Source organism: Arthrobacter pityocampae (assembly GCF_002927275.1).
In the GTDB taxonomy this organism is placed as follows: Bacteria; Actinomycetota; Actinomycetes; order Actinomycetales; family Micrococcaceae; genus Arthrobacter_D; species Arthrobacter_D pityocampae.
The window spans coordinates 225,253-455,938 of the sequence record NZ_PRKW01000003.1; the positions used below are offsets into that span (position 1 = coordinate 225,253).

The 230,686-nt window shown below is 70.9% G+C and carries 188 protein-coding genes, 2 tRNA genes and 1 pseudogene (2 of these 191 running past the window's edge); 81 read left to right on the forward strand and 110 right to left on the reverse strand.

Features of this window, described 5'->3' with window-relative positions:
- The 7 genes from C4K88_RS17905 to C4K88_RS07545 form a co-directional block, all read right to left on the reverse strand.
- On the reverse strand, nucleotides 1-40 hold the start of the coding sequence (locus tag C4K88_RS17905) for a DNA/RNA non-specific endonuclease (protein WP_104121021.1). Its footprint begins 302 nt before the window's first position; 40 of the gene's 342 nt are visible here — the first part of the coding sequence; its start codon is at nucleotides 38-40; the stop codon falls past the left edge of the window.
- A 152-nt stretch (nucleotides 41-192) separates the two neighbouring features.
- Nucleotides 193-1,086, reverse strand: a complete 894-nt coding sequence (locus C4K88_RS07525; protein WP_104121016.1) for a hypothetical protein — start codon at nucleotides 1,084-1,086, stop codon at nucleotides 193-195.
- 127 nt (nucleotides 1,087-1,213) lie between these two features.
- On the reverse strand, nucleotides 1,214-1,648 hold the full coding sequence (locus C4K88_RS17115) for a hypothetical protein (protein WP_146065646.1): 435 nt from the start codon (nucleotides 1,646-1,648) through the stop codon (nucleotides 1,214-1,216).
- A gap of 50 nt (nucleotides 1,649-1,698) precedes the next feature.
- Nucleotides 1,699-4,608 (reverse strand): hypothetical protein, encoded by a 2,910-nt coding sequence (locus C4K88_RS07530; RefSeq protein WP_104121022.1) that lies wholly within the window; start codon nucleotides 4,606-4,608, stop codon nucleotides 1,699-1,701.
- Between the two features lie 84 nt (nucleotides 4,609-4,692).
- On the reverse strand, nucleotides 4,693-5,073 hold the full coding sequence (locus C4K88_RS07535; RefSeq protein WP_104121023.1) for a DUF6507 family protein: 381 nt from the start codon (nucleotides 5,071-5,073) through the stop codon (nucleotides 4,693-4,695).
- 56 nt (nucleotides 5,074-5,129) lie between these two features.
- Entirely contained in the window at nucleotides 5,130-5,435 is a 306-nt protein-coding gene (locus tag C4K88_RS07540) for a pore-forming ESAT-6 family protein (RefSeq protein ID WP_104121024.1), read from the reverse strand.
- 101 nt (nucleotides 5,436-5,536) lie between these two features.
- Nucleotides 5,537-5,857 (reverse strand): hypothetical protein, encoded by a 321-nt coding sequence (locus C4K88_RS07545; protein ID WP_206604357.1) that lies wholly within the window; start codon nucleotides 5,855-5,857, stop codon nucleotides 5,537-5,539.
- Between the two features lie 265 nt (nucleotides 5,858-6,122).
- Here C4K88_RS07545 and C4K88_RS17340 point away from each other — a divergent pair, with 265 nt between their 5' ends.
- The 6 genes from C4K88_RS17340 to C4K88_RS07575 are packed head-to-tail and all read left to right on the forward strand — an operon-like array spanning nucleotide 6,123 to nucleotide 14,250.
- Complete coding sequence (locus C4K88_RS17340) at nucleotides 6,123-6,455, forward strand: hypothetical protein (RefSeq protein ID WP_167398990.1); 333 nt, start codon at nucleotides 6,123-6,125, stop codon at nucleotides 6,453-6,455.
- 4 nt (nucleotides 6,456-6,459) lie between these two features.
- Complete coding sequence (gene eccD, locus C4K88_RS07550; protein WP_167398991.1) at nucleotides 6,460-7,788, forward strand: type VII secretion integral membrane protein EccD; 1,329 nt, start codon at nucleotides 6,460-6,462, stop codon at nucleotides 7,786-7,788.
- 5 nt (nucleotides 7,789-7,793) lie between these two features.
- A complete protein-coding gene (locus C4K88_RS07555) occupies nucleotides 7,794-8,747 on the forward strand; it encodes a CpaE/TadZ family protein (protein WP_146065647.1) in 954 nt (317 codons plus the stop codon).
- On the forward strand, nucleotides 8,744-12,775 hold the full coding sequence (gene eccCa, locus C4K88_RS07560) for a type VII secretion protein EccCa (RefSeq protein ID WP_104121028.1): 4,032 nt from the start codon (nucleotides 8,744-8,746) through the stop codon (nucleotides 12,773-12,775). Before C4K88_RS07555 ends, eccCa begins: the two co-directional genes overlap by 4 nt.
- 3 nt (nucleotides 12,776-12,778) lie before the next feature.
- Nucleotides 12,779-13,225 (forward strand): hypothetical protein, encoded by a 447-nt coding sequence (locus tag C4K88_RS07565; protein ID WP_104121029.1) that lies wholly within the window; start codon nucleotides 12,779-12,781, stop codon nucleotides 13,223-13,225.
- Nucleotides 13,222-14,250, forward strand: a complete 1,029-nt coding sequence (locus tag C4K88_RS07575; RefSeq protein ID WP_167398992.1) for a DUF6177 family protein — start codon at nucleotides 13,222-13,224, stop codon at nucleotides 14,248-14,250. Before C4K88_RS07565 ends, C4K88_RS07575 begins: the two co-directional genes overlap by 4 nt.
- 11 nt (nucleotides 14,251-14,261) lie before the next feature.
- Here C4K88_RS07575 and C4K88_RS07580 read toward each other — a convergent pair whose 3' ends face one another.
- The 6 genes from C4K88_RS07580 to C4K88_RS07605 all read right to left on the reverse strand — a co-directional run bounded on the left by C4K88_RS07580 (nucleotide 14,262) and on the right by C4K88_RS07605 (nucleotide 20,053).
- Nucleotides 14,262-15,299, reverse strand: a complete 1,038-nt coding sequence (locus C4K88_RS07580) for an RDD family protein (protein WP_104121032.1) — start codon at nucleotides 15,297-15,299, stop codon at nucleotides 14,262-14,264.
- Nucleotides 15,300-15,449: 150 nt separating this feature from the next.
- A complete protein-coding gene (locus C4K88_RS07585) occupies nucleotides 15,450-16,370 on the reverse strand; it encodes a PP2C family protein-serine/threonine phosphatase (RefSeq protein ID WP_104121033.1) in 921 nt (306 codons plus the stop codon).
- 69 nt (nucleotides 16,371-16,439) lie between these two features.
- Nucleotides 16,440-17,672, reverse strand: a complete 1,233-nt coding sequence (locus C4K88_RS07590) for an adenylate/guanylate cyclase domain-containing protein (RefSeq protein ID WP_438502334.1) — start codon at nucleotides 17,670-17,672, stop codon at nucleotides 16,440-16,442.
- Nucleotides 17,669-18,265, reverse strand: a complete 597-nt coding sequence (locus tag C4K88_RS07595) for a PH domain-containing protein (protein ID WP_104121034.1) — start codon at nucleotides 18,263-18,265, stop codon at nucleotides 17,669-17,671. Before C4K88_RS07595 ends, C4K88_RS07590 begins: the two co-directional genes overlap by 4 nt.
- A gap of 3 nt (nucleotides 18,266-18,268) precedes the next feature.
- Entirely contained in the window at nucleotides 18,269-19,150 is an 882-nt protein-coding gene (locus C4K88_RS07600) for a biotin--[acetyl-CoA-carboxylase] ligase (protein WP_104121035.1), read from the reverse strand.
- Between the two features lie 42 nt (nucleotides 19,151-19,192).
- Nucleotides 19,193-20,053 carry an SDR family oxidoreductase gene (locus C4K88_RS07605; RefSeq protein WP_104121036.1) on the reverse strand — a complete coding sequence of 287 codons (861 nt, stop codon included), beginning with the start codon at nucleotides 20,051-20,053 and terminating at the stop codon, nucleotides 19,193-19,195.
- Between the two features lie 253 nt (nucleotides 20,054-20,306).
- Between C4K88_RS07605 and C4K88_RS07610 the strand changes: the two genes are divergently transcribed.
- Together C4K88_RS07610 and C4K88_RS07615 are read left to right on the forward strand one after the other, a co-directional pair.
- A complete protein-coding gene (locus C4K88_RS07610; protein WP_104121288.1) occupies nucleotides 20,307-21,890 on the forward strand; it encodes an acyl-CoA carboxylase subunit beta in 1,584 nt (527 codons plus the stop codon).
- The gene (locus C4K88_RS07615) at nucleotides 21,887-22,138 is read left to right on the forward strand and encodes an acyl-CoA carboxylase subunit epsilon (RefSeq protein WP_241521768.1); all 252 of its coding nucleotides are present in this window, start codon (nucleotides 21,887-21,889) and stop codon (nucleotides 22,136-22,138) included. Before C4K88_RS07610 ends, C4K88_RS07615 begins: the two co-directional genes overlap by 4 nt.
- A 32-nt stretch (nucleotides 22,139-22,170) precedes the next feature.
- Here the strand turns inward: C4K88_RS07615 and C4K88_RS07620 are convergent, their stop codons facing one another.
- Complete coding sequence (locus tag C4K88_RS07620) at nucleotides 22,171-23,340, reverse strand: serpin family protein (RefSeq protein ID WP_104121037.1); 1,170 nt, start codon at nucleotides 23,338-23,340, stop codon at nucleotides 22,171-22,173.
- Nucleotides 23,341-23,531: 191 nt separating this feature from the next.
- Between C4K88_RS07620 and C4K88_RS07625 the strand changes: the two genes are divergently transcribed.
- The 11 genes from C4K88_RS07625 to C4K88_RS07680 all read left to right on the forward strand — a co-directional run bounded on the left by C4K88_RS07625 (nucleotide 23,532) and on the right by C4K88_RS07680 (nucleotide 36,633).
- Entirely contained in the window at nucleotides 23,532-25,661 is a 2,130-nt protein-coding gene (locus C4K88_RS07625) for a copper-translocating P-type ATPase (protein ID WP_241521769.1), read from the forward strand.
- 189 nt (nucleotides 25,662-25,850) lie between these two features.
- Nucleotides 25,851-26,405, forward strand: a complete 555-nt coding sequence (locus tag C4K88_RS07630) for a hypothetical protein (RefSeq protein WP_104121039.1) — start codon at nucleotides 25,851-25,853, stop codon at nucleotides 26,403-26,405.
- 158 nt (nucleotides 26,406-26,563) lie between these two features.
- Nucleotides 26,564-27,250, forward strand: a complete 687-nt coding sequence (locus C4K88_RS07635) for a DUF305 domain-containing protein (RefSeq protein ID WP_104121040.1) — start codon at nucleotides 26,564-26,566, stop codon at nucleotides 27,248-27,250.
- Between the two features lie 507 nt (nucleotides 27,251-27,757).
- Entirely contained in the window at nucleotides 27,758-28,033 is a 276-nt protein-coding gene (locus C4K88_RS07645) for an SHOCT domain-containing protein (RefSeq protein WP_104121042.1), read from the forward strand.
- Nucleotides 28,030-29,496 carry a multicopper oxidase family protein gene (locus tag C4K88_RS07650; RefSeq protein ID WP_104121043.1) on the forward strand — a complete coding sequence of 489 codons (1,467 nt, stop codon included), beginning with the start codon at nucleotides 28,030-28,032 and terminating at the stop codon, nucleotides 29,494-29,496. Before C4K88_RS07645 ends, C4K88_RS07650 begins: the two co-directional genes overlap by 4 nt.
- A 35-nt stretch (nucleotides 29,497-29,531) precedes the next feature.
- Entirely contained in the window at nucleotides 29,532-29,903 is a 372-nt protein-coding gene (locus C4K88_RS07655) for a DUF5655 domain-containing protein (protein WP_104121044.1), read from the forward strand.
- A gap of 64 nt (nucleotides 29,904-29,967) precedes the next feature.
- Entirely contained in the window at nucleotides 29,968-31,683 is a 1,716-nt protein-coding gene (locus tag C4K88_RS07660) for a DUF885 domain-containing protein (protein ID WP_241521770.1), read from the forward strand.
- A gap of 167 nt (nucleotides 31,684-31,850) precedes the next feature.
- On the forward strand, nucleotides 31,851-33,269 hold the full coding sequence (locus tag C4K88_RS07665; protein ID WP_104121045.1) for a dicarboxylate/amino acid:cation symporter: 1,419 nt from the start codon (nucleotides 31,851-31,853) through the stop codon (nucleotides 33,267-33,269).
- Between the two features lie 186 nt (nucleotides 33,270-33,455).
- Nucleotides 33,456-34,004, forward strand: a complete 549-nt coding sequence (locus C4K88_RS07670) for an AMIN-like domain-containing (lipo)protein (RefSeq protein WP_104121046.1) — start codon at nucleotides 33,456-33,458, stop codon at nucleotides 34,002-34,004.
- A 46-nt stretch (nucleotides 34,005-34,050) separates the two neighbouring features.
- On the forward strand, nucleotides 34,051-34,683 hold the full coding sequence (locus C4K88_RS07675) for a Maf family protein (protein ID WP_104121047.1): 633 nt from the start codon (nucleotides 34,051-34,053) through the stop codon (nucleotides 34,681-34,683).
- Nucleotides 34,684-34,791: 108 nt separating this feature from the next.
- Complete coding sequence (locus C4K88_RS07680) at nucleotides 34,792-36,633, forward strand: acetyl/propionyl/methylcrotonyl-CoA carboxylase subunit alpha (RefSeq protein WP_104121048.1); 1,842 nt, start codon at nucleotides 34,792-34,794, stop codon at nucleotides 36,631-36,633.
- 41 nt (nucleotides 36,634-36,674) lie between these two features.
- Here the strand turns inward: C4K88_RS07680 and C4K88_RS07685 are convergent, their stop codons facing one another.
- The 4 genes from C4K88_RS07685 to C4K88_RS07700 form a co-directional block, all read right to left on the reverse strand.
- On the reverse strand, nucleotides 36,675-37,442 hold the full coding sequence (locus C4K88_RS07685) for a hypothetical protein (protein ID WP_104121049.1): 768 nt from the start codon (nucleotides 37,440-37,442) through the stop codon (nucleotides 36,675-36,677).
- Nucleotides 37,439-38,755, reverse strand: a complete 1,317-nt coding sequence (locus tag C4K88_RS07690; RefSeq protein ID WP_104121050.1) for a serine/threonine-protein kinase — start codon at nucleotides 38,753-38,755, stop codon at nucleotides 37,439-37,441. Before C4K88_RS07690 ends, C4K88_RS07685 begins: the two co-directional genes overlap by 4 nt.
- Before the next feature lie 270 nt (nucleotides 38,756-39,025).
- A complete protein-coding gene (locus tag C4K88_RS07695; RefSeq protein ID WP_104121051.1) occupies nucleotides 39,026-40,438 on the reverse strand; it encodes an MFS transporter in 1,413 nt (470 codons plus the stop codon).
- A 154-nt stretch (nucleotides 40,439-40,592) separates the two neighbouring features.
- The gene (locus C4K88_RS07700; RefSeq protein ID WP_104121052.1) at nucleotides 40,593-41,993 is read right to left on the reverse strand and encodes an NAD(P)H-quinone dehydrogenase; all 1,401 of its coding nucleotides are present in this window, start codon (nucleotides 41,991-41,993) and stop codon (nucleotides 40,593-40,595) included.
- Between the two features lie 56 nt (nucleotides 41,994-42,049).
- Between C4K88_RS07700 and C4K88_RS07705 the strand changes: the two genes are divergently transcribed.
- From C4K88_RS07705 to C4K88_RS07720, 4 genes are all read left to right on the forward strand, one after another.
- Nucleotides 42,050-42,850: a purine-nucleoside phosphorylase gene (locus C4K88_RS07705; protein ID WP_104121053.1), complete on the forward strand. Its 801-nt coding sequence runs from the start codon at nucleotides 42,050-42,052 to the stop codon at nucleotides 42,848-42,850.
- A 41-nt stretch (nucleotides 42,851-42,891) separates the two neighbouring features.
- A complete protein-coding gene (locus tag C4K88_RS07710) occupies nucleotides 42,892-44,613 on the forward strand; it encodes a phospho-sugar mutase (RefSeq protein WP_104121054.1) in 1,722 nt (573 codons plus the stop codon).
- Nucleotides 44,614-44,665: 52 nt separating this feature from the next.
- The gene (gene deoC / locus C4K88_RS07715) at nucleotides 44,666-45,346 is read left to right on the forward strand and encodes a deoxyribose-phosphate aldolase (protein WP_241521772.1); all 681 of its coding nucleotides are present in this window, start codon (nucleotides 44,666-44,668) and stop codon (nucleotides 45,344-45,346) included.
- An 80-nt stretch (nucleotides 45,347-45,426) separates the two neighbouring features.
- The gene (locus C4K88_RS07720) at nucleotides 45,427-45,714 is read left to right on the forward strand and encodes a hypothetical protein (protein WP_104121056.1); all 288 of its coding nucleotides are present in this window, start codon (nucleotides 45,427-45,429) and stop codon (nucleotides 45,712-45,714) included.
- An 89-nt stretch (nucleotides 45,715-45,803) separates the two neighbouring features.
- Here the strand turns inward: C4K88_RS07720 and mfd are convergent, their stop codons facing one another.
- Nucleotides 45,804-49,415 (reverse strand): transcription-repair coupling factor, encoded by a 3,612-nt coding sequence (gene mfd, locus C4K88_RS07725; RefSeq protein WP_104121057.1) that lies wholly within the window; start codon nucleotides 49,413-49,415, stop codon nucleotides 45,804-45,806.
- Between the two features lie 222 nt (nucleotides 49,416-49,637).
- On the opposite strand from mfd, the gene C4K88_RS07730 reads away from it, so the two are divergent.
- From C4K88_RS07730 to C4K88_RS07745, 4 genes are read left to right on the forward strand one after another with little or no spacing between them, the layout of a single operon-like run.
- Entirely contained in the window at nucleotides 49,638-50,135 is a 498-nt protein-coding gene (locus C4K88_RS07730) for a DUF2505 domain-containing protein (RefSeq protein WP_104121058.1), read from the forward strand.
- A gap of 53 nt (nucleotides 50,136-50,188) precedes the next feature.
- Entirely contained in the window at nucleotides 50,189-50,410 is a 222-nt protein-coding gene (locus C4K88_RS07735; protein WP_104121059.1) for an SCO4848 family membrane protein, read from the forward strand.
- Between the two features lie 39 nt (nucleotides 50,411-50,449).
- Nucleotides 50,450-51,808: a Na+/H+ antiporter NhaA gene (gene nhaA, locus C4K88_RS07740; RefSeq protein ID WP_104121060.1), complete on the forward strand. Its 1,359-nt coding sequence runs from the start codon at nucleotides 50,450-50,452 to the stop codon at nucleotides 51,806-51,808.
- Between the two features lie 9 nt (nucleotides 51,809-51,817).
- Nucleotides 51,818-53,515: a sensor histidine kinase gene (locus tag C4K88_RS07745; RefSeq protein ID WP_104121061.1), complete on the forward strand. Its 1,698-nt coding sequence runs from the start codon at nucleotides 51,818-51,820 to the stop codon at nucleotides 53,513-53,515.
- Nucleotides 53,516-53,592: 77 nt separating this feature from the next.
- Here the strand turns inward: C4K88_RS07745 and sufU are convergent, their stop codons facing one another.
- The 3 genes from sufU to C4K88_RS07760 all read right to left on the reverse strand — a co-directional run bounded on the left by sufU (nucleotide 53,593) and on the right by C4K88_RS07760 (nucleotide 56,663).
- Nucleotides 53,593-54,045 carry a Fe-S cluster assembly sulfur transfer protein SufU gene (gene sufU / locus C4K88_RS07750; protein WP_104121062.1) on the reverse strand — a complete coding sequence of 151 codons (453 nt, stop codon included), beginning with the start codon at nucleotides 54,043-54,045 and terminating at the stop codon, nucleotides 53,593-53,595.
- Nucleotides 54,042-55,361 carry an aminotransferase class V-fold PLP-dependent enzyme gene (locus C4K88_RS07755; protein WP_438502335.1) on the reverse strand — a complete coding sequence of 440 codons (1,320 nt, stop codon included), beginning with the start codon at nucleotides 55,359-55,361 and terminating at the stop codon, nucleotides 54,042-54,044. The genes sufU and C4K88_RS07755 overlap by 4 nt, the downstream gene beginning before the upstream one ends.
- Before the next feature lie 144 nt (nucleotides 55,362-55,505).
- On the reverse strand, nucleotides 55,506-56,663 hold the full coding sequence (locus C4K88_RS07760; protein WP_167398993.1) for a glycosyltransferase: 1,158 nt from the start codon (nucleotides 56,661-56,663) through the stop codon (nucleotides 55,506-55,508).
- A gap of 257 nt (nucleotides 56,664-56,920) precedes the next feature.
- Between C4K88_RS07760 and C4K88_RS07765 the strand changes: the two genes are divergently transcribed.
- Nucleotides 56,921-58,831, forward strand: coding sequence for a right-handed parallel beta-helix repeat-containing protein (locus tag C4K88_RS07765; protein WP_104121064.1), 1,911 nt, complete (start codon nucleotides 56,921-56,923; stop codon nucleotides 58,829-58,831).
- Here C4K88_RS07765 and C4K88_RS07770 read toward each other — a convergent pair.
- The 11 genes from C4K88_RS07770 to C4K88_RS07820 all read right to left on the reverse strand — a co-directional run bounded on the left by C4K88_RS07770 (nucleotide 58,768) and on the right by C4K88_RS07820 (nucleotide 78,228).
- Nucleotides 58,768-60,033, reverse strand: coding sequence for an O-antigen ligase family protein (locus tag C4K88_RS07770; protein ID WP_104121065.1), 1,266 nt, complete (start codon nucleotides 60,031-60,033; stop codon nucleotides 58,768-58,770). The two genes, C4K88_RS07765 and C4K88_RS07770, sit on opposite strands and share 64 nt — an antisense overlap.
- Nucleotides 60,026-61,372 carry a Wzz/FepE/Etk N-terminal domain-containing protein gene (locus C4K88_RS07775; RefSeq protein WP_167398994.1) on the reverse strand — a complete coding sequence of 449 codons (1,347 nt, stop codon included), beginning with the start codon at nucleotides 61,370-61,372 and terminating at the stop codon, nucleotides 60,026-60,028. Before C4K88_RS07775 ends, C4K88_RS07770 begins: the two co-directional genes overlap by 8 nt.
- A complete protein-coding gene (locus tag C4K88_RS07780; protein WP_104121067.1) occupies nucleotides 61,363-62,103 on the reverse strand; it encodes a CDP-alcohol phosphatidyltransferase family protein in 741 nt (246 codons plus the stop codon). Before C4K88_RS07780 ends, C4K88_RS07775 begins: the two co-directional genes overlap by 10 nt.
- A 102-nt stretch (nucleotides 62,104-62,205) precedes the next feature.
- On the reverse strand, nucleotides 62,206-63,474 hold the full coding sequence (locus tag C4K88_RS07785; RefSeq protein ID WP_146065650.1) for an MATE family efflux transporter: 1,269 nt from the start codon (nucleotides 63,472-63,474) through the stop codon (nucleotides 62,206-62,208).
- Nucleotides 63,475-63,759: 285 nt separating this feature from the next.
- Nucleotides 63,760-64,938 (reverse strand): DUF1972 domain-containing protein, encoded by a 1,179-nt coding sequence (locus C4K88_RS07790; protein WP_104121069.1) that lies wholly within the window; start codon nucleotides 64,936-64,938, stop codon nucleotides 63,760-63,762.
- A gap of 63 nt (nucleotides 64,939-65,001) precedes the next feature.
- Nucleotides 65,002-65,448 carry an FAD synthase family protein gene (locus C4K88_RS07795; RefSeq protein WP_104121070.1) on the reverse strand — a complete coding sequence of 149 codons (447 nt, stop codon included), beginning with the start codon at nucleotides 65,446-65,448 and terminating at the stop codon, nucleotides 65,002-65,004.
- Between the two features lie 73 nt (nucleotides 65,449-65,521).
- Nucleotides 65,522-67,006, reverse strand: a complete 1,485-nt coding sequence (locus tag C4K88_RS07800; protein WP_104121071.1) for a sugar transferase — start codon at nucleotides 67,004-67,006, stop codon at nucleotides 65,522-65,524.
- A gap of 329 nt (nucleotides 67,007-67,335) precedes the next feature.
- Nucleotides 67,336-70,029: a helix-turn-helix transcriptional regulator gene (locus tag C4K88_RS07805; protein ID WP_206604358.1), complete on the reverse strand. Its 2,694-nt coding sequence runs from the start codon at nucleotides 70,027-70,029 to the stop codon at nucleotides 67,336-67,338.
- Nucleotides 70,030-70,046: 17 nt separating this feature from the next.
- Nucleotides 70,047-72,644 carry a helix-turn-helix transcriptional regulator gene (locus C4K88_RS07810; RefSeq protein WP_104121073.1) on the reverse strand — a complete coding sequence of 866 codons (2,598 nt, stop codon included), beginning with the start codon at nucleotides 72,642-72,644 and terminating at the stop codon, nucleotides 70,047-70,049.
- 266 nt (nucleotides 72,645-72,910) lie between these two features.
- Entirely contained in the window at nucleotides 72,911-75,460 is a 2,550-nt protein-coding gene (locus tag C4K88_RS07815; RefSeq protein ID WP_104121074.1) for a LuxR C-terminal-related transcriptional regulator, read from the reverse strand.
- Nucleotides 75,457-78,228, reverse strand: a complete 2,772-nt coding sequence (locus C4K88_RS07820; RefSeq protein WP_104121075.1) for a helix-turn-helix transcriptional regulator — start codon at nucleotides 78,226-78,228, stop codon at nucleotides 75,457-75,459. Before C4K88_RS07820 ends, C4K88_RS07815 begins: the two co-directional genes overlap by 4 nt.
- 351 nt (nucleotides 78,229-78,579) lie before the next feature.
- Here C4K88_RS07820 and C4K88_RS07825 point away from each other — a divergent pair, with 351 nt between their 5' ends.
- Nucleotides 78,580-79,893, forward strand: a complete 1,314-nt coding sequence (locus C4K88_RS07825) for a UDP-glucose dehydrogenase family protein (RefSeq protein ID WP_104121076.1) — start codon at nucleotides 78,580-78,582, stop codon at nucleotides 79,891-79,893.
- 83 nt (nucleotides 79,894-79,976) lie between these two features.
- On the opposite strand, the gene rfbA is transcribed toward C4K88_RS07825, so the two are convergent.
- The 5 genes from rfbA to C4K88_RS07850 form a co-directional block, all read right to left on the reverse strand.
- Nucleotides 79,977-80,870 (reverse strand): glucose-1-phosphate thymidylyltransferase RfbA, encoded by an 894-nt coding sequence (rfbA, locus tag C4K88_RS07830; RefSeq protein WP_104121292.1) that lies wholly within the window; start codon nucleotides 80,868-80,870, stop codon nucleotides 79,977-79,979.
- 48 nt (nucleotides 80,871-80,918) lie between these two features.
- Entirely contained in the window at nucleotides 80,919-82,346 is a 1,428-nt protein-coding gene (locus C4K88_RS07835; protein ID WP_104121077.1) for a sugar nucleotide-binding protein, read from the reverse strand.
- Nucleotides 82,347-82,350: 4 nt separating this feature from the next.
- Complete coding sequence (rfbB, locus tag C4K88_RS07840; protein ID WP_104121293.1) at nucleotides 82,351-83,349, reverse strand: dTDP-glucose 4,6-dehydratase; 999 nt, start codon at nucleotides 83,347-83,349, stop codon at nucleotides 82,351-82,353.
- 128 nt (nucleotides 83,350-83,477) lie between these two features.
- Nucleotides 83,478-84,062 (reverse strand): aminoacyl-tRNA hydrolase, encoded by a 585-nt coding sequence (pth, locus tag C4K88_RS07845; RefSeq protein ID WP_104121078.1) that lies wholly within the window; start codon nucleotides 84,060-84,062, stop codon nucleotides 83,478-83,480.
- A gap of 10 nt (nucleotides 84,063-84,072) precedes the next feature.
- A complete protein-coding gene (locus C4K88_RS07850) occupies nucleotides 84,073-84,723 on the reverse strand; it encodes a 50S ribosomal protein L25/general stress protein Ctc (RefSeq protein ID WP_104121079.1) in 651 nt (216 codons plus the stop codon).
- A gap of 349 nt (nucleotides 84,724-85,072) precedes the next feature.
- Here C4K88_RS07850 and C4K88_RS07855 point away from each other — a divergent pair, with 349 nt between their 5' ends.
- Nucleotides 85,073-85,444, forward strand: a complete 372-nt coding sequence (locus C4K88_RS07855; RefSeq protein ID WP_104121080.1) for a VanZ family protein — start codon at nucleotides 85,073-85,075, stop codon at nucleotides 85,442-85,444.
- A gap of 334 nt (nucleotides 85,445-85,778) precedes the next feature.
- Here the strand turns inward: C4K88_RS07855 and C4K88_RS07860 are convergent, their stop codons facing one another.
- The 5 genes from C4K88_RS07860 to C4K88_RS07880 form a co-directional block, all read right to left on the reverse strand.
- Nucleotides 85,779-88,487 (reverse strand): helix-turn-helix transcriptional regulator, encoded by a 2,709-nt coding sequence (locus tag C4K88_RS07860; RefSeq protein WP_146065651.1) that lies wholly within the window; start codon nucleotides 88,485-88,487, stop codon nucleotides 85,779-85,781.
- Entirely contained in the window at nucleotides 88,484-91,189 is a 2,706-nt protein-coding gene (locus C4K88_RS07865) for a LuxR C-terminal-related transcriptional regulator (RefSeq protein ID WP_104121082.1), read from the reverse strand. Before C4K88_RS07865 ends, C4K88_RS07860 begins: the two co-directional genes overlap by 4 nt.
- 200 nt (nucleotides 91,190-91,389) lie before the next feature.
- Complete coding sequence (locus C4K88_RS07870) at nucleotides 91,390-92,370, reverse strand: ribose-phosphate diphosphokinase (protein ID WP_104121083.1); 981 nt, start codon at nucleotides 92,368-92,370, stop codon at nucleotides 91,390-91,392.
- Nucleotides 92,367-93,896, reverse strand: coding sequence for a bifunctional UDP-N-acetylglucosamine diphosphorylase/glucosamine-1-phosphate N-acetyltransferase GlmU (glmU, locus tag C4K88_RS07875; protein ID WP_277621640.1), 1,530 nt, complete (start codon nucleotides 93,894-93,896; stop codon nucleotides 92,367-92,369). The genes C4K88_RS07870 and glmU overlap by 4 nt, the downstream gene beginning before the upstream one ends.
- Nucleotides 93,897-93,968: 72 nt before the next feature.
- Nucleotides 93,969-94,040: transfer RNA gene (locus tag C4K88_RS07880), tRNA-Gln, on the reverse strand.
- A gap of 150 nt (nucleotides 94,041-94,190) precedes the next feature.
- Between C4K88_RS07880 and C4K88_RS07885 the strand changes: the two genes are divergently transcribed.
- Nucleotides 94,191-94,721, forward strand: a complete 531-nt coding sequence (locus C4K88_RS07885) for a hypothetical protein (RefSeq protein ID WP_146065652.1) — start codon at nucleotides 94,191-94,193, stop codon at nucleotides 94,719-94,721.
- Here C4K88_RS07885 and C4K88_RS07890 read toward each other — a convergent pair.
- From C4K88_RS07890 to C4K88_RS07920, 7 genes are all read right to left on the reverse strand, one after another.
- Complete coding sequence (locus C4K88_RS07890; RefSeq protein ID WP_104121085.1) at nucleotides 94,696-96,240, reverse strand: dynamin family protein; 1,545 nt, start codon at nucleotides 96,238-96,240, stop codon at nucleotides 94,696-94,698. The genes C4K88_RS07885 and C4K88_RS07890 overlap by 26 nt on opposite strands.
- On the reverse strand, nucleotides 96,237-98,123 hold the full coding sequence (locus tag C4K88_RS07895) for a dynamin family protein (protein ID WP_104121086.1): 1,887 nt from the start codon (nucleotides 98,121-98,123) through the stop codon (nucleotides 96,237-96,239). The genes C4K88_RS07890 and C4K88_RS07895 overlap by 4 nt, the downstream gene beginning before the upstream one ends.
- A gap of 106 nt (nucleotides 98,124-98,229) precedes the next feature.
- The gene (locus C4K88_RS07900) at nucleotides 98,230-99,846 is read right to left on the reverse strand and encodes an IniB N-terminal domain-containing protein (RefSeq protein ID WP_174705218.1); all 1,617 of its coding nucleotides are present in this window, start codon (nucleotides 99,844-99,846) and stop codon (nucleotides 98,230-98,232) included.
- A gap of 171 nt (nucleotides 99,847-100,017) precedes the next feature.
- Complete coding sequence (locus C4K88_RS17745) at nucleotides 100,018-102,135, reverse strand: LuxR C-terminal-related transcriptional regulator (protein WP_146065653.1); 2,118 nt, start codon at nucleotides 102,133-102,135, stop codon at nucleotides 100,018-100,020.
- A 2-nt stretch (nucleotides 102,136-102,137) separates the two neighbouring features.
- Nucleotides 102,138-104,195 carry an Hsp70 family protein gene (locus C4K88_RS07910; protein ID WP_104121088.1) on the reverse strand — a complete coding sequence of 686 codons (2,058 nt, stop codon included), beginning with the start codon at nucleotides 104,193-104,195 and terminating at the stop codon, nucleotides 102,138-102,140.
- A gap of 125 nt (nucleotides 104,196-104,320) precedes the next feature.
- Nucleotides 104,321-106,141, reverse strand: a complete 1,821-nt coding sequence (locus tag C4K88_RS07915; protein ID WP_104121089.1) for an ABC-F family ATP-binding cassette domain-containing protein — start codon at nucleotides 106,139-106,141, stop codon at nucleotides 104,321-104,323.
- A gap of 33 nt (nucleotides 106,142-106,174) precedes the next feature.
- Nucleotides 106,175-107,122 carry a 4-(cytidine 5'-diphospho)-2-C-methyl-D-erythritol kinase gene (locus C4K88_RS07920; RefSeq protein WP_241521774.1) on the reverse strand — a complete coding sequence of 316 codons (948 nt, stop codon included), beginning with the start codon at nucleotides 107,120-107,122 and terminating at the stop codon, nucleotides 106,175-106,177.
- Nucleotides 107,123-107,287: 165 nt separating this feature from the next.
- Between C4K88_RS07920 and C4K88_RS07925 the strand changes: the two genes are divergently transcribed.
- Nucleotides 107,288-108,151, forward strand: a complete 864-nt coding sequence (locus tag C4K88_RS07925; protein ID WP_167398996.1) for an SGNH/GDSL hydrolase family protein — start codon at nucleotides 107,288-107,290, stop codon at nucleotides 108,149-108,151.
- A 61-nt stretch (nucleotides 108,152-108,212) separates the two neighbouring features.
- Here the strand turns inward: C4K88_RS07925 and rsmA are convergent, their stop codons facing one another.
- Together rsmA and C4K88_RS07935 are read right to left on the reverse strand one after the other, a co-directional pair.
- A complete protein-coding gene (rsmA, locus tag C4K88_RS07930; protein WP_104121092.1) occupies nucleotides 108,213-109,106 on the reverse strand; it encodes a 16S rRNA (adenine(1518)-N(6)/adenine(1519)-N(6))-dimethyltransferase RsmA in 894 nt (297 codons plus the stop codon).
- 366 nt (nucleotides 109,107-109,472) lie between these two features.
- Nucleotides 109,473-110,444, reverse strand: a complete 972-nt coding sequence (locus C4K88_RS07935) for a TatD family hydrolase (RefSeq protein WP_104121093.1) — start codon at nucleotides 110,442-110,444, stop codon at nucleotides 109,473-109,475.
- 177 nt (nucleotides 110,445-110,621) lie between these two features.
- Here C4K88_RS07935 and C4K88_RS07940 point away from each other — a divergent pair, with 177 nt between their 5' ends.
- The 3 genes from C4K88_RS07940 to C4K88_RS07950 are packed head-to-tail and all read left to right on the forward strand — an operon-like array spanning nucleotide 110,622 to nucleotide 115,634.
- A complete protein-coding gene (locus tag C4K88_RS07940; RefSeq protein ID WP_104121094.1) occupies nucleotides 110,622-111,638 on the forward strand; it encodes an AAA family ATPase in 1,017 nt (338 codons plus the stop codon).
- Nucleotides 111,639-111,678: 40 nt separating this feature from the next.
- Nucleotides 111,679-113,211, forward strand: coding sequence for a DUF58 domain-containing protein (locus C4K88_RS07945; RefSeq protein WP_104121095.1), 1,533 nt, complete (start codon nucleotides 111,679-111,681; stop codon nucleotides 113,209-113,211).
- A complete protein-coding gene (locus C4K88_RS07950; protein ID WP_104121096.1) occupies nucleotides 113,208-115,634 on the forward strand; it encodes a transglutaminase TgpA family protein in 2,427 nt (808 codons plus the stop codon). The genes C4K88_RS07945 and C4K88_RS07950 overlap by 4 nt, the downstream gene beginning before the upstream one ends.
- A 107-nt stretch (nucleotides 115,635-115,741) precedes the next feature.
- Here C4K88_RS07950 and C4K88_RS07955 read toward each other — a convergent pair whose 3' ends face one another.
- On the reverse strand, nucleotides 115,742-117,223 hold the full coding sequence (locus C4K88_RS07955) for an NAD-dependent succinate-semialdehyde dehydrogenase (RefSeq protein ID WP_104121097.1): 1,482 nt from the start codon (nucleotides 117,221-117,223) through the stop codon (nucleotides 115,742-115,744).
- A 141-nt stretch (nucleotides 117,224-117,364) separates the two neighbouring features.
- A complete protein-coding gene (gene rsmI, locus C4K88_RS07960; protein ID WP_241521802.1) occupies nucleotides 117,365-118,156 on the reverse strand; it encodes a 16S rRNA (cytidine(1402)-2'-O)-methyltransferase in 792 nt (263 codons plus the stop codon).
- A 340-nt stretch (nucleotides 118,157-118,496) separates the two neighbouring features.
- On the opposite strand from rsmI, the gene C4K88_RS07965 reads away from it, so the two are divergent.
- Nucleotides 118,497-120,116, forward strand: coding sequence for a dolichyl-phosphate-mannose--protein mannosyltransferase (locus C4K88_RS07965; RefSeq protein ID WP_104121099.1), 1,620 nt, complete (start codon nucleotides 118,497-118,499; stop codon nucleotides 120,114-120,116).
- Nucleotides 120,117-120,186: 70 nt separating this feature from the next.
- Complete coding sequence (locus tag C4K88_RS07970; RefSeq protein ID WP_104121100.1) at nucleotides 120,187-122,022, forward strand: AMP-dependent synthetase/ligase; 1,836 nt, start codon at nucleotides 120,187-120,189, stop codon at nucleotides 122,020-122,022.
- Between the two features lie 132 nt (nucleotides 122,023-122,154).
- On the opposite strand, the gene C4K88_RS17535 is transcribed toward C4K88_RS07970, so the two are convergent.
- Complete coding sequence (locus C4K88_RS17535; protein WP_241521775.1) at nucleotides 122,155-123,564, reverse strand: TIGR01906 family membrane protein; 1,410 nt, start codon at nucleotides 123,562-123,564, stop codon at nucleotides 122,155-122,157.
- Nucleotides 123,565-123,725: 161 nt separating this feature from the next.
- Nucleotides 123,726-124,715 carry a stage II sporulation protein M gene (locus tag C4K88_RS07980; RefSeq protein WP_104121101.1) on the reverse strand — a complete coding sequence of 330 codons (990 nt, stop codon included), beginning with the start codon at nucleotides 124,713-124,715 and terminating at the stop codon, nucleotides 123,726-123,728.
- 127 nt (nucleotides 124,716-124,842) lie between these two features.
- Between C4K88_RS07980 and C4K88_RS07985 the strand changes: the two genes are divergently transcribed.
- The gene (locus tag C4K88_RS07985) at nucleotides 124,843-125,643 is read left to right on the forward strand and encodes an RDD family protein (RefSeq protein WP_104121102.1); all 801 of its coding nucleotides are present in this window, start codon (nucleotides 124,843-124,845) and stop codon (nucleotides 125,641-125,643) included.
- Here C4K88_RS07985 and C4K88_RS07990 read toward each other — a convergent pair.
- The 4 genes from C4K88_RS07990 to C4K88_RS08005 all read right to left on the reverse strand — a co-directional run bounded on the left by C4K88_RS07990 (nucleotide 125,640) and on the right by C4K88_RS08005 (nucleotide 129,342).
- Nucleotides 125,640-126,953 (reverse strand): L,D-transpeptidase, encoded by a 1,314-nt coding sequence (locus C4K88_RS07990; protein WP_104121103.1) that lies wholly within the window; start codon nucleotides 126,951-126,953, stop codon nucleotides 125,640-125,642. The two genes, C4K88_RS07985 and C4K88_RS07990, sit on opposite strands and share 4 nt — an antisense overlap.
- A 157-nt stretch (nucleotides 126,954-127,110) precedes the next feature.
- Nucleotides 127,111-128,610 carry an adenosylhomocysteinase gene (gene ahcY / locus C4K88_RS07995; RefSeq protein ID WP_104121104.1) on the reverse strand — a complete coding sequence of 500 codons (1,500 nt, stop codon included), beginning with the start codon at nucleotides 128,608-128,610 and terminating at the stop codon, nucleotides 127,111-127,113.
- Between the two features lie 49 nt (nucleotides 128,611-128,659).
- A complete protein-coding gene (locus tag C4K88_RS08000; RefSeq protein WP_104121105.1) occupies nucleotides 128,660-128,851 on the reverse strand; it encodes a Trm112 family protein in 192 nt (63 codons plus the stop codon).
- Between the two features lie 104 nt (nucleotides 128,852-128,955).
- A complete protein-coding gene (locus tag C4K88_RS08005) occupies nucleotides 128,956-129,342 on the reverse strand; it encodes a DUF3499 domain-containing protein (protein WP_104121106.1) in 387 nt (128 codons plus the stop codon).
- A 136-nt stretch (nucleotides 129,343-129,478) separates the two neighbouring features.
- Here C4K88_RS08005 and C4K88_RS08010 point away from each other — a divergent pair, with 136 nt between their 5' ends.
- On the forward strand, nucleotides 129,479-129,973 hold the full coding sequence (locus C4K88_RS08010) for a metallopeptidase family protein (RefSeq protein WP_104121107.1): 495 nt from the start codon (nucleotides 129,479-129,481) through the stop codon (nucleotides 129,971-129,973).
- A gap of 48 nt (nucleotides 129,974-130,021) precedes the next feature.
- Here the strand turns inward: C4K88_RS08010 and C4K88_RS08015 are convergent, their stop codons facing one another.
- Genes C4K88_RS08015 through C4K88_RS08025 form a run of 3 tightly spaced genes read right to left on the reverse strand, consistent with a single transcriptional unit; the run spans nucleotide 130,022 to nucleotide 135,782 of the window.
- Nucleotides 130,022-131,761 (reverse strand): DUF5719 family protein, encoded by a 1,740-nt coding sequence (locus C4K88_RS08015; protein WP_104121108.1) that lies wholly within the window; start codon nucleotides 131,759-131,761, stop codon nucleotides 130,022-130,024.
- A gap of 38 nt (nucleotides 131,762-131,799) precedes the next feature.
- Nucleotides 131,800-135,339, reverse strand: coding sequence for a glycosyltransferase (locus C4K88_RS08020; protein WP_438502336.1), 3,540 nt, complete (start codon nucleotides 135,337-135,339; stop codon nucleotides 131,800-131,802).
- The gene (locus C4K88_RS08025) at nucleotides 135,243-135,782 is read right to left on the reverse strand and encodes a WhiB family transcriptional regulator (protein WP_104121109.1); all 540 of its coding nucleotides are present in this window, start codon (nucleotides 135,780-135,782) and stop codon (nucleotides 135,243-135,245) included. Before C4K88_RS08025 ends, C4K88_RS08020 begins: the two co-directional genes overlap by 97 nt.
- Nucleotides 135,783-136,039: 257 nt before the next feature.
- On the opposite strand from C4K88_RS08025, the gene C4K88_RS08030 reads away from it, so the two are divergent.
- On the forward strand, nucleotides 136,040-136,804 hold the full coding sequence (locus tag C4K88_RS08030) for a TIGR03089 family protein (RefSeq protein ID WP_104121110.1): 765 nt from the start codon (nucleotides 136,040-136,042) through the stop codon (nucleotides 136,802-136,804).
- Here C4K88_RS08030 and C4K88_RS08035 read toward each other — a convergent pair.
- Nucleotides 136,779-137,333: a GtrA family protein gene (locus C4K88_RS08035; protein WP_104121111.1), complete on the reverse strand. Its 555-nt coding sequence runs from the start codon at nucleotides 137,331-137,333 to the stop codon at nucleotides 136,779-136,781. The two genes, C4K88_RS08030 and C4K88_RS08035, sit on opposite strands and share 26 nt — an antisense overlap.
- A gap of 337 nt (nucleotides 137,334-137,670) precedes the next feature.
- Between C4K88_RS08035 and C4K88_RS08040 the strand changes: the two genes are divergently transcribed.
- The 4 genes from C4K88_RS08040 to manA all read left to right on the forward strand — a co-directional run bounded on the left by C4K88_RS08040 (nucleotide 137,671) and on the right by manA (nucleotide 142,414).
- Nucleotides 137,671-138,792: a 5-(carboxyamino)imidazole ribonucleotide synthase gene (locus tag C4K88_RS08040; RefSeq protein ID WP_241521803.1), complete on the forward strand. Its 1,122-nt coding sequence runs from the start codon at nucleotides 137,671-137,673 to the stop codon at nucleotides 138,790-138,792.
- On the forward strand, nucleotides 138,792-139,340 hold the full coding sequence (purE, locus tag C4K88_RS08045; protein ID WP_104121112.1) for a 5-(carboxyamino)imidazole ribonucleotide mutase: 549 nt from the start codon (nucleotides 138,792-138,794) through the stop codon (nucleotides 139,338-139,340). Before C4K88_RS08040 ends, purE begins: the two co-directional genes overlap by 1 nt.
- Nucleotides 139,340-140,974, forward strand: a complete 1,635-nt coding sequence (locus C4K88_RS08050) for an LCP family protein (RefSeq protein WP_104121113.1) — start codon at nucleotides 139,340-139,342, stop codon at nucleotides 140,972-140,974. Before purE ends, C4K88_RS08050 begins: the two co-directional genes overlap by 1 nt.
- Before the next feature lie 93 nt (nucleotides 140,975-141,067).
- Nucleotides 141,068-142,414: a mannose-6-phosphate isomerase, class I gene (gene manA / locus C4K88_RS08055; RefSeq protein WP_104121114.1), complete on the forward strand. Its 1,347-nt coding sequence runs from the start codon at nucleotides 141,068-141,070 to the stop codon at nucleotides 142,412-142,414.
- Nucleotides 142,415-142,446: 32 nt separating this feature from the next.
- Here the strand turns inward: manA and C4K88_RS08060 are convergent, their stop codons facing one another.
- Entirely contained in the window at nucleotides 142,447-143,493 is a 1,047-nt protein-coding gene (locus C4K88_RS08060; protein ID WP_104121115.1) for a lipid II:glycine glycyltransferase FemX, read from the reverse strand.
- 64 nt (nucleotides 143,494-143,557) lie between these two features.
- Entirely contained in the window at nucleotides 143,558-144,610 is a 1,053-nt protein-coding gene (gene glpX, locus C4K88_RS08065) for a class II fructose-bisphosphatase (RefSeq protein WP_104121116.1), read from the reverse strand.
- Nucleotides 144,611-144,762: 152 nt separating this feature from the next.
- On the opposite strand from glpX, the gene C4K88_RS08070 reads away from it, so the two are divergent.
- From C4K88_RS08070 to C4K88_RS08090, 5 genes are all read left to right on the forward strand, one after another.
- Nucleotides 144,763-145,527: a DUF4245 domain-containing protein gene (locus tag C4K88_RS08070; RefSeq protein ID WP_241521776.1), complete on the forward strand. Its 765-nt coding sequence runs from the start codon at nucleotides 144,763-144,765 to the stop codon at nucleotides 145,525-145,527.
- A gap of 26 nt (nucleotides 145,528-145,553) precedes the next feature.
- Nucleotides 145,554-146,168 carry a carbonic anhydrase gene (locus C4K88_RS08075; RefSeq protein WP_104121298.1) on the forward strand — a complete coding sequence of 205 codons (615 nt, stop codon included), beginning with the start codon at nucleotides 145,554-145,556 and terminating at the stop codon, nucleotides 146,166-146,168.
- A gap of 21 nt (nucleotides 146,169-146,189) precedes the next feature.
- Complete coding sequence (locus C4K88_RS08080) at nucleotides 146,190-147,662, forward strand: class II fumarate hydratase (RefSeq protein WP_277621641.1); 1,473 nt, start codon at nucleotides 146,190-146,192, stop codon at nucleotides 147,660-147,662.
- A 105-nt stretch (nucleotides 147,663-147,767) separates the two neighbouring features.
- On the forward strand, nucleotides 147,768-148,424 hold the full coding sequence (locus tag C4K88_RS08085) for a TetR/AcrR family transcriptional regulator (RefSeq protein WP_104121118.1): 657 nt from the start codon (nucleotides 147,768-147,770) through the stop codon (nucleotides 148,422-148,424).
- Nucleotides 148,421-150,022 carry an MDR family MFS transporter gene (locus C4K88_RS08090; RefSeq protein WP_104121119.1) on the forward strand — a complete coding sequence of 534 codons (1,602 nt, stop codon included), beginning with the start codon at nucleotides 148,421-148,423 and terminating at the stop codon, nucleotides 150,020-150,022. The genes C4K88_RS08085 and C4K88_RS08090 overlap by 4 nt, the downstream gene beginning before the upstream one ends.
- 1 nt (nucleotide 150,023) lies before the next feature.
- On the opposite strand, the gene C4K88_RS08095 is transcribed toward C4K88_RS08090, so the two are convergent.
- Together C4K88_RS08095 and C4K88_RS08100 are read right to left on the reverse strand one after the other, a co-directional pair.
- Nucleotides 150,024-150,494, reverse strand: a complete 471-nt coding sequence (locus tag C4K88_RS08095; RefSeq protein WP_104121120.1) for an NUDIX hydrolase — start codon at nucleotides 150,492-150,494, stop codon at nucleotides 150,024-150,026.
- Between the two features lie 5 nt (nucleotides 150,495-150,499).
- A complete protein-coding gene (locus C4K88_RS08100; protein ID WP_104121121.1) occupies nucleotides 150,500-151,006 on the reverse strand; it encodes a prepilin peptidase in 507 nt (168 codons plus the stop codon).
- A 58-nt stretch (nucleotides 151,007-151,064) separates the two neighbouring features.
- Here C4K88_RS08100 and C4K88_RS08105 point away from each other — a divergent pair, with 58 nt between their 5' ends.
- Nucleotides 151,065-151,820: a hypothetical protein gene (locus C4K88_RS08105; RefSeq protein WP_104121122.1), complete on the forward strand. Its 756-nt coding sequence runs from the start codon at nucleotides 151,065-151,067 to the stop codon at nucleotides 151,818-151,820.
- A gap of 1 nt (nucleotide 151,821) precedes the next feature.
- Here C4K88_RS08105 and phoH2 read toward each other — a convergent pair whose 3' ends face one another.
- Together phoH2 and C4K88_RS08115 are read right to left on the reverse strand one after the other, a co-directional pair.
- Complete coding sequence (gene phoH2 / locus C4K88_RS08110) at nucleotides 151,822-153,147, reverse strand: RNA 5'-3' helicase PhoH2 (protein ID WP_241521777.1); 1,326 nt, start codon at nucleotides 153,145-153,147, stop codon at nucleotides 151,822-151,824.
- 164 nt (nucleotides 153,148-153,311) lie between these two features.
- Nucleotides 153,312-154,079, reverse strand: coding sequence for an isoprenyl transferase (locus C4K88_RS08115; RefSeq protein ID WP_104121124.1), 768 nt, complete (start codon nucleotides 154,077-154,079; stop codon nucleotides 153,312-153,314).
- A gap of 196 nt (nucleotides 154,080-154,275) precedes the next feature.
- On the opposite strand from C4K88_RS08115, the gene trhA reads away from it, so the two are divergent.
- Nucleotides 154,276-155,028 carry a PAQR family membrane homeostasis protein TrhA gene (gene trhA, locus C4K88_RS08120; protein ID WP_104121125.1) on the forward strand — a complete coding sequence of 251 codons (753 nt, stop codon included), beginning with the start codon at nucleotides 154,276-154,278 and terminating at the stop codon, nucleotides 155,026-155,028.
- A gap of 11 nt (nucleotides 155,029-155,039) precedes the next feature.
- On the opposite strand, the gene C4K88_RS08125 is transcribed toward trhA, so the two are convergent.
- Together C4K88_RS08125 and mca are read right to left on the reverse strand one after the other, a co-directional pair.
- Complete coding sequence (locus tag C4K88_RS08125; protein ID WP_104121126.1) at nucleotides 155,040-155,390, reverse strand: hypothetical protein; 351 nt, start codon at nucleotides 155,388-155,390, stop codon at nucleotides 155,040-155,042.
- A 93-nt stretch (nucleotides 155,391-155,483) separates the two neighbouring features.
- On the reverse strand, nucleotides 155,484-156,407 hold the full coding sequence (mca, locus tag C4K88_RS08130) for a mycothiol conjugate amidase Mca (protein ID WP_104121127.1): 924 nt from the start codon (nucleotides 156,405-156,407) through the stop codon (nucleotides 155,484-155,486).
- A 98-nt stretch (nucleotides 156,408-156,505) separates the two neighbouring features.
- On the opposite strand from mca, the gene C4K88_RS08135 reads away from it, so the two are divergent.
- Together C4K88_RS08135 and greA are read left to right on the forward strand one after the other, a co-directional pair.
- Entirely contained in the window at nucleotides 156,506-156,940 is a 435-nt protein-coding gene (locus tag C4K88_RS08135; RefSeq protein WP_241521778.1) for a DUF4307 domain-containing protein, read from the forward strand.
- 196 nt (nucleotides 156,941-157,136) lie between these two features.
- Nucleotides 157,137-157,628 (forward strand): transcription elongation factor GreA, encoded by a 492-nt coding sequence (gene greA / locus C4K88_RS08140; RefSeq protein ID WP_104121128.1) that lies wholly within the window; start codon nucleotides 157,137-157,139, stop codon nucleotides 157,626-157,628.
- Between the two features lie 21 nt (nucleotides 157,629-157,649).
- Here greA and C4K88_RS08145 read toward each other — a convergent pair whose 3' ends face one another.
- From C4K88_RS08145 to C4K88_RS08160, 4 genes are all read right to left on the reverse strand, one after another.
- A complete protein-coding gene (locus tag C4K88_RS08145) occupies nucleotides 157,650-158,249 on the reverse strand; it encodes a rhomboid family intramembrane serine protease (RefSeq protein ID WP_241521779.1) in 600 nt (199 codons plus the stop codon).
- Nucleotides 158,250-158,260: 11 nt separating this feature from the next.
- The gene (gene ilvA, locus C4K88_RS08150; protein ID WP_104121301.1) at nucleotides 158,261-159,490 is read right to left on the reverse strand and encodes a threonine ammonia-lyase; all 1,230 of its coding nucleotides are present in this window, start codon (nucleotides 159,488-159,490) and stop codon (nucleotides 158,261-158,263) included.
- A 77-nt stretch (nucleotides 159,491-159,567) separates the two neighbouring features.
- Nucleotides 159,568-160,884, reverse strand: a complete 1,317-nt coding sequence (locus C4K88_RS08155; protein ID WP_104121130.1) for an AI-2E family transporter — start codon at nucleotides 160,882-160,884, stop codon at nucleotides 159,568-159,570.
- Between the two features lie 34 nt (nucleotides 160,885-160,918).
- The gene (locus C4K88_RS08160) at nucleotides 160,919-161,830 is read right to left on the reverse strand and encodes an aldose 1-epimerase family protein (RefSeq protein ID WP_104121131.1); all 912 of its coding nucleotides are present in this window, start codon (nucleotides 161,828-161,830) and stop codon (nucleotides 160,919-160,921) included.
- Nucleotides 161,831-161,949: 119 nt separating this feature from the next.
- On the opposite strand from C4K88_RS08160, the gene C4K88_RS08165 reads away from it, so the two are divergent.
- Genes C4K88_RS08165 through galK form a run of 3 tightly spaced genes read left to right on the forward strand, consistent with a single transcriptional unit; the run spans nucleotide 161,950 to nucleotide 165,031 of the window.
- Entirely contained in the window at nucleotides 161,950-162,750 is an 801-nt protein-coding gene (locus tag C4K88_RS08165; protein WP_104121132.1) for a DeoR/GlpR family DNA-binding transcription regulator, read from the forward strand.
- A complete protein-coding gene (gene galT / locus C4K88_RS08170; protein WP_104121133.1) occupies nucleotides 162,747-163,877 on the forward strand; it encodes a galactose-1-phosphate uridylyltransferase in 1,131 nt (376 codons plus the stop codon). The genes C4K88_RS08165 and galT overlap by 4 nt, the downstream gene beginning before the upstream one ends.
- On the forward strand, nucleotides 163,874-165,031 hold the full coding sequence (galK, locus tag C4K88_RS08175) for a galactokinase (RefSeq protein WP_104121134.1): 1,158 nt from the start codon (nucleotides 163,874-163,876) through the stop codon (nucleotides 165,029-165,031). Before galT ends, galK begins: the two co-directional genes overlap by 4 nt.
- A 99-nt stretch (nucleotides 165,032-165,130) precedes the next feature.
- Here the strand turns inward: galK and C4K88_RS08180 are convergent, their stop codons facing one another.
- Nucleotides 165,131-165,988, reverse strand: a complete 858-nt coding sequence (locus C4K88_RS08180) for a Bax inhibitor-1/YccA family protein (RefSeq protein WP_104121135.1) — start codon at nucleotides 165,986-165,988, stop codon at nucleotides 165,131-165,133.
- 352 nt (nucleotides 165,989-166,340) lie between these two features.
- Here C4K88_RS08180 and C4K88_RS08185 point away from each other — a divergent pair, with 352 nt between their 5' ends.
- From C4K88_RS08185 to C4K88_RS08205, 5 genes are all read left to right on the forward strand, one after another.
- Nucleotides 166,341-167,621: a branched-chain amino acid ABC transporter permease gene (locus tag C4K88_RS08185; protein WP_104121302.1), complete on the forward strand. Its 1,281-nt coding sequence runs from the start codon at nucleotides 166,341-166,343 to the stop codon at nucleotides 167,619-167,621.
- An 8-nt stretch (nucleotides 167,622-167,629) separates the two neighbouring features.
- Nucleotides 167,630-168,610: a branched-chain amino acid ABC transporter permease gene (locus tag C4K88_RS08190; protein WP_104121136.1), complete on the forward strand. Its 981-nt coding sequence runs from the start codon at nucleotides 167,630-167,632 to the stop codon at nucleotides 168,608-168,610.
- Nucleotides 168,611-168,768: 158 nt separating this feature from the next.
- Nucleotides 168,769-169,755, forward strand: coding sequence for an ABC transporter ATP-binding protein (locus tag C4K88_RS08195; protein WP_104121303.1), 987 nt, complete (start codon nucleotides 168,769-168,771; stop codon nucleotides 169,753-169,755).
- Nucleotides 169,755-170,495 (forward strand): ABC transporter ATP-binding protein, encoded by a 741-nt coding sequence (locus tag C4K88_RS08200; RefSeq protein WP_104121137.1) that lies wholly within the window; start codon nucleotides 169,755-169,757, stop codon nucleotides 170,493-170,495. The genes C4K88_RS08195 and C4K88_RS08200 overlap by 1 nt, the downstream gene beginning before the upstream one ends.
- Before the next feature lie 156 nt (nucleotides 170,496-170,651).
- Complete coding sequence (locus C4K88_RS08205) at nucleotides 170,652-171,362, forward strand: hypothetical protein (RefSeq protein WP_104121138.1); 711 nt, start codon at nucleotides 170,652-170,654, stop codon at nucleotides 171,360-171,362.
- A 123-nt stretch (nucleotides 171,363-171,485) separates the two neighbouring features.
- Here the strand turns inward: C4K88_RS08205 and C4K88_RS08210 are convergent, their stop codons facing one another.
- The 18 genes and pseudogenes from C4K88_RS08210 to C4K88_RS08295 all read right to left on the reverse strand — a co-directional run bounded on the left by C4K88_RS08210 (nucleotide 171,486) and on the right by C4K88_RS08295 (nucleotide 192,398).
- On the reverse strand, nucleotides 171,486-172,883 hold the full coding sequence (locus C4K88_RS08210) for an ABC transporter substrate-binding protein (protein WP_104121139.1): 1,398 nt from the start codon (nucleotides 172,881-172,883) through the stop codon (nucleotides 171,486-171,488).
- Nucleotides 172,884-173,085: 202 nt separating this feature from the next.
- Nucleotides 173,086-173,158, reverse strand: a tRNA-Leu gene (locus C4K88_RS08215).
- A gap of 126 nt (nucleotides 173,159-173,284) precedes the next feature.
- Nucleotides 173,285-174,718 (reverse strand): NAD(P)/FAD-dependent oxidoreductase, encoded by a 1,434-nt coding sequence (locus tag C4K88_RS08220; protein ID WP_104121140.1) that lies wholly within the window; start codon nucleotides 174,716-174,718, stop codon nucleotides 173,285-173,287.
- Nucleotides 174,719-174,752: 34 nt separating this feature from the next.
- On the reverse strand, nucleotides 174,753-176,216 hold the full coding sequence (locus tag C4K88_RS08225) for a S8 family serine peptidase (protein ID WP_104121141.1): 1,464 nt from the start codon (nucleotides 176,214-176,216) through the stop codon (nucleotides 174,753-174,755).
- 4 nt (nucleotides 176,217-176,220) lie between these two features.
- The gene (locus C4K88_RS18235; RefSeq protein ID WP_438502339.1) at nucleotides 176,221-177,165 is read right to left on the reverse strand and encodes a Ppx/GppA phosphatase family protein; all 945 of its coding nucleotides are present in this window, start codon (nucleotides 177,163-177,165) and stop codon (nucleotides 176,221-176,223) included.
- A gap of 99 nt (nucleotides 177,166-177,264) precedes the next feature.
- Nucleotides 177,265-177,873: pseudogene (locus C4K88_RS18240) on the reverse strand (DUF501 domain-containing protein); the annotation flags it as partial.
- 90 nt (nucleotides 177,874-177,963) lie between these two features.
- Nucleotides 177,964-178,527, reverse strand: coding sequence for an FtsB family cell division protein (locus C4K88_RS17125; RefSeq protein ID WP_241521780.1), 564 nt, complete (start codon nucleotides 178,525-178,527; stop codon nucleotides 177,964-177,966).
- 372 nt (nucleotides 178,528-178,899) lie between these two features.
- Nucleotides 178,900-180,180 carry a phosphopyruvate hydratase gene (eno, locus tag C4K88_RS08245; RefSeq protein ID WP_104121143.1) on the reverse strand — a complete coding sequence of 427 codons (1,281 nt, stop codon included), beginning with the start codon at nucleotides 180,178-180,180 and terminating at the stop codon, nucleotides 178,900-178,902.
- 215 nt (nucleotides 180,181-180,395) lie between these two features.
- Nucleotides 180,396-181,157, reverse strand: coding sequence for a MazG nucleotide pyrophosphohydrolase domain-containing protein (locus C4K88_RS08250; RefSeq protein ID WP_241521781.1), 762 nt, complete (start codon nucleotides 181,155-181,157; stop codon nucleotides 180,396-180,398).
- An 8-nt stretch (nucleotides 181,158-181,165) separates the two neighbouring features.
- Nucleotides 181,166-182,323: an adenosine deaminase gene (locus C4K88_RS08255; RefSeq protein WP_104121144.1), complete on the reverse strand. Its 1,158-nt coding sequence runs from the start codon at nucleotides 182,321-182,323 to the stop codon at nucleotides 181,166-181,168.
- Nucleotides 182,324-182,406: 83 nt separating this feature from the next.
- Nucleotides 182,407-183,693 carry a thymidine phosphorylase gene (locus C4K88_RS08260; protein WP_104121145.1) on the reverse strand — a complete coding sequence of 429 codons (1,287 nt, stop codon included), beginning with the start codon at nucleotides 183,691-183,693 and terminating at the stop codon, nucleotides 182,407-182,409.
- Nucleotides 183,694-183,769: 76 nt separating this feature from the next.
- On the reverse strand, nucleotides 183,770-184,189 hold the full coding sequence (locus C4K88_RS08265) for a cytidine deaminase (RefSeq protein WP_104121146.1): 420 nt from the start codon (nucleotides 184,187-184,189) through the stop codon (nucleotides 183,770-183,772).
- 11 nt (nucleotides 184,190-184,200) lie between these two features.
- Nucleotides 184,201-185,487 carry an ABC transporter permease gene (locus C4K88_RS08270; RefSeq protein WP_104121147.1) on the reverse strand — a complete coding sequence of 429 codons (1,287 nt, stop codon included), beginning with the start codon at nucleotides 185,485-185,487 and terminating at the stop codon, nucleotides 184,201-184,203.
- Entirely contained in the window at nucleotides 185,484-186,785 is a 1,302-nt protein-coding gene (locus C4K88_RS08275; RefSeq protein ID WP_104121306.1) for an ABC transporter permease, read from the reverse strand. The genes C4K88_RS08270 and C4K88_RS08275 overlap by 4 nt, the downstream gene beginning before the upstream one ends.
- Before the next feature lie 92 nt (nucleotides 186,786-186,877).
- On the reverse strand, nucleotides 186,878-188,422 hold the full coding sequence (locus C4K88_RS08280; RefSeq protein ID WP_104121148.1) for an ABC transporter ATP-binding protein: 1,545 nt from the start codon (nucleotides 188,420-188,422) through the stop codon (nucleotides 186,878-186,880).
- A 176-nt stretch (nucleotides 188,423-188,598) separates the two neighbouring features.
- The gene (locus tag C4K88_RS08285) at nucleotides 188,599-189,708 is read right to left on the reverse strand and encodes a BMP family lipoprotein (protein WP_167398997.1); all 1,110 of its coding nucleotides are present in this window, start codon (nucleotides 189,706-189,708) and stop codon (nucleotides 188,599-188,601) included.
- Nucleotides 189,709-189,959: 251 nt separating this feature from the next.
- Entirely contained in the window at nucleotides 189,960-191,165 is a 1,206-nt protein-coding gene (locus C4K88_RS08290) for an amidohydrolase (protein ID WP_104121149.1), read from the reverse strand.
- 78 nt (nucleotides 191,166-191,243) lie between these two features.
- The gene (locus C4K88_RS08295) at nucleotides 191,244-192,398 is read right to left on the reverse strand and encodes a mannose-1-phosphate guanylyltransferase (RefSeq protein ID WP_104121308.1); all 1,155 of its coding nucleotides are present in this window, start codon (nucleotides 192,396-192,398) and stop codon (nucleotides 191,244-191,246) included.
- A 224-nt stretch (nucleotides 192,399-192,622) separates the two neighbouring features.
- Here C4K88_RS08295 and sdhC point away from each other — a divergent pair, with 224 nt between their 5' ends.
- From sdhC to C4K88_RS08315, 4 genes are all read left to right on the forward strand, one after another.
- Nucleotides 192,623-193,006, forward strand: coding sequence for a succinate dehydrogenase, cytochrome b556 subunit (gene sdhC / locus C4K88_RS08300; RefSeq protein WP_104121150.1), 384 nt, complete (start codon nucleotides 192,623-192,625; stop codon nucleotides 193,004-193,006).
- A 6-nt stretch (nucleotides 193,007-193,012) separates the two neighbouring features.
- Complete coding sequence (locus tag C4K88_RS08305; RefSeq protein ID WP_104121151.1) at nucleotides 193,013-193,480, forward strand: succinate dehydrogenase hydrophobic membrane anchor subunit; 468 nt, start codon at nucleotides 193,013-193,015, stop codon at nucleotides 193,478-193,480.
- Nucleotides 193,481-193,567: 87 nt separating this feature from the next.
- On the forward strand, nucleotides 193,568-195,346 hold the full coding sequence (sdhA, locus tag C4K88_RS08310; protein WP_104121152.1) for a succinate dehydrogenase flavoprotein subunit: 1,779 nt from the start codon (nucleotides 193,568-193,570) through the stop codon (nucleotides 195,344-195,346).
- Entirely contained in the window at nucleotides 195,346-196,134 is a 789-nt protein-coding gene (locus C4K88_RS08315; RefSeq protein WP_104121153.1) for a succinate dehydrogenase iron-sulfur subunit, read from the forward strand. The genes sdhA and C4K88_RS08315 overlap by 1 nt, the downstream gene beginning before the upstream one ends.
- An 82-nt stretch (nucleotides 196,135-196,216) precedes the next feature.
- Here the strand turns inward: C4K88_RS08315 and C4K88_RS08320 are convergent, their stop codons facing one another.
- The 5 genes from C4K88_RS08320 to C4K88_RS08340 are packed head-to-tail and all read right to left on the reverse strand — an operon-like array spanning nucleotide 196,217 to nucleotide 200,305.
- Entirely contained in the window at nucleotides 196,217-197,305 is a 1,089-nt protein-coding gene (locus tag C4K88_RS08320; protein WP_104121154.1) for a YihY/virulence factor BrkB family protein, read from the reverse strand.
- Nucleotides 197,265-197,864: a 2'-5' RNA ligase family protein gene (locus tag C4K88_RS08325; RefSeq protein WP_104121155.1), complete on the reverse strand. Its 600-nt coding sequence runs from the start codon at nucleotides 197,862-197,864 to the stop codon at nucleotides 197,265-197,267. The genes C4K88_RS08320 and C4K88_RS08325 overlap by 41 nt, the downstream gene beginning before the upstream one ends.
- Before the next feature lie 3 nt (nucleotides 197,865-197,867).
- Nucleotides 197,868-198,911 (reverse strand): tryptophan--tRNA ligase, encoded by a 1,044-nt coding sequence (trpS, locus tag C4K88_RS08330; protein ID WP_104121156.1) that lies wholly within the window; start codon nucleotides 198,909-198,911, stop codon nucleotides 197,868-197,870.
- 16 nt (nucleotides 198,912-198,927) lie between these two features.
- A complete protein-coding gene (locus C4K88_RS08335; protein ID WP_394249759.1) occupies nucleotides 198,928-199,761 on the reverse strand; it encodes an exodeoxyribonuclease III in 834 nt (277 codons plus the stop codon).
- Nucleotides 199,762-199,804: 43 nt separating this feature from the next.
- Nucleotides 199,805-200,305, reverse strand: a complete 501-nt coding sequence (locus tag C4K88_RS08340) for a hypothetical protein (protein WP_104121158.1) — start codon at nucleotides 200,303-200,305, stop codon at nucleotides 199,805-199,807.
- A gap of 170 nt (nucleotides 200,306-200,475) precedes the next feature.
- Here C4K88_RS08340 and C4K88_RS08345 point away from each other — a divergent pair, with 170 nt between their 5' ends.
- Nucleotides 200,476-201,255, forward strand: coding sequence for a GVDTG sorting domain-containing protein (locus C4K88_RS08345; RefSeq protein WP_104121159.1), 780 nt, complete (start codon nucleotides 200,476-200,478; stop codon nucleotides 201,253-201,255).
- A gap of 15 nt (nucleotides 201,256-201,270) precedes the next feature.
- Nucleotides 201,271-201,993: a sortase domain-containing protein gene (locus C4K88_RS08350; RefSeq protein WP_104121160.1), complete on the forward strand. Its 723-nt coding sequence runs from the start codon at nucleotides 201,271-201,273 to the stop codon at nucleotides 201,991-201,993.
- Between the two features lie 5 nt (nucleotides 201,994-201,998).
- On the opposite strand, the gene C4K88_RS08355 is transcribed toward C4K88_RS08350, so the two are convergent.
- The 6 genes from C4K88_RS08355 to glyA are packed head-to-tail and all read right to left on the reverse strand — an operon-like array spanning nucleotide 201,999 to nucleotide 207,031.
- On the reverse strand, nucleotides 201,999-202,832 hold the full coding sequence (locus C4K88_RS08355) for an ABC transporter permease (RefSeq protein ID WP_104121161.1): 834 nt from the start codon (nucleotides 202,830-202,832) through the stop codon (nucleotides 201,999-202,001).
- Nucleotides 202,829-203,701 carry an ABC transporter permease gene (locus C4K88_RS08360; protein WP_241521782.1) on the reverse strand — a complete coding sequence of 291 codons (873 nt, stop codon included), beginning with the start codon at nucleotides 203,699-203,701 and terminating at the stop codon, nucleotides 202,829-202,831. The genes C4K88_RS08355 and C4K88_RS08360 overlap by 4 nt, the downstream gene beginning before the upstream one ends.
- Entirely contained in the window at nucleotides 203,694-204,635 is a 942-nt protein-coding gene (locus tag C4K88_RS08365) for an ABC transporter ATP-binding protein (RefSeq protein ID WP_104121162.1), read from the reverse strand. The genes C4K88_RS08360 and C4K88_RS08365 overlap by 8 nt, the downstream gene beginning before the upstream one ends.
- A gap of 46 nt (nucleotides 204,636-204,681) precedes the next feature.
- Entirely contained in the window at nucleotides 204,682-205,575 is an 894-nt protein-coding gene (locus tag C4K88_RS08370) for a bifunctional methylenetetrahydrofolate dehydrogenase/methenyltetrahydrofolate cyclohydrolase (RefSeq protein WP_104121163.1), read from the reverse strand.
- Nucleotides 205,572-205,736, reverse strand: a complete 165-nt coding sequence (locus tag C4K88_RS17345) for a hypothetical protein (RefSeq protein WP_167398998.1) — start codon at nucleotides 205,734-205,736, stop codon at nucleotides 205,572-205,574. Before C4K88_RS17345 ends, C4K88_RS08370 begins: the two co-directional genes overlap by 4 nt.
- Nucleotides 205,730-207,031, reverse strand: coding sequence for a serine hydroxymethyltransferase (gene glyA, locus C4K88_RS08375; protein WP_104121164.1), 1,302 nt, complete (start codon nucleotides 207,029-207,031; stop codon nucleotides 205,730-205,732). The genes C4K88_RS17345 and glyA overlap by 7 nt, the downstream gene beginning before the upstream one ends.
- 321 nt (nucleotides 207,032-207,352) lie before the next feature.
- Between glyA and C4K88_RS08380 the strand changes: the two genes are divergently transcribed.
- From C4K88_RS08380 to C4K88_RS08415, 8 genes are all read left to right on the forward strand, one after another.
- Complete coding sequence (locus C4K88_RS08380; protein WP_104121165.1) at nucleotides 207,353-208,477, forward strand: FAD-dependent oxidoreductase; 1,125 nt, start codon at nucleotides 207,353-207,355, stop codon at nucleotides 208,475-208,477.
- Complete coding sequence (gene purU / locus C4K88_RS08385) at nucleotides 208,478-209,338, forward strand: formyltetrahydrofolate deformylase (protein ID WP_104121166.1); 861 nt, start codon at nucleotides 208,478-208,480, stop codon at nucleotides 209,336-209,338.
- 69 nt (nucleotides 209,339-209,407) lie between these two features.
- A complete protein-coding gene (locus tag C4K88_RS08390) occupies nucleotides 209,408-209,929 on the forward strand; it encodes a gamma carbonic anhydrase family protein (protein WP_104121167.1) in 522 nt (173 codons plus the stop codon).
- Between the two features lie 43 nt (nucleotides 209,930-209,972).
- Complete coding sequence (locus C4K88_RS08395; RefSeq protein ID WP_104121168.1) at nucleotides 209,973-211,184, forward strand: ROK family transcriptional regulator; 1,212 nt, start codon at nucleotides 209,973-209,975, stop codon at nucleotides 211,182-211,184.
- 125 nt (nucleotides 211,185-211,309) lie between these two features.
- Nucleotides 211,310-212,848 (forward strand): multiple monosaccharide ABC transporter ATP-binding protein, encoded by a 1,539-nt coding sequence (mmsA, locus tag C4K88_RS08400; RefSeq protein ID WP_104121169.1) that lies wholly within the window; start codon nucleotides 211,310-211,312, stop codon nucleotides 212,846-212,848.
- Between the two features lie 24 nt (nucleotides 212,849-212,872).
- Nucleotides 212,873-214,174, forward strand: a complete 1,302-nt coding sequence (mmsB, locus tag C4K88_RS08405) for a multiple monosaccharide ABC transporter permease (protein WP_104121170.1) — start codon at nucleotides 212,873-212,875, stop codon at nucleotides 214,172-214,174.
- A 61-nt stretch (nucleotides 214,175-214,235) separates the two neighbouring features.
- On the forward strand, nucleotides 214,236-215,330 hold the full coding sequence (locus C4K88_RS08410) for a substrate-binding domain-containing protein (protein WP_104121171.1): 1,095 nt from the start codon (nucleotides 214,236-214,238) through the stop codon (nucleotides 215,328-215,330).
- A gap of 106 nt (nucleotides 215,331-215,436) precedes the next feature.
- Nucleotides 215,437-216,516, forward strand: coding sequence for a Gfo/Idh/MocA family protein (locus C4K88_RS08415; protein WP_104121172.1), 1,080 nt, complete (start codon nucleotides 215,437-215,439; stop codon nucleotides 216,514-216,516).
- Nucleotides 216,517-216,603: 87 nt separating this feature from the next.
- Here C4K88_RS08415 and C4K88_RS08420 read toward each other — a convergent pair whose 3' ends face one another.
- A complete protein-coding gene (locus tag C4K88_RS08420) occupies nucleotides 216,604-218,085 on the reverse strand; it encodes a GntP family permease (protein WP_104121173.1) in 1,482 nt (493 codons plus the stop codon).
- A gap of 163 nt (nucleotides 218,086-218,248) precedes the next feature.
- Between C4K88_RS08420 and C4K88_RS08425 the strand changes: the two genes are divergently transcribed.
- From C4K88_RS08425 to C4K88_RS08440, 4 genes are read left to right on the forward strand one after another with little or no spacing between them, the layout of a single operon-like run.
- Nucleotides 218,249-219,733 (forward strand): four-carbon acid sugar kinase family protein, encoded by a 1,485-nt coding sequence (locus C4K88_RS08425; protein WP_104121174.1) that lies wholly within the window; start codon nucleotides 218,249-218,251, stop codon nucleotides 219,731-219,733.
- Nucleotides 219,717-220,685: an NAD(P)-dependent oxidoreductase gene (locus C4K88_RS08430; RefSeq protein WP_104121175.1), complete on the forward strand. Its 969-nt coding sequence runs from the start codon at nucleotides 219,717-219,719 to the stop codon at nucleotides 220,683-220,685. Before C4K88_RS08425 ends, C4K88_RS08430 begins: the two co-directional genes overlap by 17 nt.
- Complete coding sequence (locus C4K88_RS08435) at nucleotides 220,663-221,385, forward strand: FadR/GntR family transcriptional regulator (protein WP_104121176.1); 723 nt, start codon at nucleotides 220,663-220,665, stop codon at nucleotides 221,383-221,385. Before C4K88_RS08430 ends, C4K88_RS08435 begins: the two co-directional genes overlap by 23 nt.
- The gene (locus tag C4K88_RS08440) at nucleotides 221,382-222,146 is read left to right on the forward strand and encodes an SDR family NAD(P)-dependent oxidoreductase (protein ID WP_104121177.1); all 765 of its coding nucleotides are present in this window, start codon (nucleotides 221,382-221,384) and stop codon (nucleotides 222,144-222,146) included. Before C4K88_RS08435 ends, C4K88_RS08440 begins: the two co-directional genes overlap by 4 nt.
- A 61-nt stretch (nucleotides 222,147-222,207) precedes the next feature.
- Here C4K88_RS08440 and C4K88_RS08445 read toward each other — a convergent pair whose 3' ends face one another.
- Both C4K88_RS08445 and purH read right to left on the reverse strand, forming a co-directional pair.
- On the reverse strand, nucleotides 222,208-224,430 hold the full coding sequence (locus C4K88_RS08445) for an NADP-dependent isocitrate dehydrogenase (protein ID WP_104121178.1): 2,223 nt from the start codon (nucleotides 224,428-224,430) through the stop codon (nucleotides 222,208-222,210).
- Between the two features lie 140 nt (nucleotides 224,431-224,570).
- Nucleotides 224,571-226,172, reverse strand: coding sequence for a bifunctional phosphoribosylaminoimidazolecarboxamide formyltransferase/IMP cyclohydrolase (gene purH, locus C4K88_RS08450; protein WP_193900724.1), 1,602 nt, complete (start codon nucleotides 226,170-226,172; stop codon nucleotides 224,571-224,573).
- A gap of 220 nt (nucleotides 226,173-226,392) precedes the next feature.
- Between purH and C4K88_RS08455 the strand changes: the two genes are divergently transcribed.
- Nucleotides 226,393-227,745: an MFS transporter gene (locus C4K88_RS08455; protein WP_104121180.1), complete on the forward strand. Its 1,353-nt coding sequence runs from the start codon at nucleotides 226,393-226,395 to the stop codon at nucleotides 227,743-227,745.
- Nucleotides 227,746-227,781: 36 nt separating this feature from the next.
- On the opposite strand, the gene C4K88_RS08460 is transcribed toward C4K88_RS08455, so the two are convergent.
- Nucleotides 227,782-228,384, reverse strand: coding sequence for a DUF6318 family protein (locus C4K88_RS08460; protein WP_104121181.1), 603 nt, complete (start codon nucleotides 228,382-228,384; stop codon nucleotides 227,782-227,784).
- A gap of 156 nt (nucleotides 228,385-228,540) precedes the next feature.
- Here C4K88_RS08460 and C4K88_RS08465 point away from each other — a divergent pair, with 156 nt between their 5' ends.
- A protein-coding gene (locus tag C4K88_RS08465) for an alpha-amylase family glycosyl hydrolase (protein ID WP_241521783.1) crosses the window boundary here: on the forward strand, nucleotides 228,541-230,686 show its 5' portion. The gene runs 566 nt beyond the window's last position; only the first 2,146 of its 2,712 coding nucleotides appear in the window; its start codon is at nucleotides 228,541-228,543; its stop codon lies beyond the right edge, outside the window.

Consider the following 230,686-nt stretch of genomic DNA (forward strand, 5'->3'; position numbering starts at 1 on the left):
CCAGTTCAGTGCGATTGACTCCCGGGTACATCTCCTCCATACCCGAGCGACCCGCAGAGCGCTGGACGCTCTCCGACCGGAAGCTATCGCCCGGTCGGTAGTCCTCGATGTGGGTGTGGACCGTCCGGCCGGGCTGTCAGTCCTGCATGGGGCCCATTGCCCGGTAGGTCGCTCCCTAAGCCGAGACTGGGATCAGCTGGTCGTCCGTGTCGGAAGGTTCTGCGGGATGTTCTGCACGAACTCGACGTCGGTCACCGCAGTCTCCGGGACCACCGTCCAATACACGCCCGCGTCAGCCTTGTTCAGCCCCAGACCCTCGGCGACCCCGGAATCATGTCCGGTATAGGACAGGCGGAACACGCGCTGCCCGTCCTGCTCCGCCACCGCCGTGATCCGGAACGGCTGACCCTCGAACCGGCACCGCGCAAGCAACTCGAACACCTCGTCCACCTCGCCGATCGGGACGATCCGCCCCCAACACCCCCGACCGGTCTGCCGGAACCCGGTCACCCCGGCCGGCGGGGCCGTCGACGCCGCCAGCATCACCTCAGCCCCGCCAACCAGCACATCCGCGCTGAACCGGACGCCGTTCCAAACCGCGACCCACCCCATCACCACCTCGGGCACCCGGGCCGCGGGCTGGGCGAACCCGCTGGTCGGCAGGACCGTCCACCCCCGCGCCACATCCCGGTACACCGCTACCAGTTCCTCCCGGGCATCCGCATGCACCCGCCACAGCTCAGACTCCACCGGGATACGGCACTCATCGAGGAAGTACAGGGGCGCGAACCCGCCCTCCCACGCCGTGAACCCATGACCCTTGAACGGCGGATGATCCACGAACTCGGGAGCGACCGGCGTCGTCACATACACCGGCAAAGGATCCGCGAACCGCAGGACATCCACGAACTCCGCCGCAGGATCGAACGGCGACCCCGGGAACCCCAGCCCGTGCGCCTCGAACAACTGGGCCGCGGACAGCTTCGCCACCTCCCCGGCGCCCACCACATAGCCCGCGACCGTGTCCTGGTTGCCCTCCACCAGGAACCGCGTATGCGCCGGACTCAAAGCCTTCTGAAAAATCACGGGAACCCCCTCAACATCTCGACACGAACCAGCACCCGAAAACCTCTACCCCGCTACGCTGAACCCTACGTCCCGGCCTCACAGGCCCGACACCCAAAAGGTCAGGCTCCCTCCTCCTGTGCGGCGATTACGCCCGCGGAAGAGGGAGCTCCCTCATCGTCTCGCTGACGTCAGTGAGCTCACTGACCGGCACTCTGCCCGACACACTGCTTCGATCGAACATCTCCCAAGAGTGCTTCCCGGCGACCAACGCCAAAGCAATTTCGCCGGGAACATACGCGAGAAGCCAGGCGTTACCATTCGCGTCGAAACCCATCAGATTGAACTCTGTCCCGTCCCAGACAGCCTTGGCTTTCAGGCTTATACGGCGCGTGACCTCACCTGCAGAAATAATCTTCGTGTACTCGGCCAGTCCGCCGCTCTGCTCATCAGAGCCTTTCCGTCGGGCCCATTCGGAATCAGGCGGCACCACCCCGAAGTACCGAATCTCGAAGTTCGGTTCGTGACTCGTTATGGGGTACAGATGACCTCGATATTCTATCCAGTCGCCCGTCGCTCTCAAGCCGGACGCATGAAGGGGGATGATTTCGCTGTTAATTCCAGACCGCGCAATCATGATGATGCCGTTGGAGCGTTGATATCAATGCGACGCCAATTCGCGCCGTCAAATATTCCGACGAGAACCGGCACGCGATCCCCAGTCAATTCCCACATCTCAGCACCCTTTCTCATCTTCATCGGGTCACTCGCTTTGTACTCGACCATGATCGGCTTCCGATCAAAAGCGCTTGCAGTAAAACCGTGCCCGGTATTGGGGTAGGAGTCACCTTCCCTGGAGGCAGGTGGCCGCTCGGCCAGAATCTCCTGTGGTACATCTACGCCGTTCCGTTGTAGATTTTGGACCAGAGACTCGTCTGGAATAAGGGCCTCAAATGCATTCGTCGACGAAAAGCGAATGGCCCGGACAGGCAGGCTGTCATCATTCCGGAAACCAGTATTCTCATAGTCCAACCTCAGCGCCCGGAAAATCTCTGAAGGTGTCAGCAGTTCGCGGGCGTCAGCGCCATCGGTGACGAATCCTAAAACAGTTCCTCTCCAGTCCGGCACGTTGGACAGCACGAAGTCCCCACTACTGTGATTCAGGACCTTCTGCATCACTGAATCGCCGGTTAAGTCCGGTATCGAACGCCGCACATCAAACAGCGCCTGCATGTCGGCGACCGACAGGGACTCTGATGCTTCCCGCTTGACGATGTCCTTCAGCCACTCCATGTCACGCCCATGCCGCTCCAGCGCCGGGACGATGTGCTCCATGATGTCGCGGGCGCCGTTGCCCAGGTGATCATTGGAGAATGCGACCCGGTGCTCACCGTCCGAGAAGATCAGCTTGACCGGATTGCCTGCCTCGTCGAACTCAACTTTGGGTGAGGAGTTGTCCCACGTCTCGCTGAGCGTGGAATGAGACGTGGACTCATCAACGTCATCGCGTACAGGGACCGGTTCGCTCGTCGGATGATCCCCGGCAGTTCCTGCTGTGTTATTCCCGGCAGGTTCGTTGTCACTGCCTGTCTGATCCTCGTCATGCATAGAGCGCGGGTTTGTGTCAGATGGGTTTTCGCCGTCGGCCATCTTGTCGCGTCCCGCGGACGGGCCTTCCGGTGCCTCCACTGCAGCAGACTCCCGTTGTTCTCCGCCGGTCTTGGACGGAATGTCCGAATTCTCGGGCGCCCAGCCTGCATTGCCGATGTTTTTCTCGTCGGTGCCGTCGGACCGGTCGCGCGTACGCTCGGGTGCCTCGGGTCGATCCGGGATGGCTGCTCCTGCGGAACGGCCCGCCATGCCTGCCTGGTCCGGAGCATCAGCAGTACCCGGGGTAGCTGCAGACGTGCCGGTCCCGTCCGGAGCCTCAGGCTGGGTCCGCTCCGGCGCTTCCGGCGTGGAGGACCGGCTTGTCTCGGCGGCCCCCGTCCGCTCATCGGGCGCCGGATCAATATTCGTGCGCACCGGCGTCGGCTGCTCGTCGACCGTCTGCCCGAACCGGCCCTCGTTCCGCCGACGGATCTCCTCGCTGAGATTCGGGGACGACGATGACGCCGACGAACCCAATGTTGAGCCCGAGCCCGAGCCCCGGCCGGTCGGAGCCTGTCCGGCCCCGCTTCCGCCACCCTGCGAACCGGCGTGCGTCTCGACGGCGTTCAGCAGGGCACCCGGGCGCGTCGGCACCCCTCCCGCACCGGCAAGGACCGGCTGCGGCGACAGGGCATTGACGATCCTGTCCCCGGCGTCGTTCATGACGGCCACACCGTTGCGGACGGTGTTCCCCACCCCGGCGGTCCCGGCCCGGTACACGTCATCGACCTTGGCGATGACGGTGCGGCCGACGTCGGCCGTGATCGTGATGGTGCTGACCTTCACGCCCTGGATGAAGTCGGTCGCCTTCACCGTGCCGACGGCGACCTTCCCGATCCCGGTCACCTTCACGACCGTGCCCGCCTTGCCGCCGATCGTGCCGATCTTGCCCGCCACCGAGCCGACCTTCGCCGTGGCCCCCGCGCCGGCCGTCATCAGGATGGCCGCGAGGTCGAACGTCGTCGCACCGGCCGCGTACGCGGGATCCGACTGCCACTCGTCCCAGTGGATCGCCGCCTTGCCCACCGCCAGCAGCTCCTCACCGGCACGGTCGGCGACGTCCCCGTTCCCGGTAGCCCGCAACGACATCTGCAGGACAGGACTGGTGACGATCGCGACATTCACGGCGAGCTTGCCGATCCCCGCCCACGTCTGCTTGAACGCCTCGGCCCCATTGAGGCCCACCATGTTCCCCAGGCCCGTCACCGTCCCCGTGACCCCGGACCACAGACCCTTGCCGAAGGAGGCGATCGAGTCCCCAACATCCCTGTACCAGGGCTTGTCCCACTCGGTCGGCTTGCCCCACGGGATGTCCCCCGCAGCGGCCGCGGCGTCGAGCTGATCACTCGAGTACCCGTAGGCCACCTGGTTGGCGGTGACGCCCTCCTCCGTCGTCTGGACGTAGGAGGGGCCACCGTAGATCCCGCTGATCGCGTTGGCGCAGTCCCGCTGCGCGGCCTGCAGGTCCGCGAACAGCTGGTCGAGCGCCCCGATGATCGCGAGCTCCTTCTCGACGAGGCCCTCGTCGTCGTCCCACTCGTCCTGGGGCCTGCCGTCGACCTCCCGGTAGAACGAGGCCGTGTCCGCCTTCACGCCCTCGAGCCTCACCTTGAGGGCATCGACGGCCTCCGCATAGGCGGTCGTGGCGGTGTGGACCGTCGCGGCGTTCTCGACCAGGTCACCGGACGCCGTGAGGACCGGGACGAACGCACTGAAGACCTGCTCCTTGCCGGGCACGTCGTAGACACCGCCCTCGAGCCGCGTCCACGTGGACGCGGTGACGGTGGCCGTGGTGTTGATCGAACCGACGGTGTCCTTGAATGCCCCCGCGGCCGTCCGGATGACTTCTGCATCAGGCAGCACCGCTTCGAACTCAGCGATGTTGATCGTCATATGAGACCTTCCAAAATGGGTTCCGGACCCGCGGGGGGGGGGGGCGGAGCGGCCGAGAGCCGCATGGTGCCCACGGCGCGTGGGCTAGCGGGGGGTAGTTTGACCGGCCGGCACCGCGGTCCCGCCGCCGTCCGGCAGGTCGTCCACCTTCGCCTGCTCGGTGCGCACCATTGCCTGGTTCGCGGCGGTCGACATGTCGATGTCCGCCGTGGTCAGGATGGTCACTACCTCGTTCACCGCGCTGACGGCTGCCCCGGACCGTCCCGCCACGTTCTGCAGGGCGGGCTGCACCACCTCGGTGCTCAGCGACTGCAGTTCCGCCGAGACGGGCTCTGCCATGCAGGCCGTGGCGAGAGCTGAGAGATTCTCCCCGACGCTCGCGAAGAGCGCCTCGTAGGCCTGCAGTTCACCGTTCACGCTGTTCAGCACAGCGACGACCTCGCCGGTCGCTATGTCGTAGGACATCGAATTCCCCCGTCTCGTCCCGCAGAAGTGCCCGTATGCAGTGCTGCCGGGGCGTATCAGCCGATGTTCTGGACGGCCGATCGTGCCCGCGAGCCCGCGCCGGTCGCGGTCTGGTCGTTCAGGCCCAGCGTCGCCTTCACGAGGGAGATGATGTTGCGGGTCTCATTGGCGGCGTTCTTGAACCGGATCTCCACGGCCTGGTACTCCTCCGAGACGCCGTCGGCCTGGAAGTCCGACATGGCGGTGCTGACGGCCTTCTCGCGATCGGCGATGAGCGCCTCGAGGCGCCCGACGATCGACTGGATGTCCCCCTGGACGGAGGCGGAGATGTCGGTGTCGAAGCTGACGCGATCCTGTGACATGGTGTGTCCTTCCGCGCCGGTGGTCCGGCGCCGTGCTCGAGAATGAATGGAGCCCTTGCCGGGCGGGACCGCGCGGGGCGGTCCGGGGTGGTCGGGGCTGGTCAGCGCCCGCCGAAGCGGGCGGCGTCGAACGCTGCCGAGCCCTGCTGCTGCGTCGCGTTGTCGGCCGATTCCTGATCGCCGGTCTGGAAAGCGATGTCCATCTCCGACTGGCCCTGCAGGATGATGCCGAGGGAGGTATTCAGTTCGCTCGCCACGACGTCGGTGCGGTGCTTGAACTCGTCGAAGCGGACCCGGCCCTGGCCGTTGAACTTCCCCTCGAGGGGGGCGACGGCGTCCACGAGGCTGCGGACGAGCTGCCCGAGATCCTCGTTCGATGTGCCGGTCTGCTGCGTCAGTGTGGACAGTGTCTGCGAACCCATGTCGAACTTCACGATGTTCCCCCTTGGCGCCGTACGGCGCTCTTCGATGCCTCGTTATGACCCGGGACGTGAGACCGCTCCCGGTCGCGCACCCGACGACGCGACAATGTCCGCGCGGGCTTGCTGTGTACATCACAACCTGCTCAGCCGTCCCGGTCAAGCACCACGCTAAGACGACTTCTCTTCTGTCAAGGGTCAAAGGTCGGGAAACTGCCCTGAGAGGTGCGAGGATATGAACGGTTTCAGGAACATCTTGGGGGGTCTTGTGGCGAACGACTATGACAGCCAGCTCATCGAATCCGTCACCGTCCGCCGGAACCGCCTCACCAACGCGGTCCTGTTCGGTGCCAATCCGCACCAGCGGCGGTGGCTCGACTCCGTGCGGCTGTTCCTCTTCAGCGTCGCCCTCGCGGCCGTCGTCGCCGCGGTGTGCGTCGGTATCTCCTTCGTCGGGAACCTTCTCGAGGAACAGCGCGAACGCCAGCAGCAACAGCAGCAACAGCAGCAACAGCAGCAGGGAAGCGCCGCATACCAGCCTGCGTGGAACCTCCACGTCCAGGCCTCGCCGTGGCCAGCCCACCGAACCGCAGGAGATTGATCGGATGGCCCACGCCTTCACCCGGGTGACGCTCATCGGCGCCAAGCGCCACCTCGACCTCCTCCTGCCCTCCGACCGCCCGGTAGGAGGGCTCATGCCGCAGGTCCTGGACCTTCTGCAGGACGAGCCGAGCGAGGACGTCGCCGCCAAACTGCTCGTGAGCCCCGACGGCACACCGCTCGACGCCGCGGGAACGCTCGACGACGCCGGCGTCACGGACGGATCCTCCCTCCTCCTGTGCAACGCGGCCGAAGCGCCGCCCGCCGCCGTCGTCTACGACGTGACCGATCTCGTCGTCGACGGGACTCCGGAGGTGCGCGGCCGGTGGACCGCCGGGTTCACCGCGGCGACGGCCATCGTGTTCGCCGCGCTCGGACTCTGGGCCGGGGCGGAACTGCTCCTCGCGGCCTACGCCCCGACGAGCGCCTGGTGGGTCCTGTGCGTCCTCGGGGCCGTCCTCCTCGGGGCCGGCACCCTGGCAGGGACGGTCCCCCGATTCCGGGCCCTGGGGGTCGCCTTCCTCGCCGCCGGGTGGATCTGTGCCTTCGCCGGGATCGTCCACCGGGGTGAGGGCCTGCCGATGACGGCGCTCCTCACCTCGGCGCTGACCGTCCTCCTGTTCCTCGCCGTCGGGATCGTCGCAACCCGGCGCCGGGCAATGACCAGCGCGGCCCTGACCCTCGGCGCTGTCGCCCTCGTCTGGGTGGCGGCGTCGACCCTCGCGTCCGAGCCTCCGAGGGCGGCCGCACTCGCCGCGCTCGCGAGCATCCTGGTGCTGGGCATGCTGCCCAAGATCGCGCTGTCCGCATCCGGTCTCGCCACCCTCGACGACCAGCGCGCGAAGGGGGACACGATCGCCCGGACCGACGCGCTCGACGCCGTCGCGGCGGCCCACGCGACCCTGAGCTTCGGGTCGGTCATCACCGCCGCCTCCATCGGCGCCGGCCTGTGGATCCTCGGTACCGATGACACCACTCAGGTGTGGACGCTGCCGCTGCTCGCCGCGCTGACCGTGGCGACGGCCCTTCGGGCCCGCGCGTTCCCCCTGGCTGCGGAGCGGCTCGCCCTGTACACCGCATCCGCCGTCGGGCTCGCCGCACTCGCCGTCAGCGCACTCCGCTTCCTGCCCCAGCAGCCGTGGCTGAGCGCCGCCGTCGTCCTCCTGATCGGCGTGCTGAGCGCCCTCTCCCTGGCCGTCGAACCGGCCGACCACGTCGCCGCGCGGGGCCGGCAGCAGGCAAAGCGCCTCGAAACCCTCGCCATCCTCGCGTCCGTCCCCCTGATCGTGGGGATGTTCGGTGTCTTCGCCCAACTCCTCGAAAGTTTCCGGTGACCCCCATGACCACCGAGACCGACCGCCCAGTACGCACCGACCCCTTCGAGACACCGGAGGAGCGCTTCCGCCGGATCCTGAGGACCCGGCCGGCGGACAGCGCGCTGCGCGCGGCCGCGCAGCACGTCACCGATCTGTTCCGCAGCGGTACCTACGTCGAGGAACTCACCCGGGCCGCGGCCGGCGCCCAGGCGCCCGTGACGACCGGACGCCGCATCGCCGTCGTCGGGTCCCGCGGCGGGGCAGGGCGCACGACGACGTCAGCCCTGCTCGCCCGGGTGTTCTCCGCCCTGCGCACGGACACCATCGCCGCGATCGACGCCGGGACGGGTCTCGGCACCCTCGATCTCAGGCTCGGCCTGGACTCCGCACCCACGGCAGCGGAGCTCGCTGCAGCGGGTCCCGCGGCCACGGTCGCCGACCTCGCCCGGTCCATGGGGCGGGCCCAGGACAACCTGCTCGTCACCGGCAGCGGAGCGGACCGCCACGCAGCACCTCCTTTCGCCCGCGTGAGTTCCGACGAAGCGACCGCCCTGGCGCGCACCGTCTCGCGGTTCTGCCCCGTCACCGTCTACGACTGCGGCGCGGGAATGGACCTCGCCCCGACGCTCTGGGCCCTCGACCAGGCGCACGCCGCGCTCCTGGTCACCCCCGCCTCCGTCGCGGGGATCGAGGACGCCCTCGCCGTGGCGTCCCGCCGCCCGCAGCCGGGCGGGCCCGGGCACGTGCCGCTGCTCGTCGTCGTCGTGCAGGTGGACGACCGCGCCGCCCTCGACCCCGCGCGCCAGGCCGCGAGGCTGGGCGATGCCGGCATCCCGGCGGTCCACCTCGACTACGACCGGCATCTCGCGGCCGGCGTCGAACTCGACCTGGCACTGCTCGCCCGGCGGACACGGCTCCAGGCGAGCGGCCTCGCGTCCCGGGCGCTGCGGCTGGCGATCGACGGTGGTGCGCGGTGAGCGTCCGGATCGTCCACCGGCCCGCCCGCACGACGCCGCCGGCCCGCCAGCTCCCACCCTTCAGCCTGGATGCCCCGCCACCGGTGGAGTCCGGCGGTGGAGGCATGAACATGATGTCCCTCGTCCCGCTCCTCGGCGCGGGCCTCTCGATGACCGTGATGATGCTCTTCAGGGGGTCCTCCCTGGCTGCGGTCGGAGCGCTCATGATGATCGTCACCGTGCTCGCCTCGGTCGTGATGATGCTCAGCCAGCGGGGCAAGCAGGGCCGGCAGCGCAGGGAACAGCGCGAGAACTACCTCGAGTACCTGGAGCGGTCGAGGACCCAGCTGCGGTCGGAGGAACAGCTCGCCGAACGCGTCGCCAGGGTCAGCAGCCCGCCGCCGGACGCCCTCTTCGACATCATCCGCAACCCGCAGCGCCTGTGGGAACGGCGGCGTGCCAATGAGGACTTCCTGCGGGTGCGCGTCGGGACGGGTCCGCGGCGCAACCGCGAGATCCAGGTCGCCAACTCCGGTTCTGCCCTTCAGCAGACGGACACGTTCATGACCACGGAGCTGGACCTCCTCAAGCAGCGGTACGAGTCGAGCCCCGATCTGCCCATCACCCTCCCCCTGGACTGCGCCGGCAACGTCAGCGTGGTCGGGTCGCGCGCGTTCGTGCTGCAGGTGGGCCGGCTGCTCGTCGCGGAGGCCGCGTCCTTCCACTCCCCCGAGGACCTGCTCCTCGCGATCGCCTGCGACGAGGAGGACCGCGCCGACTGGGAGTGGGCCACCTGGCTCCCCCACCTGGCCGACCAGCAGAAGACCCACCGCACGGGTCCGGTGCGCCGGCTCGCGCCGTCGGTCGACCTGCTGTCCGACCTCCTCCGCGAGGACCTCCTCGAGAGGTCGAGCCTCGCCGCCGAGTCCCGCAAGAACTTCCTCCGCGGCGGGGTCGGCACAGCCCTGCCCCGCCTCCTCGTGGTGGCGGACGCCTACGGGCGGCTCCCGGTGGAGCTGCATCTCCCCGACGCCCATGCCGCTCCAGGGCAGCTCGGCATCACGACCGTCCACCTGGTCTCCGACCGGCTGCAGGAACCGGGCGAGGTGGCACTGCGCATCAGCGAGACCGCGACCGGCTTCACCGTCGAGAACTACCGGGTGGACAGCGTCGATCCCCTCGTCGAGCAGGGCATGCTCGACACGCTCCCCCTCCCCACCGCCGAGGCGCTGGCGCGCGATCTGGCGCCGCTGCGACTCTCGCCGGACTCCCTCGAACACGACGCCGCGGAGAGCTCGGTCGGCTTCCTCGAGATGCTCGGCCTGACGCCCGAGCTCAGCGCCGCGGACATCCGCCGGCTCTGGGAGCCGCGCAGCGAGGTGGACTTCCTCCGCGTGCCCCTCGGAGCCGACGACCGCGGGAGGCCCACGCTCCTCGATCTGAAGGAGGCCGCCCAGTTCGGCCAGGGACCGCACGGCCTGTGCATCGGCGCCACGGGATCGGGCAAGAGCGAGATGCTCAGGAGCCTCGTCGTCGGGCTGCTCGCCACCCACCCGCCCGAGACGCTCGCCATGGTGCTCGTCGATTACAAGGGCGGCGCCACGTTCGCCCCCTTCGAGCGGGCTCCCCAGGTCACGGGCGTGATCACCAACCTCTCCGATGACCTCAGCCTGATCGAACGCGTCTACACCAGCCTCGCCGGCGAGATCCAGCGGCGCCAGGAGGTCCTGAAGTCCGCCGGGAACCTGGCGAACATCACCGACTACCAGCTCCACCGGCAGGAGCGGAAGGCGCACGGCGAGGATCTCCCGCCGCTGCCGCATCTCGTGGTGATCATCGACGAGTTCGGGGAACTGCTGACCGCCCGCCCCGACTTCATCGACCTGTTCCTGTCCATCGGGCGGATCGGCCGATCCATCGGCGTCCACCTCCTGCTCTCCAGCCAGCGCATCGAAGCAGGCAAGCTCCGCGGCCTCGACACGTATCTCTCCTACCGGATCGGCCTCCGCACCCTCTCCGAGGCGGAGAGCAGGACGGTGCTCGAGACACCCGACGCCTTCCACCTACCGCCCGTGCCCGGCTTCGGCTATCTCAAGGTGGACACCACCACCTACACCAGGTTCAAGGCAGGGTACGTCTCGGGTCCCCTCGAGGCACTGCTCGAGGAGCAGGAGCAGGAGGACGACGGCGGAGAGCAGGACGCGGTCCTCGAGGTCCCGCGGTACGCCGCGACGCTCCTCTCCACGGACCCGGCCGGGGCGGACACCCCGGCGCCGCAGTCGACCACCGGGTCGAAGCGCACCACGGGACCCACCGTGCTGTCGACGCTGATGGAGACGCTGTCGACCTTCCCGCGTGCCGTCGACCCCATCTGGCTCCCGCCCCTGCCGGTCGGCATCGCCCTCGACGCCGCAGCCGGCGGCATCCAGACCACGAGCCAGGGTCTGCGCCTCGGCCACGCCATGGTGCAGACGGCCCCCCTCAGGATCGGCGTCGGGCTCCTCGATGATCCCGCGCGCCAGTGGCAGGGCGTGTGGGAGCTCGATCTGTCCGCGAACGGCGGGAACCTCGCCATCGTCGGAGGACCGCAGACCGGCAAGAGCACGGCGCTCCGCACCATCGTCGCCAGCCTGGCCCTGACCCACAGCCCCGCCGAGGTGGGCGTCTACGCCATCGATCTCCTCGGCAGTTCCCTGATGGCCCTCGAGGGTCTGCCGCACGTGGGCGGCGTGGCCGTGCGCAGCAACCGGGAAGTGATCCGCCGGACCGTGGACGAACTCCTCGCGATGCTCACGGAACGCGAACGCCTCTTCGAGCGGTACCAGATCGACTCCCTCCCGACGCTGCGCCGGCTGTGCGCCCAGGGCAGCATCCCGGAGGTGACGAGCGCGGATGTGGTGCTGGTGCTTGACGGCTACGGTCAGCTCACGGACGAGTTCGAGGACATCGAGAAGCAGGTGCACTCGATCATCGCGCGCGGCGGCGGCTACGGTCTCCACGTCGTGACGACGTCGTCCCGCATGAACGAGATCCGCATCTCCCAGCAGAGCTTCTTCGGCAACCGGATCGAGCTCCGCCTCGCCGACCCGGGCGAGTCGGCGCACGGGCGGAAGACCGCCGAGGCCGTGAGCCTCGGACGGCCCGGACGCGGCCTCGCCGCGGACGGACTGCAGGTCCATTTCGCCCTCCCGCGCATCGACGGCGTCTCCGACGAGGACACCGCGGTCCAGGGCATGCGCGACCTCGTCGCGGCGATCGCCTCCTCCACGGACCAGCGGGCCATGCGCGTGCGCGTCCTGCCCGAGACCGTCCCCGCCTCCACGGTTCCCGTGCCGGAACGGCAGGCCCTGGTACCCCTGGGCCTGCGCGAGGCGGACCTCGGCGTCGAGTTCCTCGACCTCGAGCTGCGCGAACGGCACCTCATGGTGCTGGGTGACGAGGGATCCGGCAAGACCAACGTGCTGCGCACCATCATCCGCAGCATGGTGGCGCAGCACACGGCCGACGACGTGGTCCTGGCGGTCTTCGACCCGCGCCGCACGCTGGCCGAGCAGGTGCCCGATTCCTATCTCGGCGGCTACGCCACCAGTGCGGCCCTGGCCGAGCAGCTCGCTGCCGCCGTCGCCGTCGAACTGGAGGAGCGCACGGGGGCCGGGCGGGTCGCGGTAGCGGGCCGTCCGCGGATCGTGCTCGTCATCGACGACTACGACATCCTGACGGCCGGCGGTTCCTCCCCCCTCGCCCGGCTGGCGCCGTACCTCCCGCTCGCCGCCGAGATCGGCCTGCACGCCGTACTGACCCGGCGTGTGCGCGGCTCGTCCCGGGGCCTGTACGAAGCCTTCTCGAGTTCGCTCCGGGACTCGGGCACCGCCGCGCTCGTACTCTCGGGTGACCGCGGCGAGGGACCCCTGGTCGGCGGCGTCCGCGCCCGGGCCCTCCCGCCCGGACGCGGCCAGCTCGTGCAGGCGGGCCGGCCCGTGCAGACCGTCCAGCTGTTGTGGAACGAGCCGGCGACGATCGCCGTCCCGGTGTCCGGTCAGGAGGGGTGAGACGTGAGTAGCGACTGGATCGTGATGTCGGTCGACGAGCCGACGGAGGGCATCGTCCTCGAGGCACTTCGGGAGGTGGTCGATGCCGTGGACGTGCGGTCCTCCCCGGACGGGCACTTCCTCGGACTGCTCGACGACCAGGGCGTGGTGCTCCTCGTCGTCGAACGGCCGAAGCTCATCCGCACGCCGGCGGAGGTGTCGAGGCTGCACCCCGGCGCGGACATCTCGGCACCCAGTGGTACCGCGGGCATCCCCGATGTGTTCACCGGCCCGGCCCACGGAGACCGGCCTGCCCCCGTCTGGTGGCAGGACCTGCACGCGTCCGCCAACGTCCCGCGCACCGATCACCTCGCCGACGCCCTCGCGCACGCCGTCGCAAGGCGCTCCCGCGGGGTCGTCGTCGTGCCCCGGACGATCTCCCGACCACCCGAGCTGCAGGAGGCTCCGTGAACGACCCGACCGGCGAGCACCCCTTCGACTACGCGACGGGCGGCCTGTGCGCGGTGCTGCAGGACAAGCCGATCGTCTCCCTCTCGTCCTGGATCGCCCGCGGCTACACGGCGGCTGCCGCCTCGGGCCGTCAGTTCGCGGTCCTCACGCCGTCCTCGGCGACGCTCACGCTCCCGCTCACGACACTTCTCAGTGGTCCCGGCTGCCGATGGATCGCCACGAGCCCCACCAATACCCTGTACGACGGGTTCACGGGGCAGGCCCTCGAATTCTCGTCCGACGGCGTCGTTCCGCGTACCGGGCCCGAGGTGGAATCCTCCTTCCTCCTCGCCGAACCGCGCCCCTCCGGCTACCTCCACGTGCGGGCGGAGACGGTCCACCAGGCCTCCCTCTCGGCGCGGGTCGGGAGCTTCACCGAAGCCGTGTTCTCGGCACTCACCGGCGCGGAGCCCGTGGCGTGGGGACTCCACGAACCCGTCAGCGAGTCCTGGGACGCGGAGGCCGTGTCCTCCTTCACCTACACGCGTTCACCCCGATCAACGCGCCTCGTGGTCCTCGGCGCGCCGGGCGCCGGCAGCAGCTCGCCGATCCCGACGATCGGGGTCCTGACGGTCGAACGGACGGCCGATGCCGTGGTCGAGTCGCTCGAGGTCCTCGCCGAGAGCGACGACCCACGCCCTGCCGCGGAGCTCCAGGCGATGGCCGAGATACTGCACGCGGCACGGGCACGCACGGCCCTGATCGGGCACGGCGTCGGCTTCACCGGTCTGACCCGCCCGGCGCGTTTCACCGGCTCCACGGTGCCCGCCGTCGCCCTCTTCGGTCCGGAGGCCCTCGCGGCGACCGGAGCCGCGCGGGCCGCGGAGCTCGCGGACGAGTCCGGCGGGGACGCACGGCTGCTCGGATCGGCACCCGTCCGGTCCCTGGCGGTGCTGTACGCGCAGGAGGAGATCCCCGGCCGGCAACACCCGCTCGAGGCCTACGCATCCCTCGTGGGGTCGCTGACCCTCGCTCCGCCGGCCTGACTCGTCCCCTGTTACCGGACGGTGAACCGACGGTCCCCGAACCGGATGCTGCACCCCGCGGGCAGCAGCATGGGCACCTCCGGATGGAGGGGCTGCTCCAGGCCGGTCTGGTCCACGATGTAGCTCCCGTTCGTCGAGCTCCGATCGGTGACCCAGACCGAGCCCTGCGCCAAGCCCACGCGGACGTGCGTCCTGTCGACGGACCGGTTGAGGTCGGCGAAGTTGATGAGGTAGTCGACCGCTTCACTCCGGCGGGGCTCCGGGTTCCGTCCGATCAGGGCCTGGCCGGCGAACTCCACCTCGGTCCCGTCGTCGAACACGAGCACGCGCTGCGCGGGCACCGCTGCCTCGTCGGCTTCGACCGGAGACGGGGCCGCGGGTCCATCGCCCGACGGCAGGCCGCCGGCCGTCGGACCGGTGATCGGTGGCGGCGTCGGGGCCGCAACGGCCGCGGGTGCCGGTGACGCGACCCGGTGACCCGCCGTGCCGACCGGGGATACCGCGGGCCCCCGGCCCCCGGCGAGGGCCAGGTCCTGCGACCGGTCCCCGGCCGGAGCCAGGGACGCAGCCTCGTCCTCCGACGTCGGCTGTGCCCCGTCGCCGTACAGGCCACCCGTGCGCAGCGGGTCGCGGCCGGCCCGGACGTCCAGCACGTAGGTGCCCACGAGCTTGTCGTGCCAGCCCCTCCGCTGCCCGTCCCGGTCCCAGAGGTTGGAGACGAGCAGCAGGAAGGGGCCGATCACCGGGACGATCGACGCCACCGAGAGTGCCAGGGCCCGGACGAGGACGGCGCCGAAGCCGGGCGGACCGCCGACCGCGCTCACGGTCACCAGGCCGACGGCCACGTTGCCCGGCGTCCGTCCGCTCACCGCTTCCCAGACGAGGACGCCGATCCAGTACAGGAGGGTCAGCCCCGCGGCGGTCAGCACGATGGCAGGACCACCACCGAGCAGGAAGACCACGATCACCGCGAGAGCGGGGACCACGGTGTCCAGCACCTTGGCCAGGACACGCTGATGGGCCTGTGCGTTGACGAGTTTGGTTGCCATGAGGCGAGCCCTGTCTTCCTGTCCGGTGCCGTGCAGGGACGTCCCCTTCACCGTGCAGCACCGACCGTCTCGATTCTAGGGGCGTGCAGCCGCCCGTCCCGTGCAACCGGGCGGACAGTCAAGCGGGTCCGCCCGGTCCGTGGAGCGCAGCTACCGGTCGCCGTCCGCGGCAAAGCGGCCACCCGCCGCGGCGCCGCACCCCGGCCCGGCCCCGGGGTGGTTCCCGGCGGGGTCCGACGCGTCGACGACGATCACGGTGACGTTGTCGCGGGCACCGGAGCGCAGGGCCGCGGCGATCAGTGCGTCGCACGCGTCCTGCGGATCGGGGACGGTCTCCAGGATCAGATGGATGTCCTCGTCGGTGACCTCGCCGCTCAGCCCGTCCGAGCAGAGCAGGATGCGGTCGCGGTCCTCCACCGGCATCAGCCAGAAGTCGGGATCGGCGTCGTCGCCGGTCCCGAGGGCGCGGGTCACCACGTGCCTCCGGTGATGGGTCCGGGCCTCCTGCTCGGTGATGCTCCCGAGGTCCACGAGTTCCTGGACCTCGGAGTGGTCCACGGTGATCTGGCCGAAGGTCCCGCTGCTCAGCCGGTACGCCCGGGAGTCCCCCACGTTGAAGAACAGCCAGGCGGGGGCGCCGGACTCCTCGACGAGCACGACGCCCGTCAGGGTGGTTCCTGCCTGTCCGCCGGCCTCGCTGCGGATGCTCTGGTGGGCCTGCCGGATGACGTCGTCGAGTTCGGCCGCCGTGACCCGGGGCAACCGGGTCCCGGCGATGCTGCTGGCCTCCAGGGTGCGGACGCAGATGCTGCTGGCCACCTCGCCGGCCTCGTGGCCGCCCATCCCGTCCGCGACGGCGAAGATGGGTTCGACGGCGAGGAAGGAGTCCTCGTTCAGTTCACGGCGCAGCCCGCGATCGGTGCCGAAGCCGTACATGAGCCGGACGTCGAGGCCGGGTGCCGTTCCCGCATCCTGTTGGCGGGGGGCGGAGGTGGTGGAGGGCGGGGGCCCGACGTCGACGGCGTGGGAGCCGTTCGCCTGCGGCCCGGGGCCGCCTTGCTGGTCAGTCATGGTCCCCATTCTGCCCTCTGCCCGGCCCCGGGCCGTGAGGCGCCCCGGAGGACCTGCGAGGTCGCGGTGTCAGTCGAGGACGATCCCGGTACCGGTGCCCCGCGCGAGGGTCACCGGCTGCACCTCGCCGAAGCCGCGCACCTGCCGCGGCTCGTGCGGGGTCAGCACGAATCTCTCGTTGGCGGCGAGCGTGGCAGCGGTACCGGAATCCACGAGGACCTCACCCGGGTCCGCGAGCGCCGTGAGGCGCGCGGCGAGGTTGACCGTGGGCCCGTAGATGTCACCGAGCCTCGAGAGCACGCGGCCCCAGACGAGGGAGCAGCGCGCGGCGGGGAGGAACTCGTCCTCGGAGAAGGCCTTCGCGAGCGCCAGCGAGATCTCGGCCCCGGCCTCCGGGGATTCGGCGATGTAGAGGACCTCGTCGCCGATGGTCTTCACGAGCCGCCCGCCGCCCACGGAGATGATCTCGGCGCTCTTGTTCTCGAACCGCTGCACCAGCTGCGCGAGGGTCCGCTCGTTCATCTGCCGTGACAGGCTCGTGTAGGAGACGAGGTCGGCGAAGCCCACGGCGCGCGCGAGCGGCAGCGGGGCGTCCTGCTCGTCGCCGTCGCGGCCCGTCTCACTCGCGGCCAGGCCCGATTCGGCACGGAGCGCCAGGCGCTGGACCGCGGCGTTCATCTGCCGGCGCCACGCGTAGACCAGGGTCTTCTCGAGCGGCTCGATGAGGTCCGGGAGTTCGGACACGAGGGTCTTGCGGGCATCGGCGTCGGAGAGCCCGCGCTGGGCCACCATCTCCTCCACGATCGCCTCGATCTGCCAGACCACCATCCTGTCCGTCATCTGGCCGACGGCCCGCGTGATGGAGATGGCGGCGTCCTCGGTGAGCTGCTCCTGGCGGACCAGGTCGATGATCGTGGTGAGCGCGCCGAGGTCCTTCTGGGTGAAGGCGATGTCGTCGTCGCCGATGTTGGGGAAGCCCATGGCGCGCCACAGTTTGCGCGCGGACAGCAGGGACACGCCCGCGCCCGCCGCGATGTCCCGGCGCTTGAGGGTGCGCTCGGCCCCGAGGAGTTCGCGTTCCAGGCGGCGGATCGTCTCGCGGTCCAGTTCGATCGGAGCCGCGTTCGACGCCCCGGACTCCGGCCCGCCGCCGGTGGCCATGTCCGGCAGGAGCTGCCAGACGGGCTTCGACGCCGTGGCGTCGGCGGCGCCGCCGGTATCCGAGGACGCCCGGATGGCCTCACCGGCGGCGTCCTCATGGTTCGCGGGTTGCCCGGCCTCGCGGCGGTCCTCGAATGTCACGGCTGCGCTTCCCTCCACTCCTGCTGGGCCCGGGGCGTCCCGCCGCGGGCGTACTGCGGATCGATTTCCATGTCTACTCCGTCGAACATGCGGGTCAGGGGAAGCTCGCCGATCGCCTGGACCACATATTCCTTGAACGTTGCAATCTGCGGAACGTGCCGGTAGGCATGCGCGCGGTCGAACCCGAGGTCCGCCACGAGCGTCCCGCTGCCCATCATCCGCTGCAGGAGCCCCTGCTCCGTCTGGAGCTGCGAGATGGCCGAGAGGTTGATCTGGTGCTCGGTGCGCCGTGCCGTCCCCGTCCGGTGGATGAGCCGCAGGCTCGTGAGCACGTACCGGTCGCCGGCCCAGCGGACCAGCGGCCGCGCGACCACCCGCAGGAGCACCAGCACGACGGCGGCGAGCGCCACCGGCAGGAGCACGGGCTGCCAGTCGGCCAGGGTGCCGGGGAGGTCCGAGCGGGCGAGGTAGCCGAGCCCGAACCCGCCGAGGGCGAGGAGGAGGAACCCGGCGGCGACCGGCCCGGCGAGCGGGAGGGGGTTGGGCCGGGTGCGGACGAGGACGCGCTCCCCGGGCTGCAGCCTGATCCGCACGGCCTACACCTGTGGGCGCACGTGCACGACGTCGCCGGCGGAGACGGTGTGCCGCTCGCCGTCGTCGTCGCGCACCACGAGTCCGCCGTGGGCGTCGAGGGACAGCGCGCGCCCGGCCAGCACGGTGCCGGCGGGCAGGTCCACGCGGACATCCTGGCCGAGCGTCACCATGCGGGCGCCGATGCGGGCCAGCAGCGAGGGCCCCGAGTCCCACGCCGCCTCGGCGTCACCGTCCACGTCGCAGAACGCGCGGTAGGAGTCGGCGAAGGTGCGCAGGAAGGACTTCAGCAGCACGTTGCGGTCCGTGGTGCCGGCGTATTCCAGGAGCAGGCTCGTGGCGGTGGGCACGGGGAGTTCGTCGTCGGTGAGGCTGACGTTGAGTCCCACCCCGACGACGACCGCGGGCGGCTCGGCGCCGTCCCCGGGCACGAACTGGGCGAGGACCCCGGCGAGTTTCCGGCCGTCCACCGTGACGTCGTTGGGCCATTTGAGCTGCGGGGCGATCCTGGTACGCTCCTCGACGCTCTCGGCGAGCGCGAGCGCGGCGAGGAGGGAGAACCAGGAGTAGGCGGTGGTGGGGACGGGCCGTCCGTGCCGGTTGAAGGGGCGCAGGAGCACGCTCACGAAGAGCGAGGACCGTTCCGGTGCCTCCCACCGGCGGTCCAGCCGGCCGCGCCCGGCGGTCTGAGTCTCCGCTCCGAGCACGCTGAGGTCCGGCCAACCGGCGGGCTCCACCCGGGCGTGCTGCACGAGGTCGGTGTTCGTGGAGCCGGTCGTAGCCACGATGTCGAGCCGCGGGAACGGGCCGGACGGCATGCACAGGGCTGTCCTCAGGGCGCCGAGGTTCAGGCCGGGGCGCTCGAGATTGGAGTAGGGGGAGGACATGTCATCGATCCTATCCGGCCCCGCCCCCACCGGCCGGGGGCGTCAGAGGAAGATGTCGGGGACCAGCTGGTCCTCCGGCGCGCCGAGGCTGTACCGGGTGAGATCGGTGACGCCCTCCTCGCGCAGGACCTGCTCGTCGGTGAAGAAGTTCCCGGTGCAGCTGCGCGAGGGACGCACGAGGACGGCGTGGGCTGCGTCCGCGACGATCTCCGGGCTGCGCGCCGCCTGCACGAGGCGGCCCCCGCCGGGCATGTTGCGGATGGCCGCGGTGTCGATCAGGGTGGCGGGCCAGAGCGAGTTCACGGCCACGCCGTCGTCCTCGAGCTCCTCGGCGAGGCCGAGGGTGGTCAGGCTCATCCCGTACTTCGCCATGGTGTAGGCCAGGTGCAGGCCCGCCCACTTCGGCGCGAGGTTCAGGGGCGGGGAGAGCGTCAGGATGTGCGGGTTCGGCGAGGACCGCAGGGCGTCGAGCGCGAACTTGCTGAGCATGAAGGTGCCGCGCACGTTGATGTCCGCCATGAGGTCGTAGCGCTTCATGTCCACGTCCGGGGTCTTCGACAGGTCGATCGCGGAGGCGTTGTTCACGACGACGTCGATGCCGCCGAACGCCTCGACGGTCGCGTCCACCGCGGCGGCGACGTCGTCGTCGTTCCGGACGTCCCCGACGATCGGCAGGGCCATCCCGCCGGCCGCCTCGATCTGCTCCGCCGCGGTGTAGACGGTGCCTTCGAGCTTGGGGTGCGGCTCCCCGGTCTTGGCCATGACGGCCACGTTCGCGCCGTCACGGGCGGCGCGGAGGGCGATGGCCAGGCCGATGCCGCGGCTTCCACCGGACATGAGGATGGTGCGCCCGGCGAGTGTGGCGGGGGCCTGGGGTTCCTGCGCTTCGTTGCGTTCGGTCATGGCTCCACCATATGCAGCCGGAGGCGCCGGACCGCCCGCGACGCACCGATATTACTCGCGGGTAACATCGGTGGCCCGGCTAAGTGATGGGAACGGAAACTGTAGATCTCCTACAACGGGCAGCCCCGGAATCCTCACTAGACTGGGACGAACGCGCCGTCCGTTGTCGGAAACCTCCAGTGACACGGGATTCCCGACCCCGAGCGGCGGCCACCTCCCCCACCCGCCGACCGGAGTATTCATGCATCAGGACCTGCAGCCCGACCTCACCACGACGGCCGGGAAGCTCGCCGACTTCCGGAGGCGCAAGGAGCTCTCGGAGCAGCCCTCCGGGCCCGAGGCGATCGAGCGCCAGCACGCCCGGGGCAAGAACACGGCCCGCGAGCGCATCGACCTCCTCGTGGACGAGGGCTCCTTCGTGGAGTTCGACGCCCTCGCCGTCCACCGCTCCACGGCCTTCGGCATGGAGAGGAAGAAGCCCCTGGGCGACGGCGTCGTGTCCGGGTACGCGACCGTGGACGGCCGGCTGATCGCCGTCTACAGCCAGGATTTCACCGTCTACGGCGGATCGCTGAGCCAGGTCAACGGCGAGAAGATCGTCAAGGTGCAGGAGTTCGCGCTGCGCAACGGCTGCCCGGTGATCGGCATCAACGACGGCGGGGGCGCCCGCATCCAGGAGGGCGTGGCATCGCTCGCGATGTTCGCGGACATCTTCCGCAACAACGTGCACGCCTCGGGTGTGGTCCCGCAGATCTCCCTCATCATGGGACCGTGCGCCGGAGGGGCGGCCTACTCCCCCGCGCTCACCGACTTCGTGGTGATGGTGGACAAGACCTCGCACATGTTCATCACGGGCCCGGACGTGATCAGGACGGTCACGGGCGAGGACGTGGACATGGAGACCCTCGGCGGGGCACGGCAGCACAACACGACCACGGGCACCTCCGCCTACCTCGCCACGGACGAGGCGGACGCCATCGGGTTCGTGCGTGAGCTGCTCGACTTCCTGCCCTCCAACAACCTCGCGGAGGCCCCCCTGACGGCGTTCGCGGAGGAACCCGAGGAGACGGACGAGGACCTCGCGCTCGACGCCCTGATCCCCGACGCCGCGAACCAGCCCTACGACATGCACGCCGTGATCGAGGCGGTCGTGGATGACGCCCACTTCCTGGAGATGCAGGCGCTCTACGCGCCGAACATCATCACCGGCTACGCCCGGGTGGAGGGCCACACCATCGGCATCGTCGCCAACCAGCCCCTGCAGTTCGCCGGGACCCTGGACATCAACGCCTCGGAGAAGGCCGCGCGCTTCGTGCGCCACTGCGACGCCTTCAACATCCCCATCCTCACCCTGGTGGACGTGCCCGGCTTCCTGCCCGGCAAGGACCAGGAGTTCCAGGGCATCATCCGCCGCGGGGCGAAGCTGCTCTACGCCTACGCCGAGGCCACCGTGCCGAAGCTGACGGTCATCACGCGCAAGGCCTACGGCGGCGCGTACATCGTCATGGGATCCAAGAAGCTCGGCGCGGACCTCAATCTCGCGTGGCCCACCGCGCAGATCGGCGTGATGGGCGCGCAGGGGGCCGTCAACATCCTGTACCGCGGGCAGTTGAAAGCCGTTGCCGAGGCCGGAGGCGACGTCGAGGCCGCGCGTGCCGACGTCGTCCAGCAGTACGAGGAGGAGCTCCTGAACCCGTACCAGGCGGCGGAACTCGGCTACGTCGACGCCGTGATCGCCCCGTCGGAGACGCGACTGCAGATCGTGCGCGGGCTCCGCGCCCTGCGCGACAAGCGCTCGGCCAACCCGGCCAAGAAGCACGGGAACATCCCGCTGTGACCGGCCGCGACCCGCTCGACGGCGACCCCGGATCCCTCCCGGTCGCACAGGAGACCGAGATCCTCTCCGTGGTGTCCGGCAACCCCACCGACGAGGAGCTCGCGGCGCTCACGGCCGTCGTCGTCGCTCTCCAGGGAACCGACGCCGGGGACGACGGGCCACGCCAGGGGCGGTCCTGGGTGCGGCGGGCGCTGCTGCGCCTGGGCCCCACACCGGGCCCCGGATCCTGGCGGCGCAGCGTCCGCTGACGCTCCTGCGCCCTCCCGGGTGATGGTCGGGGTCAGCGCGGATCGGCGACCGTGCCGAGGAAGAGCGGCAGCCCGGTGTCCTCGTGGACGATCTGGTAGCCGAAGGGTCGATCGAAGGAGATACTGACCTCGGGAGCCACCGGGGCGCCGGTCATCATGGCCACCTGCGTGACGGCGGCCGCGATGGTCCCCTTCTCGGCGACGGTGATGGTGGCGGCCTGGGCGGCCGCCGCGACCTGGAGCCCGGGATGGATGGCGTCGAAGTCCGCCCCCGGCCCGACGGCCCGTTCGAGCCCCAGCCCCGCCAGCACTGTGATCAGGTCCAGGCCCTGGCTGTGTTCCCACGTGGGGAGCGAGAGATCCACGCGGATGCTCGCCGCCGCATCCAGGGCAGCCGCGATCCCCGCCAGCTCCTGCTCGCCCCAGGCCGGCAGGACGCCCGCCGCGGGCAGGACGAGCCGCAGGCAGAATCCTCCGCCGTAGGGCAGGTCGATGCCCTGCCAGTCGCGTCCTGCGGCGTAGCGCACCCAGCGGTACCCGTGCATCATCGGGACGAAGACCCGCGTCCCGGTGGCCAGGGCGAAGGCGTCCTCGCCCGTCCCGGAGGGATCGAACGGCTCGTCCCAGGCCGCGGCGAAGTAGACGGCGTTCAGCAGGGACAGTCCGGTGTCCCGTCCGACGGCGAGCGGGGCCTTCGCGACGCGACCACCGGTCTCCCTCCACACCCACTCGTCGATCAGGGCGGGCGTGGTGGGGTCGCCGAAGTCCACCGGGTGGACCCCCACACCGTAGTACCGGGCGAGGGTGTCGAGGAACGCCGCCCCGATCACACCCCCGTCGGGGACGAAGACGGCGTTGGCGAGGTGCACGAGGGGTTGCCCGGGCGGGTCCTCCTCGTCGACGCCCACCGGGTCGCCGTCGAAGTACTGCAGCGTCGCGAGCAGCGCGTTCATCGCCGCATGGTGCTCCTCCGGGAGCCCCAGCACCGCGTCCAGCTCTGCCGCCGTCGCCGTCCCCGCACCGGCGCGCAGCATCGACAGGGCATACAGCGCGCTGACGGGGCTCGAGACCTGATTCGTGGCCGGGTGCGCGGTGAGTGCCACCCCGAGCCGGAAGGCCGCGCGGCGGAGGGCCTCCTCCGCCGCGGCATACTGTCCCGGCTCGACGACGATGCGCGCCACAGACGCCCTGGACTGCTTCATGGGATCCCCCTCGCGTGATCCCACCACGGTAGGCGCGGACCCGGGAATTGACCATGGGTACGGGCCTGTGATGGCCGCCGGGTGCGTCCTGATCGCCGGTCGCGCCCGACCGCGCACACCGGACCTCCGGAACCTTGACGCATACCCCTGGGGGGTATATGTTTGCGGGCATCGGAGAAGGAGGAACCATCATGGACAGGAATCGATTCACCGAAGCTCCGCCGATGGCGGAGCACGAGGGTCACGGCGTGGATGAGGATCACCAGGTCCACTCCCAGGGCGAGCACGCCGGCCATTCGACGGCGATGTTCAGACAGCGTTTCCGGGTCAGCCTGGCCCTCGCGGTGCCCGTCCTGGCCTTCAGCCCCATGTTCACCATGCTCCTGAGGTACATGCCGCCCGAGTTCCCCGGCTCGGCGTGGATCGCCCCGATCCTGGGCACGGTGATCTTCGTCTACGGCGGAGCCCCGTTCCTGAAGGGCGGGGTGTCCGAGCTGAAGTCACGGCAGCCGGGCATGATGCTGCTGATCGCGATGGCGATCAGCGTCGCGTTCGCCGCCTCGTGGGTGACCACCTTGGGTCTCGGCGGTTTCGACCTCGACTTCTGGTGGGAGCTGGCTCTGCTGATCGTCATCATGCTGCTCGGGCACTGGATGGAGATGCGGGCCCTCGGGTCGGCGGCCGGCGCACTGGACGCTCTGGCAGCGCTGCTGCCCGACGAGGCGGACAAGGTCACGGACGCCGGAGTCGAGACCGTGCCGGTCGACTCGCTGGTCACCGGGGACGTCGTGCTCGTACGCTCCGGTGCGCGCGTGCCGGCGGACGGGCAGATCATCGACGGGGCGGCGGAGTTCGACGAGTCGATGATCACCGGGGAGTCCCGTACGGTCTCCCGCAGCATCGGCGAGGCGGTCGTCGCCGGCACCGTCGCGACCGACAACGCGGTCCGCATGCAGGTGACCGCCGTCGGCTCGGAGACCACGCTCGCCGGGATCCAGCGCCTGGTCGCGGAAGCGCAGGCCTCCTCCTCGAAGGCCCAGGCCCTGGCGGACCGGGCCGCGGCCCTGCTGTTCTACTTCGCACTCGGCGCCGGCATCCTGACCTTTCTCGCCTGGATGCTGCTCGGGAGCCCGGATGATGCGGTGATCCGTACCGTCACCGTCCTGGTGATCGCCTGCCCGCACGCACTCGGCCTCGCCATCCCCCTGGTCATCGCGATCTCCACGGAACGCGCCGCGAGGGCCGGCGTGCTGATCAAGAACCGGATGGCCCTCGAACGCATGCGCACGGTCGACGTCGTGCTGTTCGACAAGACCGGGACCCTCACCGAGGGCCGCCCCGCGGTCACGGCGACAACCGCCGTCGACGGCGTCCCGGATGCGGAGCTGCTGGCCCTGGCCGGAGCCGCGGAAGCAGACAGCGAGCACCCCGTGGCGCGGGCGATCGTCAGCGCCGCACAGGCCGACCCGGCTGCGGCAGGCCGCGCCTACACCGGAACCGGATTCAGTTCCATGACCGGCCGCGGCGTGCGGGCAACCGTCCACGGCCATGACGTGGCCGTGGGCGGGCCGAACATGCTCAGGGAACTCGGCCTCGATACTCCTGCGGACATCGGGGACACCGTGCAGGCATGGGTGGACCGCGGCGCATCGGTGCTGCACGTCATCAGCGACGGCGCCGTGATCGGCGCGGTCAGGCTCGAGGACAAGGTCCGCGAGGAATCCCGGTCCGCCGTGAAGGCCCTGCAGTCCCGCGGGGTGAAGGTCGCGATGATCACCGGCGACGCACGGCAGGTCGCCGACGCCGTCGGGGCGGACCTCGGGATCGACGAGGTGTTCGCCGACGTCCTCCCGCAGGACAAGGACTCCAAGGTCGCCGAGCTGCAGGCGCGCGGCCTGGCGGTCGCGATGGTCGGGGACGGCGTCAACGATGCCCCGGCCCTCGCCCGCGCCGAGGTGGGGATCGCGATCGGAGCCGGCACGGATGTCGCCATGGAATCAGCGGGCGTGGTCCTGGCGGGCAACGACCCACGATCGGTGCTGGCGATGATCGACCTGTCCCGCGCCAGCTACCGCAAGATGATCCAGAACCTGATCTGGGCCACGGGGTACAACGTGCTGGCCGTGCCCCTCGCCGCAGGGGTGCTGGCCTTCGCGGGGATCCTGCTCTCCCCCGCCGCGGGCGCCGTCCTGATGAGCGTGTCCACGATCGTCGTCGCCCTGAACGCGCAGCTGCTGCGGCGGATCGACCTCCGTCCCGAGCAGATCGGCGCCGACCGGACCAGCCCCGAGGCAGCGGACACACCCCCTGCCCGGACGTGAGCCCGGCCTCATCGGCGGACACACTCCTCTGCCTGGTCGTTGGTCATGCGACGGCGTGATCGACCCTGTGACCGGGCAGAGGGCGTGAACGAGGCGAGTCGCTCGTTTCGCTAGGTTGGTAGGACGACACCAGAGGACGACCCTGGCGCCTAGGCGTCAGCGACAGCGCGGACGGAGAGGAGGGAAAAGGTGACCAGAAAGCGGGCATCACACACTGTTTTCTCACTGCTGCGCGCCGCCGTCCCGTCAGTCGTCGCCTTCGTCGGCCTGACGGCCGTCATCGTCGGGATCCTCGCGATGCACGTCTGGATGGGCGGTCACGGATCGACGTCCCACCATGTCGCGGCCCCCGCCGCCGGCACGAGCACAAGTACTCACGCGGTCGACGGGACAGGCCACGCCCGCACGGTTCTTCATGCCCAGACCACGAGTGCGGTCGTCGCCGTCCTGGCAACGGTCGAAGCGACTGTCCTGGACACCGCGTCGCATGCCACCTCGAACACCGTCTCGAAGGCTGTCCCGGAAAGCGGTGGGTCGGTCGGGTGCGGTGGCGACTGCTCCGACGACATGATGGTGGGCCTGTGTGTGCTGGCGATGATCGTCGTCGGCATCGCCGGTCTGCTCACTCCTGCCGACCGCGCCCTCCTGTCGACGTCGGGACGGCGGGGCCCTCCTGTACTGTCCTGGGTGTCCCGACCTGCGCCTGCTCCTTCACTGACTCAGCTCTGTATCAGCCGGACCTAGGATCCGCGGCCCGCACCTGCCCCTTTACCCGGGCGGCGGGGCCACCCTCCTGCCGTGACTGCGCGCCTGTGCGCCCACCGGGCCCTCGCGGTACCCGCCCTGCGCAATACGGACCCGCTGATACCCCCAACACCTGAGCACTGAAGGATCTGACCACCATGAAGCATTCCCTGTCCCTTGCGTCCCTGTCCGTCGCCGCGCTCATCACCCTGTCCGCCTGCGGCTCTTCCTCCGGCGGGGAAATCGCGGGCACGAGCGGCGGAAGCTCCGCAGCGGCCGCCCCCAGCGTCACTGCCGAAGTCGGCTCCGAGGCGACCACCGACGCGACGTCGGGCGCATCCGAGACTGCGGCCGCGCACAACGACGCGGACGCCATGTTCGCGCAGATGATGATTCCCCACCACCAGCAGGCCGTGGAAATGAGCGACATGATGCTCTCTAAGGACGACATCAGCCCGGAGATCACCGACCTCGCGACCAAGATCAAGGACGCCCAGGGCCCCGAGATCGAGACCATGACCGGCTGGCTGGAAGCCTGGGATGAGCCAATGGAGCCCGGAGGCGGCATGGACGGCCACTCCATGGGATCCGACACGGGCGACTCCGGGTCGATGGAAGGCATGATGAGCGAGGACCAGATGTCCGAGCTCGAGTCCGCCGAGGGCACCGAGGCGTCCCGCATCTTCCTGGAGTCGATGACCGCTCACCACGAGGGCGCGGTCAGCATGGCGGAGAACGAGATCGAGAACGGGCAGGACCCGGAAGCGATCGAGTTGGCCGAGACGATCGTCGAAACCCAGAACGCCGAGATCACCGAGATGGAAGAACTGCTCGCGGGCCTCTGAACCTCGCAAGCAAACTCCGCAATCCGTCCCCCGCCCCGGATCCCGCACGCCGTGATCTGATCCGGACCGGTCCGGCGTTGCGGGGACTGTGATTGCCCTCTCACAGGTGCCGGTGTGGATGTCCCCGTTCCACCCGCACCGGCACCCCCGCGGGGTACCCGTCCGGGCATGTGCACGGACTGAGCGTGGACCCGGAAACCAGCCGCATCCTGCTGGCCACTCATGACGGCCTGTTCGGCGTCACCCAGTCCCCCGCACTACAGATCGGCTACGAAGATCGAGTCGTCAGTGCCGTAAGTACCTCCTGCCACAGGACGCGGATGCGCACGAGGCAGCCGCTGCCTACTCACGGTGTCTGCCCGACACGCACTTCTCCGCTACGGATGCAGCAAACCGTCGGAGAAGCCTGATAGCCGTGACCCGAGTGGGCGAGGTCTTCGGACTCTACCTGTCAGCTGAGGCCGCGCGAAGAGTCGGAGGTAACGCTGGAAATGAAAGGCGCACATCATGATGTCGGGCTACGGACAGGGCATGGGATGGTTGTGGCTCTGGATCCCTCTGCTACTCATCGGGGTCGCGCTGCTGGTGTTGCTGGCGGTAAGGGTCTTCGGCGGCGGCATCCGTGATGGATACGGACCTCCAGGCCGCCCGGGGCCAGGCGGACCGCCGCCGGCTGGAGGGAGCAGGGCCCGCGAGATCCTCGACGAGCGCTTTGCGAGAGGAGAACTCACCGCGGATCAGTACCGCGAATACCTCGAGGTCCTCGGTGAGGGCCGGCAGTGAAGCCCATCAGTCGCCGTCAGGCGTTGTTGCTGGGCGGGGTCGGCGTTGCGGGGACAGCGGCCGGCAGCGTGGGGCTGATCTGGACCCTGACCTCGCGGGAGGCCCCCGCGACCGGAAGCGACCTGGCCCAGCCTCCGGAGGAACGGAGCATCAACGGCCAACTGGAGGTACGGCTCGAAGCCGCACCCGGACAGCTACTGCTGGCCGGCCGGCAGGCCGCGGCTCTTGGCTACAACGGCGGAATCCCCGGCCCGACACTGCGCCTACGGGCGGGCGACGTCCTGAAGATCGGGCTCGTCAACAAGCTACTCCAGACCACCAACCTGCACGTGCACGGCCTCCACGTGTCCCCGGAGGGCAACGGGGACAATGTCTTCGTCGCAGTGGACCCCGGCGGCACCTTCGACTACGCATACGAACTTCCCGAGGATCATCCCCCCGGCGTGTACTGGTACCACCCCCACCACCACGGCATGGTCGCCGATCAGATCTTCGCCGGACTCTTCGGTGCCATCATCGTCGAGGATCCTGAACCCATCGAGGTGAGTGCGGAACGGGTGCTGGTCATCTCGGACACCACCCTGGACGGCATGGGGAATATCCCGGAAGTCCCAGAGATGGACCGGATGATGGGGCGGGAGGGTGAACTGATCCTGGTCAACGGTCAAAGCAACCCCCACATCAGTGCCCGCCCCGGACAACGCGAACGGTGGCGCATCATCAACACATGTGTGTCCCGCTACCTCCGTCTACGGCTCGACGGACAGCAGCTGCAGCTCCTCGGCATGGACTCCGGCCGCTTCCCGACACCCCGGACAGTGAACGAGCTTCTCCTGACGCCCGGAAACCGGGCAGACCTCCTCGTGACCACGACGACCGGGGACTCCACGCTGCTCGCTCTCTACCAGAACCGGCGAACCATGCCGGGAATGGTGGGGTCGGGAGCCGGAGCACGCAACCCTGCAGACCAGTCGGACAGCACCGCACTGGCCACCCTCCGCGTGGCCGGGGAACCGGCGGCAGCCCCGAGAGCCGTGCCCGCCCAGCAAGGGCCGGCAGACCTTCGGTCCGCGCCCGTCGCGGCGCGCCGGCAGATCGTCCTGGCGACCGGTATGGGGATGGGCATGGGCGGGGGCATGATGCGTTTCACCATCAACGGCAGGGAGTTCGACGAGGCCAGAACAGACACCACCGTCGCGGCCGGGGGTGTGGAGGAGTGGACGTTAATCAACACCAGCCCCATGGATCACCCGTTCCACCTTCATGTCTGGCCGATGCAGATCATCGAGGAAGACGGCGCAGGGACGAATGCCGCACTCTGGCAGGACGTGGTGAACGTACCCGCCAACGGGCGTGTAAGGGTAAGGGTCGCATTCAAGGACTTCCGCGGCCGCTCGGCGTACCACTGCCACATCCTGGACCACGAAGACCTCGGCATGATGGCTGCCATCGAGGTCCGGTGAGACATCGCTGCCCCCGGCACGCGGAGGATAAGCCCGTGGATGATGGGCGCGGGCTGAGCCCTGAGGATATCTTCGCCGGCTTCCCGGAGGGCGTTGCGATCTGCCGCGCCGTGCAGGACGCCGTCTCCCGGCTCGGCGGGGCGTCGGTCACGGCGACGAAGAGCCAGATCGCGTTCCGGCGTCGTCGGGTGTTCGCATACCTCTGGCGGCCGGGGCAGTACATCTCCAGCGATGTCCCGGCCGTCCTGTCCATCGCGCTCCCTCGCCGGACCGAATCCGCCCGCTTCAAGGAGGTCGCCCACCCGTCGGCGACCGTGTGGATGCACCATCTCGAGCTCCACACGCCCGACGAGCTGGACGCGCAGGTCCTCGGCTGGCTGGCGGACGCCTACGCGAACGCAGGCTGACGCCTGCTCGACCCGCCGCCGCACTCGATAGCCTCCGGCAACGGCCTGCCGCTAGGCTCGGGGCGTGACCCACGACACCCCAGCCCCCGTCCCGCCCCCCAGCGAGCAGCCCGCACGGCCGCCCACGGCCATCGACGCCGTCGCGACGTCGTACTACGAGACGCTGCTCGACCTGATGCCCGACTTCGCCACCGAGCTGGGACTCCCCGGCCGCGAGACGGAGTACCAGGACTACTCACCGGCCGGGATCGATGCCCTCGCCGACGCCGCCCGCACCACGCTGCGCCACCTCGAGGGCCTGCAGCCGGCCGACGACGTCGACGCCGTCACGCTCGACGCCATGCGGGAGAGGCTCGGCCTGGACCTCGAGATCCACGACGCCGGACTCGGCTACTCCGAACTGAACAACATCGCCTGCCCCGCCCAGAACATCCGCGCGATCTTCGACCTCATGCCCACGGCCACCGCGGAGCAGTGGAGGCACATCGCCGGACGCATGGCGAACGTACCCGGCGCCATCGACGGCTACATCTCCTCCCTCCGCACCGGACGCGAGCGCGGCCTGGTCGCCGCGCGCCGGCAGGTCGCCATCGTGATCGAGCAGGCCGGCAAGTACGCGGAGGACGGCGGATTCTTCGACGCCCTCGGCGAGACCGCCACGGCCGACGACGGCAACCTGCCCGAGGCCGTGCGTGACCGGCTGCGCTCGGGCGCCGAGGCCGCCCGCGGCGCCTACCGCTCCCTGGCGTCCTTCCTGCAGGACGATCTCCTCGCCTCCGCCCCGGAGAAGGACGCCGTGGGCCGGGACCGCTACGCCCTGATGTCCCGCGTGTTCCTCGGCTCCGCCGTCGACCTCGAGGAGACGTACCGGTGGGGCGTCGAGGAACTCGACCGCGTCATCGCGGAGCAGGAGGCCGTGGCGGACGAGATCCGCGAGGGCGCCTCGATCGAGGAGGCCATCCGCATCCTGGACGAGGATCCGGCCCGCCAGCTCCAGGGCACGGACGCACTGCAGGCCTGGATGCAGGGACTCTCCGACCGGGCGGTGGAGGCCATGGCCGGCGTCCACTTCGACATCCCCGAGAAGATGCGGCGCCTCGAGTGCAGGATCGCCCCGACCAACGAGGGCGGCATCTACTACACCGGTCCCAGCGACGACTTCTCGCGCCCCGGCCGCATGTGGTGGTCAGTACCCGAGGGCGAGGATTCCTTCACCACCTGGAAGGAGACCACCACCGTCTACCACGAGGGCGTCCCCGGGCACCACCTGCAGATCGCGACGGCCACCTACCAGCGCGCGCTGCTGAATCCCTGGCGCCGCAACGCCATCTGGGTGTCCGGGCAGGGCGAGGGCTGGGCCCTGTACGCGGAGCGCCTCATGCAGGAACTCGGGTTCCTGTCCGATCCAGGGGACCGCCTCGGCATGCTCGACGCCCAGCGCATGCGCGCCGCCCGTGTGGTGTTCGACATCGGCGTCCACCTCGAACTGGAGATCCCCGAGCGGTGGGGCGAGGGGGCCTGGACGCCGGAGAAGGGCTACGATTTCCTGCGGAAGAACATCGCCATCAGCGAGGGCCAGCTCAGCTTCGAATTCACGCGCTACCTCGGCTGGCCGGGGCAGGCGCCGTCCTACAAGATCGGCCAGCGCCTCTGGGAGCAGATCCGTGACGAGGTCCGCGCCGCGGAAGGAGAGGCGTTCGACCTCCGCGCCTTCCACACGCGCGCCCTCAACCTGGGCTCCGTGGGACTCGACACGCTGCGCCGCGCACTGGTCTCCTGAGGTAGACGTTCGTCACAGGCGGGCCGGGGTCCTCCCCGGTCCGTCCGCGACGACGGCGGTATCCCGCGGAAGTGCCACCCGGGCCGGCCCGACGGCGTCACGAGGCCCCGTAACATTCCGCAACCTCGGCTTCGTCTTGGTATACGTCCGTCCCTAGAGTTTCGGGCGTGTCTACTGAAACCAGCTCCCCGACCTCCCGGCGCAGGCTGCCCCGCTGGGCGACCTCCTTCGGACCCCAGATCATCGCCGCCCTGGTCGTCGGGCTGGCCCTCGGCCTCGTCGCCAAATACACGGGGCACACCCAGGAGACGCCCACCGGTCTCGGCACCACGCTCGCCACCCTCGGCTCGAGCTACGTGGCCCTGCTGCGTGCCGCCGTCGTCCCCCTGATCTTCACCGCCGTGGTGAGTTCCATCGCGAACCTCCGCGCCGTCACCAACGCCGCCCGGCTCGCCGGCCAGACCCTGCTGTGGTTCGCCATCACCGCCCTGATCGCCGTGGTCATCGGCATCACCCTCGGCGTCCTGTTCCAGCCGGGCGCCGGCACGGACGCCACCCAGCCCGCCGAGTACACCGGCAGCACCGGCAGCTGGTGGGCGTTCCTGACCGGGCTCATCCCCGCCAACTTCCTCGGCCTCCAGGCCTCCTCCACCGTCGCCGAGTCCGGCGCCGTCACCACGGCCCTGAACTTCAACGTGCTGCAGGTCCTCGTGGTCGCCGTCGCCGTGGGCATCGCCGCCCTGAAGGTGGGCAAGCAGGCCGAGCCGTTCCTGGCCGTCAATGCCTCGGCGCTGGCCGTGATCCAGAAGGTCCTCTGGTGGATCATCCGGATCGCCCCGCTCGGCACCGTCGGCCTGATCGGCAACGCCGTCGCCGTGTACGGCTGGGACACCATCGGGTCCCTCGGCAAGTTCACGCTGGCCATCTACGTGGGCCTCGCCCTCGTGCTCTTCGCCGTGTACCCCGTGCTGATCAAGGCGCACGGGCTGTCGGTCAAGCAGTACTTCTCGGGTGCCTGGCCCGCCATCCAGCTGGCCTTCGTCTCCCGCTCCTCGGTGGGTACCCTGCCGCTCACGCAGCGTGTCACGGAACGGAACCTCGGCGTGCCCCGCGGGTACGCCTCGTTCGCCGTCCCCCTGGGCGCGACGACGAAGATGGACGGCTGCGCGGCCATCTACCCGGCGATCGCCGCGATCTTCGTGGCCCAGTTCTTCGGGATCGAGCTCAGCCTCACCCAGTACCTGCTGATCGCGCTCGTCTCCGTGCTCGGCTCCGCGGCGACCGCCGGGACCACCGGCGCCGTCGTCATGCTGACCCTCACCCTGTCCACGCTGGGACTGCCCCTGGCCGGCGTCGGCCTGCTCCTCGCCGTCGACCCCATCCTCGACATGGGCCGTACCGCCGTGAACGTGGCAGGCCAGGCGCTCATCCCGACGATCGTCGCCCGGCGCGAGGGCCTGCTGGACCTCGACCTCTACGACGCGCAGCGCACCGGCGATCCGTTCGCCGATGACAGCGTCGACGACGCCGCCGACGCGGCCGGGACCGCCCCCAACGACGGCATCTCGGCCTCCGTGGCCCGGTAGACCCGCCCGCCGGCTCCCACGACACCCACGGCCCGCCCCGGCACCTGCCCGGGGCGGGCCGTCGCGCATCCCCTGCTAACGATTCGGCGCCGTTCGGGGCGGCGACGGCGCTTTCCGCCGGGCGCGGGTAGACGATTGTTGTCCCTATCCAGTTCGACCAGGTGGTGCGCCATGAGAACATCGCGCATGACGGGGAGACTCTCCGCCACACTCGCCGCCCTCGCCCTCACTGCAGGCCGCGGCCTCGCAGGGGGACCTCCGGCATCCGCCGCATACTGCGGCATCACATGGGGCTCGACGGCGAAGGTCGCCACGTCCACCATCCGTCCTGCTCCCATCACGAATGTCCGCGCAGGCCGGCATGCGTGCTTCGACCGCATGGTCGTCGACCTACGGGGCCGGGCGGCGGGGTACAACGTACGGTACGTCCATCAGGTCCGCCAGCCCGGATCCGGGTTCGTCGTCCCGCTGCGTGGCGGTGCACGGCTGTCCGTGACCGTCCTCGCACCGGCCTACAACGACGCCGGACGACCCACCTATCGGCCCGCCGATCCCAGGAACCTCGTCAACGTCGCGGGCTACACCACCTTCCGCCAGATCGCCCTGGCCGGGAGCTTCGAGGGGCGGACCACCTTCGGTCTCGGCGTCCGGGCGCGCCTTCCCATGAGGGTCTTCGTGGTCCCCGGTCCCGGTGCCGGATCGAGGGTGGTGGTCGACGTCGCGCACCGCTGGTGATGATCCTGCCGGCGCCCCCGGGTGCGGGGGCGCCTAGGCTGGGGGCATGACCCTCCGCCTGATCCTCGCGTCGAAATCGCCTGCCCGCACCCGACTCCTCGACGACGCCGGGATCCGGCACGCGGTGCTCGTCTCCGACGTGGACGAGCCCGCCGTCGTCGCCTCCTACGGCGACCTCGACGCACACGACACCTCGCTGCTGCTCGGGCGTGCGAAGGCCGAGGCCGTCGCGGCGCTGCCGGCGGCGGACGGCGCCCTCGTCCTCGGCTGCGACTCCGTGTTCGAGTTCGACGGCGAGGCGCACGGCAAGCCCTACGAGGCGGCGGTGGCGATCGAACGCATCAGCCGCATGCGCGGGCGCTCCGGCGTCCTGCACACGGGCCACTGGCTCGTGGACACCCGCGCCGGCGGTTCAGGCGCCACCCTCGGGGCGGTGTCCTCGGCGACCGTCCACTTCGGTGCGATGTCCGACGCCGAGGTCGAGGCCTACGTGGCCAGCGGCGAGCCCCTGCACTGCGCCGGGTCCTTCACCATCGACGGCCTGGGCGGCGCCTTCATCGAGCGCGTCGACGGTGATCCGCACGCCGTCGTCGGGCTCAGCATCTCCACGCTCCGCTCGCTCCTGCGCGCGGCGGGCGTCGCCGTCACGGATCTCTGGGCCCCGACGCCGTCCTTGTAGGTTCCCTACAAAGGATCGCCGCACAACACTCCCGTTGGGCACGATCCATGAGCGGAAGCCACCAAACCGGGCTAGGCTCCCACGAGAGAAGAAGGAGTCCTTTCCCCCATGAGCCAGTCCCCCCTCAGCCCCTCCGCATCCACCCCGGCACGCGGTTCCGCCGCCGGCACCGACCCCGCGGAGTACCGCCCGGTGACGAAGGTCCTGGTCGCCAACCGGGGGGAGATCGCCGTGCGGGTCATCCGCGCGGCCCGCGACGAGGGGATCGCGTCGGTCGCCGTGTACGCGGATCCGGACCGCAACGCCCTGCACGTGCGCATGGCCGACGAGGCATTCGCGCTCGGCGGGGACACCGCCGCCGAGTCCTACCTGGTGATGGAGCGAATCCTGGAGGCCGCGGAGCGCAGCGGTGCCGACGCCATCCACCCCGGCTACGGCTTCCTGTCGGAGAACGCGGAGTTCGCGCAGCGGGTGCTCGACGCCGGGATCACCTGGATCGGACCCTCCCCGCACTCGATCGCGCAGCTCGGTGACAAGGTCCAGGCGCGGCACATCGCACAGCGGGTAGGGGCGCCGCTGGTCCCGGGCACCGCGGACCCGGTGGAGTCGGTCCAGGAAGTGATCGACTTCGCCTCCGAGTTCGGGCTGCCGATCGCGATCAAGGCGGCGTTCGGCGGTGGCGGACGCGGCATCAAGGTGGTCCGCAGCCACGAGGAGATCCCCGAGCTGTTCGAGTCGGCGGTCCGCGAGGCGACGGCGGCGTTCGGCCGCGGCGAGTGCTTCGTCGAGCGGTTCCTCGACGCCCCGCGCCACGTCGAGACGCAGTGCCTCGCGGACGCCCACGGGAACGTCGTCGTCGTCTCCACCCGCGACTGCTCCCTGCAGCGCCGCAACCAGAAGCTCGTCGAGGAGGCTCCGGCGCCCTTCCTCTCCGCCGGGCAGAACACCCAGCTCTACGAGGCCTCCAAGGCCATCCTGCGCGAGGCGGAGTACCAGGGGGCCGGCACCTGCGAGTTCCTCGTGGGCCGGGACGGCACCATCTCCTTCCTCGAGGTGAACACGCGGCTCCAGGTGGAACACCCCGTCTCCGAGGAGGTCACGGGCCTCGACCTGGTGCGCGAGCAGTTCCGCATCGCCCGCGGCGAGAAGCTCGGGTACGGGGACCCCGAGGTGCGCGGCCACGCCTTCGAGTTCCGCATCAACGGCGAGGACGCCGGCCGCGGTTTCATGCCCGCACCCGGGACGGTGCAGACCCTCACCCTCCCGACCGGGCCGGGGATCCGCGTGGACTCCGGCGTCGAGGCCGGCGAGGTGATCGGCGGCAACTTCGACTCGATGCTCGCCAAGCTGATCGTCAGTGGCGCAACCCGCGACCAGGCCCTGCAGCGCGCGCGCCGCGCCCTCGGGGAGATGGTCGTCGAGGGCATGCCGACCGTCCTGCCCTTCCATGCCGCCGTCGTCGCGGACCCCGCGTTCGCCCCCGCGGACGGCCCCTTCTCGGTGCACACGCGCTGGATCGAGACGGAATTCGTCAACAGCATCGAGCCGTGGAAGGGACCGGCCGAACCGGCTCCGGACGACGACTCCCGCCAGCGCGTCACCGTGGAGGTCGGCGGGCGCCGCCTCGAGGTGGTCCTACCCTCCTGGTTCGGTGCGACGTCGAACGGCAAGACGGCCGCACCGGCGAAGTCGAAGAAGTCCTCGCGGGCGCGGGCCGGCAAGGCCGCTGTCAGCGGCGACGAGCTGACGTCCCCCATGCAGGGCACCATCGTGAAGGTCGCGGTGGCCGACGGCGACGCGGTGGCCGAAGGCGATCTCATCGTGGTGCTCGAGGCCATGAAGATGGAGCAACCCCTCACGGCGCACCGGTCGGGCACGCTGACCGGTCTCACGGCGAAGCCCGGCGACACCGTGTCCGCTGGCTCCGTCCTCGCCACCATCCGCGACTGACGTCCTTGGGCCGGCCGTCGGGCCGGCCCGAGGACGGCGTCTCAGCCGCCCTCGTTCCCCTTGCCGTTCCCGGGAGCCTTCTCCCCGCGCTGGGCGGCGTCCCTGGCCTTCTCCTCGGCCTTGCGCTGCTGCTCGGCGGCCTTCTCGGCAGCCTTCCCAGCCTTGTCAGCCTTGTCAGCCTTGTCAGCCTTGTCATTGTCATCGGCCTTCTCATCTGCGGCCCTGCCGCTGTCCGGCGCCTGGCCGTCGGCATCGTCGGCGTCTCCGCCGCCGGGCTCGGCGCCGTCGGCATCCTCGCCGCCCCCGTCACCGTCTTCACCGTCACCCTCGGTGCCATCGGAGGCGTCGTCGTCGGGAACGGCGCCGTCAGGAACTGCGCCGTCGGGGGCCGGTGCGGGCTGTGCCGGGGGCACCTCGACGGGCGCGGGCTGCGCCGGAGGCGCGTCGGCGGGGGCCGGTCCAGCCGGGGTGGGCGTTTCGGCGGGGGCGTCCGACGGCACCGGTGTCTCGGCGGGGACCTGCCCGGAGTCGAGCGTGTCGATGAGCGCGTCGATCCGGGTGGTGATGAGCGCGGCGCGCTCCCCGGTGATGCTGCCCTCGGTCCGCGCGCCGTCGACGTCGTTCCTCAGCCGCTGGGCCAGGACGACGGCGCCGTCCGCGTCGCCGTCGGCGGCGGCCGTGGCGATGGCCCGGACACTGGCCTGGAAGTCCCCGGCCGTGCCGGCGTCGAGATCCTCGTCCCCGCAGCCCGTGAGGAGCAGGGCCGCGGCGACCAGCAGGGGCAGCAGCCGCCTGCGGGCCGCCGTCATCGCTGCACGCTGTCGTAGAGTTCCTGCAGTTTCTCGCCTGTCTCGCCGGGGACAGCCGGCAGGGGCTCGACCTCGGCCCCCGAGCCCGGGGCGGTCGTCGTGGTGAAGACCCAGAGGGCGGCCGCCAGAAGCCCGACGACGAGCAGCGTGACCAGCCAGGGAAGGACGTGGCGACGTCGTCCGGCGGCCCGGGCGCGGGACGGCTGCCGGCTCGACGCCGCGGGCGCGCGACCCGCAGCCGCGCGACCCGGCGCCGGGCGGGGAGACTCCCCCGGAAAGCGTCGGATATCGGGTGCCACGGCATCGGGGGCCGCCGTGTCCGGGGCTGTCCCGAACGCCGCGGTGGCGGGCGCGGGGACAGGCATCGCGGTCGTCGCGTCCGACCCGTCCGGGGCGGCCATGCGCTGGGCCGGGGGCACCGCGCCACCGGAAGGCATCGTCGTCGTCGGTGACACGCCGACGGGCACACCGACCGTCGAATCGTTCCCGCGGTCGTGCTGCGGGCCCATGGACGTCAGGGCCCTGACCACGCGGGCGGCGTCGGGGCGGTCGTCCGGGTCGTCGAGCGTCATGGCCACCAGCAGGTCCGACAGGGCCGGTCCGGCTGCGTGCGGGATCGACGGGCTGCGGTGCAGGCGCGCCAGAGCGCTCTCGACGCCGGTTCCGGGGAAGGCGCGCTCCCCCGTCAGGGCCTCGATCAGCACGAGGCCGAGGGAGTAGATGTCCGAGGACTGGCCGACGCCGTCGCCCCGTGTCTGTTCGGGGCTGAAGTAGGCGGCGCTGCCGACCACCTGCCCGGTGGCGGTCATCCGGCTGCCGTCGAAGAACCGGGCGATCCCGAAATCGGTGAGCAGGAAGCGGAAGACGCCGCTGTCAGCGTCCGCAGGCCGGGTCAGGACGTTGGAGGGCTTCACGTCACGGTGCACGATCCCGCGTCCGTGGATGTATTGGAGCGTCCGGGCGAGGTCCAGCGCCATGAGCCGGACGTCCTCGGTGCCGAGGGGGCCGCCGGAGCGCAGCAGGACGCCCAGGTCCGGTCCGTCGACGAGCTCCACGACGAGGTAGGCGTCGTCGCCGATGTCGTCGCCGGTGTCCATGTCGAGGACGCGGACCAGGCCGGGGTGGTCGAGGCCGGCCAGCATCCGGGCCTCCGCGGACCCGCGTTCGATGCCGTCGGAGATGCCCGGCCGGAAGAGCTTGATGGCGACGTCCCGTTGGAGCCTCGTGTCCCGGGCCGCGAAGACGTCCGCCATGCCGCCGCTGCCGACGCGCTCCCCCAGGGCGTACCGCCCGGCCAGTGCCTGCTTCTCCAATGCCACCTGCTTCCGCTACCCCGCTGCGCGGCTTCCGGGCGCACGCGATCGGCGCGCCTCCGTGTAGTAAGCCGACTTCCCATTCAGTCTACGGGGCCGCCTCCGCCCCGGCAGAAGCAGTGTGACCGTGCACGCAGTCGCTTAACACGGTATGAGGCGTGGCCGGACGTGCTGCGGACCGGGCTTCGGGTGCCGGCCACCCAGGGACCCGGGAACGACGACGGCGCCGCACCCGGGCGGGTGCGGCACCGTCGGACGGGCTACGGGAACTCAGGCGACGTTGTTCTCGTAGTCGTGGTCCCGGGTCTCCCGCGAGACCCAGAGCGCGATGAACGTGGCGACCGCGGCCACGGTCAGGTAGGCGCCCACCAGCACGGTGCTCCCGCCGGCGGCCTGCCACAGCGCGACGGCGATGAAGGACGCCGGGGCGGCGCCGATCATGCTCGAGACGTTGTAGGCGACGGCCGAGCCCGTGTAGCGGACGTTGGCTGGGAAGAGTTCGGGCAGCACCGCGGCCATGGGGCCGAAGGTGAGTCCCATGAGGATGAAGCCGATGATCAGCAGCGCCATGGCGCCCACGGTGCCCGCGCCGAACAGGGGCGCCCACAGGAGCCCGAAGACGGCGATGCCCACGGTGGTTCCCAGGAGCATCTTGCGGCGGCCGAAGCGCTCGGCCAGCGGGCCGGAGACGAGCGTGAAGATACCGAAGAACACGACGCCGATGATCAGCATCCACAGGAAGTCGGTGCGCGCCATGCCCAGGCCGGGCACGAACGCCGCGGCCTGCGCGTCGGTGAACTCCTTGCCGGCCGCTTCCGCCTTGGCCTGCGCCTGCGCGAGGCTCGACGGCGCGGTGCCGTAGGTGAGCGTGAAGGCGGTCATGAAGTAGAAGAGCACGTAGGTGGCGAACATGATGAACGTGCCGAGGATCAGGCCGCGCCAGTGCAGGCGGAACGTGGTGCCGAGCGGCACCTTCACCACCTTGCCCTCGCTCTGGACCTTCTGGAAGGACGCGCTCTCGATGAGCTTGAGGCGGACGTAGAGGCCCACGATCACCATGACCGCGCTCAGCAGGAACGGCACACGCCAGCCCCACTCGAGGAACTCCTCGGGCGTCAGGACGGTGCTGAGGAGGACGAACAGGAGATTGGCGAGGATGAAGCCGATCGGCGCGCCGAGCTGCGGGAACGTCCCGTAGACGGCCCGCTTGCCCTCGGGGGCGTTCTCCGTGGCCAGCAGGGCCGCGCCGCTCCACTCGCCGCCGAGCGCAAGGCCCTGGAGGAAGCGCAGCACCACGAGCAGCAGCGGGGCCAGGAGCACCCAGCCGTCATTGGTCGCTGCCGGCAGGAGGCCGATCAGGAAGGTCGCGATCCCCATGGTGAGCAGCGAGGCGACGAGGGTGGCCTTGCGCCCGATCTTGTCGCCGAAGTGGCCGAAGACGATGGAGCCGAGGGGCCGGGCGATGAACGCGACGCCGAAGACGGCGAAGGGACTGAGCAGCTGGTTCGCGTCGGACTGGTTCGGGAAGAACAGGGCCGGGAACACCAGCACCGCGGCCGTGGCGTAGATGTAGAAGTCGTAGAACTCGATCGTCGTCCCGATGAGGCTGGCGAAGAGCACCTTGCCCCGGGAGTTCAGCGGCTTGGTGGTGCCGCCGGCACTGGCGGAGGTGGATGAGGTCATGGTCGTCGGCTTTCTCGAACGAGGCGCCTCCGCGGGGGCACGGGGCCCCCGCGGCACGGCGCCCGTGCAACAGATGAAGCCAACATCTGATCACCGGTGTCCAGCAGGTGGATAAGCATGTCCACCATCCGGACAGCGGGAACTCCCGCCAGGGTCAGATGTGCACGTGCAGGCGGCGCGCCGCCTCGGAGATGGACCCGGTCAGCGACGGGTACACGGTGAACGTGTTCGCGACGTCGTCGACGTGCAGTTTCTTCGTCACGGCGAGCGCGAGCGGGAAGATCAGCTCGGACGCGCGGGGGCCGACGACGACACCCCCGATGACGGTCCCGGAGCCCTTGCGGGAGATCACCTTCACGAAGCCGTCCTTGACGTTCATCATCTTGGCCCGGGCGTTGGTGTGCAGGGAGAGCTTGACGACGTCCCCCTGGTACCGGCCGGACTCGATGTCCTCCTCCGTCACGCCCACGGTCGCGATCTCCGGGGAGGTGAAGATGTTCGAGGCGACCTGCTTGAGCTTGATGGGGCTCACGGAGTCGCCCATCAGGTGGGCGATGGCGATCCGGCCCTGCATCGCCGCCACCGAGGCGAGCGCGAAGACCCCGGTGCAGTCACCGGCGGCGTACACATTGGGCGCCGTGGTGCGGGAGACGCCGTCCACGGTGATGTGCCCGGACTCGCTGACGGCCACCCCGGCGTCCTCGAGGCCGATGCCTGTGGTGTTGGGGACGGCGCCGACGGCGACGAGGCAGTGGCTGCCCTCGACCGTCCGGCCGTCCGACAGACGCACGAGGACGCCGTCGTCCGTGCGGTCCACCGCCTCGGCACGGGACTTGGACAGGACGGTCATGCCGCGGTCCTTGAACACGCCCTCGAGGACCTCGGCGGCGTCGGCGTCCTCGCCCGGCAGCACGCGGTCGCGGCTGGAGATCAGGGTGACCTTGGAGCCGAGCCCGTTGTAGGCGCTGGCGAACTCGGCGCCGGTGACACCGGAGCCGACGACGATCAGGTGGTCCGGGATCTCACGGAGGTTGTAGAGCTGCGTCCAGTTGAAGATGCGCTCGCCGTCGGGCATGGCGCTCGGGAGTTCGCGTGGTGTGGCGCCGACCGCGAGGAGCACGGCGTCGGCCTCGACGATGCTCGTCTCGCCCTCGGAGACGACCTCGAGGCGGTGGTTGTCGAGCAGCTTGCCGGAGCCGATGATCACGCGCACGCCGAGGCGCTCCAGGGTGGCCCGGATGTCGGAGGACTGCTCGACCGCGAGCTTCAGGAGCCGCTGGTTGACCTTGTCCAGGTCCGCGTAGACCTTGCTGTCCTCGGAAAAGCGGACGCCGAGTCCGCTGGCGTCCGTGAAGCGGGTCATGGTGTCGGCCGTCGCGATGAGGGTCTTGGACGGGACGACGTCCGTGAGGACCGCCGACCCGCCGAGGCCCTGGCGCTCCACGACGGTCACCTTCGCGCCGAGGGACGCCGCGACGAGGGCCGCTTCGTAGCCGCCGGGTCCGCCGCCGAGGATCGCCAGGCGCAGGGAACTGAAATCGAGTGGATTGGTCACCGCCCCATCATCGCGCATGCCACTGACGCGCGGGAAATAGAGGGTAAGTTGTAGCGGTGACTTCTGATCCCTTTGACCTGGCCCGCGACGCTGCCGGCCACATCGCCCGCGCCACCGGCATCGACCGGCACGACACCGCGCTCGTCCTCGGCTCCGGCTGGGGGGAGGCCGCCGAGCTGATCGGCGAGACCACGCACACCCTCGACGCCGCGCACATCCCCGGCTTCTCGGCGCCCGCCGTCGTCGGCCACACCGGCACCATCCGCTCCGTCCTCACGCCCGCCGGCAAGCGCGCGCTGGTCCTCGGGGCCCGCACCCACTTCTACGAGGGCAAGGGTGTGCGCGCGGTGGTGCACGGCGTCCGCACCGCCGCCGCGACGGGCGCGACGACGATGATCCTCACCAACGGGTGCGGCGGGCTGCAGGAGCACTGGCAGCCCGGCACGCCGGTGCTGATCAGCGACCACATCAACCTCACGGCGTCCTCGCCGCTCGAAGGGGCGACGTTCGTGGACCTCACGGACCTGTACTCCCCGCGCCTGCGCGACCTCGCCCGCAGCGTGGACCCCACGCTCGAGGAGGGTGTGTACGCGCAGTTCACGGGCCCCCACTACGAGACGCCGGCCGAGGTGCAGTACGCCAAGCGCATCGGCGCGGACCTCGTGGGCATGTCCACGGCGCTCGAGGCCATCGCCGCCCGGCACGCCGGCATGGAGGTCTTCGGCCTCTCCCTCGTGACGAACTTCGCCGCCGGGATCAGCCCCGTCCCGCTCAGCCACACCGAGGTCCTCGAGGCCGGCCAGGCGGCGGGCCCCCGCATCTCCCGCCTCCTCGCCGACATCGTCGCCACGCTCTAGCCCCCGCTGCCCTCGTCCGCCGACCCACGTAAGGGACCCGCATGAGAACCCCCGCCCTGGACACCCTCCTCGCCGCCGCCGACGCCTGGTCCGCCGCCGACCCGGACCCACGGACGGCCGAGGAACTGCGGACGCTCGCCGGGCGCGTGCGCTCCGGCGACCCGGCCGCGGAGCACGAACTGCAGGACAGCTTCTCGGGTCCGCTCCTGTTCGGCACGGCCGGTCTGCGCGCGGCCCTCGGGGCGGGCCCCAACCGCATGAACCGCGTGGTGGTCCGCCGGGCCGCAGCCGGCGTCGGCGCCCACGCGCTGGACCTCGCGGCCGGCGCCTACGCACCCCGCGCCGTCGTCGGTTTCGACGCCCGCCACAACTCGCGCATCTTCGCCGAGGAGACCGCGGCGATCCTCACCGCGGCCGGGATCGAGACGTTCCTGATGCCCCGCGAGCTGCCGACGCCGGTGCTCGCCTACGCCATCCGCGCCCTCGAATGCGAGGTGGGCATCATGGTCACCGCGAGCCACAACCCGCCGCAGGACAACGGCTACAAGGTCTACCTCGGCGGGCGCGCCGTCGAGGAGGACGCCCGCGGCGTCCAGATCGTGGCCCCGCACGACGCCGGGATCGCCGCCCACATCGACGCCGCCGGGGAGATCCCGCTCGCGGCCTCCGGCTGGACGGTCCTGCCGGAGACCATCGAGACCGACTACGTGGCCTCCGTCGCCGCCCTCGTCGATCCCGCCCTCACGGACCGCGCCCTGAAGATCGTCCTCACCCCGCTGCACGGCGTCGGCGGCCGGACCGCGCAGGCGGTGCTGGCGACCGCCGGGTTCGACGACGTCACCGTCGTCGAACGCCAGGCCGAACCGGACCCCGACTTCCCCACCGTGGCGTTCCCCAACCCGGAGGAGCCCGGCGCCCTGGACCTCGCCCTCGAGACCGCGGCGCAGGTCGGGGCGGACCTCGTGATCGCCAACGACCCCGACGCCGACCGCGTGGCGCTGGCCGCCCGCGAACCCTCCACGGGCGCCTGGCGCATGCTGCGCGGCGACGAGGTGGGGACGCTCCTGGGCCTGCACCTCGCGGCGCGCCTCGCCGTCTCATCAGACACGGCCGCCGCGGAGACGCCCGTCTTCGCGAACTCGATCGTCTCCTCCCGCCTGCTCGGCCGGATCGCCGCGGGCTCGGGCATCGACCACGTCCAGACCCTGACCGGGTTCAAGTGGATCGCCCGCGTCCATGACCTCTCCTTCGGCTATGAGGAGGCCCTGGGCTACTGCGTGGCCCCCGGGCTCGTGCGGGACAAGGACGGCATCTCCGCCGGACTGCTGCTCGCGGAACTCGCCGCCGCGACGAAGGCCGCCGGGCGCACCCTGTTCGACCTCCTCGACGACGCCTTCCTGGCGCACGGCCTGCACGCCGCAGACCAGCTCTCGGTCCGCGTGGAGAACCTCGGCCTGCTCGGCGCCATGATGGGCCGGCTGCGACAGGCCCCGCCGCCGTCCTTCGCCGGCTCCCCCGTGGCCGCCGCCGAGGACCTCGCCGAGGGCTCGGCGCACCTGCCGCCCACGGACGGGCTCCTGTACCTCACGCAGGACGAAACGCGCGTCATCATCCGTCCCAGCGGCACGGAGCCGAAACTCAAGTGCTACCTCGAGGTGGTGGAGCCCGTCGGGTCCGCCGCCGGGCTCGACGAGGCCAAGGAGACCGCCCGGGCGCGCCTCGAAGCGGTCAAGCAGGACGTCGCCGCGGCCATCGGGCTCTGAGTTCGCGGGTGGGACGCGCGCCCGTCCCGCACGACATGGAAAGATGGGCAGCATGCCTAATGACGTATCCCTCGCCTCCTACATCGACCACACCCTCCTGAAGCCCGAGGCAAGCCGTGAGCAGATCCTCACGGTCTGCCGTGAGGCGGTCGAGTACTCGTTCAAGTCCGTCTGCGTGAACCCCCTCTGGGTCAGCACGGTCCGCACGGCGGTGAAGGACACCGGCGTCCTGACCTGCTCGGTGATCGGATTCCCCCTCGGCGCCACCACCACCGAGATCAAGGTCCTCGAGGCCCGCGGCGCCGTGGCGGACGGCGCCGACGAGATCGACATGGTCATCGACATCGCGGCGGCCCGGGCCGGGGACCGCGAGCTGCTGGTCCAGGACATCCTCGCTGTCGCGGACGCCGTCCACGAGCACGGCGCCATCCTGAAGGTCATCATCGAGACCTTCCTGCTCACCGACGAGCAGAAGGTCCTCGCCTGCGAGGCAGCCGTCGAGGCGGGCGCGGACTTCGTCAAGACGTCCACGGGCTTCAACGGCGGCGGCGCCACCGTGGAGGACGTCGCGCTGATGCGGAAGACCGTGGGCCCGGACCTCGGCGTGAAGGCCTCGGGCGGGGTGCGGTCCCTCGAGGACGCCCGCGCCATGATCGCCGCCGGGGCCACGCGTATCGGAGCCAGCTCGGGAGTCGCTATCGTTAAGGGTGAACAGGGCGCGGCAGGCTACTGACCTTCCAGGAGCACGGACCGCAGATCCCGCAGCATTCCAGCAGTAGACCCGGCACGCACGAACGCAGTCAAGGAGACCCCATGTCACACGAACCCACCACCGCGAAGCAGCCCTCCCACGCCGGCGAAGGTCACCTCGTCGAGAACGTCGTGGTGTTCGTGGTCATCTTCGGGGCGTTCCTGCTGGGCATCTACCTGCTCAACTGGCTGACCCTGGAGACCGTCTGGCCGATGGCGGCCATCGTCGTCATCTCGTTCCTCGCGTTCTTCATCCCGCAGGGCATCCTCGGGCGCTCGGACACCGGCTACAACCTCGCCGAGGGCAAGCAGACGGACGAGAAGTCGACCTCCGCCGCCGTCGGCTCGTGACGACGACGGCGCGCACCTAGGCGCCACCCGACCGACGACGGAGGCCGTCCCCCGCGGGGGACGGCCTCCGTCGTATCCGGCGCCGATGCCTACGCGGTGAACACCGTGTCGAGCACGGTCTTCGCCCAGTCCAGGATCTCGGCGTCCACGAGGTCCCGTCCGCCGATCCGCGCGGTCTTCGGCTTCGGCACCAGCACCGCGTTGAGCGCGGGCTTCACGGCGGCACCCGGGTACATCCGGGTGAGGCGCATCTGCTTGGACTCCGGCAGCTCCGCGGGCGCGAACTTGATGAAGTTGCCCTGCAGCGCCACGTCCGTGAGGCCGAGGGCCCGAGCGGCCACCCGGAACCGCGCCACGGAGACGAGATTCACCACGGCCGCGGGCGGCTCCCCATAGCGGTCGTGGAGCTCGGCGACGACGGCGTCGATCGCCTCGTCCGTCACGGCGGAGGCCAGCTTCCGGTAGGCCTCGAGGCGGAGCCGCTCCCCCGGCACGTACTCGTGCGGCAGGTGCGCGTTGATCGGCAACTCGATCTTCATCTCCGCGGCCTTCTCCTCGGCCTCGCCGCGGAAACTCGCGACGGCCTCGCCGACCAGCCGGATGTAGAGGTCGAACCCGACGCCCTGGATGTGCCCGGACTGCTCACCGCCCAGCATGTTGCCGGCGCCGCGGATCTCGAGGTCCTTCATGGCCAGCTGCATACCCGCACCGAGCTCGTTGTGGGACGCCACGGCCTTGAGGCGCTCGAGGGCCACCTCGCCGAGCGGCTTCTCCGACGGGTACAGGAAATACGCGTACGCCCGTTCCCGGCCACGGCCCACCCGGCCGCGGAGCTGGTGCAGCTGGGACAGCCCGTAGGAGTCGGCGCGATCCACGATCAGGGTGTTCGCGTTGGAGATGTCCAGGCCCGTCTCGATGATCGTGGTGCATACGAGGACGTCGAACCGCTTCTCCCAGAAGTCCACGATGATCTGCTCGAGCCGTGACTCCGTCATCTGGCCGTGCGCCACGGCCACGCGGGCCTCCGGCACGAGCTCCCGGAGCTGCGCGGCGGTGCGGTCGATCGACGAGACGCGGTTGTGCACGAAGAACACCTGGCCCTCGCGCATCAGTTCGCGCCGGATGGCGGCGGACGCCTGCTTATGGGTGTACGGGCCCACGTAGGTGAGGACCGGGTGGCGTTCCTCCGGGGGCGTGGCCAGCGTGGACGTCTCGCGGATGCCGGTCAGGGACATCTCGAGCGTGCGCGGGATGGGGGTGGCACTCATCGCGAGGACGTCCACGTTGGTGCGCATCTTCTTCAGCGCCTCCTTGTGCTCCACACCGAAGCGCTGCTCCTCGTCCACGATCACGAGCCCGAGGTCCTTGAACGCGATCTCCTTCGACAGCAGGCGGTGCGTGCCGATGACGACGTCGACCGCGCCCGAGGTGAGGCCCGCCGCCGTCTCCCGCGACTCCTTCGCCGTCTGGAACCGGGAGAGGGCGCGGACGCGCACCGGGAAGCCGGAGAAGCGTTCGGAGAACGTCTCGAAGTGCTGCTGCACCAGGAGCGTGGTGGGCACGAGGACGGCCACCTGCTTGCCGTCCTGCACGGCCTTGAACGCGGCACGGACGGCGATCTCCGTCTTGCCGTAGCCCACGTCGCCGGAGACGAGCCGGTCCATGGGGACCTCGCGCTCCATGTCCGCCTTGACCTCGTTGATGGTGGTCAGCTGGTCGGGGGTCTCGACGTACGGGAACGCCTCCTCGAGCTCGCGCTGCCACGGCGTGTCCGGGCCGAAGGCGTAGCCCTTGGACGCCATGCGGGCGGAGTACAGGCGGATCAGCTCGCCGGCGATCTCCTTGACGGCCTTCCGGGCCTGGTTCTTCGTCTTGCTCCAGTCGGAGCCGCCCATCTTGCTCAGCGCCGGGGCGTCCCCGCCCACGTAGCGCGTCACCTGGTCCAGCTGGTCGGTGGGCACGAACAGGCGGTCCCCGGGGGCGCCGCGCTTGGACGGCGCGTACTCGAGTACGAGGTACTCGCGGGTGGTGCGGGTGGGCCCGGCGCCGGTGGAGCGTTGCAGCAGTTCCACGAACTTCGCGACGCCGTGCTGCTCGTGGACCACGAAGTCGCCCTCCTTGAGCTGCAGGGGGTCGACGGCGTTGCGGCGCCGGGAGGGCATCTTGCGCATGTCGCGCGTCCCCGAGGCGCTCGTGCGGCCGAGCAGATCCGCTTCCGTGAGCAGGCCCAGCTTCAGCCCGTCCACCACGAAGCCGCGGCCCGTGCACGCCGTCGTGATCTCGATGATGCCCGGCTGCGGGGCGGCGTCGAGGGAGTCGACGCGGCTCGTCGGGATGTCGTTGTCGTGGAAGAGCTCCGCGAGGCGCTGCGCCGGGCCGGGGCCCTCGGTGGCGACGACGACGCGCCACTGGTCGCGGACCCGCCCGCCGATGAAGTCCATCATCTCGGCGACGTCGCCCTGGTAGCCGCGCGGCTCGCGGGCGTGCAGCGTGAAGCTGTCGGCGTCGGCCAGCTCGTCATGGGCGCCGAAGGACGTGATGCCCCACCAGGCGACGGAGTGCTCGAGCGCCGTCGTCCGGGTGTCGGCGAGGGACCGGAAGCTCGCCTCCTGCAGGTCGGCGCCGAGCGCTCCGCCGAGGTCCAGCGGTGCGGCGCCGCCGTCGGACGCCGTGGACCACGCCGCCGCGAGGAACTCCTCGTTCGTGGCCGCGAGGTCGTGGGCCCGGGTGCGGACCTTCTCCGGTTCGAGGACGACGGCGATGGAGCCGGGGGGCAGTTCGCCCAGGAACGGCACCATCGCGTCCACGAGCACGGGGGCGAGGGACTCCATGCCCTCGACGGCGATCCCGCCGGCGATCTTCTCCAGCATGGCTGCGGCCGCCGGCAGCTGGGGCTGCAGCGTCGCGGCCCGGGACATGACGGACGGGGTGATGAGGATCTCCCGGCAGGGCGGGGCGTACAGGGCGGTGGGCGGTTCGCCGGAGGTGAGCGAGCGCTGGTCGGCGACGGCGAACCAGCGCATCTGGTCCACCTCGTCCCCGAAGAAGTCCACGCGGACCGGGTGGTCCTCGGTGGGCGGGAAGACGTCGATGATGCCGCCGCGGACGGCGAATTCCCCGCGGTGCGTGACCATGTCCACGCGCGCGTACGCGGCGTCGGAGAGGGCCCTGACGACGTCGGAGAAGGCGATCTCGTCGCCCACCTTCAGCGACACCGGTTCGAGGTCGCCGAGACCCGCGACGAGGGGCTGGACGACGGCGCGGATGGGCGCGGCGATGACCCGGATCGGGCGACCCTCCGGGTGCGCGAGCCGGCGGAGCACGGACAGGCGCCGGCCCACGGTGTCGGAGCGCGGCGACAGCCGCTCGTGGGGCAGGGTCTCCCAGCTGGGGAACTCCTCGATGGCGCTCTCGGGCAGGTAGCTGCGCAGCGCGGCCACCAGGTCCTCCGCCTCGCGGCCCGTCGCGGTGATCGCCAGGACCACGGGCGCGGCGGCCTGGGCTGCGCCGTCATCGCCGGCGCCACCCGGGACGGCGTCGAGGCCGTCGACCATCTCGGCGATCAGGGGCGCGCGCATCCCGGCAGGGGCACCGATCTGCAGGTCGGGGCTGCGCTCGTCGACCGGGCGGGAGGCGTTGGTCCGCACGCGGGCGTAGGACGCATCCTCGGCAAGCGCTGCGCGCAATCCGTTCAGGCTCATCGGGTGGGACTCCTCGGCAGCGGGTGACGATCGGGGTGACGACAGCACGAAAGCCCGGAAACTGAACGCGTTCCCGGGGATGATGCCACACTACCAAGCCCCACCGACGCTCCCGGCGGCGGGTAATCGGCGGCACACCGGGAGGGGCCAGGCCGTAGGATTACGTCAGACCCCTGACCGTGCCGCCCCGCGGCACCCACCTGTGCATCCTCCGGAGGAACCATGGCATTGAACGCGTCCACCACACTCCCCTACGACACCCGGACGGTACTTGGGGTGTTCACGGACGAGGGTTTCGTCCGCCACATGAGCGAGTACGTCGGCGGGTCCCTGGAGTCCCTCACGGTGGACGGCGACACCTCCGGTTCGTTCACCCTGACGGCCGTCCGCACCATGCCCACGGACAGGCTCCCCGACATGGCCCGCAAGTTCGTCGGGGAGACCCTCTCCGTCACGCAGACGGAGCAGTGGAGCGCACCGTCCGCGGACGGCTCGCGCGAGGCGAAGCTCGAGATGACCGTGGCGGGCGTCCCGCTGAACGTGGCAGCCGTGCAGCGCCTGATCCCCCAGGGCACGGACACCGTCGTCGACCTTCAGGGGAACGTCACCTCGTCCGTCCCGTTCCTCGGGGGCAAGATCGCCGGCGCCGCCGAGCCCATGATCGGCAAGGCGCTGAACGTCCAGGCCGTCGAGGCCCGGAAGTGGCTCGAGAGCCGCTGACCCGAGGCCTCGCCACCGCGCCTCCCCGCCGACCCGAAGGATCCACGCAGTCCATGGAACTCCCCACCCCCCTCTCCCTCATCCTGATCCTCGCCGGCGTCTGGACGCTCATCGTCTGGCCGCCGTTCCTGCGGCGCATCCTCAAGGACCCCCGCGCCCGTGACGGGAACGGTGCCGCCACGCGGTTCCTCACGGTGCACCTGATGCTCATCTCCACGTCGATGATCCTCGGCGCCGCGACCGCCGTCATCGGCGTCCGCACCCTCGTCGCCTGACGATCCCCGCAGCCCGCCCCGCACCACCCAGGAGACCCGATGGCCCACGATGAGTCCCCGAAGGCAGCCGGCTCCCACCCGGTGATCCTGCAACGCTCCAGCTATCCCGAGTACCTGCGCATCACCGAGATCCTGCGCAAGGAGACCGTGGGCGGCATCCTGCTGCTGGTGGCCGCAAGCCTCGCGATCATCTGGGCCAACTCGCCGTTCGCCGACTCCTACTTCGCCATCCGCGACTTCGAGTTCGGTTACGAGCCGTGGCACCTGGAACTCTCCGTCGGTCAATGGGCGTCGGACGGTCTCCTGGCGGTGTTCTTCTTCCTCGTCGGGCTGGAACTCAAGCGCGAGTTCGTGGCCGGCGACCTCCGGCAGATCAGCCGGGCCATCGTCCCGGTGGCCGCGGCCTTCGGCGGCGTCGTCGTGCCCGCGCTCATCTACACCGCCGTCAACCTGTCCTCCCCGGAGACCCTGCGCGGCTGGGCCATTCCTACCGCGACGGACATCGCCTTCGCGCTGGCCGTGCTCGCGGTCATCAGTTCACACCTGCCCGGGGCACTGCGCGTCTTCCTGCTGACCCTCGCGGTGGTCGACGACCTCATCGCGATCGCGATCATCGCCTTCTTCTACTCCGAGGACGTCAAGCTCGTCTTCCTGCTGTGGATGCTCCTGCCCCTCGGGCTCTTCGCGTTCCTCGCCCAGCGCCTCCCCAAGTTCTTCGGCAGCACCACGCGCGGCCCCTGGCTCATCCTCCTGCCCCTCGGCTTCGCCACCTGGGCCCTCATGCACGCCTCCGGCGTCCACGCGACGGTTGCGGGCGTGCTCCTCGGCTTCTGCGTCCCGGTGCTGCGCAAGCGCGACGGGAAGACCGTGCCGCCCCGCCCGGACAAGCCCGGCCTCGCCGAGGTCCTCGAGCACCGCTTCCGTCCGCTCTCCACCGGCTTCGCCGTGCCGGTCTTCGCGTTCTTCTCCGCCGGCGTGGCGATCGGTGGTGCCGCAGGCTTCCTGTCCGCCGTCACCGACCCGGTGTTCATCGGGATCGTGCTCGGGCTCGTCCTCGGCAAGCCCATCGGCGTCCTGCTGACCACGTTCGTCGTGACCCGCCTGACCAAGGCGAACCTCGACCCGGACCTCAGCTGGTGGGACCTGCTCGGCGTCGGCATCCTCGCCGGCGTGGGCTTCACCGTCTCCCTGCTGGTGAACGATCTCAGCTTCGGCGCGGGCAGCGTGCACGACGACCACGCGAAGGTCGCCATCCTGAGCGCGTCCCTCCTGGCGGCGCTCCTCGCGAGCGTGGTGCTGCGCGCCCGCAACAAGCGTTACCGGCGGATCGACGAGGAGGAGAAGATCGACTCCGACGCGGACGGCATCCCGGACGTCTTCGAGGAGCGCGGCCACTAGGATCGGTCCATGACGGACACCGGCCGGACACAGGACGTGACGGACACCGGCCAACCGGGCAGGGCCCACGACGTCGGCGAGCCCCGGACGGCGCGGTCCCGGAACCGCCGGCGCATCATCCTCAGCGAACTCGCCCTCACCATCACCTTCACCCTCGCGGCGGGACTGGGCCTCGCGCAGCGGGAGGACCTCGCCTCGACGGCGCTGTTCCTGGCCGGGTGGGCCCTGAACCTCGGCGTCCTGGCGCTCTGCTGTGTCCTCCCGTGGTCCCGGATCCCGAGCAGCTGGGTCGTCCTGGTGCCGCTCGTGGATTTCGTCGCCGTCGGCCTGTCCCGGGCGGCGGCCGGCGAGGCCCTGTCCGGCGTCGGGCTGCTGGCGGCCTTCCCGGTCGTCTGGATCGCGGCGTCACGCATGCAGACGGCCGTGGCGGTCGCCGTCACGGGCATCGCGTCGCTGGCGATCATCTGGTTCCCGCTCGTCGCCAGGCCCGGACCGATCACGCTCGACACCCTGGTCGACCCGATCCTGCTGCCGATCATGCTCACCGGCCTGGCCTGGTTCGTCAGCGAGCTGACGGAGGACAACCGGCGACGTCAGGCGGCCCTCCGCGCTTCGCAGGCAGCCCTGCGGGAGAGCGCGGACGCCGGTCGGGCGCGCGAGCGGCTCCTCGGGACCGTCCTGGACACCGTGAGCGTGGGGGTGCTGGCAGTGGACGCCCGCGGGAACGACATCCTCATGAACGTCCGTCAGCGGGAGGGTCACGCCGCGGCGGCGCCCCCGGGCAACGACGATCCCTCCGAGGCCGAGCTGCTGATCTTCGGTGAGGACAGGGTCACGCCCGTCCCGCCGGACCAGCGGCCCGTGCTCCGCGCGATCGGCGGTGAGGACCTCGACGGCGAGCAGGTGTGGGTGGGCACGGGACGGTCCCAGCGCGCCCTCAGCATCTCCTCGCGCTCCATGCACGACGACGACGGCGCGTTCGCGGGGACAGTGGTGTCCTTCAACGACATCACGGAGCTGCTGCGCGCCCTGCACGCGAAGGACGACTTCCTCTCCAACGTCTCCCACGAGTTCCGGACGCCCCTGACGTCCATCCTCGGCTTCCTCGAGCTCAGCCTGGAGCAGCGCGAGGACCTGCCCGAGGGTGTGGCCGGTTTCCTCCAGGTGGCGCGGCGGAACGCCCTGCGCCTGGAGCGGCTGGTCGAGGACCTGCTGGCGATCAACGCGGGCACGTTCGCGGTGCATCCCGAACCCACTGATGTGGGCCGGGTGCTGGCGGAGGCCGCGTCGTCGAGCGAGGTGCGGGCCGCCCGCGCGGGGGTGGGCCTGGAGAACCGGGCGCCGTCGAGCCTGCGGGCCGTGGCGGATCCGCTGCGGCTGGCGCAGGCCGTGGACAACCTGCTGAGCAACGCGGTCAAGTACACCCGGTCCGGCGGCACGGTCACGCTCGACGCCGAGCTCGGCGAGGACGGCCTGACCGTCCGGGTGCAGGACACCGGGATCGGCATCGATGCCGAGGACCTGCACCAGGTCTTCGACCGGTTCTTCAGGTCCTCGTCCGTCCGCTCCTCGACCGTGCAGGGGGTGGGTCTGGGACTGCTGATCACCAAGAGCATCGTCAGCGAGCACGGCGGGTCCATCACGGTGACGAGCGAGCCGGGCGTCGGATCCTGCTTCAGCATGACCATCCCGCAGCCGGCGCCCTGACCCGGCTCGCTGCGCGCTGACCCTGGCAGGCCGCGCCGGGCCCGGCTACAGCAGGCGAACAGCGCCGGAGCCGGCTCTCAGGCGTTGGCCGCGAGCAGGGACTCCTCGAGGGCGACCCACGCGAGCATCGCGCACTTCACCCGGGCCGGGAACCGGGAGACGCCGGAGAACGCGGCGGCGTCGCCGAGCGCCTCCTCGTCCGCCTCGATCCTGCCGCGCGACCGCATCACCTCCCGGAAGTTGTCCACGAGCGCGATCACCTCGTCCCGGGGCAGCCCCTGCACCAGATCGGTGAGCACGGACGCCGACGCCATGGAGATGGCGCACCCGGCGCCGTCCCAGCTCACGGTGTCCACGGCGCCGTCGGCCAGGCCCGCGCGCAGGGTGATCTCGTCACCGCACACAGGGTTGAGCTGGTGGGACTCCCCCACGCGGCCCGCGCCGTCGTACTCCCGCAGGGGCGAGCCGTGCCGCGCCCTGGCGTGGTCGAGGATGATTTGCTGGTACAGCTGTTCGAGGCCCGTGCTCATCGATGTGCTCCAAAGAAGGGACGGACCAGCGCGACGGCGTCCAGGAACGCGTCCACCTCGTCCGTCGTCGTGTACAGGTAGGTGCTCGCGCGGGTGGTCGCGGTGAGCCCGAGGCGGCGGTGGAGCGGCTGCGCGCAGTGGTGGCCCACGCGGACGGCGATGCCCTTGTCGTCGAGGAACTGCCCCACGTCGTGGGCGTGCACGCCGTCGACGTCGAAGGACGCCAGCCCGATGCGCGGGACGCCGGCGTCCGGCCCGAGGACGCGGATGCCCTCGACGGCGCCGAGCCCCCGCACGAGGCGCTCGCCCAGGGTCGCCTCCCAGTCCTCGATGCGCTGCATGCCGGTCTCGGCGAGGTAGTTCGCGGCGGCGCCCAGGGCGATGGCCTGGGAGATGCGCTGCGTGCCGGCCTCGAAGCGGTTCGGGGAGGGCAGGTACTCCGCCCGCTCCATGGTCACGGTGGTGATCATGGAGCCGCCGGTCAGGAAGGGCGGGAGGGCGTCGAGCAGTTCCCTGCGGCCGTAGAGGGCCCCGATGCCGGTGGGGCCGAGCATCTTGTGACCGGAGAACACGAGGAAGTCGACGTCGAGGGCCTTCACGTCGACGGGCAGGTGCGGCACGGACTGGCAGGCGTCCAGCAGGGTGAAGGCGCCCACGCCCTGCGCGAGCCGCACGAGCTCGGCCACCGGGTTGATGGTGCCGAGGACGTTCGAGGCGTGGGAGAAGGCCACGAGCTTCGTGGCCGGCGTGATGACGGCGGCGGCCTCCTCGAGGCGCAGGGTGCCGTCGTCGGCGACCGGGATGAAGCGGAGTTCCGCGCCCGTGCGGGCCGCGAGTTCCTGCCAGGGGATCAGGTTGGCGTGGTGTTCCATCTCGGTGACGACGATGCGGTCCCCGGGGCCGAGGGCGAAGCGGCGTGCCGCCTCTCCCCCGCGTCCGAGGCTCGCGTTGGACATCGCATAGGCGACGAGGTTGATGCCCTCGGTGGCGTTGGAGGTCCACACCAGTTCGTCGGGACGGGCGCCGATGAAGCGGGCGACGGCGGCGCGGGCGTCCTCGTAGGCGTCGGTGGCGTCCACGGCGAGCGAATGGGAGCCGCGGTGCACGGCCGCGTTGCGCTGCTCGTAGAACTCCTGCTCCGCTTCCAGGACACTCACCGGGTTCTGCGAGGTGGCGCCGGAGTCGAGGTAGATCAGCGGCCTGCCATTGACCTCGGTGCCGAGGATCGGGAAGTCGTTGCGGATGCGGTGCACCTCGGCGTCGGACAGCCCGGCGTCGGTCGGGGTGAGCGTGACGGGTGTGTCGATCACGGGCACGTCGGTCTCCTCGGATCAGGCGGCAGAACCCGCGCCAATTACGCAAGGCTTCTCTGCTGTAATCCTCCCACTCCGGGCGGCGCGGGGCATCCCAGTGCTGCCTAAGTCGGGGCCGTCAGCGGGCCCGCCCCTGATCGGGACGTGCTATCCGGGCGTTCCCACTCCCGCTCCCGTTCCCGCGATCAAGGCGACGACAGCGTCCCGGTACCTCGTCGGGGCGTGGTGCTCCTGGGCGCGCCGGCTGTCCTCGACAGCGAGCGCACTCCATCGGGACCAGTCGTCGATGACAGCTTCCACGGCCGACGCGACGAGACCGGCATCGTCGGGTTCGACGAACTGCACGCTGCCATAACCGGATCCCGCTTCGAGCAGACCCGGCATGGCGGAGACCACGGCGGGGCGCGCTGCCAGCATCGCCTCGACGACAGTGTTGCCGAAGGACTCATCGAGCCGGGCGGGGACGAGCACGATGTCGGAGTCCGCCACCAGATCCCAGATGTCCTCCCTGAATCCCACCATCCTGACCGACGACTGAAGACCCTTCCGGGAGATCCGGTCCGCGAGGCTGTGAGCATACGCCTCGTTCCCACCGAACACCGCTCCCACGATGTCCAGCTGCACCCCCCGGCCCCGACGCCTGAGTTCGGCGACGGCGTCGATCGCGACGTCCACGCCCTTCCGGTGGGATATCCGGCCGAAATACATGAGCTTCACCGGCTCGACGAGCTGCGCCCGGGGCTCTCGCACGCTCTGGGGACCGGCCACTCCGTTGTAGACGAGCTGCGCCCGCGATGCCTTCCCGGGCAGGGATCGAGCCAGGACCCGGATGGTGTACCGGCTGTTGGCGATCACGACCGAGGAGAAGAGGAGCGGCAGGGCCAACAGGTACCGGATCACGGGCCGCACATGTCCTTCCGCTTCATGGACGTGCACCAGGACCCGGCACCCCGCGAGTCGCGCGAGGACCGGCCACCAGGGGATGCTCACGGTACTCACATAGACGACGTCCGGCTTGTACCGCGCGAGGAAACGGGCAATGGCGACGATGGACTGGGCGCTCTGGACGAGCAGCGACAAGGCCCCCCTCGGAGAGAGGAGGTTCTTGCGCAGTACCAGGGTCTTCACCACCAGCGGCTCGGCACCCCGGGCGCGGACGTGGGCCGTCAACGGCCCCTCGGTCGGCACCACGACGACGACGTCCGCACCTGACCGGACCAGCCCGTCGAGAGTCTCGAGCATCATCCTGTCCGACCCGTACAGATCGGCCGAAGGGTGCGCGATGACGACTTTCCGTCCAGTCACGTCCATGGGAACCTTCCGATAGCTGTCACGACGACGGATGCGGACTTGGTCGATACGTGCCCGCCCGCTCCGTGGCCCTTATCCTAGGGTGCGCCACGACATCCCGGCAGGCCCGCGACCCGACCGCCGGTGCCGCCCGCCGGCCGGCGTCCTCCGCCATTCCCTCGGTACCGACCTGCCGCTAAGCTGTCGACTGACGGAGCCCACATCGACCGAATCCGTCTGATGGTCTCGGGTCCGATGTCACGAGGGAAGCCATGATCGAGCAGAACCGGCGAGTCGGCGGCCGCCGGCTCCGGCGCCGCGCTGTACTGCTCGGCACCGTCCTCCTGGTGTCGGCCTTCGTCCTCCCTCCCGCGCAGAACAGGGCCGACCCCGGCGCGAGTGTCGACGGCACGGAGACCGACAGCACCTGGTCCTCGTCGAGCGGGCGGGTGGACTCCCTCATCGCCCAGTCACTCGGGGTCCTGCTCCCGGGGCAGGCTCCGGACGCCGAGGGACGCGTCAGGACGGGCGCGGCTCCGATCGGGTCGACCGCGTATGCCGTACCCGACGATGCGCTCTTCGTATCACGGACCGGCAGCGACACCGCCCGCGGGACCCAGGAGTCGCCGCTGAGGACCATCAAGGCTGCGATCTCCGAGGCCGCGACCGGGCAGACCATCGTCGTCCGGCGCGGTTCGTACCACGAACAGGTGAAGATACCGACGACCAAGCAGATCACGCTCCAGTCCTATCCCGGGGAGGAGGTGTGGCTGGACGGCAGTGTCCCGGTGTCCGGTTTCGAGCCGGACGGGCAGACCTTCGTCGCCGAAGGGTGGACCGTGGAGTTCGACGCGAGCCCGACCTACTCGCGGGGCAGGGCGGACGGCACGACGCCGGGCTGGACGTTCGTCAATGAGGAGCATCCGATGGCCTCCCATCCGGATCAGGTGTGGATCAACGGTCAGGCGCAGCAGCAGGTCGGATCGCTCGACGACGTGGTCCCGGGCTCGTTCTTCGTCGACTACAGCAGCGACCGGTTGGTCCTGGGGTCGGATCCGTCCGGGAAGCAGGTGCGGGCGGGCGCGCTGGCCAAGGCGATCTCGATCCAGTCGGCAGGTTCCGCCGTCAAGGGGATCGGCGTGCGCCGTTTCTCTCCCTCCGTGCCCCATATGGGCGCTGTGACGGTGGAGAGCAACGACATCTCGATCGAGAATGTCGTCGTCGAGCAGACCTCCGTGACCGGGCTCGCGGTCTCGGGCGCCGACGCCCGGCTGAAGGGGGTCACCCTGACCGAGAACGGCATGCTGGGAGCGTCCGCGACCTACGCGGACGGCCTGTCCGTGATCGATCTCAAGGTCACGGACAACAACACCGAACGTTTCAACCATTCCCCGGCGGCCGGAGGATTCAAGATAGGGCGGACCCGGACCGTGCACGTCCAGGACAGCCTCTTCAAGGGGAACGACGGCACCGGACTCTGGCTGGATGAATCGGTGCAGGATCTGACCGTCTCGGGGAACGACGTCATCGGCAACGGCGCCCATGGAATATCCGTCGAGATCTCCGCCGACGCCGTCATCGCGAACAACGTCGTTGCCGAGAACGAGGGCAACGGCTTGAAGATCAACAACACGAGCGAGGTCGAGGTCTGGAACAACTCGTTCATCAGCAACGGGCGCCCGATCAACATCGTGCAGGACTCCCGACGCGGGGCGGACAGCGAGACGCCGGGACACGACCCGCGGCGCTTGCCCCCCGACCCGTCGATGACGTGGATCAACGGTCCGATCACCGTCCGCAACAACGTGGTCGCGGGTACGACGGCGAACTGTCTGCTCTGCGTCGAGGACTACTCGCAGGAGCTGACGGCCGAGGACATGGGAGTGTCGACGGCGGGGAACGTGCTCAATCGCTCCTCCGGCTCCAGCCCCGACTGGCTCGTGATCTGGTCACGCGGCGCCGGGGATCCGGCCGTCTACACGACGCTCGGGAGCTTCAGGAATGCGACCGGGCAGGCGAAGCACGACATGGAGCTGGCCGGTGCCGACGTGGCTGACCCGGTGACCTTCCGCATCAGTGACACGGTGCGGTCGTCCGTGGTTGCCCGGCCGCTGTCCGATCAGATCGCCGCGTTGCTGCGTGTCCCGTCCGAGACCCTCCTGGTGGGACCGGTCCGGGACTGAACCTGCCCCGCCGTGGTCCCCCACGGTGGCTCATGACGTTCAGGCTGCCGATGCCGTGCGGGTACGAAGGTGCTTGCAAGGGCCACGAAGACCAGGAAGGTGACGCTCGCGTCGAGGAGTCCGGTTTCGAGAAAGGTCCTGATCAGGAGAAAGACGAGGACGGCGACAGGCAGCGCATTCCTGCGCCCCCCTCGCAGATTGACGACCAGCACCGTGGTGACGACGACGGCGAGGACGGCCGTCCCGATCAGTCCCGTCTGCGCGAGAGCGGAGACCCAGCTCGAATCCAGGACCTGCTCGTTCCAGTACTGCCCCTGCACACGCACGGTCTTGACCGACAGCCCGGCTCCCACCCACTTCTGCAGGGATTCGACGGGGGTCTGCAGCACGACCTCCCAGGCAATGGTGCGTGAATTGAGCGTGAGGTCGGACGGACTCCCCTCCCTGTTGAGCAGCGACTCGAAGAAGGAGGTACGGATGGCGACCACGAAGATGGCGGGCACGGACACGATCATGACGAAGGCCACCCAGCGCTGGATCGTCGAGGCACCGAGCACAAGGATGACGATCGCGACGGCCAGACCGAGCAGGGCAGTCCGGGACTGCGTCGCTACGCACGCCAGCGTGTAGAAGAGGGCGGCGACGACGGCACCCGGCGTCGCACGCCGCGAGACGACGCGATGGATGGCTGCGAGCGCAGGGAGGGCGCAGAGAACGACCAGCCCGTTGGGGCTGACGGGGATGATCGTCCCCTCCAGTCGGCCGCCGCCCGCGACCGTACCGAGACCGGACACGACAAGGACGCCCCCGACGATCCCTGCGGCGATGGTGAGCTGCAGGAGAACGGCCTCCCGGGGGAAGACCGACACGAGCAGGACGACCGTCACGATCAGGAGGACGATCCGCACGGCGAGGACCGCAGAAGCGGCGAAGCTCCCGGAGTGGATCGCGCCGACCAGGGAGATCGCCAGGACCGCCAGGACGGCCAGCAGGGGCCCACCGGCGACCGGCAAGGCCGTGACGTGTGCCCTCTGCAGGAGCAGAGCCATACCGAGGGCCACTCCCTGGAGTATCCCCTTTGCGAGGACCACGCCGTCCAGGTCACCCTCGAAATAGACGCCCTTCCGCCACGCGGTGACACTGGCGATCAGGATGATCCAGATGACGACGGCGGCCGCTGCGCGCGACCTCGTCTCACTCACGGTCGGGGGCCCGGACCTTTACCCGGCCGCTCCCCGTGGCGCGCCGCCCGGACCGGCGCGGTCCGCGGAGGAGTACCACGCCTACCGGTTCGACGCCTACGGCCTGGAGTTCCCGCAGGGCGTCCTCCAGTGTCCTGACCGGGGTGCCGTAGGTCACGAGCACCAGCACCGCCTCGCAGACCGGGGCGACCGTCGACGTCGCCAGTGGATGGGACGTGGACGAGGTCGTGACGACGGTGACGTCGAAGTCGTCGCTCAGCTCCTTGAGCAGGCTCGCGCTCTGGCGGCTCGCCCGGGAGCGGGTGATCCTGTCGACCGATGAGCCGATCGGGATCCGGCACAGTGCACCATCCTCGATGACGGAGACCACGTCGTGCAGCGCTGCCTCACCGAGCAGCACCTCGGAGAATCCGGGTTCCGGGTCCTCGCTGCTGGAGCCTGTCCGTCCGGGAGGGGTGGCCCGCGTCGAATCGATGCTGCAGGTGCGTGCACCGGAATCGCCGATGAAGCTCGCGAACTCGTGACCGACGGTGTCGTGGCCATCGTCGTGTTGCCCGACGACGGTCAGCAGGAGGAGTCTGGGCAGCTGACCGCTGCGCCGGAGAAGAAGCGCGGTGAGCAGTCCGCGGTACTGGAGTTCGGTCTCCGCGGATACCGCCGCGCCCGCACGTGCTCCCCCGGTGTCGACGGAGCCGATCAGTCGTGTGTCAAACGAGCGGGGCATGTCCGCGCTGCCCTGGACCCTCCGAGGAGCGCCTCCCAGCACGAGGGCCCCGACGAGCCCCGCGGCGAGCCCGACCAGCAGCCCGATCGCCAGGTTGAGGACGCTGTTGGGCGCCGCCACCGACTCGGGGGCGACAGCGGGCTCCGTGACGAAGGCTTCCACCGCTGCATTGCGCACGGTATCGCCTCCCTCGAGCTGTCGGATGACGTCCCGCAGGTTCGCAGCGACGAGGTTCGCCAGTGTGGCTGCCTCCTCAGCGGTCCCGGCGGATGCAGTGACCTCCACATAGACCGTCTCCGCGGGGTTGGTCGCGCTCACGCGCTCCCTCAGCTCGGCCAGGGTCTCGGACGATTTCAGCTCCTGCAGCACGGGCGTGAGTACCTGGGGGCTGTCGACCAGATCCGGGTACGACTTCACGCGCTGCAGGACGAACTGCGAGTTCTCGAAACTGGAACTGGATTCCGAGTCCGCCCTGATGAAGAGGGCGGCCCGGGCGTCGAAGCGCGGAGTGGCGAGGCCGGTCACGACGACGGCGGCCATCACCCCGCAGATGGTCGCGGCGAGGATCAGCAGCCATCGACGCCGGAAGATGCGCCCGTACTCGATCAGCTCCACGACCTCACCTCCCGGTACCACTTCGGCAGAGCCAGTACCAGGAATGCGGCACTGGCGAGCATGACGAGGCTGTAGGCCACGACGAACGCGGGAGGGACCACGAGGAGCACGAGCAGGATGCACAACAGGCCGAAGTCCGTCGGTAACACGGCGAGCGAGTAGGCGAACGACGAGGAGCGCTCCGGCGCGGGCGGGTTCTCGCCTGATCGGCGGGCCCTGCGCAGGTGGTCGATCAGGAGAGAGGAGAAGAAGTGGACGGTGTCCACCACCTGGAAGGCGAGTGGAACGATCAGCCAGACGCTGTCGAGGTCGAGGTAGCGCCACCAGCACACCAGGATGCACAGGTGGACACTCCCCTGCTTGAAGGCGTCCACGGTGTGGTCCAGCCATTCCCCCGCCGCGGATCCTTTCCCGGTCAACCGCGCGAGCTGGCCGTCCGCCGAATCGAGGGCGTACCCCAACACCAGCAGGCCGGCGACGAGGAAGGCGAACCCGGTCGTCGGGTCCGTCAGGACCAGAAGCGCCAGCCCGGAGAAAGTGGCCACAGCGCTGGTGACCGTGACCTGGTTCGGAGTGAGGCCACGCGTAAAGGCCGCCGCCGCGAGGATCCTGCCCAGCCTCCTGTTGATGTACCGGGAATAGGCAGGGGCTCCCTTCGATGTCTTCTGCGCACTGGCGAGAGAATCCAGTGCCTGACGGAATGGTGATTGCGCCCCAAGTCGCACTGTCATGACTGTCCTTCGTACTGGGTGGACCTGATAAAGGTGTTCGGGTGATTGGGTCGCCAAGGTGCGTACGGACTCCGCTGATGCGCCTCCCTGGTTCCCTCGGGCTCAGACATGCGACGTCGACCGCCTGCTCTGCGAAGTACCCGAGGAAGGGGCGGGGGACGAGGCGCGCGGGGGCCGGGTCAGGACGACGAGGCGAAGAACGAGGGCGCCGATCAGGGAGCCGCATGCCGCACACATCGGGGCGAGGACGAACGAATCCGTCAGGGCGACGACCCCGGCGGCCAGAGCCAGCGACAGCAGGCTCTCGGTGAGGCGGACGCCGAACACGGTCGAGGCCCTCCCCCGGACGGCGGCAAGCGAGCCGTAGGGGATGCTTGCACCGATGCCCAGCGTCAGGCACAGCCAGCCGGCCACGGCCGTGGGGTCCGGCATCAGCCCGGTGACCATCGGACCCACCACCGGAAGCAGGAGAAGAGCCGCAACCGAACCGAGGAGGGTGAAGGCGGCGAGGGCCACCACGGCCCGGTCCGCGCGGCGGACGAGTTCCTGCAGCGGTTTCGACGGATCCCGGGCATAGGAGGAGAAGAGGAACGACGAGAACCCTCCGACGAGGAGGAGTGCCGGCGCGGCATACACCCGCGCAACCTCCAGTTCGCCCGCAGCAGCCAGACCGACGAACAGGATGACGATGAAGCGGACCCCCGCCAGCACAGCGGGCCTCAGGCCTTGCTGCGCTGCCCGCCACACCCCGAATCCAGCCACCTGGCGGAGGGCGGAACCTCGCATCGTGACGACGTACCGCGCCGACCGCGGAAGCAGGAAGACTCCGGCGAGTGCTCCGGTCACCTGTCCGACGAGGATGGCGAGGACGTAGTCGGCGAGGTGCAAGCCGTCACCGGCGGCGGCCAGGAGAGCGAGGCCCGTGCCGAGGATCATCGCCAGATCGACGAGGACGACCCGCCCGAATCTCAGGTCGATCATCAGCAGGCGCCGCACGATCTCCTCGCTCACGAAGGCGAATCCGGCCGAGCCGAGAATCAGCGCCTGTGCAATCCCGGACGCACCGATGAGGTGACTGCTCACTGTCATGAGTACGGACACGGAACCGGCCAGGATCAGGAACCAGGCCTGCAGCGCTCCCCGTATGGGTCGAGCGCCACGGTCCAGGACCGTCAGGCTGTCCCCGACGAAGCCGCTGACCAGGCCGGACGCCAGGACGAAGAACCCGTACAGGAGGCTGAGCCGACCGAGCCCGGCCAGATCCAGGGTCCGGCTGGCGAGGAGGATCAGTAGCAGGCTTCCTGCGGCCTGGGTACAGGGGGCGATGCCCGCCAGGCCCGCCGGCAGCATCTGCCCGATGCGGCGTCTCATGGGCAGGGTGCACGGGATGGCGTGAGTGCACGCCCGGCGCCGAGGGCGGGGCGGGGCGTGCGTCGGATCCCGCCCCAGCGGTGACTGCTGGTCCGGCGGCGGGCGACGAATCGGTTGTCCATGAGAGACCCATCGTTCGATGCGTCCCGGCGGGACGAAATCTGTGGAAAGCGTAGAACCCGGCAGACGGCGGAACACGAGTACCAACTACCTGAACTCCCCCGGGGAAGCGAGCAGCATCACTTGGACGCGCTGGACGCGGGTCGAGGTGCCGGCCGCGCGACCCTAGGGGAGCTTGGTCGTGAGCGGGAAGGCCCCGGAGCGGCGGCCACCGGCCCTGCGGCGGCCCAGGAGTCCGAGGCACAGCTGCTCGTACCCCTCCGCGACGCGATCCCAGTCGTATGCCAGGGCGTCCGCCTGGGATTTCTTGCCACGAAGTACCGTGTCCGACCTCGACGTCTCCGCGGCGTGAACGAGTGCGGGAATGTCCGAAGCGTCCGCGAAGTACCGTCCGTCGGCACCCAGGACCTCGCGGTTGAAGTTCACGTCGAAGGCGTTGATTGCAGCGCCGGCGCCCATGGCGCGCAGGAGTGACGGGTTGGTGCCGCCCACGGAATGGCCGTGCCAGTAGATCCGGGCGTTGGCGTACAGCTGGTCGAGGAGCTCCTGGTCCCAGACGCCTCCGACGAAGCGCACCCGCGCGTCGCCGAGTGAGGTGACGAGCCGGGTGTAGTCGTCGGCGTAGGGGGCGGACCCGACGACGACCAGCGGCAGCTCCGCCCTGCTGCGCACATATCCTTCGACGATGACGTGGACGTGGTTCTCCGGTTCGAAGCGTGCCACGACGAGGTGGTACTCGCCGGGGACGAGGTTCAGCTCTGCGAGGCGGTCCGTCGCTCCGCTTTCGAGGATCGGGGCACCGTACGCCAGGTAGGTGCTGTCGACGTCGAATTCCTGACGGTAGTAATCCTGGATGCCGGCGGCGTCCGCAATGAGGGCGTCGGACCAGCGAACAGCAAGTGATTCGGCGATGCGGTAGTACCTCTTGCCCAGCGGCCCCCACTTGGCACGCTTCCATTCGAGCCCGTCCATGTGGGTCGCAACCGGGATGCCGGCCGCACGGAGGACGGGCAGCCACGGCGCATTCGCGGCGTTGAACACGATGGCGACATCCGCGCGCCTGAAGAACAGGTGCCAGGCGGAGAGCCCCGTGTGGCTGAGCGTCTCGAGTGAACGCTTCTTGAGTGCGGGCAGATGGACGAGCTTCATACCCTTGTACTCGGTCACGGCGTGATCCGTGTCCTCGGTCGTCCTGCAGTACACCACGACGTCGTGGCCGCGTTCGGCGAGGCGCTGCCCGACCTCCTCGACGCAGGTTTCGAAGCCGCCGTAGCGGGCAGGGACCCCGCGAGTGCCGACGAGCGCGATACGGATGCGTGCGGGGCGAGAGGACAGCCTGTACATCGATGGACTCCCGGTCGGTATGTGCAGGCAACTCCCCCGGAGTCGGATGCACGGGTGGGTGGATCAGAGTGCCGTCTCACGGGCCGCGGGAGCATCGAGGAGCTCCAGGGTCCGCCGCAGGAAGGTACTGGAGGTGTGGACGGTGTACGGGAAGTAGACGACGTCGACGCCTACCCGCGCGAAGGCTTCCTCGAGCAGAAGGCCCTGGGGGGTGCCCTTCCAGTCGTCGCCCTTGAAGAAGACGTTGAAGCCCAGCTGTGTCCACATGTCGAGTTTGGTGGGTGCGGTCTCCGCGACGGCACGATCGACGAACCGCACGCTCTGGACGATCTCGATGCGTTCGATCAGGGGGATGACCGGGCGCCGTCCCTTGTTCCTCTCCAGCAGTTCATCGGAGACGACGCCTGCGATGAGGAAGTCACAGTGGTTCCTCGCGTGCCGCAACAGATTGAGGTGTCCCACGTGGAAGAGATCGAAGGCGCCTGCTGCGTAGCCGATCCGGATGGTCATCGCTGCTCCCGCCAGGGGCCGACCCGGCGAACGGGTCCGGTGGAGCACCGGGATCTGGATTTCTGCGCTCTCATCAGTACGCTCCGACCGGTCTGAGGACGACCTTGAAGGTTCGCCAGAGGATGATCAGGTCACCCATGACCGACCAGTTCTCCACGTACCAGAGATCGAGACGGACACTTTCGTCCCAGTCGAGGTCCGACCGGCCGCTGACCTGCCAGAGGCCCGTGAGCCCCGGCTTGATCAGGAGGCGGCGGTGCGTGTGCTCCTCATAGGCGGACACCTCGCTGACGAGCGGCGGCCTGGGCCCTACGAGGGACATGTCACCGCGCAGGACGTTCCACAGCTGGGGGAGCTCGTCGAGGGAGTACTTCCGGATGATCCGCCCGGTCCGCGTGACCCGCGGGTCGTCCCGGATCTTGAACAGGACGCCGTGGCCCTCGTCGTGCTCCTTGAGGAGTTCGAGCTCGTCCTCGGCCGTCGTGACCATGGAGCGGAACTTGAACATCCGGAAGACGGCCGAGTCCTTACCGGCCCGCTCCTGGACGAAGAACGCGGGCCCGGGAGTATCGTGGCGGATCGCGAGCGTCAGCAGCAGGAACAACGGCGCCAGGACGCCCAGGGCAAGCACTGAGACGACGATGTCCATCACCCGCTTCAGGACGTGACGTCCGCCCGTGAAGTGCGGCAGCTCGACATGCATGAGGGGGAGTCCCTCGACCGGCCGCATCGTGATGCGTGGACCGGCGACGTTGGTGAGCGCCGATGCGAGCACCAGTTCGGTCGAGGACTCCTCGAGGCGCCACCCGAGCTCCCGGATGTAGGAACTGCCCTTCTGCAGGGGTCCCGCGACGATGACGGCGTCCGCCCCCGTCTGTGCCACGAAGTCCTTGATCTTCCGGAGTCCGCTGACGACGGGAACGAGACGGTCCCCGGCGTGCAGGGCGGCGGGACTGGCCTTGCCCTCGTACACAGCTCCGACGACCGTGTACGCAGGACCGGACTTCCTCGCCAGCTGGGAGGCGACATAGCGGACATCCGCCGGCCGGCCCACGACGACGACCTTCGAGAGGTAGTGTCCGAGCAGGCTCTGGTGGAGCAGCCACCGCCGCCACATCCACCGGCCCGACAGCAGGAGGAGGGTGCCGGCCGGCAGCGCGAGGACGAGCATCCCCCGGAAGTGCTCGAGGTCCAGGACGACGGCGAGGACGGCCGTCGCCGCGAAGGTTCCGACACTCGCCCGGACGACCTTCTTGTATTCGCCCGCCCCGGTACCGACCACCCGGGCATCCCGGCTGCGAGCCAGGGACATGGCGGTCATCCATCCGGCCGCCACGGCGCCGCCGAGGGCCAGATGGCCGGCCCCTGACGACGCGCCCGCAGTCGATGCCGCCATGTTCAGGGCCAGGACGAGCAGGATCAGGACCGAATCCGTGGCGACGAGGGACAGCTGGTAGCGTCTCCGCCAGGTTGTCCCGGAAAGCAGAATGGGCTGGTTGAAGGCCGCGATACCCGGCACCCTGCTGGAACTGCCGAAGGCGCTCTGCACCTGTGTCATTGCATTCCCCGATTCCCGCGCCCGACGGGAATGACTTCCTCGGGCGGAACGGGGGCGACGCCGGCCGGATCGGTCCGGGGTGTCGTGAATGAACGAAAATGGTCCGGGAACATCGAATTCGAGCGGAAATCCATCGGGGAGGCACAGCAATTATCGCAATGTGGACGACCCATGGAGGGACCCGATTCTCGTGAATTCCGCAAACTTGTCTTCAAGCCATTGTGGAAATCGTAGGGATCCGGTCCCGTCACTACACGAGTGGTGTGTACGCGTTCACCCGTGACGCCTACGTGCGAGCCCTTTACGCCACTCGCGCGGCTGGACCGCGGTTACCCGGGAATGTGCGACGGGCGCGGATCGGGTTGTTGCAGGACCTCGCGCCGGCTGATGCCAAGCTTCGCGAAGATACGGTAGAGGTGTCCCTCGACGGTGCGCGTGGACACCCCCCGGATCTCCGCGATCTCACGATTGGTGTGCCCCGCCGCGACCAGCTTCACGATCACCTGCTCCCCGCGCGTCAGCAAGGCCTCGTGGGCGGGCGCCACCGCACTGCCGCCCGGTACCGCGCGAAGCTCGGTGCGCAGGGCCCCCAGTTGCCGGTCGATGCCGCGGGCCACCGCGCCGGACGGACCGACCAGGGATGCCTCCTCCAGGCACCGGACGGCGAGGGGCAGGTACCCCTGCTGCCGGGACGCCTCGCTCTCGGCGACGAGCGCGTCGCGGTCGCCGTCCGCGGCCGCCGTGGCGAAGCGGTGCAGGCTGCTGCCCGGATCGCCGTCGAACGCCCGCGTCACCTCGGCGAGGGGGCGCAGCGCCGTCCTGTCCCCCAGCCCCGCTGCGTGGTCGAGGGCGGTGGCAGCCACGAGGAGCGAGCCCCGGCCCTCGGCCCGTGCGGCGATGGACCGGAGGCGGGCCACGGCGCCCTCCTCGCCCAGGTGTCCGAGCGCGGCCGCGACGTGGGCGTCGCCCATGCGGCGGGCGACGGCGTCGGACCCGCCCGTCAGCGGCCCGTGGGCCTCGATCAGGGCCTGGGCGCCCGGCACGTCACCGGCCCGCGCGCAGGCGTAGGCCGCTGCGCCGGAGACCCACTCGAGCAGATGCAGCCCGTCGAGGTCGCGGAAGGCCTCGACGGCCAGGAGGAGGTGCTCGCGTGCCTCGCCGAAGCGGCCGGCGTGCAGGCTCCTGCTGCCGTCGATGAGGTCGAGCCAGCCGCTGAGGAGGAAGGCGCCGTCGTCCTCCGGCGGGTAGCACCGGTGGAAGCTGTCGCGGGCGCGGTCCCAGGCGCCTCCACCGATGAGGGACAGGATGAGCTCGCCGGACACGGCGTCGCGGTAGGTCAGGAGGTGCTCGGGATCCTCCTCGAGGACCGGCCGGGATTCGTCGAGGACGCGGGACGCCGCCATGGGCCGCCCGGACCGGGTCAGGGCGTGCGCGAGGAGGGTGTGGTGGACCAGCCGCACCTCCTCCGGCAGATCCGGAGAAACCGGAGCGGTCTCCAGGCCGTGGGCCGCGCGCAGGGTCCCTCCCAGGATCTCGACGGCGGTGCGGAGCAGGCGGACCGCGGCGTCGGCGGCCTCCCGTTCCTGCGGGCCGCCGCCGCGGCGGTCCGCCTCCGCCTCCAGCAGCTCGACCCACCGGTCGACGTCGGCGTGCAGCGCGCGCCCGCCGTCCCCGAGGTGCCGGTCCAGGTGCAGGGAGAGGGCGGCCCCGTCCCTGGCGAGGGCGGGGTCCTCCGCCGTCCGGAGCGCCTCGTCGAGGAGCACCCGGGCGAGCTGCCGGTTGCCGCCGGTCCCCTGCACCCAGGCCGTCTCGAGGAGGGAGGCCGGCGTGGGCGCCGGATCCCGGACGGCCCTGAGCGCCTCCTGCGCCAGCCCCGGATTGTGCAGGCGGTTCGCCACCCGCGCAGACCGCAGCAGGACGGCGTCCGCGACCGGCGAGGACGTCCGGAGCACCGAGGCCGTCCAGTCGGCGAGCCGGTCAGGGTTCCGGGGCGGGTGGGGCAGGGCATCGCCGACGGTTCCGGGTCCGGTCTCGGAGCCGTCGATCCCGATCCGGCCGTTCCCGGCGCGGTCCAGGGCGCGGGCGGCGGTGACGCTGCCCCGCAGGGCCTCGGCGTGCAGGGGGTGCCGGAGGGAGACGGACTGCCCGTTCAGGGGGTCCACCTCGATGAGCCGGTCCTGGGCCAATCGCGCCAGGACGCCGCGCTCCACGACGGCTTCGAGGGAGGCCAGCGGGATCCGCCCGTGGACGGCCACGGTTTCCAGGGCGGCCAGCTCGGCGTCGCTGCGCTCCCTGAGCCCGTGCAGCAGGAGATCGGTCAGGGGTGCTCCGAGGGCAGGTCGGGGCCCCCGCAGCCGCCAGACACCGTTCGAGGCTACGAGCCGGCCCTCAGCCCTGAACTGCTCGAGGAGCATGGTCAGCAGGAGCGGGTTCCCCCGGGTGGTGGTGGCCAGCAGGCGCGCGGTCCCGGTGAGGAGCGGGCCGCCGAGCACGTGGCCGCACAGTTCCCGGACGTCGGGCAGGGTGAGCGGCTCGACGACGTGATGGGCCAGCAGTCCGTCCTTCCCGGCGCGGGCGAATTCCTCCACCGGGCCCGGCAGCGGGCATGCGGTGGCCAGGACCTTCACCTTGCGGGCCGTGGCCAGCTGCATGATCAGCAGCGCGGACTCGTTGTCGAGGGCGTGGGCGTCGTCGACGAGGACGAGGGGCGGGGCCTGCGCCTTGAGATCAGAAGTGATCCCCCGCAGGAACTGGCGCAGGACGGCGGAGGGGGACTCCGCGTCGGCGGGCGTGAGCCCCACCAGGTAGCGGGACAGGGCCCCGTAGGGGACCGTGCGGAGCCCTGCGGCGCCCCGCACGGGGAGGACCCGCAGGGTGTCCTGCAGGTGACGGGAGATTCCGTGAGCCAGGGCGGTCTTGCCGATCCCGGCCTCTCCCACGAGCACGGCGCCCATCGCGTCGGGCGCCGCGAGCGCCTCGGCGACCGTCCGGGCGAGCGCCGCCCTCCTGCCCACCATCTGCATTCCGTCTCCCCCGGTCATCATCGCGTCCCGAACACCGAGCGCAGCTGCTTGCGGTTGTGCACGCCCAGTTTGGACATCGCGCGGTGCACGTAACCCTCCGCGGTGCGCACGGACACGTGCTCTGCGGCGGCGATGTCCTTGTTCGAGAGGCCGCGGGCCACCATCCTCGCCACCGCGCGCTCACGCTCCGTGAGCGCCTGGCGGGTCAGGGACCGGCGCCGCTCCACGGAGGTCTGCCGGAGGATCTGCTCGGCGCGGACGAAGAGCAGGGGGTCGTCCTCGGGTGCGCGTAACTGGACGGCGAGCAGGGAGGAGGATCCGGCGAGGTCGTGGTGGCCGGCGGCGAGCGCGGCCTCGGCCGCCTCCAGCAGCAGGGCGGCGTCCTGGGAGAGGACCCCCCTGCTGAAGAGGCGGGCCAGGTGCGCGAGCGGGCCGGTGAGCTCACCGGAACGGACCAGCAGGCGGTGGGCGACCGACGCCTCCCCGAGCCGCACGGTCTGCAGGAGGAAGAGGAGTTCGAGTCCCTTGCTGCCGAGGGCGCGTTCGAGGTTCGCGAACCGCAGCATCGCCTGCGCCGCGTCCTCCTGGTCCTCCAGCAGGGCTGCGGTGAGCACCCTGAAGTAATCGACCAGACGCACGGCGGGCCAGCCGATGTACCCGTGCTGGAGCCCGTCGAGGCAGCCCCGGGCGGCGTCGTCCTGGCCGTCCAGCGCGTAGGCGTACGCCGCGGCGGCTTTCGCCGCGGGCAGCATCCCCGAGCGGTCCTCGAGTCCCAGTTCGGCCAGCGCGGGCAGGAGCAGCCGGAGCGCCTCCCGGCTGCGACCCGCCCCGGCCAGCAGGATCCCCGCGAGGCTCTCCGCCCACACCTCGTCCTGGACGTCGGGGCGGGAGGACGAGACGCTGCGGAGGCGCTGGACCACCTCGTCGATGCGGCCCGCGAGGGCGAGGGCCAGCAGGGCGCTCTGGTGCGCCTCCTGCCCGTCGCAGGGACGGGCGGCCGCGGGCCGGATCTGGGCCAGGGCCTCCGCCAGTACGTCCACCCGCTCGTGCTGCCCCGTCGCGGCAAGGGCCATCATGAGCATGCCCTTCCCTCGGACCGCGGTCGACGACGCGTCGAGGAGGGAGTCGGTCAGGGCGGCGGCGTCACGGAGGACCTCCCGGTACCGGCCCGTGATCAGGCTCAGCTCGAGGCGCAGGAGGGCAAGGTCTTCTGCCAGCTGCTCGCGGTCAGCCCCCTCCACGGCGGAGCAGTCGGCCTCGCACCGGCGCAGCACGTCCAGCAGGGCGTCGTCCACGGGGGCGGAGCGCAGCCGTGTGCGCGCATCCGCCAGGCGGAGCGCCGCCCGGTCCGCCGGAGCCAGCGCGGGATCCTGCAGGAGGGTGTCGATGGCGGTGCGGAGCGCGCGGACGTCCGCGCCGTCGCGGGGCAGGCGCGCGTATTCGACGACGCCGGCCGGGTGCTGCTGCCAGTCGCCGAGCGCGTCGAGGAAGCGGCGCGCGGCGTCGGGGCGCGCGAGCAGGTTCGCGTGCCTCGCTGCGACCCCGAGGCGGTGATCCGCGACGACGCCGCCCGCGTCCAGGAGCCAGGACGTGAGGACGACGCCGACGGCGGGGGGCAGATCCGTGCGCCCGTCGATCTTGTCGAGGGCGGTGAGGATCGCGGGTTCCGGGGAGCGTGCCAGGGTGGCCCTGAAGGACGTGGCGGCGAACGGCGCGGCGATGACCGCGGTGGGATCCTCGCCCGCGTGCACGCTGATCAGCCCGCGCTGCCGGAGCGCGTCCACCTCCTCCCGCGGGATGTGGTCCAGGAGGATCCGCAGGGGTGTCTCGCCGAGCACGGACAGGAGGGCGAGGGCCGTCCGTGCGGCGCCGGTGGCGTCGTCGAACACGCTCGTCCCGAGGCCGGCGCTCCCCGGATGCTCCCTGCACCGAACCCAGATCCCGTCCCTGAGCCGCACCTGCCCGGATTCGAGCGCCACGGACAGCAGGACGCGGAGGGTGCCGGCGTTGCCGTCGCTCGCCCGCCACAGCCCGACCGCGAGGGCGCGGGACACCTCCCCGCCGAGGACCTCCCGCAGCAGGTCCCGGGTCTGCTCGAAGGTCAGCGGTTCGATGTCCACCCGTCCCAGGACCCGGCTCTGCCAGAGTTCGACGAAGGGCTCGGGGGTGCGGGTGATCTGCTCGGTGATGACCACGAGCCGCACGGAGTCCGTGGACGCGAGGTGCGCCAGGGCGGTGGCGGACGCCGGGTCCAGATCTGCCACGTTGTCGACGACGACGACGGGCCGGCCGCCGGGCAGTCCGGCGAACAGCGCCTGCAGCGCGGTGAGCAGCAGGAGGGGGGTCCGGGTCACGGCCTCGTCGAGGTCGACGAGGAGCACCGTGAGCGCACTGTAGTCGGTCGGGGCGCCGAGGCTGGAGCCGCGGATGTAGAGGATCTCCTGCTCCGCCGGCAGGGCGTTCACCGCGTGCCGGGCCACCGCCGTCTTGCCCTGTCCGGAGGCACCCACGAGCAGCACGCCCGAGCTCCCGCCGAGGAGGGCGGCCCGCACCTGGTCCGTCTCGGCGCTGCGGCCCACGAGAGGCCAGGTGCCCTGCGTCACGCGCTCATGCATGGGACACACCGGCCTCCTCGGAGGCGTCGGGCCGGTCCGTGCCTGCGCCTCGAGCGCACCTCGTCTCCGTGTGCTCCGTCATTGCCCATCCCCATCGACCGCATGACTGGTCCTCGACACCCCCAACCCGCCTCGGGAAGGGTCGCCACCTTCTACGTTGGTTTCGCCGAATCATACGCGAGATCATCTGGTTGTCTACCCGCATCGATACTTCAGGGATGTCCGGCGAGTCGCTCATGGCGTAGGGGCGCGGTCGGCTCCGGGGGTCAGGGAGCAGTCTGCAGCGGATCCGCGCGGAGCCCCCGGACCTCCCTGACCTCCCGGACAAGCTGGGCCCGTCCGCTGAGGCCGAGCTTCGCGTAGGTCCGGTGCAGGTGCCCCTCGACGGTGCGCACCGAGACGTACAGCGCCTGCGCGATGTCCCGGTTGCTCTCGCCGGCCGCGACCCGCCGCGCCACGGCCGCCTCGCTTCTCGTCAGGTCCGCCAGGCGTTGAGCGCCTCCCCGCACCTCGAAGTGCGTACCGACGAAGGGCGCGCTGTACCTGCGGAGGCGCCGTGCCACGGCGCGGGCCTCCGCCGGCGTCCCGGGCTCTCCCCGAACCTCCCCGGCGCGGAGGGCCGCGGTCAGGGCGATCAGCGGGAGGCCGACGGCGGCGGCGCGGTCCGCGATCGACCCGAGGGCGGCGCCGTTCCCGGCCCCGGTGGCCCCGGCGAGGTCGGCGAGGACCAGGGCCTCCTCCCCCTGCAGATCCGCGACCACCCGGGCCAGGCCGTCGGTGGCGCCTGGCACGCCGAGCAGGACGGCGAGCACGAGGAGATCCTTCTCGCAGGTCCGCAGCCCGGCCGGCCGCGCGTGGGCGAGCAGGGCGGCGAAGGGCGCGGGCCGCTGCGGCGCACCGGGCCCGGGCTGCTGCGGCGTACCGGACTCGAGCGAGCCGGCTGCCGCAGCATACGCGATCCCCAGGATCCCGAGGTCCAGGCGCCCACGGGCCGGCAGCGCACGGTGCTCCGCGAGCAGCGCTGCCGCCTGTCCCGTCTCCCCGAGGACAGCCGCACCCCAGGAGGCCACTCCCAGGGCGTACGGCAGCAGGAGGTGCCGGTCCCTCCGCATCCGCGTGAGCCCCGGCACCAGGGCCCGCATGCCGTCCCGCACGTCCCCGCGTCGCACGAGCACGATGCCCCGCAGCACCTCCCCGGCACCGAAGGGCAGCACGGCCGTCTCGGCGTCCGCGAGGGCGGCGAGCGCCTGCGTGGCCGCACCGGTGTGGGCGAGGACGAGGACGTGGTGGGTCAGGACGTCCTCGTACAGGTGGGCGAGGGGGTACGGGTCGGCGAGGACGGCGTCGAGCGCGGCCCGGGTGCACTGCACCGACTCGACCGCCCGGCCCAGCATGCCCAGGGCCCCACCGTGCAGGGCGAGGGTAGCGGCGCGCGACGCCGTCCCGCGGGCCGGGTCTTCCGCCGGCAACTCCCCGAGCACGTCCTCCGGGCGGCCCTGATCGAGGAAGGCCTGCGCCCTCGCAAGTTCCGCCGGCCATCCTGCATCCCGTCCGGCGAGCACCTCACCGGCGTCCACCGGGCGGACGCCGGCGGCGGGCGGACGCGCGCGGTCGACGACGGCAGCATGCCCGTCCCCACCGGGGACGGCCCGCATGAACCGCTCCGACGTCTCCGGCAGGCCCAGCGCGGTGGCGACCCTGGCGGCGTCGAGGAGCACCGCGGCGTCGACGGGCGCCCCGGCGTCGAGGGCCCAGTCGAGGTGGCGGAGGCGGTGGCACTGGTAGGGCGGGAGGGTGGACGCGAGATTCACGACTCCCGCGTGCAGCAGGGCCTTCCGCCCGAGCGGCAGGGTGGCCCGGAGCACCTCCCCGTACAGTCCGTGCCGGAGCGTCAGGTACCCGGCGTCGGCGGGGTGGGCGGTCACGAAACGCTGGTCGATCAGGGCGCGGACGGCGTCGACTCCGGCGAGGCGTTCGACCTCGGAGGCGGGGACCGCCCCGCCGAGAGCCAGGACGTCCAGGACGGCGCGCTGCGCCTCGGGCAGCGGAGCGAGGACCGAGGCGACGAGATCGGTGAGCGCACCGGTGGGCGGGTGCCGGATCAGGTCCAGCTCCGGCTCCGGGTGCCCGTCCGGTCCGGGACGTGCGGCCGTCGCGGCGGCGTGGTCGAGGACCGCCCTGAGCAGCATCGGGTTGCCGCCCGTGGCCTCCCGGAGGCGCAGCAGGGCACGGGCTCCCAGCGGCGCGGGCCCCGCCGCCGCGGACCCCAGCGCGAGGCCGGCCACGGACCGCAGCGTGGCGTCGGCGAGCGGTTCCAGCTGCATGCGGTCGAGGTAGCCCTCATGGGCCAGGGCGTTGAGCCCGGCGGCGGGGGCCAGGGCGTGGTCGGTGAAGGCGACGAGGCGGATCCTGCCGGTGACCACGAGCTCCGTCAGCACGTGGGTGGTCTCGTCGTCGAGGAACTGGGCGTCGTCCACCAGCACCACTCCTGGGCGGCCGTCGGCTCCGCGCAGGCGCTGCCGTGCGGCCCGCAGCACGGGGAAGGCACTGGCGAGGTCCGGTGCGGGGACACCGGCAAGGACCTCGTCGAGGGCCCCGTAGGGCACGGAACGCAGGGCGCGGGAGGCACGCACCACGTGGGCACCCCCACCAGGCGGCAGCGAGCGCTCCAGGGTGCGGAGCAGCCAGGACTTGCCCATGCCGGTCTCACCGACTACCAGGGCCCCCTGCCGGCCCTCCCACTGCAGCGCCCCGAGCAACGCGTGGACCACGGATTGCCGGCAGGGCAGCTGGTCCTCGGTGCGGAGGAAGTTCACCGTGGGCCGGGCTGGATGAGGTCGGCGAGTTCGCTGCGGGTGCGCAGGTGGAGCTTGGAGAAGATCTGGTAGAGGTGCCCCTCCACGGTGCGGGTGCTGACGCCCATCATGAGGGCGATGCTCCGGTTGTTCTCGCCGGCGGCAACCAGCTGCGCCACCTCCCGCTCGCGCCGGGTGAGCTGCTCGAGGGCGACGCCCAGCTCCATGTCCGAGGTGTCCCCGAAGAGCCCGCGTGCCCGCCGCTGGACGTCCCGGAGTGCGCCGCGAGCCCCGGAGAGCTGCGCCGTCTGCACCGCCTGGGCCGCGCAGTCCCGGGACAACCCGTGGTCGCCGGCGAGCGCCGCACTCTCCATCGCCTGCGCGAACAGTTCGGCGTCTGACGCCCCAACGGCCTTCGCGTACAGTTCGCACGCGGACCCGTAGACGCCCTCCACGCGGGCCGCCGCCGTCGCCAGTGCCGCGGCGGCGCGCGTGGTCCCCGACCGGACCTCGGCCAGTCGGTGCAGCATCGCCGCAAGGAACGCCCCCTGCGCCTCGGCCGACTGCGCGAGGAGCCGGAACCGTGCGGCAGTCTTCGGCTGAGGGTGGCGCGGCCCCGCGGCCACCGCGTGCAGGTGCTCGGCCACGGCGGCGGCAAGCCACGACGCCGGCCGTCCGGTCTCCGCCCGCGGCAGGTGCCCGGGCGGCGCCTCGCTCACCCCGTTCCGGGCGTCGGTTGCGGCGAGTGCCGCGGATGCCAGGGGCAGGAGGCCGTGCGGGTCCAGGACCTCGAGTTGCCGTGCCACCGGCAGGAGGAGTTCGCGCGCGTCGTCGGGCCGGCCGAGGAGTACCGCCCCCATACCGGAGACGAAGTCCTGCACCAGGTCGGGGCCGGCCGCGGACGACGCCGCGCTGGACGCCGGCCCCCCCGCGGTGGCTGCGTCTCCCGCGGAGTCGGCGGTACCCGCCGCGTAGCGGGCCACGGCGAGGCGCAGCCGGGTGACGTCGCGCACCCGCCGACCGGGCGCGGACGCATCGAGGCGCCCCTGGACCGCGTGGGCCAGCCCGACGGCGGCGAGCTGCTGGTCCGTCACCGCGAGGGCCTCGCACAGCAGCCCGTCGGCGAGGACCTCCTGGTCCGGGGTCCACCCGGAACGGTCCGTCCCGTGCAGGAGGCCGATGACCGCCGGGTAGTCGCCCGCGAACGCAGCGTCCTCGGCGCGCCCGATGGTCAGGTGCCCTCGGCACTCGAGGAGCTGCTGGTCGAGCCCCCCCGAGGTCCCGGGGTGCTGCTCCGCGCCCGCCAGGAGTCGATCTGCGTCGTCGAGCAGCGCCCCCCGAGCGTCCCGGAGGCCGCTGGTGAGGCGGGACGCGCGGCTGCGCAGCAGGAGCAGTGCCACCCGCAAGGGGATGGGCACGCCGTCGGTGGATTCCGGGCGGTCCGCGAGCAGGGCTGCCGCCTGGTCGCCGCGCCCGAGGTCGAGGGCGGCGCCGGCGGACGCCAACAGGCGCTCCGGGGTGCCGTCGGCGTGGAGGGACGCCCAGAAGAACGCCCGCTCCGGGCGCCCGAGGAAGGCACAGCGCGCTGCCGCCGCGAGGGACAGGCCCGTCGGGACCGGGAGGCCGGCGGCGAGCAGCCAGTCGGCGTGCAGCAGAGGGTCCAGCCCTCGTGGATCGAATGCGGCAGCAAGCACGGCGTACAGCGTCGCGGTCTCCTCCGCGGTCGTCTGCTCACGGATCGCGGCGGCGACGAGGGGCGAGCGCAGGGACACGGTATCGGTTCCCCCGCTCGTCCCGGAGACGGTGAGCGGATGCAGGGCGTCGAGGTGGACGGCTCCGTCCCCGGGCAGGGCGGCGGCGGGAGCCTCGATGCCGGGGTCACCGGACTGCGCCGCCGGCACACCGGCGAGGTGCCGGACAACGGCCGTGGGCAGCGAGCCGGCGAAGGCGAGCGTCCGCACGATCCGCTGCTCACGCTCATGCAGGGCCTCAAGCAGGGACCGGGTTCTCGTCCGCAGGTCGTCGGAGACGAGGATCCGGTCCGAGGCGGTGACCCAGGCCCCGCCGCGCAGGGCGAGTCCCCGGTGGGGCAGTTCCTCGAGGGCCGAGGAGAGGAAGCGGGCGTTACCCTCGCTCGAGCGGTCCAGCAGGTCGACGGCGGGGGGCGACACCGGGGCCCCGAGGACCGCCTCGGCGATGGTGCGGATCTGCTGCCGGGTCAGGCGCGGTAGGTCGAAGCACTCGAGGTCGCCGTCGCGCCACAGGTCGGAGAAGGCGCTGTTCATGGTTCGGAGCGCTTCGGCGGTGATCACCAGGGACGCCGCCCCGGCCACGACCAGACGGCTGACGACCATGGCGGACTCGGCGTCCAACTGGGCTGCATTGTCGATGGCGAGGAGCACCGGGCGGCCACCGGACTGCTCCTCGAGGAGGGCACGGACCCCCCGGATGATGGTCAGCGGATGCTGGGTGTCCCCGGACTCCAGCTCCGCCAGCAGGAAAGCGATGGCCCGGTAGGGCTCGGCGGATGCGCGGGTGGACGCCCAGATCCGCACCACGTGGTGGGTCCGGGATGCTCGGTGGGCCACGGTCCGCAGCAGCGCCGTCTTGCCGCGTCCCTCCTCGCCGAGAAGCGCGGCGCCGACGGCTCCCGGCATCTGGAGGCGCCGCAGCACGGCGTCCACCAGATCCGTCCGGGTGGCGACGAAGGCCTGCTCCCCCCGCAGATCGGCCGGCGCGCCGGTGGCGGGCGCGGCCGTGCCGCTGAAAGCGTGTGTTCGAGACTCCACGATGGTGCCGTCCTGTTCCCCAGAGAATGCAGCGAAAGACCTGCACTCACACTAGGAAGACCGCGTGCTGCTGACACGAGTGGGATCTACCGGCGTTCACGGGGGCCTACTCGCAGGCACCACGGCGAAGCTCGAGGAACTACTCGCGATCATGGGTCTGCGCTACGTGGGGCCAATGATGAACCACGGAGGGACCCTTGGCCGCAGCTGCTGCCGGGCTCGGCGCACCGCCGTCATTGAACGCCGTGAATTCACCGCCCGTTCAGTCCCTCCCCCTCTACGCTCACCCGGAATCTACTTCGCCCCGTTAGCGTCAACCCGGATCAGTCCTTCTCTCAGGGAGTACCCAGCATGCGTATCTCGATCATCGGGTGTGGTTACCTGGGGGCGGTCCACGCGGCGTGCATGGCGAAGCTGGGGCACGACGTCGTCGGGATCGACACCGACCTCCGGAAAATCGGGGAACTCCAGTGCGGCCGCGTCCCCTTCTTCGAGCCTGGCCTGCCCGAGCTCCTCGAGGAGGTCCTCGGAACAGGTCGGCTGAAGTTCAGCTCCAGCATCGACGACGCCAAGGGAGCGCAGGTCCACTTCCTCTGCGTCGGAACCCCTCAGCGGAAGGGAGAGTACGCAGCGGACATGCGCCACGTCGACGGAGCGTTCGCCTCTCTCCTCGACTGTCTCGAACCCGGCAACATCGTGGTGGGGAAGTCCACCGTGCCGGTCGGGACCGCGGCACGGCTGGCCGAGGACCTCGCCGGGCGTCACCCTGATGCCGTGCTCGCCTGGAACCCCGAGTTCCTCCGCGAAGGCTTCGCCGTGAAGGACACGCTCTCCCCTGACCGGTTCGTCTACGGCGTGCCCGACGGCGAACCCGGCGCCCGTGCGACGGCGGCGCTCGATGACGTGTACAGCACACCGCTCTCCCTCGGTACCCACCGCCTCGTCGCGGACTACGCGACCGCCGAACTGGTCAAGGCAGCCGCGAACTCGTTCCTGGCCACGAAGATCTCCTTCATCAACGCCATGGCCGAGGTGTGCGAGGTGACGGGCGCCGACGTGACGGTCCTGGCCGACGCCATCGGCCTGGACGAACGGATCGGCCGCAGGTTCCTGAACGCGGGGATCGGCTTCGGTGGCGGCTGCCTCCCCAAGGACATCCGGGCGTTCATGGCCCGCGCCGGAGAGCTCGGAGCAGATCAGGCGCTGACCTTCCTGCGCGAGGTGGACGCCATCAACGTGCGGCGCCGTCTGAGGGCCGTCGAACTGACCCGCAGGCTCGTGGGCGGCTCGCTCCTCGGCAGGCGCATCACTGTTCTCGGAGCAGCGTTCAAACCCGACAGCGACGACGTCCGCGACTCCCCCGCCCTCAATATCGCCGCCCAACTGCAGCTGCAGGGAGCGGAGGTGACAGTGACGGATCCCCAGGCGATCGACGGCGCACGGCTCCGCTTCCCCGAGCTCACGTACGAACCAGACACGGTTGAAGCCGTCTCGGGCGCCGACGCACTCCTCCTGCTGACGGAATGGGAGGAGTACAGGACCCTCGATCCGGAGCGCGTCGCTCGGCTCGTGCGCACCCGGACCATCCTCGACGGGCGCAACGTCCTCGACGCCCAGGCCTGGCGCACAGGAGGGTGGACCTACCGGGGCATCGGGAAGCCGTGACCGTCTGCGACCGTCGGTGGAGAGCCCTCACGCGATACGTCCGGCTCAGGTGAGCCTGATGGACCGGGGCCAGACCCATTGGGCTATTCGGCCGTCTCGGTCCGAGGTGACTCCGAGATGCCGAGCAGGGACAGCAGGTACCTCCCGTATCCGCTCTTGACCAGTGGGGCGGCGACGGCTTCGAGGTCGGAATCGCTGAGGAAACCCTGCCGCCAGGCGACCTCCTCGGGCGCGCCGATCTTGAGTCCCTGGCGGTGCTCCACCGTCCGGATGAAGATCGACGCATCGCTCAACGATTCGAAGGTGCCGGTGTCGAGCCACGCTGTTCCTCGCGGGAGGATCTCGACCTGGAGACGGCCCTGGTTCAGGTACTCCCGGTTGATGTCCGTGACTTCGAGTTCCCCGCGCGCAGAGGGCGTCAAACCCTGAGCGATTCCGACGACGTCATTGTCGTAGAAGTACAGCCCTGGGATTGCGAAATTGCTCCTCGGGACTTTCGGTTTCTCCTCGAGGGATATCGCCTTCCCGGAATCGTCGAGCTCCACGACTCCGTACGCGGACGGGTCGGCGACCTGGTAGCCGAAAATGGCCCCGCCGTCGATGTCGGCGAAGCGGCGGAGTTGGGTGCCCAGTCCCTGACCGTAGAAGATGTTGTCGCCCAACACGAGCGCAACCGAATCACTGCCGATATGGTCCTTGCCGAGGATGAACGCCTGGGCGAGCCCGTCGGGTGAGGGCTGCTCGGCATAGGTCAGAGTGACCCCGAACCTGCTGCCGTCACCCAGGAGCCGTCGGAACTGTTCGGTATCGTGCGGCGCCGTGATGATCAGGATGTCCCGGATGCCCGCGAGAATGAGCGTGGACAGCGGATAATAGATCATCGGTTTGTCGTACACGGGAACGAGCTGCTTGCTGATTCCCAGGGTGATCGGATGAAGTCGCGAGCCGGTCCCACCGGCGAGAATTATCCCACGCATGCCCTGATGATGGTCCATTTATGGAGCCTCCACAAACACCCGCGCCCTTTACCTGGTGCGAGGCCCCCGCAGGGGCCCGACATAGGACCTCAGCCGCTCGGAGGACAATGCGGGCACGAATCCTGCCGCTTTGAGTTTGGTGAGGTCGAGGGTGCTCCGCAGCGGGCGGGGTGCGGCCTGCGTGCCGGCGAAGTACTCCTCGGTGCTGACGCCGGTGACGTCATTCCGGGCCCTCCCGCACAGCGCGTAGACGTCGGCGGCGATGTCCGCCCAGCTCTGCGGCTCGCCGTCGCAGCTGACGTTGTAGGTGCCGTACGGCGCGCCGGTCGCCAGCAGGTGCAGGATGGCGCCGGCGAGGTCCTCGGTGAAGGTCAGGCGCCCCACCTGGTCGTTGACCACGCGGGGCGTGATGCCCCGGCCGGCAAGGCCCGCCATGGTGCGGACGAAGTTGTCTCCGTCGCCGATCACCCAGCTGGTCCGCAGGATGTAGTGGCGCGGCACGGTCGCGACGATGGCGTCGCCCGCGGCCTTGGTCTGCCCGTACACCCCGAACGGTGTGAAGGGCTCCGTCTCCGCGTGCAGGTCCCGGGTGCCGTCGAAGACGTAGTCGCTGGAAATGTGGACGAGTCTCAGGCGGTGCCTGCTGGCGACCCGGGCGAGGGCGGCGACTCCGGACACGTTGACGGCCCACGCGGCGGCGCGTCCCTCCGGGGTCTCGGCGGCGTCGACGGCCGTGTACGCGGCGGCGTTGATGATCGTCTCGTACGCCGCCCACGGGCGGGCGGCCTCGATGTCGCCGAGCAGGTCAAGGTCACTCCGGGACGCGAATTCGACGGACGGGTGGTCGGCGAGGGCGGCACGCAGGGCCGTGCCGAGCTGCCCGTCGGCCCCGACGACGAGTGTCTTCCGCGGCGCCAGGGGGGTGACGTCGGCCAGGCGCGGGTGGGCGCGGTCCTTGGCGGAGAGTTCGGCGTCGGCCAGCGGGACAGGCCAGGGGATCGCGGCCGTCTCGTCGGCGAGATTCAGGAACACGTACTGGTCCTGGGCGTCGGCGGACCAGTGGTCGTTGACCAGATACGTGTAGGCGGTGCCGTCCTCGAGGGTCTGGAACGCGTTGCCCACGCCGCGCGGGACGAAGATCGCCGTCGAGGGATCGAGTTCCGCGGTGAACACCGCGCCGAAGGACGGCCCCTCGCGCAGATCCACCCACGCGCCGAACACCCGCCCGGTGGCCACGGAGATGAACTTGTCCCACGGCTCGGCGTGGATGCCGCGCGTGGTCCCGGCGGTTTCGTTGAAGGAGATGTTGTTCTGCACCGGCCCGAAATCCGGGAGCCCGGCCGCGGTCATCGTCGCGTGCTGCCAGTTCTCCTTGAACCAGCCACGATTGTCCCCGTGGACCGGCAGGTCGAAGAGGAGAACGCCGGGGATGGGCGTCTCGCGGGCTGTAAGAGGCTTGGCGAAGATCGGTCCCATGGTCCTACTGCCCCTGTCCGGCGTATTTGGTCTCGGTGGCGGCCTTCTGCGGGCGCCACCAGTCCTCGTTGTCGCGGTACCAGGCGATCGTCCGGCGCAGACCGTCCTCGAAGTGGTCGAACTCCGGCGTCCAGCCGAGCTCCGTGCGCAGCTTCGTCGAGTCGATGGCGTACCGCAGATCGTGACCCGCCCGGTCCACCACATGCTCGTACGCGTCCGCCGAAAGGCCCATCCCGGTGAGGATCAGCTCCACGACCTCCCGGTTGGAGCGCTCCCCGTCCGCCCCGATGAGATACGTCTGCCCGATCTCCCCCCTGGTGAGGATGGTCCACACCGCGGAGGAATGATCATCCGCGTGGATCCAGTCACGCACATTCAGGCCCTCGCCGTAGAGCCTGGGCCGCACGCCGTCGATCACATTGGTGATCTGCCGGGGGATGAACTTCTCCACGTGCTGGTAGGGCCCGTAGTTGTTGGAGCAGTTGCTGATCGTCGCCTCGACCCCGAAGGAGCGCACCCACGCCCGGACCAGCAGATCCGACCCGGCCTTCGTCGAGGAATACGGGCTCGACGGGTTGTAGGGCGTGCTCTCGGTGAACCGCGCCGGATCATCCAGCGCCAGGTCCCCGTAGACCTCGTCCGTGCTGATGTGATGGAACCGCACCCCGTACCGGCGGGCGGCCTCCAGCAGTGTGTAGGTGCCGATGATGTTCGTCTCGAGGAACGGCCGCGGATCGTGCAGCGAATTGTCGTTGTGCGACTCCGCCGCGTAATGCACCACGGCATCCGCCCGCTCCGTCAGCCGGTCGACGACGGCGGCATCGGTGATATCCCCGACCACCAGCTCGCACCGGTCCGCCGGCAACCCCGCCAGGGACGCCGCATTACCCGCGTACGTCATCTTGTCCAGCACCGTGACCGACACGTCCGTGTGCTCCATCAGGTAATGCACGAAATTCGACCCGATAAAGCCGGCACCACCGGTCACCAGAAGATTCTTCACGTTCTGCACTGTACGGGCAGTCGCCCTCCGGGGCGCCAGCGACCTCGCGCCTGGGGGCTGAACGAGCTCATGAGGCCGGACGCACGGTCTCGAGGGGTCCGGTGATGCGCCGGTCGGAGCCCTGCGGCCTACTTCGTGGGATGGAACTTCTGCTGGGCTTCCAGCAGGCCGTCGCGGATGAGGAGCTCGACGGCGTCCGCGGCGTCGTCGAGCAGGAACGGCAGTTCCTTCTTCTCGACGGTCCCGAAATCCTTCAGCACGAAGTCCGCAGCATCCTGGCGTCCGGGTGGACGCCCTACGCCCACGCGTACGCGGTGGTAGTCCTTGGTGCCGAGGGCCTTGCTGATGTCACGGAGGCCGTTGTGGCCGCCCTCCCCGCCGCCGAGCTTGAGCTTCAGCGTGTTGAAGGGGATGTCGATCTCGTCGTGCACGGCGACCACGTGATCGGGTGCGATGTCATGGAAGCGGGCCAGCGCGGAGACCGGGCCGCCGGTGATGTTCATGTAGGTGAGCGGCTTCGCCAGGACCAGGCGCGGACCGCCGATCCCCAGACGCCCCTCGAGGGTGACCGCCTGCGCCTTCGAGGACGTGAAGCGGCCGCTCATTCGGGAGGCGAGGAGGTCGAGGACCATCTGGCCCACGTTGTGGCGGTTGCCGGCGTAGCCGGGCCCGGGATTCCCGAGCCCGACTACGAGCCAGGTGTCGGAGGACACCGATCGTTACCTACTTCTCGTCGGCGTCGGTGACGACGGCGTCAGCGTCGGCATCGCCGGCGGTCGCGCCTTCGGCGATGGCCTCGGTGTCGGCGTCGGTCTCCTCGGTCTCGCCCAGGTCCTGGACGGTGGGGGCCATGACGTTGACCACGAGGGTCTCGGGGTCCGTGAGGAGCGTGACGCCCTGGGGCAGCACGATGTCCGAGGCGTGCACGTGCTCGCCGATCTGGTGGCCCTCGACGCTGACGGTGAGGGTCTCGGGCAGGTGGGTGGCTTCGGCCTCGACGAGGACCGTGGTGGCCTCGAGGTTGAAGACGACGTCGGGAGCAGGCTCGCCCTCGACGTGGATGGCGACGTCCACCTGGACCTTCTCGCCGCGGCGGACGGTCAGGAGGTCGAGGTGCTCGACGATCCGCTTGAGCTGGTTGCGCTGGATGTCCTTGACGAGGGCCAGGTGGTCCTCGCCCTCGATGTCCAGCGTGAGCAGGGCGTTCGGGGTGCGGACGGCCAGGGTGGTGGCCTTGGCGGGCAGCAGGACGTGGATGGGATCCGCACCGTGGCCGTAGATGACCGCGGGGATCATGTTGGCGCGGCGGGCCTGGCGGGCCGAGCCCTTGCCGAACTCGGTGCGGACGTGTGCTGCGAGCTTCTGCTCGGACATGGCTTCTCCTGAAACGATTGCGGCTCCCCGCGCGGTTGCGGGAGCACTGGGACACTAGCCGGGGCGGAAGGAACACGCGAGTGGGCAGTCGTCTAGAAACCAGTCGAGTCGCTAGCCACCGTCGATCACGGAGTACGGCCGGACATCATGCGATCCGGCCCGCTCCCTCGCCTAGGCATCGCGATCCATCCTACAGGACCGGGGGTCACGGACCGCGCCGGACCGTGAGCCATACTGAATCCACTTTCCGCGGCCATCCGGCCTCATACCCGAAGGATCTTCCCTGAGTACTGCGCCGCTTCCCTCCCCGAGGGTCCGCACCGCAGCCGCACTCCTGTGCACGGTGTGGGTGCTGACTGTCGCATCGATCGTGCTCTGGCCGACGCCGGTGGACCAGGCCGTCGGTGGGGCGGTGCGCCTCGTGCTGGCATCACTGCACGGACGCGGCCTGCCGGTGTCCGTCTCCTACGGTGCGGTCGAGTTCGCGGCCAACGTGCTCATGTTCATACCACTTGGCCTGTTCTGGTTCGTCCTCACGCCGCGGGGCTGGCGCTGGGCGGGGCCCCTGGCAGGATTGGGCCTGTCGATCCTGATCGAAGCCATGCAGTTCGCGCTGCTCCCGGAGCGGGTCGCGACGCCCTGGGACGTGCTGGCCGATACCGCCGGTGCGGTCTGCGGGACGCTGGCGGCCTGGATGCTGATAAGGGCACACCACGGCTGAACGGCGTCGGCTCATGAGCCGTACAGCGCATCACGCGCCCCTCGTGGGTGATGCCAGGCTCCACGCCTCGGCCTGCACAGGAAGGGGCCAGCGGCAGCTGGGGACGGAGTCTTGGTCTCAGGAAGACTCCTTTGCCGCTGGCCCCGATCCGGGACCCGCACTTTCTGCGAGTAAGAGCCGAAGCCCTCGGGTCGAACCCTGATCGGTTCAACAAATGCAACCCTACGCAGACCGTAGGAGCCGCTCACCAGTACGCACTACTCCAGTTTGTCCGGCCGACTACCTAAGCCGATCCTGCCGACTACTCGTGCATCAACGCCGGCCACAACTGCAGTCAGTGCTCGTCGTCGTACGCCTTCATCTCACCCTCGAGCTCCTCGCGCGTGGTGATGCCGAGCTTGCCGTAGATGCGGTAGAGATGGCCCTCCACCGTCCGCGTGGACAGCACGAGCGTCTCCGCGATGGCGCGGTTCGAGGCCCCGTTCGCAGCGAGCCGCGCGATCTCGCGTTCCCGGGTCGTCAGATCGTGGGAGCCGCGCGTGTCCCCCTCCTCGTGCGCCACGACTCCCTCGAGCAGGGACTGGCGATGGCGCACGGCCCGCAGCGCCATCCGCCGCGCCCGGCCGTCGCCCTCCTCCTCGAACAGGCGCATGGCTCGTGCCGAGGCCTCTGCGGCGAGGGGGATCTTCTGGATCTCCTCCGCTCGATCCGCGACCGCGAGCAGGGCGTTGGCATCGCGGTCCGCCTGCGCGTGGGCGAACCGGGAGAGGACCTGCGCCTCCGCGCCCTCGAACTGATCGGCGAGCTCGGCGAGGCGCCACGTCCGGGCCGTGTCGCCGAGCACCGCCAGGAGTTCCAGCATGTCCTTCTCGCACGAGCGGAAGGACGCCTCCCGGGCCGCATCGGCCAGGGCCTCGAGCCCTCCGACGTCCGCGGGGGCGTCGGTCCCACCGGTGCCCGCCGCAGCGAGGAACGCCTGCCCGAGGAGGAGCAGCGGGCGGCTGCCGATCGAGGCCACGCCCGCGAACTCCTTCTCGAAGACAGCAACCGCTCCGTGGTCCCCCAGCGAGTGCGCGGCCCACGCCGCGACCCCGAGCGCGTAGGGCAGCAGCATCTCGGAGTCGACCCGCCGGAGGCATGCGAGGGCCGGCTCGAGGAGGGTCAGCGCGGTGCGGAACTTCCCGCGGCGCGCCTCGAGGACGGCCTCGAGGGCCGCCAGCGGACCGGCGATGTACTCGACGCTCACCACGGGCCGCTGCCGGTACTCCTCGAGGACACCCTGTGCAGCGGTGATCTCGCCCGCATGGATCAGGGCGCTGACGTAGCGTGCCACGAGGCGCGGCCGCAGATACTCGAGGTTCCCATGGGAGCGGTCCACGGCGTCGACGGCGGCCCGGATGCCGGCCAGGGCTGTATCGCACTGGCCGAGGGCTGCATCGATCTCACCGCGGAAGAGGAGCAGGAGGACCGGCAGCGACGATTCGGATTCCGCGTTCGGAGGCGCGAGGACGGCGTCGAAGGCATCTGCCTCGGCGAGGGCGGTGTCGAACTCGCCCTCGAGGATCCATCCGAACAGGTGGAGCAGCCGCAGGCCCTGCCCGGCCCGCTCCCGCTGGTCCGCCTGCTCCACCGACTCGGCGTCCTCATCACCGAACACGGCGACCAGCCGCTCCGCGCACGCGTCGGCGATCGCGTGGATGCCACGCGGGTCGTCCCCGCGCTGCACGCAGGCCAGCGCCTTCAGGGCCGCGGCATCCGCGGCGACCACGGGCCTGCCCGGATCCGCCAGGACCTGATCGAGCAGCTCCACGGCGACGGCGTACTCGCCGAGGCCTACCCGCACCCGGGCCTCCTCGACCCCTCCGGCGGACTCCTCCCCCGCCGCCCGAGCAGCCCGCGCGAAGCGCAGGGCGGACTCCGTACTGGAGACGTGCGCCGCGGTGCGGGCCGCCGTCAGGAGGATGTCCGGCGGCACGGCCATGCCGCAGTCGAGGGCCCAGTCGAGGTAGTCGATCATGCCGTCGTCCACGGCGGGGGGTACCACGGCGTCGTCGAACAGGCGCCGGCGCAGGTCCGCGCTGCGCCCGGCGGGGACGAGCGCCCGGAGAACGCGCGTCATCATCGGGTGGGCCACCCTGAGGTCCGTGGAGGACGAGTCGCGGGGGCGCAGGAGGCCGCGCCGCACGAGCTGCTGGGCCACGACGTCCTCCTCGATGGCCGCCAGCTGCGTCTGTGAGATCCCGCCGCTGAGCGCCACCACCTCGTAGGCGGTCCGCTCCTGCTCCGTCAGTTCCCGGAGCACGGTCTTCGCCAGGTCCATGAGGGGCGGGGCCGGTGGATGGAACCGGCCGGACAGGCACCACACGCCGTCCTGCTCCACGAGCTCCCCGGTAGCTGCGGCGTGGTCCAGCAGCGCGCGCAGCATCAGGGGGTTCCCCGCGCTCTGCCGGGCGAGGTAGTGGCCGGCCCCCCGGGACAGGCGCCCGCCCTGGATCGCCTCGCACAGGGCGACGGCGTCCTCGTCCTCGAGGCCGGAGAGGTCCACCCTGCTGATGAATCCATCCGTGTAGAGGGAGAACAGGTCTCCGGTCCGCGGCGGCAGGCCGTCGGAGAAGAGGACCACCTTGATGATGCGTGAGATGACCAGCTGGGTGAGGATGTGGCTGCTGTCGTCGTCGAGGTACTGTGCGTCATCGACGACGACGACCGCACTCCGGCCCTCGGACGCCGCCCGGAAGTAGGCCACGAGGGCGCGGAGCGCGGAGAGGGACGAGTCGAGGGTCTGGGGCGTCGCGTGGGAGAGGTAGGGGCCGAGCGCACCGTAGGGCACCTCGGCGAGGTTCTCCGTGGCCCGGACGAGGAAGAACCGGGTCTGCTGCGGGTCCCCCATGGTCACGAGCTGTCGGGCAATGGCGCTCTTGCCCGTCCCGAACTCGCCCACCACGAGCGCCCCGTGCAGATTGGGGTGGGACAGCGTCTGGGTGATCGCCGCCAGGGGGCCCTGAGCCCCTACGAGGGGCACCCGCCCGCCGTTGACGCTCATCCGAGCGGCGCCGGGAACAGCTCTGCAAGCTGGGAGCGGGAGGACACGTGCAGTTTCGAGTAGATCTGGTACAGATGCCCCTCGATGGTCCGCACGGACACGCACATGACCTCGGCGATCTCCCGGTTCATGAGGCCGCCCACCGCGAGCTGGGCGATCTCCGCCTCCCGCGGGGTGAGGCAGTCGAGCCGGGACGCCGGGCCGTCGGGGTCGAGGTCGGCCAGGACACGGCGCACCCGCTGCTGGACCTCGCGCACCGTCGTCTTGTCCCCCGCGGCCCGTGCCGCGTGAAGGGCCGAGCGTGCGGCATCCCGCCCGAAGTTCTGGTCCCCGCCCTCGGCGGCCAGGTCCATGGCCTGCAGCAGCACCTCGGCGTCGCGGTGGTTCACGCCCTTCGCGAACGTCTCGCACAGGAGGGCGTAGGGTCCCTGCACGCGGGCGGCGATGTCGGACAGCTCCGCCAGCACCCCGCTGCTGCCGAGCCGCACGGCGCTGGTGAACGCGGAGAGCGCGAAAAGGGAGGCGCCGCGCTCCGCGTCGCTGCGCCCCAGTGCCTGGAGCTGCCGTGCGGCGTCGGGCTTCGCCTCCCGCAGCCCGACACTGAGCAGCTGCAACTGCGAGGCGATCCGGCGCACGAGCCACGGATCACCCGCGGTGGGCTCCGCATGCACCAGCAGGGGGATGGCGGCCTTGATGTCATCGCCCACCGAGTAGCAGTAGGCGATGGCCGAGGCGGCGAGGGGCAGCACGCGTTGCGGGTCACCGACCCGCAACTGGTCGAAGGCCGGCGCCAGGACCGCCAGCGCCTCCGCCGGCGTCCCGTACCGACCGCGGACGAGCCCCAGGGCCAGCTGGACGGCGGAACTGTGCAGCACCGCGCCGCTGTCGCCGTCCGTCAGGCGGAGCCTGTGGGCGCCCTGCCCCCAGCACCCCGTGGCACTGTAGATCGCAATCAGCCGCAGGTAGGCGAGTTCCCGGGTGCGGGCGGCGACGTCGAGCTCCTGCAGGCGGTCCGCCACGGCATCGGCGAGCTGCAGCGCGTCCAGCTGGTTCTCCAGCATGGCCCAGGCCTCGGCCAGCAGGACGTCGGCGGCGATCCCCTGATCCGTGCCCAGCAGGGCGCCCGCCGTTCGGAGGGACAGCACAAGATCCCGCGCCTCCGCGAACCGGCCCAGCAGGGAGGCGATCTCCGCGCGGGCGATCACCACGTCCGCACGGAGCCGGGCGCGGTCCTCGGAGCCGAGGCCGGCGTCGGACTCCAGCCGTTCCTCCGCCTCGTCGAGGGCGCCCTCCACCCCGCCGAGCCCCAGGCGGTGGCGCAGGAAGACCCCGGCGAGGAGCAACGGCACTGCCTCCGCGGCCGACGCGCCGTCGAGCAGGGGCGCGGCGAGCAGCAGGCCGTTGCCGGCGTCCTCGAAGCGTCCCACGAAGGTCAGGGCGCGGAGTCGCTCGACGGCGACGGCGGCCGAGGAACGGTAGGCGTCACCCAGCCCCGCGTACTCGGCGGCGGCGCCGAACCGGCCGGCCCGGTTCGCGGACCGCGCAGCCGCGAGCAGGAGGGCGGGCGGGACCGGCCGCTGGCACTTCAGGAGCCACTCCGCGTGCCGCTCGGGGTCGAGCAGGTCCCCGGTCGCGGTGCCGTCGACCCACCGTCCGTACAGGTCACCGGCGTGCTGGGCGGACAGGGATGCCGCGATCCCGGCGCCGATCACGGGGTCGCGGAACTCGATGCCCTCCTGCTCGCGGTGCCGCACCGCGAGCAGGCCGCCGCTCTGGAGGGCGTCCAGGTCGGCGCTGCTGGCGATGGACCGCGCGACCGGCAGGGGCAGCTGCCCGGCCAGGGCGATGACGTGGGCGATCTCCTGCTGCGCGGGAGGCAGATCCTCGAGGACGAGCTGGACGGCCTCGGCGATCTCGGTGGGCACGGGCACGACGCCCGGCAGGAGCACCCACGTCCGCCCGTGCAGCACGACGCTGCGCCCGCGGACGGCCCGGATGGAGGCCTGGAGGAGGCGGGCGTTGCCGCCGCTCATCCGGTACAGCAGCGCCGCGGCCTCCGCACTCACCGGCCCCTGGAGCTCTGCCGCCGCGAAGTCCCGCGCCTCCAGGGCATCGAACGGGGCGAGATCGAACCGGTGCAGGGAGCCGTCCCGCCACAGACCGGCCAACTGGGGGTCCGCCGAGGCGAAGTCCTGGGAGGTCAGCAGCACACTGGCCGTCCCGCCGAGGACGAGCTGCCCGATCAGGGCCGCCGAGGACGCATCGAGGTACTCCACGTTGTCCACGGCGAGGACCGCGCGGCGTCCCCGCGCCTGCTGGTTCAGGTAGTCCCCGACGGCGCGGAGCACCATCACGGGGTGCTCGACGACGTCCCCCTCGAGTTCCGACAGGAGGAAGTTGACCGACCGGTAGGCCTGGTCCCGGAACCCCCTGGACCCCCGGATGCGCACGACGTACAGGGGTTCCGCGCTGGAGGCCAGCACCTGCTGGACGACGGCCGTCTTGCCGACGCCCGCCTCGCCCACGAGGACGGCACCGACGGACCCGGGGGTGCTGAGGGCGGCCTCGACCGCCGCGAGGACGTCCGCGCGGCCGACGAAGGGGAACGCGTCGTCGAGCGCGGGCGTCAGGCCGGGGCCTGCGGAGGAGCGCTGGGGGGCAGTGGATCGAGCACGTGACACGCCCTGGCCGTTCGCAGCCATAGGACCACATCCTAGTATCGAGGGGGGTCGTTCGCCTCCGAGCCTAGGTAGGGTCAGGATGTGCTACACGAGTAGCACTTACGGGAGTTACCTCCCTCCTACTCGAATTCCATCCGTGAAAGTACTGAGTATCTACTCAGTTTCTTCCGGTGCGTGCTACCTGCCCGGGCAGCCGGTGCGGTGCGGCTGCCCGGGACCGGTCAGGAGTTGCCGTCGAAGAGGCTGGTGACCGAGCCGTCGTCGAACACCTCGCGGATGGCCCGGGCGATCAGCGGGGCGATCGACAGCACCGTCAGCTGCGGGAAGCGCTTCTCCGAGGGGATCGGCAGTGTGTTGGTGACCACGACCTCGCGGGCCCCGGATTCGGCGAGGCGGCGTGACGCCGGCTCCGAGAAGACCGCGTGGGTAGCCGCGATGATGACGTCCTTGGCGCCGGCGTTCTTGAGCACCTGCACGGCGCCGGAGATGGTGCCGCCGGTGTCGATCATGTCGTCGATCAGCACGCAGGTGCGGCCCTCGACCTGGCCGACCACCTGCTTGGAGACGGCCTGGTTGGGGACCGTCAGATCGCGGCTCTTGTGCACGAAGGCCAGCGGCGCGCCGCCGAGGCGCTCCGCCCACTGCTCGGCCACCCGGACGCGGCCGGTGTCCGGGGAGACGACGGTGACGTTGTCGGCGTCGACGCGGGAGCGGATATAGTCCGCGAGCAGCGGGATGGCCATGAGGTGGTCCACGGGGCCGTCGAAGAAGCCCTGGATCTGGGAGGTGTGCAGGTCCACGGACATGAGCCGGTTGGCACCGGCGGTCTTGTAGAGGTCCGCGACGAGGCGCGCCGAGATGGGCTCGCGCCCGCGGCCCTTCTTGTCCTGGCGGGCGTAGGGGTAGAACGGGGAGACGACCGTGATGCGCTTGGCCGAGGCCCGCTTCAGGGAGTCGATCATGATGAGCTGTTCCATGAGCCAGTTGTTCAGCGGGGCCGGGTGCGCCTGGATCACGAAGACGTCCGTGCCGCGCACGCTCTCCCCCGAGCGCACGTAGATCTCGCCGTTGGCGAAGTCGTAGGCGGAGACCGGCAGCAGCTCGGTGCCCAGCCAGGACGCGATCTCCTCCGCCAGCTCGGGGTGCGCGCGCCCCGAGGCCAGGACCAGCTTCTTCTCGCCGTGTGCGGTGATCTCGCTCATGCCTGCGTGCTCTTCTCTTCGGTGGGGGTACTCGTGGGGGATTCTGTGGTGGTTCCGGCGGAGGGGGCTTCGGCGGCCGCGGTCGCGGAGGCGGTGCCGGGGCGCTTCGCGGCCACCCAGTCGGGGATGTTCCGCTGGGCTGCGACGGACAGGGCGAGCGAACCGGCCGGGACGTCCTTCCGGACCACGGCGCCGGCGCCGGTGTAGGCGCCGTCGCCCACGCGCACCGGGGCCACGAACACCGTGTTGGAGCTGGTGCGGACGTGGGAGCCGATCTCGGTGCGGTGCTTGTTCACGCCGTCGTAGTTGGCGGTGATGTTGCCGCAGCCGATGTTGGTGTACTCGCCGATCTCGGCATCCCCGGCGTACCCGAGGTGGGACAGCTTGGAGCCGCGGCCGATCGTCACGTTCTTGGTCTCGTAGAACGCCCCGATCTTGCCGTCCTCGCCGAGGACCGTGCCCGGGCGCAGGTAGGTGAACGGCCCCACGCTGGCGCCGGCGCCGATGCGCGCGCCGCTGCCGTGCGTGCGGACCACGTGCGCGCCCTCGCCGATGACGACGTCCGTGAGCGTGGTGTCCGGGCCGACGACGGCGTCGCGCGCCACGGTGGTCCCGCCATGGAGCTGCGTGCCGGGCAGGACGGTGACGTCCTCGTCGAGGACCACGGTGGCGTCGATCCAGGTGGTGGTCGGATCCACGACCGTTACGCCGGCCAGCATCCACCGCTCGACGGTGCGGCGGTTGAGTTCGGCGCCGAGCGCGGCGAGCTGCACGCGGTCGTTGGCACCCTCGACCTGCCAGCGGTCCTCCTGCACGACGGCGGCGACGCGTCCGCCGCCGGCCCGGGCGATGGCGAGGACGTCCGTCAGGTACATCTCGCCCTGCGCGTTGGAGGCGTCGACCTGCGTCAGGGCGTGCCGCAGGACGGCGGCGTCGAAGGCGTAGATGCCGGAGTTGACCTCGCGGATGGCGCGCTGCTCCGGCGAGGCGTCCTTGTGCTCGACGATCGCGAGGACGGTGCCGTCCTCGTGGCGCTGGATGCGCCCGTAGCCGGTGGGGTCCTCGAGGATGGCCGTGAGCACGGAGACGGCGTTGGCCTCGCCGTCGTGGACGGCCACGAGGTGCTGCAGCGTCTCCGCGGTGAGCAGGGGGACGTCGCCGTAGGTGACAACGACGGTGCCGGTCACGGGGCTCCCGGCGCGGGCGTCGAGGCCCTCGAGCGCCACCTGCACGGCACGGCCGGTGCCCGGCAGCTCGTCCTGGTCGATCAGGACGGCCCGGGGGTCGAGGCCGCTCACGTGCTCCGCCACGCGGTCCCGCTCATGCCGGACGACGACGGCGAGCTCCTGCGGCTGGAGGGCGCGCGCGGCCCGCAGGGCGTGGCCGATCATGGAGATGCCGCCGATGGGGTGCAGGATCTTGGGGGTCCGCGATTTCATGCGGGTGCCCGCGCCGGCGGCGAGGACGATGACGGCTGCCGGGACCCCGGTCTCCCCTGCGTGCGTGGTTTCGTCCTGGTGGCTCACGAAGAAGCACTCCTACCTGTAGGTGACCGGCGTACGCGGCGGGCCGGCCGGTCCGGCCGGCACCTCCCAGCGTTCCGCCCATAGGATTCGAACCTATACTCCACAGCTCCAAAGGCTGGGGTGCTGCCGTTACACCAGGGCGGACCGCGACGTGCCCCGGTGATCCGGAGCAGGTGCGCACGGTTATCTAGTTTGCCATGCCCGCGGGACTTTGCCATGACGGGCACCGCCGCCGGGCGGACCCGCCCCCGAGGTGCCATTGAAGCCCTCCCGCTGCGGGGCTAGATTACGATCATGCGTCCTCCCCGGCCAGAGATGTCCAACGCTGTTCCGCCGCCCGCGCTGAAGACGGCGCCCCCTCCCCCGCTGGTGCGCTACGTGGGCGCGCTGTGGCTCATCGGCGCCGCGGTCGGTGCGGCGGCGCTCGTCTTCGCCTACCTGGACCGCGATACGCACCTGGCCGGTCTGCGCGACACAGCCGCCGGCCTCGACGCCGCCGCGGACGCGGCCCGGCTCGACCAGGTCGCCGCGATCGCCCTCTGGGGCACGCTCGCGCTCTATGCGGTGGTGCTGGTGGTCGAGGCCCTCCTCGTCCGCCCGCTGCTGCGGGGCGCCGGCGCCGCACGCTGGGCGCTCCTGCTGATGCTCGCGCTCAACACCGGCGCCGTGGTGCTGGTGTTCGTCTTCCTCGGCGACGGCTCGGCGGACTTCCAGCCCACGGTCCACCTGGCGGGTGTCCAGCTGGCGGTCGCGGCGCTCGCGGTCCTCCTGGGCCTGCTCCCGCCGGCGTCGCGCTGGTTCAGGGACGCGCGCCCCGGACGCTGACGGGTTCGCCCCTCGGTTCCGGCTCAGCCGCCGGATCCGTCTGCACCGAGGCGCCGTCCGGGCCGGCGCGGACCACAAGTTCCTCGCAGGTGCGCACCACGAGCTGGCATGCCTCCTGGGCCCCTCGGTTGGTCAGCGGATTCTCGGCCAGCACGCGCCACCGGTGCAGCCGCTCGAGCGCGGCAGTCCGCACCTGGCCCGGCCCGGCACCCGGCGCCAAACCGAGGCGGTCCGCGGCGGCCGTGCCGGAACCCCCGACCAGGCGCTCGGCGTCGGCGGTCGCCGGCGCCGGCAACTGGACGCGGCCGGCCCGCAGTGCGGACAGCAGCGTCAGTTCGTTCAACTCGTGGGCGGAGGCTGTGATCCTCTCGATGCCGGCGTGCAGCCGTGCGGCGGCGTCCCGGGGGTGCGCGGCGAGGATCACCTCGAGTCCGGTCAGTGCCGTCCGCACCCGCAGGGCGATGGCCCGCGCGTGGAACTGCCGGGTCATGAGCGTCAGCAGCTGGTCGAGCCCGCTGCGCCGCGCCAGCTCGTGGGCCAGCGCCGTCGCACTGTCGGAACCGCCGCGCACCAGCGCGGCGCCCAGCCGCAACCCGAACATGCCGAACCGGTCCAGGAGGCGTGCCGCGTCCTCCGCCGCGATGCCGAGGTCCGCGCTCGCCGCGACGAAGCGGTCGGCCGAGATCAGGGTGCGCTCCCGTTCGGTCCGCTCCAGCGCCGCCAGCGCCGCGAACACCCGGAACTCCGCCTGCCGCAGGGTCCGCGCGCTCTGGGCGAGCAGGCCGGCCATGGGGAGGACGTCGAGCACCAGCGACCTCAGGGATGCGTCGGCCCGGTAGCGGTCGGCGATGCGGGAGGCGGCGATCAGCGAATCGAGCCGGCCTGCGCCCACCTCGTCCGCGCGGGAGAGGACGGCGAGCGCGTTCACGGTACCCGAGCGGGCGGCGCTGGTGTCGTGGAAGGCTTCGAGGAACAGCAGGTCGGAGGCGTGCAGGTGCCGCATCAGGTAGATGACGGCGTCGGCTTCGGACGGGGCGTCCTCCGGGGTGAGGAACCGCGTACTGCGTGCGGAGACGTCCGTGGACAGGGAGGCGATGCCCGGGGTGTCGATCAGGGTCATGGCGCGCAGGTTCTCGGCCGGCCAGTCGACCACGAGGCGCGCCACGTCCTCGGCCTGCTGCCCGCCGAGGTCGAGCACGAGCCGTCCGTCCACCCGGGTGAGGGGCAGGGGCCGCGGCTCCCCGTCGACGGGATGCAGGATGATCCGCGGCGTCGCCGCATAGCGGTACCAGGTGACGATGCGTGTGCACTCGCCGGTGTCGGTGGGGGCGATCTCCTCGCCGATGATCGCGTTGAGGAGCGTGGACTTGCCGGCCTTGACCATGCCGGCGACGGCGACGCGCAACGGCTCGCGCAAGCGCTGCGCGTACCCCTCGAGCTCGGTGCGCACGCCGGGGTCGTCCGCGTAGACCTGGAGCGCGTCCGCGAGCAGGGCCTCGACGGCACCGCTGTCCGTCATGCCTTCGCCTGCACGGCACCGGTGGGGGTAGCGTCGGGTGCGCCGTCGGGCTGTGCGGACTGCGCCGGGGCGGCGGATTGCGCGGGCTGTGCGGGCTTGGGGACGAGGCGCGCGGCCTGCGCGCGCAACCGGTCGATCGCGGCGAGCTGGCCCTTGAGCTCCGTGATCCGCGCCTCGCGTTCCTGCCGGAACGTCGACGCGGTCCGCTGCGCCGCCGCGACGGAGTCCGCCAGGGAGCGGTGGTGTTCCTCGGCGATGGCCCCGAAGTGGTCGCGGATCTCGCGCTGAACGAGCCGCAGCCGGTCCTTGAGCTGCTTGCCCACCTGGAACACGACGTCGTCCATCTGGCGCCGCACCAGGGACTTCGCCTCGGCCTGCCGGCGCTTGAGGCGTGCCTCCTTGTCCTCGCGGTACGCCTTGCGGCCGAGCAGGAGCCCGGCGCCGACGGAGAGCGGGTTGATCAGCGACATCCCGATGATGCCGGTCAGCAGGCCGAACATCAGCACGCCGCCGTAGGATCCCCGCATGCCGATCAGCACCTTGCCCGCGGCGCTGACGCGCCCGGGGTCGAGGAACGGCACCTCCTCCACGGGGGCGAGGACGCCGTCGGTGCTCGAGACCTCCAGCAGCGGCAGGGGGACCTCGTCGAGCGCGAACAGCTCGGCCACCTGCTCGGCGAGCCATTGCGAGCGTTCACTCGTCCACACGAACGTGTCGGACACCGCGGAGGCCACGCGCTGCTCGAGCCATTCGGCGAACTGGTCCCAGACGGGCCCGGGATCGCCGTCGTCGATGGCGGCCTCGGCTTCCCGCTGGATGGACCGGAGCCGCTCCCGGAGATCATGCTCCATGTCGCTGATGAGATCGGTCGCGCCGTCGTTGAGGGTGGTCTGCCAGCGCGAGGACCGCTTCCGCTGCTGGTCGGCTCGTTCCCTGGCCTCCTCGAGGTCGGCCAGGAGCAGGGGCACACCGTCGGGGTTCTCGAGCGCCTGCAGTTCGGTCGTGACCGAGAGACGCAGGTGGTCGGCCGTGGACAGCAGATCCTGGGCCACCGACGTGCGGCGGAGGGACTGCGCCTTGCCCACCACCTCGTTGCGCAGGTAGCCGATGAGCTCCGGGAAGCCCGACTCGCGGTTCAACTCCACGTCCTTGGCCTGCGTCGCGAAGAGGCGGAGATCGGAGGACACCGGGATGAGCGGAGCGGTGATGCCCGCTCCCGAGAGGTGACCGCGGTCGAGATCCGCGACGGTGCGCCACTGCGGGTAGAGGTCCGTCTTGGACAGCACGCAGCCGACGTTCGGAACGATCCGCGTGGCCTGCTTCAGGAAGCGCAGCTCCGGTTCGGTGTACTCCTGGGAGGCGTCCGAGACGAGGAGCATGGCGTCGGCCGTGGGCAGGGCGGTGAGGGTGGTCAGGGCGTGGGCCGATTCGAGGCCTCCCACCCCGGGCGAGTCGATGACCGACAGCCCGTCGGCCAGCAGCCGGCGCGGGAGCCGGACCTCCGCCGAGGCGAGGCCCTGCCGGTTCGACGGGTTGCCCCGTTCGGAGACATAACCGGCGATGTCCTCGAGGGCGACGTCCCGGCGTTCGACGGCGTCGCCGTCCGTGCGGGGCATCACGACGGCGGCGCTGGCGGGATCGCCGAAGCTCACCACGGTGGGGACGGACGTGGCGATGTCGTCGTCGACCGGGCAGACCGGGGCGTTGACGAGCGCGTTGATGAGCTTGCTCTTGCCCTGCTTGAACTCCCCCACCACGATCACGCGGATGTCCGGGTTCGCCAGGCGTCCCAGTGTCTGCTCCAGCCGCAGGCGCAGGTCGGTGCGGTCGCCCGTGGCGACCAGCGCCAGGCCGCTCTTCACGAGCGGAATCAGATCATCCATGTTGCACTCCCCAGTGAGTTGTTCCTATCAGACCACGGGCAAGCCCAACGGGAACAGCGTCCCGTTGGGCTTGCCTGCGTTGTGCTGTGATCAGGCGGTCCTGCCGTCAGAGCGCCGGGTCGACGAGCACGACCTCGGACTCGAGCTCGACATCCACCTCGTTGTCGACGAAGAGGGCGGAGTCGTCGATGGAGTTGTCGGTCGCCGTGAAGGAATCCTCGATCTCCACGTCCGTGTTGATCGACTCGTCGTTGGTGAAGGAGTCCTCGATGACGACATCCGTGTTGATCGACTCGTCCGTCGTGGAGTTGTCGGTCGCGGTGAAGGAGTCCTCGATCTCGACGTCCGTGTTGATCGACTCGTCGTTGGTGAAGGAGTCCTCGATGACGACATCCGTGTTGATCGACTCGTCCGTCGTGGAGTTGTCGGTCGCGGTGAAGGAGTCCTCGATCTCGACGTCCGTGTTGATCGACTCGTCGTTGGTGAAGGAGTCCTCGATGACGACATCCGTGTTGATCGACTCGTCCGTCGTGGAGTTGTCGGTCGCGGTGAAGGAGTCCTCGATCTCGACGTCCGTGTTGATCGACTCGTCGTTGGTGAAGGAGTCCTCGATGACGACATCCGTGTTGATCGACTCGTCCGTCGTGGAGTTGTCGGTGTTGAACGAGTCCTCGAGCTCGACGTCGATGTCCGTGTCCACCGAGTTGTCGTTGAACGAGTCCGTGGCGGTGTTCGTCGTCGAGTTGTCGGAGTTGTCCGTGAGCTCCACGTCGAGCGAGTTGTCGGAGTTGTCGGTGTTCGTCGTCGAGCGGTCCGAGTTGTCGGTGTTCAGCGAGTCCTCGATATCGACGTCGATGTCGGTGTCGATGTCCGTGTCCACGGAGTTGTCGGAGTTGTCGTTGAACGAGTCCGTGGCGTTGTTCGTCGTCGAGTTGTCGGAATTGTCGGAGTTGTCCGAGTTGTCGTTGTTGGAGTCCTCGACGGAGTTGTCCGAACTGTCGTTGTAGGAGTCCTCGACGGAGTTGTCCGTGTTGCCGACGGCGACGGTCGCGGAACCGCCGGCCGCGACGTTGGTGGAGCTGTCCTTCGAGTTGTCCACCGAGTTGTCGACGGAGTTGTCGACCTCCGCGTCCTCGCCCGCTGCGACCGCCCGGTCGCCGGAGGCGATGATGGCGTCGTTGTCGAACAGCTGCGTGACGTCGCCGTTGGCCCAGATGTTCTGGTTCACGGACTGGTCGGTGACGGTGTCGCGGTCGTCCACGGTCGAGGTGTACGAGTAGTTGTTGACGATGTGCATGAGCTGCTGCACGGCGTGGCCGTGATCGTCGCCGCCGCCACCGGCTGCACCGTCGCCACCGTCGCGGCCGTCGTCACCGTCGTCGCCGTCGCGACCGGGAGCGCCAGGGTGACCGGGTGCGCCGGCGTGTCCGGGAGCGCCCGGCATCCAGCCGCCGGAGGCGTGGTCGCCCGGAGCGGCGACGCCGGCGGAGTTCCCGCCGGTGTCGTAGGTGCGATCGAACGAGCTCTCGTTGCGGCCGCCGAAGCTGACCGGCGCGTAGTCGAGGACCACGGGCATGACGGCGTCGACGTCGTCGCTGCACACGTCACCGAGGCCGGCGCTGGCGAGGGCGGCTTCGGGATCGCTGATGAAGTCGCTGGCCGCCTCCTGGTCGTTGAAGAGGTTCATCAGGAAGTCGAGGAGATCTGAGGCGAGAGTAGTCATGAGATGTTCCTTCGGTGAAGTGGGTTCCGCCGGCGTCTCTGCTGGCTTGGATCAAACGTAGGAGTGGGGGTGGGGGTGGGACATCGGTGGTTCCTCCCCTAACCCCCGGCGGACGTTAGGGGATTCGCCGATCCCGATGAGGGGATCCCAAGGGGGTGGGGCCGCTGTCGGTCAGGGATGACCCGGGGAGGTGTCCCCTGCTGTGGCCTCGAGTGACGCCCGAAGCCGTGCCAGCAGGTCGGAGCGGGACGAGGCTCCGACGCGGCGCCGCATGCGTGCCACGTGGTGCTCCACGGTGCGCGGGGAGATGAAGATCTCCTCGCTGATCTCGCGGTACGTCCGCCCCTGCAGCACCAGCTGCGCGATCTCCCGCTCACGGCCGCTGAGCGCCGGCCCTCCCGGCCGCCGCGCTGCAGCAGCCCGGCTCCTGGCGGTGGCCCCGTGGGCGCCCGCCCGGTGCGTCGCGGCGCCGGACCCTGGCGGGCCGTGGGGGCTCATGGGCTCGGCATCGGACGGTTCCCGAACCGCCGGCGCGGGCGCCGGGGTGGCGCCGCCGGGATGCAGGATTCGCTCGCGCGCCGGGCGCAGGTCGCGGGCGCAAGCGAGCAGCCGCGTCATGTCCCGGCGGTCGTCCGCCCGGGCCGACGCGTGGCCTGCCAGGCGCGCGCCCTCCCAGGCGAACCCCGCTGCGGCGAGGCCCTGCGCGGCGGCCTCGACGGCGTCGGTGTCGAAGCGCCCGGCGAGGACGGACACCCACGCCTTGCCGGCGACCGCGAACGTGGCCGCCAGGGGGTAGGCGGAGGGTTCATGGACCAGTGCCGCGGCGTGCGGGGCGAGGTCCCCGGGGCGTTCGAGGAGGAGGGCGGCCTGGGCGGCAGCCCAGTGCAGGGGGACGGTCCACAGCGGCGGGTTCCCGAGGTTCGCGAGCAGCGCCCACGCTTCGTCGAGGTGTGGCCTGAGGCCGTCGGCGTCACGGACCCGGGCCGCGGCGATGACCAGCTCGGTGAGCGGGAGCACCGTGAAGAGGTCCACGGACACGTGCAGGAGCGCCTCGCGGGCGCGCCCCCACGCATGGACGAGTGCTGCGGTGTCACCAGCCCGCCGGGCGAGTCCCACCTCGAGTGCCTGCAGCAGCAGGCTCTCCCGTGGCGTGAGCTGCGTGTTTCGGCTCCGGGCCTCCGCGCAGAAGTCCTGCGCCAGGGCGGGCTGGTCCATGAACATGGCCGCCCACCCGCCGAGGAAGCACAGCCGCGGGCGCAGCACCGGGCCGCCCTGACCGCTCGCCAGCGCCGCCTGGATCACGGTGAGGGCGGTCTCGTGGTTGCCGGCGAGGAGTGCGACGGTCGCCGCGAGGCAGGCGGGCAGCTCCGGGGCCGGGGACACCCGTCCGGTCGCGTTGAGGGTGTCGGAGGCGCGGATGAGGACCGGCACGGCGCCGGCGGGGTCGGGGCCGAGGGAGTGCAGGGCCCCCTCGGCGAGCAGGAGGTGCGCGACGTCGACGAGCGAGGGGGACGCCGCGGCGGCTCCGCCCGCGATCATCGCCCGGGCCGCCGTCGCGTCGCCGGTGGAGAGCAGTGTCAGCGCGCCGAGGGATTCGGCGCCCGCGGGCCCCGCTCCCACGGCCCAGCGGTGCACGTCGGCCGCCCTCGACATCATGCCCCGGTGGGCCCAGAGGGCGGAGGCGACACGGACCGCGCGCGCGGCGTCGGGGAGGGCCGGCCCGGCGTCGGCGGACCCGTGTCCGAAGTAGGTGTCGAGGATGCGGGAGGCGGCGTCGAGGTCGCCGACGCCGAGTGCCGCCTCGGCCCGGCGCGGGGCCGTGGCGAGGGCATCCGCTCCGGCGGCGACCGCCCGCTCGAGGAGGTCGAGCGCGGCTGCGGGATCCGTGCCCAGGAGCGACGTGCCCTCCTCGGCCAGCACGTCGGCCACGCGGTCGTCCACGAGGCCGTCCGCGGCGAGCCGGCGCGCGAGCGCGCCGAGGGGCAGGGATTCCGCGCAGTAGAGATCCACGAGGGCCCGCTGCAGCCGGCGCACCTGGAAGGCATCGGCGTCCTGCAGCATGGCGGCCCGGAGTTCGGGTGAGGGTCGGCCGTCGGGCCCCACGAGCCCTGCGGCCCGGGCCTCGGCGGCCAGCCGTTCGGCGGGGACGCCCTCGTTGAACAGCAGCGGGGGGACGAGCCCCGGGATGGAGAAGCCGATGCACAGCGCGAGGACCACCTCGTAGGTGGCAGCGTCCAGGGGCCGTCCGTGGAGCGAGGGCACGCCCGCCTCCACGTGATAGGCGGTCACGGTCACGGCTCCGAGGTGGCGGACGATGGTGTGATGGGCTCGCTGGGCGGCGGTTCCGCGGTCCCCGGTGCGGCGGTCGCCGGGGCATCGACGGTGATGGTGGGCTGCGGTTCCGGGTCAGCGGGCGGCGGAGGGTCGATGGGAGTGGGATCCGCCGGGGGCTGCGGAGGATCCGGGATGGGGTCCGGGGCGGGAGGCGGCGTGGTGGGAGCGGGCGCCGGCGGGGCGGTGGTCGGCGGAGCTCCAGCGGCGGGAGGCGTGGGCGAGGGGAAGGGGGCGGGCGGCGTCGGGTCCACCGGAGTGGTGCCGGGCTTCGGCGGGGTCGGAGACGGTGTGCTGGTGCGCGGTGGCGTGGGTTTCGTCCCGCCCCGTGGCGCTTCGTCCTCCGACGTTGCCTTCCCGGGTGTTGCCTTCCCCGACGCCGGCTTCGCGTCGCGCGTCGGCTCGGCCCGCTTCGTGGCGTCGGACGAGCCGCCGCCCTTGTCCGTGGCCTTCCCCGACGGCGTGGTCTTCCCCGACGGAGAGGGCGTCGCGGCGTTCTCCGATGCGGTGCCGGCCTTCTCCGTCGCGGTGTCCAGGAAGGTCTCGCCGGTATCGTCCGGCTCGACGCCGTCCTCGGTGCCCGGGGCGGTGGCTGTGCTCCCCGACTCCTCCGTGGGGGCGGTACCCTCGGCGGCCTCGGCCCGCTCACCGGCGGAGAATCCCGGGAACGCCTCGAAGGGAATCGGTGCGTTGGTGGCGGAGGCCGTCGCGATCCCCAGCAGCGCCACGCCTGCCGCCACGGCCGCGATCCGCACGCCCAGCCTCCGGTTCGGTGCCATGACCGCCGGCCCGTGGGCGGGCACCGCGGCGGGGCGGGGGGCCGGCCGCGCGAACCCGGCCGCGTTGGTGAGCGGGACGGAGGGGCCGGCCTGCGGCGCGCCGGCTTCCTCGTCCGGCGCTGCGGCCGGCTCCTGCCCGTCCGCAGCGTCCAGGGTCGAGGCGGCGAAGGCAGCACCGAGTGCCACGGAGGCCTTGGGGTCCACGTCGATGGCCAGGGGGCGGTCGAATTCCTCGGACAGGAGCTGGGCGACCAGCGGGATGCGGGACGATCCGCCGATCAGCAGGATCGCGGCGAGCTCCTCGGCGCGTACCCCGGCGTTCTCGAGGGCGGCGCGCAGGGTCACGAGGGTGTCGTCGAGGGCCGGTTCGATCATCGCCTCGAACTCCGCCCGGACGAGCCGCACCTGGGAGTGGGCCCCGGGCAGCATCACGGACACCGTGGCCTCGGAGTCGGAGGACAGCGCCTCCTTGGCCTCGGCGCACTCCTTCCGGAGGCGGGCCAGTGCGGCGAGCACCTCGGGGGCGGGCTCCGACTCGAGCGGCGGGAGGTCCGGACTGCCGAGGACGTGGTCGAAGATCTCCTGGTCGAAGTCCGCCCCGCCGAGCCGCTCGAGGCCCTGGGGTCTGCCGAGGACCGTGAAGGTGTCGGCGTCGGTCTTCCGGAGCACCGTGGCGTCGAAGGTCCCGCCACCGAGGTCGTAGACCGCGAGGGTGCTGCCGGCGGGGACCCTCTCTCGGGAGGCGTACGCGAGCGCCGCGGCCTCGGGCTCGGTCAGCAGGACGACGTCCCCGATTCCCGCCTCGGCCAGGGCCTGCCGCAGCAGGTCGGTGCGGTGCCCGCCCCAGGCGGCGGGGTGGGTGAGGGTGACGACGTCCGGGGCCCCGCCTTCCCGCTCGGTGGCGACACCCACCACCCAGCCGACGACGGCGGCGACGAGCTGCTGCGGGAGGACCGGCCGGCCGCCGACCAGGAGGGGGACGTCGTCGCCCATGCGCCGCTTGAATTCCCGGGACACGCACTCGGGCTGCGCGGCACCCCGGCGTTCGGCGGCCTCCCCGACCAGCCGCGTGCCGTCGGCGCCGAGGTACACCACGGTGGGAACGGCGGCGGAGCGGCTGCCGAGCGGGAGGATCTGCGGCACGCCGGGACTGTCCCCGTCCGTCCGGAGGACTGCTGCTGCGGTAAAGCTGGTACCTACGTCGACGCTGAGACCGTAACCCATAACTCCCCATGTCATGCTCGTCCTTGACCACTCGGGCCCAGCTAACAGGACGGCACACGGCGAGACGAGAGTAGGTCCACGTGCCCGCTACTTGTCTTCAGCGGCGGAGTACTTGGCTCATGGCAGGAGGCGGCAGGTGCCTACTCGCCGAGGACCTCGGCGGCCTCCATCCACTGCCCCTCGAGGTCCCCGATCTCCGCCTGCAGCTCCTGCAGGCGGGCGTTCAGGCTCTTAATGTGCTCGAAGTCGGCGTCCGGGCGCGCACCGGCGTCGTCCATCTGCTTCTGCGTCTTGTCCTTCTGCGCGTCCACCTTGGTGATCTGCCGCTCGATGCGCGTGAGGTCCTTGCGGGCCTGCCGCAGCTCGGCCTCGGAGGTGGTGCCGGCGGACCCGCCGCTGACGGCCGGGGACGCCGCACTGCCGGTGGCCGTGAGCGGGCCGGCCGCGTTCCGCAGCTCGAGGTACTGGTCCACGCCGCCGGGCAGGTCGCGGAGCTTCCCGTCCCCGAGCAGCGCCATCTGGGTGTCCGTGACGCGCTCGAGGAGGTACCGGTCGTGGGAGACCACCACGAGGGTGCCGGGCCAGCCGTCGAGGACGTCCTCGATGGCGGACAGGGTATCCGTGTCGAGGTCATTGGTGGGCTCGTCGAGCATCAGCACGTTCGGCTCCCCCACGAGCAGCCGCAGCAGCTGCAGGCGACGCCGCTCACCGCCGGAGAGCTCGCTGACCCGCGTCCACTGCTTCTCGTTGGTGAAGCCGAGCTGCTCCACGAGCTGGCTGGCCGAGACTTCCTTGCCGCCGACGGCGAAGACGCGCTTCTCCGCCTCGATGACCTCGATAACGCGGCGGTCGCCGACGTCGTCGAGCTCCCTGACCTCCTGCGAGAGCACGGCGGTCTGGACCGTCTTGCCGCGCTTGAACTTGCCCGAGCTCGGCTGGAGCTCGCCGTTGAGCAGCCGCAGGAGCGTGGTCTTGCCGGAGCCGTTGACCCCCACGAGCCCGAGCCGCTGGCCCGGGGCGAGCCGCAGGGTGATCTTGTCGAACAGGGTGCGCTCGGCGCCCTCGGCGTCCTCGATCCGCAGGCTGACGTCCTCGAGGTCGAGGACGTCCTTGCCGAGCCGGGACATGGCCATCTTGCTGAGGGCCAGCGAGTCGCGGGGTTCGGGGACGTCGGCGATGAGCTCGTTCGCGGCCTCGATGCGGAACTTCGGCTTCGCGGTGCGGGCGGGGGCGCCGCGGCGCAGCCAGGCGAGTTCCTTCTTGACGAGCTGGACGCGCTTGGACTCGACGACGGAGGCCATGCGGTCCCGCTCGGCGCGCGCGAGGACGTAGGCCGCGTACCCGCCGTCGAAGTCGTCGACGACGGCGTCGTGGACCTCCCACGTGTGGTTGCAGACCTCGTCGAGGAACCAGCGGTCGTGGGTGACCACGAGCATGCCGCCCTCGGTGGGGCGCCAGCGCTGCTGGAGGTGCCGGGCCAGCCAGGCGACGCCCTCGACGTCGAGGTGGTTGGTGGGCTCGTCGAGCATGATGACGTCGTCGTCGGCGATCAGCAGCTTCGCCAGCGCCACGCGGCGCTTCTGCCCGCCGGAGAGGGAGGACACCTTCGCGTGCCAGTCCACCTCGGAGACCAGCCCGCCCATGACGTCGCGGATCTTCGGGTTGGACGCCCACTCGTGGTCCGCCTGGTCACCGACGATCGCGCGCCCCACCTCGAGGTCGCCGTCGAGCACGTCCGACTGGTCGAGGTAGCCCACGGAGACGTCGCGCCGCTTGGTGACCCGGCCGGAGTCGGGGGCGCTGCGCTGGGCGAGGAGCCGCATGAGGGTGGACTTGCCGTCACCGTTGCGGCCCACCACCCCGATGCGGTCACCGGCCTCGAGGCCGAGGGACACGTTGTCCAGGATGGTGCGGGTGACGAAGGCGACGCTGAGGCTTTCGGCGCCGAGGAGGTGTGCCAAGGAGAAGCTGCTTTCGGTTGGAACGGTGCGCGGTCAGGCCGCGGATTCAGTGGCGATCCGCGCCCCGTGGGCCGGACCGTGGACGGTCATCGCCTGCAGCCCCTCGGCTTCCAGGAGCGATTCCAGTTCGGCCGCGTGACCCGAGCTCTGGGTGAGGAAGGCGATGGTGGGACCCGATCCGGACACGATCCCGGCGAGCGCACCAGCGGTCTTCCCCGCCTCAAGGATATCGCCCAGCCCGGGGGCGAGCTCGATCGAGGCCCGCTGGAGGTCGTTGTGCAGCAGCGGTGCCAGCCCGAGGGCGTCACCCGCGCGCATGGCGCCGAGGATCGCGGGGTCGATGGCCGGCTGCGGGTCGGGGTGGATGCCCTCGCGGTCGCGGATCCTGTCCAGCGTGCGGTACACCTCGGGGGTGGACAGGCCGTAGTCGGAGGGAACGAGGACCCAGTGCAGGGGGGTCTTCGAGATGGCCGGCGTGAGGCGGTCCCCCACCCCGAGCCCGACGGCGGTCCCTCCGACGAGCGCGAACGGGACGTCCGCGCCGAGGTCGACGGCGATCCTCGCCAGTTCGTCGCGCGTGAAGCCGCTGCCCCACAGGGCGTTGCAGGCGAGCAGGGCCGCGGCGGCGTCCGCCGACCCGCCACCCATGCCGCCGGCGATGGGCACGCGCTTGGTGATGTCGAGGTGCACTCCGGTGCGCCCGGGGCTGAGCTCTGCGAGGAGCTCTGCGGCCCGGACCGCGAGGTTCGTGCGGTCCAGCGGGATGGACGCGGCCGGGAGGTTCAGGGTGCCCTCACCGTTGACGCTCACGCCGATGCCGTCCCCGGAGGTCTCCGTGGCCGTGACCTCCTCGTACAGGGACACCGCGAGGAAGACGCTGGCGATCCCGTGGTATCCGTCCTCCCGGGGAGGGCCCACCGTGAGGGAGACATTGATTTTGCCCGGGGCCCGCACGCGCACGGACCGGGCGCCGGAGCGCATGTCGACTGTTCTGCCCGAGGCCATACCCACCAACCTAACGCACGCGTGTTCCGGGCCCGAAGGCACCGTCGCGGGATGCCGGGGCGGGCGGCAGCGTCCCGCCCCGGCCCGGCGGGATGCGGCCCGATGTGCTTTCGGCGGTCCTGGCCCATAATGCTGCTGTCGATGCTCGCTGCATCGGTGGCCGGTTCAGGGTTCGGACGCTGGCGGGGGGACAACATGCGCGGAACGGGACGCACACGTCGTCGGGCGGTCATGACCATGGTCGCGGAAGCCGCCGTCGGCCTCCTGCTCCTCGTGGGGGCCGCCGGCGGTGGCGCCCCCACCGCACCGGCCGGCACCGCGCAATCACCCCTCGCCCGGTGCACCGATGCGGTCGGCTCCGGCCCCGGGGTGCCGGAGCGGACGGCACTGCTGATCGGCGACTCCCAGTCCGCCGGCGCGGCCGGCGTCCCCGCCGAGCGGACCTGGCCGCAGGCCGGGCTGCGCGAGGCAGGATACGACGTCCGGTACGTCGGCGCAGGCGGGACGGGGTTCGTGGCCGCGAACGGCTTCGGCGCCACGAACTACCCCACCGCGCTGTCCCGGGGACAGTGGGCCCTCCCCTGCACGGACCCGGCGCTGATCGTCGTCCAGGGCGGAGGCAACGACGCCACCCAGGGTGCGAGCGACGCGCAGATCACCCGGGGTGCCGGGTCCGTCGTCTCCACACTGGCCCGGACCTACCCGTCATCGAGGATCGTTCTGATCGGGACCCTGGCACGGGACGCTGCGCACGGCGGTGGGCGGCGTACCGCCGTGGACGGCGTCCTGGGCGCGTACGCCGCGCACCATCGGGTCCCGTTCATCGGTGTGGGCGACTGGCTGACCCGCTACCGGGCCGACGCCCTCCTGGCCGACGCGGTACACCTGACCCAGGCCGGCCACGATCGGCTCGCCGGCGTGCTGAAGGCGAGGCTGCGGGACCTGCGGCTCGCCCAGCCCGACGTCGCCCGTACTCCCCCGACGGCTGATCCTGGTCAGGGCTGATCCTGTGTATAGCTGAGCCTGGTCAGGGCGCCGATCGGATCGGCCGGAGCAGGGCCGTGCGTCAGTGCGTGGGCGCGGCGCCCGGGGCGTCCACGCGGGCCTCCGCGATGCGCGCGAAGGCCGTGATGTCGAGGACCTCGCCCCGCGCGGTCGGGTCCACCCCGGCGGCCCGGAGGGCCTGCTCCGCGAGGACGGGACTGCCCGCCCACCCGGCGAGCGCCGCACGCAGCGTCTTCCGGCGCTGGGCGAACGCGGCGTCGATGACGGCGAACACCTGCTCGCGCGTCGCCGTGGTCGCGGGCGGTTCCCTGCGGGTGAAGCGGACGAGGCCCGAGGCGATCTTCGGCGCCGGCCAGAACACGTTCATGCCGATCACCCCGGCCTTGGTCATGCCCGAGTACCAGGCGGCCTTCACGGACGGGACGCCGTAGGTCCTGGACCCGGGTGGGGCGGCGAGCCGGTCCGCCACCTCGTCCTGCACCATGACGAGCCCGTGGGTGAGGGAGGGGAACCGTTCCAGCAGGTTCAGGACCACGGGGACGGCGACGTTGTAGGGCAGGTTCGCCACGAGCGAGGTGGGGGCGTGCGGCAGGGATGTCACGCGCAGGGCGTCCTCGAGGACGACATCGAGGGCCGCGGCGCGCTCGGGCCGCCACCGGGCGATGGTCTCCGGCAGCTTCCCGGCGAGGACGGGATCGATCTCGACGGCGACGACGCGCTCCGCGGCGTCGAGCAGGCCGAGGGTGAGGGAGCCGAGGCCGGGACCCACCTCGAGGACGGTCTCGGCGGGGCCGAGGTGCGCGGCGGCGACGATACGGCGGATGGTGTTGCCGTCGATCACGAAGTTCTGGCCGAGGGTCTTGGTGGGTCGGATGTCCACCTCCGCTGCCAGGCGGCGGATGTCCGCTGCGCCGAAGAGGGGTGCGGGCGGGCCGGCGGCGGGGGGCGTTGTCACCCTGCCATCGTATCGGTCCGGGTATGCCGGAACCGGCGGCGCCTGGTGGAACCCCCGGTCTCAGGAGGGGCTCCGGGCGCCGCCGGCCCGTCGGGTGGTCTCCCGTCTGGGCGGGAGAGCACCGATGCCGCCGACTTCCGGTCTCAGGAGAAGGACGGCGGCGCGGGCATCGCCTGCACCGGTGCGACGCGGCGGGCGGCTCTGCCTCTCGACGACCTTACGGAGGCGTGCAGGGCCCGGCACGCGTGCCGCCCACCCGACCGGGTGGGAGCGGACACTGGGATGCCGTCCGCCCGCCACCCGTTTTTCGGGTGCGCGCTACGGGTCCGCGCTACGGGTCCGCCGGCGGGCGGCTCCGGGCCCGGGTCAGTCCCAGCTGCCGTAGACGGCTTCGGTGTTCGCGGTCAGCCGGGCGCACAGGGCGTCGAGGTCGGCGTCCAGGATCCCCGCCATCGCGCGGACGGTGTACGGGACGGCGTAGGAGGCGTTGGGCCGGCCGCGGTACGGGTGCGGGGTGAGGAACGGGGCGTCGGTCTCGGTCAGGACGAGCGCCGGATCGGCCACGAGGAGGGCCTCGCGCAGGTTCGCGGCGTTCTTGAAGGTGACGGTGCCCGCGAAGGACATGTACCAGCCGTGCTCGTTGCAGGTCCGCGCGAGGTCGGCATCACCCGAGAAGCAGTGGAGCACCACGCGGTCCGGTGCCGTGTCGGAGAGCAGGGTGGCCACGACGTCGTCGTGCGCCTCGCGGTCGTGGATCTGCAGGGCCTTCCCCAGCCGGCGGGCGATGTCGATGTGACTGCGGAAGGACGCCCGCTGGCTGTCCCGGCCGTCCTCGCCGGTGCGGAAGTAGTCCAGGCCCGTCTCGCCGAGAGCGCGGATCCGCGGCCCGGCGGCGAGCTGCTCGATCTCCGAGAGGGCGTCGTCGAGCGTCCCTGCCGCGGCCAGCAGCGGGGCGTCGTTGGGATGCAGGGCCACCGCCCCGAGGAGCCGGGTGTCCTGCTCGACGACGGCGGCGGTGAACCGCGAGGACGCCAGGTCCGTGCCCACCTGGACCGCGCCCCGCACCCCGGCGGCACCGGCCGCGTCCAGGGCCTCGCGGATCGACACCTCGACCGCCCCCTCCCGGAAGTCGAAGTGCGTGTGGTTGTCGATCACGGGCACCGGTAGCGGCTCCGGCAGCGGCAGGTACGCGCCCTTGCGGCGTCGACGGGCGGCCGGGGTGCCATCCCCGACGCCGTCGGCGCCGTCGGACGTCCCGGCGTCGTCCGGGTCGCGGTAGGCGGGCGGCGTCTCCCCCACCGCGTAGGGATGGGGGGCGGGCGAGGCGCTGGTACACATGATCCCAGCCTAGTTGTGGCAGGGAACCATTTGCCCGGGAAGCAAGTTGAGCGAGTAACCTGTTGAATCATTCAGCTCGGTCCGACCCGCCCAGCGCCGGAACGGCCGCGCCGTCCCCTGCGTGTCGAGCGATTCCGGCCTCACGGCACCGCTCGGCCGCCCGCATGGAGGGTACCGATGGACGTCCAGCACAACATCGCCGAGGTCGCCGCGGATCCGCGGCTCGTGACGGCCCCGGACCCCGAGGCCGGCTTCTACGCCATCGCCACGCGCATCCTCGACTCCATCCAGACGGTGATCGACGGCAAGCCCGAGGCCGCGCGGCTCGCCCTCACGGTGCTCCTGGCCCAGGGGCACCTGCTCCTCGAGGACGTGCCGGGGGTCGGGAAGACCCTGCTCGCGAAGACCCTCGCCCGGACGATCGACTGCACCGTGAACCGCATCCAGTTCACCCCGGACCTGCTGCCCTCCGACGTCACCGGGGTCTCCATCTACAACCAGGACTCCCGGCGGTTCGAGTTCCGGCCCGGCCCGGTCTTCGCGAACATCGTGATCGGCGACGAGATCAACCGCGCCTCGGCCAAGACGCAGTCCTCCCTGCTCGAATGCATGGAGGAGCACCAGGTGACCGTGGACGGGCACACGCACCAGCTCGGTGACCCGTTCATGGTGGTCGCCACGCAGAACCCGATCGAGATGGAAGGCACCTACCCCCTCCCGGAGGCGCAGCGCGACCGCTTCATGGCCCGGATCTCCATGGGTTACCCGGATGCCCGCGCGGAGGCCGACATGCTGGAGACCCACCAGTCCGTGTCACCGCTCGCAGCCATCCGCCCGGTGGCCGGTGTGGAGGACATCGCCGGGATGATGCGCCAGGTCCGCGAGGTGTACGTCTCCCCGGCCGTGAAGGACTACACGGTGGCCCTCGGCCGTGCCACCCGGGAGCACCCGCGGCTGAGGCTCGGCGCGAGCCCGCGGTCGCTGCTGCAGCTGCTGCGGGCCGCGAAGGCCGGCGCCGCGCTCGAGGGCCGCGACTTCGTCCTCCCCGACGACATCGCGGCGATCGCCGACGCCGTCCTCGCCCACCGGCTGCTGCTCGACCGCAAGGCCACGAGCGCCGGCGAGACGGCGTCCGGCATCGTGGCGGACGTCCTCTCCCGCGTCCCCGTGACCCGGGAGGCGCCCCGGCGATGACCCTCCCCCGTCCCGGCATCCCCACCTCCTAGGGTCCCTGATGAACCTCATCGAGAAGCTCCCGTCGGGTCTCCTCACGGTCCGTGGCTGGGGGTTCGTCCTGACCGCCGTTGTCGCCCTGCTCTTCGCGCAGGTGCTCGGCCGCCGGGACCTGCTCTACGTGGGGGTCCTGCTGCTCGCCCTGCCGCTGGCCTCCGTCGTCGTCCTCCGGCTCGTCAAACCGCGGTTCACGGTGAACCGGCGGTTCCAGCCCCAGACCATGGAGATCGGGTCGACGTCCACCGTCACGCTCTCCCTCACGGCGAGCGTCGCCGGCGGGGCGAGCATCGCCATGGAGGAGCGGCTCCCCGCGCGGTTCGGCCAGGCGCCCCGGTTCAGCTACCCCTCCCGCAACCCCACCCGCGACGGCGTCTCCCTCTACGAGTACCGGATCCGCTCCACCTCGCGCGGGGTCTACGACATCGGGCCCGTCACCGCCGAGTTCACGGACCCGTTCGGCCTCGGGAAGTCACGCCACGTCCTCGGGACGGCGGACCCGCTGGTGGTCACCCCCGCGCCGGTGGAACTGCTCGGCTCCGCGCTCGCCGGGTCCCGCGGCAACGACGGCATGGCCGTCACGCGACGCCAGGCCAACCCGAGCGACGACGACGTCATGACGCGCGAGTACCGGCACGGCGATTCCCTGCGGCGCGTGCACTGGGCCGCGACCGCGCGCCACAGCGAACTCATGGTCCGCCAGGAGGAATCGGTCACCACACCCCAGGCCACCCTGCTGCTCGACCGGCGGCACTCCAGCTTCAGCACCGGTTTCAGCGCGGTCTTCGGCGCTGACGCGGGCGACAGCACGCTGTCCACGTCGCCGACCTTCGAGTGGGCGGTCACGGCCGCCATGTCGATCAGCGCACACCTGCTCGAACGCGGCTACGCGCTGCGCTTCCTCGACCAGCAGGGCGCCCCCGCGCTCCTGCACTCCCCCTCGGCGCCGCTCCCCTCCGAGGAGGAGCACCACGGCCAGGGCGCCGTCGAGGGCATCGCCGAGGGACTCGCGGCGCTCGGACTCGCCCCGGAGACCGGGCACCGGGCACCCGGCCACGTCGACCGCTCGGGCAGCACCGCCGTGCGGGCCGGCGAGGCCGCCCGGAGCGCGGTACGCCGCGTGCGCGGGCAGGAGGCCGAGACACCCGCGAAGACCCCGCACGCCCGGACCCCGCACGCCGTCTTCGGCGACGACCTCCTCGACCGCCTCGCCGCGACCCGGCACCGGGGACCGCTGATCGCCGTCCTCGGCCTGATCACCACGGAGGAGGCACACGTCCTCGCCTCGGCCTCCGACTACGGGTCGCCGGCCTACGCCATCCTCGCCGCCGACCGTCCCGCCGACTCCCGCGCCCAGCTCGACATCCTCCGGGAGGCGGGCTGGCATGCCACGGCGGCGTCGCCCTCGGCCGGGCTGCCCGCCGTGTGGGCGGGCCTCGAACACGCCGTCGGCCGGAGCGCGGCGCACGCCTCACCGGCCGCAGGCCCCACGCCGTCCGGGCGCCCGGACGCCTCCCTGCCCGGGAGCCGGCCATGACCGCCACCCTCTCCCGCCCCGCGCCGACACCCGCTCCCCCCGCGCCGCGCCCGGCGCCGCCGGGCGACCCGTGGCACTGGGCCGTCACCGGCACCGTCCTGCTCGCCGTCCTCGCCGCCTCCACCAGCCTCAACGGCGTCGTCGAGCCGTGGACCTGGCTCGGCCCCGTGCTCCGGACGCTCATCCCCGTGCTCCTCGCCATGGCCCTGACCAGGACCGTGCGCCTGGGCGGCGCGCTCACGGCGCTGGTCGGCGTGCTCGCGCTCGTCGGGACGCTCACGGCCCAGTTCTTCCCGCGGCAGAGCCTCCTCGGGGTCGTCCCGGGGCCGGGCACCGCGTTCGAACTGCAGCGACTCCTCGCCCAGGCGGAGGAGACTGTCGTCTCCCAGGTGGCGCCCGTCCTGCCGGGAGCGGGCCTGGTCCTGGTTATTTGCGCCGCCCTGGGGCTCCTCGCCGTCATCGTCGACATCTTCTCGACGACCGTCCGCATGCCGGCGGCGAGCGGCCTCGGGCTCTTCGCCATCCTGGTGACCCCCGCCGTCGTCAAGCCCGACGGCGTCGGGCTGTCCGCCTTCGTGGCCACCGTCCTGGCGTTCCTGCTGCTCCTGGCCGTCGCGCAGCGGCGCGAGGACCGTCTCGCCTCGGGCGGCGCCCGCGCGTCCACCGGCTTCGCGGGCCGGGCCGCGATCATCGGCGCGGCGGCGCTCGCCGTGACGGTGGCGCTGCCGACGGTCATCCCGGGGTTCAACTCCGGCGCCTTCCCGCAAGGTGCCCGGTTCAACGTCTGGGGGACGGCCACCGGCCTCAACCCTGCAGTGACGCTCGGCAACGACCTCCGCAATCCCACCGGGTTCGGCCGCATCACCTACGCCACCACTTCGGATGCCCCCCTCTATCTCCGGGCCGTGACCCTCGAGGACTTCAGCGGCCGGCGCTGGGAGCCCGACCAGCGCATCAACGACCGCGAGACGGGCGTGGCGGAGATCGGGGCGGAGGCCGGCACGCCGGAGAACCCGCCCGAGGGCAGCACGGTGTTCACGCGGGTCACCACGGCCAGCTATGCGAGCCCCTGGCTCCTGACCCCCTACGCGGCCACGGGCGTCACGAACCTCGCCGGGACGTGGGCCTGGGATCCGGCGAACCTCTCCATCCTCGCCACCGACGGCGGGTCGACCGCCCGCCAGGACTACCTGGTGCGGAGCCGCACGGCCGGGCTCACGCGCGAGGGGCTCGGCGTGATCGGACCGGCGGCCTCCGACGCCGTCGCCGACGTCTTCACGGACCTGCCGGAGGACACCCCGGGAATCGTCCGCGACAGGACCGCGGAGGTCACGGACGAGTTCGTGAACCCCTACGACAAGGCCCTCGCCATCCAGAGCTACCTCCGCGGCCCCGACTTCGCCTACTCGGAGGAAGCCCCCGTGGACGGCGGCTACGACGGCAGCGGCATGGACGTGATGGCCCGCTTCCTCGAGGCGAAATCCGGGTACTGCGTGCACTACGCCGGCACCATGGCGGTCATGGCCCGCGCGGCGGGCATCCCCAGCCGCGTCGCGATCGGATACACCCCGGGCAGCCCCACCGGTGACACCGAGGAGGGGCCTGACGGCACGGAACTCCGAGAGTTCGTGGTCGACTCCCGCAACGCGCACGCGTGGCCCGAGCTCTACTTCGAGGGCGTGGGCTGGGTGCGGTTCGAGCCCACCCCGTCCCGCGGCGTGGTGCCCACCTATGCGCAGCAGGCGTTCTCGCCGGTGGGACCCCGGGCGGACGACACCGATGCGCTGAACCCCGGCAGCCTCCCGGACGTCGCGGACGCGTCGGCGCCCGCGACGGACCCCGCGGAAGGCGAGGCCCGGGCCGGGAGCGGAACGGCGGAGGCCGAGGCCCACTCCGTGGCCGGCACGCTGACCGGCGTCGGCGTGGTGCTGCTCGCGCTCCTGCCGCTGCTCGTGCGGACGGCGAGGACCCGCGCCCGACGCCGCACCGTCGTCGTCCGCGAGGCCGCAGGCGCCCCGGGCAGCGCCGGCGGGGACGGGGCGGCAACGGCGGCCTGGGCCGAGACCACGGAGATCGCCGGGGACTACGGGTACCGGCTCGAGCCGACGGACACGCCGCGCGCGTTCGCGGGGCGGCTCACCCGCGATGCCCGGTTCGACGGCGCCCCCGCCACGTCCCTCTCGCGCCTGCGGGCCTCCTACGAATACGAGGAGTACGCGGACCACGGCACCGGATCCGTTCCGGTGCCCCCGCCCGGACAGGCCCCGACGTCCACCCGGACACGGGCGGCGGCGCCGCGCTGGGACGACGTCGACACCGTCACCCGTGCACTCCGGGCGGGCAGTTCGTGGCCCACCCGGGTCAGGGCCCGGCTGTTCCCGCGGTCGCTGCTCCACCGCTTCCGGAGCAGCGGGCGCCGCTGAACCCCGGTTGGACGCCGGGCGCGCGGAAGGCCGGCACCCGCGGGGTGCCGGCCTTCGTGTGTCCTCAAGCCCTCGTGCGGGGCCGAGCCCCCTTTCGGGGCCGAGCCCTAGGAGGCGTAGGGGTCGGCGATCCCCACGTACTGCGTGTACAGGTACTCCTCGATGCCCTCGGCGCCGCCCTCGCGGCCGAGGCCGGACTGCTTGACGCCGCCGAAGGGTGCCGCCGCGTTGGACACCACGCCAGCGTTGAGGCCCAGCATGCCGGTGTCCAGCCGCTCGCCCATCCGCAGGCCGCGGTTGAGGTCGCGGGTGAAGACGTAGGCCACGAGGCCGTACTCGGTGTCGTTCGCCAGTTCCACGGCTTCGTCCTCGGTGCTGAACGTGACGATCGGTGCCACGGGGCCGAAGATCTCCTCCTGCATGATGCGGGAGGTCCGGGGGACGTCCTTCAGGACGGTGGCCTGGTAGAAGTAGCCGTCCCCGGTCACGGGGGCGCCACCGGTGACGGCGACCGCGCCGTCCCCGACGGCCGCGGTCACGAGCTCGTGGACCTTGTCGCGGCTCTTCTGGTCGATCAGCGGGCCGAGCTTCGAGGCGTCCTCAGTGCCGCGGGCCGGCGTCATGGTCTCCATGCGCTCGGCGAGGGCCGCGGCGAAGCGGTCGGCCACCGACTCGTGGACGATGAAGCGGTTCGCGGCCGTGCAGGCCTCGCCCATGTTCCGGAGCTTCGCGAGCATGGCGCCGGTCACGGCGGCGTCGAGGTCGGCGTCCTCGAACACCACGAACGGTGCGTTGCCGCCGAGCTCCATGGAGGTCCGCAGCACGTTCTTGGAGGCGGCCGCGAGGAGGCTCCGGCCCACCGGGGTGGACCCGGTGAAGGAGAGCTTGCGCAGGCGCGCGTCCTCGATGAGCGGTCCGGTGACATCCCCGGCGGTGGTGGTGTTGACGATGTTCAGCACCCCGGCGGGCAGGCCCGCCTCCTGCAGTACGGTGGCGAAGAGGGAGGACGTGAGGGGCGTCAGGTTCGCGGGCTTGAGCACCATGGTGCACCCGGCGGCGATGGCCGGGGCGATCTTCCGCGTCGCCATCGCCAGCGGGAAGTTCCACGGCGTGATGAGCAGGCACGGCCCCACAGGCTTCTTGCTCACGAGGAGGCGGGACTTCCCGTCGGGTGAGGTGGAGTACCGGCCCGAGGTGCGCACGGCCTCCTCGGAGAACCAGCGAAGGAACTCCGCGCCGTAGGTGACTTCGCCGCGCGCCTCGGCCAGCGGCTTGCCCATCTCGAGCGTCATCAGAAGGGCGAATTCGTCGGCGCGCGCGGTGACGAGGTCGAAGGCCCGGCGCAGGATCTCGCCCCGCTCGCGCGGAGCGGTGCGGGCCCAGTCGGCCTGCGCGGCCACGGCGGCGTCGAGGGCGGCCATGCCGTCCTCGGGGGTGGCGTCAGCCAGCGTGAGCAGGGTGCGGCCGGTCGCGGGATCCTCGACGTCGAAGGTGGCGCCGGACGACGACGCCCGCCACTGTCCATCGATGAGGAGCCCGGTGGGCACCTTGTCGAGTACGGCCTTCTCCTGGTCGGCGGTGACAGCCATGTGTGGGCTCCTTCGTTCGGGGCGCGCCCCGAGGGGCATTCCCGCTCACGCTAGACCGGGCGACGAACGGGTGTCCAGTAGGGGCTGCACCACAGAAAGCCCTTCCCTTTGGACGAGTGCACAGCTCCGCGGGGCATGGGCTCAGCGCGCGGCGATCACCGCGGCATACAGCTCCCGCTTGCTGACGCGGGCGTCGGCGGAGACCGCCGCCACGGCGTCCTTGAGGCGCATCCCGCCGTCCAGGAGGGCGTTCACCTCGGCCACGTGGTCGGCCGGCTCGGAGGGCGGCACCTCCGGGGCACCGGCGAGGACGACGGCGATCTCGCCGCGCACCTCGCTGTCCTGCGCCCACTGGAGGAGTTCGAGGAGGGATCCGCGGAGGACCTGCTCGTGCACCTTGGTCAGTTCGCGGGCCACGGCGGCCTGCCGGTCCGAGCCGAACGCCTGCTGGAGCGAGCGCAGCATCGCCTCGAGGCGGTGCGGCGCCTCGAAGAACACCATCGTGCGGCGTTCCGCGGCGAGGTCCGCGAGCCGGCCCGCCCGCACGCCCGGCTTGCGGGGCAGGAATCCCTCGAAGCAGAACCTGTCGGTGGGCAGCCCGGACAGTGCGAGCGCGGCGAGGACCGCGGAGGCGCCCGGCACGGACGTCAGGTCGAGGCCCTCGCCGACGGCGGCCTCCACCAGGCGGTAGCCGGGATCCGAGACCGAGGGCATGCCGGCGTCCGTCACCATCAGGAGGGTCGCGCCCTCCCGGACGAGGTCCAGCAGCTCCGGGGTGCGCTCGGCCTCGTTGTGCTCGTGGTAGCTGATGACCCGGCCGGTCACGGTGACGCCGAGCGCCTGCACCAGGCGGTGGAGCCGGCGCGTGTCCTCGGCGGCGACGACGTCGGCGGTGTGCAGCAGGCCGATCAGCCGTTCGGTGGCGTCCCCCATGTTGCCGATGGGCGTCGCCGCGAGGACGATCCGCCCCCGGCCGCTGTCGTCGCCGGCCGTGCCGCGGTAGGCCGTGACGGGGGTCCGGGCGGCGTCGTCGGGCTGGTCCGCGTCGTCAAGCTGGTCCGCGTCCTCGGGCCGGTCTACGGCGTCGGCGTCCTCCCGGGCGTCGCCGGGCTGGTCCCCCTGGTCCGTGTCGGGGTCCTCCCGGACGGGGTCGGGGGCGGCGTCGTCGAGTGGCTGGTTCACCGCACCAGCCTACGCTCCGCCCGGGCGGGCACGCGGCCGGGTGCGGGTCCGGGTGCGGGGTCCGCGCCGTCGCCGCCGGTAGCATGGCAGGGTGAGTCCCACCGCCGTCCGAGACCGACGCGACAGCCCTCAGCCGGCCGGATCCTGGGTCCTCGCCCCCTCCCTCGCCTTCACGCGCGACGCGCTGCTGGCCCGGCTCCTGGGAGCGGCGTCGGGCGGATCCCTGCACTGGGTCCTCCCGCTGGCCGTGGCCCTGATCGCCGGGATCCTGCGCTTCGTGCGCCTGGGCGACCCGGCGTCCCTCGTGTTCGACGAGACCTACTACGTCAAGGACGCCTACTCGCTGCTGCAGTCCGGCTACGAGCGTGAATGGCCCGAGGACGCGAACGACTCCTTCAACGCCGGCGCCCCCGACGTCCTGCTCGGCACCCCCGACTACGTGGTGCACCCGCCGGTGGGCAAGTGGATGATCGCGTTCGGCATGCTGCTGTTCGGCGCGGACAACGCGTTCGGCTGGCGCTTCTCCGCAGCCGCCGTCGGGACCCTCTCGGTGCTCCTGCTCGCCGTCGTCGCCCGCCGGATGTTCGGCTCGCCGCTCCTCGGGGCCGCGGCCGGGCTGCTCCTCGCCGTCGACGGGCACCATCTGGTGCAGTCGCGCACGTCGCTGTTGGACATCTTCCTCAGCTTCTGGCTCCTCGCCGCGTTCGCGGCACTCCTGGTGGACCGCGACGACGGACGACGACGCCTCGCGGCCCGGCTCGCCGCCCGGGCGGACGGCAGAATCCCCTCCCGTGCCCAGCTGGCGTACGGCCCGTTCCTGGGCTTCCGACCATGGCGCCTGGCCGCGGGGGTGTGCCTCGGGCTGGCCCTCGGCACGAAGTGGTCGGCCCTGCCGTTCATCGCCGCGTTCGGCCTGATGACCGTCGCCTGGGACATGAGCGCGCGCCGCATCGCCGGCGTGCACCACTGGGTGCTGGGGGCGGCGCTGAAGGACGGCCTGCTCGCCTTCGCCTGCCTCGTCCCGCTGGCAGCACTCACCTATCTGGCCACGTGGACGGGCTGGTTCCTGTCCTCGGATGCCTACGACCGCCGCTGGGCGGCGCAGAACCCGTCCGAGCAGTGGGGCTGGCTGCCGGACGGGCTCCGCTCCCTCGCCGAGTACCACCGCAGCGCCTACACCTTCCACCAGGGCCTCGGCTCCGACCACCCGTACGAGGCGAGCGCCTGGTCGTGGCTCGTGGTGGGCCGCCCGACGTCGTTCTTCTACGAGAAGCCGGCCGGGTGCGGGGCGGAGGCCTGCTCGCAGGCGGTGACCGTGCTCGGCAACCCGCTCATCTGGTGGAGCGCCGCCCTGTCCCTCGTGGTGCTCCTGTTCGTCTGGCTGGGCCGACGCGACTGGCGCGCCGCGGCCATCCTCACCGGCGTCGCCGCAGGCTACCTGCCCTGGTTCCTGTACCCGGAGCGCACCACCTTCTACTTCTACGCCGTGGCCTTCGAGCCGTACCTCGTGCTCGCGCTGGTGTACTGCCTCGGCCTCGTGCTCGGCGGGCCCGCGGCGGACGGGGCCCGCCGCCGGAGGGGTATCGTGCTGGTGGGGCTGTTCGTCGCCGCCGCCGTCGCGCTGTCGGCCTACTTCCTGCCCATCTGGACCGCCGAGGTCATCCCCTACGACCAGTGGCGCGACCGCATGTGGCTGCCCAGCTGGATCTAGGCCGCGGCCCCCTGAACTCCTCCCGGAACTTCCCGAACTCCCCGAACTTCCCGAACGAAAGCGAACACCGGTGCGCGAAGCCATCACGGAACTCCTCGTCGACCTGCCGTCGGCGAGCAACACCACCGACCTCCTGCTGCGGACCTGCGACACCCAGCCGGGGCGTGCGCTGTACGCGCTGCGGTCGGGCACGCAGTGGCGGGACGTCCCGGCGGCGGAGTTCCTGCAGCAGGTCAGGCGCCTGGCCAAGGGACTGGTGGCGCAGGGCGTGCGGCCGGGGGACGCCGTCGCCGTGATGTCGAGGACGCGCTACGAGTGGACGCTCGCCGACGTCGCGATCTGGTTCGCCGGTGCGGTCACCGTCCCCGTCTACGAGACCTCCTCCGCCCATCAGGTCGCCTGGATCCTCGAGGACGCGCAGCCCGTGCTCGTGTTCGTCGAGGACGAGCACAAGGAGCAGCTCGTCCTGGACGCCGCGGCGCGGTCCGGCCGGTCGGATGCCATCCCCGTGGTCCGGCTGGACGCCGAGCCGATCGACGGCGTGGCGACCCTCGCGACGCTCGGCGAGGCCGGGGCCTCGGTGTCCGACGACGCCCTCGAAGCGGCGCGGTCCTCGCGCGGCCTCGACGACGCCGCATCGATCGTCTACACCTCGGGCACTACGGGACGCCCGAAGGGCTGCGTGATCACGCACGGCAACTTCGCGCTCTTCGCCGTCAACACCCTCGAGTTCCTGCCGGAGTTCCTGAAGCAGGAGAACGCCCGGACCCTCATGTTCCTGCCCCTGGCGCACGTGCTGGCGCGGGCCGTGCAGGTGGTGTGCTTCACCGGCGGCATCACGCTCGCGCACTCCGGCTCGTCGTCGCAGCTGCTCGAGGACCTGACGACCTTCAAGCCCACGTTCCTGCTCGCCGTCCCGCGCATCTTCGAGAAGATCCACGCCACGGCGGGCCGGCGTGCGGCGGAGGCGGGCAAGGGGCGCCTCTTCGCGGCCGGCGAGCGCACCGCCGTCGCCTACTCGCGGGCGGTGGACGCGCGCGGCCGGGGCGGACGCGGCCCCTCCCCCGTCCTGCGGGCCTCGCACGCGGTCTTCGACAGGCTCCTCTACCCCCGGCTGCGGGACGTCTTCGGCGGCGAGGTCACCTACACGGTGTCCGGGGCCAGCCCGCTCAGCGAGCACCTGACCCACTTCTTCCGCGGCGCCGGGATCCTGGTGCAGGAGGGCTACGGCCTCACCGAGAGCACCGCCCCGTGCACGGTGAACACCGTGTCCCTGACGCGCGTCGGCTCCGTCGGCATCCCGATGCCCGGCACCAGCGTCCGGCTGGACGACGACGGCGAGGTGCAGGTGAAGGGCGCGGGAATCTTCGCCGGGTACCACCGCAACGACGCCGCGACGGCGGAGGTGTTCACCGACGACGGCTACTTCAGGACCGGCGACCTCGGCGCGCTCGACGAGGACGGCTTCCTGACCATCACCGGGCGGAAGAAGGATCTGCTCGTGACCGCGGGCGGCAAGAACGTGGCGCCCGGCCCGCTCGAGGAGAAGCTCCGGGAGAACGCGCTCGTCGGCCAGGCCGTCGTCGTCGGCGAGGGCCGGCCGTTCGTCGCCGCGCTCATCAGCCTGGACCGGGAGGCCCTCGAGCCCTGGGCCGCCGCGCACGGCCGGTCCGGCCTGACCGCGGAGCAGGCCGCGCAGGACGCCGAGGTGCTCGCCGACCTGCAGTCCGCCGTCGACGCCGCGAACGCCACCGTGTCGCAGGCGGAGCAGATCCGGAAGTTCACCGTGCTCGACGTCGAGTTCAGCGTCGAGTCGGGGCACCTGACGCCCACCCTCAAGCTGAAGCGGTCCGCCGTCGTCGCCGACCACGCCCGGGCGCTGGAGGACCTCTACGCCAGGCGGTAGCCGCAGCTCCGGGGGCGTGCACCCGGCGCGGCGGCCCGGAGCCGTTGCTCCGTTCCCACGGGTCTGCACGCCCGCCGCGGCGGCCCCTCCGGAAGCAGTCCGTTCCGCCCGGACGCGCCCGGACGGATGTCGCTAGGAGGCGTCCAGCGCCTTGCGGTACCGTTCCTGCGCCGCTTCCTGGGCCCTTCTGGAGCGATCACGGCGGGCCTTCGTGGGCCACGTGAGGACGAGCGTGAGGATCGTCGCCGTGAGGACCAGTGCCGCGACCGTCACCGCCGAGTCCGTCCAGAACTGCTCGGGGAAGAGCCGGATGAGGGTGTCGTCCAGGCGGAACGTCCACGTGCCGTCCGCGAAGAACAGGGCGTGGACCTGCGTGAAGAAGGTCTCCCACGCGAGGACCGCCAGCACGGTCAGGACGGCGATGCCCACGAGCGTCAGCACGGCCCCCGAGAACAGCGCCCGCCGGACCCCGCCCTTGTAGCGCCGCGCGAGGTAGATGCAGGCCAGGACCGAGAGGACGAAGAGCACGAGGGCGAGGAAGAAGGACAGCCCGAGGACGCCCTTCACATCCGCCATGTGCCCCACCTCCGACTCGAGGAACAACGACTCGCCCTCCGGCGTCACCAGGTCACCCAGGTATCGCGGGGGCGCGAAGTTCAGCACGTAGTCGAGGGCGTACGAGCCGTACGTCATGCGGTCGTCCAATGAGAAACCGAACCGGTCCGCGGGGAACCCGGGCCGGTGGTATTCGAGCCACAGGAACGACGACGTCGCGACGGCCCGGATCGCGACGGCCACCACGATGATCGGGAAGAACAGGGCGACGACGACCTGCAGGAAGCGCGGAAGGGCGGGCTTCGCCGTGGCCGCGTTGTCCCGGGCCGCAGCACGCCGGGCGGCGTCGCTGTCCGACGGGGGTACGGACAGGGCTGCCGTGTCCGTGGACGGGCCGGCGGCGGCCGGGGTGTGGCTTCCGTGCGCCGGTGAGGGACCGGCGGACGACGGACCGGCGCCGGACGACGCCGGTCCTGCCGGGACGGCGGAGGTACCGTGCGCTCCGGCAGGACCCTGAGCGGGGTCCCGTTCGCCGGAGGGCCGATCGCCGTCATCGGACGGAGCGGCAGCGTCGACTTCGTCGAACGGAGCGGCGTCGGTGCCGTCGGTCCCGTCGACGTCGGCCTCGTCGGCGTGGTTCTCGGCGTCCGGCTCGGCGTCCGGCTCGGCCTCGCCGGCGTCGTTCTCGACGTCCGGCGCGGCGTCGGGCTCGGCGACGTCGTCGAACTCGTCGACGGACGACTCACGCGCGAGTTCGTCGTCGCCGGCGTCGTGGACCTCCGGGACGTCCGGGAGGACGGCTGCTTCCCTCATGGGGGGCTCGTCCTGCCGGGCGACGGCCGGGGCCGGCTCCTCCCCGGGATCCGGGGCAGCACCGGGCGTCTCGGGGCCCGGCCCGACGGCGGCCTGGTCGTCGCCCACAGCGCGCATCCCGTCCGCGCGGGATGCGCCGGAAGCGCTCGGACGGGGGCTGTCGGTCTCTGCCACTGCGATGTCTCCTCGATGTCTGCCGCCGGTGCCTGCATCCGGCGTCATTCGACACTACCGGGCATTCGCGTGCGCCGCAGGGAGGCTCCCCGCTCACCCGCCCCTCGCGGGGTCACCGATCGCGACCGGCCAGGCCCGTCACGGGGCCCGGAGCCACCGTGTCAGGCGGTGACGACGGCGTCCCCCCGGTCGACGGCGCCGAGGTCGCCGCGGTGCCCGGCCGCGACCGCGCGCCGTCCGAGGATCAGGGTGTACGCCCAGTAGGCGCCGAGGACGAGGAAGCCGATGGTGAGGCGCAGCCACGGCGGCAGCCCGCTCGGGGTCACGAACCCCTCCACGAGTCCCGAGACGAGCAGCACCAGCACCAGCCCGAGCGCCACCGTGATCAGCGCGCGGCCCTCCTCCGCGAGCGCGGCGGCGCGGGTCCTGCGTCCCGGAGCCACCCATGCCCAGAAGATACGCAGCCCGGCGGCCGTGGCGATGAAGATGGCGGTCAGCTCCATGAAGCCGTGCGGCAGGATGTAGAGGAAGAAGGTGTCGAGCCGGTCGTAGGACGCCATCATGCCGGCGGCCATGCCCACGCCCTGCGCGTTCTGGTAGAGGATGAACACCGGCCAGATGCCGGTGACGCCGAACGCGACGGCCTGCACGGCGATCCACGCGTTGTTCGTCCAGACCAGGCCGGCGAAGGATGCGGCGGGGTTCTCCGAGTAGTAGTCGACGAAGTCCTCCTCGACGTAGCGCCGGAGCTCCTCGTCCGGCCCGAGCGCCTGGATCACGCCGGGCGTGCCCACCCAGAAGGCGTAGAGCCAGGCCACCGCGACGAAGACCAGCCCGACCACGACCGTCAGCCAGCGGACGCGGTAGAACGCAGCGGGAAGGGAGAACACGAAGAACTGCGCGATGTCCTCCATGGTGTTGGACCTCGCCCCGGTGAACCGGGTCCGCGCGCGGGAGAGCCGGGTGGACAGCGCCCCGGACAACGCGCTCTCGGGGTCCACGGACCGGATGATGGACAGGTGCGTCGAGACGCGCTGGTACAGCACCAGCAGTTCGTCCGACTCCGCGCCGTCGAGCCGGCGCCGGCCCACGAGCTCGTCGAGTCGTTGCCAGTCGCTGCGGTGCACGGCGATGAATGCGTCCACGTCCATGGGCCAACCCTATAGTTCCGGCACCATCACACGGCGGCAACGGCACGGGCAACGGCACGACGGCGTTACGCTGCTGGGAGGGAGCACGGGACACCAGGGCCCGTCACCGGCGGTCAGGGGGACATTCATGAGTTCGGTCGTCACCGGCGAGGCAGTGGTCCTCGAGCTGAAACCGGCCGGATTCGCCGCCCGGGGGCTGAGCGTCCTCATCGACATCATCGCCCAGATCGTGCTCGGGATCCTGCTGGTGCTGCTGATCGGGAACCTCTTCGACGGTGTGTTCGACGACGCCCTGACGAGGGCCCTCGGCCTCGTCGTCGTGGTCCTGCTCGTCGTCGTCCTGCCGGTGACGGTGGAGACCGTGACCCGCGGGAAGTCGCTGGGCCGCCTCGTCATGGGACTGCGGATCGTGCGCGACGACGGCGGCGCCATCCGCTTCCGCCACGCCTTCATCCGCGGCATGCTCGCGATCCTCGAGATCTACCTGCTCGTCGGGTCGCTCGCCTTCCTCGTCTCCCTGTTCAACGAGCGCTCCAAGCGCCTCGGCGACCTGCTGGCCGGGACCTACGCGATGCGGGAGCGCGTGGTCGCGCGGCCACGCGCCGTCCTCGTCATGCCGCAGAGCCTCGAGGCCTGGGCTGCGACGGCGGACATCGGCCGCCTGCCCGACGCCCTCGGCCGCAGGATGTCCCAGTTCCTCGCGCAGGCGCCGCGCCTCACGCCGTCGGCCCGCACCACGCTCTCCCTGGACCTCGCGGCCGAGGCGAGCCGCCACGTCTCCCCCGCACCCCCGGCGGACACCCATCCGGAGGAGTTCCTGCGCGCCGTCATCGCCGCGCGGCGTGACCGCGACTACACGGCGATGATGCGTCAGCGCGAACGGGCGGAGTCGACGGCGAAACGGATCCACACCCTGCCGTTCGACTAGGGCTGGCCGACCCACTCGGTCCACGGGACGTTCCAGTCGCCGAAGCCGTCCCACACGTACATGGGGCCGTAGCCCGTGTTGAGGATCTGCACCACGTCCCCGGGCCCGAAGGTGTTGTAGAAGTACTCGGCGCCCTCGGGGGACATCCCGATGCAGCCGTGGGAGACGTTGATCTCCCCGAGGGCCACCTGCGCCGCGGGCAGCGCCTCGTGCACGAACGCGCCGCCGTTGCTCAACCGGCTGGCATGGTTCACGACCGTCGGCGGGTAGTAGGCGGGATCGCCGGGTTCCAGGCCGATCGACTCGGCCCTGAACCGGGTGCTCTCGTAGTGCTCCATCACCACCATGTAGCCCTCGGTGGAGGGCCACTCGTCGGTGCCGAGGGTGACGGGGAAGGTGCGGTCGAGCTTCCCGTCGAGGTAGACCTTCATGGTCTTGGTGGTGTTGTCCACCACGGCCAGGCGGGTGTCGTGCGTCTTCACGGTGCGGGTCGTGTCGCTGTTGCCGATCATGCCGTTGCCGAAGTCGACGCCGAACAGCCCGGACTCGACCGTGATCGTGCTGTTCGGGGCCCAGAACGTCTCCGGGCGGTAGCGTGCCTTGGTGTCGGAGATCCAGTAGAACGCGCCGGACTGCCCGCTGGTGCTGGTGACGGTGATGGCCTCCTCCACGGCGTCCCGGTTGGTCACCGGCTCGCTGAAGGTGAACTCGAGCGGCTGGCCCGTGCCCACGGTCGCGCCGTCCAGCGGGAACATCGCCGCGTCGGCCTCGTTCGCGGGCTCGACGGTCCGGAACGTGGAGGTGTTCCTGACGGACCGGCCGGCGGAGTCGCGGACCGTGTAGGAGAACGCGTACTCGGTGTCGAAGGCGAGCCGGTCCGTCGCGGTCCACGTCGTGCCGTCGTCGGAGACGGTTCCGGCGACCGGCGTGCCGCCCGCCCGCGGGACGAGTTCGACGGCGTCGAGCGTCGCCCCGGTGACCTTCACCGCGGCCGGAGTACCGGGGTTGACCGCGACCGCACCGTCCGTGGGCGTGAGGCCGACGGTGTACTCGCCGGCCCGGGCGTCGGGCGCTGCCGTCGGCGTCCCCGCTGCCGGGGAGGGTGTGGGCGGCGCCGCGTCGGGGGTTCCGGTCGCAGCGGGCGAGGGTGCCGGGGACGACGTCGAGGTGGGCGCGGGATCGCCCCACGGCGATGCCGTCGCGATGCCCACGCCGCCGCCGACGGCGACGACCGCCGCGGCACCGATGGCGGCGACCTTCCAGCCCTTCCGTCCCGCTGCTGCCCTGCCCGGTTCCTGCTTCGTGCGCATGCGTCCAGCCCTTCCCTAGCACTGCTTCTGAGCGACTGTACGTGCCAGGACGCACCTCACCGCGGAGGCCGCGCGGTGTCGGACCAGGACACGGTGGCCGACGGCACCCACGGGTACCATCGGCCGCCGTGCCGAAGAGGGCCCGGCTGGCAGCGGGCTAGTAGCGGTACTGCTCCGCCTTGTAGGGACCGGCGACGTCGATGTCCAGGTACTCGGCCTGGCCCTTGGTCAGCTCGGTCAGCTCGACGCCGAGCGCGTCCAGGTGCAGGCGGGCGACCTTCTCGTCGAGGACCTTCGGGAGGACGTACACCTCGTTCTCGTACTCGCGGTTGCCCTCGGCGTCGTCCTGCTCGAACTTCGTGTACAGCTCGATCTGCGCGATCGTCTGGTTGGCGAAGGAGTTGCTCATGACGAACGAGGGGTGGCCCGTGGCGTTGCCCAGGTTCAGCAGGCGCCCTTCGGACAGCATGATGATCGAGTGCTCCTCCACGCCCGCGGCCTCGTCGGCGGGGATGACCCACTCGTGGACCTGGGGCTTGATCTCGATCTTCTCGACGCCGGGGATGCGCCCGAGGCCGGCGATGTCGATCTCGTTGTCGAAGTGCCCGATGTTCCCCACGATGGCCTGGTGCTTCATGCCCGCCATGTGCCGGGCCATGATGACGTCCTTGTTGCCGGTGGTCGTGATGAAGATGTCGCCCTGCGTGAGCACCGACTCGAGCCTTGCGACCTGGTAACCGTCCATCGCGGCCTGCAGGGCGCAGATGGGGTCGATCTCCGTGACGATCACGCGGGCGCCCTGGCCGCGCATGGCCTCGGCCGCGCCCTTGCCGACGTCGCCGTACCCGCACACGACGACGACCTTGCCGCCGATCAGCACGTCCGTGGCCCGGTTCAGGCCGTCGGGCAGCGAGTGTCGGACACCGTACTTGTTGTCGAACTTGGACTTCGTGACGGAGTCGTTGACGTTGATCGCGGGGAAGAGGAGCTTGCCCTGCGCCGCCAGCTGGTAGAGGCGGTGCACGCCCGTGGTCGTCTCCTCCGTGACGCCCTTGATGCCCGCGGCGATCGTCGTCCACTTCTGCGGCTCCGAGCCGATCGTGGAGCGGAGGGTGTCGAGGAACACCGTGTACTCGTGGGAGTAGTCGTCGTCGCCCTCCTGCGGGTTCGCGGGCACGGCTCCGAGCGCCTCGAACTCGGCGCCCTTGTGCACGAGCATCGTGGCGTCGCCGCCGTCGTCGAGGATCATGTTCGGGCCGAGGCCGTCCGCCTGGCCGGGCCAGGTGAGGATCTGGGTGGCGGTCCACCAGTAGTCCTCGAGGGACTCGTTCTTCCACGCGAACACGGGCACACCGGCGGGCTCCTCGACGGTGCCGGTCCCGACGACGACGGCCGCGGCGGCTTCGTCCTGCGTGGAGAAGATGTTGCAGGACGCCCAGCGCACCTCGGCGCCGAGGGCGGTCAGCGTCTCGATGAGGACGGCCGTCTGCACGGTCATGTGCAGCGATCCGGCGATGCGCGCTCCTGCGAGGGGCTGGGAGTCGGCGAATTCGCGGCGCAGCGCCATGAGTCCGGGCATCTCGTGCTCGGCCAGGCGGATCTGGTGGCGGCCGGCCTCGGCGAGTGAGAGGTCGGCAACTTTGTGGTCGAAGGTCATGGTGTCCTGGTCCTTGGAGGGTCGGGAGGTCGGGGTGCGGGCGGCCGGGTCAGGCGCGCGTGCCGCCCTCGAGGAGTTCGCGGCGGAGGAGCACGGGGATGCCCTCGTCGAGCGTGTAGGTCAGCCGGGTGCCGTCGGGTCCCGGCGAGGACGTCCGGAGGACATGGCCCTCCTGGACGAGCCTCGACCCCGTGACGGGGCAGCGGAGGACGTCGAGCAGTCGGGGTGGAAGGTTCGCCACGGGGAACTCTTTCGCTCGGAAGGAACGGGGATTCTGTCCCCCAGTCTACCGCCGGCGACTTCTCCGGCCTCCACCGGGCGGCCCGGTCGGAGGCGCCCTGCCCGTCAGGGTTCGGGCAGGATCCTGAGGTGGCCGCGCCGGGGGCCGCTGACGCCGGCCGGCGGTTCCATGGGGGCCTTGGCCCCGCGGGGTCCGACCGGCGGCGCCTCGACGGTGGGCTCGGCGGCGGCCTCCCGGACGGCGTCGGCCAGGGCCAGGAGGTCGTCGGGATTGTGCTCCGGCGCGGCGTCGGGAAGCGCCAGGCGGACCACCTCCCAGCCGCGGGGCACGGTGAGGCGTTCGGCGTGGACCGCGCAGAGATCGTAGGTGTGCGGTTCGGCGTAGGTCGCGAGGGGGCCGAGGACCGCCGTCGAATCCGCGTAGACATAGGTCAGCGTGGCCATCGCCCGCCGGGGGCAGGCCGATCTGGAGCATTGACGGAGTGATCCCACGGGGATCCACCCTACCGGGGATCGGCCGCGGAGGACGCCGGGACGCGCCCCGCGGCTCCCCCGCGTCGGTGAGGCAACCCTGCCGGGCACCGGCGCGGGAGTGCGTGCGGGGCGGTGGAAGGCTTAGAGTCGTTGCATGCAGGATGCTCCCACACTCTCGGTGAACCTGACCGATCCGGCGGCCGCAGACGAGCGTCCGGCGCGGTCGTTCTACGAGCGCCGACGCAATCGTCGGGGACGCGGCATGCGCGGTGACCTGCTCCCGCAGTACCTGCCGGGTGCGCGGTCGCGGTCGGAGCAGTTCGACGACTGGGTGATGGAATCCGCGCAGCGGCTCGAACGCCTCTGGGGCGAGCGCATCCAGGACGTCCAGATCGTGGTGCAGGAGATCCCGGACGGCCTCGAGGACATGACGCCCGAGATGCTGCGGGGGCTCCTCGGCTCCTGCTCCCCCGCCTCGCCGCACCGTCCCGCCGTCATCACCATCTACCGGCACCCCGTCCTCATGGCCGCGCGGAGCGTCCTGTCCGTGAGCGAGCTCGTGCACGACGTCGTCGTCGAACAGACCGCCGAGCTCATGGGCCTCGCCCCCGAGGCCGTCGATCCCGCGTACGGGCGCTCCCAGGCCTGAGCCGGGCGCACCGGACCGGTCCCCCGGATCACCGGGGGCGACTGCGGGCTAGTACCCGAGGTCGACGGGCAGGTCCTGCGGAGCCGTGACACCGACCGGGACGGCCACGACGGAGATGCCGCTCGTCGTCCCGGGCAGGGTCATGACCTGCGCGCCGTAGACCGGGTCCCCGGTGGCATCGACGAGCACCGCGACCGGTGACCGGCCGAGGGAGGACGCCGGCACCGTCACCGAGGTGCCTCCCGCGATGCCGATCACCACGGGCTTCCCCAGCACGCCGTCGGCGGAGACGGGTGTCAGGGTGATCTCGCCGCGACCGCCGGGTGCCCCCAGGACCAGGGCGGCGTCCACGCCCTCGGCGAGCGCCATCGCGTGGCCGCTGCCGAGGCGCACGGCCGCCGGAGCGCCGGCGAGGTCCACCGGCTTGCCGTCGTCGGTCCCGCGGGTCACGCGCGCCGCGGCGACCACCGAGACGTCGGAGGTGACGGCGATCGTGTAGTTGCCCGCGGGCAGGGCATCGAGGGGGACGCCGGTGACGGCTCCCGCCGGCGCGGTGACTACTCCGCCGTCGGGCAGCTCCACCTCACCGTCGGGCCCGAACACGCGGAGATCGAGCACGGCGTCGCTCGCGCCGGGGACGAGTACCTGCAGTTCGGGGGACGCCGTCGCGTACCCGTCCTGCTCGCGGATGCGGCGCGCCGTCGCCGTGTCCTGGACGACGACGCCGGGCACCACCTGGGTCAGGCCCGCCGGCGCGCTCGGTGACAGGAGGTCCACCCCGCCGGGCGTCAGCCCGCGCAGGACGCTCTGCTGGATGACCCCGGTCACGCGCCCGCCGGCGCTGCGCACACGCACGGCCACGTGCTCCTGGTCGCCGGCGAAAGCGCCCAGCACGATGCGCCGGGTCTCCCCGGGCGCCACCAGTTCGCCGCGCGTCCCGGCCGCCTCGATGGGGCCGTCCGGCCCGTGGAGTTCGAGCGACACGGCGGCCGGCGTGCCGGTGGGGTTGGTCAGGGTGAGGACGGAGGACTGCCCCGCGGTGGTCGCGGCCCCCAGGAGCCAGAAATCGCTGGAGGGAACCTGGCAGGCGGTGGCTGCGAGCCCCCGGAGGTCGCCGTCGGTGGCGGTGTAGGTGGCGCTGGCGGCGGCCACCGGGGTGAGCCCGCCCTGTGCCTGGGCTCGGAGGACGGACGGGGCGTCGACGGCGGTGCCCCGGGTCACCCCGGCGACGCGGGTGGTCAGGCCGTCCTCGCTGCTCCCGGCGGGACCGCGTGATCCGAGGGACGACTCCGGCGCGAACTCGCGGATCAGGTCCAGGGGCTCCTCCCCGCCGACGGGCAGCAGTGCGCTCCCCGTCACGGTGGCGCCGAGGTCGCTGAGCACCAGGCCGGACACCGTGGTCTTCGCCGTGCGCGAGGCCGGACCGAACTCGGGGTCGTCGCCGTCGCCGCTCGGGGCGACCGGCCGGGGCGGCGCCGGACACACCGCGGTGTAGTCGCCGGCCGGGACCGCGGCCGCCGGGACCGCGACGTCGGCGTCGGGGCCCGCGGGCAGGGCTGCGGTCACGCCTCCGGAGGCGACCGCCGCCGTCGCCGCGAGCAGGACGACGCCGGTCGCGGCGCCCAGGGCGGTGCGCAGGCGCGTGGGTGCTCCGACGCCGGCCGCTCGGTCCCGAGCGTCGGCACGGGCCGCGACGGCCGTCCTCGCGGCACGGGTGTCCCCCGGAGCGACGTCGGTCGCACCCGTCGAGGCGTCCGTCGACGCGTTCGTCGGCACGGCGCGGAGCACGGCGTCCCCTGGGGGCCGGCCGGTCCTTCGTCCCCGGATCACCGGGCACCGCTTCCGCTGGCCGCGGGCTGCGGCCGGGCGACGCCGTCCGGCGCGTCGTCCACCTGGCCGTCCCCTCGGCCGTTCCACGGCAGGCCGTCTCCGGGGAGGCCGGGCACGGCGCCGTGGCGGTTCTTCGGCCGCACGACGGCGGGCCGGGAGGGCAGAGGCAGGGCGAGGAGCAGGGTGAGGCCGAGGACGACGGCCTGGACGGGTTCGACCCACCGCTGGTGGACGCCGACGTAGGAGATCTCCAGGGTGCCGCCGGCGGCGGGCAGCGCGAAGGCCTGCTGCCAGCCGCCGGACACGGAGTCGAGCCGCCGGCCGTCGAGGCTCGCACGCCACCCGGGATCCGCCGCCTCGGCCAGGACGAGGCGCCGGCCCTCCGCCCCCGCGGGGACAGCGCCGGCCGCGTCCACCTCCGACGACGGGACGGTCGCCTCGGTGCGCCCCTCGGGATCGACGACCCGCACCCGGGCCGTGAGGTCCGCGCCGTCCCCGGTGCCGCCGCCGGGCGTGGTCGGGGCGACCCGCCAGAGACGCCCCGTCTCCGTGTCGCCGACGGCGGTGAGGCCGGGTACGGAGTCGATGCGGCCGCTGAGGAAGTCCCCGGCGGCCGCGGACTGCCGGAGGACGACGAAGCCGACGCCGAGGTCGCGCAGGTCGGCGCGTGGGTCCGCACCCGTGGCGCCGACGATCACGGCGACGCTCGTCCGCAGGAGCCGGGCGGCCTCGTCCTCCTCCCCGAGGGTCACCTCCCCGGTGCCCTGCAGGGTGCGGGCGGCGTGGAGGGGATTGAGCGCGTCGAGGGTCGTCCCGGCACCGCGCGCCAGGGCGGCCCGGACGCCGTCGTCGTCCTCGACCGTGATCACGAGCGTCCTGGTCCTGTCGGGGCCCGTCCCGCGGTCCGCCGCCGTCGCGGGCAGCGGTCGCTCGGGTGCGGGATCCAGGCGCACCGCCGTGCCGAAGTCCGGCAGCCCGGTGTCCACGGCGGGTGGCTCCTCGGCCGGACTGCCGGGAATCACGTCCGGCGCGGAGGCCGCCGCGGGAGGGTCGGCCGGCATGGGGACGAGCCACAGACCGAGACTGAGCAGGGGGCCGACCGCGAGGGTCAGCCCCGCGGCGACCCGCAGGACCCGCCGGCCGGCGCCGGACGGTGCCGCGGGGACGCCGGGATCCCGGCGGCCCGGCAGTCCCGCGAGGGCGGCGGCGAGCAGGCACAGGGTCACGGCGGAGACGAGCGGACCCGGGAAGACACCGACCAGGGCCGTACCGTCCACCGCGACCGGGAAGCGCGGCGTGAGTGCGCCCAGGGTCAGGGCGAGGATCGCCAGGAGCCAGAACCCCCGCACGAGGGTGCCGCGTCCACTCCGCCGGAAGAGCGCGACGGTGGCCAGGGTGATCACGGGCCCGCCGATGACGAGCGCGGCGACGAGCGGGAAGGGCACCGACCCGGCACCGGCGGCGGGCCCGAGCATCGGGTCGAAGCGGACGGGGAAGCCGAGGAGTTGCTGCCAGGGGGCGGCCGGATCGGCCGCGAGCGGCACGCCCGGATCGCCGAGGACGCCCCGGGCATCCGGCAGTGCCGAGAGGAGGTACGGCAGGTACAGGGCGACGCCGGGCAGCAGGGTCCACCACAGCGGGCGCGCCCGCTTCCCCCCGACGATCAGGGCGATGACGAGTCCCACCAGCGCGAAGGCACCGAGGGAGGGCGCCGACGCCGCCACCACGGCGAGGACGAGTCCGGCGGCCGCACCCGCGGTCCAGCTGCGGGTCCCGCCGAGGCCCGGCTTCACGACGCCGTCCGGCAGGGCTCCGGCGGTCACGGCGCCGCCGACGGCCCGGACGACGCCCAGCAGGACCAGGGGAAGGAGGACGTGGGCGAGCAGCGCGCCGAGGCGGCCCTGTCCGAGCGCGACCTGCAGGGCGGGCGCCGCACCCCAGAAGACCGCGGCCCAGAGGCGCAGCGCGCGGGACCGGGTGAGGGCACCGGCCGCGAGCCACGCGGCCAGGCCGGCGAGGGGCAGCGCGCAGACCACGGCGACGACGACGGCCGTGTTGGTGGAGCCGAGGCCCAGCAGGGACAGCAGCCACAGCACGTACGCGAACGGTGAGCCGTGGGCGGCGAAGCCGGCTCCCAGACCGGTCCACCAGGTGGTGGCACCGGCCCAGACGGCGCCCGGGGTCGCGGCGACCGGCAGCAGCGCCCCGCCCGCCAGGGCCGGTGCGCCCACGAGGCGGTGGAGTCCCAGGAGAGCGGCGGCGAGCAGCACCCCGACGGCGAGGACCGCGCCGGCGCCGACCCAGAGCCGCGCCGGGGTGGTGAGGGCCGCGAAGTCGTCGTTGCCGTCCCCCGAGGGGACGTACTCCTCGGTCCGCTGCAGCGGGTCAGGCCCGGCGGAGGCGCCGCGCGAGGTGAACGCGTCGATGACGGACCGGCGGTGGGACCACACCTCACGGCGGGACGTGACGAGCGGGCGGACGATGGAGCGCGGGCGGCGCCGGCTACGGGCTGCGGAGCGGCGGGACCGCCGGAGATGGAGCGGTCGGCAGGCGCCGGCGACGCTGCCGAGCAGCTGGCCCGCACCGTGGGCGGGGTCCTTCGCCAGGAGTCCGAGGAGCAGCCGGACCAGGCCTCCGAGGACGGCACCGACGGCGAGGACGGGCACCATCGGTGCCGCGGCGTGCTTGAGCCGGAGGTAGACCTCGGCGGCCCGCGCACCGTGCGGGGTGGACACCGGGTGCGGTCTGGACCGCGCGTGACGCAGGACCGCCGTCGGCACCACGACCACGCGGTGGCCGGCAAGACGGTTGCGCCAGCACAGGTCGACGTCGTCGCCCACGCCGTGGAGGGCCGGGTCGAAGCCGCCGAGGGCGTCCCATACGTCACGGCGGATCAGCATGCCGGCGGAGTTGACCGCGAAGACGTCGCTCCGGGCGTCGTACTGCCCCTGGTCGTGCTCGTCGACGTCGATCAGGGTGAGCCGTTCCGCCCACCGGCTGATGGACAGTCCGACGTCCACGAGGGCACGGCGATCGTCCCACGCCACCTGCTTGGCGCCGGCGACGGTGACCGAGGGGGCCCGCTCGACGGCGAGGAGCAGTTCGGCGAGCGCACCGGGTTCGGGGGCGGAGTCGTCGTGGAGGAGCCACAGCCAGTCGTGGCAGCCGCCCTCCCCGGACCCGGCGTACGGCGGTATCCGGGCGACGGCCGTCCTCACGGCCGCGCCGAATCCTGCACGCGCGGGGGCGCCGATCACGGGACTTCCGGCCGGCAGGCGGAGCTGGAGGACGGACGCCGATCCGTCGGTCGAGCCGGTGTCGACGCCGACGCAGGCATCAGCAGCGCGGGTCTGGCGTGCGAGGGCTTCCAGGGTTGCCGGGAGGTACCCGGCACCGTTGTGGGCTACGACAACGGCGGTGACCCGGAGGTACTCCTGAATCAGACTGCTCGCTTCCGCAGCCGGCGGCGCTCCCGCTCGGACAGACCGCCCCAGATACCGAAGCGCTCGTCGTTCTCCAGCGCGTACTCGAGGCACTCCGACTTCACGATGCAGGATCCGCACACCTTCTTGGCGTCGCGGGTGGACCCGCCCTTCTCCGGGAAGAAGGCCTCCGGGTCGGTCTGCGCGCACAGGGCGTCCGCCTGCCACGACAGCTCGCCGTCGTCGTCGACGTTACCCGGCACGAGCGGGACCTCGATCCATCCGGGCTCCTCAGCAGGCACCTCCGGGGCGAGGCCCGGAAGGACGAGGAGGCTGCTGGGGCCGTCGACGTCGGGGAGAAGCGTGAGGGTCTGATGGGCGCTGAGGAACGCGGTGGCCTGGTCCTCGAGCGAGCGCATGCCTTCGCGGTACCGTTCGCTCGCCTGCGGGTCGGCGGGATCGAGGAACCAGTCGGCGGGAACGCCCCGTGACCCGTAGCGGGCCGAAGCCTGCGCTGCGATATCCGGTCGTTCCTGTATGCGTTCTGCCTGCCCCATGATCAGCCTTCCCGGTGTTGCTGTTCCGGCATCAGCATGGGTCGACCCTCGCGCCCGCCTGCCGGAACAGATCCGTTGCCCCAATTACACGGGTGTAACACGAGTCACGTCAAGCGGCCAGCCGAACCTTATAGAGTCAGGGCTTGACAAACACGAGTGGCACGCCGTTCAAACTACCTGTTTTTGTCGATCCGTAAGCAAGTAGTCCCAACCGCGCGCAGCGCGCCACCCGACCCCCGAGCCGGAAGAGGCCCATCATGCCACAGCCCCCCGTGCACCTCCTGACGAGGATGCGGACCGTCAGCCCCACCTCCCCCCGGCTCGTCTGGCACGGACGGGACGGCCGCATCGAACTGTCGGGCCGCGTCTTCGACAACTGGGTCGCCAAGAGCTCGAACCTCCTCGTCGACGAACTCGACGCCACCGACGGGACGACCGTCGCCGTCGACCTGCCGGTCCACTGGAAGACCCTGGCCCTCGTCTTCGCCTGCTGGCAGGTAGGGGCCGTCGTCGTGCCGGCGGACGACGACGGCGGGTCCGGCTCGCCCGCCGGGACGCCCGCGGACATCGTGCTGTCCTCGCGGGCCGGCGTGGAGGTCGACCCTCCGCGGCTGCTGGCCTGCGTGGCCCTGGGCTCGCTGGCGCTCCGCTGGGACGGCCCGCTGCCGCGGGGAGCAGTGGACTTCGCGGCGGAGGTGCGCTCCCACGGCGATGTCTTCCTGGACGCGGCCGACGGCGCCGCAGCGGCGCCGCCCACTCCCCTGGTCCTCGCCGGCGGTCGGACGCTGACGGCTGCGGAGCTGACGGGACGCGTGGCGCTGCCGGTGGGCTTCGGACGGACCGCCGATGCCGACCCACCCACGCTGCTCCTGGAACCCGGCACGGGCCTGCTGCCGGCCCTGGCTGCCGCCTTCGCCGTGTGGGAGCGGGACGGGGCGCTCGTCCTTGTGGAGGAGGGCGTCCCCGTCACCGAGCGGATGCTCAGCGGCGAGAAGGTCACTGACCGGCTGGGGACTGCCTGACCTGCTCCACCTCGGGTGCTGTCACGGATGGGGCGGCCTTGCCTGCGTGCCCGTCGTGCGGGTGGACGAGCTCCTGGTCGTGGCTGAACTCGGGGTCCTCGTCGAGTTCGACGTTGAACACCCAGAACCGGTAGGCCACGAAGCGGACGAAGGTGGCCAGCACCGTGCCGACGATCCCGACGATGAACAGCGGTCCCGGCTCGACGACGTCGAACAGGTACTTGGCTACCCATACACAGCCCGCGGCGATGCCCATGCCGATCACGTTGATGAAGATGAACATCGCCAGCTCGCGGGCCGGGTTGGGCTGGCGGCGGCGGCGGAAGGTCCAGTAGCGGTTGGCGACCCACGCGAAGACCGTGGCCACGCCGGCCGAGACGAAGCGCGCCTTGACCTCGCTGCCGCTCATGGGGCCGTGGATCAGGTACCAGTAGAGGCCGTTGTCGATGACGAACGCCACACCGCCGACTGCTCCGAACTTCGCCACCTCGCGCCAGAAGATGGAGGCGAGGCCCCTGATCCGATCCATGAGTCCTGCCACTGCCAACCTCCGTGGTCCGATACGAACGCCGGTCCCGCCGGGCATGCTCCCGGCCGACCTGCGGGACAGACCGATGGCGCCGGCGGAGCGGGCAACCCAGGCTGACCTTGCATGGCGCGTCCGGCCCATTTTACGGCCTTCCTGCGCTCCGCCGTCCCCCACCGGTCCGGGAACATCCGGTGGAAGCCTCGGAGCTTCGTGTGAGACGCGCGTGCACAACCCTCCGGTCCGCCGATCGGATGGCCGGCTCCGGCCGCCCCGTGGGTACCCTGTAGTGGTGACTTTTCCCGTGATAGGCGTCATCGGAGGCGGCCAGCTCGCCCGTATGATGGCCGGCCCCGCCGTCGAACTCGGCCTCGAACTCCGCGTGCTGGCGGAAGGCCCCGACGTCTCCGCGGTGGCTGCCGTCGCCCGCTCCCGGGTGGGCGACTACCGCGACCGCGAGACGCTGCGCGCCTTCGCCGCGGACGTCGACGTCGTCACCTTCGACCACGAGCACGTCCCCGGTGAGCTCCTCGCCCAGCTGGAGGGCGACGGCGTCGCCCTCCACCCCTCGCCGGCGGCGCTCCTGCACGCCCAGGACAAACTCGTGATGCGGCGGGCCGTGGACGGGCTCGGGCTGCCCAACCCGTCGTGGCGCGCGGTGACGGACGCGGCCGGCGTCGAATCCTTCGCTGCGGAGACCGGCTGGCCGGTGGTCCTCAAGACACCCCGCGGCGGTTACGACGGCAAGGGGGTCCTCGTGCTGCGCGATACCGCGGGGCTCGAGGCGGCGCGGGACTGGTTCACGGGCGGAGAGCTCCTGGTCGAGCAGTTCGTCCCGTTCAGCCGCGAACTGTCCGTCCTGGTGGCCCGGCGGCCGTCCGGGGAGGCCGTCGCCTGGCCGGTGGTCGAGTCGATCCAGGTGGACAGCGTGTGCAACGAGGTGATCGCCCCCGCTCCCGGGCTGGCGGACGAGACCGCCCGCGCCGTCACCGCCGCCGCGCTGCACCTCGCCGAACGCCTCGGCGTCACCGGCGTCATGGCGGTCGAGCTCTTCGAGACCCCCGGGGCGGGTGCCGGCTACCTCATCAACGAACTCGCGATGCGCCCGCACAATTCGGGGCACTGGACCATGGACGGCGCCGCCACCGGGCAGTTCGAGCAGCACCTGCGCGCCGTGCTCGACCTCCCCCTGGGATCCACGGCCCCGCTGGCGGGACACGCCGTGATGAAGAACATCCTCGGGGGAGCGAACGAGGACATCTACGCCGCCTACCCGACGGCCCTGTCCTCAGGACCGTCGGCTAAAGTGCACTTCTACGGCAAGGACGTACGTCCCGGCCGGAAGATCGGCCACGTGAACGCGCTGGCGGCCCCCGGGGAACCGCTGGAGGACGTCCGCGCCCGGGCCACGAGGGTAGCCGCAATACTTCGCGACGGCGCCCGGGACGCCCCCACCCAGTAATGACCGAAGGGAATGCAGTGACGAACGCCCAGGTAGGCCTCGTGATGGGCTCGGACTCCGATTGGCCCGTCATGGAAGCCGCAGCGGCTGCACTGGCCGAGTTCTCCATTCCCTACGAGGCCGACGTCGTGTCCGCGCACCGCATGCCCGAGGCCATGATCGACTACGGCAGGAGCGCCGAGGAGCGCGGGCTCCGCGTGATTGTCGCCGGCGCGGGAGGCGCCGCCCACCTCCCGGGAATGCTCGCCTCCGTGACGCCACTGCCCGTGATCGGCGTCCCCGTTCCGCTGCGCTATCTCGACGGCATGGACTCGCTCCTGTCGATCGTGCAGATGCCGGCGGGCGTCCCCGTGGCGACCGTGTCCATCGGCGGTGCCCGCAACGCCGGGCTGCTCGCCGTCAGGATGCTCGCCTCCGGCACGGACGAGCAGGCGGCCACCCTGCGGCGGCAGCTCACCGAGTTCGCCCGGGCGCTCCGGCTGACCGCGGAGGAGAAGGGTGCCGCCCTCCGGTCCCGCATCGCGGAGTCGACGGCGGACGGCGCGTGATGACGGCCACCCGCACCGACGGCAGCGCGGCCTCCGCGGCCCCCCTGTCCGATCCCGTGCGGTACCCGGAGTCCGCCCCGCCCGCGGTCCGCACGAAACGGGCCTTCGTCCTCCTCGCCCTGACGCTGGTCCTGCCGGGTTCCGCGCAGACCGTCGCCGGGGACCGGCGCCTGGGGCGCAGGGCGCTGCGCACCACGTTCGCGTGCTGGGGCCTGCTCCTTCTCGGGATCGTGCTCTCCGTGGTGGACCGGACCCTCGTCGTCGGCGTCGTCACCCACCGCTGGTGGTCGCTGCTGCTGATCGGCGCGCTCCTCGGGATCGCCGTCGGCTGGGCGCTGCTCTTCCTGAACACCCTGCGCCTCATCCGCCTGCCCCTGCTCGACCGCGGCGCGCGCCCCCTCGTGGCGGGGGCCCTCGCGGTGCTCATGGTGCTCACGAGCGGATCCCTCACCTACGGCGCCTACGTCCTCGGCGTGGGCCGGTCGACGGTCGGCTCGATCTTCCAGTCCGGGCCCGCCTTCGACCCCGTGGACGGCCGGTACAACTTCCTCCTCATGGGCGGCGACGCCGGCGAGGACCGTACGGGCCGGCGGCCCGACAGCATCTCCGTGATCAGCGTCGACGCCGAGACGGGCGCCACCGTCACGTTCAGCATCCCGCGCAACTTCCAGAACGCCCCGTTCTCCGAGGACTCCCCCCTCTGGGAGGTCTATCCCGACGGGTACAACTGCGGCGACCCGTGCATCATCAACAGCCTGTACACGGAGGTGACCCAGAACCACACGGACCTGTACCCGGACTCCCAGGACCCGGGCGCCGAGGCGATGATGGATGCCGCGAGCGGTGTCCTCGGGATCGAGGTGCAGTCCTATGTCCTCGTCGACATGAACGGCTTCGAGCAGCTCGTGGATGCCATGGGCGGCATCAGGATCGACGCCGGCGGCTGGGTCCCCATCACCGCCGCCGAGATCCCCGGCACCGACCCGATCCGCCACTACCCGCCGGACGGCTGGATCAAGCCGGGCGTCCAGACCCTCGACGGGTACCACGCCCTGTGGTACGCCAGGAGCCGCGAGTTCGTGACGGACTACGACCGCATCGCCCGCCAGCAGTGCGTCCAGCAGGCCATGATCGCGCAGCTGGACCCGGCCACCCTCCTCACGCGGTTCCAGTCGATCGCCGCGGCCGGCACGCAGATCGTGGAGACGGACATCCCGCAGGACCAGCTGGCCGGCTTCGTCGACCTGGGGCTCAAGGCCCAGGGCCAGGAGACCCGCCGCCTGACCATTGGCCCGCCGGACTTCGGCACCCCGGCCGAGAACTTCGTCACCTACCCCGACTTCGACCTCGTCCACGCCCGGGTGCAGGACATGCTCGCGGACGATGCCCGGAAGCCGGCCGCCGTCGGCCCGGTTCCCGCCGACGAGCCTCCCGTCGGCCCGTCTCCCGTCGGCCCGCTGGCGCTGGAACGCGCGGGTGTCGTCGCGCAGGTCCCGACGGAAACCCTCGACGACGGCACCGGCGTCACGGAGGACGGCATCACCGAGGAGTACCTGCAGGAACTCGCCACGATCGGCGACGACCTCACCCTCGGCGACCTGCTGGCGGACAACGGCGAGTGCTCCCCCGCCTGACCGGTATCGTTCGACCGACACCGCTGCCGCCTGACCGACACCGTCCCGCCTGCCGTCCCGCTTGCCGTCCCACCAGCCGAAGGATTGACACCGATGTACCTCCTCGACAATCCCCTCCGCCCGTATGCCTGGGGCTCGGAGCATGCCATCGCCGACCTGCTCGGCCGGGAGCCGTCGGGAGGCCCGGAGGCGGAGCTGTGGGTCGGCGCGCATCCCGACTCCCCCTCCGAGGTCGTGCACCCGGACGGCACCCGTACTGGCCTCCACGAGCTCATCGACGAGGACCCGCAGGCGCTGCTCGGCGACGAGGTGGCCGGGCGCTTCGACGGGAGGCTCCCGTTCCTCCTGAAGGTGCTGGCGGCGGGGTCGGCCCTGTCCCTGCAGGTGCACCCGAGCCTCGAGCAGGCCGCGGCGGGCTATGACGCCGAGGAGTCCGGCGGAGTCCCCCGCGACGCCCCGCACCGCAACTACAAGGACCGCAACCACAAGCCGGAGATGATCTACGCGCTCACCCCGTTCGAGGCCCTCTGCGGCTTCCGGCCCCTGGCCGATGCTGCGCGCATCATCGGGGCCCTCGCCTCCGCCGTCGAGCCGGGCTCGACGACGCACGACCTCCTCGACGGCGTTGCCGCGCAGCTCGTCGCAGGCGAGGGGACCGGGCTGCGCGGGGCCTTCACGCTCCTGCTCCGGGCGCCCGGCGAGGCGGTCGACGAGGTGGTGGCCGCTGCGCGCCGCGTCGAGGGGTCCGCGGACGCGACGGCCCGGGACCTGGCGACCCTCGCCGAGCTGTCCGACCAGTACCCGGGCGATCCGGGCGTGCTCGTGGCCCTGCTGCTCAACCGTGTCGCGCTCCGCCCGGGTGAGGCCCTGTACCTGCCGGCCGGGAACATCCACGCCTACCTGGGCGGACTGGGCATCGAGGTCATGGCGTCCTCGGACAACGTGCTGCGCGGGGGTCTGACCCCGAAGCACGTGGACACCGCGGAGCTGCTGTCCACGGTGGTCTTCGAACCCCTCGCACCGCCCTCGCTCGCGCCCGAGTACACACTGCTCGACCAGGAGCTGTACCGCCCGCCGTTCGAGGAGTTCCAGCTGCAGCGGATCGTCCTGGCGGACGCGGCGGCGGGCCCCGCAGCCGGCGGGGATCCCTCCGACGACGACCGGCAGGACGCTCCCCTGCGCACGGACGAGAGCCTCACGCCCGCCCATGTCCCGGTGGTGCAGAACGGTCCCGTCGTCGTCCTCGCGGTGAGCGCCCCGATCCTGCTGGACACACCGAACGCGACGCTCGTCGTCCCGCGGGGCGCCGGCGCCTTCGTCGCGGCGTCGGAGGCGCCCCTCATGATGCGCCCGGCCGCGGACGCCCACGGCGCGACGGACGGTCCGGTGCTGGCCTTCGCCGTGACCGTGGGTGGCGGGATGCCCACCCTCGAGGTGTAGCCCGGGCGGCGCCGCTCAGGCGCAGCGCCCGATCAGGACGCCCGGCCCGCCCGCACGCGCCGCGCTGCTCCGACCGCCCGTCCGGCCTGGCGGCGCGCCAGCTGCATGCCGCGCTTCGCGACCGGGAGGGCGCGGCTGAACACCGGGTAGAGGGGCGAGAGCGGGTAGTCCCAGGTGCCGGCCAGCTGGTCCTCGTGCTTCGCCCAGCCCATCTTGAAGCGGGAGACGCCGTCGTTGAGCAGGCCGTTGAAGTCGTAGCGGTGCACGCCCCGAGCCTTCATCTCGGAGATCGCGAACCACTTGAGTGCGTAGTTCGCCCGGAGCCGCTCGCCCTCGTCGGTCATGCCGCCGTAGAGCTCGAACGAGGTGGCGTCGGTCGTGGAGAGCCAGAGGAAGGCGACGACGTCGGTCCCCTGGAACGCGGCGTAGACCGGGGAGGCGTCACCGAGGTTGTCGAAGATGTCCAGGTAGTAGGAGTCCTCGTGGATGCCGAACCCGGCGCGCTCGGCCGTCACCCGGTACACGTCGAGGCACGCCGGGAGCTCGCTGCGGACAACACGCCGGAGGTCGAGACCCTCGCGGCCGGACTTGCGGATGTACTGGCGGTGCTTCTTCGTCATGTCGGCCAGCAGGTCCTCCTCCGACCGCCGGAGGTCCAGGATGAGCGTCCGGCCGATGAGGATGGTGTTCGTGCTCGCCTTCCAGCCCGCCCCCGGAAGCGCACGGACGGCGTCGCTCGCCTCGTCCCAGTCGGGTTCGATCGACAGCGCGACTGACGGATGGGCGGCCCGGACGTACCCGACGAGGGCCTCCAGCGCGTCCGCCTCGCGCCCCGGCAGGGCCTGCGGGCCGCGCGGGATGTAGGCGAGGCGCCGCAGCGGGAACGGCAGCGACCGGCACAGCACCTGCGCGGCGGCGACGACGACGTCGTCCTCCCGCACGATCACGCGGTCCACGCTCCAGCCGTGCGCGGCCTTCGTCGCACCCCAGCCCCACAGCTGCTGGGGGTGGCCTCCCAGCTCGTTGACAATGGTGTCCCAGAGGGCGCGATCGGGGCAGGGCGACACGGAAAGGCTCATCCGACCAGCCTATAGGGGTGCGCCGCCCCACCCGTCCCCGGACGACCCGTCAGGCGACGGACCGTCAGTCCCTGACCCTGGCGTACGTCTCCCACTTGTGGGCCTGGTGCTCGCCGTCCACCACCCGGATGGTGCCGGACTTCGAGCGCATGACGATCGACTGCGTGAGGACCTTGTCCTTGCTGTACCGGACGCCGCGCAGCAGGTCGCCGTCGGTGATGCCCGTGGCGGCGAAGTAGCAGTTGTCGCTCGTGACGAGGTCGTTGGTCGACAGCACGCGGTCGAGGTCGTGCCCGGCGTCGAGCGCCTTCTGCTTCTCCTCGTCGCTCGTGGGCCAGAGCCTGCCCTGGATGACGCCGCCGAGGGACTTGATGGCGCAGGCCGCCACGATCCCCTCGGGCGTCCCGCCGATGCCCATCAGGGCGTCGACGTCGGTGCCCTCGCGGGCCGCGGCGATGGCGCCGGCGACGTCGCCGTCCATGATGAACTTGGTGCGCGCGCCGGCCGCGCGGATCTCCTCGACGAGCGGCTTGTGCCGGTCGCGGTCCAGGATCATGACGTTGAGCTGGCTGACCTTCTTGTTGTTGGCCTTCGCGATGAGGTGCAGGTTCTGCTTGACCGGCAGGCGCAGGTCCACCATGTCCGCAGCCTCCGGCCCGGTCACGAGCTTCTCCATGTAGAAGACGGCCGAGGGGTCGAACATCGAGCCCCGCTCCGCGACCGCGAGGACGGCGAGCGCGTTGTTGATGCCGAGCGCGGTCAGGCGGGTGCCGTCGATCGGGTCGACGGCGACGTCGCACTCCGGGCCGCTGCCGTCACCCACGCGTTCGCCGTTGAACAGCATGGGGGCCTCGTCCTTCTCGCCCTCCCCGATCACCACGATGCCGTTGAAGTGCACGGTCTGCAGGAGCGAGCGCATGGCGTCCACCGCGGCGCCGTCGGCCAGGTTCTTGTCGCCGAACCCGACCCAGTGGCCGCCGGCGATGGCCGCGGCCTCCGTCACGCGGACGAGTTCGAGGGCGAGGTTCCGGTCCGGTTCCTTGTCCCCGACGGCCAGCGCCGGTGACAGGGTGGAGTACTCGGCATTCGTAGCATTCTGGGACACGTCTATCCTCATCGTCGAAGGTCATCGGCCGCTAGCGGGCGCACCAGTCCGGTGCTGTCATCATAGGCGCGCCCGCCGCGCCGCGCCCGCCGACGGCGCAGATGTGCAGACCCCGGGGCGCCACCAGGTTAGGCACTACGGCCGGCATCAGCGAAAATGGAGGGGTGAGCGATCAAGGCGACGAGCGGACGACCCCCGGGACACGAGCAGGCGCCGGCGAGGGACCGGCCACGCCCGAGCGGCAGGCGGGACGAGCGCCCGCGCAGCAGACAGGACGACCGGCCGGCGGCGCCGGACCCGCGGAGGACCTGGACGATGACGCCCCGCCCATCACGCTCACCCCGAACCAGGCCAAGCGCGCCAGTTCCACGGCCCGCGGCATGCTGATCGCCACGGGCGCGACCATCGCCGTCGTGCTCCCGGTCTACTTCCTGAACCCCACGTACACCGCCGAGACGTACCGGCGCGACATCGACGTCGAGACCGTCGCGCGCCAGGCCGCGGGCGACGCCGGCTACCTCCCGGCATCGCCGACCCTGCCGGAGGAGTGGTCCTCCACCTACGCCCGCTGGGTCACCGGCCGCAGCGACGCGGTCGACTTCTGGGAGGTCGGGTTCCTCACCGCCGACGCCGGGTACATCCAGCTCACCCAGACCGACGACGCGAACCCCACCTGGACGGCGCAGCGCGTCGAGGACGCGCAGGTCTCCGGGACGCGCACCATCGGCGGGCTCGAGTGGGAGCTCCTCGACGCACCGAACGGGGACACCGTGCTGACCTCCGAGGTGGACGGCGCCACGGTGATCCTCAACGGGCAGGCCTCCCTCACCGAGTTCGACGCCGTGGGCGAGGCCGTCGTCGAGGACGTCCGGCAGAACGCCGTCGACGAGGCCGAGCGCCTGTCATCTTCGGACACGGACGGTTCGTGACGGACGGAGCCAGTACAGTGGGCGGCGTGACCCAGCAACTGACCCCCGCCGCCGCCTGGCAGCGACTGCAGGAGGGCAACGCGCGCTTCGTGGCCTCCGACGTCTCGCACCCCAACCAGGACGCCTCCCGCCGCACCGCGCTCGTGAACGACCAGCACCCGTTCGCCGTGATCTTCGGGTGCTCGGACTCCCGGCTCGCCGCGGAGATCATCTTCGACCTCGGCCTCGGCGACGTCTTCGTGGTCCGCACGGCCGGCCAGGTGATCGACGACGCCGTCCTCGGCTCGCTCGAGTACAGCGTGAGCGTGCTCGGCGTCCCCCTGATCGTGATCCTCGGCCACGACAGCTGCGGTGCCGTCACCGCGACGATGAACGCGATCGAGACCGGCGACATGCCCACGGGCTTCCTCCGCGACCTCGTCGAGCGGATCACGCCGTCCGTCCTCACCGCGCGGCGCGCCGGTGTCACCGACGTCAACACGACCGTCATCGAGCACACGAAACAGACTGCCCAGCGGCTGGTCGACAGCTCCCGCGTCATCGCCGACGCCGTCGAGGGCGGGTCGGTCGCCGTCATCGGCGTCTCCTACCGCCTGGACGAGGGCAACGCCGTGCTGGTGTCAGGATTTGGCGCACTGTAGAGCAGCGGTGAGAATTGCGGCATGACTCCAACGCCTGCAGCCGGCCCTGACTCCACCTCGACGACGGGCACTGCGCCCGGCGCGGAGACCGAGTACCGCATCGAACACGACACCATGGGCGAGGTGCGCGTGCCCGTGAACGCTCTGTACCGGGCGCAGACGCAGCGAGCCGTCGAGAACTTCCCGATCTCCGGCACCACCCTCGAGCGTGCGCACATCGAGGCGCTCGCCCGCATCAAGAAGGCCGCGGCGACGGCGAACGCCGAGCTCGGCGTGCTCGACGCCGAGCGTGCCCGGGCCATCGAGGCGGCGGCGGAGGACGTGGCGTCGGGCCGCTACGACGGCGACTTCCCGGTGGACATCTACCAGACGGGCTCCGGGACGTCGTCGAACATGAACGCGAACGAGGTCATCGCGACCCTCGCGAGCCGCGCCCTCGAGGCCGCGGGGAGCTCCACCACCGTGCATCCGAACGACCACGTCAACGCCTCGCAGTCCTCGAACGACGTCTTCCCCACCTCCGTGCACGTCGCCGCCACGTCGGCGCTCGTCAAGGACCTGATCCCGGCCCTGGCACACCTCGCCGAAGCGCTCGAGCGCAAGGCCGCCGAGTTCAGCACCGTGGTGAAGTCCGGCCGCACGCACCTCATGGACGCCACCCCGGTCACCCTGGGCCAGGAGTTCGGCGGCTACGCGGCCCAGGTGCGCTACGGGATCGAGCGCATCGAGGCGTCGCTGGCCCGGGTGGCCGAGGTACCGCTGGGCGGCACTGCCGTGGGCACCGGCATCAACACCCCGGCCGGCTTCTCGGCGCGGGTCATCGAACTGCTCGCCGCGGACACCGGGCTGCCCCTCACCGAGGCGCGCGACCACTTCGAGGCGCAGGCCAACCGCGACTCCCTCGTGGAGATCTCCGGCATGCTCCGCACCATCGCGGTGTCGCTGACGAAGATCCACAACGACCTCCGCTGGCTCGGGTCCGGCCCGAACACCGGCCTCGGGGAGATCGCCCTCCCCGACCTGCAGCCCGGCTCGTCCATCATGCCCGGCAAGGTGAACCCCGTCATCGCGGAGGCCGTCATCATGGTCTGCGCGCAGGTGGTCGGCAACGACGCCACGGTCGCGTGGTCCGGCACCAACGGGGCGTTCGAGCTCAACGTCGGCATCCCCGTGATCGCCCGGAACGTCCTGGAGTCCATCCGGCTGCTGAGCAACTCGACGCGCGTGTCCGCGGACCGCATGATCGACGGCATCACGGCGAACGTCGAGCGCGCCCGGTTCCTCGCCGAGGCCTCCCCCTCGATCGTGACCCCGCTCAACAAGCACATCGGGTACGAGAACGCGGCGAAGATCGCGAAGAAGGCCGTCGCCGAGGGCCTCACGGTGCGCGAGGCCGTCGTCGCCCTCGGGTTCGTGGAGCGCGGCGAGCTCACCGAGGAGCAGCTCGATGCGGCGCTCGACGTCCTCGCGATGACACGGCCCCCGCAGGCCTGACCCGCAGCCGGTCCCCGGACACGACGGAGGGGCGCACCGCCCGGGTGCGCCCCTCCGTCGTATCCACGCCCGCTGATTTTGCACTTGTCTGTACACAGTGCAAATATGTACTCCGTGGATGACAGTGCAATATCAGCGGCCCCCGGACTCCGGGAGCGCAAGCGACGCCGGACCAGGGCCTCGATCGTGGCGGTGGCCCGCCGGCTCACCCTCGAGCACGGCCTCGCGGGGTTCACCGTCGAGCAGCTGTGCGAGGAGGTCGGCGTCTCCCGCCGCACGTTCTTCAACTACTTCCCGTCGAAGGAGGACGCCGTCCTCGGCACCTCCGACGAGGGGTTCCCGCAGGCGATCCTCGACGCCTTCGTCGACTCCGGCCGCACCGTCCCGCCCCGGCCCCTCCTCGACGCGCTCACCGACCTGTTCGCCGACTTCGGCAGCAGCATGGCGATCACGCGGGAGGAGTACGAGACGATGTCCGCCCTCCTGCACCGCGAACCGCACCTCATGGCCCGGATGTTCGCGCGGGCCGAGTCCAAGTCCCAGCTCCTGACCGACCTCATCCTCGACCGCGAGGACCTGCCGGCGGACGCCCCCGCGGCGCGGGTCGCCACGTTCGTCCTCGGCGGCCTGGCCCGCCGGTCCTTCGACGAGTTCTTCGCGGACGGCAACACCCTCTCCTACGCGCAGGTGTTCCGGCGGAACATCGACGCCCTGCGGTACCTCTTCCCCTCCCCTCCTCCCCAGAACCAGGACACCCCATGAGCACACCGACGGCGCAGGACGGCCCGCTCCTGCTGACCCAGCGACGCATCTGGATCATCTTCTCGGCGCTGATCGCCGGGATGCTGCTCTCCAGCCTCGACCAGACCATCGTCTCCACCGCCATGCCCACCATCGTGGGCCAGCTCGGCGGCGTCGAGCACCAGGTCTGGATCACGACGGCGTATCTCCTCGCCACCACGATCGTGATGCCGATCTATGGCAAGTTCGGCGACGTCCTCGGGCGCCGCAACCTCTTCCTCTTCGCCATCGCGCTCTTCACGGTCGCCTCGATCGGCTGCGCCTTCGCCACGGACTTCTGGATGTTCGTGGTGTTCCGGGCCGTCCAGGGCCTCGGCGGCGGCGGGCTGATGATCCTGTCGCAGGCGATCATTGCGGACATCGTCCCGGCCAACGAGCGCGGCAAGTACATGGGACCGCTCGGCGGCATCTTCGGCCTCAGCGCCGTCGCCGGCCCCCTCCTCGGCGGCTACTTCGTGGACCACCTCACCTGGAACTGGGCGTTCTACATCAACATCCCCATCGGCATCGCCGCCTTCACCATCGCCTGGTTCACGCTGCGCCTGCCGTCCAAGAAGGCCACGAAGCGCATGGACATCCCCGGCGTCGTCCTGCTGTCCATCGCCACGACGTGCCTGATCTTCTTCACCGACTTCGGCGGGGACGCGGCCGAGGGCTGGACCTCGCCGCTCACCTGGGCCTTCGGGGCCGCCATGGTCGTCGCGGCGGTCGCGTTCGTCCTCGTGGAGCGCCGCGCCGAGGACCCGATCATCCCGCTGGAACTCTTCCGCAACCGCACGTTCGTCACCAGCACGGGCATCGGCCTCACCCTCGGCCTCGGTATGTTCGCCGCCCTGGCCTTCATGCCGACCTTCCTGCAGATGGCCTCCGGTACGTCCGCCGCCGTGTCCGGGCTGCTCCTCGTCCCGATGATCGTCGGCCTCATGGGCACGTCCATCTTCTCCGGCGTCGCGATCTCCCGCACGGGCCGGTACCGCAGGTACCCGATCGCCGGCGTCTCGATCACCCTCCTGACGCTGGTCTGGATGTCCACGCTCACAGCCACCACGCCGATCTGGGTCATCTGCACCATGCTGTTCTTCTTCGGCGCGGGGCTCGGCCTCATCATGCAGGTGATCGTCCTCGTGGTGCAGAACGCGGTGTCCCCGACCATGGTCGGCGTCGCCACGAGCACCAACAACTACTTCCGGGAGGTCGGTGCGGCGCTCGGCGTCGCCGTCTTCGGCGCCATCTTCACGAGCCGCCTCTCGGAGCGCCTCACCGCAACGTTCGCCTCGTTCGGCGCCGACCCGGAGGCCGCCGGCCAGGCGACGTCCACCCTGGACCCGGCGGCGCTCAACGCCCTGCCCGACCCGGTCCGGAACGCCGTCGTGAGCGACTACGCCGAATCGCTGGCCCCGGTGTTCCTCTACCTCGTGCCGTTCCTGGTGATCGCCCTCGTCCTGGCCCTCCTGCTGCGCGAGATCCCGCTGTCGGCGACGTCGGGCATGGTCGCGCGTGGCGAGGCCATCGGCGGCGAGGAAGCAGACCGCCTCGAGCGCGAACGCGCCGCCGGGTAGGTCAGGCCACGAAGCGGGCCACGCCGTCGAAGGATGCGGCGCCCTGCACCAGGGCTAGGTGCCGGGCGCCGAGGTCGGGCAGGGCGTCCAGTGCGAACCAGCCGACGTCGGTCGACTCGTCGTCGTTGACCCGTGCGGTGCCGCTGACCCGGCGGCACCGGAAGTCGAGGGTCAGGAACGAGGCGACGTCACCGTTCGGGAAGGTGATGGGCCCCACCACCTTCGTCCCGAGCAGGCACTCGACCTCCACGAGCACCCCGGTCTCCTCCTCGACCTCGCGGCGCAGGGCCACCGCCGGCTCTTCGCCGGGCTCCACCATGCCGGTGATGAGGGCCCGGGCCCCGTTGTCGGCCCGTCGGCCGAGGAGCACCCGCCCGGCGTCGTCGAAGACCACGCCGCACACCCCCGGGAGCCAGAGCGGGTCGTGGCCGATCACACGGCGCAGGGCGAGAACGAAATCCGGGCTGGGCATGATTTTCAGCGTAGTACAGCGAGGCCGACACCCGCTCCCGCGATGAGGAACGGGCCGAACGCCACCGACGTGCGCAGGGTCGCCCGCCGCGTCGCCAGGAGCAGCACGCTCCACAGCCCGCCGAGCACGAGGGCCAGGAACGGACCCCACCAGAGCTCGGCCCGTCCGGCGAACCCCAGGTAGAGGCCGAGGAGCCCTGCGAGCTTCACGTCCCCGAGGCCCAGCCCCTGCGGATGGAGCAGGTGCAGTGCCGCGAAGGCAAGCAGCAGCGCCGCGCCCCCGCCGAGCATCCCCGCGATCCGGTGCCAGTCCCCCGCGATCCCGGCGGCCGCCCCGAGGAGCAGGATCGCCGCGGGATAGGACGGCAGGACGATGCGGTCCGGGAGCCGGTGCGTGCGCCAGTCGATGACGCTCAGCCGCACCCCGACGACGGCGAACCCCGCGAGCGCGGCGGCGAGGAGCACGAAGGCCACGGGCTCCCTGCCCAGGTAGTCGGCGAGCGCGGCGGTCACGGCTCCAACCTACGCGACGGCCCTGATCCCGCGGCGCAGCGGCGGCTACACTGTGCGCATGTCCGCCCAGCACAGTTCCAGTCCCGAGGAGACGTTCCGCTCGCTCTGCCGCTCCTCCCCCTGGCGCTGGGAGACCCTCCGCTTCACCATCACCTGGCGCGCACCGGAGGAGTCGGGCAGCGACACGGCGCCGCCGCTCACCGCCTGGCTGCGCAGGCCGGCGGCGCTGCGCGTGGAGGCCGCGGACGGCACGCTCCTCCACTCCACCACCGGCAACGAGACCTCCCGCGACACGATGTACGTGAGTGCCACCCGGAAGTCCTGGCTCCTCGCACCGCGGCTGGTGACCCCCGTGTACGACGACGCCGGGTACGTGCGCCGCCGGCCCGAGGCGGCCTACGGCGAGGCGGTCTTCGGTGATCCGCGCTGGTCCTCGATGCTGGACCCGGTGGAGCTGGCCGGGAACGCGCCCGTCGCGATGGTCTTCCCGGGAGCCGAACGGGTGGAGATCGAGGATCTCGCCGAGGAGGTGTTCGCCGGCCGCCCGGTGCTCGCGGCGACGCTCACCCCCAACGCCGGGTACACCGCGACCGCGCCCGGCCATCCGCTCATCGGCGAGGGACGGACGCGCGTGCTCATCGACGTCGGCACGGCGGTGTGCGTGTCGACGACGGCGCTCGACGGCCCCTCGCGGGGCGCGGGCCACGATCTGCAGATCCTCGGTGTGGACGAGTACCTGACCGACGACTACTTCCGGGCGGCCCCGCCGGACCTCAGCGACGTGAGCCGGCACGTGCCGTGGATCGTGGAGTGACCTAGAGCTCGGTCCCTTCCAGCAGGTCGGTCACGAGGGCCGCGATCGGCGACCGCTCGGACCGCGTGAGGGTCACGTGTCCGAAGAGCGGGTGGCCCTTGAGGATCTCGATGACCGCCGCGATGCCGTCGTGCCGGCCCACGCGCAGGTTGTCCCGCTGGGCGACGTCGTGCGTGAGGACGATCCTGGACTGCTGCCCGATGCGGCTCATGACCGTCAGGAGCACGTTCTTCTCGAGGGACTGCGCCTCGTCGACGATGACGAAGGAGTCGTGCAGGCTCCGGCCGCGGATGTGGGTGAGCGGCAGGACCTCCAGCATCCCGCGGTCCAGGACCTCGTCGAGGACCTCCTGCGACACGAGGGCGCCGAGGGTGTCGAAGACCGCCTGCGCCCACGGATTCATCTTGTCGGTCTCGCCGCCGGGCAGGTAGCCGAGGTCCTGGCCGCCCACCGCGTAGAGCGGCCGGAAGACCACCACCTTGCGGTGCTCCCGGCGTTCGAGGACCGCCTCGAGGCCCGCGCACAGGGCGAGGGCGGACTTCCCGGTGCCGGCGCGCCCGCCGAGCGAGACGATCCCCACCTCGGGATCCAGCAGGAGGTCGATGGCCAGGCGCTGCTCCGCGGAGCGGCCGTGCAGTCCGAAGACGTCGCGGTCCCCGCGTACCCGGCGGACGTGCTTGTCCGCTCCGACGCGCCCCAGCGCGGAGCCCCGAGGCGAGACCAGGATGACGCCGGTGTTGACCGGCTGCTCGGCGGCGCCCGCCACGAACACGGTCTCCTGCTGGTACAGGGCGTCGACCTCCTCCGCGGTGGCGTCGAGCTCCGCGACACCGGTCCAGCCGGAGTCCCGGACGAACTCGTTGCGGTACTCCTCGGCCTGGAGCCCCATCGCGGAGGCCTTGAGGCGCAGCGGCAGGTCCTTCGACACCACCGTGACGTCCCGCCCCTCGACGGCGAGGCTCTTCGCGACCGCGAGGATCCGCGCGTCGTTGTCGCCGCTCCTGAACCCGACCGGGAGCACGTCCGGGGACACATGGTTCAGTTCGACGCGCAGCGAACCGCCCTCGTCCCCGAGGGGGATGTCGCGGTCGAGGCCCCCGTGGGCCACCCGCAGGTCGTCCAGCAGCCCGAGCGCCTTCCGCGCGAAGTACCCGAGCTCGGGGTCGTTCCGCTTGCCCTCGAGCTCGGAGATCACGACGACGGGCAGGACCACCTGGTGTTCCTCGAACCTCAGGACGGCGCGGGGGTCCGACAACAGGACCGACGTGTCGACGACGTAGCAGCGGCGGGGCGGTGCATCGGGCGATGGGATGCCGGTCGTGACCACAGGAACTCCGCTCCGGGGTGGCTGCACCCCGCCGTCGTAGGGTGGCGCAGGTACGGATCCGGACCCCCGCCGATGGCTCGACCCTACGCCTCCCGTCCGGCCGGCGGCGCAGGGGCAGCCGTGTCGTGCGTGAACGGACGGTGACGTGGACGGACGGTGAACCGTCAGGATCCGAAGCGGCGCTGGCGTCGGCCGAAGTCGCGCAGGGCCCGCAGGAAGTCCACCCGACGGAAATCGGGCCACAGGGCCTCGCAGAAGTAGAACTCGCTGTACGCGCTCTGCCACATGAGGAAGCCGGAGAGCCGCTGCTCGCCGGAGGTGCGGATGACGAGGTCGGGATCCTGCTGGCCGCGCGTGTACAGGCGCGAGGAGATGTGCTGGTCCGTCAGCTCCTCGGCGAGCGTCTCCAGGGTCTCCCCCCGGGCCGCGGCGTCCCGCATGAGCTCCTTGACGGCGTCGACGATCTCACGGCGTCCCCCGTACCCGACCGCCACGTTGACGTGGATGCCGTCGATCGTCTCCGTGGAGGCGGCGAGGTCCACGAGCTTGCCGCTGAGGTCCTCCGGCAGCAGGTCGAGGGCACCGACGGGCTGCACCCGCACCCGGTTGCTCTCGCCCAGCCGGTCCAGGGTGTTCGCGATGATGTCGAGGAGCTGGTCGATCTCCTCCTGGGGCCGGCCCATGTTGTCGGTGGAAAGCATGTAGAGGGTGACCACGTCCACGCCGAGCTCCTCGCACCAGCCGAGGAATTCGTGGATCTTGTCCGCGCCGGCCTGGTGGCCGTGGCTCGTCGGAGCGCCGGCGAGCTTCGCCCACCGGCGGTTGCCGTCCACCATCACACCGATGTGGTGCGGGATGCGCTCGGGCACGAGATGGCGCTGCAGCCTGCGCTCGTAGAAGCTGTAGCCGACTTCGGGGAACGTCCACGTCACGCCCGGCCACACCTCCTGAGTCCGTGCTCCGGAGGTTCCGGAGCTCTGTCGCGGCGGAGCGCCCGGCGCTCCGCATACCTCTTCCTACCGTACCGGCAGTTGCCCGGCCACGGGCCGCTTGCACGCCGTCCAGGGGTTGCGGATGCCGCACAGGCGCCGTCCGTCGGTGTCGGCGTCGTGGGCTAGAATCCGGGCTATGATTCCGCGCGAACAGGCCCCTCACCGCCGCCCTTCGGACACCGGCGGCGGACCCGCCGCGGCGTTCGAGGACACGGTCGGTTCGCTGGCCGGCCCCCTCGCCGACGCCCTGGCCACCAAGCCGCTCTGGCGGGGCTGGATCCACGCCGTGGCGACGCCCCTGGCGGTCGCGGCGGGAGTCGTGCTCGTGGCACTGGCGCCGACGCCGGCGCTCAGGATCGCCTCCGCCATCTACGCGTTCACCGGCGTGCTGCTCTTCGGCGTGAGTGCCGTCTATCACCGCGGTAACTGGAGCCCCCGGGTGAGGGTGGTGCTGAAACGCCTCGACCACACCAACATCATGCTGGTCATCGCCGGGTCCTACACGCCGCTGGCCTGGGCGCTCCTCGAACCGGGCAAGGCCAGGACGCTGCTGTGGATCATCTGGGGCGGCGCCATCGCCGGTGTGCTGTTCCGCAACCTCTGGGTGGATGCCCCGCGCTGGCTGTACGTCCCGATCTACGTGGCGCTGGGCTGCGCCTCGGTGTTCTACCTGCCCGACTTCTTCCGGGCGGACGTCGCCGCCGCCGTCCTCATCGTCGTCGGCGGCGTGCTCTACATCGCGGGCGCCGTGTTCTACGGGATCAAGCGGCCCAACTTCTCGCTGCGCGTGTTCGGCTTCCACGAGCTCTTCCACGCGTTCACCGTCGCGGCCTTCGCGGCACACTTCATCGCGATCATGCTGGCGGTCCTGGACCCCGTCCGGACCTAGCGGCAGTACACCTAGCGGTTGTCCGGGCCGTGCTTCCCGCCGGGCATGGGCCGACCGGTGCCGTCCGCGCCCGGCGCCTGGCGACCGGCCTCTCCCCCGGCGTCCGGAGCGCCGTCGGGCCCCGGAGCAGCGCCGTCGTCCTCGCGCAGGGCGCGCGCCTGATCCACCTCCGCGGTGTATCGGACCCGGCGGATGCGCTTGGTCATGTCGCGGATGAGGAGGATGACCAGGACGACGACGAAGAGGGTCGCCAGGAACCCGAGGGTCCCGGGTGTCACCGAGGCGGGGTCCAGCCCGGGTTTCAGGGTCGGATCGCCCGACGGCGTCATCGTCGTTACGGCCAGTCCGAGGTCAAGGATCACGCAGGCACCACTTTCGAAGCTCGCGGCGGGTCACGGTGACCGCCCCGTGCAATTCTACGCGGGATAGAACTGACCCACGGACCCGGCGGAACCCTAGGCGTCGGCGGTGATGCCCGCGAAGAGGTCGTCCTCGGGCAGTGCGGACTCCACCCTCGAGGTGATGAGCGAGTAGTCCTCCCACGGCCACACCCTCTGCTGCATCTCGATCGAGACCGCGAAGAAGAAGCCCTCGGGATCCACCTGGGTGCGGTGCGCGAGGAGCGCCCGCTCCCGGTGCCCGAAGAAGTCCGCGCAATGGATCTGCGTGGTGGTCGGGTGGGTGGGGGCAGGCGGCTGGTGCCCCTCGGCGTCCGACTCGAGCCACTGCGCGATGCGCTCGGCGAACGGTGACTGCAGGCCGGCCTCCTCGAGGGCGAAGTGCAGGGCGCGGAGGCGCTCCGGGTTGAACGCGCGGTCGTAGTAGAGCTTCGACGCGCTCCAGGCCTCGCCCGTCCCGGGGTAGCGGTCCGCATCGGCCGCGGCCTCGAACGCCTCCACGGCGATGCGGTGGGCCATGATGTGGTCGGGGTGCGGGTAGCCGCCGTTCTCGTCGTAGCTGATGATCACGTGGGGGCGGAACTCGCGCACGAGCTGCACGAGGGGCGCGGCGGCCCGCTCGAGCGGCTGCAGGGCGAAGCACCCGACCGGCAGATCGGGCAGGGGGTCGCCCTCGGGCAGCCCCGAATCCTCGAAGCCGAGCCACCGGTGCCGGACGCCGAGCTCCGCGGCGGCGCGGGCCATCTCGAGCCGGCGGAGTCCGGGGAGGTCGCGCTTGCCGTGCGGGTCGTCGTTCATGGCCGCGTTCAGGATGTCGCCGCGCTCCCCCCCGGTGCAGGTCGCGACCATGACCTCCGCTCCTGCCGCCACATAGCCGGCCATCGTGGCGGCGCCCTTGCTGGACTCGTCGTCCGGGTGGGCGTGGACGGCGAGGAGGCGCAGACCCTCGCGGGACTCGCCGGGCTGATCCTGGGCTGGCAACACGCGCTCCTGGCTTCTCGGGGACTGCGGGATTCGGGGGACGGACCTGTGGGAGCGGCCGGAGGGGGCCGTCCGTCGACGGACGGTAAAATGGGAACGTGAGCTCCGCCGGAACGCCAACACCCAGAGTAGCCAATCGCTACGGCACCCCCAAGCCGAAGAAGCCGATGGGCCGTGTCCGGATGCTCGTCCTGGCTCTGGTCCTCGCCGCGGTGGCAGCGATCGCGGCCGTGGCCCTGACCACCGGCAGTCCCCCGGTGTCCTCGAAGGACGTCGGCTTCTCCCTCGCCTCGGACGAACTGGCGAGCGTCGACTTCGAGGTGACGAAGGACCGCTCGTCGACCGCGCAGTGTGCCGTGCAGGTGCTCAGCGAGAACTATGCGGTGGTCGGCTGGAGGGTCGTGACCATCGGCCCGAACAGCGCCGAGGAGGGCGCCAACGATGGCGGGACCACCGCGCACCGGACGGATGTGCGCCTGGACTCGCCCGGGGTGTCCGGCGGCGTCAATGCCTGCTGGATCGTGGAGGACTGACCCGGGCTGCTTGGGTTCTGGCCGTCCCCCCTCTAGCATGGGAGGATACGTATCGCCCCGCTTCACCGGCGCACCGGCAACCCGGTCCCACGAGGCGGGGTGTTTGCTTGCCGGTGACACACGGCCGCACCGCCGGCCCGTCGAGCGACCATGAGCCCCGCCCTCCCGGCGGCGGCCGTACCGAAGGAGTTATCCCGTGTCCACGAACAGCGCTCCCACCGCCTGGCTCACGCAGGAGTCCTACGACCGGCTCAAGAGCGAACTGGATCACCTGTCCGGTCCCGGTCGCACCGAGATCGTCGCCCGGATCGAGCAGGCCCGCTCCGAGGGCGACCTCAAGGAGAACGGCGGCTACCACGCCGCGAAGGAGGAGCAGGGCAAGGCCGAGGCCCGTATCCGCCAGCTCACGCACCTGCTGGACAACGCGCACGTCGGCGAGTCCCCGGCGGACGACGGCGTCGTCGAGCCGGGCATGATGGTGTCCGCGAAGATCGCCGGCGACGTCGAGAACTTCCTGCTGGGCAGCCGTGAGGTGGCCGGCGACACGGACATCGACGTCTACAGCGAGAAGTCGCCCCTGGGCGCCGCCATCCAGGGGACCAAGGCCGGCGACACGGTCACCTACGTGGCGCCGAACGGCAAGGAGATCACCGTCGAGATCATCTCGGCCACCCCGTACGTGGGCTGATCCGTCAGCTCCGGGGGTCGGCTACGCGCCGATCCCGAAGCGGTCCGCCCTCCCGGGGGCGGGCCGCTTCCGTTTGAGCAGGAACGCGGCGAGGACGCCCCCGAGGGCCCCGAAGAGGTGCGCCTGCCAGGAGATGTTCGAGCCGACCGTGGGCAGGACGCCCCACAGGATGGACCCGTACGCGGCGAAGAGGACGACGGCGAGCAGGATCTGCTTCCAGTCCCGGTTGTAGAAGCCGCGGGTGATCAGATAGGTGAAGAGGCCGAACACCACGCCCGACGCCCCGATCGTGAGCCCGCCCCCGAAGATCCACGTGCCGAACCCGGAGGCGAGCCAGCAGATGCCGATCGCCGCGACGAACCGGCGCGCACCCTCCAGGAAGGCCAGGAAGCCGAGGACCAGCAGGGGCAGCGTGTTGCTGGCCAGGTGCTGGACGCCGCCGTGCAGGAGGGGCGCGAAGACCACGCCGTCGAGCCCGTCCACGTCGCGGGGGGCGATCCCGAGGGTCCGCACGAGCAGGTCCCCGAGTGCGGCGTTGACCAGGAAGACCGCCCACATCGCGGCGACGAGACCGACGACCGTGATCAGTCCGGCCTGCGCCCGCCGGGCGAGGGGCGGCACGTCCCCGGTCCTCATCCCTGCACGACCATGGGTTGGAAGCCTTCGGCGCGGAGGTTGCTGAGGACCTGCTCGCAGTGCTCGTCGCCCTTCGTCTCCATGTTGATGGTGATCGCGACGTCGCCCATGCTGATGGACCCGCCCACCCGGGTGTGGTCGACGCCGGTCACGTTGGCGTCCGATTCCGCGATGATCCGGGAGATCGTCGCGAGCGAGCCCGGGCGGTCGTCGAGGAGCATGCGCACCACCAGGTAGCGTCCCGCCGCGGCGAGGCCGCGCTGGATGACCTTCAGCATGAGCATCGGATCGATGTTGCCGCCGGAGAGCACCACCACGGTGTTGCCCGGGTCCGCGCCGTCCTCCGTCAGCTTGCCGTCGAGCAGGGCCGCCACACCGACGGCGCCCGCCGGTTCGACGACCATCTTCGAGCGTTCCAGCAGGAAGATGAGCGCCCGCGCGAGGGAGTCCTCGCTCACCGTCACGACGTCGTCCACGAGTTCCCGGATGATCGAGAAGGGCAGCTGGCCCGGCCGGCCGACGGCGATGCCGTCCGCCATGGTCGAGACCTTGGTCAGGGGCACGAGGGCGTCCGCCGCGAGGGACGGCGGGTAGGCGGCCGCGTTCTCCGCCTGCACGCCGATGATCCGGATGTCCCGTCCGAGCTCCTTCGCGCGCGCCTTCACGGCGACCGACACCCCGGCGAGAAGACCGCCGCCGCCGACGCCGATGAGGATGGTGTCGACGTCGGGCACCTGTTCGAGGATCTCGAGGCCGAGGGTGCCCTGGCCGGCCACGACGTCGACGTCGTCGAAGGGGTGCACGAACACCGCCCCCGTCTCGTCGGCGTACCTCCGGGCCTCGGCGAGCGCCTCGTCGACGTTGTGGCCGTGCAGTACCACCTCCGCGCCGTGGCCGCGCGTGGCGGCGAGCTTCGGGAGGGCGACGCCGAGGGGCATGTAGATGCGGGCCGCGATACCCAGCCGGGCGGCCGCCACGGCCACGCCCTGCGCGTGGTTCCCGGCGGAGGCGGCGACGACGCCCCGGGCGCGTTCGGCGTCGGTCAGCTTCGCCATGCGGTTGTAGGCCCCGCGCACCTTGAAGGAGCCGGCACGCTGCAGGTTCTCGCACTTGAAGGACACGGTGGAGCCGGTGAGCCGTCCGAGGGCCCGGGACTGCTCGATGGGTGTGCGGGCGATGACCCCGGCGAGGGTCCGGTGCGCCGCCTCGACGTCGGCGAGGGTCACGGCGAGGTCGGTGGCGGGGTCGGCGGCGAAGGCGGTGCTTGTCGGGGCGAAGCCGGTGCTTGGTGCGGTCTGCTCGGTCACGGGGTGGTCTCTTCCTGGGGGGCTGGCGCGGCGGGCTGGTCCGGGGTGCTGGCCGGTGACGACGGAGACTCGTGCTCCCCCGCGACCGGCCCGCTAATGCCGCCCCCTCCCCCCTGGGGCCAGCCCTGCCGGAGCACGGCGTCGTCGTCCTCCCAGGCCCGGCGCGAGATGTAGCGCACGGACGCGTTGAGGACCGCCAGGATCGGGACGGAGAACAGGGCGCCGGGGATCCCGGCGACGATCGTGCCGCCGGCGACGGCGAGGACCACCGCGAGCGGGTGGAGGGCGACGGCCGGTCCCATGACGAGCGGCTGGAGGATGTGTCCCTCGATCTGCTGCACGAGGAGGACGATCGCGAGCATGATCAGGGCGTTGACCCACCCGTTGGCGACGAGCGCGAGGAGGACGGCGACGGAGCCGGTGGCCAGTGCGCCGACGACGGGGATGAAGGAGCCGAGGAACACGAGGACGCCGAGCGGCAGGGCCAGGGGCACCCCGATGATGGCGGCTCCCGCCCCGATGCCGATGGCGTCCACGGCAGCGACGAGGATCTGGACGCGCACGTACCGCGCCATGGACAGCCATCCCGTGCGCCCGGCGCCGTCGACGGCGGCCCGCGCGCGGAGCGGCATGAGTCCGACGACGAACCGCCAGATCCGGGGGCCGTCGAGCAGGAAGAAGATCAGGGCGAACACCGTGAGGAAGATGCCCGCCGCGACGTGCCCGGCGGTGGACCCGAAGGAGAGGGCGCCGCTGAGGATGGAGGCGCTGTTGTTCTGGATGGCTCCGACGAGGTCCTGCAGGTACTGGTCGATCTGCGTCGCGCTGAGCTGCAGGGGCCCCTGCGCCAGCCACCCCAGCAGCTGCTGCACCCCGGCGACGGCCTCCCCCCACAGGCTCGCCATGCCGACCACCAGCTGCTGACCGACGAGCACGAGGGCGCCCGTGATGACGCCGAAGAATCCGACGAGCGTGATGGCGACGGCCAGGCCGTTCGGGACGCGCCGGCGATGCAGGGCGATCTTCAGCGGCGTGAGCAGGGCGGCGAGCAGGCCCGCGACCATGAGCGGGATGATCAGCACCGAGATGTAGGTGAGCAGGTAGATCAGCACGCCGCCGACGACGACGACGAGTCCCAGCCGCCAGGCCCAGGACGCGGCGATGCGCAGGGCATAGGGGACATCGGACCGGTCATCCGCCCGGAGAGGGACGGCCGCGCCCCGGCGCTGCGACGGTTCGGGGAGGATCACGGCACCGCGGCTCACGGCGCGCTGCAGGGCACGCTGGGGTTTCGCTCCGCGGAGACGCTGCATGCGCCAATCTTTCCACAGAACCCCGGCGTGCCCGCTACCCGAGAGCCGGCAGGATGCCCCATCGGGCCGAGAACGACGCCCCCGGGTCGAGCCACCGCAGGCCCTCCCCCGAGTTGAACGCGTCGGCCGGGGCGGTCATCGGTTCGATGGCCACGGCCTTGTCCGCTCCGGGGTAGACGGTGCTCACGTACACGTGGGCGTACGCGAAGGCGGCGTCGGCCCAGAGGGTGACGCTGCGGCCGTCCGGCGCGGTGAGGACGTGCTCGTGACGCCCGCCGACGGTGGCGAGGGACGCGAAGGCGGTGTCGAACCGGAGCTCGCCGACCCGTCGGCCGGTCCGCAGGTCGTGCTGCCCGGTGACGGCCACCGTGCCGGTGGGGATCGAGCGGTCGTCGGTCTCGATCATCTCGTCCGCCAGCACGGTCAGCGTCAGCTCCTCCGTGGGTACGTCCGAGATCCTGAGGTAGGGGTGGGCGCCGAGTGCGAAGGGCGCGGCGTCCGGGGAGAGGTTCGTCAGCTCCTGCGTGACCGTGAGCTGCTCCTCCGTGAGTTCGTAGGTGGCGCGGTGGAGGAGGTGGAAGGGATAGCCGTGCTGGGGGAAGATCTCGGCCTCGAGGACGGCGTGCGCGGCGCCGACGTCGACCGCCCGGTAGCCGGTGTTGCGGAGGAGCCCGTGGATGGCGTTGCCCCTGGCCGGCTCCGTGATGTCGAGGCGCTGTTCGGTGCCGTGCAGCGACCAGCGGCCGCCGGCCACGCGGTTCGGCCACGGAGCGAGGAGGATCCCACCGCCCCCGGCAGGGATGTCGCCGTCGCCCCAGGTCTCGGTGAGTGCGACGCCGTCGTACTCGTAGGAGCGCAGGGCCGCCGCGAGGGTCGCGACGACGACCGTCGCCGCGCCTGCCCGCAGGGTGTGATTGATGCCGCTTGCCGGTCGTGGAGTCGCCATGCAGCGATGCTACCCGCGCGCGAACGATCCCTGCCCCGAGGACTCCGCCCCGCTATGATAGGTTTTGTTCGTTTCAGTGCGGACCCGTTCGATTCAGTCTTCATCCCGACAGGAGGGCCATGCTCGCAGCAGAGCGCCATGCGGCGATCCTCGAGCGACTCTCCGGTCAGCCGGCGGTGCGGGTGAGCGGGCTGGCGGTCGCGCTCGGCGTGTCGGAGATGACGGTCCGCCGGGACATCGACACCCTGGAGGCCCGCGGGGCGCTGGTCCGGGTCCACGGTGGAGCCGTGCGCCCGGGCAGCCTCAGCTCCGTCGAGGCGGGCTTCGACGCCAACCGGACGCGGGCCGGCGAGGCGAAGCAGCAGATCGCGGCCACGGCGGTGTCCCTCCTGGCCCCCGGCATGACGGTCTCCGTCACGGGCGGCACCACCACCTTCGCCCTCGCCCCGCTCCTGTCCCGGGTCCGGGGGCTGACGGTGATCACCAACTCACTGCCCCTCGCGGACGAACTGTTCCGGCTCGGCGCCGGGGCGCCCTCCGGGAGCGCGCCCCGGGTGCTGCTCTCCGGTGGGGAACTCACCCCGTCGAAGGCCCTCGTGGGCCCGCTCGCAACCGGCACCATCGGCTCCCTCCGGGCGGACGTCTGCTTCATGGGTGCCCACGGCGTGGACGCCGCCGCGGGCATCACCACCCCCAACCTCGCCGAGGCGGACACCAACCAGGCGTTCGCGCGCACCTGCGGCCGGCTCGTGGTGCTTGCGGACGCGACCAAGATCGGCGTCGTGAGCCTCGCCCGCGTCGCCGCGCTCGAGGCCGCGGCCGACCTCGTCACCGACCGGCACCCCGGCGCCGACTACGCCGCCCGTACCCGCATCCTCTGCGACCCCGTCCCCGACCCCCACCCGGAAGAGCGCCCATGACCCTCGTCACCCCCACCCGCCTGTCCGACGGACGCGAACTGATCTACTTCGACGCGCACGAGGCCGGCGCCGCACGGCACCGCGACGCGGCCGCCGCGCACGACGCCCGTGGGCTGCCCGCACGCGGACCGGCCGGCACCGCCCGGTACGACGCCCTGACCGGCGAGTGGATCGCCGTCGCCGCCCACCGCCAGTCCCGCACCCACCTGCCCCCCGCGGACCAGTGCCCGCTGTGCCCGACGACGGCGGAGAACCTCTCGGAGATCCCCGCCGCCGACTACGAGGTCGTCGTGTTCGAGAACCGCTTCTCCTCCTTCGGCCCCGATCTCGGCGACCTCCCGGCCGGCCCCGTGTGGGGGACGACGACGACGGCGTTCGGCCGGTGCGAGGTCGTCGCGTTCGACTCCGCCCACGAGGGCTCCTTCGGGTCCCTGCAGCCCGAGCGCGCCCGGACCGTGATCGATGCCTGGGCCCACCGCACCGAGGCGCTGTCCGCGATGCCCGGGATCAAGCAGGTCTTCTGCTTCGAGAACCGCGGAGCGGACATCGGCGTGACGCTCCTGCACCCGCACGGGCAGATCTACGCCTACCCGTTCATCCCGCCCCGCGCCGCGACGCTCGCCGCGAAGGCCGCCGATTTCTTCGAGGCCTCCGACGGGCGGCAGACCCTCATGGGGCACGCCCTCGCCGCCGAACGGCATTCCGGGGAGCGCATGGTCATCGAGGGCGAGCACTTCAGCGCCTTCGTGCCCTTCGCCGCCCGCTGGCCCCTCGAGGTCCACCTGGTCCCCCACCGGCAGGTCGCGGACCTCGCCGGCCTCACGGGCGAGGAGCGGGACGAGCTCACGACGGTCTACCTCGAGCTCCTCGGCCGGCTCGACGCCCTCTACCCCACGCCCACCCCGTACATCGCGGCCTGGCAGCAGGCACCCGTCGACGCCGCTCTCCGGCCGGCGAGCTACCTCCACCTGCAGCTCACCTCCCCCCGCCGTGCCGCCGACAAGCTGAAGTTCCTGGCGGGCTCCGAAGCGGCCATGGGCGCCTTCATCAACGACACCACCCCGGAGAAGGTGGCGGAGGCCCTCCGCGCCGCCACTCCCGCCACCGCCCGGAAGGACCAGGCATGAACACCACCCCCCACGATCTCGCGGCCGCCTTCGCCGACCGCTTCGGGTCCGAACCGGACGGCCTCTGGGCCGCCCCCGGGCGCGTGAACGTCATCGGTGAGCACACCGACTACAACGACGGCTTCGTCCTCCCCTTCGCCATCACGCACTCGACGACGGTGGCCGTCGCGGTACGTCCGAACCGGATGGTGCGCGTGGCCTCGACCTTCGCCCCGGACGACGACCCGGTGACCGTGGACCTCGACACCCTCGAGGAGGGTAGCGTCACGGGCTGGGCGGCCTATCCGCTCGGCGTCCTGTGGGCCATGGAGCACTCCGGCTACCGGTGCCCCGGCATGGACATCCTCGTGGATTCGTCGGTCCCCGTCGGCGCGGGGCTCTCCTCCTCCGCCGCGCTCGAGTGCGCCGTCGGCGTCGCGGCCAACGACCTCTCGGAGGCGGGGATCTCGCGTCGCGAGTTGGCCACCATCGGGCAGCTCGCCGAGAACCGCATGGTCGGCGCGCCGACCGGCGTCATGGACCAGTCCGCGTCGCTGTTCGGGGAGGTGGGGCACGCCGTCTTCCTCGACTGCCGGTCCGGGGAGTCCCGGCTGGTGCCGCTGGACCTCGAGGGCGCGGGGCTCGAGCTGATGGTCATCGACACCCGTGTCAGCCATTCCCACTCATCCGGGGGCTATGCGGCCCGCCGCCGGTCCTGTGAACTCGGCGCCGAACTCATGGGGGTCCCCGCGCTGCGTGACCTCTCCGTCGAGGACCTCGCCGAGGCGGCGGGCGTCCTGGACGAGGAGACGTTCCGGCGGGTGCGCCACATCGTCACCGAGAACGCACGGGTCGAGGACGCCGTGGACATCCTGTCCCGGAAGGGCCCCGCCGACCTCGGCCCCGTCCTCGTGGCCAGCCACGCCTCGATGCGCGACGACTTCGAGATCTCCTGCCCCGAACTCGACACCGCGGTGGACGCCGCCCTGGACGCCGGGGCGCTCGGCGCCCGGATGACCGGCGGCGGCTTCGGCGGCGCGGCGATCGCCCTGGCCCGCGTCGACGACGTCCCTGCCATCCGCGCGGCCGTCGAGGCCGCCTTCTCGTCCGCCGGCTACCCGGAGCCGGCGATCTTCGGTGTCCTCCCCGGAGCCGGGGCGGGGCGCGTGGCCTGACGACCCGGCCCAGCAGCCCTGGAACGACGAAGGACCCGCACCCCCGAGGGGTGCGGGTCCTTCTCGCTCTTCCGACCGATCGGCCGGCGCCGGTCGCTGCTAGTCGCTGCCGCGGAGGATCGCGAGGAGGCGCAGGATCTCGACGTACAGCCAGATCAGGGTGACGGTCAGGCCGAAGGCCGCCGTCCACGAGTACTTCTGGGGGGCGCCGGCGCGGACGCCCTCGCTGATCGAGGTGAAGTCGATGATCAGCGAGAAGGCCGCGAGGCCGATGGCGAAGAGACCGATAACGACGCCGAAGGGAATGTTCGTGCCGGGGATCATCTCACTCCGCATCCCGAACATGCTGTCCGTTGCGCCGAAGACCATCATGCCCAGGTTCACCAGCGAGAACAGGGCGTAGCTGATGAGGGCGATCATGAAGAACTTCATGGCCTTCGGCGTCGCACGCACCTTGCCGCTCTTGAAGAGCGCCAGCGTGACGCCGAAGACGATGAAGGTGCCGACGACCGCCTGGACGGCGATGCCCGGCCACATGGCCTCGAAGAACATGGTGAGGCCACCGACGAACAGGCCCTCGAGGAAGGCGTAGGCGAGGATCAGCGCCGGCGACGGCTCGCGCCGGAAGGCGTTGACGAGGCCGAGCACGAAGCCGCCGAGTGCACCCACGACCATGAGGGGCAGGGCGAGGTCGCGGAGGACGAAGGCGGGGATGGCGGCGCCCACCAGGACGACGCCGAGGCAGAGCAGCGTCTTCACGATCACGTCGTCGAAGGTCATGCGACCGGTCTGCGCGGGCCCGGCGGACGGCTGCTTGTACATGTGCTCCAGCTGCTGCTGGTCCGCCATGGTCTGGCCGGCGTACATCGTGGTGCCGGCTCCTGCCGCCTGGGTGCCGCCCCGGGTCGCGGAACGGAAGGTCTTCCCGTTGAATACCGGATTACCGCCAAGTGCCATTATCTGTAGTCCTCCATCAGGGGGCTGGGTGTCGTAGTGATCTTACCAAGAGCAACGGTCCGGCCCGGGGTTCGTTCCCGGGAGGCGAGCGTTCTCACGCCGTCCCGGAATTTCAATACCAAGGGCCCTTGGTGAAACTTTCGTTATCGAATCGCTATCTTCGGTGGGGGCTTTTTCGATGAGTGGAAACAAGCCCCTAGTAACATGATCCACACGTCCGTGACAATCGTCACATACCTTGGTCCCGGTGGTTGCCAGCCGGGCTTGCCCCCACCGTGGAGGTCCCATCTTGATCACCCTGTCCACGCCTGCACGGATCAGGAGGTCGCTGCTCCTGGTGCTCGGCCTCCTGATGCTCGTGCTGCTCGGCGCTCCCGCGGCGCAGGCGTCCCTGCCGTCGTCCGTCCCCGCGGTGCACCAGACGCAGCTCCCCGCCGCCACCCAGGCGCCGCAGTTCGAGAACCGGATCGGGGGCGTCCTCCGCGGCGCCGACGGGCCCATCGCCGGTGTGACGGTCACCGCCAAGGGCAACGGCTTCGAGGGTGAAGCCACCTCCGGCCCCAATGGCGCCTGGAGCATCGGCGTCCCCGAGCAGGGCACCTACGAGGTGGAGGTCGACGAGGGGACGCTCCCCGAGGGGGTCGCCCTCGCGGAGGGCCAGGAGAATCCCCGCCAGGTGACCTTCGCCAACACCTCGAGCGCCACCACCCTCTTCCTGTTCGGCGAGGGCATCGTCTCCCAGCAGGCGACCTTCCTGGACACGCTCGCCGAGCGCGCCCTCGCGGGCTTCAGCTTCGGCCTCCTCCTGGCGCTGAGCGCCGTCGGACTCTCCCTGATCTTCGGCACCACGGGCCTCACCAACTTCGCCCACGGCGAGATGGTCACCGTGGGCGCAGTCCTCGCCTTCGCCTTCTCGGCCACCCTCGGGCTGCCGATCGGCGTCGCGATCGTGTTGGGGGTCATCGGTGGCGGCCTCCTCGGCTACGTCCAGGACGCCGGCCTCTGGAAGCCCCTCCGTCACCGCGGGACCGGCCTCGTCCCCATGATGATCGTGAGCATCGGCCTCGCCCTCGCGCTGCGCTACACCATCCAGTTCTTCTTCGGCGGGGCCACGCAGCAGCTGCCGGGGTCGCAGAGCGCGATCATCGAGTTCGGTTCCGTGGCCATCTCCCGCAACAACCTGACCTCCCTGATCGTGAGCCTCGTGACCATCCTGCTGGTCGCGTTCCTGCTCCTGCGCACGCGCATCGGCAAGGCCACCCGCGCGGTCGCGGACAACCCGGCCCTCGCCGCGGCGTCGGGCATCGACGTGGACCGCGTGATCCGGATCGTGTGGGTCGTCGGCGGCATGCTCGCCGCCCTCGGTGGCATCCTGTGGGCCTACTACCGCCCCGGTGTCTCCTACAACATGGGCCAGCAGATCCTCCTGCTCGTCTTCGCGGGCGTCACGCTCGGCGGCCTGGGCACGGTCTTCGGCGCCCTCGTCGGTTCCATCATCGTCGGCCTCTTCGTGGAGATCTCCACCATCTGGCTGGAGGCGGACCTCAAGTACGTCGGGGCACTGCTCATTCTGATTCTCGTGCTCCTCTTCCGGCCACAGGGCATCCTCGGCCGCAGTGAGCGGATAGGTTAGGGCTCTTCATGGACTTCGGAAACATCCTCATCAACGCATTCGGCGAGATGATCAGCCCGACCACCGCGGCGTACGCCCTTGCCGCCCTCGGACTCGCCGTGCACTTCGGCTACTCGGGTCTCCTGAACTTCGGGCAGGCCGGCTTCATGGCCGTCGGCGCATACGGCTACGCCATCTCGACCCTGTCCTTCGGCGCACCGCTCCCGGTGGCCGTCCTCGTGGCCGTCGTCGCCTCCGTGCTCTTCGCGATCATCCTCGGCATACCCACCCTCCGTCTGCGGGCGGACTACCTGGCGATCGTGACGATCGCCGCGGCGGAGATCATCCGCTACATCGTGACCACCAACGGACTCACGGACATCACCGGCTCGGCCAACGGGCTCGCGGCGTTCGAGGGCGGGTTCTTCGGCCTCAACCCCTTCCCCCAGGGGACCTACAACGTCGGCCCACTCGGCATGAACGAGCGGGACCTGTGGATCCGCATCGTCGCCTGGAGCGTCGTCACCATCGCGTGCCTCCTGGTCTGGCTCCTCGTCCGCAGCCCGTGGGGCCGCGTCCTGAAGGGCATCCGCGAGGACGAGAACGCCGTCCGTTCGCTGGGCAAGAACGTGTACGCCTACAAGATGCAGGCCCTGATCATCGGCGGCGTGCTCGGGTCGATCGCGGGCATCATCTTCACGCTGCCGCGCGGCGCCGTCCAGCCGGCGAACTACGCCACGGAGCTGACGTTCTTCCTCTACACCTGCCTCCTCCTCGGCGGCATGGCCACGGTCCTCGGGCCCGTGGTCGGCGCGATGATCTTCTGGGTGGTGCTCTCGCTGACGCAGGGAATCCTGTACGGCCTGATCGAGACCGGCACCATCACGTTCCTGACCGCCTCCCAGGCGGGTCAGCTGCGCTACATCCTCGTGGGTGTGGCCCTGATGCTGCTCATGATCTTCAGGCCGCAGGGCGTCCTGGGTAACAAGAAGGAGTTGGCGTTCGCATGACCGGCAACCGAGACGACAACAACCACCACGACGGCGACCCGGAGATCATCCCGGGCGACGTCGCTCCGGCCGCGTCCGGCGCACACGCTGCGGGGACCCCGGACGACGTCGCCCAGGGCGGCTCGGCCGCCGGCGGCGCCCCGCCGGGCCAGGACTACATGACGGACACCGCGCCCATCGCCTCCGGTGAGACGAAGCCGGGATGCAGCAAGCGCGACCCCATCGTCGTCGCCCGGAAGGTGACCCGCAGCTTCGGCGGCATCAACGCCGTCGACGTCGAGCACCTCGAGATCCCGCGGCACAAGATCACCGCCCTGATCGGCCCCAACGGCGCCGGCAAGACGACACTGTTCAACCTGCTCACCGGGTTCGACACCCCGAACAGCGGCGACTGGGAGTTCGACGGCAAGCCGCTCGCGAAGGTCGCCTCGCACAAGGTGGCCAGGATGGGCATGGTGCGCACCTTCCAGCTCACCAAGGTCATGGGCAAGCTCACCGTCATGGAGAACATGCGCCTCGGCGCAGCCGACCAGCCCGGTGAGAGCCTCGGCCGGGCCCTGTTCAAGGGCCTCTGGGGTGGGCGGGAACGGGAGATCACTAAGCAGGCCGACGTCCTGCTGGAGAAGTTCAAGCTCGACACCAAGCGCGACGACTACGCGGCGTCGCTGTCCGGCGGGCAGCGCAAGCTCCTCGAGATGGCGCGCGCCCTCATGGTCCGGCCGCGGCTCGTGATGCTGGACGAGCCGATGGCCGGCGTCAACCCGGCGCTCACGCAGTCGCTCCTGGAACACATCAAGAACCTCAAGGCGGAGGGGATGACCGTCCTGTTCGTCGAGCACGACATGCAGATGGTCCGCCACATCGCCGACTGGGTGGTGGTCATGGCCGAGGGGAAGGTCGTCGCGGAGGGGCCACCCGCGGTCGTCATGAAGGACCAGGCCGTGATCGACGCCTACCTGGGCGCGCACCACGACGTGGACCTCGGCGCTGCCGAGGGCATCGAGCGCCTCGAGGCGGAGCTGGCCCACGACGAGGAATCGGTCATCGGGACCGAGAACGAGGGGGTCCTCGGCCACGGTGTCGTCGAGCTCGGAGGCGAACCGCGTGCGGCGGACCCCGCGCACAAGGATGAGGAGACGAAGTAATGGCTGAATTCACGGGCGACTCCGTCGTCAAGGTCACCGATCTCGTCGCGGGGTACCTCCCCGGCGTGAACATCCTGAACGGGTGCAGCATCGAGGCGCGCCGCGGTGAGCTCATCGGGATCATCGGACCCAACGGGGCCGGCAAGTCGACGCTCCTGAAGGCGATGTTCGGGCTCGTGAAGGTGCACTCCGGCACCGTCATCGTCCGCGGCGAGGACCTCACCGGCCTGAAGGCGAACAAGCTCGTCAGCCTGGGCGTCGGCTTCGTCCCGCAGAACAACAACGTCTTCTCCACGCTGACCATCGAGGAGAACCTCCAGATGGGCATGTACCAGCGGCCGAAGGACTTCAGGGAGCGCTTCGACTTCGTGGCGAGTCTCTTCCCGGAACTCGCGAAGCGGCGGGCGCAGCGGGCCGGGTCGCTCTCCGGCGGTGAACGGCAGATGGTCGCGATGGGCCGGGCCCTGATGATGGATCCCGCCGTGCTGCTGCTGGACGAGCCGTCGGCCGGCCTCTCGCCCGTGAAGCAGGACGAGACGTTCCTCCGGGTGCACGAGATCAACAGGGCCGGGGTCTCGGTGATCATGGTGGAGCAGAACGCGCGCCGCTGCCTGCAGATCTGCGACCGCGCCTATGTCCTGGATCAGGGCCGGGACGCCTATACGGGCACCGGCCGCGAGCTGATGAAGGACCCGAAGGTCATCCAGCTGTACCTCGGTACCCTGGCCGACACCGCCTGAGCGCTGCCCCGGGGCCGGACCCGTCCGGTTACCGGGCACGATCCGGACGCCGAAAGCAAGGGAGGGCGGAACCCGCACTGGTTCCGCCCTCTCTTGCGTTGTGCCCCGTTACCGTGGGACGGGACAGCAGGGCAGGGCATCGGATGGGGGCGGCACATGGCAGGGCGGATCAGCGGCGCGATCGGCGCGGGCTTCGAGGGCCTCTTCCGCGGGATCAAGCGGATCCGGCGACACCGCCCCATCCACACGCGCGGGCTCCGGCTCGACGGGACCGTCGTGGTCCACGAGCACGGCCTCCGCAGCGGCATCGCCTGGGTCGACGAGCCGGGACGGTCCGCCGCGACAGCCCGCGTCTCCCGTTCGGCAGGTCTTCCGGACGGGCTACCGGACGTCGTGGGACTCGCGGCACGGTTCCACCACCCCGGCAACGGATCCGGGCCCTCGACGTTCTCCGACCTCCTGCTGTCCTCGACCGGCTGGTCCCTCCCCGGCCGCTTCGTCCTCGTCCCGCGTCTCCGGATCTCCCCGACTCCCTTCAGCACGATGATGCCGTACCGGGGCGACGACGGCCCCGTCCTCCTCGGTGCGCGCACCCTCGCCCCCGCCGGGCTCCCTGCGTCGCTCCGTGCGCTCGAACGCACCCTCGGATCCTCCGCCTGGCAGCTCGGCCTCTACTTCGCGACGCCCGTCGGGCCCTGGCAGCACTTCGGCACCCTCACCCTCTCCCTGAGCCCGGAGGCGGAGGAGAGGGATCTCCGCTTCGACGCCGTCATCCACCCCCTCGCGGGGGCCCGGACCTACGAGTGGGCGCGTCGCGTCCGCGAGCCCTCCTACGCGCTCTCCCGGCGGGAGCCGGGCGAGCGCTGATCCCTCGGGCCGGCCGGTGTGGTCCGGGCAGCACAAAGCCCCGGTCGCGCCCTCTGAAGAGGGCGGCCGGGGCCTTGTGGGTACTGCCTGTGTCACCTACCGGGGTGGCACAGCGGACGAACCCTAGAGCTTGCCGACCTCGGAACGGCTCGGCTGGGGCTTGTTGTCGGCGTCGTACTTGTAGATACCGATGGCGGCCTCCGTGGGATCACCGTTCTCGTCGAAGGAGACCGGACCGGAGATGCCGTCGTAGTCGATGTCCTCGCCGTCGCGCAGGAGCGTGACGCAGCCGGCGAAGTCGAAGCACTTGGTGCCGTCCTTCGAGACTGCCGCGAGCTGCTCGGAGATCGCCTTGCCGTCGACACTGCCCGCCGCTTCGGAGGCCAGCGCGATGAGGTTCACGGCGTCGTAGCTCTCACCCGCGTAGGCGTAGCTCGTCAGGTTCGGATCCACCGTGGCCAGGGCTTCCTGGAAGCCGGTTCCCGTGAAGGGGCCGGGGATGGTGCCCTGGGCTCCTTCGAGGGTGCCCGGATCGAGGTCCTTGCTGTAGTCGGTGGTGTTGCCGTCGACCATGAAGATCGAGGAGGCGTCGATGCCCTTGGCGACCAGCAGCGGGACGATGCTCTTGGCCTCGTCGAAGCTGATCAGGACGATCGCGTCCGGCTTGGCCGCAGCGATGGCGTCGACCTGGCTCGAGAACTGGGAGTCGCCGGTGTTGAACATCTCGTTGCCCACGATCTGCCCGCCCGCGCCCTCGACGACCTCCTGGATGTTGCTCTGGAGGCCGGTGCCGTAGGAGTCGTTCAGGGTGATCATGCCGACGGTCTGCGCACCGCACTCCATGATGTAGTTGCCGAGGGTGCGTCCCTGGAGCACGTCCGAGGGAGCGGTGCGGAAGTACAGGCCCTGATCGTCCCAGGTCGTGAATTCCGGGGACGTGTTGGCGGGCGAGAACTGCACCACGCCTGCGCCCGTGATCTGGTTGATGACGGTCTTGGAGACGCCCGAGGACGCGGCCCCGATGATGGCGCTGACGTCCTGGGACAGGAGGTCCGTGACGGACTGCGTCGCGATGTCGGTGGTGGTGTCGCCGGAATCACGGTGCGTGATCGAGATGTCCTTGCCCAGCACGCCGCCGGCCGCGTTGACCTCCTCCACGGCGAGGTTGACGCCCGCGATCTCCGGCGGGCCGAGGAACGCGAGCGTCCCGGTGGTCGGCAGGATGGAGCCGAGCTTCAGCGGCTGGGGACTCGTGGTCTTGCTGGCGGGTACGGCCGCAGGATCACCCTTCTCGCCCTGCTCCTCGCCGGCCCCACCCTCGCTCTCGGGGCACGCCAGAGCGGATCCGCCGGCGGCCGCCGTGGTCTCCGTGCTGCCGCTGTCGCCTTCCGACTCCGTCGTCCCGCCGCCACCGCAGCCGGACGCGAAGAGCGCGACGCCCAGGCTCAGGGCAGCGATCTTCGCCGCACGCGGGGCGTTCTCCCCTAGGCCGAAACGCGCGTGGTTGCGTGTTGCAGTCATGTATTAGTCTCCTCGACCGAAAGGCTCTAGCTGCCTTTGACACGTATTGCCAGGTGTTCCTGGCCTATGGGAAAAGCTAATCCATATCCGTGTCCGTGATAAGCGAATCCGGTTACATCCTTGTAACGCTCGTCACAAGCAGGAGAGCCGACTCTTGACAGGGGGACTGATCAGCATTCTGCCGGTCGGGCGCGGGGAGAAGTGCCCCAGCAGGGACTCGAACCCTGACTGAACAGATTTTAAGTCTGCTGCCTCTGCCATTGGGCTACTGGGGCGGGTCGGACGTTCCAGCCTACCGCGGGCAGGCCTAGGCCTGTCCCGGCAAGGATCCCGGGCGGGAAATGCAGAACGACGGCGACCCGGGGCGGGTCGCCGTCGTCCTACGCGTGCTGGGGGGATGCTCAGGCGGAGGCCTTCGCCGCCTGGCCTGCCGGCGTGGGCGGCTTGCTCTGCAGGGCGGTGTCCTTCTTCGGCGGCGGGGTGGCCGCTTCGCGGAACTGGCGCTGCGGGGTCTGCAGGTCGGAGAGCGGGGCGAGATCCCGACCGAACAGGAAGCTCATGCTCCAGTTGACGATGACGCGGGCCTTGCGCTCGTACATGGGCATGGCGAAGCCGTGGTAGCCGCGGTGCGCGAGCCAGGCCGGGAAGCCCTTCATGCCGAAGCCCATGATGTTCGCGACGCCCTTGAACTGGCCGAAGCCGGCGACGGCGCCCAGGTTGGTGTGGCGGTATTCCTTGACCTCATCCACGCCGTAGTTCGCGGCGAGGATGTTGGCGGCGAGCAGCTTGGCCTGGCGCACGGCGTGCTGGGCGTTGGGAACGCAGAAGCCTCCCACTCCCCCACCCGTGAGGTCGGGGACGGCTGCGACGTCGCCCGCGGTCCAGGCGTGCTCGATGGGCCCGTCGTCGCCGGTGATGCGCAGCTCCGCGGAGGCGCGGACGCGGCCGCGCTCGTCGACGGGGAAGTCCGTGGAGCGGACCACGGGGTTGGCCTGCACCCCGGCGGTCCAGATGAGGGTGTCGGTCGCGAACTCGTCGGCCGGGGTCTTGTCCGGCATGTTGATGAGCTTCAGGGAGCCGTCGACGGCGCTGGCGAGCGAGGTGTTCAGGAGGACCTCGATCTGGCGCGAGCGGAGGTGCTCGACGACCCACTCGGCCTGCTCGGCCGTGACCTCGGGCATGATGCGACCCATGGCCTCGACCAGGACGAAGCGCAGGTCGCCGCGGCTGAGGCGCGGGTTGGTCTTCACGGCGTCGCGGGCGGCGTCCTCCATCTCCGTGATGGTCTCGATGCCGGCGAAGCCGCCGCCGACGACGACGAAGGTGAGGGCGCGGTCCCGCTCGGGGCCCTCGGGGAGGACGGAGCCGGTCTCGATGCGCTCGAGCATGCGGTCGCGCAGGGCGACGGCCTCCTCGATGGTCTTCAGGCCGATGCCCTGGTCCTTCAGGCCGTCGATCGGGAAGGTGCGCGTGATGGAACCCGCGGCGACGACGACGTCCGTGTAGCCGAGCTCGAAGGACTCCCCGCCACCGGAGGGGGCGATCGTCGCGGTGCGGCCCGCGTGGTCGATCGAGGTGACCTTGCCCGAGATGAGCTCGGTCTTCTTCAGGTGCTTGCGGTGGGAGACGATGGCGTGGCGCGGCTCGATGCTCCCGGCGGCGACCTCGGGGAGGAACGACTGGTACGTCATGTAGGGCAGGGGATCGACGAGCGTCACGATGCCGCCGTGGTCCTTGACCTTTTTCTGGAGCCTGTGCGCCACGTACAGGCCGACGTAGCCTCCACCGACGACGAGGATGCGCGGGCGATCAGAGAAGTGTGGGTTCGATGCCATCCCTCGATGCTACCGGAGTTTGTGAAAATCTTCACTAGCTCGGCGGGCGTCCCGGAACTCCTCCGCCCCGTTGATCGTTGTCCCCCGCCGACCCCCCGGTCCCGTCCGCGGGCTCTCCGGCAGCCTGATCCCCGGCTGCCGCGGGGCGCCGCCGGACGCGGGCCACGTGCAGGGCTCCCCCGACGAGCACGGCGAACGCGAGGCCCGCGAATCCGAGCACCACGACGGCCGGGGTGCTGTGCACCGAGACGAGCGGGTCCTGTGCCTGCGGCGCGGGCGGGGCAGGGATCACCTCCGGCTCCGGCGGGCCCGAGGGTACGGGCGCCGGCGCCGGGGTCTGGCCGCCCCGCCGGTACACCTCGATCCACTCGGCCATGCTGCCCAGCCGGTTCTCCTCCGGCACGGAGATGTCGCTGCCCACGGCCGCGGCCACATCCAGGACCCCGTACCCGTAGAGGGTGTCGAAGCCGGGCGCACCGGCGTCCCGCGCCGTCCCGACGATGCGGTTGACGACCTCCGCGGCCGAGAGTTCGGGGTAGCGCGACCGGATCAGGGCCGCCACCCCGGAGACCAGCGGCGCCGCGCCGGACGTCCCGGACCACTCGGCGTAGAACCCGCCGGGGAGTCCTCCCACGAGGTTCTCCGAGGGCGCCGCGACCGCGATGCTGATGCCTTCGCTGGACGCCTCGTCGCTGGCCTGGCCGGCCCGGTCCAGGCCTGCGACGGCGAGGACGCCGGGGATCGTGGCGGGCGCCCCGACCTGCGTCAGTCCGCCGGCCCGGTTGCCGGCGGCGGCGACGATCACGACGTCGTTCTGTTCGGCGTGGAGGAACGCCTCGTCCCAGCTCTCGGGCCACGCCGTGCTGGTGCTGCCGAGGGACATGTTGATGACGTCCGCGCCGTTGTCCACGGCCCAGCGGACCGCATCGGGCACCTGCTCGTCCACGGAGATGCCCGCCGGGTTCGGGCCACCGTTCGGTCCCTCGATCCAGACGGACACCGCGAGGAGATCCGCCTGCGGTGCCACGCCGACGATGCCGTCCGGGCCCTCCCCGTACTGCGCGTACGGCGCCGTCTCCGCCGGAGGCGTCGGCTCGGCGGTGCTTCCCCCGGTGGGCGCGGGGTCGGGGGCGGCCGGCGCCTGGGCGTCGGTGTGTCCCCGGCCGGCCAGGAGCGTGCTGACGAGCGTCCCGTGGCTCGGGACCTCGCCGATCCCGCGCAGCCCTCCCGGATCCCCGGCGCCCGAGGCGTCCGTCCCGCCGACGACGGCCCCGGCCAGGTCCGGGTGGGACGCGTCCACGCCGCTGTCGATCACGGCGACCGTGACGCCCTCACCCTGCGTGCTCTCCCACGCCTCGGCGATGCCGTAGTCCTCGAGCCAGTACTCCTTGCCGCGGACCTGGTCGGCGGCGGCGGGCAGCGCCGCCTGCAGCAGGACGGTGAGGGCGACGACGGCGGCCGTCCCCGTCCTGACGACCGCGCGGCGTGGCGTGCGCATCGGCTCAGGAGCCCTGCCGGGCGACGCTCAGCGCGATCCCGTCGAGGATGTCGTGCTCGCTCGTGATGGCGGTGGTGACCCGCCCGCCGGTCAGGACCGCCACGCGTTCGAGGATCGTCTTCCAGATCAGGGCACCGGCGCCGATGACGTCCACCCGGCCGGGGTGCATGTAGGGCAGCGCGGCGCGCGCCTCCCGCGGGCGGTGGAGGAGGTCCGTCGCCGCGGCGGAGATCGTGGGGATGGGCAGTTCGGCGCCGTGGATGCGGTCCGGCTCGTAGGCGGGCAGGTCGAGGGCGTGCGCGGTCACCGTGGTCACGGTCCCGGCCACGCCGACGATCTTCGTGACCCGGTCCAGCGGCACCGCGGCTGCTGCCCGGTCGATGTGGTGCCGGACCTCGGCCTCCATCGCCGTGATCTGGTCCGCGGTCGGCGGGTTGTCCCGGAGGAACCGCTCGGTGAAGCGCACGCAGCCCATGTCCGTGCTCAGCGCACCGATCAGGCCGTCCGCCGTGCCCGCCACGAACTCGGTGCTGCCGCCACCGAGGTCCACCACGAGGACGGTCTCGTGCGCGTCGGTCGCCAGGACGCTGACGGCGCCGTCGAAGGAGAGCCGGGCCTCCTCGTCCCCGGAGATGACCTCGGGCTCGACGCCGAGGCGCGCCCTGATGCCGTCCACGAAGTCCTGCCGGTTCTCGGCGTCCCGCGAGGCCGAGGTCGCCACGAAGCGCACCGGCGGGTTCCCGTGCTCCGCGATCAGCGCCGCGTACTCCTCGGCCGCGGCGAAGGTGCGCTCGAGGGCGGCCTCGGACAGGCGCCCGGTCGCGTCGACGCCCTCCCCGAGACGCACCACCCGCATGAGGCGCACGACGTCGGTGAGGACGCCGTCCCGGATGTCGGCGATGAGCAGGCGGATGGAGTTCGTGCCGCAGTCGATGGCAGCGGTGCGCATGGTCTCTCCTTGCTGGCGTGCGGTGGGCGTGTCGGTACCGCGTCGGCGTGCCGCCCGCTTCGCATCGAGCTCCTCGGAGCTGAGTCCCTGGGTCCGGGTGTGTCGGCTGAGGTCGGCGTCGGGCGCCTGGCCCGTGGTGTCCCATGCTCCCGCGCAGGAGCAGGTGTCCGGCGTCCACCACGGGGCGATGCCGCCGATCGCTTCGTCGCCGAGGGGGTTCACGCCGGGGCCGGCGGCGAGGGCATGGCCCACCAGGACGTGCAGGCACTTGACGCGCGTCGGCATCCCGCCGGCGGAGACGCCGTCGATCTCGGGGACGGGGCCGGTGCCGGCGCGCTCGCCGACGGCTTCGCGCGCGGCCAGGTAGGCGAGGTGCGCCGCACGGTAGCGGCCCGCGAGCTCGGGGTCGGTGGTGAGGCGGTCGCTCATCGCGGTCATCACGCCGTCGGCCTCGAGGCGGGACACCGCCGCGGTGAGGACGGGGTGCGTGAGGTAGTAGGTGGTGGGGAACGGGATGCCGTTGGACAGCCGCGGGGCCGTGGTGGCGACGAGCGGGTTCCCGCAGACGCACCGGGCGCCGATCTCGACGACGTCGCGGACCGGCCGTCCCAGCTGGCGGCTGAGGACGTCGAGGTCGTGCGCGCTGGGGGTCCTGCGATCCGTCGCGCGGCGGTCCTCGAGGGCGTTGTGCTGGTCGTGCTGGGTCACGGTGTTCCTTCCTTGGGTACGCGGCGGGCGGGCGGTCCGGCGCGGCACCCGGTCCGGCGGGGCCCCACCGCTGACGCGGGCCCCGTCCGATCAGTCGGTCGCCGCGCGGGCGACCGAACTCCACAGGGAGTCCACCCAGGGCAGGTCGGTGGGCTCGGCGGCCGATCCCTCCCCCGTGCTCTCCTCGATGCCGTCGCCGCCCTTGACGAGGTAGCGGGTCTCCCCGGGCATCACGAGGAAGATCCGCTCGCGGGCCTGCTGCTTCACGAAGGCGGGATCGTCCCAGCGGGCGAGCTCGGAGGTGTAGTCGGCCTGTTGCTGCTGCTGCCGGGCGATGTCCGCCCGGAGGGCGTCGAGCTCGGTCTGCTGCTGCAGGTAGCGGGTCACGGACGGCGCCAGCAGGACGATCACCGCGACGAGCACGACGGCGAGCGCCAGCAAGCGGCCCGAGAAGGCCTTCGCCGGGATGGGCGTGGCTTCCTCGGCCGGCTCGATGGCCGACTCGGCCCGCTTGGACCCGAGCCGTCCGCGCCGGATGCTGCCGGCCAGCTGCGAGCGTTCCGCAGCCCGGGCCGCGGACGCCGACGCCGTCGGGGCTCCGGCGGTGGCCGGCCGCCCCGGGGTCGTCCTGGCCGGCCCCGCGCCTGCGCGCACGGCACCGGAGGCCGGTGCCGTGCGCGGATCCTTCGTCGCCGACGGACCCGTCGCACGCGGCGCGGCCTGCTTCCGCGGCGGAGCCCCGGCGGTCCGGGACGCCGCAGCGTGCCCTGGACCCCGGGGTCCCGCAGCGGAACCGGGCTGGGTGGACGGCCCGGCGACCCGGGAACCGTGGGCAGGGGGCTGGCCCCTGGACGGCCGGGGAGCCGGCCGTTCCTCCGCCGGAGGCGTCGGGCGGCCGGCTCGCGGCACGTTGGGGCGGCGGACGGTCATGGAGCTCCTCGTCGATGCTTTCGCGTGTGGTCGCGGGGGTCCCTCACGGGACCCGTCTAACGAGGGTAACCGCCCTCTGGATCAACTGCCGATCAACTATGCCGTGAATCGCGGGAAAGCGCTCCGACCGGCGTAGCGTGCGGCGTCGTCGAGCTCCTCCTCGATGCGCAGCAGCTGGTTGTACTTCGCGACGCGCTCGCTCCGGGCGGGGGCACCGGTCTTGATCTGCCCGGCGTTCGTGGCCACGCAGATGTCCGCGATCGTGGTGTCCTCGGTTTCGCCGGAACGGTGCGAGGTGATCGTCGTGTAGCCGGCGCGCTGGGCCATCGAGATGGCGTCGAGCGTCTCGGTCAGGGTGCCGATCTGGTTGACCTTGACCAGCAGCGAGTTCGCCGTCCCGGTGGAGATCCCCTTCGCCAGGCGTGTGGGGTTCGTGACGAAGAGGTCGTCGCCGACGATCTGCACCTTGTCGCCGATGGCGTCGGTCAGGTGCTTCCAGCCCTCCCAGTCGTCCTCGTCGAGGGGGTCCTCGATGGAGACGAGCGGGTAGTCGCGGACGAGCTCCACGTAGTAGGCGCTCATCTCCTCGGTGCTGAGGGACTTGCCCTCGAACTGGTAGGTGCCGTCCTGGTAGAACTCGGAGGCGGCGACGTCGAGCGCGAACGCGATGTCGGTGCCGGGCGTGTAGCCGGCGCGCTCGATCGCGGTGGTGATGAGGTCCAGGGCGTCGCGGTTGGACGGCAGGTTCGGGGCGAAGCCGCCCTCGTCGCCGAGGCCCGTGGCCAGGCCCTTCTCCTTCAGCACGGACTTCAGCTCGTGGTACACCTCGACGCCCCAGCGGAGGCCCTCGGAGTAGGTCTGCGCGCCGAGCGGCACGATCATGAACTCCTGGATGTCGACGTCGGAGTCCGCGTGGGACCCGCCGTTGAGGATGTTCATCAGGGGAACGGGCAGCACGTGCGCGTTCGGACCGCCGAGGTAGCGGTACAGCGGGAGGGTGGAGGACTCGGCGGCGGCGCGGGCGATGGCCAGGGAGACGCCGAGCATCGCGTTGGCGCCCAGGTTGGACTTGTTCTCGGTGCCGTCCAGGTCGATCATCGCCTGGTCGATCGCACGCTGGTCGGCGGCGTCGAAGCCGAGGAGGGCCGGCTGGATCTGCTCGATCACGGCTTCGACGGCCTGCAGGACGCCCTTCCCGAGGTAGCGGTCCTTCTCGCCGTCACGGCGCTCGTTCGCCTCGAAGGCACCGGTGGAGGCACCGGAGGGGACGGCCGCGCGGCCGAAGGTGTCGTCGTCGAGCAGGACCTCGACCTCGACCGTGGGGTTTCCGCGGGAGTCGAGGATCTCCCTCGCGTGGATGGCATCGATGATGGCCATGGAATAGCTCCTCTTCGTTGGAGTGTAGGGATCACATCCTGTTGGACGTCTTTGTCAGGGCAACGGAGGTGTTGCCCCCAGCCTAGTTCACGTGCGTCCCGCCGGTACCGTGGGGCACCGGGTTGTGACGCCGGCCGGCGCGCGGGACCCGGTACATGCTCCGGACCTCCTGCGCCGCCTCATGCACCATTTCATGCACCGTCTCATGCACCGACTCATGCACCGTCGAGGGCGTCCCGCTGGTAGTCCAGCACCGCCCGGCGCAGGGCCCGCTCCGGGTCGAGTCCGGCATCGTGCGCCCGGCGGACGAGGGCGAGCAGCTCCCGGCCGAGGTCGGCCTCGCTCCGCGTCGCCGGCTCCTGCCGGTCCTTCCCCGCGCCGCCCTCCCCGATGCTGCCCTCTCCCGCGCCGCCCTCCCCCGCGCGCCCGAGGGTCTTCGCGGCAAAGGCCAGGGCGGGCAGGTGGTGCGGGATGCCGTCGAACGGCGAGGTCCGCCCGGGCCGTTCCCGCGCCTTCACGGCCTGCCAGGTCGCGAGGATCCCCTCCACCGACGTCGGCCACGGAGCGCCCCCGGCCGCGGGCGTCGCGCTGCGGAGGCTCCCGTCCGCCGCGAACACGTGCGGGTTCCGGCGGACCAGCTTGTCGGTGAGGCCCCCCGCCACCTCGGCGAAGCCGAAGGACCCGGCCTCGGCCCGGAGCTGGGCGTGGAGGACCACCTGGAACAGGACGTCCCCGAGCTCGCCCCGGAGCTCGTCGACGAGCTCCGGGGCCGGTGTCGGGGTGCGGGCCACGTCGTCGACCGCCTCGTAGAGCTCGTACGTCTCCTCCACGAGGTACTCGAGCAGCGCGGCGTGATCCAGCGCGGCCGTCCACGGGCAGTGGCGGCGCAGCAGGCCGACCACCTCCACGAGGCGCTCCACCGCCGCGCCCGGGAGGTTCCCGGGCACGGCGTCGGAGGCACCCCCCGCGTCCGTCACAGGGCGGCTCAGGCGGAGGCCAGCCCGGCGGCGTAGTCGAACCGCTGCGCCACGTACTCGGCCAGGGCCTCGCGGTCCTCGAGCGGCAGGAACGCGGCGTCGACGGCGTTCAGGGTCAGCTCGAGGAGGTCGCCGAGGTCGTAGCCGAAGGTATCGACGAGCAGCTCGAACTCGCCGGTCAGGGTGACACCGCTCATGAGGCGGTTGTCGGTGTTGACGGTGACCTTGAAGCCCAGCTGGTAGAGCAGGTCGAAGGGGTGCGCGTCGATGGTCTCGCCGAAGGCCTCGATGGCCCCGGTCTGCAGGTTCGACGACGGGCACAGCTCGAGCGCGATCCCCCGGTCACGGACCCACGACGCCAGCAGGCCGAGGTTCGCGATGCCGATCTCCTGGCCGTCGGCGGCCTGCTCGTCCGCGGACTCCTCGATCTCGATGTCCTCGGCGATCCGGACGCCGTGGCCGAGGCGCAGGGCACGGCCCGCGACCAGCGCGTCCCGGATGCTGTCCAGGCCCGCTGCCTCCCCCGCGTGGACGGTCACGGGGAACTGCTCGGAGGCGAGGAAGGTGAAGGCGTCGGTGAAGCGGGAGGCCGGGAAGCCGTTCTCCGCGCCGGCGATGTCGAAGCCGACGGCGCCGCGGTCGCGGTGGCGGAGGGCGAGCTCGGCGATCTCCTGGCCGCGGTCGGCGTGCCGCATCGCGGTGATCAGCTGGCCGACCTGGATGACGCGGCCGGCGGCGATCGCTGCGGCGGCGCCCGCCTCGAGCCCTTCCTGCACGGCCTCGACGGCCTCGTCGAGGCTGAGGCCCTGCTGCGTGTGCTGCTCGGGGGCCCAGCGGACCTCGCCGTACACCACACCGTCGAGCGCGAGGTCCTCGACGAACTCCCGCGCCACCCGGATGAGCCCGTCCCGCGTCTGCATGACGGCGATCGTGTGGTCGAACGTCTCGAGGTATCGCTCGAGGGACCCCGAGTCCGCGGATTCGCGGAACCAGGCGCCGAGCGCTTCGGCGTCGGACGCCGGGAGCTCGTGGCCGATCGCGGCGGCGAGCTCGAGGATCGTGGCCGGCCGCAGCCCGCCGTCGAGGTGGTCGTGGAGGGAGACCTTGGGGAGGGTGTGGATGTCGATGGCAGCGTCGGGGACGGCGTCGTTCTGGGTCTGGGTCACGCTGCCCAGCCTACGCGATGCGCCCCGGCGCACACCTGCGGACTGCAGCGATGTACCGGTGCACCGCTGCAGTCTGCACCGGGCTAGGCGATGCGGTCGATGATGAGCTGCTGCGCCGGACGCGATTCCTCGGGCGCGATGACGACGGCCTCCGCCAGCGCCTCGCGCGCACGCTCGAAGCGGTCGGGGGTGTCGGTGAGCAGCGTCATCAGCGGCTCCCCCGCACGCACCGTGGCCCCGGGCTTCGCGTGCATCCGCACACCGGCGCCCGCCTGGACCTGGTCCTCCTTGCGGGCGCGGCCCGCACCGAGGCGCCACGCGGCGACGCCGACGGCGAGCGCGTCCAGGCCCACGAGGACGCCGTCGGCCGGGGCGAGGATCACCTCGGACTCCTTCGCCACCGGCAGGGCCGCGCGGGGGTTGCCGCCCTGCGCCTCGATCATCCTGTTCCACACGTCCATGGCGCGGCCGTCCCTGAGCGCGGCGGCGGGATCGGCGTCGCGCACGCCGGCGCAGGCGAGCATCTCCTCGGCGAGGCGCACGGTGAGCTCGACGACGTCGGACGGGCCGCCGCCGGCGAGGACCTCGACGGACTCCTCGACCTCGATGGCGTTGCCGGCGGTGAGCCCGAGCGGCGTGTTCATGTCGGTGAGGAGCGCCACGGTGTTCACGCCGGCGTCCTTGCCGAGCGCCACCATGGTCTCGGCCAGCTCGCGGGCACGGGCCTCGTCCTTCATGAACGCACCGCTGCCCACCTTGACGTCGAGGACGAGCGAGCCGGTGCCCTCCGCGATCTTCTTGCTCATGATCGAGGACGCGATGAGGGGGATCGCCTCGACGGTGCCGGTGACGTCGCGCAGCGCGTACAGCTTCTTGTCCGCGGGGGCCAGGCCCGTACCGGCGGCGCAGATGACCGCCCCCACCTCGGCGAGCTGGCGCAGCATGTCCTCGTTGCTGAGGTACGCCTGCCAGCCGGGGATGGACTCGAGCTTGTCGAGGGTGCCGCCGGTGTGGCCGAGGCCCCGGCCGGACAGCTGCGGCACGGCGACGCCGAAGACGGCGACCAGGGGCGCCAGGGGGAGGGTGATCTTGTCGCCCACGCCGCCGGTGGAGTGCTTGTCGCTCGTCGGGCGGCCCAGGGAGGAGAAGTCCATGCGCTCCCCCGAGGCGATCATCGCGGCCGTCCAGCGGGAGATCTCGGCGCGGTCCATGCCGTTGAGGAGGATCGCCATGTTGAGGGCGGCCATCTGCTCGTCGGCGATGGCGCCGCGCGTGTAGGCGTCGATGGTCCAGTCGATCTGCTCGGGTGAGAGGGTGCCGTGGTCGCGCTTGATGCGGATGATGTCGACGGCGTCGAAGGCTTCGGTCATGGAGGATCCTCGGATCTGTTCGGCGGGGCGGGGGGTGTCTGTCGGGGTGCTCGGGAGGGGTGCTCGGGCGAGGGGCTCAGGCGAGGTGCTGGGGCCCGAAGGCGTCCGGGAGGACCTCGTCCATGGTGCGGATGCCGCTGACGGTCAGGAGCACCATGTCGGGGGCCCGGAACTCGTAGAGCAGCTGGCGGCAGCGCCCGCACGGCATGAGGGTGTTGCCCTCGCCGTCCACGCAGCTGAAGGCCCGGATGCGCCCGCCGCCGCTCATGGCGAGCGCGCTGACGAGTGCGCACTCGGCACACAGCGTCAGCCCGTAGGAGGCGTTCTCCACGTTGCAGCCGGAGATGATCCGGCCGTCGTCGAGGAGAGCCGCCGCTCCGACGGGGAACTTCGAGTAGGGCACGTAGGCGCGCCGCATCGCCTCCGTCGCCGTGGCGGTGAGGGTGTCCCAGGGGATCCCGGCCGGGGTGCCGGTGCCGGTCTCGGTGTCGGTCATGGCGGGTGCTCCTAGCCCTTGATGTACGGGATGCCGCTGGCTCCCGGCGCCCGTGAGCGTCCCACGAGGCCCGCGACGGCGAAGACCGTCACCACGTAGGGCAGCATGCGCAGGAACTGGTCCGGCACCGGGGTGCCGAGCAGGCTGAGGACGTTGGACAGGTTCGTGGCGAACCCGAAGAGCAGCGCCGCGAAGAACGCGCCGATCGGGTTCCACCGGCCGAAGATCATCGCCGCGAGGGCGATGTAGCCGGCGCCCGCCGTCATGTCCCGGCCGAAGCCCGAGACGGCGACGAGCGTGAAGAAGGACCCGCCGATGCCCGCGACGACGCCGGCGAGCAGGACGTTCGTGAAGCGCATCCGGTTGACGTTGACGCCCAGGGTGTCGGCGGCCTTGGGGTGCTCCCCGACGGCACGGGTCCGCAGGCCCCAGCGGGAGCGGAAGAGCGCCACGTAGATGACGGCGACCGCCACGTACATGAGGTAGCCGACGATGGTCTGCTCGAAGAGGATCGGCCCGATCACGGGGATCTCCGAGAGCAGCGGGATCTGGATGACGGGCAGGTTCGGCGGCGAGTTCCAGCGCTCCGGGTCCTCGCTGAGGACGGCGGAGAACAGGAATCCGGTGAGCCCGGAGACGAGCACGTTGAGTACGACGCCGACGATGACCTGGTTGACGACGTACCGGATGCTGAAGACGGCGAGGACGAGCGAGACGAGGACGCCGGCGACGGCCGCCGCGACGAGCCCGACGTAGGGGCTGCCGGACAGCGACGCGGCGACCGCGGCAGCGAACGCGCCGAACAGCAGCTGCCCCTCGATCGCGATGTTGACGACGCCGGAGCGCTCGCACAGGATGCCCGAGAGCGATCCGAAGATCAGCGGGACGGCCAGGGCCACCGACCCGGCGAGGAGACCGTAGAGGGCCACGTTCGGGGTGCGGGCGCTGCCCACCACCCAGGTCAGGAAGGCGATGAGGAACAGGACGGCGAACACGGCCGGCACCCCGGTGGGGATCTTCCGGCCGGAGCGTGTCCGCAGGAAGGCGACGACGGTGAGGGCGATCATCCCGAGGGCCGTGATCCAGCCGATGACGGGCGCCGAGACCACGATGGCGGGCAGGACGATCGCGTCGCGGTCGTCCGAGAGGCGGAACGTGACGTCGTTGGCCGGTGCGCCGATCGCGAAGACCAGGAGGGAGAAGAGCGCGACGACGGCGAGGATGATCGGTGTCTTCCAGCTGCGCACGCCGGCGTCGCGGGTACCGCGGGCGGGTGCTTCGGTGGTTGCTGTGCTCATGCTGCTGCTCCGGTCGAGGCTGGCGTGCGGGTCGTGGAACCGCCCTTGCCGGCGCGGGGAGCACCGGGTGCGGGGAGGCGGAACAGCGCGCGGACGAGCGGCGGCGCTGCGATGAAGAGGACGATGAGGGACTGCACCACGAGGACTATGTCGATGCTGGTGCCGGTGGAGGCCTGCATGGTCACCCCGCCGGCGCGGAACGCACCGAACAGGATGCCGGCCGCGAAGGTGCCCCACGGGGTGGACCGCCCGAGCAGGGCGACGGTGATCGCGTCGAAGCCGAAGCTCGCCGCGACGCCCGAGGTGAGCACCTTCTCGGTGCCGGACACCTGCGCGACGCCGGCGAGTCCGGCGAGGGCGCCGGCGATGGCCATCGCCAGGATGTAGCCCTTGCTCACGTTGATGCCTGCGGTGCGGGCGGCACTCGCGTTGGCGCCGATGGCGCGCAGCTCGAAGCCGACCGTCGAGCGGTTGAGCAGCCAGGCCACGAACACGGTGGCCAGCACGGCGACGACGAAGCCCCAGTGCAGGCGGAATCCGGAGCCGAGCAGCGGCGGGTAGAGCGCTGTGGCGTCGAGCTGCGGGCTGATCGGGTTCGTCGACCCCGGCCGCTGGAACGCCGGGGTGCTCAGTAGGTAGAGGACGAAGTTGATGGCGATGTAGTTGAACATGATGGTCAGGATGACCTCGTGGGCACCGGTGCGGGCCTTGAGGACGCCGACGATCCCTGCCCAGATGGCCCCGCCGATCATGCCGGCGAGCACCACCAGGAGCAGGTGGACGCCGACCGGGAGGTCGAGGGTGAAGCCGACCCAGCCGGCGAAGGTGGCGCCGATGAGGATCTGGCCCTGCGCGCCGATGTTGAACAGGCCGGCGCGGAACGCGAGTGCGACGCCGAGGCCCGCACAGATGAGCGGCGTGGCCACCGTCAGCGTCTGGGTCAGCGGGTAGATCATTCGGGCGAAGGTCTCACCCTGGAAGTTGAACACCGAGCCCTGGAAGAGCGCGATGTACGCGCCCGACGCCGCCGTCCAGGCCGCCGCCAGCGTGTCCTGGGGCCGGCTGAAGAAGTACGTCGACGCCCGCGACACGTTCTCGTCGGTGACGGCGATGAGCAGGCCGCCGAGGATCAGGGAGAGGACCACGGACAGGAAGGCGACGAGCGCGTTCCCGGTCATCACGCGCTGCAAAAGCGTCGACTCCGGTGCGGGGCTGCCGGCGAGATCGGCTGCGGTGGGGGGCACGACCGGCGGGGGCATTTCGCCGCCGGCCGTGTCGACGGCGTTCTCGAGCCGCATCTCGTCCTCGCGGGCGGCCTCCTTGGCCGCCCGGCGGCTGCGTGGGGCGTCGCCGCCGGTCGCCGGGGGTACCGGCCTGTCGTCCTGCGGGCTCACAGGTTTCCTCCTTGAACGTCGTGTACCTGGGCCAGTGCTTCGTCGCCGGACATGCCGGCCATCATCAGGCCGAGGACATCGCGTGATGCCGCGCCGGGCACGATGCCCATGAGGCGCCCGCGGTACAGCACGGCGATGCGGTCGGCGAGTTCCAGGACCTCGTCGAGCTCGGTCGAGACGATGATGACGGGGGTGCCGCCGTCGCGCTCCGCGATGATGCGCCGGTGCAGGAACTCGATGGATCCGACGTCGACGCCGCGGGTGGGCTGCGAGGCGATGAACAGTTCGAGCGGGCGCGAGAACTCGCGGGCCATGACGACCTTCTGCTGGTTCCCGCCGGACAGCGTCCCCGCGGCCGCGGTCGCGGACTGCGTCCGGATGTCGTACTCGGCGATCTTCTCCTCGGCGTTCTTCTCGATGACCGCCGGCGACATCGACAGGCCGCGCGCGAACGGGGCGTCGTCGTAGCGGTTGAGGACGAGGTTCTCGGCGACCGAGAACGTGCCGACGAGCCCGTCCACGCTGCGGTCCTCGGGGACGAAGCCCACGCCGGCGCGGATGACGTCCTTGACGCTGCGGCCCAGGAGCTCCTGGCCGCCGAGCGTGATCGAGCCCGTGACGTGGTCCTGGAGCCCCATGATCGCCTCGGTGAGCTCGGTCTGCCCGTTGCCCTGCACACCGGCGATGGCGAGGATCTCCCCCTTCGCCACGTCGAAGCTGAGGCCGTCGACGACGCGCTGGCCGTTGGCGGCCTGGACCGTGAGGTCCTGGACCCGGAAGGTCACCTCGCCGGGGGTGGCGGGCTGCTTGTCGAGCGTGAGGCTGACCGAGCGCCCCACCATGAGGGACGCGAGCTCGGTGGTCGACGCGCCCGGATCGGCCGTACCGACGACCTTGCCGCGGCGGATGACCGTGATGACGTCGGAGACGGCCTTGACCTCGCGGAGCTTGTGCGAGATGAAGACGATGGACTTCCCGTCGGCCTTGAGCTGGCCCATGATGCCGAGCAGCTCGTCGGTCTCCTTGGGGGTCAGCACGGCGGTGGGCTCGTCCAGGATGAGCACCTCGGCGTCGCGCACGAGGGCCTTGATGATCTCGACGCGCTGCTGCACGCCGACGGGCAGGTCCTCGACCACGGCATCGGGATCGACGTCGAACCCGTACTGGTCGGAGATCTGCCGGATGCGCGTGCGCGTCTTCTGGAGGTCGAGCATGCCGCCCGCCTTGACGGCCTCATTGCCGAGGGCCACGTTCTCCGCCACGGTGAAGACCGGCACGAGCATGAAGTGCTGGTGCACCATGCCGATCCCGGCGGCCATGGCGTCCCCGGGGCCCTTGAAGGTCACGGGCTTGTCGTCCACGAGGATCTCGCCCTCGGTGGGGTCGTACAGTCCGTACAGCACGTTCATGAGCGTCGACTTCCCGGCCCCGTTCTCACCGAGCAGGCTGTGCACCTGTCCCGGTTCGACGACGAGGTCGATGGCGTCGTTGGCGACGAGCGATCCGAAGCGCTTCGTGATGCCGATCAGTTCGAGTTTCACAACTCATCCACCCTGTTCTGTTTCTTGGGTCATGTCCTGACGCGTCGCGTCTCGAGCGGAAGCCAGGGAAAAGGATACCGGGCGGGGCATCGGTGCACCCACCGGCGTCGAACGCAAACCGCCTTCCTCCCGGGGTGGACCCGCGGGGAGGAAGGCGGTGCTGGTGCGTTGTCGTGCTACTTCGGGCTGGCGGCCGATTCGACCGTGATCTCGCCCGAGATGATCTGCTCCTTCAGCCCGTCCAGGGTCACCTGCAGGTCGGCGGGGACGTTGGCCTCCTGGTCGTGGAACGGCGCCAGTGCGACGCCGCCGTTCTCCAGGGTGCCCACGTACGGGGAGTTGTCGAAGGTGCCCTCGACGTCGGTGCTGATGACGTCCTCGACGGCGTCGCCCATGAGCTTCATGACCGAGGTGAGGATGAACTCCTCGCCCTTGCCCGCGGTCTCGTAGCCGTCGGAGTCGACCCAGATGGCCTTGACGTCCTTGCCACCCGCGTTGGCCTCGATGACGGCGTCGAGCGTGCCGGAGCCGACCGGACCGGCGACCGGCATGATGATGTCCGCGCCCTCGTTGATGAAGTTCTGGGTGTTGGTCTTGCCGGCCGCGGCGTCCTCGAAGTTGCCCACGAAGGTGCCGTTCTGGCTCTCCTTGTCCCAGCCGAGGAGCTGGACGTCGCCGCCGGTCTCCTCGTTGAAGTACTTCACGCCGTCGGCGAAGCCGTCCATGAAGATGGTCACGGTCGGGATGTTGATGCCGCCGAACGTTGCCACCTTGCCGGTCTCGCTCGTCGCGGCCGCCGCGTAGCCGGCGAGGAACGCCGCCTGCGCCGTGTCGTAGATGATCGGCTTGACGTTCGGCAGGTCGATCGAGTTGTCGTCGACGATCGCGAAGTTCGCCTCGGTGTTCTGCTCGGCGGCGGCCTTCGTGGTGTCGGCGAGCAGGAAGCCCACGGTGACGGTGAGGTTGCAGCCGGCCTGGACCATCTGGTCGACGTTCGGGCCGAAGTCCGTCTCGGCCTGCGACTCGGCCTGGTTGATCTTGATGCCGAGGTCCGCCTCGGCCTTCTTCAGGCCCTCGTAGCTGGACTGGTTGAACGAGCGGTCGTCGAATCCGCCGGAGTCGGAGACGATGCAGCCGAGGTAGTCGGAATTCGCCGCGGCACTCGAGCCGCCGGACGACTCCTCGGCCGGCGGCGCCCCGCAGCCGGAGAGGACGAGGGCGGATACGCCGAGAACGGCCGCGGACAGGCCGGTGCCGCGCGAGATTTTGCGCAGTGAGTTCTTCAAAATGCCTCCAGGAGAGATATGCGCCACGGAAAGGGATACCAGCGAGTGTCCATCCCGGTCGCGATTGATCCGAGGCTCTGTTGTCACTGGAAGACCGTGGCGCCGCGACACCGTCGGTGCAGCACGTATGCGATCATCCTAAGGGCCAAGTGACGGGGAACACTACACGGGCCCATCGCGGCCGATGATCGTTTTTCTTTCGTTATGCACAGGGGCCTGAGTACGTCCTCCTGCAGGTCCCGGCCGGGCCCCTACCGGTCGGCGTCGAACACGGTCTGCAGGGCGGCTGCGGTCATGACGCGGATGCCGTACCCGATGGCCCGCTCGTCCGGCCGGTAGTCGCCGCGGTGCAGGTCGTACGTCTCCCCGCCGGGCGTCCGCGTGCCCAGCCGCATCATGGCGCCGGGCACCGCCTGCGTCATCCAGGCGAAGTCCTCGCCGCCCATGGACTGCGGCGTCAGCACGATGGCGCCGGGGCCGAGTTCGGCGCGGGCCGCCGCCTCGAGCAGTCCGGTCTCCGCCTCCTGGTTCACCACCGGGGGGACGCCGCGGGTGTGCTCCAGCTTCACGTCCACGCCGAACGGTGCCGCGACCTCGCGGACGGCGCGGTCCAGCAGCTCGCCGGCGGACGTCCAGGCGTCGGCGTCGAGGCAGCGCAGCGTGCCGGACATGTAGCCGTGTGCCGGGATCGCGTTGGGGGCGGACCCTGCGTGGATCTGTCCCCATACGAGGGAGACGGCGCTGCGCACGTCGATCCGCCGCGAGAGCACGGCCGGCACGTTCACGGCGATGGACGCCAGTGCGAACACGAGGTCCTCGGTGAGGTGCGGGCGCGAGGTGTGGCCGCCGCGGCCGCTCAGCTCGACGCGGATGGTGTCCGACGCCGACGTGATCGCGCCGATGCGCGTGCCGACCAGGCCGACGTCGATCCGCGGGTCGCAGTGCAGTGCGAGGATCCGCGGCAGGCCGGTGAGCACCCCCTGGGCGATCACGTCGAGGGCGCCGCCGGGCATCATCTCCTCGGCGGGCTGGAAGATGATCCGCACCGTGCCCGGCAGGGGCTGCTCGCGGTCGAGGTCGGCGAGGACGAGCGCGACGCCGAGCATCACCGTCGTGTGGATGTCGTGGCCGCAGGCGTGCGTGACGCCGGTCGACGCCGACGCGTAGGGGAGATCCGTCTCCTCGACGATCGGCAGGGCGTCGATGTCCGCCCGCAGGCCGAGGCGGAGCGGCCCCTGGCCGACGTCGACGACGACGCCCGTGCCCTCCAGCCGCTGCGGGACGAGGCCCGCCTCCCGCAGCCGTGCGACGAGCAGATCGGTGGTGCGGTGCTCCTTGAAGGAGAGCTCGGGGTGGCGGTGGATGTCACGCCGGATGCCGGTCAGCTCGTCGAGCAACGTGTCGAGGGATGCACGTGCCCGTGACGCAGGGGGGCTCTGGGTGCTGTACGTTTCCACCTGCTCAGCCTACCGACCGGCGGCGGGCGGGCGGCACTTCATTGCTCCCGTGCCGTGTCCGCCCGATTGCTTGCGCTCCTAGAGCACGTCGGTGTCGCCGCTGGCCCGGAGTCTCTCGACCGCGGTCTTGACCTCCTGGGCGTGCTCCTTGGTGGTCACGAGCAGGGCGTCGGGGGTGTCCACGATGACGACGTCGTCGATCCCGATCAGCGCGATCACCCGCTTGGTGTCCGAGACGACGATGCCCGAGGCGTTCTCCGAGAAGACGCGCGCGCCCTCCCCCATCACGGTGAGCTCGCTGTTCTCCTCGGCCGGGTTCAGCCGGCCGATGGCCGCGAAGTCGCCGACGTCGTCCCAGCTGAACTCGCCGGGGATCATGGCGACGTCGCCCGCGGCGGCGGCAGGCTCCGCGACGGCGTAGTCGATGGCGATCTTCGGCAGCGTCGGCCAGACGCGGCGGGCGACCTCGACGCGGCGGGGGGTGTCCCAGGCCTCGGCGATCTCGGTGAGGCCCGCGTAGAGCTCCGGCTCGTTGGCGGAGAGGTGCTTGAGCATGAGGTCCACCGGCGCCACGAACATGCCCGCGTTCCAGGAGTAGTTGCCGCTCTCGATGTAGCCGTCGGCGACGTCCTGGGACGGCTTCTCCACGAATTCGATGACGGCGTGCGCGCTCGGCGCCCCGTCCACCGCGAGGGGCTCGCCGGCGCGGATGTACCCGAAGCCGGTCGATGCGTGGGTCGGCTTGATGCCGATGGTGACGATGTAGCCGCGGGCGGCCGTATGGATGGCCTCCCGGACGGCGTCCTGGAAGACCTCGACAGGCGCGATGACCTGGTCGGCCGCGAAGGACCCCATGATGATGCGGGGGTCCCTCCGGTGCAGGATGGCCGCCGCGAGGCCGATCGCCGCCCCGGAATCCTTCGGCTCCGACTCGAGGACGAGGTTCAGGTCCTCGATCTCCGGGAGCTGCTCGAGCACGGCGCGTCGGTGGACGACGCCGGTGACGACCATCGTGCGTCCGTCGCAGAGCGGCCGGAGGCGGTCGTAGGTGGCGCGGATCAGGGTGCTGCCGGACCCGGTGAGGTCGTGCAGGAACTTGGGTGCCGCCGCCCGCGAGAGCGGCCACAGCCGCGTGCCGGTGCCGCCCGCGGGGATGACGCCGTGGAAGCGCGCGAGGACGTCGTCGGGGCGCTCGTTGTCAGGGGTATGGGCAGCCGCCCTCTCGGTACTCATCCGTTCCACGGTAACCGACGCGTGCCGGGCCCGGCTTCCTCCCCCGGTGTCCGTGTCGGCGGGCGGCACGGACACGGTGTTAACAAGGTCACAGGTGAGGGGCGCCTACGTTGAACCGGAAATGTCACCGACCTAGATTATTCTTATCTGAAGAGTGCTGTCGCACCGGCGTAATCCCTGCGTATATAGCGCTAACGCCCTCGCGATGCAGGGAGGTCATATCAATGTCGAAGACACTGTCACCAACGGGCACCCTCTACCGTGGCCGGGAAGGCCAATGGTCGTGGGTCGCGCACCGCATCACCGGGGTCGTGATTTTCTTCTTCCTCCTCGTCCACGTCCTGGACACCTCGCTCGTGCGGGTCTCCCCGGAGGCCTACGACGCCGTCATCGCCTCCTACAAGAACCCGATCATGGGTCTCGGCGAGCTCGGCCTCGTCGCGGCGATCGTCTTCCACGCCTTCAACGGCATCCGCCTGATCCTGGTGGACTTCTGGAAGAAGGGTCCCAAGTACCAGCGCCAGATGCTCTGGAGCGTCGTCGGCCTCTGGGCGGTCGTCATGATCGCCTTCTCGATCCGCCATCTCTCGCACGTCTTCGGAGGATAGGACCCCATGGCTACGCCAACCATCGAAAGCCCCCGCTCCGGCCGGGTGTCCCCCGGCTACTCCCGCACCGCGAATTCACGCGGCAACTTCGAGATGATCGCCTGGCTGTTCATGCGCATCTCCGGCGCCATCCTGGTGGTGCTGATCTTCGTGCACCTCTACGTGAACCTCGTCGCCGGTGACGGCATCAGCGGCATCGACTTCGGGTTCGTCGCCGGCAAGTGGGCGAGCCCCATCTGGCAGATCTGGGACCTGACCATGCTGTGGCTGGCCATGCTGCACGGCACCAACGGCATCCGGGTGATCATCAACGACTACGCGGAGAAGAACAGCACGCGGATGTGGCTGAAGGGCGTCCTATACACGTCCACCGTCGTCATCGTGGTCCTCGGCACGCTCGTGATCTTCACGTTCGACCCCTGCCCCGTGATCAACGGCGTCGCCCACGTCGCGGACTACTGCCCCGCCCCGTAACACCTGCCGCGCACCGGCAGTCCCCGCATGACGGTCCCCCGGGGCGGACATGCAGCCACAACGGTTTCAACAGAAAGAGCGACCAGCATGCAGGTCCACAAGTACGACGTCGTCATCGTCGGGGCGGGCGGCGCAGGAATGCGCGCGGCCATCGAATCCGGCCAGCGGGCCCGCACCGCCGTCCTGACGAAGCTCTACCCCACCCGCTCGCACACCGGAGCCGCCCAGGGCGGCATGTGCGCGGCACTCGCCAACGTCGAAGAGGACAACTGGGAGTGGCACACGTTCGACACCGTCAAGGGCGGTGACTACCTCGTCGACCAGGACGCCGCCGAGGTCATGGCGAAGGAGGCCATCGAGGCCGTCCTCGACCTCGAGAAGATGGGCCTGCCGTTCAACCGGACGCCCGAGGGTCGCATCGACCAGAGGCGCTTCGGCGGCCACACGCGCGACCACGGCAAGGCCCCCGTCCGCCGGTCCTGCTACGCGGCCGACCGCACCGGCCACATGATCCTCCAGACGCTCTACCAGAACTGCGTCAAGCACAACGTCGAGTTCTACAACGAGTACTACGTCCTGGACCTCCTCATGGTCGACCAGGAAGTCACGGTCGACGGCGTGACGCGCATCGAGAAGCGCGTCGCCGGCGTCGTCTCCTACGACCTCGCCTCGGGAGAGCTGCACATCTTCCAGGCGAAGTCCGTGGTGTTCGCCTCGGGCGGCGTGGGCAAGGTCTACAAGACCACCTCCAACGCCCACACCCTGACCGGCGACGGCATGGGGATCGCGTTCCGCCGCGGCATCCCCCTCGAGGACATGGAGTTCTTCCAGTTCCACCCGACCGGCCTCGCAGGCCTCGGTATCCTCCTGTCGGAGGCCGCCCGCGGCGAGGGAGCCATCCTCCGCAACTCGGAGGGTGAGCGCTTCATGGAGCGGTACGCCCCCACCATCAAGGACCTCGCGCCGCGTGACATCGTGGCGCGGTCCATGGCGAACGAGGTCCGCGAGGGCCGCGGTGCCGGACCGAACAAGGACTACGTCCTCCTCGACCTGACGCACCTGGAGCCCGCGCACATCGACGCGAAGCTGCCCGACATCACCGAGTTCGCCCGCACGTACCTCGGTGTGGAGCCCTACACGGAGCCGGTCCCCGTCTTCCCGACGGCCCACTACGCGATGGGCGGCATCCCGACCAACATCAAGGCCGAGGTGCTCGCGGACAACGACACCGTGGTCCCCGGCCTGTACGCCGCCGGCGAGGTCGCGTGCGTCTCCGTCCACGGCTCCAACCGCCTCGGCACCAACTCGCTCCTCGACATCAACGTGTTCGGGAAGCGCGCAGGACTGGCCGCCGCGGAGTACGCCCTCACCGCCGACTTCGTCGACATCCCGGAGAACCCCACGGCCGAGACCGAGGAACTCCTGAACCGGGCGCGCAGCTCGGAGGGCGGGGAGCGCGTGGCGCTGATCCGCAAGGAACTGCAGGACATCATGGACGCCAATGTCCAGGTGTTCCGCACCGAGGAGACCCTCCTCGAGGCGCTGCGCGTCATCGACTCCCTGGAGGAGCGGTACTCGCGCATCACCGTGCAGGACAAGGGCAAGCGGTTCAACCTCGACCTGCTCGAAGCCGTGGAGCTCGGGTTCCTCCTGGACATGGCGAAGGTCATGACCGCCGCTGCCCTGCACCGCCGGGAATCCCGGGGGGGCCACTTCCGGGAGGACTTCCCGGAGCGCGACGACGAGAATTTCATGACCCATTCCATGGCCTACAAGGACCCCAGCGCCACCCTCACCAGTGGCGTCCGCCTTGAGACCAAACCGGTGATCTTCACCCGATACCAGCCCATGGAGCGTAAGTACTGATGAGCACAGAAACGATGGAGAAGGAGCCGGCCTCCAAGGTCGAGCTCGCGCCCGGCGTCGGCGGCGGAGGAGAGATCCCCACGTTCGACATCACTTTGAAGGTCCGCCGCTACAATCCCGAGGTGTCCGACGAGGCGCACTGGGACGAATGGCAGCTCACCATGTACGGCACCGACCGTGTGCTGGACGCCCTGCACAAGGTGAAGTGGGAGCATGACGGTTCGGTGTCCTTCCGCCGCTCCTGCGCCCACGGCGTGTGCGGATCGGACGCCATGCGCATCAACGGCCGCAACCGCCTCGCCTGCAAGACCCTGCTGAAGGACCTCGACACGTCCAAGCCCATCCTCGTGGAACCCATCAAGGGCCTCCCCGTGGAGAAGGACCTGATCGTGGACATGGAACCGTTCTTCCAGTCCTACCGGGAGATCATGCCGTTCCTGGTGAGCAAGGGCCACGAGCCCAGCAAGGAACGCCTGCAGTCCGCCGAGGAACGCGACCGCTACGACGACACCACCAAGTGCATCCTGTGCGCCGCGTGCACGTCGTCGTGCCCCGTGTTCTGGACCGACGGCCAGTACTTCGGCCCGGCGGCGATCGTCAACGCCCACCGGTTCATCTTCGACTCACGCGACGACGCCGGGGACATGCGCCTGGAGATCCTCAACGACAAGGAGGGAGTCTGGCGCTGCCGGACCACCTTCAACTGCTCGGAGGCGTGCCCCCGCGGCATCCAGGTCACCAAGGCCATCTCCGAGGTCAAGCAGGCGATCCTGACCCGCAGGATCTGATCCGCGGCGCCGGAGCGGTCCGGTGGGTGCGGTATGACATGGAAGGGCGGTCCGTCTCGACGGGCCGCCCTTTCCCATGGGGTCAGGTGCGGTGCCCGCGCCGGCTCCGCTGCCGGAGCGATCCGGCCTTGGCGTGCTGCAGGCGCGCTGACTCGGCGGCAGCATCCGCCGCCCCCACGGCGCACCAGGCCGTGGCGAGCAGGTAGACCTGGCTCAGCAGGTAGAACCAGACGAACAGGGCCACGACGACCGCGACGGACAGCAGGACCACGCTGTTGCCGAAGAGCCCGACGATCTGCGTCGAGAAGAACCGGAGCACCGAGGTCCCCAGGCCGGCGATGAGGGCCCCCTGCAGGAGGATCGACCTCGGCATCGTGATCGCGGAGGAGGACCGCAGCAGGACCACGACGACGAAGGTGTCCAGCAGGACCATGATCGCGAACCCCGCGGCCTGGGTCAGCCCGTGGGTGGCCCCGCCCAGGTCGAGGAAGGAGAGCACCGCCCCGAGGGTGTTCGTGGCGATCACGCCGAGTGCCGTGGTCACGACCATCACCACCCCGAGGAGGGCCAGGGTCACGAGGTCCTTGGCCCAGAGCACGAGCGGGATCACGGCCACGGGGTGCAGGCCGAAGATGCCCCGCATCGCCTGGCGCATGCCGCCGATCCAGCCCAGGGAGGTCACCACCATCACGCCCGCGGAGATGACGATGGTCCAGCCGAGGCCGCTCGTGGCCTCGAACAGGGTGTCGGGCGCCACGAGCCCCGGATGCCCCTCCCCCTTGTCGATGAGGCCGGGGACGGCCTGGTCGAGCAGGTCCACGGCGATCGTCTGCAGGTCCTCGTTCCCGGCGATGATGATCCCCAGGGCCGCGAACGCCACCACGAGCAGCGCCGCGATGGCGAAGAAGAGGCGGTAGGCGAGCCCCGCGGCCATGAGCGGACCGCGCCTCCGCAGGTACAGCTGGAAGACGCGCACCACGCGGAGGGTGTTGATGCGTGACAGGGCGAGATCCAGCCGGGCGACGAGGAGCGCGACGCCGCCGCCGCCGGACCGGGTCAGGCGGCCCAGCCGGATCCGGGATTCGGCGACCCTCCGGTGCAGTCCGGGCAGATCGGCCGGGGAGGGCGGGTCAGCCTGCGGCGGCTTCGGAGCCGTCAGTGCCTTGACCAAAGTGCAGCTCCTCCCTCAGCTTCCAGAGCCCCGACGGCACGTGCTCATAGAGTCCCATGGAGCGCACCTCGAACCGGGCCTCGAAGGTCCGCAGCTCCCTCACGGCGGCATCCATGCCGGCGTCGGAGACGTCGTGCGCCACGGTGAGATGCGGATGGAAGGGAAAGGCGAGTTCACGCTCGAGTGGCCCCGCCTGCAATCTGCCGTGGAGGTCGACGCACTCGTCGAAGCCCTCGACGAGCCGCAGGAAGACCACCGGGGAGACCGGCCGGAAGGATCCGGTGCCGTGGAGCCGCACGGTGAATGGGGCCTGGTCGCGGGCCACGGCCCGCACGTGGTCGATGGTCTCGTCCCAGTCCGTGGCCGGCGTCGTCGTGATGAGGGTGATGTGCGGCGGCACGATGGCCGCCATCGGATCACCGAAGGACGCCCGCCACAGCTCGAGGGTGCCGGCGAGGGGCTTCGGTATCGGGATGGTGATCCCCACCGAGCTGCCCGTCGCACCGGCGAGGGACGCGGCGTCCGCCGCGCCGCGGGAGGGGATCGTCGAGGCGCACATCGGTCAGAGAGGCCCTGCGGCCGGGAGGAAACCGACGCGCGCGTAGACCTCGGCGAGGGTCGGGGCGGCCAGGCCGCGTGCCTTCGCGGCGCCCTGGGCGAGGAGCCGGTCGAGTTCCGCGGGGTCGGTCAGCAGTTCCTCCGCCCGGCGCCGGACGGGGGCGAGGGTCTCCACCACGACCTCCGCGAGATCGACCTTGAGGTGGCCGTACATGCGCCCCTCGTACTCGGTCTCGAGCTCCGCCACGGTCCGTCCGGACAGGCCGGAGTAGATGGCGAGGAGGTTGGAGATCCCCGGCTTGCCGGCCCGGTCGAAGCGGATCTCCGTGCCGGCGTCGGTGACGGCGGACCGGATGCGCTTGGCGGTGACCTTCGGATCGTCGAGGAGATTGACCAGGCCGGCAGCCGACGAGGCCGACTTCGACATCTTCGCCGTGGGGTTCTGCAGGTCGTAGATCTTCGCGGAGTCCTTCTGGATGAAGGGCTCCGGCACCACGAACGTCTCACCGAAGCGCGTGTTGAAGCGCTGCGCGAGGTCACGGCTGAGCTCCACGTGCTGGCGCTGGTCCTCCCCCACCGGGACGCCGTCGGGCTGGTAGAGAAGGATGTCCGCGGCCTGGAGGATCGGGTAGGTGAACAGGCCCACGCTCGCGGTGTCAGTCCCCTGCTTCGCCGCCTTGTCCTTGAACTGCGTCATGCGCGAGGCCTCGCCGAACCCGGTGATGCAGTTCAGCACCCAGGCGAGCTGGGCGTGTTCGGGGACGTGCGACTGCACGAAGAGCGTCGCGCGGTCCGGATCGACGCCGCCGGCGATGTACTGCGCGGCGGTGGTCCGGGTGCGGTGCGCCAGTTCCTGCGGGTCCTGCGGTGCGGTGATCGCGTGCAGGTCGGGGATGAAGAAGACGGCGTCGTAGGTCTCCTGCAGGCGGACCCAATGCACGAGGGCGCCGAGGTAGTTGCCGAGGTGCAGGGAACCTGCGGAGGGCTGCATGCCCGAGAGGATGCGCTGCCGCCGTGCCGGGTGCGCGGCGGGCGTGGGCTGTGTCATGGAGGGAGTCCTGAGTCTAGAGCTGGTAGTCGACGACGAGCGGTGCGTGGTCCGAGAACCGCGTGTCCCAGCTCGGCGCCCTGTCCACGTCGGAGGTCACGGCACTCTTGGCGAGGGCCTGGGTGGCCAGCTGGTAGTCGATCCGCCAGCCGGTGTCGTTGTCGAACGCCTGGCCGCGCCAGGACCACCAGGTGTACGGGCCGTCCACGTCGCCCGCGAGAAGACGTGCCACGTCCACGAACCCGCATTCGTCCGAGAGGAAACGGTCGAAGTACTCCCGCTCCTCGGGCAGGAAGCCGGCCTTCTTGAGGTTGCCCTTCCAGTTCCTGATGTCGAGGCGGGTGTGGCCGACGTTGAGGTCCCCCAGGACCACGGCGTGGTCGGCGCCGTCGCGCAACTGGGGCAGCCGGGCGATCATGGCGTCGAGGAAGCGGTACTTGTCATCCTGCTTCTGCGTGCCGACCTCGCCGGAGTGCACGTATGCGCTCACGACGGTGAGGCTCGCGCCGTCGACGTCGAAGTCCGCCTCCACCCAGCGGCCGGACGTGTCGAAGTAGGAGTCCCCGATGGTCGTCCGGGTTGCCGACGGTTCCTGCCGGGAGGCGATCGCCACCCCGGCGCGGCCCTTGGCCTCGGCCTCGGTGTGGAGGATGTGCCAGTCCTCGCCCAGCAGGGTGCGGACGACGGCGTCGGGGGCCCTGACCTCCTGCAGGCAGAGGACGTCGACGTCCCGCCCGTCGAGCCATTCCTGCATCCCCCGCTTGTAGGCGGCGCGGATTCCGTTGACGTTGACCGAGGCGATGCGCAGGGTTTTCTGAGGGGGATTCGAGGCCGGACTCACTCGATCCACTGTACCCGGCAGGGTATGGGGATTCATCCGGCCGGCGGGCGCCTCAGTCGACAATGGTGCCCTCGACGGGCCCTTCGGTGGAGCCCTTCATCATGGAGCGCGCGTTGTGCGAGGTGATCTCGATCGTCTCGAGGGCACGCTCGACCATGCCCTCGTCCTCGCCGAGGTACTCCCGGACCACGCCGACCTGCACCTGGACGATCTTGAAGCTGTGGTCGAGCTTCAGGTCCCGCGCCCGGTCCGTGGCCGGCTGGACCGTGCCCTGCCCCGACGGCCCCTGCCCCGCGGGCCCGAAGACCCCCTGCGCCTCCAGGCGCGCCGTCGCCTTCCGTGCCGCTCCCCGGAGACTGAGGACCACATAACTGAAGATGAGGAGCCAGCCGAGGGAGACGATCACCACCAGCCAGCCGACGACGTCGTTCTGGTTGGCCGCGAAGACCACGGCGACCAGGAACACGATCAGCATGACCGCCATCCCGGCACTTCCCATGCGCATGCTCGGACCCCGGCCCGGAGGCCTTGCGTTGCTCCCTAGTGACTGCATCCGACCATTCTCCCGCATCACCGGGGGAACCCCGAGGTGCTTCCACCGCGGGCGAACTGTCAGGCCTTGATAAGTTTCCTTCCAGTTTTCCCATCCGTGACGGCCCTCACCCCGAAGTACAGCCATGCGCGCCCATCGGTGCGCATCATTCGCACTATGGAGGAACACCCATGAACAAGAAGATGCGTCTCCTGGCCGTACCGGCCCTCGCACTCGGCACCGTCGCCATGGCAGGAGCCCCGGCCATGGCCGCCGACGCCAGCTACTCGTCCACGCTCGGCCAGCTCAACGGCACCACCGGAACCGGCAGCATCACCGTCGATGTCACCGGCGACACCGCCATGGTCAACCTGCAGGTCTCCGGCCTCGCCGAGACCTTCATGGACGGACCCTACCCGCACGTCCAGCACGTCCACGGCGGCGCCAAGGGCACCTGCCCCACGATGGCCGACGACGCCAACGGCGACGGCATCGTCAGCGTCACCGAGGGTGCCGGCCTGTACGGCGGCATCCAGACCACGCTGACCACCTCCGGCGCCACCACCCCGGCCGAGGGCCTGAACCTCGAGCTCGGCGGCCAGGGCGGCACCTACTCCGTGCAGCGTGAGATCACCCTCGACGCCGACACGAAGGCCTCCCTCGAGGCCGGCACCGCCGTCGTCGTCGTGCACGGTCTCGATCCCGCCACCGCCGGCGTCTCCGAGGACGTGTTCGCCTCCCCCAGCGACCTCGACCCCGAGCTCCCCCTCGGCGCCACCTCGCCCGCACTCTGCGGCACCCTCGTAGCGACCCAGATGGGCGAAATGCCCGCCGGTGGAGCCGACACGGGCGTTGCCACCGAGACCTCCACCAACACCGCGGGCATGATCGCCCTCGGTGGCGGCCTGGTCCTCGCGGCAGCAGCCGGCGGCACCTACGTCGTCCGTCGCCGCACGGCCGACAACGCATAATCCCGATCACTCACCATGATCGATAGAGTGACCGGCCACCGCTGGGGCATCACCGCCCCGGCGGTGGCCGCTCTTCTTCTCCTCACCGGATGCGGAGGCGCGGACACCCCCGCGGCAGCACCGATGTCGTCCGCGTCCCCGAGCGCATGCTCGAGCGCTTCCCCCGGTGCCGGACCGGACGCCGCAACGCCGTCCACAGGACCCACGACCACCCCCGCACCCTCCCCGACGCCCTCTGCGTCGTCGCCCACCCCTACGGCGACGCCGTCGCTGCCGGCCGTCCTCCCGGCGTCGACGCCCGTCACACTGGAGATCGGGACGATCGGGGTGCGAACCGACCTGCTGAAGCTCGGCCTGCGGGAGAACCGGAGCCTCGAGGTCCCGCCCGACGGCCCGGGTGCACCCGCGGGCTGGTACACCGAGTCCCCCACGCCCGGCGAACGCGGCCCGGCCGTCCTGCTCGGCCACGTCAATGCCACGGACGGCGGCAAGGGCGTCTTCGCCGACCTGCGCAGCCTCGAGACCGGGGACCGCATGAGCGTCATCCGCGAGGACGGCACGACGGCGGTCTTCGAGTTCCAGCGGGGCGAGGCCTACGGGAAGGACGAGTTCCCCACCCTCGAGGTGTACGGGAACACCCTGGGGTCGGAGCTGCGGCTCATCACGTGCGACGGCTACAACCCCGAGACGGGCGAGTTCGACGACAACTACGTGGTGTACGCGACGCTGGTGCCGTAGTCCGGCTAGCGCAGGAAGAGCTTCCGCAGGCGCAGGGTCGTGAGCAGCATGCCGACCACGATCATGACGAGGAAGTAGCCGAGGTGGAGGAGCGTCGCCGAGGTGAACGAGGCGACGCTGATCTGGCGCAGCAGTTCCACCCCGTGCCAGAGGGGCAGCGCCTGGATGAACCACTGGATGCCCTGCGGGTAGACGCTGAGCGGGTAGAACGTCGCCGAGAACAGGAACATCGGCAGCATCACGAAGTTGACCCATTCCATCTGCTGGAAGGTCTTCATGAAGCTGGTGATCCCCATGCCGAAGGATGCGAACCCGAACGCGATCACCACGGACGCCGGGATCACGAGCAGCGCCACCGGCGAGGTGACGAGCCCCATCAGCGCCATGACCGCGGTGAACCCGGTCGCGTACAGGGCTCCGCGCAGGAGGGCCAGGAAGATCTCGCCGATCGCGACGTCCAGCGGCCCGAGCGAGGTGTAGAGCATCCCCTGGTACAGCTTGGCGAAGTTCATCTTGAAGAAGACGTTCCACGTGCTGTCGTAGACGGCCCCGTTCATGGCCGAGACCGCCAGCAGCGCCGGAGCGATGTACGCCGCGTAGCTGATCGGCGCGCCGTCGGGTCCCTCCACCGTCCCGACCAGGGCTCCGAGGCCCACGCCCATGGACAGGAGATAGAGCACCGGCTCGAAGAAGCCGGACACCATGATGAGCCAGTTGCTGCTGCGGGTGGCCAGGAGTCCGCGGGCGATGACGGCCTTCGCGTTGCGTGAGTACAGGGCGGCCAGGGGTCGCTTCGAGCCCTCCAGCGCGTAGTCCTGCGCGGTCAGCTCGGCGCTCATCGGCCGAGCCTCCTCGCGTAGACGGTGTGGGCCAGGCGCAGGCCGACGACGGCGAGGACCACCAGGTACACGACGTGGAGCACGGCGAGCCAGAGAGGGATGTCGTAGCCGTAGGTGAGGCTCCGGCCCAGTTCCGTCCCGTGCCACAGGGGCGAGATCCAGCCGATCCACTGCAGGAAGACCGGCAGGGTGCTCAGCGGGAAGAACGTCCCGGAGAAGAGGAACAGCGGGGTGACGATAAAGCGCATGACGAGCGCGAACTGTCCTCTGTCGTCCTCGATGCTCGCCGAGTAGGCCATCAGCGGGAGGCCGAACGCCAGTCCGCTGAGGACGGCCACGGGGATGACGGCCGCTCCCGTGGCGGACGGCGACGCACCGAAGGCGGCGACGATCAGGAAGTAGATGATGGTGGTCGCGGTCAGGCGGGCCGTGATCGCGAGGACGTGGCCGTTGACGATCTGATCGGTGTTCAGCGGCGAGGCGTGCGGGCCGTAGTAGACCCGCCGCCACTTGAAGCCGTCCATGACGGGGTAGGTGAACTCCGTGGCCGCCGTCATGATGGTCGCGGACGCCAGCAGGGCCGGAGCGAGGAAGGCCAGGTAGCCCACACCGCCGAAGGCGTCGGCGGAGTTCCGGTCCACGAGCGTGGCCAGGCCGACGCCCATCGCGAAGAGGTACATGACCGGGGTTCCGACGCTGGAGGCGAGCAGGGTCCAGCGGTAGCCCTGCATGGAGCGGAGCACGTGCTCGGCGTAGTACCAGGACCCGAACGACCGCGCGCGGCGCGCGGACACCTCCGGCGGGTGGGCGTGCAGGCGGTACGGCGGGCCGGCGGGAGCGTTCCGGACGGCGGGCTCCGGCTCACTCAACGAGGCTCCTCCCGGTCAGGCGCAGGAACACGTCCTCGAGGGAGGACCGCCGCACGAGGGACGTGATGGGCTTCAGTCCCCGGGAGGTGACCTCCTCCAGGGCGGCCTCACCGTCCTGCGCATAGATGAGCACGCGGTCCGGCAGCGGCTCGAGGCGTTCCCCGATGCCCTCCAGCTCACCTGCCACCATGGTGTTGCGCTCCGAGCCGAACCGCAGTTCCAGCACCTCCCGGGTGGAGTGGTCCCGGATGAGCTGCGCGGGCGACCCCTCGGCCATGATCCGGCCCTTGTCCACGACCACGAGCCGGTCGCAGAGCTGCTCCGCCTCGTCCATGTAGTGCGTGGTCAGGATCAGGGTCACCCCGGATTCCTTGAGCCGGAACAGCCGGTCCCAGAGGATGTGCCGCGCCTGCGGGTCCAGGCCGGTGGTGGGTTCGTCCAGCAGGAGGATCCTCGGCTCGTTGATGAGGGAGCGCGCGATGGTCAGGCGCCGCTTCATGCCGCCCGACAGCGCGTCGACCTTCGCTCCCGCCTTGTCCGTGAGCTGGGCGAACTCCAGGAGCTCATCCGCCTTCGGCCTGAGGTAGCTCATCGGGAGCCCGAAGTAGCGCCCGTAGACGATGAGGTTGTCGCGGACCTTGAGTTCCTCGTCGAGGTTGTCCTGCTGGGGCACGACCCCGAGGTGGGCGCGCACCTCCGGCCCGTGGTCCTCGGGGTCGAGGCCCATGATCGTGAGCCGGCCGGAGGTCCGCTGCGAGACGCCGCCGATCATGCGCATGGTGGTCGACTTCCCCGCGCCGTTCGGCCCGAGCAGTCCGAAGGACTCCCCCGCCGGGACCTCGAAGGAGATGTCGTCGACCGCCCTGAAGTCGCCGTAGTGCTTGCTGAGCTGCTGCGCGGAGATGACCGGTGGTCCGGCTGGGTGGGTGAGCACCCGCCCAGCCTAGCCCCATTGGCAAAACCCAATGGGATTTCCGGATCTACGCCTGCGCGGCGCGGCGTTCCGCGGCGTCGACGACGTTCGCCAGCAGCATGGCCCGGGTCATGGGCCCCACGCCCCCGGGATTCGGTGACAGCCAGCCCGCGACGGACGCCGCTGCCGGGTCGACGTCGCCCGTGAGCTTCGCCCTGCCGGTCTCCGGGTCCTCGACGCGGCTCACGCCCACGTCGAGGACTATCGCCCCGGGCTTGAGCTGGTCCGCCGTGATCATGTGCGGGATGCCCGCGGCTGCCACGACGACGTCGGCGCGGCCGAGGTGGTCGGCGAGGTCGACGGTCCCGGTGTGGGCCAGGGTGACGGTCGCGTTGATCTGCTTGCGCGTCAGGAGCAGCCCCAGCGGCCGGCCCACGGTGACGCCGCGTCCGACGACCAGCACGTCCAGGCCCTTGAGGGCGAGGTCGTGCCGGAGGAGGAGCTCGACGATCCCGTGCGGTGTGCACGGCAGGGGCGAGTCCATCTCGGCGCCGACGTTGAGGACGAGCCTGCCGAGATTCATCGGGTGCAGGCCGTCGGCGTCCTTCGCCGGATCGATGCGTTCGAGGATCGCGTTGGTGTCGATGTGCGCGGGCAGCGGGAGCTGCACGATGTAGCCCGTGGTGGCGTCGTCGTCGTTCAGTTCGTCGAGGACCGCCTCGAGTTCGGCCTGGGTGACGGTGGCCGGCAGGTCGCGCCGCACCGAGGTGATGCCCACCTGGGCGCAGTCGCGGTGCTTGCCCGCCACGTAGGAGTGGCTGCCGGGGTCGTCCCCGACGAGCACCGTGCCGAGGCCCGGGGTCACACCGCGCTCCCGGAGGGCGGTCACGCGCTCGGCGAGTTCCTCCTTGATCCGGGCGGCGGTCGCCTTGCCGTCAAGGATGCGGGCTGTCGTTGTCATTGCGGGTCGTCCTTCTCGGGAGGTCGGTCCAGTTGCTCGAGCAGGAAGGCCTTGCCCCGGTCGCAGCACCCGGTGAAGCAGCATTCCTCGGCGGGGATGTCGTAGTCGGTCGACGCCGCGGCCTTCGGAGGTGAGGTCCCGGGCGGGAGGGCGCCTACCACTCCTCCTGGCCCGGGTACAGCGGGAAGTCGGCGGCGAGCGCGGACACGCGGGCGCGCAGGGCGTCGACGTCGGGCGAGGGCTTGAGCGCGGCGGCGATGATCTCGCCGACCTCGGTGAACTCGGTGGCACCGAACCCGCGGGTCGCGAGCGCGGGCGTCCCGATCCGGAGGCCGGAGGTGACCATCGGCGGGCGGGGGTCGAACGGCACGGCGTTGCGGTTGACGGTGATCCCGACCGAGTGCAGCACGTCCTCGGCCTGCTGGCCGTCGAGCGAGGAGTTCCGCAGGTCGACGAGGACGAGGTGGACGTCCGTGCCGCCGGTGAGGACCGAGACGCCGTGCTCGGTGACGTCGGAGGCCGTGAGGCGCTCGGCGATGATGCGCGCCCCCTCGAGGACACGCTCCTGGCGCTCCCGGAACTCGGGCGAGCCGGCGATCTTGAAGGCCGTGGCCTTGCCCGCGATGACGTGCATGAGCGGGCCGCCCTGCTGCCCGGGGAAGACGTTCGAGTTGAGCTTCTTGGCCCACTCCTGCTTGGCGAGGATCACGCCGGAGCGCGGGCCCGCGAGGGTCTTGTGGACCGTGGAGGTGACGACGTCGGAGTACGGGACCGGGCTCGGGTGGACGCCGGCGGCGACGAGTCCCGCGAAGTGCGCCATGTCCGTCCAGAGCAGGGCGCCGACCTCGTCGGCGATCGCGCGGAACGCCGCGAAGTCGAGCTGGCGGGGGTAGGCGGACCAGCCGGCGATGATGACCTGCGGCTTCGCGGCGAGCGCCTGCTCGCGGACGCGGTCCATGTCCAGCCGGTGGGTGTCCTCCTCGACGCCGTAGGCCGCGACCTCGTAGAGCTTGCCGGAGAAGTTGAGCTTCATGCCGTGGGTGAGGTGGCCGCCGTGCGCCAGGGAGAGCCCCATGATCTTGTCGCCGGGCTTGATCATCGCCGAGAGGGCCGCTGCGTTGGCCTGTGCGCCGGAGTGCGGCTGCACGTTCGCGAATTCGGCCCCGAAGAGCGCCTTGACCCGTTCGATGGCGAGGTTCTCGGCGACGTCGACGTGCTCGCAGCCGCCGTAGTAGCGGCGCCCGGGGTAGCCCTCCGCGTACTTGTTGGTGAGCACGCTCCCCTGGGCCTCGAGGACGGCGCGCGGCGCGAAGTTCTCCGAGGCGATCATCTCGAGGGTGTCCCGCTGCCGTGCCAGCTCGTCCCGGAGGACGGCGGCGATCTCCGGATCCACCTCGGACAGCGGTGCGTTGGTGACGGAGTCGGCGTGGGAGGGAGCCATGGGCGAAGTGGTCATCGGTCGATCCTTCTCTGGGTCCAGCAAGGGGTCAGCGTGAGTCGCGGGCGGGGATGGGACCGCAGTCCGTGCCCCGGCCGCTCGACGTGACCCGCGGCCCAGGCGTGCGATCCGTGGTCTGCACCGGAAGCGCGGACGCCCCCTCGGGGGATCCCGGCCTCCCGCCGCTTCCTGGTGGTTGCCCACCTTACGCCAGTCGCGACGCTCCCATGCTAGCCGGAATACGACGGCGGCGGGGCCGGTTCCGCATCGGTGGGGCCCCAGTGGAGCCTCGGCGGATCGGTGGCCGACGGGCGGCACCGTAGCGGGAAGGTGGTCGCCATGCACGGACCGGCGCGAGAGGAAGCGCAGGGGACGGGGCGACGCGTCGGCGTCGTCGTCATCGGCGCCGGCCAGGCAGGGCTCAGCAGCGCCTACCACCTGGCGCGGTCGGGTCTCCGGCCCCACCGGGACTTCGTGGTCCTGGACGCCAACCCCTCCCCCGGCGGCGCCTGGCTGCACCGCTGGCCCGCCCTCACCTTCGACGCCGCCCACGCCCTCCACGACCTCCCGGGCCTGCGGCTCGGGACGCCGGACCCGGAGGAGCCCGCGTCCCGGGTGGTCGGCCGGTACTACGGCGAGTACGAACGGACCTTCGCCCTGCCCGTGCTCCGGCCGGTCCGGGTGGTCCGCGTGGAGGCCGATGACGACGGCCTCCTCCGCGTCACGACCCCGGACGGCACCTGGCTGGCCGACGTCGTCATCAACGCGACCGGCACCTGGGACCGCCCCTACTGGCCCTTCTACCCCGGCCGGGACGTCTTCGGCGGGCGTCAGCTGCACACGCACGACTACCGCTCGGCGGACGAGTTCGCGGGCCGGCGCGTCCTCGTGGTGGGCGGCGGCACGTCGGCCGTGCAGTTCGTCCTCCAGCTCCACGCCGCCGGGGCCACGCCCCTGTGGTCCACCCGGCGGCCGCCGTCGTTCACCCGCCGCCCGTTCGACGCCGAATGGGGCCGGGAGGTCGAGGCTGCCGTCGACGCCCGGACGCGCGCGGGACTGCCGCCGGCCAGTGTGGTGTCCGCGACGGGACTGCCGCTCACGGCCGACTACCGGGCGGGCATCGACGCCGGGATCCTCGTGTCCCGCGGCCCGCTGGCCGGACTGCGCGAGCGCTCCGCGGTGTTCACGGACGGCACCGAGGAGCCGGTCGACGCCGTGCTCTGGGCCACCGGCTTCCGGCCCGCCCTGGACCACCTCGCACCGCTGCGCCTCCGGGAGCCCGGCGGCGGCATCGCCATGGACGGGGTGCACGTGCTGAAGGACCCGAGGCTCCTGCTCGTGGGCTACGGCGCCTCCGCATCGACGCTCGGCGCCACCCGGGCCGGGCGGGCCGCGGCGACGGCCGCCGCCGCCCGGCTGCGTGCGGTCGCGTCACAATCGGGGCCCGCCGGTAATCTGGCGTAGGTGACCTCCTCCGATGCCCCGCGCTCCTTCTCCCTGACGCTGTCCTGCCCCGACCGGCCCGGGATCGTGCACGGCGTCTCGGGCGCCCTGGTCGGCGTGGGAGCCAACATCACCGAGTCGCAGCAGTACGGCAGCCCGGACACGGGCACCTTCTTCATGCGCGTGTCCCTCGACACGGACGCTCCGGAGGAGGACCTCCGCGCGGCCCTCGACCCCGTGGCCGGGGAGTTCGGGATGGACTGGTCGCTGACCCCGTCCGCCCGCCGGACGCGGACGCTCATCATGGTGTCGAGGGCGGCCCACTGCCTCAACGACCTCCTCTTCCAGCACCGCTCCGGCACGCTCGCCATCGACATCCCCGTCATCGTGTCCAACCACCGCGACCTCGAGGACCTCGCCGCGTTCTACGGGATCGAGTTCCACCACATCCCCGTGACGCCCGAGACCAAGGACGCCGCCGAGGACAGGCTGCGGGCGCTGATGGACGAGCACGGGATCGAACTCGTGGTCCTCGCGCGGTATATGCAGATCCTCAGCGACCGGCTCTGCGAGGACCTGCGCGGCCGGGCCATCAACATCCACCACTCGTTCCTGCCGTCCTTCAAGGGGGCCCGCCCGTACCACCAGGCCCACGCACGCGGCGTGAAGCTGATCGGCGCCACAGCCCACTACGTCACGGCGGCCCTCGACGAGGGACCCATCATCGAGCAGGAGGTCACCCGCGTGGATCACGCGCGCACGGCCGAGCAGCTGGCGTCGATCGGCCGGGCACTGGAGGGGCGGGCGCTGGTGCAGGCGGTGCAGTGGCATGCGGAGCGGCGCGTCCTCCTGGACGGACGCCGCACCATCGTCTTCAACTGACGCCGCTCCCCCGCACCTGCAGGGCGACGTCCCCAGCGCCTGCAGGGCGACGTCGCCTAGGCTGACGCCATGGCTCATCTCATCCCCTTCCACGGCAGGACGCCCGTTCTCGGCGAGTCGGCCTTCGCCGCGCCGACCGCCTCCCTCATCGGCGAGGTGACGCTCGGTGCGTTCGCCGGCGTCTTCTACGGCGCCAGTATCCGCGCGGACACCGCCCTGATCTCCATCGGCGAGGAGACCAACCTGCAGGACAACGTGGTGGTGCACGCCGACCCGGGCTACCCGGCCGTGATCGGCGCCCGCGTGAGTGTCGGGCACGGCGCCGTGGTGCACGGGTGCACCATCGAGGACGACTGCCTGATCGGGATGAGTGCGACCATCCTGAACGGCGCGGTGATCGGCACCGGGTCCCTCGTCGCGGCCGGCGCCGTCGTCCTCGAGGGCACCGTCGTCCCACCGCGCTCGCTCGTTGCCGGGGTCCCCGCGAAGGTCCGCCGTGAGCTGGACGACGCGGAGGTGGCGGCGATACGCAGCAACGCCGACCGCTACAAGAGTCTCATCCAGGAGCATCGCCTAGCGTTCACTTCTTGACGGCAGGCAAGAGTTACGACACCCTTGTCCCCATGCCCGCAGAATCCCCTCGACGGCGAGGACGAGTGTGAGCGTCCCGCTTCCGAAACCAGGCTCCCAGTCCGCACTGCGGGAGCGGAACCAACAGCGCGTCATCGCGGCGCTCATGAGCGGCGGGCCCCGGACCCAGGCGGAACTCGCCCGGGCGACCGGCCTCTCGACGGCGACGGTGTCCAACATCGTGAAGTCCATGTCCACGACCGGGATCGTGAGCACCGCGCCGACGACCAGCTCGGGCCGCCGCGCGCTGTCCGTCATCCTCAACGACAACGGGCAGGTCGCGGCGGGCATCGACATCGGACGTCGACATCTCCGCGTGGTCCTCGCCAGCCCCAACTACCGGGTCCTGCAGGAGGCCTCCGTCCCCCTCCCGCTCGGCCACAGCGCCCAGGACGGACTGGGCGCAGCCTCGGATCTCCTGGACACCCTGCTCGAGAACGGCGGCATCTCCCGGGCGGCGCTCCTCGGCGCCGGCATCGGCATCCCCGGGCCGATCGACCGTCGCAGCGGGACCGTGGTCCAGGGAGCGATCCTGCCCGAATGGGTGGGCATCAACATCCACGAGACCTTCGGCGAACGGCTCGGCATACCGGTCTTCATCGACAACGACGCCAATCTGGGAGCCCTGGCGCAGGTGACCTGGGGCCCCCACAGCGCGGTGGACAACCTGATGTTCATCAAGGTGGGCTCCGGCATCGGCTCCGGACTCGTCCTCAACGGAGCACTGTTCTACGGCCATGTGGGGATCACCGGGGAACTGGGCCACACCACCATCAACGAACACGGCCTCATCTGCCGGTGCGGCAACCGCGGCTGCCTCGAGACCGTCGCCTCGACGTCCACCATGATCGAGCTGCTCGGCCGCGGCGGCAGCGACTCCGTCGACACCCGCCGCATCATCGACCGGGCGCTGACCGGCGACACCGCGACCCTCCGGGTGATCGACGACGCCGGCGTCGCCATCGGACGGGCCCTGGCGCACATGGCCAACCTGGTCAACCCCGAGACGATCGTCGTCGGCGGTCCGCTCACCGATCTCGGGGAGATCCTCCTCGGGCCGATCCGCCGTGGACTGGCCCGCCACGCGGTGCCCATCATCGGGGAGACGACGACCGTCTGCATGTCCTCGCTGGGCGACCGCGCCGAGGCCCTCGGCGGGGCCGCCGTCGTCCTCGCCCAGTCGGGCCTCTCCCCCGCCCTCATAGGTTCTTCCTAAAGATTTCCTCTGTTTTCCCGGCCCTATGCGTTCAACAGTTGACGGCAAGGCCCAGGGCATGTTCAATTCTTTTCGGGTCGCAATTGGACCTGCATCAAGACAACGCCGTCACTGCGGGAGAACCAATGAAGAACCACATCATCCTCGAGATGCGCTCCATCACGAAGGAGTTCCCGGGCGTCAAGGCCCTCTCGGATGTCTCGATCGAGGTGCGTGCCGGCGAGATCCACGCCATCTGCGGCGAGAACGGCGCCGGCAAGTCGACCCTCATGAAGGTCCTCTCGGGCCTCTACCCGTACGGCGACTACTCGGGCGACATCGTCTTCCAGGGCGAGGAGGTCCGCTTCAAGGACATCCGCTCCAGTGAGGCCGCGGGGATCGTCATCATCCACCAGGAACTCGCGCTGATCCCGGAGCTCTCGATCGCGGAGAACATCTTCCTCGGCAACGAGCCCACCCGCTTCGGCGTCATCGACTGGGACCACGTCAACCGGACCACGCTGGAGCTCATGGCGCGTGTCGGCCTCAGCGAGGACCCGACGACCAAGATCAAGGACATCGGGGTCGGCAAGCAGCAGCTCGTCGAGATCGCCAAGGCGCTCAGCAAGTCGGTCAAGCTGCTCATCCTCGACGAACCTACCGCCGCTCTCAACGAATCCGACTCGCAGCACCTGCTCGACCTCATGGCCGGTCTCCGGTCCAAGGGCATCAGCTGCATCATGATCTCCCACAAGCTCAACGAGATCGAGCAGATCGCCGACTCCATCACGATCATCCGCGACGGCAAGTCCATCGAGACCCTGCACGTCAAGGAGGACGGCGTCGACGAGGACCGCATCATCCGCGGAATGGTGGGCCGCTCGCTCGAGTCCCGCTTCCCGGACCACACCCCGAAGATCGGCGAGACCTTCTTCGAGGTGCGGAACTGGACCGTCGGGCACCCCACGGTGCCGGACAGGCTGGTGTGCAAGAACTCGAGCTTCAAGGTGCGGCGCGGCGAGATCGTCGGCTTCGCTGGGCTGATGGGCGCCGGGCGCACCGAGCTCGCACGCTCGGTGTTCGGCCGCTCCTACGGCACCTTCAAATCGGGGCAGATCGTCATGGACGGCAAGGAGATCACGCTCCGCTCGGTGCCGCAGGCCATCGATGCCGGCCTCGCCTACGTCACCGAGGACCGCAAGAGCCTCGGCCTGAACCTGCTGGACGACATCAAGACCACCACGGTGTCCGCGAACCTCAAGAAGATCACGCACGGGCTCGTCGTGGACCGGGACGAGGAGTTCCGGATCGCCGAGGAATACCGGAAGTCCCTGCGCACCAAGACGCCGAGCGTCAACGAGGGCGTCGCGAAGCTCTCGGGCGGCAACCAGCAGAAGGTCGTCCTCGCGAAGTGGATGTTCACCGACCCCGAACTGCTGATCCTCGACGAGCCCACCCGCGGCATCGACGTCGGTGCCAAGTACGAGATCTATGGCATCATCCAGAAACTCGCCGACCAGGGGAAGGGCGTCATCGTCATCTCCTCCGAACTGCCCGAACTGCTCGGCCTCTCGGACCGGATCTACACGATCTTCGAGGGCGCCATCACCGGAGAACTCGACCGCGGAGACGCGAACCAGGAATCCCTGATGAAACTCATGACCGCCAGCAGGAAATCTGCCTGACCCTCCGCCCCTAGGAAAGACACCATGAATTCCCTCAAGCAAATCTTCGGCGGGAACACCCGCCAGTTCGGGATGATCTTCGCCCTGGTCGCGCTCGTCCTGTTCTTCCAGTGGCGCACGGGCGGCAAGATGCTCACGTCCGTCAACATGATGAACCTGTTCAACGGCAACTCGTACATCCTGATCCTGGCCATCGGCATGGTGCTGGTCATCATCGCCGGGCACATCGACCTCTCCGTCGGCTCCGTCGCCGCGTTCGTCGGCATCGTCGTCGCGATCGCGATGCGCGACTGGGGCATCCCCTGGTACCTCGGGGTGGTGCTGGGCCTGGCGCTCGGCGCACTCATCGGGATGTGGCAGGGCTTCTGGGTCGCCTACGTCGGCATCCCCGCGTTCATCGTCACCCTCGCCGGGATGCTCATCTTCCGCGGCGCCAACCAGTCCGTGGGCAACTCCCTCACCGTCCCGGTCCCCGAGGGCTTCCGGTACCTCGGTGCGGGGTACCTGCCCGAGGTCGGCCCCAACATCGGCTACAACAACCTGTCCCTGCTGATGGGCTTCGCCCTCGTGGGCTTCGTGATCTACAACGAACTCCGGAGCCGCCGGAAGCTGGAGAAGATCAACGCCGAGGTGCCCCCCATGTGGGTTCCCGTCACCAAGGTGGTGCTGCTCTCAGCGGTCATCCTGTACGCGACCTACCTCTTCGCGACCGGGCGCCCCGGCACGTCCTTCCCGGTCCCCGGACTGATCCTCGGCGTCCTGGTCATCATCTACGCCTTCATCTCCAACAAGACCGTCGCCGGCCGCCACGTGTACGCCGTCGGTGGCAACCGCCACGCGGCCGAGCTGTCCGGCGTGCAGGGCAAGCGCGTGAACTTCATGGTCATGATGAACATGTCCATCCTCGCGGCCCTCGCGGGCATGATCTTCGTCGGCCGCTCCACCGCCTCCGGCCCGTCCGACGGCGTCGGCTGGGAGCTCGACGCGATCGCGGCCGTGTTCATCGGCGGCGCGGCGGTCACGGGTGGCGTCGGAACCGTGGTCGGCTCCATCATCGGAGGCCTCGTCATGGCCGTCCTCAACAACGGACTGCAGCTCCTCGGCGCCGGCGCCGACGACACCCAGATCATCAAGGGCCTCGTCCTGCTCATCGCCGTCGCGTTCGACGTCTACAGCAAGAGTCAGGGCAAACCGTCCATCATCGGCCTGATCACCCGGAGATTCGGTGGAGGCGACGACGGCCGGAAGGTCGACACCGAGGCTCCGACTCCGGCACCGACCGAGCAGGCCGTCGGCACGAAGCAGGTCATCTCCCACGACGTCTAGGACCCGCGTCCCGGACTCCCTTCCTTTTCCCGTCCACCAGAGCAACAGAAAGAGAACGAGAATGCGTAACTTCGCAAAATCCCTCGCAGCGATCGCTGCAGTATCAGCACTGACGCTGACCGGGTGCGGCCGTGAAGAAGCAGCCCCCTCGGCCGACGGCGAGACCGCCGCGGCAGGCTTCGAAGCGGGATCGGCCATCGGTGTCGCCCTCCCGCAGAAGACCTCGGAGAACTGGGTCCTCGCCGAGGAGCTCTTCAACGAGGGCCTGACCGAGGCCGGCTACGATCCGGACGTGCAGTTCGCCAACGGCGGCGTCTCCGAGCAGCAGAACCAGATCAGCTCCATGATCACCAACGGCGTGAAGGTCCTGGTCGTCGGTGCCATCGACGGCGCCCAGCTCGGCACCCAGCTCCAGCAGGCCAAGGACGCCGGCATCACCGTCATCGCCTACGACCGCCTCCTGACCAACACGGAGAACGTGGACTACTACGTGGCCTACGACAACTTCCAGGTGGGCGAGCTCCAGGGCCAGGCCCTGCTGGACGGCATGAAGGCCGCCAAGCCCGAGGGCCCGTACAACATCGAGCTGTTCGCCGGGTCGCCGGACGACGCCAACGCGAAGGTCTTCTTCGACGGTGCCATGAGCGTCCTCCAGCCCGAGATCGACAACGGCAACCTCGTCGTCGTGTCCGGCCAGGAGACCTTCGACCAGGTCGTGACCCAGGGCTGGAAGGCGGAGAACGCCCAGAAGCGCATGGACAACCTGCTTTCCGGCAGCTACAGCTCCGAGGAACTCGACGGCGTCCTCTCCCCCAATGACACGCTCGCCCGCGCGATCCTGACCTCGGTCGACGGCGCCGGCAAGCCCATCCCGGTGGTCACCGGTCAGGACTCCGAGGTCGAGTCCGTGAAGTCCATCATGGATGACAAGCAGTACTCCACGATCAACAAGGACACCCGTGCCCTCGTGGAACACGCCATCGTCATGGTCAATGACCTGCAGGCCGGCAAGGAACTCGAGATCAACGATCCCGACTCCTACGACAACGGCGTGAAGACGGTTCCCGCGTACCTCCTCGAGCCGCAGATCGTCACCAAGGAGAACGCCGCCGAGGCGTACGCCGACGACGAGACGCTCGCTCCCCTCACCCAGTAGCACCCCTCCCGTAGCAGGACACGTTGCGCCCCGGCTCCGGCCGGGGCGTTTCGTCGTTCGGGTCCCGGGGATGGACGCGGCTCCGACCAGCGGCAAGGATGGGTCCATGAACCCACAGCACCGCATCGATGTTCCCCCCTGCGCCGAAGCAGGGGCGCCCAGCCCGATCACCGCCACCGGCCGTCCCCTGAAGTGGGGCGTGATCGCCACGGGCGGGATCGCGTCCAAGGTCACGCAGGACATCGCCCTGCTCGAGGACGCCGTGCTCCATGCGGTCAGCTCCCGCAGCGCGGACAGTGCCGCCGCCTTCGCGGACCGTTTCGGGTTCGCCACCAGCTACGGCAACGACGGCGGCGTCGCCGGCTACCAGCGTCTCGTGGACGATCCCGAGGTCGACGTCGTCTACATCACCACACCGCACGGCCAGCACTACGACGTCGCGCGGGCCGCCCTCACGGCGGGCAAGCACGTGCTGTGCGAGAAGCCGTTCACCATCAACGCCGCGGAGGCGGAGGACCTCGCCGCGATCGCCGCCGAGCGCGGGCTGTTCCTCATGGAAGCGGTGTGGACCCGCTTCCTGCCCAGCGTGAACCGTGCCTGGGAGATCATCCACTCCGGTGAACTGGGCGAGATCCGGTGGGTGCAGGCGGACCTCGGATTCACGGCCCCGGAGGACCCGGCCAGCAGGCTCTGGGATCCGGCAGCCGGAGGTGGTGCGCTGCTGGACCTCACGGTCTATCCGCTCACCTGGGCGCTGGGGTCCCTCGGCTTCCCCGATTCGGTGTCCGCGGTCGGCACGCTCAACAGCGACGGCGTCGATCTCCAGAACGCCGTCACCCTGGGCTACGGGAACGGCGCATACGCCCAGCTGTCGTCGTCCTTCATCGCCTCCTGCCCCGGCCAGGCGACGGTGTGCGGATCGAAGGGCTGGCTGAAGACCGGCGGCGGGAACCTGCACAACCCGCAGGAACTCCGGATCAAGGCCGGTCAGGCGGAGGCCCGGGTGGAGACCTTCGAGCAGGTCGGCGGCGGGTACACCTACGAACTGCGCGAGGTGACCCGCTGCATCCAGGAGGGCCTCACGGAGAGCCCGACGATGCCCATCGGCGACACCGTGAGGACGATGCGCCTCCTCGACGGCGTACGGGCCCAGATCGGGCTCCGGTACGCGAACGACGCCGCCTGAGCGATCCACGAACAGTGCAGGCATGACGAAGCCGGTGTACCGCTCCCGCGGGACACCGGCTTCCTCGTGCGTGCTGCTTCTCCCGGATCAGCCGAGAACAGCGTTGGCGACGAACAGCAGCGGGATCGACCCGGCCCACACCGCGGTCGTGATGCCCGACCACCCCTTGAGGGCCGCCACGCCGTCGAGGCCGGCGAAGCGGGTCACGACCCAGAAGTAGGAGTCGTTGAAGTAGCTGAACACCATCGAACCGGCCGTGCATGCCATCGCCGCGACGATGGGGTCGATGCCGAGTGACACCACCAGCGGCGCCGTCACCGATGCGGCGGTGATCATCGCGACGGTGCCCGAGCCCTGGGCGACGCGGACCAGGGTGGCGATGAGGAACGGCACCAGGAACGCCGGCAGAGGAGTACCGGCGATAGCCTCGGCGAGGGCATCGCCCACGCCCGAGCTACGCAGCACCTGGCCGAGCGCACCCCCGGCGCCGGTGATGAGGAGGATCAGGCCGGCCGAGGCAGCAGCCTCGGCGAACCAGCCCTGCACCCTTGCGCGCGGGGTCCAGCGGGGCAGCAGCACGTAGACGGCAAGGATGACCCCGATGACCAGCGCCACCACCGGATTGCCGATGAACGCCAGCGGGACGGCCCAGGACGACGGCGTGTATTCCCCGGTACCGACGACTCCCTGGTTGTTCTGGTCGATCGCACCACTGACCGTGTTGAGGATGATCAGGAGCAGGGGGACCAGCAGCGGCAGCGACGCGACGAAAGCACCGACCCGGTGGGGCTTGGCGCCCGCCGGGGGTGTACCGAGGGTGGCGTTGTCGATGTCCATCGACGAAGCATCCTCCTCGGTCCCGCCATCGTGATCCGTGAGGGCGGTACCGCCCCGATGTCCGGCACCGGCATGCACGGTGCCGTAGACGGCCTCGCGCACGGATTCGTTCATGGACGGCTCGATCTTGGGCCCCATCCATTTGGCGTAGACGACGACGATCGGCAGCAACAGGACCGTGAAGACAAGACCGGCGAGGATCAGCGCCCCGAGGTCCGCTCCGAGGATGCCGGCGACGGCCAGCGGGCCCGGCGTCGGTGGTACCAGGTGGTGGGTCAGCGTCATGCCGCAGCCGAGGGCCAGCGCGAGGGTGATGTACCCGGCGCGCTTGACCCGGGCGATCGAACGGGCCAGGGGATTCATGATGACGTACCCGGAGTCGCAGAACACCGGGATGGACACCAGCGCGCCCACACTGCCCAGGGCCCAGGGCTCACGCCCCTTGCCGAAGAGTTTCAGGAAAGCCATGGCCAGCGAGTTGGCGGCCCCCGAGACCTCGAGGATCTTGCCGATCCCGACGCCCAGGCCGATCACGATACCGATCGACGCCAGGGTGTTGCCGAAGCCCGTCGTGATCGACGAGACGATGTCCAACGGCGCCTGGCCGGCGACGATGCCGGTCACCAGTGCGGCGATCAGGAGTGCCACGAACGCGTCGAGTCGGGTCTTCAGCACCAGCACGATGATGGTGGCGATACCCAGGACGAGCGCCAAAAGAAGTTGTATGTCCACGTACTGCTCCTCGGTCGCTGAGCAGGCCTCGTTGCCGTCTCAGGTGTAGCACCGAGCTGATCGTTCCTTTGACGGGCCCTGTGCTGCATGTCACACTAGCACTGGACATAAGACATCTGACAAGTATCCTGCAATGGATATCCAGTGACGAAAGTGCGGACCAGTGATACTCGACGAGGAGTTGCTCAGCGGATACCCGGCGGCCCAGGCCGTCGATCCGGCGGTGATCGCCGCCGCCGTCAGGGCCTCCGGCAGGATCCTGGTCGTCCTCGACGACGACCCGACCGGCACCCAGTCCGTCGCCGATCTGCCGGTCCTCACCGCCTGGCAGCCGACCGATTTCGCGTGGGCCTTCGACCGGCGCTTCGGTGGTGCGCCGGCACCGGCGGTCTATGTCCTCACCAACACCCGCAGCCTCGACCCTGGGACGACCGCTTCGCGCAACCGGGAGATCGTGACCAACGCACTCGAGGCCGCCGCGTCCGCCGGAGTCACCATAGGCTTCGTCAGCCGCAGCGACTCGACCCTCCGGGGCCACTTCCCGCTCGAGACGGACGTCATCGGTGCCACCCTGCTGTCCTCCGCGGGCATCAGGACCGACGGCGTCGTCATGGTTCCGGCCTTCCCCGACGCCGGCCGCATCACCATCGGTGGCACCCATTACCTGCGTGCCGGCGACGGCGCCGTCACCCCGATCGCCGACACCGAATTCGCCCGCGATGCGACCTTCGGCTTCGCGTCGTCGGACCTGGGAGACTACGTGGCCGAGAAGACCGGCGGCTCGTCCGACGCCGTCATCCGGCTCGACCTCTCGATCATCCGCTCCGGTGCGCAGGGCATCGCCGACGCACTGGCCCCGGCGGCCGATGCCGTGCCGATCGTGGTGGACGCCGTCACCGAGGACGACCTCCGGGCACTGGCGCTGGGCCTGGAGGAAGCCGAACGTCGCGGCAAGAGGCTGCTCTACCGGGTCGGCCCGCCGTTCGTACGTGCCCGTATCGGCCAGAGGGAGCGCGCGCCGCTCACTGCTGACGAGGTCTTCGCGGACCTCGACGCCCCCACCTCGGGTGGCCTGATCGTCGTGGGCTCCCACGTGGGACTGACCACCCGGCAACTGGACGCCCTGGTAGCGCGGCGGCCCGAGGCACGGCTCGTCGAGCTCGATGTCGAAGCCGTCCTCGATCCCGGACGCCGGGATGCAGGTGTGGCTGAGGCGGTGCGGGCCGTCGTCCACGGCCTTCCCGCCGGCGAGGTCATCCTGCACACCAGCCGCCGCCTGGTCCGGTCCGACGATCCCGAGCAGAGCCTCGGGTTCTCCCGCACCATCTCCCGGGCCGTGGTCGATGTGGTTCGTTCCACCATCGCGACAACACCCGTCCGCTTCGTCATCGCCAAGGGCGGCATCACCTCCTCCGATGTCGCCGCCCACGGACTCTCCATCCGGCACGCGGTGGTGCGGGGCCCGATGCTCCCGGGCATCGTCTCCCTCTGGCAGCCGGCCGACGGCCCGGCGCGCTCCATCCCGTTCGTGGTGTTCGCCGGCAACGTGGGCACTGATGATTCCCTCGCCGACGTCGTGGATCTCCTCCGCTACCCGTCGACGAGTTCCGCTGCAACGACAGGAGCTTCCCATGACCTTCGACGTTGAACACCCCACGGTCGCCGTTTTGGGCCTCGGTGCCATGGGCCTGCCGATGGCGACCCGGTTGGCCGGTGCGTTCACGGTGATCGGATACGACCCCATGCCGACCTCCCGGGAGAGGGCCGAGAAATCCGGGATCACGTGTGCGGCAGGTGCCGCCGACGCCGTCGTCGGGGCCGGGATCGTGCTGCTCGCCGTGCGTGACGCCACCCAGGTGGAGGGCGTCCTCTTCGGTGAGGACGGGATCGCCAGGAACCTCACACCGGGTGCCGTCGTCGTGATGACGAGCACCGTCGGGCTGGATGCCGTCGCGTCCTGGGCCCAGCGGCTCGATGAACGGGGCGTGGTGCTCGTCGACGCGCCGCTCTCCGGCGGTCCGGTGCGGGCCGGCGCCGGAGACCTGCTGATCGTGGTGGGTGCCCACCCCTCGGCCCTGGCCCTGGCCCGGCCCGTGCTCGAGCGGCTCGCCTCGACGCTGACGGTCGTGGGCAGCAGGGCCGGCGACGGTCAGGCCATGAAGACGGTGAACCAGCTGCTCTGCGGCGTCCACATCGCCGCAGCGGCCGAAGCCCTCGCCCTCGCCGACGCGCTCGGACTGGATCAGCAGCTGGCGCTGGCTGCGCTGGAGACGGGAGCGGCGGCGTCGTTCATGCTCTCCAATCGCGGGCCGCGCATGGTGCAGGGGTACGACGGCGACCCCGACGTGCTGAGTCGGCTGGACATCTTCGTCAAGGACCTCGGCATCGTCGGGAAGGCCGCCCGCACGGCAGGACTGGCTGCGCCGGTCGCAGCGGCGGCCGAGCAGCTGTTCCTCCTCGGCCAGACCCAGGGTTTGGGTGCTGCCGACGATTCATCGGTCATCCGGGTGGTGGCACCGCAGCGGCGCGGTACCGCAGCGGACGTCGCAGGGACAGCCTCCGCGGGAGGGGACACCGATGGCACGCAAGCCGCTCGCTGAAGCGGTGTTCGATGACCTCCTCGACCGGATCATCGACGGCACCTTCCCACCCGGCACGGCGCTCCCTCCGGAGAACGACCTGGCGGTATCCATGGATGTCAGCCGCCTGACGGTCCGCGAGGCACTCAAACAGCTCCAGGCGCAGCACGTGGTCCAGATCCGGCGGGGCCTCGGAACCTACGTCAACCCGGCTGCCCAATGGACCGATCTGCAGGCCATCCTCAGGCACGCCTCGACCGCCGCCGATTCCCCCGACGTCTCGCTGCGCCTGCTGGAGATCCGGAGGATGGTGGAGACCGGTGCCGCGGAACTGGCCGCGCTTCACGCCACCGCCGAGGACCTGGACCGGATGGCGGTAGCCAATGCCGACCTGCGGGCGGCCCACGAGGCGAAGGACCTCGATGCCGTGACCGCAGCGGATATCGCGTTCCACGAGGCGGTCTTCAGGGCCTCCGCCAATCCGTTCCTGCCGGTGATCCTCGGACCGCTCAGCCAACTGCTGTACACGATGCGGCGGGAGACATCGTCGTTCCGTGAGGTGCAGCAGCACGCACTCGCCCATCACACGCTGGTGCTGGACGCGATCCGCACCCGGAACCCGGAGGTCGCACGCCAGGCGATGCAGGCCCACATCAACCAGACGTACGACGACTACGAGCATTTCATCCATCGGCAAGAACAACCCCAGGAGATTCCATGAGCTTTCCGACAGAACGTACGGCAGTCCTCACCGGTGCGGCCTCGGCCCGCGGTATCGGCCGCGCGACGGCCGACCGGCTGGCCGGTGACGGCTGGTCCATCGCGATCCTCGACATCGACGGCACGGCGGCGGAGGAAGCTGCCGCCGACATCGCGCAGCGCCATGGTGTGCGGACGGTCGGCGTCGCAGCCGACGTGTCGGACGAGGCCTCAGTGGACGCGGCGCTGACCACTGTGGAAGGCTCGGTGCCGCCCATCGTCGCGCTGGTGAACCTCGCCGGGATCAGTTCTCCCACCGCGTTCATGCAGGAGACCAAGGAAGCATGGGACCGCGTCTTCGCCGTCAACATGACCGGCACGTTCCTGGTGACGCAGCGCGTCCTGCACGGGATGATCGAACGCGGGCTGGGCCGCGTGGTCAGCATCTCCTCGATCTCGGCGCAGCGCGGCGGCGGCACCTATTCCAAGGTCGCCTACAGCGCGTCGAAGGCCGGCATCATCGGCTTCACCCGGGCACTGGCGCGGGAGATGGGCGAGCACGGCATCACGGTCAACGCCGTCGCTCCCGGCCCGGTGGACACCGACATCATGGGCGGCACCCTCACCGAGGAGCGCAAGGAGGACATGTCCAGGGACATCCTGGTGGGCCGGGTGGGTACCGTCGAGGACATCGCCGCCCTGATCTGCTTCCTGGTGGGCCCCGACGCCGGCTACATCACCGCCGCCACCTACGACATCAACGGTGGCCTGCAAGTCTCCTAGTCCACCCACGAGAAGGCCGGAGCACCGCGGAAGCGGTACTCCGGCCTTCTCGTGCCTGGTGCTACTCGGCGAGGATCGCCAGAACCTCCGACAGCTTCGCCGACGGACGCATCACCTCGGTCACCTTCGTGACGTCGGGGTGGTAGTAGCCGCCGATGTCCGCGGGCGAGCCCTGCACGGCGAGCAGCTCGGACACGATGGTGTCCTCGTTGCCTGTGAGAGCCTCGGCCACGCGGGCGAAGCTCTCCGCGAGCTCGGCGTCCTGCTCCTGCCGGGCCAGTTCCTCGGCCCAGTAGCGGGCGAGGAAGTAGTGGCTCCCCCGGTTGTCGATCTCGCCGACGCGGCGGCTGGGCGACTTGTTCTCGAGCAGGAACGTGCCCGTTGCCCGGTCCAGCGTATCGGCGAGGATCTGCGCGCGCTTGTTCCCCGTCGTCGTCGCCAGGTGTTCGAAGCTGACGGCCAGGGCGAGGAACTCTCCCAGGCTGTCCCAGCGGAGGTGGTTCTCCTTCACGAGCTGCTGCACGTGCTTGGGTGCCGATCCGCCGGCGCCGGTCTCGAAGAGTCCGCCGCCGTTCATGAGGGGCACCACGGAGAGCATCTTGGCGCTGGTGCCGAGTTCGAGGATCGGGAACAGGTCGGTCAGGTAGTCGCGGAGCACGTTGCCGGTGACGGAGATGGTGTCCTCGCCCTGGCGGATGCGCTTGAGGGTGAACGCGGTGGCGTCGACGGGCGTCATGATCTCGAGCGTGACGTCGTCCGTCCCGTGCTCGGCCAGGTACTCCCGAACCTTCGCGATGAGGTTCGCGTCGTGCGCGCGGCCCTCGTCGAGCCAGAACACGGCGGGGGTCGCCGAGGCACGCGCGCGGGTGACGGCGAGCTTCACCCAGTCGAGGATCGCGGCGTCCTTGGTCTGGCAGGCGCGCCAGATGTCGCCGGCCTCGACGTCGTGCTCGATCAGCACGGCCCCCGTGCCGTCGACCAGCTGCACCGTGCCCGCGGCGGAGATCTCGAAGGTCTTGTCGTGGCTGCCGTACTCCTCGGCGGCCTGCGCCATGAGGCCCACGTTCGGGACGGTACCCATGGTGGTCGGGTCGAAGGCGCCGTTGGCGCGGCAGTCGTCGAGGACCACCTGGTAGATGCCGGCGTAGCTGCTGTCCGGGATGACGGCGAGCGTGTCGGCTTCCTTGCCGTCCGGCCCCCACATGTGGCCGGAGCTGCGGATCATGGCGGGCATGGACGCGTCCACGATCACGTCGCTCGGGACGTGCAGGTTGGTGATGCCCTTGTCCGAGTCCACCATCGCGATCGCGGGCCCGTCCTCCATGCCCCGGGTGATGGCCTGCTGGACGCCCTCGCGGACGTCCTCCGGGAGCTTGTCGAGGCCGCCGAGGATGGAGGCCAGGCCGTTGTTCGGGCTGAGACCGGCGGCGGCGAGCTCGGTGCCGTACGTCTCGAACAGCTCGGGCAGGAAGGCGCGGACCACGTGGCCGAAGATGATGGGGTCGGAGACCTTCATCATGGTGGCCTTCAGGTGCGCCGAGAAGAGGACGTCCTCCTGCTTGGCCCGCGCGACCTGGGCCTTCAGGAAGTCGTTGAGGGCGGCGGCGCGCATCACGGTGCCGTCCACGACCTCGCCGGCGAGCACGGGGATCGAGTCCTTGAGGACACTGACGGTGCCGTCGGCGGAGACGTGCTGGATCGAGACGGTGCCGTCCTCCGGGATGACGACGGACTGCTCGTTGGAACGGAAGTCGTCGCTCGTCATGTGCGCGACGTTGGTCTTGGACTCCGGCGTCCAGGCGCCCATGCTGTGCGGGTTCTGGCGGGCGTAGTTCTTGACGGACGCCGGCGCGCGGCGGTCCGAGTTGCCCTCGCGGAGCACGGGGTTCACGGCGCTGCCCTTGACCTTGTCGTACCGCGCGCGGACGCCCTTCTCCTCGTCCGTCGACGGGTGGTCCGGGTAGTCCGGCAGCGCGTAGCCCTGGCCCTGGAGCTCGGCGATGACTGCCTTGAGCTGCGGGACGGACGCGCTGATGTTCGGCAGCTTGATGATGTTCGCGTCCGGCGTCTTCGCCAGCGCGCCCAGCTCGGCGAGTGCATCCGCCTGTCGCTGGTCCTCGGTCAGGTGGTCGCCGAAGAGGGCGATGATGCGCCCGGACAGCGAGATGTCCCGGGTCTCCACCTCGACGCCCGCCGTGGACGCGAACGCCTCGATGATCGGCAGGAACGAGTAGGTGGCGAGCATCGGCGCTTCGTCGGTGTGGGTGTAGATGATTTTGGCCATGGGTCGGCGTCTCCTGCGGTGCTCAGGTTTGTGCGGGTGGTTGGGGGTTGCCCATCGGCTCTAACCTACCGTGCTTCCTCCGGGCTGCGCCCGGGGGACGACGGAGGACGACACGGGCTGGCGCCGACGACGGGCACGTGTCAGTGGAAGAAGTGGCGCGCACCCGTCAGGTAGAGGGTCACGCCGGCGGCGTTCGCGGCGTCGATCACTTCCTGGTCGCGCACCGACCCGCCGGGCTGCACCACCGCGCGGACACCGGCGTCGAGCAGGATCTGCAGGCCGTCGGCGAACGGGAAGAAGGCATCCGACGCCGCCACGGACCCGCGGGCGCGCTCGGTGCCGCCGAGGGTGTTGGCCCGTTCGACGGCGAGCCTGCACGAGTCGACCCGGTTGACCTGGCCCATGCCGACGCCGACGGACGCGCCGTCGTGCGCGAGCAGGATGGCGTTCGACTTGGCGGCGCGGCACGCCTTCCACGCGAACGCGAGATCGGCGAGTGTCGCGTCGTCGGCGGCCTCACCGGCGGCGAGGGTCCACCCCGCGGGGTCGTCGCCGTCGGCGTCGAGGGCATCGGCGACCTGCATGAGCACGCCTCCGGACACCTGGCGGAACTCCACCGGGTGCCGCCCGTAGCCCTCGGGCAGGGTCAGGAGCCGGATGTTCTTCTTCTGGGAGAGGATCTCGACGGCCTCGGCGGAGAACGCAGGGGCGATCACGACCTCCGTGAAGATCTCCTTCACGGTGCGTGCCATGCCCGCGGTGACCTCGCGGTTCGCGGCGATGACACCGCCGAACGCGGAGACGGGATCGCAGGCGTGGGCCTTCGCGTGCGCGTCGGCGATCGGGTCCTCGGCCCCGGCCGACCCGACGGCGACGCCGCACGGATTGGCGTGCTTGATGATCGCGACGGCGGGCTCGTCGAAGTCGAAGGCCGCGCGCAGGGCGGCGTCGGCGTCGACGAAGTTGTTGTAGCTCATGGCCTTGCCGTGCAGCTGGTCCGCCTGGGCGATGCCCGGCGTGGCGCCCTTCTCGACGTACAGCGCGGCCTGCTGGTGCGGGTTCTCGCCGTAGCGCAGCACCTCGGACCGCTCGAGGGCGAGGCCCGCGTACCCGGGCCAGCTGAAGCCGTCCTCGGTCTCGAACTGCTCCGCGGTCCACGACGCGACGGCGGTGTCGTACGCGGCGGTGTGCGCGAAGGCGAGCGCGGCCAGCCGGCGTCGTGCGGTCAGGTCGAAGCCGCCCTCCGCGGCAGCGATGACCACGTCGCCGTAGCGCGCGGGATCGACGACGACGGCGACCGACGGGTGGTTCTTCGCCGCCGACCGCACCATCGCGGGCCCGCCGATGTCGATCTGCTCGACGACGTCGTCGGGCCCCGCCCCGGAGCGCACGGTCTCCACGAACGGGTAGAGGTTCACGACCACGAGGTCGAACGCCTCGATGTCGAGCTCGGCGAGCTGGTCGATGTGCTCCTGGCGGCGGCGGTCCGCGAGGATGCCGGCGTGGACCTTGGGGTGGAGGGTCTTCACGCGGCCGTCGAGGGTCTCCTGGAAGCCGGTCACCTCGGACACCTCGGTGACGGGGACGCCCGCCGCGGCGATACGCTGCGCGGTCGAGCCCGTGGAGACGATGGAGACGCCCGCGCGGTGCAGGCCCTGCGCCAGCTCCTCCAGGCCGGTCTTGTCGAACACCGAGATGAGTGCACGGCGGATGGGGACACGGTCGAGGTGGGGCAGGCTCACGCAGAACTCCGTAGGTCGGTTCGCTGGGGTCGCCCCCCAGTCTATAGGGGCGCTCCGGCCGGTAGCCGGAGATGACGTGGGCCGCTCACCGCAACGCCGGGAAGTCGGAAAAGACCGACCGAACGCCTGTTCCGCGGTCATTTCTGCCCTCTCGGCGAAGTCCCGGCGACGAAAGCTGCGTACAGTTCTCGCAGTACCCGCTCCCTCCCCGAAAGCCACCATGAGCATCGACGCGCAACTCCCCACCGGCGACCAGGTGGTGCAGGACCTCCCCTGGCGCTGGAAGGTCCAGGGGAAGATCTTCCTCATCGGCGGCCTCGGCTTCATGTTCGACGCCTGGGACGTGACCCTGAACGCCTACCTGATCCCGCTGCTGATCGGTGACTGGGGGATCACCCCCGGCCAGGCGGCGTGGATCGCGACGTCGAACCTGATCGGCATGGCCGTGGGCGCCTTCGTATGGGGCTCCGTCGCGGACATCATCGGCCGGAAGAAGGCGTTCACGCTCACCCTGCTCGTCTTCGCCCTCTTCACGGTGCTCGGGGCGTTCTCCCCGGACATCGTGTGGTTCTGCGTCTTCCGGTTCCTCGCCGGCTTCGGCCTGGGTGGATGCATCCCGGTGGACTACGCGCTCGTCGGCGAGTTCACGCCGCGGCGCCAGCGCGGCCGGGTCCTGACGGCGATGGACGCGTGGTGGCCGATCGGCGCCTTCCTCTGCGGCGTGGTGACGACGGCCATCGTCACCACGTTCGGCGACTGGCGGTACACCATGCTCGTCATGGTGCTGCCGGCGCTCCTCGTGTTCTGGGTGCGCCGCGGCGTGCCCGAGTCCCCGCTGTACCTGGTGCAGCGCGGCCGGCGTGACGAGGCCCGCGCCGTCATCGACGACCTCGTCGCGAGGACCGGCGGCGAGGAGCGCGCGTGGCGCCTGCCGGAGCCCGAGGACACACCCCGTCTCTCGCTGGGGAGCATCTCCGGGCAGCTCACGGGCCTTTGGCGCTACAACTGGCGGATCACCCTCACGGCGTGGAGCCTGTTCCTGACCATCCTGCTCGTCTACTACGGGGCGCTGACGTGGATGCCGCGCATCCTGATCGCGTCCGGCTACGCCCAGTCCGTCGCGTTCATCACCACCACGTTCATGACCGGCGTCGGCTTCCTCGGGGTCATCGCCGCGGCCCTGCTCGTGGAGCGGGTGGGCCGCAAGTGGCTGCTGGCGATCACCGGCCCGGGATCGGCGGCGCTCCTCGTGGTCTTCGCGCTGACCCTGGACCTCCCGGCGGTCGCCACGGCCTGGCTGCTGGCGTTCGGCTTCGTGGTGCAGGTGGCCATCCCGGTGCTCTACACGTACGTCTCCGAGCTGTACCCCACCGAGCTGCGGGGCAGCGGGTTCGGCTGGGCGTCGACCATCTCCCGGATCGGCGCCGGCCTCGTCCCGCTGATCTTCGGCACCCTGCTGTGGCCCGTCCTCGGCCTGCCGCTCACATTCGCGCTCATCGGCGCGCTGGTGGTCCTCGCCGTCGTGTTCATGGCGTTCAACGCACCCGAGACGAAGGCCGCCCGGCTGCGCTGACCGGGCGCCCGGCGAACCGGGCCCGGCGCGCTCGGGTCAGGACTCGGGCAGCTCCGCGTCCGGGGTCTCCTCCAGGGAGACGACCTTCCAGGCGCCGTCGGCGAAGCGGACCGTGGCACTGTAGACGGTGCCCTCGGGAGAGAACGGGCGCTGCGTGGCGATCGAGCCGTCCTGTGCGAACTCGGTGTACGCGTCCGGGTTCACGGGGATCAGGGCGGCGACGTCGGCGCCCTCCACCACGTCCTCCTCCGGTGTGGTGAGGTAGACGTTCTCCACCTTCGGCTGGCCGCCCAGCACCCAGCCGCCGTCCGCGTACACGGTGCGCAGCCGCTCCGCCTCGGCCTGCTCCCCCGCGGCACCGTCCACGTGGTCGAGCAGCGCGGCGTCGTCCCCGGTCTGGAGGACGTAGGACTTCACGTCGAAGTAGTAGTAGAGGAACGCCCGCGCGCCGTCGGCGGTCGCTTTACCGACGAGCTCGTTGGTTGCGGGCTCCTTGATGTTGGCGGCGGCGGCCGAGGAACTGGCCGGCGACGGCGAAGCATCGGCCGGGGTGCCCGGCGCGGTCGAGGACGGGGCGGCGCAGGCCGTCAGGGCCAGCAGGGCGAGTGCGGCGGTGGCCGCGCTGCGGAAGAAGGTCATGGGATTCCCAACGGTGCTCGACGGATCAGTGGTGGCCTGAGGCCACTACCACCCTAAGGGCCCCTGAAACCCTTTTCGTGTAAATTACTCGTCTGGGATTGACTCCCCGTGTGACGTCGGACACGCTGGTTCCCGACCCCCCTTGAAGGAGACCCCGTGAGACCACGCCACGCCACCGTCGTCGTGCTGACCGCCCTTGTGGCCGGTTCCGTCGCCGCACCGCCCGCCCTTGCCGCCCCGAAGACCCCCGAAGGCTCCGCCTCGGCCCAGCACTCGCTGCGCTCGGCGGTCACCGACGAGAACTTCTACTTCGTCATGGCCGACCGCTTCCAGAACGGCAGCACGGCCAACGACGACGGCGGGCTCGGCCCCGACCCGTCGGTGTCCGGCTTCGACCCCACCCGGAAGGGCTACTACAACGGCGGTGACCTCAAGGGCCTGCTCCAGGAACTGGACTACATCCAGGGCATGGGCACCACCTCGATCTGGCTGACCCCGAGCTTCAAGAACCGTGCCGTGCAGCCCGAGGACAACTCGGCCGGCTACCACGGCTACTGGATCACCGACTTCACGCAGATCGATCCGCACCTCGGGACCAACGAGGATCTCAAGACGCTCATCGACGCCGCGCACGCCCGCGGGATGAAGGTCTACTTCGACATCATCACCAACCACACCGCGGACGTCATCGGCTACGACGCCGGCGAGCGCGCCCCCTACATCTCGAAGGACGAGGAGCCCTACCGCGACGCCGCCGGCACCCCCTTCGACGACCGCGACTACGCGGGCACGGACACCTTCCCCGAGCTCGACGCCGAGACCTCCTTCCCGTACGTCCCGGTGGTGCCGGAGGCCGACAAGGACCTGAAGGTCCCGGAATGGCTGAACGATCCGACGCTCTACCACAACCGGGGTGACACGACCTTCGCCGGGGAGGACTCCTTCTACGGCGACTTCTTCGGCCTCGACGACCTCTCCACCGAGCACCCCGTGGTGGTGGACGGCATGATCGACATCTACAAGACGTGGATCGCCGACTTCGGCGTGGACGGCTTCCGAATCGACACCATGAAGCACGTCAACGACGAGTTCTGGCAGGAGTTCGGCCCGGAGGTGCTCTCCTACGCGCAGGAGCAGGGCAAGGACGAGTTCTTCATGTTCGGCGAGGTCTTCGACACCACGAAGTCCTTCACCTCGCAGTTCACCACCCGCAACCGCATGCAGTCCGTCCTCGACTTCCCGTTCCAGGCGGCCGCCCGCGGCTACGCCTCGCAGGGCGCGCCGGCGACGGACCTCGAGCGCTTCTTCGCCGGCGACGACTGGTACACCGACGCGGACTCCAACGCCTACAGCCTGCCGACGTTCCTCGGGAACCACGACATGGGGCGGATCGGCAGCTTCATCGCGAGCGACAACCCGGGCGCGGCCGACGAGGAGCTGGTGGCACGGGACACCCTCGCGCACGAACTGATGTACTTCTCGCGCGGCAACCCGGTGATCTACTACGGCGACGAGCAGGGCTTCACCGGCCCCGGCGGTGACCAGGACGCACGGCAGACGCTGTTCGCGAGCCAGGTCCCCGAGTACCTCGACGACGACCTGCTGGGCACCGACGCGACCCACGCCACGGACAACTTCGACGAAACCCACCCGCTCTACCGGAGCATCAGCACCCTCGCGGACATCACCGAGGACCACCCGGCCCTGCGCAACGGCGCCCACCAGCACCGGTATGCCTCGGACGGCCCGGGGATCTACGCGTTCTCCCGCACCGACGCGAAGGACCAGCGCGAGTACGTCGTCGCGCTGAACAACAGCACCGAACCGGCGACGGCGGCCATCCCCACCTACGCCGGCAAGCGCACCTTCGGCCTCGTCCACGGGGACGCCCCGAAGCACGCGAAGTCCGCGGCCGACGGCACCCTCACGGTCACCGTTCCCGCGCTGTCCACCGTGGTCTACGAGCTGAAGGGGAACATCCCGAAGTCGAAGGCCGCGCCGGCGATCAGCCTGCAGACGCCGGCCCCCGCCGTCGAGGACAACGGCCGCATGAAGGTGGCCGCCGACGTCGCCGGCTCCTCGTTCTACGAGGTCACGTTCGAGGCCCGCACCCCGGGCTCCGCCTGGACGAGCATCGGCACGGACGACAACGCACCGTACAGCGTCTACCACGACACCAGCGCCCTGCCGGCCGGAACGGCCGTGGAGTACCGCGCCGTGGTGCTCGACAACGCCCGCCATACGCGGACCTCCGCAGCGGCGTCCGCCACCGTGCCGCAGGCACGGCTGACGATGGGTCTTC

Coding starts and splice junctions, on each gene's coding strand:
- C4K88_RS07635 (WP_104121040.1), top strand. CDS start 26,564: ATGAAGCATTCCCTGTCCCTTGCGTCCCTGTCCGTCGCCGCGCTCATC.
- C4K88_RS08160 (WP_104121131.1), bottom strand. CDS start 161,830: ATGGCGACTCCACGACCGGCAAGCGGCATCAATCACACCCTGCGGGCA.
- C4K88_RS07860 (WP_146065651.1), bottom strand. CDS start 88,487: ATGAGCGTCAACGGCGGGCGGGTGCCCCTCGTAGGGGCTCAGGGCCCC.
- C4K88_RS07545 (WP_206604357.1), bottom strand. CDS start 5,857: ATGGGTTCGCAGACACTGTCCACACTGACGCAGCAGACCGGCACATCG.
- C4K88_RS07535 (WP_104121023.1), bottom strand. CDS start 5,073: ATGTCCTACGACATAGCGACCGGCGAGGTCGTCGCTGTGCTGAACAGC.
- C4K88_RS08305 (WP_104121151.1), top strand. CDS start 193,013: ATGGCTACGCCAACCATCGAAAGCCCCCGCTCCGGCCGGGTGTCCCCC.
- C4K88_RS08195 (WP_104121303.1), top strand. CDS start 168,769: ATGACGGACACCGCGCCCATCGCCTCCGGTGAGACGAAGCCGGGATGC.
- C4K88_RS07900 (WP_174705218.1), bottom strand. CDS start 99,846: ATGACTACTCTCGCCTCAGATCTCCTCGACTTCCTGATGAACCTCTTC.
- C4K88_RS08210 (WP_104121139.1), bottom strand. CDS start 172,883: ATGACTGCAACACGCAACCACGCGCGTTTCGGCCTAGGGGAGAACGCC.
- C4K88_RS07980 (WP_104121101.1), bottom strand. CDS start 124,715: ATGGACGTGGACGCATTCATCGCCGTGCACCGCAGCGACTGGCAACGA.
- C4K88_RS08105 (WP_104121122.1), top strand. CDS start 151,065: ATGTCCGCCCAGCACAGTTCCAGTCCCGAGGAGACGTTCCGCTCGCTC.
- C4K88_RS07670 (WP_104121046.1), top strand. CDS start 33,456: ATGACGGGGAGACTCTCCGCCACACTCGCCGCCCTCGCCCTCACTGCA.
- C4K88_RS07790 (WP_104121069.1), bottom strand. CDS start 64,938: ATGTACAGGCTGTCCTCTCGCCCCGCACGCATCCGTATCGCGCTCGTC.
- sdhA (WP_104121152.1), top strand. CDS start 193,568: ATGCAGGTCCACAAGTACGACGTCGTCATCGTCGGGGCGGGCGGCGCA.
- galT (WP_104121133.1), top strand. CDS start 162,747: ATGACCCTCGTCACCCCCACCCGCCTGTCCGACGGACGCGAACTGATC.
- C4K88_RS07990 (WP_104121103.1), bottom strand. CDS start 126,953: ATGCGCACGAAGCAGGAACCGGGCAGGGCAGCAGCGGGACGGAAGGGC.
- rsmI (WP_241521802.1), bottom strand. CDS start 118,156: ATGGGGGACGCCACCGAACGGCTGATCGGCCTGCTGCACACCGCCGAC.
- C4K88_RS07765 (WP_104121064.1), top strand. CDS start 56,921: ATGATCGAGCAGAACCGGCGAGTCGGCGGCCGCCGGCTCCGGCGCCGC.
- C4K88_RS08190 (WP_104121136.1), top strand. CDS start 167,630: ATGGACTTCGGAAACATCCTCATCAACGCATTCGGCGAGATGATCAGC.
- C4K88_RS07870 (WP_104121083.1), bottom strand. CDS start 92,370: ATGAGCGAGATCACCGCACACGGCGAGAAGAAGCTGGTCCTGGCCTCG.
- mfd (WP_104121057.1), bottom strand. CDS start 49,415: ATGAGCCTGAACGGATTGCGCGCAGCGCTTGCCGAGGATGCGTCCTAC.
- C4K88_RS07710 (WP_104121054.1), top strand. CDS start 42,892: ATGAGAACCCCCGCCCTGGACACCCTCCTCGCCGCCGCCGACGCCTGG.
- C4K88_RS08340 (WP_104121158.1), bottom strand. CDS start 200,305: ATGCAGTCACTAGGGAGCAACGCAAGGCCTCCGGGCCGGGGTCCGAGC.
- C4K88_RS07720 (WP_104121056.1), top strand. CDS start 45,427: ATGTCACACGAACCCACCACCGCGAAGCAGCCCTCCCACGCCGGCGAA.
- C4K88_RS08200 (WP_104121137.1), top strand. CDS start 169,755: ATGGCTGAATTCACGGGCGACTCCGTCGTCAAGGTCACCGATCTCGTC.
- C4K88_RS08455 (WP_104121180.1), top strand. CDS start 226,393: ATGAGCATCGACGCGCAACTCCCCACCGGCGACCAGGTGGTGCAGGAC.
- C4K88_RS08380 (WP_104121165.1), top strand. CDS start 207,353: ATGCACGGACCGGCGCGAGAGGAAGCGCAGGGGACGGGGCGACGCGTC.
- C4K88_RS08390 (WP_104121167.1), top strand. CDS start 209,408: ATGGCTCATCTCATCCCCTTCCACGGCAGGACGCCCGTTCTCGGCGAG.
- C4K88_RS07680 (WP_104121048.1), top strand. CDS start 34,792: ATGAGCCAGTCCCCCCTCAGCCCCTCCGCATCCACCCCGGCACGCGGT.
- C4K88_RS08035 (WP_104121111.1), bottom strand. CDS start 137,333: ATGGATCGGATCAGGGGCCTCGCCTCCATCTTCTGGCGCGAGGTGGCG.
- C4K88_RS18235 (WP_438502339.1), bottom strand. CDS start 177,165: ATGCGCACCGCTGCCATCGACTGCGGCACGAACTCCATCCGCCTGCTC.
- C4K88_RS08080 (WP_277621641.1), top strand. CDS start 146,190: ATGACTCCAACGCCTGCAGCCGGCCCTGACTCCACCTCGACGACGGGC.
- C4K88_RS07555 (WP_146065647.1), top strand. CDS start 7,794: ATGACCACCGAGACCGACCGCCCAGTACGCACCGACCCCTTCGAGACA.
- C4K88_RS07910 (WP_104121088.1), bottom strand. CDS start 104,195: ATGACATGGGGAGTTATGGGTTACGGTCTCAGCGTCGACGTAGGTACC.
- C4K88_RS07955 (WP_104121097.1), bottom strand. CDS start 117,223: ATGGCTGTCACCGCCGACCAGGAGAAGGCCGTACTCGACAAGGTGCCC.
- C4K88_RS08430 (WP_104121175.1), top strand. CDS start 219,717: ATGACCTTCGACGTTGAACACCCCACGGTCGCCGTTTTGGGCCTCGGT.
- C4K88_RS08180 (WP_104121135.1), bottom strand. CDS start 165,988: ATGGCACTTGGCGGTAATCCGGTATTCAACGGGAAGACCTTCCGTTCC.
- C4K88_RS07540 (WP_104121024.1), bottom strand. CDS start 5,435: ATGTCACAGGATCGCGTCAGCTTCGACACCGACATCTCCGCCTCCGTC.
- C4K88_RS08225 (WP_104121141.1), bottom strand. CDS start 176,216: ATGCGCACGCCACGCCGCGCGGTCGTCAGGACGGGGACGGCCGCCGTC.
- C4K88_RS07850 (WP_104121079.1), bottom strand. CDS start 84,723: ATGTCCGAGCAGAAGCTCGCAGCACACGTCCGCACCGAGTTCGGCAAG.
- C4K88_RS08410 (WP_104121171.1), top strand. CDS start 214,236: ATGCGTAACTTCGCAAAATCCCTCGCAGCGATCGCTGCAGTATCAGCA.
- C4K88_RS08370 (WP_104121163.1), bottom strand. CDS start 205,575: ATGACAACGACAGCCCGCATCCTTGACGGCAAGGCGACCGCCGCCCGG.
- glyA (WP_104121164.1), bottom strand. CDS start 207,031: ATGACCACTTCGCCCATGGCTCCCTCCCACGCCGACTCCGTCACCAAC.
- C4K88_RS08060 (WP_104121115.1), bottom strand. CDS start 143,493: ATGAGCCTTTCCGTGTCGCCCTGCCCCGATCGCGCCCTCTGGGACACC.
- C4K88_RS08355 (WP_104121161.1), bottom strand. CDS start 202,832: ATGAGCGCCGAGCTGACCGCGCAGGACTACGCGCTGGAGGGCTCGAAG.
- C4K88_RS08315 (WP_104121153.1), top strand. CDS start 195,346: ATGAGCACAGAAACGATGGAGAAGGAGCCGGCCTCCAAGGTCGAGCTC.
- C4K88_RS08095 (WP_104121120.1), bottom strand. CDS start 150,494: ATGCCCAGCCCGGATTTCGTTCTCGCCCTGCGCCGTGTGATCGGCCAC.
- C4K88_RS08260 (WP_104121145.1), bottom strand. CDS start 183,693: ATGACCGAAGCCTTCGACGCCGTCGACATCATCCGCATCAAGCGCGAC.
- C4K88_RS07985 (WP_104121102.1), top strand. CDS start 124,843: ATGAGTTCGGTCGTCACCGGCGAGGCAGTGGTCCTCGAGCTGAAACCG.
- C4K88_RS07600 (WP_104121035.1), bottom strand. CDS start 19,150: ATGTCCTCCCCCTACTCCAATCTCGAGCGCCCCGGCCTGAACCTCGGC.
- mmsB (WP_104121170.1), top strand. CDS start 212,873: ATGAATTCCCTCAAGCAAATCTTCGGCGGGAACACCCGCCAGTTCGGG.
- C4K88_RS08265 (WP_104121146.1), bottom strand. CDS start 184,189: ATGACCGACACCGAGACCGGCACCGGCACCCCGGCCGGGATCCCCTGG.
- C4K88_RS07805 (WP_206604358.1), bottom strand. CDS start 70,029: ATGCAGATGGTGGGCAGGAGGGCGGCGCTCGCCCGGACGGTCGCCGAG.
- C4K88_RS07950 (WP_104121096.1), top strand. CDS start 113,208: ATGACCGCCACCCTCTCCCGCCCCGCGCCGACACCCGCTCCCCCCGCG.
- C4K88_RS07580 (WP_104121032.1), bottom strand. CDS start 15,299: ATGGCAACCAAACTCGTCAACGCACAGGCCCATCAGCGTGTCCTGGCC.
- C4K88_RS07730 (WP_104121058.1), top strand. CDS start 49,638: ATGGCATTGAACGCGTCCACCACACTCCCCTACGACACCCGGACGGTA.
- C4K88_RS08350 (WP_104121160.1), top strand. CDS start 201,271: ATGATCGATAGAGTGACCGGCCACCGCTGGGGCATCACCGCCCCGGCG.
- C4K88_RS07620 (WP_104121037.1), bottom strand. CDS start 23,340: ATGAAGCAGTCCAGGGCGTCTGTGGCGCGCATCGTCGTCGAGCCGGGA.
- C4K88_RS07835 (WP_104121077.1), bottom strand. CDS start 82,346: ATGGGACCGATCTTCGCCAAGCCTCTTACAGCCCGCGAGACGCCCATC.
- C4K88_RS07945 (WP_104121095.1), top strand. CDS start 111,679: ATGAACCTCATCGAGAAGCTCCCGTCGGGTCTCCTCACGGTCCGTGGC.
- manA (WP_104121114.1), top strand. CDS start 141,068: ATGTACCTCCTCGACAATCCCCTCCGCCCGTATGCCTGGGGCTCGGAG.
- C4K88_RS07895 (WP_104121086.1), bottom strand. CDS start 98,123: ATGGATGATCTGATTCCGCTCGTGAAGAGCGGCCTGGCGCTGGTCGCC.
- nhaA (WP_104121060.1), top strand. CDS start 50,450: ATGGCCCACGATGAGTCCCCGAAGGCAGCCGGCTCCCACCCGGTGATC.
- sufU (WP_104121062.1), bottom strand. CDS start 54,045: ATGAGCACGGGCCTCGAACAGCTGTACCAGCAAATCATCCTCGACCAC.
- glpX (WP_104121116.1), bottom strand. CDS start 144,610: ATGAGGATAGACGTGTCCCAGAATGCTACGAATGCCGAGTACTCCACC.
- C4K88_RS08275 (WP_104121306.1), bottom strand. CDS start 186,785: ATGCGGCTCGAGAACGCCGTCGACACGGCCGGCGGCGAAATGCCCCCG.
- rfbA (WP_104121292.1), bottom strand. CDS start 80,870: ATGCGTGGGATAATTCTCGCCGGTGGGACCGGCTCGCGACTTCATCCG.
- C4K88_RS07625 (WP_241521769.1), top strand. CDS start 23,532: ATGGACAGGAATCGATTCACCGAAGCTCCGCCGATGGCGGAGCACGAG.
- C4K88_RS07865 (WP_104121082.1), bottom strand. CDS start 91,189: ATGGCTGCGAACGGCCAGGGCGTGTCACGTGCTCGATCCACTGCCCCC.
- C4K88_RS08040 (WP_241521803.1), top strand. CDS start 137,671: ATGATGGCCGGCCCCGCCGTCGAACTCGGCCTCGAACTCCGCGTGCTG.
- C4K88_RS07940 (WP_104121094.1), top strand. CDS start 110,622: ATGGACGTCCAGCACAACATCGCCGAGGTCGCCGCGGATCCGCGGCTC.
- C4K88_RS08030 (WP_104121110.1), top strand. CDS start 136,040: ATGCCACAGCCCCCCGTGCACCTCCTGACGAGGATGCGGACCGTCAGC.
- C4K88_RS07890 (WP_104121085.1), bottom strand. CDS start 96,240: ATGACGGACAGCGGTGCCGTCGAGGCCCTGCTCGCGGACGCGCTCCAG.
- ahcY (WP_104121104.1), bottom strand. CDS start 128,610: ATGACCTTCGACCACAAAGTTGCCGACCTCTCACTCGCCGAGGCCGGC.
- C4K88_RS08205 (WP_104121138.1), top strand. CDS start 170,652: ATGGCAGGGCGGATCAGCGGCGCGATCGGCGCGGGCTTCGAGGGCCTC.
- C4K88_RS08155 (WP_104121130.1), bottom strand. CDS start 160,884: ATGCAGCGTCTCCGCGGAGCGAAACCCCAGCGTGCCCTGCAGCGCGCC.
- C4K88_RS07825 (WP_104121076.1), top strand. CDS start 78,580: ATGCGTATCTCGATCATCGGGTGTGGTTACCTGGGGGCGGTCCACGCG.
- trpS (WP_104121156.1), bottom strand. CDS start 198,911: ATGACACAGCCCACGCCCGCCGCGCACCCGGCACGGCGGCAGCGCATC.
- trhA (WP_104121125.1), top strand. CDS start 154,276: ATGATTCCGCGCGAACAGGCCCCTCACCGCCGCCCTTCGGACACCGGC.
- C4K88_RS08345 (WP_104121159.1), top strand. CDS start 200,476: ATGAACAAGAAGATGCGTCTCCTGGCCGTACCGGCCCTCGCACTCGGC.
- C4K88_RS08220 (WP_104121140.1), bottom strand. CDS start 174,718: ATGGCATCGAACCCACACTTCTCTGATCGCCCGCGCATCCTCGTCGTC.
- C4K88_RS07675 (WP_104121047.1), top strand. CDS start 34,051: ATGACCCTCCGCCTGATCCTCGCGTCGAAATCGCCTGCCCGCACCCGA.
- galK (WP_104121134.1), top strand. CDS start 163,874: ATGAACACCACCCCCCACGATCTCGCGGCCGCCTTCGCCGACCGCTTC.
- C4K88_RS08445 (WP_104121178.1), bottom strand. CDS start 224,430: ATGGCCAAAATCATCTACACCCACACCGACGAAGCGCCGATGCTCGCC.
- C4K88_RS08025 (WP_104121109.1), bottom strand. CDS start 135,782: ATGGGGCAGGCAGAACGCATACAGGAACGACCGGATATCGCAGCGCAG.
- C4K88_RS07810 (WP_104121073.1), bottom strand. CDS start 72,644: ATGCATGAGCGCGTGACGCAGGGCACCTGGCCTCTCGTGGGCCGCAGC.
- C4K88_RS08295 (WP_104121308.1), bottom strand. CDS start 192,398: ATGAGTACCGAGAGGGCGGCTGCCCATACCCCTGACAACGAGCGCCCC.
- C4K88_RS07585 (WP_104121033.1), bottom strand. CDS start 16,370: ATGACTGACCAGCAAGGCGGCCCCGGGCCGCAGGCGAACGGCTCCCAC.
- eno (WP_104121143.1), bottom strand. CDS start 180,180: ATGGCCATCATCGATGCCATCCACGCGAGGGAGATCCTCGACTCCCGC.
- C4K88_RS07780 (WP_104121067.1), bottom strand. CDS start 62,103: ATGACAGTGCGACTTGGGGCGCAATCACCATTCCGTCAGGCACTGGAT.
- C4K88_RS08090 (WP_104121119.1), top strand. CDS start 148,421: ATGAGCACACCGACGGCGCAGGACGGCCCGCTCCTGCTGACCCAGCGA.
- C4K88_RS07530 (WP_104121022.1), bottom strand. CDS start 4,608: ATGACGATCAACATCGCTGAGTTCGAAGCGGTGCTGCCTGATGCAGAA.
- C4K88_RS08435 (WP_104121176.1), top strand. CDS start 220,663: ATGGCACGCAAGCCGCTCGCTGAAGCGGTGTTCGATGACCTCCTCGAC.
- C4K88_RS07695 (WP_104121051.1), bottom strand. CDS start 40,438: ATGACCTCATCCACCTCCGCCAGTGCCGGCGGCACCACCAAGCCGCTG.
- C4K88_RS08050 (WP_104121113.1), top strand. CDS start 139,340: ATGACGGCCACCCGCACCGACGGCAGCGCGGCCTCCGCGGCCCCCCTG.
- C4K88_RS07925 (WP_167398996.1), top strand. CDS start 107,288: ATGCTCGCTGCATCGGTGGCCGGTTCAGGGTTCGGACGCTGGCGGGGG.
- C4K88_RS07735 (WP_104121059.1), top strand. CDS start 50,189: ATGGAACTCCCCACCCCCCTCTCCCTCATCCTGATCCTCGCCGGCGTC.
- C4K88_RS07785 (WP_146065650.1), bottom strand. CDS start 63,474: ATGAGACGCCGCATCGGGCAGATGCTGCCGGCGGGCCTGGCGGGCATC.
- C4K88_RS08415 (WP_104121172.1), top strand. CDS start 215,437: ATGAACCCACAGCACCGCATCGATGTTCCCCCCTGCGCCGAAGCAGGG.
- C4K88_RS07935 (WP_104121093.1), bottom strand. CDS start 110,444: ATGTGTACCAGCGCCTCGCCCGCCCCCCATCCCTACGCGGTGGGGGAG.
- mmsA (WP_104121169.1), top strand. CDS start 211,310: ATGAAGAACCACATCATCCTCGAGATGCGCTCCATCACGAAGGAGTTC.
- sdhC (WP_104121150.1), top strand. CDS start 192,623: ATGTCGAAGACACTGTCACCAACGGGCACCCTCTACCGTGGCCGGGAA.
- C4K88_RS07800 (WP_104121071.1), bottom strand. CDS start 67,006: ATGACACAGGTGCAGAGCGCCTTCGGCAGTTCCAGCAGGGTGCCGGGT.
- C4K88_RS08165 (WP_104121132.1), top strand. CDS start 161,950: ATGCTCGCAGCAGAGCGCCATGCGGCGATCCTCGAGCGACTCTCCGGT.
- C4K88_RS07745 (WP_104121061.1), top strand. CDS start 51,818: ATGACGGACACCGGCCGGACACAGGACGTGACGGACACCGGCCAACCG.
- C4K88_RS08010 (WP_104121107.1), top strand. CDS start 129,479: ATGCAGGATGCTCCCACACTCTCGGTGAACCTGACCGATCCGGCGGCC.
- deoC (WP_241521772.1), top strand. CDS start 44,666: ATGCCTAATGACGTATCCCTCGCCTCCTACATCGACCACACCCTCCTG.
- C4K88_RS07685 (WP_104121049.1), bottom strand. CDS start 37,442: ATGACGGCGGCCCGCAGGCGGCTGCTGCCCCTGCTGGTCGCCGCGGCC.
- purE (WP_104121112.1), top strand. CDS start 138,792: ATGACCGAAGGGAATGCAGTGACGAACGCCCAGGTAGGCCTCGTGATG.
- C4K88_RS08185 (WP_104121302.1), top strand. CDS start 166,341: ATGCTCGTGCTGCTCGGCGCTCCCGCGGCGCAGGCGTCCCTGCCGTCG.
- C4K88_RS07885 (WP_146065652.1), top strand. CDS start 94,191: ATGCGTCCTCCCCGGCCAGAGATGTCCAACGCTGTTCCGCCGCCCGCG.
- C4K88_RS08270 (WP_104121147.1), bottom strand. CDS start 185,487: ATGAGCACAGCAACCACCGAAGCACCCGCCCGCGGTACCCGCGACGCC.
- C4K88_RS07645 (WP_104121042.1), top strand. CDS start 27,758: ATGATGTCGGGCTACGGACAGGGCATGGGATGGTTGTGGCTCTGGATC.
- C4K88_RS07920 (WP_241521774.1), bottom strand. CDS start 107,122: ATGCGCTCCGGCGCCCGGTCCGTGCGCGTGCGGGCCCCGGGCAAAATC.
- C4K88_RS08460 (WP_104121181.1), bottom strand. CDS start 228,384: ATGACCTTCTTCCGCAGCGCGGCCACCGCCGCACTCGCCCTGCTGGCC.
- C4K88_RS08440 (WP_104121177.1), top strand. CDS start 221,382: ATGAGCTTTCCGACAGAACGTACGGCAGTCCTCACCGGTGCGGCCTCG.
- eccD (WP_167398991.1), top strand. CDS start 6,460: ATGGCCCACGCCTTCACCCGGGTGACGCTCATCGGCGCCAAGCGCCAC.
- C4K88_RS07605 (WP_104121036.1), bottom strand. CDS start 20,053: ATGACCGAACGCAACGAAGCGCAGGAACCCCAGGCCCCCGCCACACTC.
- C4K88_RS08325 (WP_104121155.1), bottom strand. CDS start 197,864: ATGTGCGCCTCGACGATCCCCTCCCGCGGCGCGGCGGACGCCGCGTCC.
- C4K88_RS08085 (WP_104121118.1), top strand. CDS start 147,768: ATGTACTCCGTGGATGACAGTGCAATATCAGCGGCCCCCGGACTCCGG.
- C4K88_RS07795 (WP_104121070.1), bottom strand. CDS start 65,448: ATGACCATCCGGATCGGCTACGCAGCAGGCGCCTTCGATCTCTTCCAC.